Origin of the sequence: Micrococcus sp. IITD107, assembly GCF_041927415.1 — a bacterium.
Taxonomy (GTDB): domain Bacteria; phylum Actinomycetota; class Actinomycetes; order Actinomycetales; family Micrococcaceae; genus Citricoccus; species Citricoccus terreus.
Genome location: NZ_JBHFFN010000002.1, coordinates 56462 through 281516, shown reverse-complemented (window position 1 = coordinate 281516; position 225055 = coordinate 56462). Strand labels below are relative to the sequence as shown.

At 69.3% G+C, this 225055-nt stretch carries 216 protein-coding genes, 4 tRNA genes and 2 pseudogenes (2 of these 222 cut by a window edge); 78 read left to right on the top strand and 144 right to left on the bottom strand.

Features of this window, described 5'->3' with window-relative positions:
• The 4 genes in view from ACEXHE_RS05685 to ACEXHE_RS05670 are tightly spaced (at most 27 nt apart) and all read right to left on the bottom strand, a layout consistent with a single transcriptional unit that may run on beyond the window.
• Positions 1 to 748: the 5' portion of an O-methyltransferase gene (locus ACEXHE_RS05685; protein ID WP_374785023.1), read on the bottom strand. 359 nt of this gene lie to the left of the window's left edge; 748 of the gene's 1107 nt are visible here — the first part of the coding sequence; its start codon is at positions 746 to 748; its stop codon lies off the left edge, out of view.
• On the bottom strand, positions 745 to 3219 hold the full coding sequence (locus ACEXHE_RS05680; protein ID WP_374785022.1) for a glycosyltransferase: 2475 nt from the start codon (positions 3217 to 3219) through the stop codon (positions 745 to 747). Before ACEXHE_RS05680 ends, ACEXHE_RS05685 begins: the two co-directional genes overlap by 4 nt.
• Before the next feature lie 17 nt (positions 3220 to 3236).
• Positions 3237 to 4505, bottom strand: coding sequence for a glycosyltransferase (locus ACEXHE_RS05675; protein ID WP_374785021.1), 1269 nt, complete (start codon positions 4503 to 4505; stop codon positions 3237 to 3239).
• Positions 4506 to 4532: 27 nt separating this feature from the next.
• Complete coding sequence (locus ACEXHE_RS05670; RefSeq protein WP_374785020.1) at positions 4533 to 5786, bottom strand: nucleotide sugar dehydrogenase; 1254 nt, start codon at positions 5784 to 5786, stop codon at positions 4533 to 4535.
• A gap of 168 nt (positions 5787 to 5954) precedes the next feature.
• Here ACEXHE_RS05670 and ACEXHE_RS05665 point away from each other — a divergent pair, with 168 nt between their 5' ends.
• The 4 genes from ACEXHE_RS05665 to ACEXHE_RS05650 all read left to right on the top strand — a co-directional run bounded on the left by ACEXHE_RS05665 (position 5955) and on the right by ACEXHE_RS05650 (position 9574).
• On the top strand, positions 5955 to 7418 hold the full coding sequence (locus ACEXHE_RS05665; RefSeq protein WP_374785019.1) for a hypothetical protein: 1464 nt from the start codon (positions 5955 to 5957) through the stop codon (positions 7416 to 7418).
• Positions 7419 to 7422: 4 nt separating this feature from the next.
• Positions 7423 to 7899: an ABC transporter substrate-binding protein gene (locus ACEXHE_RS05660; protein WP_374785018.1), complete on the top strand. Its 477-nt coding sequence runs from the start codon at positions 7423 to 7425 to the stop codon at positions 7897 to 7899.
• A 95-nt stretch (positions 7900 to 7994) separates the two neighbouring features.
• The gene (locus ACEXHE_RS05655; protein WP_374785249.1) at positions 7995 to 8993 is read left to right on the top strand and encodes a cation transporter; all 999 of its coding nucleotides are present in this window, start codon (positions 7995 to 7997) and stop codon (positions 8991 to 8993) included.
• Between the two features lie 254 nt (positions 8994 to 9247).
• A complete protein-coding gene (locus ACEXHE_RS05650; protein WP_374785017.1) occupies positions 9248 to 9574 on the top strand; it encodes a hypothetical protein in 327 nt (108 codons plus the stop codon).
• A 126-nt stretch (positions 9575 to 9700) separates the two neighbouring features.
• Here ACEXHE_RS05650 and ACEXHE_RS05645 read toward each other — a convergent pair whose 3' ends face one another.
• Complete coding sequence (locus tag ACEXHE_RS05645) at positions 9701 to 10159, bottom strand: Lrp/AsnC family transcriptional regulator (protein ID WP_091693815.1); 459 nt, start codon at positions 10157 to 10159, stop codon at positions 9701 to 9703.
• Between the two features lie 283 nt (positions 10160 to 10442).
• On the opposite strand from ACEXHE_RS05645, the gene ACEXHE_RS05640 reads away from it, so the two are divergent.
• The 12 genes from ACEXHE_RS05640 to ACEXHE_RS05585 all read left to right on the top strand — a co-directional run bounded on the left by ACEXHE_RS05640 (position 10443) and on the right by ACEXHE_RS05585 (position 24791).
• On the top strand, positions 10443 to 10934 hold the full coding sequence (locus ACEXHE_RS05640) for a GNAT family N-acetyltransferase (protein WP_374785016.1): 492 nt from the start codon (positions 10443 to 10445) through the stop codon (positions 10932 to 10934).
• A 48-nt stretch (positions 10935 to 10982) separates the two neighbouring features.
• Positions 10983 to 12086 carry a type I pantothenate kinase gene (coaA, locus tag ACEXHE_RS05635; protein WP_374785015.1) on the top strand — a complete coding sequence of 368 codons (1104 nt, stop codon included), beginning with the start codon at positions 10983 to 10985 and terminating at the stop codon, positions 12084 to 12086.
• Positions 12087 to 12344: 258 nt separating this feature from the next.
• Positions 12345 to 12998 (top strand): M15 family metallopeptidase, encoded by a 654-nt coding sequence (locus tag ACEXHE_RS05630; protein WP_374785014.1) that lies wholly within the window; start codon positions 12345 to 12347, stop codon positions 12996 to 12998.
• 207 nt (positions 12999 to 13205) lie between these two features.
• Positions 13206 to 14504: a glycosyltransferase family protein gene (locus tag ACEXHE_RS05625; RefSeq protein WP_374785013.1), complete on the top strand. Its 1299-nt coding sequence runs from the start codon at positions 13206 to 13208 to the stop codon at positions 14502 to 14504.
• Positions 14494 to 15723, top strand: a complete 1230-nt coding sequence (locus tag ACEXHE_RS05620; RefSeq protein ID WP_374785012.1) for a glycosyltransferase family 4 protein — start codon at positions 14494 to 14496, stop codon at positions 15721 to 15723. Before ACEXHE_RS05625 ends, ACEXHE_RS05620 begins: the two co-directional genes overlap by 11 nt.
• Positions 15720 to 17021, top strand: coding sequence for a glycosyltransferase (locus ACEXHE_RS05615; protein ID WP_374785011.1), 1302 nt, complete (start codon positions 15720 to 15722; stop codon positions 17019 to 17021). Before ACEXHE_RS05620 ends, ACEXHE_RS05615 begins: the two co-directional genes overlap by 4 nt.
• Positions 17018 to 18940, top strand: coding sequence for an ABC transporter ATP-binding protein (locus tag ACEXHE_RS05610; protein WP_374785010.1), 1923 nt, complete (start codon positions 17018 to 17020; stop codon positions 18938 to 18940). The genes ACEXHE_RS05615 and ACEXHE_RS05610 overlap by 4 nt, the downstream gene beginning before the upstream one ends.
• Positions 18937 to 21300, top strand: a complete 2364-nt coding sequence (locus ACEXHE_RS05605) for a hypothetical protein (protein WP_374785009.1) — start codon at positions 18937 to 18939, stop codon at positions 21298 to 21300. Before ACEXHE_RS05610 ends, ACEXHE_RS05605 begins: the two co-directional genes overlap by 4 nt.
• Before the next feature lie 170 nt (positions 21301 to 21470).
• Entirely contained in the window at positions 21471 to 22097 is a 627-nt protein-coding gene (locus ACEXHE_RS05600) for a hypothetical protein (RefSeq protein ID WP_374785008.1), read from the top strand.
• A gap of 248 nt (positions 22098 to 22345) precedes the next feature.
• On the top strand, positions 22346 to 22777 hold the full coding sequence (gene mscL / locus ACEXHE_RS05595) for a large conductance mechanosensitive channel protein MscL (protein WP_374785007.1): 432 nt from the start codon (positions 22346 to 22348) through the stop codon (positions 22775 to 22777).
• Positions 22778 to 22897: 120 nt separating this feature from the next.
• The gene (locus tag ACEXHE_RS05590; RefSeq protein ID WP_374785006.1) at positions 22898 to 24286 is read left to right on the top strand and encodes an MFS transporter; all 1389 of its coding nucleotides are present in this window, start codon (positions 22898 to 22900) and stop codon (positions 24284 to 24286) included.
• A complete protein-coding gene (locus ACEXHE_RS05585) occupies positions 24273 to 24791 on the top strand; it encodes a TetR family transcriptional regulator (RefSeq protein ID WP_374785005.1) in 519 nt (172 codons plus the stop codon). The genes ACEXHE_RS05590 and ACEXHE_RS05585 overlap by 14 nt, the downstream gene beginning before the upstream one ends.
• 22 nt (positions 24792 to 24813) lie before the next feature.
• Here ACEXHE_RS05585 and ACEXHE_RS05580 read toward each other — a convergent pair whose 3' ends face one another.
• The 6 genes from ACEXHE_RS05580 to ACEXHE_RS05555 are packed head-to-tail and all read right to left on the bottom strand — an operon-like array spanning position 24814 to position 30977.
• The gene (locus ACEXHE_RS05580; protein WP_374785004.1) at positions 24814 to 25902 is read right to left on the bottom strand and encodes a C45 family autoproteolytic acyltransferase/hydolase; all 1089 of its coding nucleotides are present in this window, start codon (positions 25900 to 25902) and stop codon (positions 24814 to 24816) included.
• A gap of 4 nt (positions 25903 to 25906) precedes the next feature.
• Complete coding sequence (locus ACEXHE_RS05575; RefSeq protein ID WP_374785003.1) at positions 25907 to 26758, bottom strand: ABC transporter ATP-binding protein; 852 nt, start codon at positions 26756 to 26758, stop codon at positions 25907 to 25909.
• Positions 26755 to 27564, bottom strand: coding sequence for an ABC transporter ATP-binding protein (locus tag ACEXHE_RS05570; RefSeq protein ID WP_374785002.1), 810 nt, complete (start codon positions 27562 to 27564; stop codon positions 26755 to 26757). The genes ACEXHE_RS05575 and ACEXHE_RS05570 overlap by 4 nt, the downstream gene beginning before the upstream one ends.
• A complete protein-coding gene (locus ACEXHE_RS05565; protein ID WP_374785001.1) occupies positions 27564 to 28469 on the bottom strand; it encodes an ABC transporter permease in 906 nt (301 codons plus the stop codon). The genes ACEXHE_RS05570 and ACEXHE_RS05565 overlap by 1 nt, the downstream gene beginning before the upstream one ends.
• Positions 28469 to 29404: an ABC transporter permease gene (locus ACEXHE_RS05560; protein WP_374785000.1), complete on the bottom strand. Its 936-nt coding sequence runs from the start codon at positions 29402 to 29404 to the stop codon at positions 28469 to 28471. The genes ACEXHE_RS05565 and ACEXHE_RS05560 overlap by 1 nt, the downstream gene beginning before the upstream one ends.
• Before the next feature lie 40 nt (positions 29405 to 29444).
• Positions 29445 to 30977 (bottom strand): ABC transporter substrate-binding protein, encoded by a 1533-nt coding sequence (locus ACEXHE_RS05555; RefSeq protein WP_374784999.1) that lies wholly within the window; start codon positions 30975 to 30977, stop codon positions 29445 to 29447.
• A gap of 253 nt (positions 30978 to 31230) precedes the next feature.
• On the opposite strand from ACEXHE_RS05555, the gene ACEXHE_RS05550 reads away from it, so the two are divergent.
• Positions 31231 to 32274: a LacI family DNA-binding transcriptional regulator gene (locus tag ACEXHE_RS05550; RefSeq protein WP_374784998.1), complete on the top strand. Its 1044-nt coding sequence runs from the start codon at positions 31231 to 31233 to the stop codon at positions 32272 to 32274.
• Positions 32275 to 32298: 24 nt separating this feature from the next.
• Here ACEXHE_RS05550 and ACEXHE_RS05545 read toward each other — a convergent pair whose 3' ends face one another.
• The 7 genes from ACEXHE_RS05545 to rplM all read right to left on the bottom strand — a co-directional run bounded on the left by ACEXHE_RS05545 (position 32299) and on the right by rplM (position 39565).
• Positions 32299 to 32445: a hypothetical protein gene (locus tag ACEXHE_RS05545; RefSeq protein ID WP_374784997.1), complete on the bottom strand. Its 147-nt coding sequence runs from the start codon at positions 32443 to 32445 to the stop codon at positions 32299 to 32301.
• A 10-nt stretch (positions 32446 to 32455) separates the two neighbouring features.
• Complete coding sequence (gene glmM, locus ACEXHE_RS05540; RefSeq protein WP_374784996.1) at positions 32456 to 33805, bottom strand: phosphoglucosamine mutase; 1350 nt, start codon at positions 33803 to 33805, stop codon at positions 32456 to 32458.
• Between the two features lie 11 nt (positions 33806 to 33816).
• Positions 33817 to 34914 (bottom strand): glycosyltransferase family 4 protein, encoded by a 1098-nt coding sequence (locus ACEXHE_RS05535; protein WP_374784995.1) that lies wholly within the window; start codon positions 34912 to 34914, stop codon positions 33817 to 33819.
• A gap of 239 nt (positions 34915 to 35153) precedes the next feature.
• On the bottom strand, positions 35154 to 36092 hold the full coding sequence (gene ppk2 / locus ACEXHE_RS05530; RefSeq protein WP_374785248.1) for a polyphosphate kinase 2: 939 nt from the start codon (positions 36090 to 36092) through the stop codon (positions 35154 to 35156).
• A gap of 589 nt (positions 36093 to 36681) precedes the next feature.
• Positions 36682 to 38385 carry an AMP-binding protein gene (locus ACEXHE_RS05525; RefSeq protein ID WP_374784994.1) on the bottom strand — a complete coding sequence of 568 codons (1704 nt, stop codon included), beginning with the start codon at positions 38383 to 38385 and terminating at the stop codon, positions 36682 to 36684.
• 202 nt (positions 38386 to 38587) lie between these two features.
• Positions 38588 to 39085, bottom strand: coding sequence for a 30S ribosomal protein S9 (gene rpsI, locus ACEXHE_RS05520; RefSeq protein WP_091692916.1), 498 nt, complete (start codon positions 39083 to 39085; stop codon positions 38588 to 38590).
• Positions 39086 to 39121: 36 nt separating this feature from the next.
• The gene (gene rplM, locus ACEXHE_RS05515) at positions 39122 to 39565 is read right to left on the bottom strand and encodes a 50S ribosomal protein L13 (protein WP_091693791.1); all 444 of its coding nucleotides are present in this window, start codon (positions 39563 to 39565) and stop codon (positions 39122 to 39124) included.
• A gap of 299 nt (positions 39566 to 39864) precedes the next feature.
• Here rplM and ACEXHE_RS05510 point away from each other — a divergent pair, with 299 nt between their 5' ends.
• Positions 39865 to 41034 carry an SGNH/GDSL hydrolase family protein gene (locus ACEXHE_RS05510; protein WP_374784993.1) on the top strand — a complete coding sequence of 390 codons (1170 nt, stop codon included), beginning with the start codon at positions 39865 to 39867 and terminating at the stop codon, positions 41032 to 41034.
• 48 nt (positions 41035 to 41082) lie between these two features.
• On the opposite strand, the gene truA is transcribed toward ACEXHE_RS05510, so the two are convergent.
• Positions 41083 to 42021, bottom strand: a complete 939-nt coding sequence (gene truA, locus ACEXHE_RS05505) for a tRNA pseudouridine(38-40) synthase TruA (protein WP_374784992.1) — start codon at positions 42019 to 42021, stop codon at positions 41083 to 41085.
• Positions 42022 to 42091: 70 nt separating this feature from the next.
• On the opposite strand from truA, the gene ACEXHE_RS05500 reads away from it, so the two are divergent.
• Complete coding sequence (locus ACEXHE_RS05500) at positions 42092 to 42931, top strand: CPBP family intramembrane glutamic endopeptidase (RefSeq protein WP_374784991.1); 840 nt, start codon at positions 42092 to 42094, stop codon at positions 42929 to 42931.
• A gap of 83 nt (positions 42932 to 43014) precedes the next feature.
• Here the strand turns inward: ACEXHE_RS05500 and rplQ are convergent, their stop codons facing one another.
• The 36 genes from rplQ to rpsL form a co-directional block, all read right to left on the bottom strand.
• A complete protein-coding gene (gene rplQ, locus ACEXHE_RS05495) occupies positions 43015 to 43623 on the bottom strand; it encodes a 50S ribosomal protein L17 (RefSeq protein ID WP_356966868.1) in 609 nt (202 codons plus the stop codon).
• Positions 43624 to 43715: 92 nt separating this feature from the next.
• Positions 43716 to 44711, bottom strand: coding sequence for a DNA-directed RNA polymerase subunit alpha (locus tag ACEXHE_RS05490; RefSeq protein WP_277245228.1), 996 nt, complete (start codon positions 44709 to 44711; stop codon positions 43716 to 43718).
• A gap of 142 nt (positions 44712 to 44853) precedes the next feature.
• Positions 44854 to 45255 (bottom strand): 30S ribosomal protein S11, encoded by a 402-nt coding sequence (gene rpsK / locus ACEXHE_RS05485; RefSeq protein WP_091692904.1) that lies wholly within the window; start codon positions 45253 to 45255, stop codon positions 44854 to 44856.
• Between the two features lie 65 nt (positions 45256 to 45320).
• Positions 45321 to 45689, bottom strand: a complete 369-nt coding sequence (rpsM, locus tag ACEXHE_RS05480; RefSeq protein WP_091692902.1) for a 30S ribosomal protein S13 — start codon at positions 45687 to 45689, stop codon at positions 45321 to 45323.
• A gap of 279 nt (positions 45690 to 45968) precedes the next feature.
• Positions 45969 to 46082 (bottom strand): 50S ribosomal protein L36, encoded by a 114-nt coding sequence (gene rpmJ, locus ACEXHE_RS05475; RefSeq protein ID WP_091692900.1) that lies wholly within the window; start codon positions 46080 to 46082, stop codon positions 45969 to 45971.
• A gap of 37 nt (positions 46083 to 46119) precedes the next feature.
• Positions 46120 to 46344: a translation initiation factor IF-1 gene (infA, locus tag ACEXHE_RS05470; protein WP_091692897.1), complete on the bottom strand. Its 225-nt coding sequence runs from the start codon at positions 46342 to 46344 to the stop codon at positions 46120 to 46122.
• Positions 46345 to 46580: 236 nt separating this feature from the next.
• Complete coding sequence (map, locus tag ACEXHE_RS05465) at positions 46581 to 47426, bottom strand: type I methionyl aminopeptidase (RefSeq protein WP_374784990.1); 846 nt, start codon at positions 47424 to 47426, stop codon at positions 46581 to 46583.
• A gap of 8 nt (positions 47427 to 47434) precedes the next feature.
• On the bottom strand, positions 47435 to 48055 hold the full coding sequence (locus tag ACEXHE_RS05460; RefSeq protein WP_091692893.1) for an adenylate kinase: 621 nt from the start codon (positions 48053 to 48055) through the stop codon (positions 47435 to 47437).
• An 81-nt stretch (positions 48056 to 48136) separates the two neighbouring features.
• Complete coding sequence (gene secY, locus ACEXHE_RS05455) at positions 48137 to 49444, bottom strand: preprotein translocase subunit SecY (RefSeq protein WP_374784989.1); 1308 nt, start codon at positions 49442 to 49444, stop codon at positions 48137 to 48139.
• Positions 49445 to 49583: 139 nt separating this feature from the next.
• Positions 49584 to 50075: a 50S ribosomal protein L15 gene (gene rplO, locus ACEXHE_RS05450; RefSeq protein WP_091692888.1), complete on the bottom strand. Its 492-nt coding sequence runs from the start codon at positions 50073 to 50075 to the stop codon at positions 49584 to 49586.
• Positions 50068 to 50304, bottom strand: coding sequence for a 50S ribosomal protein L30 (rpmD, locus tag ACEXHE_RS05445; RefSeq protein ID WP_091692886.1), 237 nt, complete (start codon positions 50302 to 50304; stop codon positions 50068 to 50070). The genes rplO and rpmD overlap by 8 nt, the downstream gene beginning before the upstream one ends.
• Positions 50297 to 51082 carry a 30S ribosomal protein S5 gene (rpsE, locus tag ACEXHE_RS05440; RefSeq protein WP_260060499.1) on the bottom strand — a complete coding sequence of 262 codons (786 nt, stop codon included), beginning with the start codon at positions 51080 to 51082 and terminating at the stop codon, positions 50297 to 50299. Before rpsE ends, rpmD begins: the two co-directional genes overlap by 8 nt.
• Positions 51079 to 51453, bottom strand: coding sequence for a 50S ribosomal protein L18 (gene rplR, locus ACEXHE_RS05435; protein ID WP_091692881.1), 375 nt, complete (start codon positions 51451 to 51453; stop codon positions 51079 to 51081). The genes rpsE and rplR overlap by 4 nt, the downstream gene beginning before the upstream one ends.
• Positions 51453 to 51986, bottom strand: a complete 534-nt coding sequence (rplF, locus tag ACEXHE_RS05430; protein WP_374784988.1) for a 50S ribosomal protein L6 — start codon at positions 51984 to 51986, stop codon at positions 51453 to 51455. Before rplF ends, rplR begins: the two co-directional genes overlap by 1 nt.
• A gap of 27 nt (positions 51987 to 52013) precedes the next feature.
• The gene (gene rpsH / locus ACEXHE_RS05425) at positions 52014 to 52412 is read right to left on the bottom strand and encodes a 30S ribosomal protein S8 (protein WP_091692876.1); all 399 of its coding nucleotides are present in this window, start codon (positions 52410 to 52412) and stop codon (positions 52014 to 52016) included.
• Positions 52413 to 52493: 81 nt separating this feature from the next.
• The gene (rplE, locus tag ACEXHE_RS05420) at positions 52494 to 53081 is read right to left on the bottom strand and encodes a 50S ribosomal protein L5 (RefSeq protein ID WP_091692874.1); all 588 of its coding nucleotides are present in this window, start codon (positions 53079 to 53081) and stop codon (positions 52494 to 52496) included.
• Positions 53081 to 53422, bottom strand: coding sequence for a 50S ribosomal protein L24 (rplX, locus tag ACEXHE_RS05415; protein ID WP_091692872.1), 342 nt, complete (start codon positions 53420 to 53422; stop codon positions 53081 to 53083). The genes rplE and rplX overlap by 1 nt, the downstream gene beginning before the upstream one ends.
• A gap of 4 nt (positions 53423 to 53426) precedes the next feature.
• The gene (rplN, locus tag ACEXHE_RS05410; RefSeq protein WP_091693783.1) at positions 53427 to 53795 is read right to left on the bottom strand and encodes a 50S ribosomal protein L14; all 369 of its coding nucleotides are present in this window, start codon (positions 53793 to 53795) and stop codon (positions 53427 to 53429) included.
• Between the two features lie 381 nt (positions 53796 to 54176).
• Positions 54177 to 54479 (bottom strand): 30S ribosomal protein S17, encoded by a 303-nt coding sequence (gene rpsQ / locus ACEXHE_RS05405; RefSeq protein WP_091692870.1) that lies wholly within the window; start codon positions 54477 to 54479, stop codon positions 54177 to 54179.
• Positions 54476 to 54763, bottom strand: coding sequence for a 50S ribosomal protein L29 (gene rpmC / locus ACEXHE_RS05400; protein WP_091693779.1), 288 nt, complete (start codon positions 54761 to 54763; stop codon positions 54476 to 54478). Before rpmC ends, rpsQ begins: the two co-directional genes overlap by 4 nt.
• 2 nt (positions 54764 to 54765) lie before the next feature.
• Positions 54766 to 55182, bottom strand: coding sequence for a 50S ribosomal protein L16 (gene rplP, locus ACEXHE_RS05395; RefSeq protein WP_091692868.1), 417 nt, complete (start codon positions 55180 to 55182; stop codon positions 54766 to 54768).
• Positions 55182 to 56021 carry a 30S ribosomal protein S3 gene (gene rpsC, locus ACEXHE_RS05390; protein WP_260060500.1) on the bottom strand — a complete coding sequence of 280 codons (840 nt, stop codon included), beginning with the start codon at positions 56019 to 56021 and terminating at the stop codon, positions 55182 to 55184. The genes rplP and rpsC overlap by 1 nt, the downstream gene beginning before the upstream one ends.
• Positions 56022 to 56390, bottom strand: coding sequence for a 50S ribosomal protein L22 (rplV, locus tag ACEXHE_RS05385; RefSeq protein WP_091692864.1), 369 nt, complete (start codon positions 56388 to 56390; stop codon positions 56022 to 56024). It abuts the gene before it with no gap.
• A gap of 41 nt (positions 56391 to 56431) precedes the next feature.
• Positions 56432 to 56713, bottom strand: a complete 282-nt coding sequence (gene rpsS / locus ACEXHE_RS05380; protein ID WP_091692862.1) for a 30S ribosomal protein S19 — start codon at positions 56711 to 56713, stop codon at positions 56432 to 56434.
• A 12-nt stretch (positions 56714 to 56725) separates the two neighbouring features.
• A complete protein-coding gene (gene rplB / locus ACEXHE_RS05375) occupies positions 56726 to 57565 on the bottom strand; it encodes a 50S ribosomal protein L2 (protein ID WP_091692860.1) in 840 nt (279 codons plus the stop codon).
• 35 nt (positions 57566 to 57600) lie between these two features.
• Complete coding sequence (rplW, locus tag ACEXHE_RS05370; RefSeq protein ID WP_091692858.1) at positions 57601 to 57906, bottom strand: 50S ribosomal protein L23; 306 nt, start codon at positions 57904 to 57906, stop codon at positions 57601 to 57603.
• Positions 57903 to 58556 (bottom strand): 50S ribosomal protein L4, encoded by a 654-nt coding sequence (rplD, locus tag ACEXHE_RS05365; RefSeq protein WP_177227780.1) that lies wholly within the window; start codon positions 58554 to 58556, stop codon positions 57903 to 57905. Before rplD ends, rplW begins: the two co-directional genes overlap by 4 nt.
• Positions 58553 to 59203 carry a 50S ribosomal protein L3 gene (gene rplC / locus ACEXHE_RS05360; protein WP_091692853.1) on the bottom strand — a complete coding sequence of 217 codons (651 nt, stop codon included), beginning with the start codon at positions 59201 to 59203 and terminating at the stop codon, positions 58553 to 58555. The genes rplD and rplC overlap by 4 nt, the downstream gene beginning before the upstream one ends.
• A 20-nt stretch (positions 59204 to 59223) precedes the next feature.
• The gene (gene rpsJ / locus ACEXHE_RS05355) at positions 59224 to 59532 is read right to left on the bottom strand and encodes a 30S ribosomal protein S10 (RefSeq protein WP_002857463.1); all 309 of its coding nucleotides are present in this window, start codon (positions 59530 to 59532) and stop codon (positions 59224 to 59226) included.
• Positions 59533 to 59904: 372 nt separating this feature from the next.
• Positions 59905 to 60402 carry a DUF3817 domain-containing protein gene (locus tag ACEXHE_RS05350; protein WP_374784987.1) on the bottom strand — a complete coding sequence of 166 codons (498 nt, stop codon included), beginning with the start codon at positions 60400 to 60402 and terminating at the stop codon, positions 59905 to 59907.
• A complete protein-coding gene (locus ACEXHE_RS05345; RefSeq protein ID WP_260060503.1) occupies positions 60399 to 60527 on the bottom strand; it encodes a hypothetical protein in 129 nt (42 codons plus the stop codon). The genes ACEXHE_RS05350 and ACEXHE_RS05345 overlap by 4 nt, the downstream gene beginning before the upstream one ends.
• Positions 60528 to 60536: 9 nt before the next feature.
• Positions 60537 to 64250: a hypothetical protein gene (locus tag ACEXHE_RS05340; RefSeq protein ID WP_374784986.1), complete on the bottom strand. Its 3714-nt coding sequence runs from the start codon at positions 64248 to 64250 to the stop codon at positions 60537 to 60539.
• A 146-nt stretch (positions 64251 to 64396) separates the two neighbouring features.
• The gene (tuf, locus tag ACEXHE_RS05335; protein ID WP_260060505.1) at positions 64397 to 65587 is read right to left on the bottom strand and encodes an elongation factor Tu; all 1191 of its coding nucleotides are present in this window, start codon (positions 65585 to 65587) and stop codon (positions 64397 to 64399) included.
• Between the two features lie 306 nt (positions 65588 to 65893).
• Positions 65894 to 68008: an elongation factor G gene (gene fusA / locus ACEXHE_RS05330; protein WP_374784985.1), complete on the bottom strand. Its 2115-nt coding sequence runs from the start codon at positions 68006 to 68008 to the stop codon at positions 65894 to 65896.
• Between the two features lie 140 nt (positions 68009 to 68148).
• Positions 68149 to 68619 carry a 30S ribosomal protein S7 gene (gene rpsG, locus ACEXHE_RS05325; protein ID WP_091692840.1) on the bottom strand — a complete coding sequence of 157 codons (471 nt, stop codon included), beginning with the start codon at positions 68617 to 68619 and terminating at the stop codon, positions 68149 to 68151.
• A complete protein-coding gene (rpsL, locus tag ACEXHE_RS05320; protein WP_091692838.1) occupies positions 68619 to 68993 on the bottom strand; it encodes a 30S ribosomal protein S12 in 375 nt (124 codons plus the stop codon). Before rpsL ends, rpsG begins: the two co-directional genes overlap by 1 nt.
• A gap of 508 nt (positions 68994 to 69501) precedes the next feature.
• Here rpsL and ACEXHE_RS05315 point away from each other — a divergent pair.
• Positions 69502 to 70521, top strand: coding sequence for an ATP-grasp domain-containing protein (locus ACEXHE_RS05315; RefSeq protein ID WP_374784984.1), 1020 nt, complete (start codon positions 69502 to 69504; stop codon positions 70519 to 70521).
• An 11-nt stretch (positions 70522 to 70532) separates the two neighbouring features.
• On the opposite strand, the gene murJ is transcribed toward ACEXHE_RS05315, so the two are convergent.
• From murJ to ACEXHE_RS05255, 12 genes are all read right to left on the bottom strand, one after another.
• Positions 70533 to 72113: a murein biosynthesis integral membrane protein MurJ gene (gene murJ, locus ACEXHE_RS05310; RefSeq protein ID WP_374784983.1), complete on the bottom strand. Its 1581-nt coding sequence runs from the start codon at positions 72111 to 72113 to the stop codon at positions 70533 to 70535.
• 110 nt (positions 72114 to 72223) lie between these two features.
• On the bottom strand, positions 72224 to 76117 hold the full coding sequence (locus ACEXHE_RS05305; protein ID WP_374784982.1) for a DNA-directed RNA polymerase subunit beta': 3894 nt from the start codon (positions 76115 to 76117) through the stop codon (positions 72224 to 72226).
• Positions 76118 to 76176: 59 nt separating this feature from the next.
• Positions 76177 to 79695 (bottom strand): DNA-directed RNA polymerase subunit beta, encoded by a 3519-nt coding sequence (rpoB, locus tag ACEXHE_RS05300; protein WP_374784981.1) that lies wholly within the window; start codon positions 79693 to 79695, stop codon positions 76177 to 76179.
• A gap of 311 nt (positions 79696 to 80006) precedes the next feature.
• On the bottom strand, positions 80007 to 81332 hold the full coding sequence (locus ACEXHE_RS05295; protein ID WP_374784980.1) for an acyltransferase family protein: 1326 nt from the start codon (positions 81330 to 81332) through the stop codon (positions 80007 to 80009).
• 174 nt (positions 81333 to 81506) lie between these two features.
• On the bottom strand, positions 81507 to 81896 hold the full coding sequence (gene rplL / locus ACEXHE_RS05290) for a 50S ribosomal protein L7/L12 (RefSeq protein WP_356966893.1): 390 nt from the start codon (positions 81894 to 81896) through the stop codon (positions 81507 to 81509).
• Between the two features lie 144 nt (positions 81897 to 82040).
• Positions 82041 to 82619: a 50S ribosomal protein L10 gene (rplJ, locus tag ACEXHE_RS05285; protein ID WP_091692821.1), complete on the bottom strand. Its 579-nt coding sequence runs from the start codon at positions 82617 to 82619 to the stop codon at positions 82041 to 82043.
• 303 nt (positions 82620 to 82922) lie between these two features.
• Complete coding sequence (locus ACEXHE_RS05280; protein ID WP_374784979.1) at positions 82923 to 84335, bottom strand: GNAT family N-acetyltransferase; 1413 nt, start codon at positions 84333 to 84335, stop codon at positions 82923 to 82925.
• Positions 84336 to 84482: 147 nt separating this feature from the next.
• Positions 84483 to 85187, bottom strand: coding sequence for a 50S ribosomal protein L1 (rplA, locus tag ACEXHE_RS05275; RefSeq protein ID WP_091692816.1), 705 nt, complete (start codon positions 85185 to 85187; stop codon positions 84483 to 84485).
• A 134-nt stretch (positions 85188 to 85321) separates the two neighbouring features.
• Positions 85322 to 85753, bottom strand: coding sequence for a 50S ribosomal protein L11 (rplK, locus tag ACEXHE_RS05270; RefSeq protein WP_277245759.1), 432 nt, complete (start codon positions 85751 to 85753; stop codon positions 85322 to 85324).
• Between the two features lie 140 nt (positions 85754 to 85893).
• The gene (gene nusG / locus ACEXHE_RS05265; protein WP_374784978.1) at positions 85894 to 86811 is read right to left on the bottom strand and encodes a transcription termination/antitermination protein NusG; all 918 of its coding nucleotides are present in this window, start codon (positions 86809 to 86811) and stop codon (positions 85894 to 85896) included.
• A gap of 86 nt (positions 86812 to 86897) precedes the next feature.
• Positions 86898 to 87158, bottom strand: a complete 261-nt coding sequence (gene secE / locus ACEXHE_RS05260; protein WP_091692811.1) for a preprotein translocase subunit SecE — start codon at positions 87156 to 87158, stop codon at positions 86898 to 86900.
• Between the two features lie 93 nt (positions 87159 to 87251).
• Positions 87252 to 87324: transfer RNA gene (locus ACEXHE_RS05255), tRNA-Trp, on the bottom strand.
• A gap of 210 nt (positions 87325 to 87534) precedes the next feature.
• Between ACEXHE_RS05255 and ACEXHE_RS05250 the strand changes: the two genes are divergently transcribed.
• Entirely contained in the window at positions 87535 to 88743 is a 1209-nt protein-coding gene (locus ACEXHE_RS05250) for a pyridoxal phosphate-dependent aminotransferase (RefSeq protein WP_374784977.1), read from the top strand.
• Between the two features lie 29 nt (positions 88744 to 88772).
• Here ACEXHE_RS05250 and ACEXHE_RS05245 read toward each other — a convergent pair.
• Positions 88773 to 89183, bottom strand: a pseudogene (locus ACEXHE_RS05245) (LuxR C-terminal-related transcriptional regulator); the annotation flags it as partial.
• On the opposite strand from ACEXHE_RS05245, the gene ACEXHE_RS05240 reads away from it, so the two are divergent.
• The 5 genes from ACEXHE_RS05240 to ACEXHE_RS05220 all read left to right on the top strand — a co-directional run bounded on the left by ACEXHE_RS05240 (position 89170) and on the right by ACEXHE_RS05220 (position 92171).
• On the top strand, positions 89170 to 89298 hold the full coding sequence (locus ACEXHE_RS05240) for a hypothetical protein (RefSeq protein WP_374784976.1): 129 nt from the start codon (positions 89170 to 89172) through the stop codon (positions 89296 to 89298). The pseudogene ACEXHE_RS05245 and the gene ACEXHE_RS05240 sit on opposite strands and share 14 nt — an antisense overlap.
• A 69-nt stretch (positions 89299 to 89367) precedes the next feature.
• Entirely contained in the window at positions 89368 to 90399 is a 1032-nt protein-coding gene (locus tag ACEXHE_RS05235; RefSeq protein WP_091692794.1) for a 6-phosphofructokinase, read from the top strand.
• Positions 90400 to 90404: 5 nt separating this feature from the next.
• Positions 90405 to 91229 (top strand): GNAT family N-acetyltransferase, encoded by an 825-nt coding sequence (locus ACEXHE_RS05230; protein WP_277245756.1) that lies wholly within the window; start codon positions 90405 to 90407, stop codon positions 91227 to 91229.
• A 94-nt stretch (positions 91230 to 91323) separates the two neighbouring features.
• Positions 91324 to 91476: a CopG family transcriptional regulator gene (locus ACEXHE_RS05225; RefSeq protein WP_260060517.1), complete on the top strand. Its 153-nt coding sequence runs from the start codon at positions 91324 to 91326 to the stop codon at positions 91474 to 91476.
• Entirely contained in the window at positions 91473 to 92171 is a 699-nt protein-coding gene (locus tag ACEXHE_RS05220; protein ID WP_277245755.1) for a hypothetical protein, read from the top strand. Before ACEXHE_RS05225 ends, ACEXHE_RS05220 begins: the two co-directional genes overlap by 4 nt.
• 21 nt (positions 92172 to 92192) lie before the next feature.
• On the opposite strand, the gene ACEXHE_RS05215 is transcribed toward ACEXHE_RS05220, so the two are convergent.
• The 4 genes from ACEXHE_RS05215 to ACEXHE_RS05200 form a co-directional block, all read right to left on the bottom strand.
• Positions 92193 to 93416 (bottom strand): YgfZ/GcvT domain-containing protein, encoded by a 1224-nt coding sequence (locus tag ACEXHE_RS05215; protein WP_374784975.1) that lies wholly within the window; start codon positions 93414 to 93416, stop codon positions 92193 to 92195.
• Positions 93409 to 94059: an FABP family protein gene (locus ACEXHE_RS05210; protein ID WP_091692789.1), complete on the bottom strand. Its 651-nt coding sequence runs from the start codon at positions 94057 to 94059 to the stop codon at positions 93409 to 93411. Before ACEXHE_RS05210 ends, ACEXHE_RS05215 begins: the two co-directional genes overlap by 8 nt.
• 129 nt (positions 94060 to 94188) lie before the next feature.
• Positions 94189 to 94563 carry a hypothetical protein gene (locus ACEXHE_RS05205; RefSeq protein WP_374784974.1) on the bottom strand — a complete coding sequence of 125 codons (375 nt, stop codon included), beginning with the start codon at positions 94561 to 94563 and terminating at the stop codon, positions 94189 to 94191.
• A gap of 27 nt (positions 94564 to 94590) precedes the next feature.
• A complete protein-coding gene (locus ACEXHE_RS05200) occupies positions 94591 to 95358 on the bottom strand; it encodes a hypothetical protein (protein WP_277246246.1) in 768 nt (255 codons plus the stop codon).
• 150 nt (positions 95359 to 95508) lie between these two features.
• Between ACEXHE_RS05200 and ACEXHE_RS05195 the strand changes: the two genes are divergently transcribed.
• The 10 genes from ACEXHE_RS05195 (at position 95509) to asd (ending at position 104350) form a co-directional block, all read left to right on the top strand.
• Positions 95509 to 96225: a response regulator transcription factor gene (locus tag ACEXHE_RS05195; protein ID WP_285179814.1), complete on the top strand. Its 717-nt coding sequence runs from the start codon at positions 95509 to 95511 to the stop codon at positions 96223 to 96225.
• A 22-nt stretch (positions 96226 to 96247) separates the two neighbouring features.
• The gene (mshD, locus tag ACEXHE_RS05190; protein ID WP_374784973.1) at positions 96248 to 97285 is read left to right on the top strand and encodes a mycothiol synthase; all 1038 of its coding nucleotides are present in this window, start codon (positions 96248 to 96250) and stop codon (positions 97283 to 97285) included.
• A gap of 84 nt (positions 97286 to 97369) precedes the next feature.
• A complete protein-coding gene (locus ACEXHE_RS05185) occupies positions 97370 to 98356 on the top strand; it encodes an NUDIX domain-containing protein (protein WP_374785247.1) in 987 nt (328 codons plus the stop codon).
• A 52-nt stretch (positions 98357 to 98408) separates the two neighbouring features.
• Positions 98409 to 98762: a GNAT family N-acetyltransferase gene (locus tag ACEXHE_RS05180; protein WP_374784972.1), complete on the top strand. Its 354-nt coding sequence runs from the start codon at positions 98409 to 98411 to the stop codon at positions 98760 to 98762.
• Between the two features lie 112 nt (positions 98763 to 98874).
• Complete coding sequence (locus tag ACEXHE_RS05175) at positions 98875 to 100710, top strand: hypothetical protein (protein WP_374784971.1); 1836 nt, start codon at positions 98875 to 98877, stop codon at positions 100708 to 100710.
• Positions 100707 to 101153, top strand: coding sequence for a GntR family transcriptional regulator (locus ACEXHE_RS05170; RefSeq protein WP_374784970.1), 447 nt, complete (start codon positions 100707 to 100709; stop codon positions 101151 to 101153). The genes ACEXHE_RS05175 and ACEXHE_RS05170 overlap by 4 nt, the downstream gene beginning before the upstream one ends.
• Positions 101154 to 101163: 10 nt before the next feature.
• A complete protein-coding gene (locus tag ACEXHE_RS05165) occupies positions 101164 to 101967 on the top strand; it encodes a thymidylate synthase (RefSeq protein WP_374784969.1) in 804 nt (267 codons plus the stop codon).
• Between the two features lie 88 nt (positions 101968 to 102055).
• Positions 102056 to 102562: a dihydrofolate reductase gene (locus tag ACEXHE_RS05160; protein ID WP_285179818.1), complete on the top strand. Its 507-nt coding sequence runs from the start codon at positions 102056 to 102058 to the stop codon at positions 102560 to 102562.
• Positions 102559 to 102867, top strand: coding sequence for an NF038396 family protein (locus ACEXHE_RS05155; RefSeq protein WP_218154291.1), 309 nt, complete (start codon positions 102559 to 102561; stop codon positions 102865 to 102867). Before ACEXHE_RS05160 ends, ACEXHE_RS05155 begins: the two co-directional genes overlap by 4 nt.
• 283 nt (positions 102868 to 103150) lie before the next feature.
• A complete protein-coding gene (gene asd / locus ACEXHE_RS05150) occupies positions 103151 to 104350 on the top strand; it encodes an aspartate-semialdehyde dehydrogenase (protein ID WP_374784968.1) in 1200 nt (399 codons plus the stop codon).
• Here the strand turns inward: asd and ACEXHE_RS05145 are convergent.
• The 8 genes from ACEXHE_RS05145 to nirD form a co-directional block, all read right to left on the bottom strand.
• The gene (locus ACEXHE_RS05145) at positions 104271 to 104999 is read right to left on the bottom strand and encodes a GyrI-like domain-containing protein (protein ID WP_374784967.1); all 729 of its coding nucleotides are present in this window, start codon (positions 104997 to 104999) and stop codon (positions 104271 to 104273) included. The two genes, asd and ACEXHE_RS05145, sit on opposite strands and share 80 nt — an antisense overlap.
• A gap of 26 nt (positions 105000 to 105025) precedes the next feature.
• Positions 105026 to 106285, bottom strand: coding sequence for a UDP-N-acetylmuramate dehydrogenase (locus ACEXHE_RS05140; protein WP_374784966.1), 1260 nt, complete (start codon positions 106283 to 106285; stop codon positions 105026 to 105028).
• 2 nt (positions 106286 to 106287) lie between these two features.
• Complete coding sequence (locus ACEXHE_RS05135; protein ID WP_356966936.1) at positions 106288 to 106767, bottom strand: MaoC/PaaZ C-terminal domain-containing protein; 480 nt, start codon at positions 106765 to 106767, stop codon at positions 106288 to 106290.
• Positions 106767 to 107216: a MaoC family dehydratase N-terminal domain-containing protein gene (locus ACEXHE_RS05130; RefSeq protein ID WP_374784965.1), complete on the bottom strand. Its 450-nt coding sequence runs from the start codon at positions 107214 to 107216 to the stop codon at positions 106767 to 106769. Before ACEXHE_RS05130 ends, ACEXHE_RS05135 begins: the two co-directional genes overlap by 1 nt.
• Before the next feature lie 167 nt (positions 107217 to 107383).
• Positions 107384 to 107803: a hypothetical protein gene (locus tag ACEXHE_RS05125; protein WP_374784964.1), complete on the bottom strand. Its 420-nt coding sequence runs from the start codon at positions 107801 to 107803 to the stop codon at positions 107384 to 107386.
• A gap of 144 nt (positions 107804 to 107947) precedes the next feature.
• Positions 107948 to 108190, bottom strand: a complete 243-nt coding sequence (locus ACEXHE_RS05120) for a hypothetical protein (protein WP_374784963.1) — start codon at positions 108188 to 108190, stop codon at positions 107948 to 107950.
• Positions 108191 to 108194: 4 nt separating this feature from the next.
• The gene (locus tag ACEXHE_RS05115) at positions 108195 to 108953 is read right to left on the bottom strand and encodes a sirohydrochlorin chelatase (RefSeq protein ID WP_374784962.1); all 759 of its coding nucleotides are present in this window, start codon (positions 108951 to 108953) and stop codon (positions 108195 to 108197) included.
• A complete protein-coding gene (gene nirD, locus ACEXHE_RS05110) occupies positions 108950 to 109342 on the bottom strand; it encodes a nitrite reductase small subunit NirD (protein WP_260060535.1) in 393 nt (130 codons plus the stop codon). The genes ACEXHE_RS05115 and nirD overlap by 4 nt, the downstream gene beginning before the upstream one ends.
• A 185-nt stretch (positions 109343 to 109527) precedes the next feature.
• Here nirD and nirB point away from each other — a divergent pair, with 185 nt between their 5' ends.
• From nirB to cynS, 5 genes are all read left to right on the top strand, one after another.
• The gene (gene nirB / locus ACEXHE_RS05105; protein WP_374784961.1) at positions 109528 to 112095 is read left to right on the top strand and encodes a nitrite reductase large subunit NirB; all 2568 of its coding nucleotides are present in this window, start codon (positions 109528 to 109530) and stop codon (positions 112093 to 112095) included.
• Positions 112095 to 112928, top strand: coding sequence for a uroporphyrinogen-III C-methyltransferase (gene cobA, locus ACEXHE_RS05100; protein WP_277245917.1), 834 nt, complete (start codon positions 112095 to 112097; stop codon positions 112926 to 112928). The genes nirB and cobA overlap by 1 nt, the downstream gene beginning before the upstream one ends.
• Positions 112925 to 114109, top strand: a complete 1185-nt coding sequence (locus ACEXHE_RS05095; RefSeq protein WP_374784960.1) for a uroporphyrinogen-III synthase — start codon at positions 112925 to 112927, stop codon at positions 114107 to 114109. The genes cobA and ACEXHE_RS05095 overlap by 4 nt, the downstream gene beginning before the upstream one ends.
• Before the next feature lie 194 nt (positions 114110 to 114303).
• Positions 114304 to 115167 (top strand): formate/nitrite transporter family protein, encoded by an 864-nt coding sequence (locus ACEXHE_RS05090; RefSeq protein WP_277245915.1) that lies wholly within the window; start codon positions 114304 to 114306, stop codon positions 115165 to 115167.
• 47 nt (positions 115168 to 115214) lie between these two features.
• Entirely contained in the window at positions 115215 to 115688 is a 474-nt protein-coding gene (cynS, locus tag ACEXHE_RS05085; RefSeq protein WP_374784959.1) for a cyanase, read from the top strand.
• A 66-nt stretch (positions 115689 to 115754) separates the two neighbouring features.
• Here the strand turns inward: cynS and ACEXHE_RS05080 are convergent.
• The 3 genes from ACEXHE_RS05080 to ACEXHE_RS05070 form a co-directional block, all read right to left on the bottom strand.
• Positions 115755 to 115828, bottom strand: a tRNA-Met gene (locus tag ACEXHE_RS05080).
• 58 nt (positions 115829 to 115886) lie between these two features.
• A tRNA-Thr gene (locus tag ACEXHE_RS05075) sits at positions 115887 to 115958 on the bottom strand.
• A gap of 76 nt (positions 115959 to 116034) precedes the next feature.
• Complete coding sequence (locus ACEXHE_RS05070) at positions 116035 to 118446, bottom strand: DEAD/DEAH box helicase (RefSeq protein WP_374784958.1); 2412 nt, start codon at positions 118444 to 118446, stop codon at positions 116035 to 116037.
• Between the two features lie 382 nt (positions 118447 to 118828).
• On the opposite strand from ACEXHE_RS05070, the gene ACEXHE_RS05065 reads away from it, so the two are divergent.
• On the top strand, positions 118829 to 119485 hold the full coding sequence (locus ACEXHE_RS05065; protein ID WP_374784957.1) for a hypothetical protein: 657 nt from the start codon (positions 118829 to 118831) through the stop codon (positions 119483 to 119485).
• A gap of 35 nt (positions 119486 to 119520) precedes the next feature.
• Here the strand turns inward: ACEXHE_RS05065 and ACEXHE_RS05060 are convergent, their stop codons facing one another.
• From ACEXHE_RS05060 to ACEXHE_RS05040, 5 genes are all read right to left on the bottom strand, one after another.
• A complete protein-coding gene (locus tag ACEXHE_RS05060; protein ID WP_374784956.1) occupies positions 119521 to 120816 on the bottom strand; it encodes a carbamoyl-phosphate synthase in 1296 nt (431 codons plus the stop codon).
• 10 nt (positions 120817 to 120826) lie between these two features.
• Positions 120827 to 121966 (bottom strand): lipid II:glycine glycyltransferase FemX, encoded by a 1140-nt coding sequence (locus ACEXHE_RS05055; RefSeq protein WP_374784955.1) that lies wholly within the window; start codon positions 121964 to 121966, stop codon positions 120827 to 120829.
• Between the two features lie 59 nt (positions 121967 to 122025).
• Positions 122026 to 123282, bottom strand: a complete 1257-nt coding sequence (locus ACEXHE_RS05050; RefSeq protein ID WP_374784954.1) for an amidohydrolase — start codon at positions 123280 to 123282, stop codon at positions 122026 to 122028.
• Between the two features lie 23 nt (positions 123283 to 123305).
• Positions 123306 to 124493 (bottom strand): cystathionine gamma-synthase, encoded by a 1188-nt coding sequence (locus tag ACEXHE_RS05045; RefSeq protein ID WP_374784953.1) that lies wholly within the window; start codon positions 124491 to 124493, stop codon positions 123306 to 123308.
• An 84-nt stretch (positions 124494 to 124577) separates the two neighbouring features.
• Positions 124578 to 126104: a pyridoxal-phosphate dependent enzyme gene (locus tag ACEXHE_RS05040; RefSeq protein WP_091693753.1), complete on the bottom strand. Its 1527-nt coding sequence runs from the start codon at positions 126102 to 126104 to the stop codon at positions 124578 to 124580.
• Positions 126105 to 126272: 168 nt separating this feature from the next.
• Here ACEXHE_RS05040 and ACEXHE_RS05035 point away from each other — a divergent pair, with 168 nt between their 5' ends.
• Positions 126273 to 127352: a DNA-3-methyladenine glycosylase family protein gene (locus ACEXHE_RS05035; RefSeq protein WP_374784952.1), complete on the top strand. Its 1080-nt coding sequence runs from the start codon at positions 126273 to 126275 to the stop codon at positions 127350 to 127352.
• A gap of 95 nt (positions 127353 to 127447) precedes the next feature.
• Here ACEXHE_RS05035 and trxA read toward each other — a convergent pair whose 3' ends face one another.
• Positions 127448 to 127816, bottom strand: a complete 369-nt coding sequence (gene trxA, locus ACEXHE_RS05030; RefSeq protein WP_091692737.1) for a thioredoxin — start codon at positions 127814 to 127816, stop codon at positions 127448 to 127450.
• A 222-nt stretch (positions 127817 to 128038) separates the two neighbouring features.
• Here trxA and ACEXHE_RS05025 point away from each other — a divergent pair, with 222 nt between their 5' ends.
• Positions 128039 to 128479 carry a hypothetical protein gene (locus tag ACEXHE_RS05025; protein WP_374784951.1) on the top strand — a complete coding sequence of 147 codons (441 nt, stop codon included), beginning with the start codon at positions 128039 to 128041 and terminating at the stop codon, positions 128477 to 128479.
• A 21-nt stretch (positions 128480 to 128500) separates the two neighbouring features.
• Here the strand turns inward: ACEXHE_RS05025 and ACEXHE_RS05020 are convergent, their stop codons facing one another.
• Both ACEXHE_RS05020 and ACEXHE_RS05015 read right to left on the bottom strand, forming a co-directional pair.
• Complete coding sequence (locus ACEXHE_RS05020; RefSeq protein ID WP_374784950.1) at positions 128501 to 129667, bottom strand: RtcB family protein; 1167 nt, start codon at positions 129665 to 129667, stop codon at positions 128501 to 128503.
• A 403-nt stretch (positions 129668 to 130070) separates the two neighbouring features.
• A tRNA-Tyr gene (locus ACEXHE_RS05015) sits at positions 130071 to 130152 on the bottom strand.
• A 197-nt stretch (positions 130153 to 130349) separates the two neighbouring features.
• Here ACEXHE_RS05015 and ACEXHE_RS05010 point away from each other — a divergent pair.
• Complete coding sequence (locus ACEXHE_RS05010) at positions 130350 to 130838, top strand: YajQ family cyclic di-GMP-binding protein (RefSeq protein ID WP_091692729.1); 489 nt, start codon at positions 130350 to 130352, stop codon at positions 130836 to 130838.
• A 68-nt stretch (positions 130839 to 130906) separates the two neighbouring features.
• On the top strand, positions 130907 to 131383 hold the full coding sequence (locus ACEXHE_RS05005) for a hypothetical protein (protein ID WP_260060551.1): 477 nt from the start codon (positions 130907 to 130909) through the stop codon (positions 131381 to 131383).
• A 72-nt stretch (positions 131384 to 131455) separates the two neighbouring features.
• Here ACEXHE_RS05005 and htpX read toward each other — a convergent pair whose 3' ends face one another.
• The 4 genes from htpX to ACEXHE_RS04985 all read right to left on the bottom strand — a co-directional run bounded on the left by htpX (position 131456) and on the right by ACEXHE_RS04985 (position 134653).
• On the bottom strand, positions 131456 to 132325 hold the full coding sequence (htpX, locus tag ACEXHE_RS05000; RefSeq protein ID WP_374784949.1) for a zinc metalloprotease HtpX: 870 nt from the start codon (positions 132323 to 132325) through the stop codon (positions 131456 to 131458).
• A 48-nt stretch (positions 132326 to 132373) separates the two neighbouring features.
• Positions 132374 to 133783 (bottom strand): FAD-dependent oxidoreductase, encoded by a 1410-nt coding sequence (locus ACEXHE_RS04995; protein WP_356966965.1) that lies wholly within the window; start codon positions 133781 to 133783, stop codon positions 132374 to 132376.
• A gap of 158 nt (positions 133784 to 133941) precedes the next feature.
• Complete coding sequence (locus ACEXHE_RS04990) at positions 133942 to 134247, bottom strand: hypothetical protein (protein ID WP_356966967.1); 306 nt, start codon at positions 134245 to 134247, stop codon at positions 133942 to 133944.
• Between the two features lie 79 nt (positions 134248 to 134326).
• On the bottom strand, positions 134327 to 134653 hold the full coding sequence (locus ACEXHE_RS04985; RefSeq protein ID WP_374784948.1) for a hypothetical protein: 327 nt from the start codon (positions 134651 to 134653) through the stop codon (positions 134327 to 134329).
• Positions 134654 to 135020: 367 nt separating this feature from the next.
• Between ACEXHE_RS04985 and ACEXHE_RS04980 the strand changes: the two genes are divergently transcribed.
• From ACEXHE_RS04980 to rarD, 5 genes are read left to right on the top strand one after another with little or no spacing between them, the layout of a single operon-like run.
• Entirely contained in the window at positions 135021 to 135482 is a 462-nt protein-coding gene (locus ACEXHE_RS04980) for a hypothetical protein (RefSeq protein WP_374784947.1), read from the top strand.
• 1 nt (position 135483) lies between these two features.
• Positions 135484 to 136836 (top strand): type VII secretion integral membrane protein EccD, encoded by a 1353-nt coding sequence (gene eccD / locus ACEXHE_RS04975; RefSeq protein ID WP_374784946.1) that lies wholly within the window; start codon positions 135484 to 135486, stop codon positions 136834 to 136836.
• Complete coding sequence (locus ACEXHE_RS04970) at positions 136836 to 137996, top strand: hypothetical protein (protein WP_374784945.1); 1161 nt, start codon at positions 136836 to 136838, stop codon at positions 137994 to 137996. Before eccD ends, ACEXHE_RS04970 begins: the two co-directional genes overlap by 1 nt.
• On the top strand, positions 137993 to 142093 hold the full coding sequence (gene eccCa / locus ACEXHE_RS04965; protein WP_374784944.1) for a type VII secretion protein EccCa: 4101 nt from the start codon (positions 137993 to 137995) through the stop codon (positions 142091 to 142093). The genes ACEXHE_RS04970 and eccCa overlap by 4 nt, the downstream gene beginning before the upstream one ends.
• On the top strand, positions 142090 to 143007 hold the full coding sequence (rarD, locus tag ACEXHE_RS04960) for an EamA family transporter RarD (RefSeq protein ID WP_245760493.1): 918 nt from the start codon (positions 142090 to 142092) through the stop codon (positions 143005 to 143007). The genes eccCa and rarD overlap by 4 nt, the downstream gene beginning before the upstream one ends.
• Before the next feature lie 84 nt (positions 143008 to 143091).
• Here rarD and gabT read toward each other — a convergent pair whose 3' ends face one another.
• Positions 143092 to 144465: a 4-aminobutyrate--2-oxoglutarate transaminase gene (gene gabT, locus ACEXHE_RS04955; protein WP_091692703.1), complete on the bottom strand. Its 1374-nt coding sequence runs from the start codon at positions 144463 to 144465 to the stop codon at positions 143092 to 143094.
• Positions 144466 to 144620: 155 nt separating this feature from the next.
• Here gabT and ACEXHE_RS04950 point away from each other — a divergent pair, with 155 nt between their 5' ends.
• The 3 genes from ACEXHE_RS04950 to ACEXHE_RS04940 are packed head-to-tail and all read left to right on the top strand — an operon-like array spanning position 144621 to position 147247.
• Complete coding sequence (locus tag ACEXHE_RS04950; RefSeq protein ID WP_374784943.1) at positions 144621 to 146168, top strand: PucR family transcriptional regulator; 1548 nt, start codon at positions 144621 to 144623, stop codon at positions 146166 to 146168.
• Positions 146169 to 146172: 4 nt separating this feature from the next.
• Complete coding sequence (locus ACEXHE_RS04945; protein ID WP_260060561.1) at positions 146173 to 146721, top strand: hypothetical protein; 549 nt, start codon at positions 146173 to 146175, stop codon at positions 146719 to 146721.
• A 1-nt stretch (position 146722) separates the two neighbouring features.
• On the top strand, positions 146723 to 147247 hold the full coding sequence (locus tag ACEXHE_RS04940) for an HIT family protein (RefSeq protein ID WP_374784942.1): 525 nt from the start codon (positions 146723 to 146725) through the stop codon (positions 147245 to 147247).
• Positions 147248 to 147310: 63 nt separating this feature from the next.
• On the opposite strand, the gene ACEXHE_RS04935 is transcribed toward ACEXHE_RS04940, so the two are convergent.
• From ACEXHE_RS04935 to ACEXHE_RS04925, 3 genes are all read right to left on the bottom strand, one after another.
• On the bottom strand, positions 147311 to 147751 hold the full coding sequence (locus tag ACEXHE_RS04935; protein ID WP_374784941.1) for a hypothetical protein: 441 nt from the start codon (positions 147749 to 147751) through the stop codon (positions 147311 to 147313).
• A 248-nt stretch (positions 147752 to 147999) separates the two neighbouring features.
• Complete coding sequence (locus ACEXHE_RS04930) at positions 148000 to 149106, bottom strand: polyprenyl synthetase family protein (protein ID WP_374784940.1); 1107 nt, start codon at positions 149104 to 149106, stop codon at positions 148000 to 148002.
• Between the two features lie 9 nt (positions 149107 to 149115).
• Positions 149116 to 150456: a geranylgeranyl reductase family protein gene (locus ACEXHE_RS04925; RefSeq protein ID WP_374785246.1), complete on the bottom strand. Its 1341-nt coding sequence runs from the start codon at positions 150454 to 150456 to the stop codon at positions 149116 to 149118.
• A gap of 108 nt (positions 150457 to 150564) precedes the next feature.
• Here ACEXHE_RS04925 and ACEXHE_RS04920 point away from each other — a divergent pair, with 108 nt between their 5' ends.
• Complete coding sequence (locus tag ACEXHE_RS04920; RefSeq protein ID WP_374784939.1) at positions 150565 to 152040, top strand: isochorismate synthase MenF; 1476 nt, start codon at positions 150565 to 150567, stop codon at positions 152038 to 152040.
• A 122-nt stretch (positions 152041 to 152162) separates the two neighbouring features.
• Here the strand turns inward: ACEXHE_RS04920 and menD are convergent, their stop codons facing one another.
• From menD to ACEXHE_RS04905, 3 genes are all read right to left on the bottom strand, one after another.
• Positions 152163 to 154196 carry a 2-succinyl-5-enolpyruvyl-6-hydroxy-3-cyclohexene-1-carboxylate synthase gene (menD, locus tag ACEXHE_RS04915; RefSeq protein WP_374784938.1) on the bottom strand — a complete coding sequence of 678 codons (2034 nt, stop codon included), beginning with the start codon at positions 154194 to 154196 and terminating at the stop codon, positions 152163 to 152165.
• A 148-nt stretch (positions 154197 to 154344) separates the two neighbouring features.
• Positions 154345 to 156573: a PhoX family phosphatase gene (locus tag ACEXHE_RS04910; RefSeq protein WP_374784937.1), complete on the bottom strand. Its 2229-nt coding sequence runs from the start codon at positions 156571 to 156573 to the stop codon at positions 154345 to 154347.
• 133 nt (positions 156574 to 156706) lie between these two features.
• Positions 156707 to 157798, bottom strand: a complete 1092-nt coding sequence (locus ACEXHE_RS04905) for an o-succinylbenzoate synthase (protein WP_374784936.1) — start codon at positions 157796 to 157798, stop codon at positions 156707 to 156709.
• A 151-nt stretch (positions 157799 to 157949) separates the two neighbouring features.
• Between ACEXHE_RS04905 and ACEXHE_RS04900 the strand changes: the two genes are divergently transcribed.
• The gene (locus tag ACEXHE_RS04900) at positions 157950 to 158915 is read left to right on the top strand and encodes a phosphatase PAP2 family protein (protein WP_374784935.1); all 966 of its coding nucleotides are present in this window, start codon (positions 157950 to 157952) and stop codon (positions 158913 to 158915) included.
• A gap of 4 nt (positions 158916 to 158919) precedes the next feature.
• On the opposite strand, the gene ACEXHE_RS04895 is transcribed toward ACEXHE_RS04900, so the two are convergent.
• From ACEXHE_RS04895 to ACEXHE_RS04885, 3 genes are all read right to left on the bottom strand, one after another.
• Entirely contained in the window at positions 158920 to 160572 is a 1653-nt protein-coding gene (locus tag ACEXHE_RS04895) for a dihydrolipoamide acetyltransferase family protein (protein ID WP_374784934.1), read from the bottom strand.
• The gene (locus ACEXHE_RS04890; RefSeq protein ID WP_374785245.1) at positions 160569 to 161600 is read right to left on the bottom strand and encodes an alpha-ketoacid dehydrogenase subunit beta; all 1032 of its coding nucleotides are present in this window, start codon (positions 161598 to 161600) and stop codon (positions 160569 to 160571) included. The genes ACEXHE_RS04895 and ACEXHE_RS04890 overlap by 4 nt, the downstream gene beginning before the upstream one ends.
• A 98-nt stretch (positions 161601 to 161698) precedes the next feature.
• Positions 161699 to 162934 (bottom strand): thiamine pyrophosphate-dependent enzyme, encoded by a 1236-nt coding sequence (locus ACEXHE_RS04885; protein ID WP_374784933.1) that lies wholly within the window; start codon positions 162932 to 162934, stop codon positions 161699 to 161701.
• Between the two features lie 254 nt (positions 162935 to 163188).
• On the opposite strand from ACEXHE_RS04885, the gene ACEXHE_RS04880 reads away from it, so the two are divergent.
• Positions 163189 to 163641, top strand: coding sequence for an Lrp/AsnC family transcriptional regulator (locus ACEXHE_RS04880; protein ID WP_091692674.1), 453 nt, complete (start codon positions 163189 to 163191; stop codon positions 163639 to 163641).
• Between the two features lie 6 nt (positions 163642 to 163647).
• Here ACEXHE_RS04880 and ACEXHE_RS04875 read toward each other — a convergent pair whose 3' ends face one another.
• Both ACEXHE_RS04875 and ACEXHE_RS04870 read right to left on the bottom strand, forming a co-directional pair.
• Entirely contained in the window at positions 163648 to 165021 is a 1374-nt protein-coding gene (locus tag ACEXHE_RS04875; protein WP_374784932.1) for an MFS transporter, read from the bottom strand.
• A gap of 4 nt (positions 165022 to 165025) precedes the next feature.
• Complete coding sequence (locus tag ACEXHE_RS04870; protein ID WP_356966994.1) at positions 165026 to 165880, bottom strand: MBL fold metallo-hydrolase; 855 nt, start codon at positions 165878 to 165880, stop codon at positions 165026 to 165028.
• Between the two features lie 215 nt (positions 165881 to 166095).
• On the opposite strand from ACEXHE_RS04870, the gene ACEXHE_RS04865 reads away from it, so the two are divergent.
• A complete protein-coding gene (locus ACEXHE_RS04865; RefSeq protein ID WP_374784931.1) occupies positions 166096 to 167034 on the top strand; it encodes a hypothetical protein in 939 nt (312 codons plus the stop codon).
• 64 nt (positions 167035 to 167098) lie between these two features.
• Positions 167099 to 168721, top strand: coding sequence for an NCS2 family permease (locus tag ACEXHE_RS04860; protein WP_374784930.1), 1623 nt, complete (start codon positions 167099 to 167101; stop codon positions 168719 to 168721).
• Positions 168722 to 168735: 14 nt separating this feature from the next.
• Here ACEXHE_RS04860 and ACEXHE_RS04855 read toward each other — a convergent pair whose 3' ends face one another.
• Positions 168736 to 169053 carry a hypothetical protein gene (locus ACEXHE_RS04855; RefSeq protein WP_374784929.1) on the bottom strand — a complete coding sequence of 106 codons (318 nt, stop codon included), beginning with the start codon at positions 169051 to 169053 and terminating at the stop codon, positions 168736 to 168738.
• 125 nt (positions 169054 to 169178) lie between these two features.
• On the opposite strand from ACEXHE_RS04855, the gene ACEXHE_RS04850 reads away from it, so the two are divergent.
• Both ACEXHE_RS04850 and ACEXHE_RS04845 read left to right on the top strand, forming a co-directional pair.
• Positions 169179 to 169703 carry a MarR family winged helix-turn-helix transcriptional regulator gene (locus ACEXHE_RS04850; RefSeq protein ID WP_374784928.1) on the top strand — a complete coding sequence of 175 codons (525 nt, stop codon included), beginning with the start codon at positions 169179 to 169181 and terminating at the stop codon, positions 169701 to 169703.
• Positions 169704 to 169726: 23 nt separating this feature from the next.
• Positions 169727 to 172054, top strand: a complete 2328-nt coding sequence (locus ACEXHE_RS04845) for a S9 family peptidase (protein ID WP_374784927.1) — start codon at positions 169727 to 169729, stop codon at positions 172052 to 172054.
• A 68-nt stretch (positions 172055 to 172122) separates the two neighbouring features.
• Here ACEXHE_RS04845 and ACEXHE_RS04840 read toward each other — a convergent pair whose 3' ends face one another.
• The 5 genes from ACEXHE_RS04840 to ACEXHE_RS04820 all read right to left on the bottom strand — a co-directional run bounded on the left by ACEXHE_RS04840 (position 172123) and on the right by ACEXHE_RS04820 (position 179174).
• A complete protein-coding gene (locus ACEXHE_RS04840; protein WP_374784926.1) occupies positions 172123 to 175380 on the bottom strand; it encodes an FtsX-like permease family protein in 3258 nt (1085 codons plus the stop codon).
• The gene (locus tag ACEXHE_RS04835) at positions 175377 to 176105 is read right to left on the bottom strand and encodes an ABC transporter ATP-binding protein (protein WP_374785244.1); all 729 of its coding nucleotides are present in this window, start codon (positions 176103 to 176105) and stop codon (positions 175377 to 175379) included. The genes ACEXHE_RS04840 and ACEXHE_RS04835 overlap by 4 nt, the downstream gene beginning before the upstream one ends.
• Positions 176106 to 176203: 98 nt before the next feature.
• Positions 176204 to 176830, bottom strand: a complete 627-nt coding sequence (locus ACEXHE_RS04830) for a PadR family transcriptional regulator (RefSeq protein WP_374784925.1) — start codon at positions 176828 to 176830, stop codon at positions 176204 to 176206.
• A gap of 132 nt (positions 176831 to 176962) precedes the next feature.
• Positions 176963 to 178492: a M16 family metallopeptidase gene (locus ACEXHE_RS04825; RefSeq protein ID WP_374784924.1), complete on the bottom strand. Its 1530-nt coding sequence runs from the start codon at positions 178490 to 178492 to the stop codon at positions 176963 to 176965.
• A gap of 67 nt (positions 178493 to 178559) precedes the next feature.
• Positions 178560 to 179174: a GNAT family N-acetyltransferase gene (locus ACEXHE_RS04820; RefSeq protein ID WP_374784923.1), complete on the bottom strand. Its 615-nt coding sequence runs from the start codon at positions 179172 to 179174 to the stop codon at positions 178560 to 178562.
• A gap of 283 nt (positions 179175 to 179457) precedes the next feature.
• Between ACEXHE_RS04820 and ACEXHE_RS04815 the strand changes: the two genes are divergently transcribed.
• Complete coding sequence (locus ACEXHE_RS04815) at positions 179458 to 180096, top strand: SDR family NAD(P)-dependent oxidoreductase (RefSeq protein WP_374785243.1); 639 nt, start codon at positions 179458 to 179460, stop codon at positions 180094 to 180096.
• Between the two features lie 107 nt (positions 180097 to 180203).
• Here ACEXHE_RS04815 and ACEXHE_RS04810 read toward each other — a convergent pair.
• Positions 180204 to 181342, bottom strand: a pseudogene (locus ACEXHE_RS04810) (calcium:proton antiporter).
• Positions 181343 to 181464: 122 nt separating this feature from the next.
• Entirely contained in the window at positions 181465 to 182061 is a 597-nt protein-coding gene (locus ACEXHE_RS04805) for a LysE/ArgO family amino acid transporter (protein WP_374784922.1), read from the bottom strand.
• A 71-nt stretch (positions 182062 to 182132) separates the two neighbouring features.
• Between ACEXHE_RS04805 and ACEXHE_RS04800 the strand changes: the two genes are divergently transcribed.
• Entirely contained in the window at positions 182133 to 183017 is an 885-nt protein-coding gene (locus ACEXHE_RS04800; RefSeq protein WP_374784921.1) for a LysR family transcriptional regulator ArgP, read from the top strand.
• Between the two features lie 62 nt (positions 183018 to 183079).
• Here ACEXHE_RS04800 and ACEXHE_RS04795 read toward each other — a convergent pair whose 3' ends face one another.
• Both ACEXHE_RS04795 and ACEXHE_RS04790 read right to left on the bottom strand, forming a co-directional pair.
• On the bottom strand, positions 183080 to 183769 hold the full coding sequence (locus ACEXHE_RS04795; protein ID WP_374784920.1) for a tyrosine-protein phosphatase: 690 nt from the start codon (positions 183767 to 183769) through the stop codon (positions 183080 to 183082).
• Between the two features lie 135 nt (positions 183770 to 183904).
• Positions 183905 to 185641, bottom strand: a complete 1737-nt coding sequence (locus tag ACEXHE_RS04790) for an HNH endonuclease signature motif containing protein (RefSeq protein ID WP_374784919.1) — start codon at positions 185639 to 185641, stop codon at positions 183905 to 183907.
• Between the two features lie 193 nt (positions 185642 to 185834).
• On the opposite strand from ACEXHE_RS04790, the gene ACEXHE_RS04785 reads away from it, so the two are divergent.
• The 7 genes from ACEXHE_RS04785 to ACEXHE_RS04755 all read left to right on the top strand — a co-directional run bounded on the left by ACEXHE_RS04785 (position 185835) and on the right by ACEXHE_RS04755 (position 191485).
• A complete protein-coding gene (locus tag ACEXHE_RS04785) occupies positions 185835 to 186830 on the top strand; it encodes a 1,4-dihydroxy-2-naphthoyl-CoA synthase (RefSeq protein ID WP_374784918.1) in 996 nt (331 codons plus the stop codon).
• Between the two features lie 28 nt (positions 186831 to 186858).
• Positions 186859 to 187566, top strand: coding sequence for a hypothetical protein (locus ACEXHE_RS04780; RefSeq protein ID WP_374784917.1), 708 nt, complete (start codon positions 186859 to 186861; stop codon positions 187564 to 187566).
• A 74-nt stretch (positions 187567 to 187640) separates the two neighbouring features.
• The gene (locus tag ACEXHE_RS04775; RefSeq protein WP_356967030.1) at positions 187641 to 187877 is read left to right on the top strand and encodes a type II toxin-antitoxin system prevent-host-death family antitoxin; all 237 of its coding nucleotides are present in this window, start codon (positions 187641 to 187643) and stop codon (positions 187875 to 187877) included.
• Positions 187874 to 188299, top strand: a complete 426-nt coding sequence (locus tag ACEXHE_RS04770; RefSeq protein WP_356967032.1) for a type II toxin-antitoxin system VapC family toxin — start codon at positions 187874 to 187876, stop codon at positions 188297 to 188299. The genes ACEXHE_RS04775 and ACEXHE_RS04770 overlap by 4 nt, the downstream gene beginning before the upstream one ends.
• Entirely contained in the window at positions 188296 to 189489 is a 1194-nt protein-coding gene (locus ACEXHE_RS04765) for an AMP-binding protein (protein ID WP_374784916.1), read from the top strand. Before ACEXHE_RS04770 ends, ACEXHE_RS04765 begins: the two co-directional genes overlap by 4 nt.
• Positions 189490 to 189559: 70 nt before the next feature.
• On the top strand, positions 189560 to 190471 hold the full coding sequence (locus tag ACEXHE_RS04760; protein WP_374784915.1) for a siderophore-interacting protein: 912 nt from the start codon (positions 189560 to 189562) through the stop codon (positions 190469 to 190471).
• Between the two features lie 144 nt (positions 190472 to 190615).
• Positions 190616 to 191485 carry a 1,4-dihydroxy-2-naphthoate polyprenyltransferase gene (locus ACEXHE_RS04755; protein ID WP_374784914.1) on the top strand — a complete coding sequence of 290 codons (870 nt, stop codon included), beginning with the start codon at positions 190616 to 190618 and terminating at the stop codon, positions 191483 to 191485.
• On the opposite strand, the gene ACEXHE_RS04750 is transcribed toward ACEXHE_RS04755, so the two are convergent.
• On the bottom strand, positions 191453 to 191788 hold the full coding sequence (locus ACEXHE_RS04750; RefSeq protein WP_091692622.1) for a DUF4229 domain-containing protein: 336 nt from the start codon (positions 191786 to 191788) through the stop codon (positions 191453 to 191455). The two genes, ACEXHE_RS04755 and ACEXHE_RS04750, sit on opposite strands and share 33 nt — an antisense overlap.
• A 175-nt stretch (positions 191789 to 191963) precedes the next feature.
• Between ACEXHE_RS04750 and ACEXHE_RS04745 the strand changes: the two genes are divergently transcribed.
• Entirely contained in the window at positions 191964 to 192395 is a 432-nt protein-coding gene (locus ACEXHE_RS04745) for a PLDc N-terminal domain-containing protein (protein WP_374784913.1), read from the top strand.
• Positions 192396 to 192685: 290 nt separating this feature from the next.
• Complete coding sequence (locus ACEXHE_RS04740) at positions 192686 to 193246, top strand: hypothetical protein (RefSeq protein WP_374784912.1); 561 nt, start codon at positions 192686 to 192688, stop codon at positions 193244 to 193246.
• A gap of 222 nt (positions 193247 to 193468) precedes the next feature.
• Here ACEXHE_RS04740 and ccsB read toward each other — a convergent pair whose 3' ends face one another.
• From ccsB to ACEXHE_RS04715, 5 genes are all read right to left on the bottom strand, one after another.
• Complete coding sequence (gene ccsB / locus ACEXHE_RS04735; RefSeq protein WP_374784911.1) at positions 193469 to 194581, bottom strand: c-type cytochrome biogenesis protein CcsB; 1113 nt, start codon at positions 194579 to 194581, stop codon at positions 193469 to 193471.
• A gap of 2 nt (positions 194582 to 194583) precedes the next feature.
• The gene (locus ACEXHE_RS04730) at positions 194584 to 196206 is read right to left on the bottom strand and encodes a cytochrome c biogenesis protein ResB (RefSeq protein WP_374785242.1); all 1623 of its coding nucleotides are present in this window, start codon (positions 196204 to 196206) and stop codon (positions 194584 to 194586) included.
• Between the two features lie 122 nt (positions 196207 to 196328).
• Entirely contained in the window at positions 196329 to 197102 is a 774-nt protein-coding gene (locus ACEXHE_RS04725) for a cytochrome c biogenesis CcdA family protein (RefSeq protein WP_091692613.1), read from the bottom strand.
• Positions 197103 to 197109: 7 nt separating this feature from the next.
• On the bottom strand, positions 197110 to 197718 hold the full coding sequence (locus ACEXHE_RS04720; protein ID WP_091692611.1) for a TlpA disulfide reductase family protein: 609 nt from the start codon (positions 197716 to 197718) through the stop codon (positions 197110 to 197112).
• Positions 197719 to 197798: 80 nt separating this feature from the next.
• Complete coding sequence (locus ACEXHE_RS04715) at positions 197799 to 198479, bottom strand: histidine phosphatase family protein (protein ID WP_277245032.1); 681 nt, start codon at positions 198477 to 198479, stop codon at positions 197799 to 197801.
• 108 nt (positions 198480 to 198587) lie between these two features.
• Between ACEXHE_RS04715 and ACEXHE_RS04710 the strand changes: the two genes are divergently transcribed.
• Entirely contained in the window at positions 198588 to 199421 is an 834-nt protein-coding gene (locus ACEXHE_RS04710; RefSeq protein WP_277245031.1) for a hypothetical protein, read from the top strand.
• A 52-nt stretch (positions 199422 to 199473) separates the two neighbouring features.
• Here the strand turns inward: ACEXHE_RS04710 and ACEXHE_RS04705 are convergent, their stop codons facing one another.
• From ACEXHE_RS04705 to ACEXHE_RS04690, 4 genes are all read right to left on the bottom strand, one after another.
• A complete protein-coding gene (locus ACEXHE_RS04705; protein WP_374784910.1) occupies positions 199474 to 200097 on the bottom strand; it encodes a redox-sensing transcriptional repressor Rex in 624 nt (207 codons plus the stop codon).
• Positions 200094 to 200396, bottom strand: a complete 303-nt coding sequence (locus ACEXHE_RS04700; protein WP_091692603.1) for a glutaredoxin family protein — start codon at positions 200394 to 200396, stop codon at positions 200094 to 200096. The genes ACEXHE_RS04705 and ACEXHE_RS04700 overlap by 4 nt, the downstream gene beginning before the upstream one ends.
• 99 nt (positions 200397 to 200495) lie before the next feature.
• Positions 200496 to 200594 carry a 30S ribosomal protein bS22 gene (locus ACEXHE_RS04695; protein ID WP_003792170.1) on the bottom strand — a complete coding sequence of 33 codons (99 nt, stop codon included), beginning with the start codon at positions 200592 to 200594 and terminating at the stop codon, positions 200496 to 200498.
• 147 nt (positions 200595 to 200741) lie between these two features.
• The gene (locus ACEXHE_RS04690) at positions 200742 to 201953 is read right to left on the bottom strand and encodes an acetoin utilization protein AcuC (RefSeq protein ID WP_285178754.1); all 1212 of its coding nucleotides are present in this window, start codon (positions 201951 to 201953) and stop codon (positions 200742 to 200744) included.
• A gap of 185 nt (positions 201954 to 202138) precedes the next feature.
• Between ACEXHE_RS04690 and ACEXHE_RS04685 the strand changes: the two genes are divergently transcribed.
• Both ACEXHE_RS04685 and ACEXHE_RS04680 read left to right on the top strand, forming a co-directional pair.
• On the top strand, positions 202139 to 203692 hold the full coding sequence (locus tag ACEXHE_RS04685; RefSeq protein WP_374784909.1) for a TrkH family potassium uptake protein: 1554 nt from the start codon (positions 202139 to 202141) through the stop codon (positions 203690 to 203692).
• Positions 203685 to 204356, top strand: coding sequence for a potassium channel family protein (locus ACEXHE_RS04680; protein WP_374784908.1), 672 nt, complete (start codon positions 203685 to 203687; stop codon positions 204354 to 204356). Before ACEXHE_RS04685 ends, ACEXHE_RS04680 begins: the two co-directional genes overlap by 8 nt.
• 9 nt (positions 204357 to 204365) lie before the next feature.
• Here the strand turns inward: ACEXHE_RS04680 and proC are convergent, their stop codons facing one another.
• From proC to ACEXHE_RS04645, 7 genes are read right to left on the bottom strand one after another with little or no spacing between them, the layout of a single operon-like run.
• The gene (proC, locus tag ACEXHE_RS04675; protein WP_374784907.1) at positions 204366 to 205205 is read right to left on the bottom strand and encodes a pyrroline-5-carboxylate reductase; all 840 of its coding nucleotides are present in this window, start codon (positions 205203 to 205205) and stop codon (positions 204366 to 204368) included.
• Positions 205206 to 205258: 53 nt separating this feature from the next.
• On the bottom strand, positions 205259 to 206137 hold the full coding sequence (locus tag ACEXHE_RS04670) for a sugar phosphate isomerase/epimerase family protein (protein ID WP_374784906.1): 879 nt from the start codon (positions 206135 to 206137) through the stop codon (positions 205259 to 205261).
• Entirely contained in the window at positions 206130 to 207161 is a 1032-nt protein-coding gene (locus ACEXHE_RS04665) for a Ppx/GppA family phosphatase (protein ID WP_374784905.1), read from the bottom strand. Before ACEXHE_RS04665 ends, ACEXHE_RS04670 begins: the two co-directional genes overlap by 8 nt.
• 40 nt (positions 207162 to 207201) lie before the next feature.
• Entirely contained in the window at positions 207202 to 210006 is a 2805-nt protein-coding gene (gene topA, locus ACEXHE_RS04660) for a type I DNA topoisomerase (RefSeq protein ID WP_374785241.1), read from the bottom strand.
• A 52-nt stretch (positions 210007 to 210058) separates the two neighbouring features.
• On the bottom strand, positions 210059 to 210766 hold the full coding sequence (locus ACEXHE_RS04655) for an ArsR/SmtB family transcription factor (RefSeq protein ID WP_374784904.1): 708 nt from the start codon (positions 210764 to 210766) through the stop codon (positions 210059 to 210061).
• 11 nt (positions 210767 to 210777) lie between these two features.
• The gene (locus ACEXHE_RS04650) at positions 210778 to 212550 is read right to left on the bottom strand and encodes a methyltransferase (protein WP_374784903.1); all 1773 of its coding nucleotides are present in this window, start codon (positions 212548 to 212550) and stop codon (positions 210778 to 210780) included.
• Positions 212547 to 213446 carry a rhodanese-related sulfurtransferase gene (locus ACEXHE_RS04645; RefSeq protein ID WP_260060612.1) on the bottom strand — a complete coding sequence of 300 codons (900 nt, stop codon included), beginning with the start codon at positions 213444 to 213446 and terminating at the stop codon, positions 212547 to 212549. The genes ACEXHE_RS04650 and ACEXHE_RS04645 overlap by 4 nt, the downstream gene beginning before the upstream one ends.
• A gap of 139 nt (positions 213447 to 213585) precedes the next feature.
• Here ACEXHE_RS04645 and ACEXHE_RS04640 point away from each other — a divergent pair, with 139 nt between their 5' ends.
• Together ACEXHE_RS04640 and ACEXHE_RS04635 are read left to right on the top strand one after the other, a co-directional pair.
• Positions 213586 to 214299, top strand: coding sequence for a GNAT family N-acetyltransferase (locus ACEXHE_RS04640; protein ID WP_374784902.1), 714 nt, complete (start codon positions 213586 to 213588; stop codon positions 214297 to 214299).
• The gene (locus ACEXHE_RS04635) at positions 214300 to 216711 is read left to right on the top strand and encodes a Zn-binding domain-containing protein (protein ID WP_374784901.1); all 2412 of its coding nucleotides are present in this window, start codon (positions 214300 to 214302) and stop codon (positions 216709 to 216711) included. It begins immediately after the preceding gene.
• 2 nt (positions 216712 to 216713) lie between these two features.
• Here ACEXHE_RS04635 and ACEXHE_RS04630 read toward each other — a convergent pair whose 3' ends face one another.
• The 10 genes from ACEXHE_RS04630 to ACEXHE_RS04585 all read right to left on the bottom strand — a co-directional run bounded on the left by ACEXHE_RS04630 (position 216714) and on the right by ACEXHE_RS04585 (position 224417).
• Complete coding sequence (locus tag ACEXHE_RS04630; RefSeq protein WP_374784900.1) at positions 216714 to 217103, bottom strand: Rv3654c family TadE-like protein; 390 nt, start codon at positions 217101 to 217103, stop codon at positions 216714 to 216716.
• Positions 217100 to 217468: a TadE family type IV pilus minor pilin gene (locus ACEXHE_RS04625; RefSeq protein ID WP_374784899.1), complete on the bottom strand. Its 369-nt coding sequence runs from the start codon at positions 217466 to 217468 to the stop codon at positions 217100 to 217102. The genes ACEXHE_RS04630 and ACEXHE_RS04625 overlap by 4 nt, the downstream gene beginning before the upstream one ends.
• Positions 217469 to 217542: 74 nt before the next feature.
• Complete coding sequence (locus ACEXHE_RS04620; protein WP_336704165.1) at positions 217543 to 217773, bottom strand: DUF4244 domain-containing protein; 231 nt, start codon at positions 217771 to 217773, stop codon at positions 217543 to 217545.
• Between the two features lie 199 nt (positions 217774 to 217972).
• Entirely contained in the window at positions 217973 to 218443 is a 471-nt protein-coding gene (locus ACEXHE_RS04615; RefSeq protein ID WP_260060615.1) for a type II secretion system F family protein, read from the bottom strand.
• Positions 218440 to 219087, bottom strand: a complete 648-nt coding sequence (locus ACEXHE_RS04610; protein ID WP_285178741.1) for a type II secretion system F family protein — start codon at positions 219085 to 219087, stop codon at positions 218440 to 218442. The genes ACEXHE_RS04615 and ACEXHE_RS04610 overlap by 4 nt, the downstream gene beginning before the upstream one ends.
• Positions 219071 to 220300, bottom strand: coding sequence for a TadA family conjugal transfer-associated ATPase (locus ACEXHE_RS04605; protein ID WP_374784898.1), 1230 nt, complete (start codon positions 220298 to 220300; stop codon positions 219071 to 219073). Before ACEXHE_RS04605 ends, ACEXHE_RS04610 begins: the two co-directional genes overlap by 17 nt.
• 50 nt (positions 220301 to 220350) lie before the next feature.
• On the bottom strand, positions 220351 to 221295 hold the full coding sequence (locus ACEXHE_RS04600) for a hypothetical protein (protein WP_374784897.1): 945 nt from the start codon (positions 221293 to 221295) through the stop codon (positions 220351 to 220353).
• Between the two features lie 113 nt (positions 221296 to 221408).
• A complete protein-coding gene (locus tag ACEXHE_RS04595; RefSeq protein WP_374784896.1) occupies positions 221409 to 222245 on the bottom strand; it encodes an NUDIX hydrolase in 837 nt (278 codons plus the stop codon).
• Between the two features lie 20 nt (positions 222246 to 222265).
• Complete coding sequence (gene nth, locus ACEXHE_RS04590; protein WP_091695961.1) at positions 222266 to 223066, bottom strand: endonuclease III; 801 nt, start codon at positions 223064 to 223066, stop codon at positions 222266 to 222268.
• 7 nt (positions 223067 to 223073) lie between these two features.
• Positions 223074 to 224417 carry a hypothetical protein gene (locus ACEXHE_RS04585; protein WP_374784895.1) on the bottom strand — a complete coding sequence of 448 codons (1344 nt, stop codon included), beginning with the start codon at positions 224415 to 224417 and terminating at the stop codon, positions 223074 to 223076.
• A 357-nt stretch (positions 224418 to 224774) separates the two neighbouring features.
• Here ACEXHE_RS04585 and ACEXHE_RS04580 point away from each other — a divergent pair, with 357 nt between their 5' ends.
• On the top strand, positions 224775 to 225055 hold the 5' portion of the coding sequence (locus tag ACEXHE_RS04580) for an acetate--CoA ligase (RefSeq protein ID WP_374785240.1). Its footprint extends 1720 nt past the window's final position; the window shows 281 of its 2001 coding nt (coding positions 1-281); its start codon is at positions 224775 to 224777; the stop codon falls past the right edge of the window.

Sequence of the window (225055 nt, the reverse complement as noted above, 5' to 3'; positions counted from 1 at the left end):
GGGTCTTCTCCGCGTACTCCGGCTCGTGGTCCAGGGAGGTCACGTGCCCACCGGTGCGCTGGGCGAACTCTCCCAGCCAGCAGGTGGAGACTCCGCTGCCGACCTCCAGCACCCGCCGGGGCTGGTAGTCGATCAGCAGGTCTGAGAGGGTCAGCAGACCGTCCGCATCCATGGCGAAGCCGCCCGAGGCCGGGAACCGGCGCGTGGAGGTGTCCACGCGCGGCATCAGCTGCATCAGCGACTCGACCTGACGGACGGACTCCCGGGACTCCTCGGTGACGTGCCTCCGGGTCTTGTGGCTGTCATTGGTGATCAGGTCCTGGACGGAGCTGCTCAGACGGTCGATGCGCTCCTCCAGGGCCACCAGGCGGTCCTCCTGCGAGAAGCCGGACCGGTCCACCGAGGCCAACAGGCGCCGTTCGGCGGCCTCCAGCCGACCCAGCACCGAGTCCGCACCCGCCGCGCCGCCACCGGGCTGGGCCACGGCCTGATGGGTCTCGTGCAGCATCTGGGTGTACGGGCGTCCCCGGCGACGGGCCATCCCCAGGCCGACGTAGAGGATGCGGCGTGCGGCCAGGGCACCCACACCGACCACGGCCAGCAGCAGCAGAAAGACCACCGCCAGCGTGATCCAGAAGGTGGAGGAGGCAATCGAGACCGATCCCGCCGTCCCGGCCACCACCAGGGTCACCGCGATGAGCAGGATCGCCAGAGCCATCAGCGGGGCAACTCGTTTCAACTGTCTCATTCGCTCATCCCATCGTTGATGCTCAGGTGGTTCTTGACGTATCGGAGGAATCGGCGGCCGTCGTGGGCATCGCGTGCGTAGTCTCGCGCCGCACCCGCCAGTCGCAGGTACTCCTCGGGGTCGGTTCGCAGCTGCTCCATCACCTGGGTCACGGTCTCGGGCGTGGCGATCTTCACCAGACCGGGGTAGAGCCTCGCGGTCTCCTGGTCGGTGATCACCACGGTCCCAGCGGCCATCGCCTCGAGCATCTCCCGATCATTGCCACGGGTGCGGCCACGCGAGTCGAACTTCACCAGGAAGTCCGCGGCTCGCCAGAAGACCAGCGGATCGATCTCCCCCACCGAGAAGGCCACCCACGACGGCGGCAGCGTCACCTCTCCGAGGACGCGCAGGACGGCAGTGGCCTCGCCCATCAGACGCAGGTCCACAGTCCCGTCCGTGGGATAGGCCTGCCTCATCTCCAGCTCATCCACGGGCCAATCCACCGGCCCCAGACCGGCGTGACGACCGACGACGATCGGTCCGGCGGTCCGGGCCGGCCGCAGGCGGTGGGCATGCCATCGTGGTCCCACCACGAGCGGGTAGGACGAGCCGGACACCGGCACCCCGTGCTGGGTCTGGAAGGCCTCGAGTCCGCCCTTGCGGGTGACGGTCCACTCCACGGGTGCCGGGAACATCGCCTCGGCCATCTCCTGGGCGCGCCGCGGGATGTAGGTCTGCATCTGGCGATCCATGCCGGCGAGGTCCTCGTCTCCGACCATGACCACCCGGTCCGGAGACAGGCCCAGCCCGCCCTGATGACCGAGGTGGATCACGGCGGGGTCACGCACGATCACAGTGCCCACCGTGTCCGGCCCGTGGGCGTAGACCTGACCGATCTCACCGCGGTTGATCATCTCCTGGACCGGTGCCACGAGTACGGCTCCGGCCATCAGCAGCCCGTAGGGTGCGTCCAGCTGCAGGACGGACACACTGAGGCCGGCGTCCAGACAGGCGCGGATCTCGTCCACGGCCGAGCGCACCGAGGAGCTGGGGCGGCGCCAGTCGGCGATGAAGCACAGGTCGAAGTGCTTCGGCTGGTACTCCTTGCCGCGCATGTTGGCCGGTCCCACGAACGGTCGTGTGTCCTCGCCGTACAGGTCCAGCGCCAGGTCCTCCGGCCGAGAGGTGGCATGCCAATGCCGGTAGGCGTTCCGGAATCCACGACGCATGGGGTGGTTCCACCCGGGGCGGAAGTCCGAGCGGGACAACGAGCCGAAGGACAGGCGGATCACGTAGAGCGGGTAGTCCATCGCCTCGACCGGGCGGCCGCTCCAACGCTCGAGCCGCTCCCGGAACTCGGAGTCCGCCGCCTTGCGGAAGGGCAGGTAGCCGCCGACCCCGATCGCGTCCTCACGGCGGACCATCAGGCTGACCTCGCACCGGCGGTCCGGATCCAGGCCGCGTGCCACTCGCACCATCCGATCGTCCACACGGGTGGCCCAGGTCATCACCCCCACCAGGTCCGGACGTCCGTGGAGGTGCTGGACCTGCAGTGCCAGGCGCTGGGGGTGGGACCAGTCGTCGGTGTCCTGACCGGTGATGTACTCGCCCCGGGCGGCGCGCAGGCCGGCGTTCCTGGCCCGGTAGGTCCCGCCGTTGCGCTCCATTCGGATCAGCCGGATCCGATCGTCCTGGGCCGCGAGGGCATCCAGCACGGCCGGGTCGGTGTCCGGGGAGCAGTCGTCGATCAGCAGGACCTCGAGGTTGCGCCAGGTCTGGTTCAGGATCGAGTTCAAGGCTGTGGTCAGTTCGCCCAGATCCGGGTTGTAGGTGGTCAGGATGACCGAGACCAGAGGCCCTCCCTCGATGACCTCGTCCGTGGGCGCGCAGAGCGTGTCGAAGGGCTTGGCCGCGTCCGGGTCCACGCGCAGCGGCGCCAGCTTCTTGCCGGTGAAGGGGCGGTTGAACGCCTTGAGCCAGGCTTCGTGACCGGCGGTGCGGTCGGTGGCGAAGGGGTTAATCGCGTCGGCGCGGAGGTATCCGGAGAATTCGGCGGAGAGGTCCGGGTCCTTGGACAGGATCCGCCGGACCTCTTCGTGCTCACCACGGGCGTAGAGCATCTCCACCAGGAGCCGACGGAATCGGAGGTTGCTGCTCATTCGCCGCTGGTTCGCCAGGGCCAGGCGCAGGGCCTTCAGCACGAAGTCGTCGTGGGCCGGCTCGATGTGCTGGATGGCCAGGGAATGGGCCATCCGGGAGAGGATTCGGGGGTCGATGCCCTCGATCTCTCCGCGTTCGACCTGGTCCTGGAGCTGCGCGAAGCTCAGACGTCCCTGAGTGGCCGCGTGGGCGAAGAGCTCACCGGTCAGCGAGCTCTCGGCTGACACGGCCCAGCGATCGATGCGGCCGTGCATCTTGGGACCCAGCAGGTCCATCAGGGCGGGCGGGATCAGGTCCTCAGCGTCGAGTGCCGTCGAGTGGGTCTCCACAGTTCCTTCTCGTTCCATCATGGGATGTCGTCGTCACCTTCAGCGGAGGGGGAATGCTTCAGTCTTCCAGAGACGATCTGGGCCGCCGCTTCGGCGCCGTCGGCCGGCACCGGTGCCTCCGGCCAGGTGTGGCCGGGATCGTCCAGCAGGCGGGCCACGGAGGCGATCTGCTGTGCCAGCTCCTCACCGGAGCGGGCGCACCGCCCCAGGCCGAGCTCCTGTGCGGTGCGGGCTCGGCGGACCTGGTCATCGGTGACGGTCCGCTCATTGGGCACGAAGATCGTGGGCAGGCCCAGGGCGATGCTCTCCTGGACGGTGTTGTACCCCGCCGCGGCGACCGCGAAGTCGAAGGCGCGGAAACACCGGGCGATGGGGTACGCACTGACCACCCGCAGACGGGAGTCCTCAGTCTCGGACTCGGACAAGGGTGACTTGGTCATGACCGGCACCCAGTCCTGTCCCAGTCCCAAGACGGCCTCCAGCGAGGTGACCGCAGCCTCCTGGCCGTCATAGATGGTCCCTCCGCCGAGGTTGATCAGCACATGGCGGTCTGCGGGGTCCAGTCCCAGGGCGGCGCAAGCCGCATCCCGGTCCAGCAGCTCATCTGCGGTGGTCAGGGTGATCGGGTTGACGTGGTGCACCTCGATGCCGGGACCGACGTCCACGACCTCGGGGCAGCCGTAGTCACCGGGGACGATGATCTCGTCGCTCACGGTGGCGGCCCGGTGACGTTGGACCGCCTTCCGGTCCGACTCCTCACGCCAGCAGCCGCGCTGCATCCAGATCAGCGGGATGCCCGCAGCCCGGCAGACCTCATGCAGACCGCGGTACACCCAGGCTCCGTCGAAGACCACCCCGGAGGGCTGCAGCTCCTCCACGGTCTTGATCACCTCGCGGCCGAAGAGATCGTTCCACGTCCGTGGACTCATCTGGGCGGCGTCATGCGAGGGGAAGTACCGGATCGGAATCCCCAGGTCCGCGACCCGGCGGTACCCCTTGGAGAGGGTGAGGATCGTGGCGGGGGTGCCCTGGGGCAGGGCACTGGCCACCGCCAGCATCCGGGTGATGTGGCCCATCCCGGCACCGTTGCTGGTGACGAACAGGACGGATCCGGAGGGGCGGACCTCCACGCGGTCCTGCCCGTAGGCCCACCGCAGGTGGGTGCGGTGCACCCACTGGGCGGCCGGTGCCGGAAGGAGCCGGTCCTGCGCGGACCGCGCCGCCGCTCGGACCCGACGGACGGGTCGCGCTGCGACGGCGCGGATCAGGGCGCGAGGACGGCTCACGATGCTCTCAGTGTCCTGACGGGGAGGTCAGAGACGGATGCCGCGGCTCTGGCCACGGGTGTCGAAGAGCACGCGGGCCTTGGACTCGATGTCAGCCAGGTCGTAGGACTGGTGGGCCTGCAGCAGGACCACGATGTCAGCCTCGGCCAGCGCGGCGTCCAGGTCCGGGACCACGTCCAGGGTCTCGTCCGTGAGCTTCCAGGACTTCACGTGCGGATCATGGAACTGCACCTTGGCGCCGCGGGCCCGCAGCAGGTCTGCCACGGGAACCGCCGGGGACTCACGCTGGTCGGCGATGTCCGGCTTGTAGGTCACACCCAGCAGCAGGATGGTGGAGCCCTTCACCGAGCGCTCCTGATCGTTGAGCAGCCCGCCCACACGAGTGGCCACGTACTCCGGCATGGAGTTGTTGATCTCCTGGGCCAGCTCCACGAAGCGGAACGGGTAGCCCAGCTCGCTCTGGACCTGGTAGGCCAGGTAGTTCGGGTCGATCGGGATGCAGTGGCCGCCCACGCCCGGTCCGGGGGTGAACTTCATGAACCCGAACGGCTTGGTGGCCGCACCGCGGATGACCTCCCAGATGTCGATGCCCAGTTCATGGCAGAACTTGGCCATCTCGTTGACCAGCGCGATGTTCACGTGGCGGAAGGTGTTCTCCAGCAGCTTGGCGGTCTCGGCCTCCTTGGGGCCGGACAGCGGGACGACCTCGTCCACGAAGTCGCTGTAGAAGCCGACCGCAGCCGCGGTGGCCTCCTCGTTGATGCCACCCACCAGCTTGGGGGTGTTCTTCACGCCGTAGACCGGGTCGCCCGGGTTGATGCGCTCGGGAGAGAAGGCGACATGGAAGTCAGTGCCGGCCTTCAGACCGCTGCCCTCTTCCAGGATCGGGATCATCACGTCCTCGGTGGTGCCGGGGTACGTGGTGGACTCCAGGATCACCGTGGTGCCGGAGGTCAGGTTCGCGCCGATGCTGGCAGAGGCACCGCGCACGGCAGTCAGGTCCGGTCCGCCGCTCTCGGACAGCGGGGTGGGAACGCAGATCACGACGACGTCGGACTCGGCGATCACCTTCGCATCGGTGGTGGCCTGGTAGCCCTGGTCCAGCATGGTGTGGATGTCCTGATCGGAGAGGTCGTCCACATGGGAGGTGCCTGCGTTGAGTGCATCCACCAGGGACGCTGTCACGTCCAGACCGAAGACCTTCCAGCCAGCCAGGACTGCGGACTGGGCCAGAGGCAGGCCGACGTAGCCCTGGCCGATGATCGTGACGGTACCCTGCATGTGAGCTCCTCAATAGACGGCGGCCGATAGGCCAATCCAGTAGCGTAGTCGAGGATAGCGGGTGGAGAGCCCCCGCCTCTGCCTCGGCGTGCCGATCCGCTCAGGTTCGGAGGCGAATTCGCATGGAGTTCATCACAGCCCCAGAGCTCACCCGCTACTCTCAGGCACATGGATTCCACTGATGCACACGGGCCCTCGGCTGGATCGAGCTTCCGGTTCGGCTTCGTCGCCGCTGACCGTCCCCTGACGCTCCGCGATCTGCCGGGCTGGGTCCAGGAGAGCTTCGGCCCACTGGACCTGCACCGTCATCCGGACACCCGGTGGGCGGCGGCCTCCGAGGGGGATGCCGCCGTAGGTCTGATCGGAGATCCCGTGGACCTGAACACCGGCTCCGCCGACCCCCAGGCGATCAGCCGGCAGGTGGCGAAGGTGCTCTCCGTGTCCGGTCTGGACAGCGCCCTGCGCCATGTCGCCTACCTCGGCGGACGGTGGACCGCGCTGCTGCGATCAGGCGATCATCTCCTGGTGGTGCCGGACTTCGCGGCCACCCAGTCCGTGTACTGGCACCACAGCACTGACGGCACCGTGCTGGCCAGCCACACCCATCTGCTCGCCGAGGTCACCGGGGCCGAGGTCAACAAGCCCCTGCGCACCCTGATGACCCAGGCGCGGGACCACGGGGCCAAGGGCACCATCTACTGGCCCGGAATGGAGACGCCGTTCATCGGCGAGTTCCCCCTGCTGCCCAACCACGCCCTGCACCTGCGCACCGGCCAGGAGCCCCAGCACCGCCGGTTCTACCCGTTCCCGGACACCGACCTGGTGCGCGACCCCGACCAGGCCTACGCCCGGTTCCGTGACCTCTTCCTGGAGCACGCGCGACTGCTGTGCGCCGGCCGCACCCGGATGGGGATCTCGCTGACCGCCGGTGCGGACTCGCGGACCAGCCTGGCCGCCGCCGCACCACACCTTCCCGCCGATCAGACATGGACCTGGACCTACATGGACACCACGGTCCACCACGAGGGCATGGCCGCCGATGCCGCCGCCGCCCGTCAGGTGGCCCAGCACTACGGACTGCCGCACCAGATCGTGGACCTGCGCCAGGACGGGCTGCAGGCCCTGTCCTCCCCCACCGAGTTCGGCGAGTGCTACAAGCGGACCATGAAGCTCACCCAGCAGTTCCGGCGGCTGTCCGTGGCCTACCACGAACAGCTGCCCTCAGACCTGACCGAGCTGATGTCCTTGGTCGCCGAGGTGGGCACCGGGTTCTACAAGCGCCGCTCAGGCACCCCGGACCCGGACCGACTGCTCCACCTGTACCAGCCCACCGAGTTCAGCCAGCAGCCGCTGATCCGCCAGGCCTTCGAGCGCTACGCCGAGTACAGCGGCCTCAGCGCCGTCCAGGACGGGCCGATCGACTGGCACGACCTCTACTACCAGGAGAGCCGGATCGGACGGTGGGCCTCCCTGCGCATCCAGGAGATGGACCTGGCACACCGTGTCCTGCTGCCCTTCAACGCCCGCGGGATCGTGGAGGCCCTGGGTGGCCCGGCTCTGGAGGACCGCGTCCAGAAGCAGGCCCTGCACCGGCTGATGGCTGACCTGGGCGCGCCGGCCCCGGGGGCGTGATCCGGTGAAGCGGGCACGCCTGACCCTCGCCGCGGCCGCGGTGAGCCTGGCACTGACTGGATGCACGTCGTCGGGATATCCCGCCGATCCGGACGGGACCCTGGACTCGATCTCCGGGGCCACCCTGCGGGCCGGCGTGAGCCACCACCCGCCGCATGTGGACGCCCGCGGGGCCGAGCCCACCGGGCCGGAGGCCGAGCTGATCCGTGGCTTCGCCGCCGCCCATGACGCTGAGGTGGAGTGGACCGTCTCCAGCGAGGAGTCGCTGATGACCGCGCTGGAGAAGGGCGATCTGGACCTGGTGGCCGGCGGCCTGACCACTTCCTCCCCCTGGACCAGCCACGCCGCCCTCACCCGCGGGTACACCGAGGTCACCGGGCCGGACGGTGAGCCGGTGGAGCTGGCCATGGCCGTGCCGCTGGGCGAGAACCAGATGCTCGGCGCCCTGGAGGCCCACCTGGATCAGGAGGGCCAGCAGTGAGCGGCGAGCAGCGCCACCAGGCAGACCTTCCCGACGACGGCCGGTCACCCTCTGCAGCAGGGCGGCGGTTCGGTGCCACGGAGCTTCCCCCGCAGATGCAGCGGGTGGTGAAGAAGGCGATCGTGCTGGAATGGGTGACCCTGGGCGTGATGGCACTGACCATCACCGCGGTGGGGATCGTGATGGGCAGCTCCCAGGCCATGCGGGCCGCCTGGATCGAGGACCTGCTCTCGCTCATCCCGCCCATCGCGTTTCTGGTGGCCATCCGCGTGATCAACAGGCCACCCTCGCGTCACCGCCCCTACGGGAACCACCGGGCCGTGGGTGTGGGGCACCTGGTGGCCTCCGTGGCGCTGCTGGTGATGGGCGCCGTGCTGGTGGTGGACTCCGCGCTGGGGCTGATCACCGGCGAGCATCCGCCGATCGGCACCTTCCACCTGTTCGGGCAGACCGTGTGGCAGGGCTGGTTCATGATCGGCGTCATGCTGCTCTCCGTACCCGGGCCCGTGATCCTGGGGCGGATGAAGCTCAAGCTGGCCGAGCAGTTGCATGACAAGGTGCTCTACGCGGACGCGGACATGAACAAGGCCGACTGGCAGACCGGGCTGGCCACCGCCGTGGGTGTGGCCGGCGTGGGCCTGGGGCTGTGGTGGTTCGACGCCGCCGCCGCGCTGTTCGTGGGGGCCAGCATCCTCAAGGACGGTCTGTCCAACGTGGCCACCGCCATCACTGACCTGGCCGACTCCCGCGCTCGCGAGCTGGAGGGAACCGGGCCCCACCCGTTGATCTCCGACGTGGAACACTGCGCGGAGGTCACCAACTGGGTGGCGCAGGCTGGCGCCCGCGTGAGGGACGAGGGGCACGTGTTCCATGTGGAGCTGTTCGTGGTGCCGCGGAGTGCTGGCGGAACTGCTGGTGGTGCTGGGACTGGATCGCACGCTGCCGGAGCCCGCCCTGCGCCGGTCCCCGTGGACGTGCGGCAGCTGGAGGAGCTGCGCGAACGCATCGTGGACCTGGACTGGAAACTGGAGGACGTCGTCGTGGTCCCGGTGACCGAACTGCCCGAGGAAGTCCGCCCCTCCCCTGACAACTGATCACGTGCACAATAGATGCGCTCTGCCTCGGCGTGTCTCGACCTGTGGCGTGCACGTGTTCGGGCCGGGAGCGGCCGGGCACGGAAACCTTGGCTTCGCTCACCCCATATACAAGGTTTCTGATGTCGACACCCCCTCCTGGGTGGTTCGCTGGGAAGAACGTCCGTGGGGGGGCCAACACGTCCGAGGAGGTGGCAGCTCAGGGGCCCTCGCGCCGTCAGCGGCTTGCCGCACGTGGCCCCTACAGAGCCGCTGTGCCGGCCGCCATCGCGCACTTGCCCGTCCACACCTCTCCGGAAGTGACCACCGCCGCCGAGGATGCACTGCAGGAGATCACTCGCTTCGACGCCGAACTGACCCCAGGACTCTCTCACCTGGGTGCCGCCGCTGACGGTGAGCTTGCACCTCTCTCCACTGTCCTGCTGCGCACGGAGTCGGCATCGTCCTCTCCGATCGAGAACGTCACGGCAGGTGCCAAGGCTCTCGCCCTGGCGGCCCTCCAGGAGAAGACGGGAACCAATGCCACGCGCGTGGCCGTCCATGTCGATGCCGTGCAGCTGCAGACCTCTCCGATGAGCTGACTACTGCCTTCACGACCTGATGGACTTCTGCCATCGCACGGGTGGCCCAGGAGATCGTCGAGGCGCTGGACGCCCTCGCGGCTCGAGTCAGACGCCGATGAGCATGCCCCTCCCGCGAACCCGCCCTCACTCCTGGAGCAGTGCCGTCATCCGGTAGGGGATGACCGTGCGCAGGAACATGCTGGTGGAGGTGCGCAGGATGCCCGGGCACAGGCGGATCTCCTCCGAGACCCGGTAGAGATCATCCGGATCCCGGGCCACCACCCGGCACAGCAGGTCGGTCTGACCCGCTGGGGCCATCACCTCGATCACCTGCGGGATGCGGGCCAGCCCGGCCACGGCGTCATCCAAGTGGTGCTGATTCAACTCCACGGCCACGCTGGCCATGATCCCGTGGCCCAGGGCGGCCGGATCCAGGCGGGTGCTGTGCGGGCGCAGCCGGTCAGAGGTGCGGTACCGCTCCAGGCGCGTATGGATGGTGCCGCGCGCCAGTCCCGTGCGCTCGGCCAGGGCCAGCACCGTCATCCGGGGGTCCTCATCCAGCGCGGCCAGCAGACGCCGATCGATCTCGTCCAAGGGTGTCATCGTCGAGTTGATCACCAATGATGCCTTCCTCCGTGCCGATCTGATCAGATTGACCGCCTTCATGATACTCGTTTGCGCAGACTCCACACCCAGGTCTTGACTGATGCTCAGAAGACGCAGACCCTCCACCAGAGGTGACCGTCCTGGCCGCAGGATGCATGCCCACCGGCAGACATCCAGCGCACCTCGCTCACCACCCCGCAGCGAGCGCCAGCCACACCGCGTGCGAGACCCCCACCCCCGGGGTCCGCACGCGGAGGCACCTCTGCTGTTGACTGGACCCATGCAACAGCCCCCACACCTGACCCTCCATCCACTCACCGTGGAGGACGCCCCAGCCATGGTCAGCGTCCTGGCCGACCCTGCGCTGTATGAGTTCACCGGCGGGGAGCCGCCCACGGAAGAGCAGCTCACCCGCCGCTACACCGCTCAGTCACAGGGGCACTCCCCGGACGGGACGGAGCAGTGGATCAACATGATCGTGGTCCTGCATCCCGGAGCGCAGCCGATCGGTTTCGTCCAGGCCACCGTCCCCACGGACGGGGGCCCCGCGGAGATCGCCTGGGTCATCGGCGCACCGTGGCAAGGCCAGGGTCACGCAGCCGAGGCAGCCCGCCAGCTCCTGGCCCACCTGGCCGAACGCGGCGTGACCGAGGTGCTCGCCCACATCCACCCGGACCACACCGCCTCCCAGCGGATCGCCACGCACCTCCGCCTGCACCCCACCAGCCAGGTGGTGGACGGCGAGATCGCCTGGCGCGGCCCACTGCCATGACCCCCGCCCCCGTAGGCCACCCTGGGCACACTCGTGTTTAATGGGCGGGTGACATCATGCGCTGGAGCTGAGACCGGACCGTCCTCAGCGACCCCGGATACTCCAGCCCCCACCACGCCCGTCAGCCCCCTCACAGCGGCGGTCTCCCCGGTCCCCCCCGCAGACGCCAGTCTCCCCGCCTGGGCCGGCTCCCCACCGGAGCCAGAGCCCGGTGACCACCACTACTCACCCTTCGTAGAGCTGGAGCGAGAGACCTGGGCCCGCCTGGCCTCCTCCATCGAGCAGCCCTTCGACCAGGCCGATGTGGACCGGTTGCGCGGCATCGGCGAACACCTGGACCTGCGTGAGGTGGCCGAGGTCTACCTGCCCCTGTCCCGGCTGCTGTCCATCCACGTGGACGCCGCTGCCCACCTGCGCCGGGCCTCCAACGACTTCCTGGGCGAGTCCACCCGCCGCACACCGTTCGTGATCGGCGTGGCCGGCTCCGTGGCTGTGGGCAAGTCCACCACCGCGCGTGTGCTCCAGGAGATGCTGCGGCGCTGGCCCAACACCCCGCGCGTGGAGCTGGTCACCACGGACGGCTTCCTTTACCCCAACGCCGAGCTGCGGCGCCGCGGACTGATGGAGCGCAAGGGCTTCCCCGAGTCCTACGACCGCCGGGCCCTGCTGCGCTTCGTGGCCGATGTGAAGTCAGGCGCCCCCGAGGTCCGCGCGCCCATGTACTCCCACCTGACCTATGACATCCTGCCGGACGAGGAGGTCGTGGTCCGCCGCCCGGACGTGCTGATCATGGAGGGCCTGAACGTGCTGGCCCCACCGCGCGTCCGCGCCGACGGCACCACCGGCCTGAGCGTCTCGGACTTCTTCGACTACTCCATCTACGTTGACGCCAAGACCGCCAGCATCGAGCAGTGGTACGTCGAACGCTTCATGCGCCTGCGCTCCGGCGCCTTCGCCGACCCCAAGTCCTACTTCCACCGCTACGCCACCCTCTCCGACGCCGAGGCCGAGGAGACTGCCCAGGACATCTGGGACCGCATCAACGGCCCCAACCTGGAGCAGAATGTGCGCCCCACCCGCGGCCGCGCCAAGCTCGTGATGTCCAAGGACGTGGGCCACACCGTCCGCCGCGTGCTGCTGCGCAAGGTCTGACCCATGCGACGCGCCCTGCCCCTGCTCACCACAGCGGCACTGCTGGCCGCCCTCACCGCCTGTATCCCCGCCCCTGAGCCGGCTGACTCACCCACCTCACCCAGCGCATCCACCGCGCGCACCACCTCCACCCCGACGACGGCCCCCTCGCCTACCGCGAGCGCCTCACCCACGCGTTCCGTCGCCACCAGTGCGACCCCGTCGGCGTCGAAGTCCTCGTCCGAGGACACACCGTCAACGCGGTCCCCCTCCGCCACCGTGGCGTCTTCCTCCACGGCCCCCACCACCGTCGCGCCCACCGCGGCTGGCCCGTCCCTCGCGCCCCTCCACCGCGATCCGGACTCGCTGCAGGTCCTGGTCAACAAGCACCGCCCCGTGCCCGCGGGCTGGACGGCACCTGACCTGGTGAGCGCCGGCGTCGTGGGCAACCGTCAGGGCATGCTCCTGCGGAAGCCGGCCGCCCAGGCCCTGCAGGGGATGGTGGCCGCCGCTCGGGCGGACGGGATCGAGCTGATCCTGGTCAGCGCGCACCGCACGCACGACTACCAGGCCGGGCTGTACTCCAACAGCATCCAGCGCAACGGTCAGGCCCACGCTGACCGATACTCCGCCCGCCCGGGCCATTCCGAACACCACACCGGGCTGGCCGCTGACCTGGCCGCCGCGGACGGCACCTGCACGCTGCAGGGCTGTTTCGCGGACACCCCGGAGGGTGCGTGGATCGCCCAGCATGCGGTGGAGCACGGGTTCGTGGTCCGCTACCCGCAGGGATCCGAGCCGATCACCGGGTACGGGGCCGAACCGTGGCACCTGCGCTTCCTGGGCGTGGACGAGGCCCGCCGCGTGATGGAGGCCGGAGGGATCGTGGAGACCGCCTGGGGCGCCGGTCCCGCACCGACCTACCTCCCGTAGCCGCACGCTCCACAGCCCCGGCCCCTGCTCTCACCCCCTTCTCGGGACACTTAACGCGCCCGGGACCCCTGGAAGTGTCCCGGGAAGGGGGTGGAGGCACCCACTCCTGCACAGTTCCTCATGAACACGTCATGTCGTTCTCATGAACGGCTCATGGTCAGTCCGTAGATTCGGTCTTCATCGCCAGCCGACCGGAGGGACCACACCATGGGCATCAACATCGCCTTGTACTCCCACGACTCCGTGGGACTGGGCCACGCCCGCCGCAACCGAGCCCTGGCGTGGGCTCTGGCGGAGACCCTGCCCCGCCTGACCGGTCAGACCACCGCCGGACTGCTGATCGCCGGCCACCCGGACGCCAGCCAGGACAGCCTGCCGGAGGGCTGGGACTGGCTGCTGCTGCCCGGGTTCGCCCGCACCCCGGACGGCTACGCCCCGCGGTCCATGGGCGTGAAGTCGGACCAGCTCACCGATCTGCGTTCGGGGATCGTGGCCGCGGCCCTGGACTCCTTCAGCCCGGACCTGTTCATCGTGGACCGGCACCCCTTCGGTGTGGACGGCGAGCTCAAGCCGGCCCTGCAGAACCTGCGCGATCGGCACCGCTGCACCACCGTGCTGGGCATGCGTGACGTGCTGGACACCCCCTCGGCCGTGCAGCAGGAATGGCAGCAGATCGGTGGCGGCGCGGAGGCCGCCCGCCACTATGACGCCCTGTGGGTCTACGGGGACGCCCAGGCCTACGATCCCCTGGCCACCGGGGAGATCCCGAGCGAGTTCGCCGACCGCTCCTACTTCACCGGGTACCTGGCCCACGGCCGCCCGGAAGACACCGGCCGCCCCGTGGAGGCGCCCTACTTCCTGACCATGGTCGGTGGCGGGTCAGACGGCGGCGCGATCGCCCGGGCCGCAGCCGCCGCCCCGGTCCCCGCCGGCCACCGCCACCTGATCGTCACCGGCCCCCAGATGCCGGAGGAGGACGTGGACCAGGTCTACGCCGCCGTGGCCACCAACCCTGACCAGTCGCTGCTGGACGGGGCGGACGGCGGCTCCTCCGCCCCTCGGATCCGGGTGCTGCGCTCCACCGCCAACATCCCTGCCCTGATCCAGCACGCCGCCGGTGTGGTCTGCATGGGCGGGTACAACTCCGTGGCCGAGGTGATGGCCACCGCCACCCCCGCGCTGGTCATCCCCCGCAGCTCCCGCCGGGCCGAGCAGCCGCGCCGTGCCGAGGCGCTCAGCTCGTCCGGCGCGCTGGAGACCCTCCCGGCGGACCAGCTCACCCCGGGGCGTGTGGGCGAGTGGTTCCGCAGCGCCCGGGACCGCCGTGTCTCCCGGGACCACCTGGAGCTGGACGGTCTGCGCACCGTCGGCCAGCTCGCCGCGGACCTGCTGGGTCAGGCCCCGGAACGACTCCCCGTCCCCACCCTCACCGCCCCCGCCGACGCCTCGAGCCCCGCTGGCGAGTCGGTCCGCTCCCGCGCCCCGGAGGTCGCCCGTGTCCGCTGAATCCCCCGTCCCCGTGATCGGCTACGTGCTGAAGATGTACCCGCGTTTCTCGGAGACCTTCGTGGTCTCGGAGATCCTGGCGCGCGAGGCCCAGGGTGAGCGGATCGTGATCTTCTCCCTGCGCCCCTGCACGGACGCCCGTTTCCACCCCGAGTTGGCGCGCGTGCAGGCCCCGGTGATCCACATCGGCCGCCCCTCCAGCTCCACCCGCCTGTGGACCGCCCTCGCCCAGGGCGCCGCCGACCCGCAGCTGGCCCAGGGCATGTCCGAGGTGCTGCCGGAGCTGCTGCAGCACGGCCACGACGACGCCGTCCAGGCCGTGGAGGTCGCCCGCCAGGCCCGCGCCCACGGCGTCACCCACCTGCACGCGCACTTCGCCTCCGTGGCCACCACCGTGGCCCGCCTGGCCGGCCGCATGGCAGGGCTGCCGTACTCCTTCACCGCCCACGCCAAGGACATCTTCCACGAGGACGTCCAGGAGGAGGACCTGCGGCGCAAGCTCGCCGACGCCCACCACGCCATCACCATCTCCGGCTACAACCTGGAGCACCTGCGCACCCGCTTCCCCGAGTCCACCCAGACCCTGCGCCTGGTGCGCAACGGCCTGGACCTGGACCGGTTCCCCTTCCAGCCCCGCCAGCACACCCAGAATCCCGACGACGGCCCCGCTCGCCTGCTGGCGATCGGTCGTCTGGTGGAGAAGAAGGGCTTCTCCCTGCTGGTCGAGGCGGTGCACCGCCTCCGCGAGCGCGGGGTGGAGGTCACCGCGGAGATCGCCGGCGACGGCCCGCTGGCACCGGAACTGCGGGCCCAGATCGAGTCCCTCGGGCTCCAGGAGCACATCACCCTGCTCGGCCCGATCACCCAGGCCCAGGTCACCGAGCTGCTGGGCACCCGCGACCTGTTCGTGGCCCCCTTCGTGGTGGGGTCGGACGGAAACGCGGACGGTCTGCCCACCGTGCTGCTGGAGGCGATGGCCCGTGGGCTGCCCTGCGTGGCCGCCGATGTCACCGCCGTGGGCGAGGTGGTCCAGACCGGCCGCACCGGCTGGCTGGTGCCCACCGGAGACGTGGAGGCCCTGACCGAGGCGATCGCCGAGGCCGTGCGTCCCGGGGCCGATCACGCCGAGCTGGCCGCCCGCGCCCGCGCCCAGGTGGAGGAGCTGTTCGACTCGCGCGGTCAGGCTGCCCGGCTGGCCGAGCTGGTGGTGCAGCCATGAGGATCACCTATCTGCTCGCCGACCCCGGGATCGGCGTGTTCGGCACCAAGGGCGCCTCTGTGCACGTGCAGGAGATGGTCCGCGCGTTCCGTCAGCAGGGGCACGAGGTCACCGTGTACTGCGTGCGCCGGGGCGACAAGAAGGGCTATGAGTCCGTGCCCCAGGACCTGGCCGACCTGCCCGTGGTGGAGGTCCCGGTCCAGGCCGCCTCCGGCACTGCCGAGCGGGAGATCGAGCTGCAGCGCACCGCCCTGCGGATGGTCGAGCTCGCCGCGGCCGGCTCTGCCGAGGGCACCGCCCCCACCGAGCTGGTCTACGAGCGCTACTCGCTGTTCTCCGACGCCGGCGCGCAGCTGGCCGCCCGGCTTGGCATCCCGTTGATCATGGAGGTCAATGCACCCCTGGTCCAGGAACAGCTCACCCACCGCTCCCTGCACCACCGGGACGAGGCTGTGGCGCTGACCGAGCGCGCCCTGGCCGGGGCCACCGTGGTCTCCTGCGTCTCCGAGCCGGTCGCGAACTGGGTCCGCACCGCTGTCCCGGCCGCCGCCGCGCAGACCGTGGTCACCCCCAACGGCGTGAACACCGAGCGCATCCGCCCGGCCGAGCGCACAGGGCACACCGCGCGCACTGCTCAGACTGACCGTTCCTTCACCATCGGCTTCCTGGGCACCCTGAAGCCCTGGCACGGCACCGAGACCCTGCTGGAGGCTGTGGCCCGCGCCCAGCATCCGGAGCAGGACTCCTGGCGGATCGAGATCTGTGGAGCCGGTCCCCAGCTGGAGTCCCTGCGCACCCTGGCCGCCGAACTGGGCCTGGCCGAGCAGACCGTGTTCCACGGCGCCGTCGCGCCCGTGGACGTGCCCGGCGTGCTGACCGGCTGGGACGTGGCCACCGCCCCGTACCCGGCACCCGCACAGGACGCGGACCACTACTTCTCCCCGCTGAAGGTCTATGAGTACCTCTCCGCCGGACTCACCGTGGTGGCCTCCGGCGTCGGCGAACTGCCCGCGGTCCTCGGAACCGAGGCCGGCTCCCCCGCTGACGGCTCCTCCACCTCGGACACCAGCACCGCCCCCGGCGTGACCGTCGGGCAGCGCGGGGTCATCGTCACCCCCGGTGACGCGGACGCCCTGGCCCGCGCGCTGGACCTGCTCGCCGGGGACCGCGCACTGGCGAGCCGTCTGGGAGAAGCCGGCCGGGCCGACGTCGTGAAGCACCACACCTGGACCAGCCGTGCCCAGGACCTGCTCGCCCTGGTGGGCACGCACACCCCTGCTGAGGTGGGCCGGCCGTGAGTCTGTTGCGCCGCAACGGCGCCGCCCAGAAGGCGCCAGCGCGGAAGAAGAAGGAGAAGAAGCGCCCCACCAGTCCGGTCCGCCGGACCCTGGCGCTGATCACCCCGTACCTGGGCGAGCACAAGGGCATGATCGCCCTGGGCCTGCTCGCCCTGGCCGGGGATGTGGCGTTCCGCATCCTGGAGCCGTGGCCGGTGAAGATCGCGATCGACACCGTGACCGTGGCGCTCGGCGCGGACGTGGCCCAGGCCACCGGTGTCCCCCAGGATGTGACCACCACCCTGGTGATGTGGGCCCTGATCCTGGCTGCCATCGTGGGTGGGCGGGCCCTGTGCAACTACATCTCCACCATCGCCTTCGCCAAGACCGGTGTGCGCGTGGTGACCCGGCTGCGCACCCGGGTGTTCGACCACATCCAGTCCCTCTCGCTGCGGTACCACTCCACCTCCTCGATCGGAGACACCTCCCAACGGCTGGTCGGTGACATGGGCCGTCTCCAGGAGGTGGCGGTCACGGCGGGACTGCCGCTGGTGGGCAACCTACTGACCGTGGTGGTGCTGTTCATCGTGGTGATGGTGCTCAACCCCATGCTCTCGCTGGTGGTGCTGGCTACCGCGGCGGTGTACTTCCTGATCTCCAAGCTGGCCACCCCCAAGATCACCAAGGCCTCGCGCGCCACCCGCAAGGGCGAGGGGCAGCTGGTGGGCGATGCCGCCGAGGCCCTGGCCGCCATCCGCGTGGTGCAGGCCTACGGTCTGGAGGACACCGTGGCCTCCTCGTTCGCCGCGGGCAACGCCAAGGCGCTCAAGGCCAACATCAAGGCCCGCAAGCTCGCCGCCCGGCTGGAGCGCTCCACGGACGTGCTGGTGGGGCTCTCCACCGCGGTGGTGCTGGGCTTCGGCGGCCTGCAGGTGATGCGCGGGGAGATGACCCCCGGGGACATGGTGCTGTTCCTGATGTACCTCAAGACCGCCATGAAACCGTTGCGGGACATGGCCAAGTACACCGGGCGCATCGCGCGTGCGGCGGCCTCCGGCGAGCGGATCGCGGACCTGATGGACGAAGAGGTGGAGATCACCGACCCGGATCCGGCCGTGCCCATGCGCCATGTCCAGGGCGATGTGGTGTTCGACCGCATCAGCGCCCGGGACGGTCATGGCCGCCCTCTCTTCCGTGAGCTGGACCTGATGATCCCGGCCGGGCAGCGCGTGGGACTGTTGGGCCCCTCCGGTGCGGGCAAGTCCACGCTGGCCGGCTACCTGTTGCGCCTGGCGGACACGGACCACGGCGCGGTGCTGATCGACGGGTATGACACCCGGGCCGTGCTCAAGGAGGACCTGCGCAACCACGTCTCGATCCTGCTGCAGGAGTCGGTGCTGTTCGCCACTTCCGTGCGGGAGAACATCCGCTACGGACGGTTGGACGCCACGGATGAGGAGGTCGAGGCCGCCGCCCGCCGGGCCGGTGCGCACGAGTTCATCATGGAGCTGCCGGACGGGTATGACTCCGCCCTGGGCGCCCGTGGAGACACCCTCTCCGGCGGTCAGCGTCAGCGCATCGCGATCGCCCGCGCCCTGGTGCGCAATGCCCCCATCGTCATCCTGGACGAGCCCACCACCGGACTGGACCCCGCTTCCCGGGCGATGGTCGAGGAGTCCCTGTGGGAGCTCACCCGGGGCCGCACCACGGTGGCCATCACGCATGACCTGTCCATGATCCGCGAGCTGGATCGGATCCTGTGGCTCGAGCGCGGTCAGATCGTGGAGGACGGCTCCCCCGCGCAGCTGCTGGCGGACCCGGGCAGCCGGGTGGCCCGCTGGGCCGCCGCCCAGGTCCGGGGCCGGAACGCCCCGGGCTCCTCCCCCGGCACTCCCGACGACGGCCCCGCACCTTCCGCTGGAGAGGACACCCCGGCATGAGCCTCGCCTCCCACTCCCACACCGCGGCCGCGCGCCCGGTGCCCGCAGCCGCCGTGCCCTCCTCCGCCGAGGCGGACGCCCATCTGGTCCGTCTCACCGCCCTGGAGGGTGCCGAGCGGCTGCTGGACGACTCCGCGCTCTCCGCGCTGGTGGGCCGAGAGGTCACCGCCACGCACATCCGGTTCAAGCCCGGCCAGAGCCTGACCGTGGCCTGGCGCGCCACCGCGGCGGCCACGGGGCCGGAGGACCACGGCTGGGCTCAGGTCACGGCGGACGGGGACAAGATCCGCAAGTCCCGCCGCCGGGCCGAGAGGGCCGACCGCCCGGAGGAGCTGCAGACGCACCGCCTGGACGGCACGGTGCTGCTGGTGGGGTCGGTGTGGACGGACCCCAAGCTCGCGGTGGAGCTGCGCCGCGCCCAGCGCCGGCACGCCGAGTCCCGCGGCACCCGGGAGCCGTGGCAGGTGCTGCGCTACAATCCCAGCCGCCGCCTGGTGGCAAGGGCCGGGCAGGACGTGATGCGGATCCACACCGCACCGCTGGACGGGCCGCCGGGCATGGTGCAGACCGTGAAGCGGTGGCAGTCCTGGGACCTGCCCGTGCTGCCGCTGCGCAGTCTGGGCGGGCACGGCACCTGCGCGGTCAGTCCGTTCTGGGGCGCCGGCGACGCCCTGGAGCTGCCCCACCCGGACACCTCCCATGCCGCCGGAGAGCTGATCGCGCGGCTGCACAGCCATGGGATCCGCCGCTCGCCGTTGCCCGCCCTGCAGGTCCGGGTCCGCTCGGCGGCCCGCGCGGTGGCCGAGCTGGCCCCCTGGCTGGACCGGGTGGCCCGCGAGCTGGCCGATCAGCTCGAGCCCCTGTTGCTCCGGGACCTCCGGGACGCCCCGGCGGTGGAGCTGCACGGGGACCTGTCCCCGGACCAGCTGCTGGTGGCCACCCCCGGGAGCACCGAGGTGAGGCTGATCGACGTGGACCGTGCCGGGGCCGGCCCCGCCGCGCGGGACCTGGGCTCCTGGCTGGCCGCCTGCCGCCGTCAGGGCACCCCGGAGATCGGCGAGGCGTTCCTGAACGGCTACGCCGCCCACGCGCCGCTGCCGGAGGATCGGACGATCGCCGCCTGGGAGTCCTCCGCCCACCTGCTGGCCGCCCTCGATCCGCTGCGTCACCGAGCACCGGACTGGCCGCAGCGGGTCACCGAGCGGCTCCAGGGGGCGCTCGACGCGCTGCCGCGCCCCACCGCGTCAGCCGGCGGTCCGAGCAGCTCCCCCACGCGGGCGCAGCCGGCCACCGCGGACCCTGACGCCCCCGCGGCGCTGCCGGACGTCGTCGTGACCGCCGAAGGCACCGCCTGGCGCGTGGAGCGGGTGTGGCCAGGCAAGACCGACGAGCCGGACGCCCCGCTGAGCGTGGAGGTCCGCGCGGACGGAGCCCTGCGGGCCGGGCTGTGGACGCCCCGGGGGCTCGAGCTCTTCCCCGCCGGCCGGGACAGGAGGCTGCCGGCCCTGGAGCCGCTGGTCCAGCAGGGCGCCGAGGTGGTCTCGCACCGGCCGCGGCGCCGGGCCGTGGTCCGGCACCAGGTCTCCCTCGGCGCGGTCCGGTACACCAAGATCGTCCGGGCCGGGCGGGCTGAGGCGATCCTGGACGGGATCAGCCGGGCGGCGGCCTTCGAGCGGGGCTTCCGCACCCCCGCCGTGCTCGGCAGCACCGAGGCGACCGTCACCTTCGCCGAGCTGGACGGACGGTCCCTGCACCGCCCGGACCTGTTCAGCGGCGCGGACTGGGAGCGGGCCTGGTCCGAGGTGATGGACGCGCTGGAGGCCGCCCGGCTCCCGGTGTCCGGCTGCGGATCCGGCATCCCGGAGCACGGCCCCGCGGAGGAGGCCGGTGTGCTGCGGGACTGGACGGACCGGGCCGCGCCCTGGGTCCGGGACCTGGCCGCCTTCCGGGAGGCCATGGAGCAGACCTGTGCCGGGCTCGAGGACGTGGGACAGGGGGACTCGAACGCTCTGGTCCCCACGCATCGGGACCTGCATGACAAGCAGCTGGTGTGGTCGGCCGAGCACTCCCCCGGCCCGGGCCTGCTGGACGTGGACACCGCCTGCCTCGGTCACCCGGCCCTGGACCTGGGCAACCTGCGAGCGCACGCCCAGTGGCGGCGGCGGCAGGGCGTCTGGTCCGCGGAACGGGCCGAGACGGTGATCCGCGCCGTGGACGGGCTCGCGGCACGGACCGGCGTGGAGGAGGCGGTCCTGGGGCTGTTCGAGCGGGCCGCCCTGTTGCGGATCCGTTGCGTCTACGCCTTCCGTCCGGTGTACGCGGGGGCCGCGGAGGAGCTGCAGCGGGAGCTGCCGGCCTGAGCCGTGTCACCCGCTCCGGGCCCTGAGTCCGGACCGTGATGTGCGGGGCGCGCAGCCCGGGCGAATCGTGATCAGGTCACGGGGCTCCAGGCCTTGGCAGATGCGGGGGCCGGGCGCACACTGAGCCCACCATGCCACGGGGACATGGTCTTCCAGGAAAGGCAACCACCATGACACTCGAGCCCTCGCCACGCAGTAAGCGCCGCCGGAGACTCCACGCCGCCGCCACTGCCGTGGTCCTGGCCTGTTCGGCGGGAGCGTTCGCTCCCGCCTCCGCCGCTCCGGTCGCACCGGCGGCCCAGCCCACCGCCGTCACCACGGGCACCGCCGCAGCCACCCCCTACTGCGGCGTCCGGTGGGGCTCGCTGCCGGAGACCCGGAGCGGCTACTCCTCCGCCACCATCCGCAACGTCCGGGCAGGCCGCCACGCCTGCTTCGACCGCATGGTGATCGACGTGAAGGGACAGTTGCGCGGCTATGACGTGCGCTATGCCCCCGTGTACCGGGAAGGGTCCGGAGCCTTCGTCCCGCTGCTCGGCGCGGCCGATCTGCGGATCACGGTCAAGGCCCCGGCTTACGACCAGAACGGCCGGGCCACCTACACACCCCGCTCTCCGAACCGGCTCGTGGACGTGACCGGCTACAGCACGTTCCGCCAGATCGCCCTGGCCGGCAGTTTCGAGGGTCAGACCACCTTCGGCCTCGGCGTGCGCGCCCGGCTGCCGTTCCGCACCTTCGTGCTCCCACAGTCAGGAGGTGTCTCCCGTCTGGTGATCGACGTCGCCCACCGGTGGTGAGTCCCTCACATCACCGCCGTGCAGGACGGAGCGGCTGTGGGGCACCCGGGAGCGGGTGCCCCACAGCCGTGTCACCGCTCCGTTTCCGGGCCCATATGATGAACGCTCAGGTCAGGCGCCGAAAAGGAGCGTCCAGCCCAGTTCCGTACCGTGATCTTGAACACTCCGAGCCCGTAGTTTAGCCGGATTCATGGACCTTAGGCCATTTCGTTACCGAATCGAGTCCATCCTGACGTATGCTCGGGACCATGCTTCAAGGCTTCAAAGAATTCCTCATGAAGGGCAACGTGGTCGATCTGGCCGTTGCCGTCGTCGTGGGTGCCGCCTTCGGTGCCGTCGTCAACGCCCTGGTCGAGTCGGTCCTCATGCCGCTGATCTCTGCGCTGTTCCAGTCCCCCAACTTCGATTCGTTCGCCATGCTGACCATCAATGGCAATGACATCAAGTTCGGCGTCCTGCTGACCGCCATCGTCAACTTCCTGCTCGTCGCCGCAGCCGTGTACTTCGTCATCGTGCTGCCGATGAACAAGATGATCGAGGCCCGCAACCGCCGCCTGGGCATCACCCCGGCCGAGGACGAGGTCCCCGAGGACGTCAAGCTGCTCACCGAGATCCGCGACGCACTGCAGGGCCGCTCCGGCACCGCGCCCCCGGCCGGTGGCGCGAACCCGCAAGTCTGATCTCTCCATCACCCGCACCTACACACACAACGGCCGCTCCTCACGGGGCGGCCGTTGTCGTCTCCGCCGCCCCTCTCTGTACGTTGAAACTGTACCGACCGGTCAGTACAGTTATCCGCTGTGACGACTCCCTTCCAGCGCTGGTCCTTCCTCGGCGTGATCTCCCTCGGCCTGCTGATGATCGGCATCGACAACTCGATCCTCTACACGGCCCTGCCTGAGCTACGCGAGCAGCTGGACATGACCGAGACTCAGGGGCTGTGGATCATCAACGCCTACCCGCTGGTGCTGGCCGGACTGCTGCTGGGCACCGGCACCCTGGGCGACCGGATCGGCCACCGGCGGATGTTCCTGACCGGCCTGGTCCTGTTCGGCATCGCTTCTCTGGCCGCCGCCTTCTCTCCCGACGCCTGGTCGCTGATCGCCGCCCGGGCCGCCCTGGGTCTGGGCGCTGCCGTGATGATGCCCGCCACCCTGGCGCTGATCCGGATCACCTTCACCGATGAGCGCGAGCGCAACACCGCGATCGGCGTGTGGGGTTCGGTGGCCGTGATCGGCGCGGCAGTGGGCCCCGTGGTGGGCGGACTGCTGCTGGAGTTCTTCTGGTGGGGCTCGATCTTCCTGATCAACGTGCCGATCGTGCTGATCGCCCTGGTCGCCACCGTGCTGATCGCACCGCCGAATATGCCCAACCCCACCAAGCGGTGGGATGCGGTCTCCTCGATCTACGCTCTGCTGGCACTGTCCGGACTGGTGATGGCCATCAAGGAGGCCGCCCATCCGCACCGGACCTGGTGGCTGCTCGCGGCCGCCGTCGTGGTGTGTGCGCTGGCCGGGGTCGCCTTCGCCCGGCGTCAGCAGCGCCTGACCGATCCGCTCCTAACCTTCGACGTCTTCCGCTCCCGCATCTTCACCGGTGGCGTGCTGGCCGCCGGCGGTGCCATGTTCGCCGTGGCCGGCCTGGAGCTGATGACCACCCAGCGCTTCCAGATCGTGGAGGGGTACAGCCCGTTGGGCGCCGGACTGCTGATCATCGCCGTCACGGTCACCGCCTTCCCGTTCTCCATCCTCAGCGGGGCGTTCCTGCACCGCCTGGGCTTCATCCCGTTGATCACCGGCGGCTTCATCGCCGTGACCGTGGGGATCGGACTGGCCCTGTGGTTCGGCTCCGTGGACGTGATCCCGGGCTTCGTCGGGGCACTGGCCCTGGTGGGCGCCGGCGCGGGGTCCATCATGTCGGTGGCCTCCACCGCCATCGTCGGGTCCGCTCCCGCCCACCGTGCGGGGATGGCCGCGGGCGTGGAGGAGGTCTCCTACGAGTTCGGGACGCTGGTCTCGGTGGCCATCCTGGGCAGCCTGCTGCCGGTGCTGCAGCTGGCCACCGGCTCCTACGACTCCGCCTACTTCCGCATCCTGGCCATCCTGGCCGGAGCCGCAGCCGTCCTGGCCGTCATCTCCGCGTACTGTTTCCGAGGCAACCCGAAGGGAGCGCGTGTTGCGCACCAGTAGACGTCAGCAGATCATCCAGGCCGCCATCGGGATCATCGAGCAGCGCAGCGTGGAGGCACTGACCTTCGAGTCCGTGGCGGCAGCCGCCGGGATCTCCAAGTCCGGGATCATCTACCACTTCCCCACCCGCCACGACCTGCTGCGCGGGGTCAACCAGCACTTCATCGACCAGTGGGAGACCGAGCTCCAAGAGGTGGCTGGCGCCCCGGCCGATCAGCTCACCCTGGCCCAGCGGCTCCGTGCCGTGGTGGTCACCCTGGGCGGCAACGCAGACCGCGCCGAGCTGCTGATGAGCCTGGAGTCCCACGACCACCCCGAGCTGCCCCAGATGTGGGCCGAGCTGGAGGACCAGTGGATGAGCACGGACCCGCACAGCGAGCTCTACCCGGCCCAGCTGATGGCCCTGGGGCTGTGGGCGCACGACCACGTGCACCACCGAGCCCTGTCCGAACAGGAGCGCGCTGACCTGGTGGCGACCATCCTGGACCGGCTGCCGAAGGACTGAACCCAGCCGGCCGTCGTCGTGCTCAGGGATTCAGGGTGATCCAGTCATCGTCCGCAGCTTCAGCTGGAGAGCCGGACGCCACGGACATCTGCCGAGCCGCCGGTTCCAACACCACCGTCGCCAGTGTGGCCCACCGTTGACCGAAAGGCAGCGCCGGATTCGGTCGGCAGCACAAGGCGGCCTCGCCCGCATGGGAGATCAGCACTCTCGACAGGTCCTCTGGATAGACCGGGACAGCACCGCGGTGGATCCTGTCCATGAGCAGCGCCATACGCTCGTCCGAGTCAGGCTGGTAGAGCTCTGAACGTTCATCTGCACTGAACGATGGCGTCAGGAAGTGGTTGGTGTGCACCCACACGGAGCTCTTCGGCTTCAGGACGTTCATCTCTCCTGCCGCAAACTCCACCATCGCCGCATTCTCGGAGTCGACCACTGTGATGCAGCTGGATGCGCCCACCGGAGTGGCACGCATCATCTCCAGGGCATGGGCGACGCTGTCAGCACCTCCGAGGATTCCGGCGATCAGTGCATGGATCGGAACCCCCTGTGACCCGTCTCGTCGATGACCGAGAACGTTGAGATGCACCCCGACTCCCGCGTCGTTGATGCCGATCTTGGCCGGCTGCCCGAACTCGGCGAGCGCTGCGTAACGTCTCGACTGGCTCGCGTGGTGGATCAGATGCCACCCGTCGGTCATCTCCACATGCCAGTCCCACGTCTGGACAGAGCGCAGTCGGTGCCCTCGATCAATGAGGGTCGAGCACTCTCCCGGCCTGATCCCTGGTGCCATGGACAAGATCTCCGTCCGGCCGATGATCAGCATGAGTTCCTCCACACCGATTTCCGCCCCTAGCGCCAACGCCCCGAGCTCAGCATGGAGTTCTGGGAACCGTTGTTCCAAGGCGCCGAGCATCAGCCGAGCCTGCTGTTCAGCGGCGTCGTCGTCGATCCCTGATTCACGGAACAGCTCGCGGTACCGCGTCAGGGTGGTGGACACCTCGGCGCGGATGGCCTGCCCCCAGGCGGCACCGCACTCCCGAGCATCCGCTCCTGTCACTCTCACGATGCGCGGCTGGTGATTGGCCGGCGTCGGAAGATCCTCCGCGGACATGGGGTCAGCCATTCGAACCACCGGCGAGTTCCTTGGTCTGGTTCGGCAGCCGGCGTGCCGGAGACCACCCCGGTCGAGGGATGCTGGCGATCAACTGCCGCGTATACTCATCCCGGGGGGCGGTCAGCAGCTCCCTGGTCTGGCCTCGTTCGACGACTTCCCCCGCTTTCATGACCATCACCTCGTCAGCGATCTCGTTCGCGACTGCCAGATCATGGGTGATGAACAGGTAAGCGAGCTTCTTCTCCGTCTTCAACCGGGCCAGAAGGTCGAGAATCTGCGCCTGAACGGTGACGTCCAATGCGGAGACGGCTTCGTCCAGGACGATGATGTCAGGTTCGGCTGCCAGCGCACGAGCAATTGCAACACGCTGCAGCTGCCCACCGGAGAGCTGATCGGGCAGTGCGTCCAGGTGACGATCCCCCAGTCCTACCTCGGCGAACAGCCGTTCCACGGCTTGGCGCCGGGTTCCGCGGTCACCGATGCCGTGTGCGGCCATCACCTCCGCCACCGACTGCCACACCTTCAGCCGCCTGTTGAACGATGATCGGGGGTCTTGGAACACCATCTGGATGCGGCTGGAGAGCATCTTCCGCAGTCGCCGAGTCATGCGACCGGTGACGGTGACGTCACCGACGGTGACAGAGCCGGAGGTCGCCTGTTCCAGCCCGGTGGCGATCCTGACCAGAGTGGTCTTGCCGGACCCGGACTCCCCCACGATCGCCAGGCAGTCCCCCGCGTGGAGGGCGAAGGAGACCTCTCTGCACGCGACCACGGACCGCCGCCCTCTGGTCAGGTTCGTGTAGAAGACACAGGTCACATCCTGCGCCGTCAGAATCGGTTCAGCTGTGCTCATCCGTCGGCCTCCGAGATGTCCAGGAAATCCAGCGACGGCTTGGCGTCCACCAAGCCCCGGGTGTATTCATGGCTCGGCTGTCCCAACACCTCTCGGGGTGAACCGGACTCGACGATCTCGCCGCGTCGCATGACGAGGATGCGGTTGCAGACCGCTGCGGCCAGATCGAGATCGTGCGTCACGTACAGCATCCCCACTCCGGTCTTCCGCTGCAGATCGTTGAGAATCGCCATCACTTCGGACTGTGTGGTGACGTCGAGAGCGGTGGTCGGTTCGTCGGCCAGGATGAGCCGCGATCCACGGGCGACCGCCCCGGCGATCACCACCCGTTGGAGCAGCCCTCCCGAGAGCTGATGGGGAAAGGACCCGAGGATCCGGTCCGGATCCGGGATGCCGACGTTGGTGAGTCCTGAACGGGCCCTGTCCATGGCCTCTTGCCGCTTGACGGACGGATCCGCGGCGACCACACCCTCCACGATGTACTCCGCCACCCGCAGCACCGGGTTCAGGCTCGCCTGAGGGTTCTGCGGGATCAGGGAGATCATCTCTGCCCGGACCTTCCGCAGGCGCTTCGGTGACATGGTGAGGATGTCTTCGCCGTCCAGCTCGACGGAACCGCTGCTGACTTCTGCGACCGAGGGAAGAGTCCCCAGGATCGTTCGCAGCGTCATGGACTTGCCCGACCCGGACTCACCGACCAGTCCGACCACTTCTCCGGAGTCGACGCTGACGTTGACGTCATGGAGCAGCGACGACGTGCTCCCACTGGTGTGGACGTCGACGCAGAGCCTGTTCACCCGCAGCATCAGGACCTCCCCTCCGCTTTGCGCCCGCCCAGACGCTCACCGACATATCCGACAGCTGCCACGGTGATGACGATGCCGAGTCCGGCAAGGATGCTCTCAGCCGGGTGCCCAGCCAGCAGCGCCTCCTGCCCATCGGAGACCATCAGGCCCCAGTCGGCTTTCGGCGGCTGCACCCCCAACCCGAGGAAGGACAATGCGGCCAACTCGATCATGGCGTACCCGAAATTGATGGTCATCCCGGTGAGGATCTGCTGCCGGACATTGGGCAGCAGGTGCCGGGCGGTGATCAGCAGTCCCGAGATCCCCTGCAGCTCCGAGCTGCGCACATAGGGCAACGCTCTCTCCCGCAACGCCACGGAGCGGATGATGCGCGCAGAGTACGGCGCGTATCCGATGGCCAGCGCCACGACTGCCGTCTGGACGCTGGGTCCGAAGATCGCCACGGCCAGGACGGCCAGCAGCAGGTTCGGAAAGGCGAACAGGAAATCGAGCACCCGAGAGATGAGCCCGTCCACCCACCCGCCGAACCACACGGCGGTCAGGGACAGGATCGTCGCCAGGACAGCGGTCAGGATGGATACACCTGCGGCCGCGATGATCGCTGACTGAGCGCCGATCGCCAGTCTGACGAGGAGGTCCCGTCCCTGACGGTCTGTGCCCAGCCAGTGCTCGCTAGACATACCTTCGTATCGGTCCGCGATGGACCCTCCGGTCTCGGTGTGGGGAGAGAGCAGGGGCACGACGACGGCCGCCAGCCCGACCAGCGCCAGTATCGCCAGATAGAACCACATCATCGGGTCGCGTCGTCCTCGCCGACGACTCCGGGGCTTCTGGGCTGACGAGGCCTGGCTTGGTTCCTGGGCCAGCGGTGCCTCACGGGAGGGAGCCTGATCGTTCACAGCCATCACCGTCCTGCGATCCGCACTCGAGGATCGATCAGCGAGTACAGCAGGTCGACCACGAGATTCACGACACCGAAGACCGTCACGAGGATCAGGGCGACTGCTTGGACCACGGCGAAGTCCTTCCGCTGAATGGAGTTCACGAGCAGGGAACCAATCCCATCAAGGGTGAACGCATACTCGACCACGAACGCGCCGACCATCAGGGCTGCCAGGTGTACACCGACGGCCGTGGTCACCGGCAGCATCGAATTGCGGATGATGTGCCGACGGCGGACCAGCCCTGGCGGGACCCCTCGAGCCAGCGCCATCTGCACATGCTCACTGTCCTTCTCCTCGACGACGGCTGTCCTCGTCACCCGGGAGATCACGGCGATGGACGGGAGGGCGAGCGCGAAAGCGGGCAGGCTGAGGTGATGCAGCCGGCCCAGCAACCCCTCGCCGGAGCCGTAGACCGGGAACCATCCCAAGGTGACGCCGAAGATACTCATCAGCAGCAGCGCTGCGAAGAAGGTCGGAACAGCGAATCCCAAGTTCGAGAAGAACAAGACGGCCTTCTCCACGATCCCTCCGCCGAGCCCCCCGACGATGCCCAGTGAGACACCCAGAACCACGATCAGGACGGCAGCGTACGCGACGAGCATGATCGTCGTCGGAAGTCGATCAGCCAGCAGCTGGGCGACCTCCTGCCTGTTGACCAGCGATTGGCCGAAATCCCCCTGCACGGCGGCCCCGATCCAGTTCCCATACCGGACGAGGAACGGGTCATCGAGGTTGTACTGGGCTCGGATGCTGGCCAGCACTTCGGGCGTCACGGTCCGGCCCTGCACCAGGAACTGTTCGGGCGAGCCCGGCGCCAGGTACATCCCGCCGAAGACCGCAAAGCTGGAGAGGACAAGAACGATCAGCAACGCGAACACACGCTTGATCACGTACATTCAATCGGCCCTACCCCTCTGCATCCGAACGACGTCCTCGTCATTCGCTGCTGCCCAGATGTGCCGCCCACGGGTAGTACAGATAGACGAACGATGCGGGAACGCCGGTCACACGGTCGTTCATGTACAGCCGCACCGGCGTGTCCGCGATCGGCAGCCACGGCATCTCCTCCATGGCCTTCTTCTCCAGCTCCACGACCTTCGCCGCACGGTCGGCCTCATCACCGATGGTGACGGCTTCTTCGATCAGCGCCTGGATCTCCGGATCAGAGAAGTCCGAGAAGTTTTGCGATCCGCCCTCCGCCACGATCGTGCGCAGGAATACCAACGGGTCCGGGACATCCATGTAGTTGGCCGTCACGAAGGCTCCATGGCCGGCGCGTGCCTCCTCGTCTGAGAAGAATGCCCCGAACTGTGCACTGGGCACTCCTTCCGGCTGGACGTCCAGTCCGATCTCTGCGCCGGCGCGGGAGAGCTCGGAGATGATGTCCGCGTAGTAGCCGCGTTCGCTCGGATACACGATGGAGATGGTCTCGGAGGTGTCCACGTCCGCCTCAGCCAGGATCTCCTTGGCCAGTTCGACGTCGGGCTCCGTGCTCGGCAGCTCGTCACGTCCGGCGGCAAAGAGCTCATCGCCGTAGGACCACCCCTTGTCAGGCACCAGGGATCGAGCCGCCACCGCTGTCCCCTCATAAACGGCCTCAGCGATGCCGGCCTTGTCCGTCGCCGTCCACAAAGCACGTCGGACCGCCGGATCACCCAAGGGGCCTTCACCGGTGGAGATGACCGCCATGATCTGCAGCGAGTTGCCGAGGATCAGCTCACCGGAGTCGGAGCTGCGCAGTTCCGGAACAGCCGCCAGGGGGATGTCATAGGATCCGTCGATGTCGCCGCTGCGCAGAGCAGAGGTGATGGCTGTCTGGTCGACGATGAACTGAATCGTGAGTTCCTTCGTCAGCGGAGTACGCTCCTCATTCCAGTACTCGCCATTCGCCGTCAAGACGATGTTCTGCGCTGCATTCCACTGCTTCACCGAGTAGGGTCCGGTGCACATCACACCGCCCTGCGGTGTCCCGTAGGCGCCACCCGCTTCCTCACGGTGTGACTCCTGGACGACCACGCCCAACGGAGTCGCCATGTAGGAGTTGAAGGTATTGTCCTTCTCCTTAAGGGTGATCGTCACTTCACGGTCACCGGTGACCTCAATGGACTCGATGTTCCCGGTCACGGCATCACTGGTCCAGTAGCTGCCCTCCTCCGCATCGAGATGGCGTTTCAGGCTGAAGGCGACGTCCTCAGCAGTCATCGGATCGCCGTTCCAGAACGTGACGCCATCGCGCAGGGTGTAGACGTAGGTGTTTCCGTCAACGTCCACCGACTCCGCCAAGTTCGGTTCGATGGTGTAGTCCGGAGTCATGATCATCAACCCTTCACACAGGTTGGCGACCACCGTGTTCTCGGGGTAGTTGAAGGCCTTGATCGGGTCTAGCGATGCGGGTTCACCGAAGGGGAGGTTCCACGACGCGCTGTCCAAGGGGCCTGCAGCGGCATCGGTGTTGGTGAGCAGCTCCATCTCGGTCCCCGACTCAGGTTCCTTCTGATCGACATCTCCACTCGGAGAACCGCACGCCGAGAGCAGCATCGACGCCGCGATGACACTCGCTGCGAGGGCAGTGGGCCTGATTTCCGGGTTGTTCATGTCCGCCTCCAGGGCTAGCGGTGAAAGGTGCTGCTCGGTACATTAGGTTCATAAAACGTTTTATTAGATGATCAAACGGATCGTAATGCGATCGTTATCACAGAGGAGTGGCCATCGCATGGCGAGAGTGACCATCCATGATGTCGCCCGCAGGTCCGGGGTCTCCATCGCCACGGTCTCGCTGGCGCTGAACGAAAAAGGGACATTGTCGGACCGGACTCGGGCGCACGTTCGAGAGGTCGCAGACGAGCTGGGGTACATGTCCAATGCCATCGCTCGAGCGATGCGGGGTGCGCCGATCGGGGTGTTCGGACTCATCCTCCGGCCCCTGGACGAGCTGGGTTTCTACCGGCTGCGGGGTGTCGACTACTTCACCCGCCTGACCGGGGCCCTGGCCATCGAGTGTCTGGAACGTCGCCGTTCACTCCTCACCCTGCCTGACCCGTCGCGCGGCCCCCGTTCACCGGTCGTCTCAGCGCTGGACGGGTACTTCGTGGCAGATCCGATCATCGACGATCCTGTGCTGCGGATCCTGGACCAGTGGTCTGTTCCCTACGTGACCATCGGAGATCCCGTGGGCCCCCAGGACTCCGCAGACGAGGACTGCCCCGATGCTCAGGACACCAGACGCGTGCTCGAGCACCTACGGCTGAGAGGTGCGCGGCGGATCGCCCTGGTGGCCGGCACCGACCCCAATACGTGGAACAGTGTCTCAGTCGCTGAATATCGTCGATTCGCATCCGCATGCGGGATGCCTCCACTGGTCCGACGAGTTCCCGAACGGGACGGAGAGGAAGGAGGCGAGCGAACAGCACGAGACCTGATCGATGAGATCCCGATGATTGATGCCGCCTACCTGCTGACCGGACGCCACGCCTCGGGATTTCAGCATGAGGTGCAACGTCGCGGCCTTCATGTACCCGACGACATTCAGATCATTGCAGGCTCAGATTCGGCGCAGTGTCGTACCGCACAGCCGCCCATCACCGCAGTGGATCTGCATCCCGAGGCGCACGCGTCCCAGGTGGTGGATGAACTGATCCTGAAGATCGAGAATCCCCGCGACACTCGTCATGCTCCGGCTGCCCGTACGTCCGTCAGTCGACTCCTGCTCCGGTCCAGCACGCGCGCTGCCCAAGACACCGATGAGGCGTGGTCAACCGAAAGTTGAGCACAGCTTCTGACCGACTCCACCTCAGCGCTCTGCACCCAGGTCGATGCACGGCATCCAGGAGTTCGGCGGCTGCTCGCAGTTCGGTGCCTGGATGGCCAGCCAGGCCACGCCCATCAGCACGACGACGGCCAGCACCAGGCCCACGAACAGGGCCACCTTGGACTTCACGCCAGGGGGCTCAGGCCAGGGCCAGTTCGCGCTGGACCACGGCGGCCAGGTCCTCGGCCTCACGGCGGGCCACCGACTCATCGGCGGCCTCGACCATCACGCGCACCACCGGCTCCGTGCCGGAGGGGCGCAGCAGCACCCGGCCGGTCTCACCCAGGCGCTGCTCGGCGGACTCCACAGCGGCATGCAGCTCAGGGTCGGTGGCCGCACGGGACTTGTCCACGCCCTTGACGTTGATCAGCACCTGCGGGAGGCGCTCCATCACCGCGGCCAGCTCGGCCAGGGACTTGCCGGTGGCGGCCATGCGCGCACCGATCTGCAGTCCGGTGAGCACGCCGTCGCCAGTGGTGGCGAAGTCGGAGAAGATCACGTGGCCGGACTGCTCCCCACCCAGGGAGTAGTCGCCGTACTTCATGCCGGCCAGCACGTAGCGGTCCCCCACCTTGGTCTCCACCAGCTGCACGCCCTCGCGCTGCATGGCCAGCTTCAGGCCCAGGTTGCTCATCACGGTGACCACCAGGGTGTCATCACGCAGCCGCCCGGCGTCCTTCAGGGCCAGCGCCATGATCCCCATGATCTGGTCGCCGTCCACCACGGTGCCGTTCGCATCCACGGCCAGGCAGCGGTCGGCGTCCCCGTCATGGGCGATCCCGAAGTCCGCACCGTGCTCCAGCACGGCGGCCTGCAGGGGCTCCAGGTGGGTGGACCCCACGCCGTCGTTGATGTTCAGTCCGTCCGGATCCGCGCCGATCACCACCACCTCGGCACCGGCGTCGGTGAAGGCCTGCGGGGAGCATCCGGCCGCAGCGCCGTGCGCGCAGTCCAGGACCACCTTCAGCCCGTCCAGGCGGTTCGGCAGGGACTTGAGCAGGTGCACCACGTAGCGGTCTTCGGCGTCGGCGAAGCGGTCGATCCGGCCCACCTCGGCGCCGAGCGGACGCAGCGGCTCCAGCTCCATCTGACGCTGGATGGCGTCCTCCTGCTCGTCGGTGAGTTTCTCACCGCCGCGGGCCAGGAACTTGATCCCGTTGTCCGGGGCCGGGTTGTGCGAGGCGGAGATCATCACGCCGAAGTCGGCATCCTGGTCATCCACCAGGAACGCGGCGGCCGGAGTGGGCAGCACCCCGGCGTCCAGCACGTCCACACCGGAGCTGGCCAGGCCCGCTCGCACGGCGGAGTTGATGAACTCCCCGGAGATGCGCGGATCCCGCGCGACGACGGCCACCGGACGCTTCCCCTCGGGGACGGTCTGGTGCCCCAGGACCACCGCGGCGGCCTGGGCGAGCTTCAGGGCGAGTTCGACGGTCAGGGTCTCGTTGGCCAGGCCACGGACGCCGTCGGTTCCGAATAGTCGTGACATCACGCCTGATTCTAAGCCGTGCCGCCCGGTTCGCCCCGCAGCGACCCGTCCGAGGAGGCCTCGGCATAGACCCACTCCAGCCGGTCCCGCCGGCTCTCGGGACAGTAGTGCAGACGCAGGGCCTGCCTCCAGAAGGCCCGATTGCGCGCACGCAGGTCCTCCCGGGCCAGCAGAGCCGCGGAGAGCTCCACCAGGTCGCTGAGGGAGGTGACCATGGCGATCGGGTCCCCCGCGTCCACCGCGCCCGGAGCGAGGCGGAAGACCGCGGGCACGCCCGCCGCCGCGGCGGCCACCACCGTGGGCGGCACGCTGCCCGAGGCGGTGGCGCTGACGTACAGCGAGGCCCCGAGCAGCTCCTGGTGGCGCTGGTCCGGCTGGACGGACCGCACCGCCCGATCGGCCGAGGCAGAGGGCAGATGCCGCGGGTCCAGGCGCTCGCCGTCCACCCAGGCGAAGCGGGTCTCCTGCGGCCGGCGGATCCGCCGCAGCCGCTCCGAGAACTGCGCGAAGGCCTGCTGGTCCTCCGCGGGCCCGGTGATCGCCCCGGCGGCCACGACCGCCCTCTGCTGTGCAGGCAGGTCGTTGCAGGTCCCCTCCAGCCGGTAGGGGGCCGGAGGGACCAGGTGGATGGGCGTGCGGCCACGGCAGAGCCGGTGGGCTAACCGGTGATCGGCGGACGTGGTGGTGGCCACCACGTCCGTCAAGCAGCACAACCGCCTCTCGACGCGCTCGATCCGGCGCACCTGATCGGGGTTCAGCGGCTGCTCGACCAGGCCGAAGCCGTGCGGCGTGAACACCATGCCGGGGCGCCCGAGCTCCGGCACCAGCCGGCGGCCCACGCGAGTGGCGAAGCCGATCGGCGCCGAGTGGGCGTGGATGACGTCGGGCTGCAGGGTGCGGACGGCCCGCACCAGGGCGGGGGTCTCGGTGGCCATGAGCCGCACGGAGGTGAGGAACGAGTGCTCGGCCGCCGGATGGAGACGGCCGGGGACCGGGAGCGGCGGTGCGGTCAGCACCTCGTGCTGAGCCAAGGATGCGGCCTCGGAGAAGGAGGCCACGGTGCGTTCGGCGAGATCGTCATGGCGGTCGACGACGTGCAGGACCTTCATGGCAGGCAAACCTCAGGGTGTGTGCCGACAAGGCGGCTGGGCGGGCTTCAAGAGCCCCCTGAGACGGTCCAATCGCGCGCCCCGACGCTCGATCAACGACATGCCAGTACCAAAATGCCAGGGGCGGTGCAGACCCTCAGGTCCATTTAGACCCCCACGTGTCTTCCCGTGACGCTGACCTGCGCCGCGGGCCCGCCCGTCGTGTAGTGCCTGCCCTCCCCCAGCACCGACCGAGGCGACTAGCGCACCCGGGGGAAGGCGCCGCCGTCGTGCTCTCCGAACTCCGAGAGCTCGGTGGCCGGGCCACAGACCAGCGGATCCGGCTGGTGCACGATCCGGGTGTCCTTGCCCGGGTACGGCAGGGTGTGCAGCACGTGGCGCATGGCCTCCAGGCGGGCGCGCTTCTTGTCATTGGACTTCACCACGGTCCAGGGGGCGTCGGCGGTGTCCGTGTAGAAGAACATCGCCTCCTTGGCCGTGGTGTAGTCGTCCCACTTGTCCAACGAGGCCAGGTCCGTGGGCGAGAGCTTCCAACGGCGCACCGGATCCGTCTCGCGCGTGGCGAAGCGGTTGAGCTGCTCGCGCTGGGAGACGGAGAACCAGAACTTGATCAGGTGGATGCCCGAGTTCACCAGCATGCGCTCCAGCTCCGGGGTCTCCCGCATGAACTCCAGGTACTGCTGCGGGGAGCAGTAGCCCATCACGCGCTCCACACCGGCCCGGTTGTACCAGGAGCGGTCCATCATCACGATCTCCCCGCCGGAGGGCAGGTGCTGGATGTAGCGCTGGAAGTACCACTGCGAGGCCTCCTCCTCCGTGGGCTTCTCCAGCGCCACCGTGCGGGCGCCACGGGGGTTGAGGTGCTCGTTGAACCGCTTGATGGCCCCGCCCTTGCCGGCGGCGTCACGGCCCTCGAAGATGATCAGGACCTTCTGGCCGGACTCCTTGACCCACAGCTGCATCTTGAGCAGCTCGATCTGCAGTTCGCGCTTGCGGCGTTCGTAGACGCGCCGAGAGAGCTTGGTCTCGTAGGGGTACCCCTCGCGCCAGGCCTCCGGGTCCGGGGAGGCCAGCTTCTTGGAGCCGGAGAGCTTGCGCTGCAGCTCGGCGATCTCATCGACCTCGTCCGCGTAGTCATCGGCCACGGCGAACGGCTCATCGTCCGGGCGGATGTCCATCTGGTGCAGGCCGTGCAGGACCTCCTCCGGAGTCAGATCCGAGGCGGCGCCCGAGGAGACGGGGGCGGCTGCGGCCTCGGTCTTCGGGGCGCTCTTGGTGGCGGCCTTCCCGGTGGACTTGGCGGGGGTCTTCGCAGCAGGCTTCGCGGCGGTCTTCGTCGCGGACTTGGCGGTGCCCTGCCCGTTCCTGGACGCGTTCGACGCGGCGCTGCTCTTCGAGCTGGAGTCCTTGGTGGCTGCCATCGGCAAGCTCCTCATGATGGTGCGGCGCAGGTTCGGCCGCCGACCTCTGCGGAGGTCTCGAACGCGATCTGACCTGCTCCGAGGCCACGGTGCCCCGGACTTGAATTCTACCGGAGCGTAGGATCCGGCGCGCCGGATGCCGGGCACTATGCCGCCCCCACTCTGGCCCGCCTGGCAGGCAGCCTCCAGATCTGGATGGACACCCATCTGCGGAACACCATCCAGTGGCCCCCGGAGTTCGTCTGAATCGCGGCCACCCCCTTCTCGAGACACTCTTCGCCCGGACAGGTCACCGAGCTGTCCCGAGAAGGGGGTGAGAGCGTGCGCCGAGCCCGGCTGCCCTGCCCTAGCCCTCCACAGCGGCCCGCAGGTCGTCCACCGCTCCTGGAACGCCGAGCAGGTCCACCGCCTCCGCGCGCATCTCGACCTTGCGCACCTTGCCGGTGACGGTGGTGGGGAACTCCTCCACCACGCGCACATACCGGGGGATCTTGTAGCGGGCCAGCCGCCCTGCGCAGAAGTCCCGCAGTCCCACGGCCGTCAGCGGCTGTGCTCCCTCACGCATCCGCACGCAGGCCATCAGCTCCTCGCCGTACCTCTCGTCCGGGACTCCGATCACCTGGGCGTCGGCGATGTCCGGATGCGTGTAGAGGAACTCCTCGATCTCGCGCGGGTAGATGTTCTCTCCCCCACGGATGACCATGTCCTTGATCCGCCCGGTGACCTGCACATAGCCCTCGGCATCCATCCGCCCCAGGTCTCCGGTGTGCATCCACCCCTGGGCGTCGATCGCCTCGGCGGTCTTCTCCGGCTGGTCCCAGTAGCCGGTCATCACCAGGTAGCCGCGGGTGCACAGCTCCCCGTCTGCGCCCACGGGAACGGTCTCGCCGGTGGCCGGGTCCACGATCTTCACCTCAGCATGCGCCGCCACCCGCCCCACGGTGCTCACCCTGCGCTCCAGGGAGTCATCCGGGCGGGTCTGCAGGGACACCGGTGAGGTCTCGGTCATGCCGTAGCAGATGGTCACCTCCTCCATGTTCAGCGTGGTGATCACCTTCCGCATGATCTTCTCCGGACACGGCGAACCGGCCATGATCCCGGTCCGCAGCGTGGCAAGGTCGAAGGTGGCCAGATCCTCCCGAGCGAGCAGGGCGATGAACATGGTGGGCACCCCGTACAGGCTGGTGCACCGCTCCTGCTGGACCGCCTCCAGCGTGGCACGCGGATCGAAGCTGGGCGCCGGGATCACCACGGCCGCACCGTGTGTGGTGGCCGCCAGGTTCCCCATCACCATGCCGAAGCAGTGGTAGAACGGCACCGGCACGCAGATCCGGTCCTGCTCCGTGTACCGGCAGACCTCGCCCACGAAGAACCCGTTGTTCAGGATGTTGCGGTGGCTCAGGGTGGCTCCCTTGGGGAACCCGGTGGTGCCGGAGGTGTACTGGATGTTGATGGGGTCCTCCGGGGAGAGGCCTGCCGCGATCCGATCCAGCAGCGCCTCATCCGGTTCCACCTTCCCGACGACGTCCCACGCCGGGGTGCCCATGATCACCTTCAGTGCCAGCGGGCCCCACGAGGCCTCGGCCCGGTCCAGCATGGCCGGATAGTCCAGGTTCTTCACGGCCGGCGAGGCGATCACCGCCGTGATGCCGGACTGACGCAGCACGAACTCCAGTTCATGCTGGCGGTACGAGGGGTTGATGGTGACCAGGACCGCCCCGAGCTCGGCGGTGGCATACTGCGTGAGCGACCACTCCCACCGGTTCGGGCTCCAGATGCCCACGCGGTCACCGGTGCGGATGCCAGCCCGGTGCAGGCCCGTGGCCAGTCGGCGCACGTCTGCCCGGAACTGCGCATAGGTCCAGCGGCGCCCGGCCGCCACGTCCACCAGCGCATCCCGGTCCGGGAACCGGTCCGCCGTGCGGCGCAGACTCTCCCCGATCGTGGTCTCCAGCAGGGGCACCTCCACTGACCCTGCATCGTGGGACAGGGACAGTCTCCCCGCATCCCCCGGCACCCCGTGCAGATCAACCGTGCTGCTCGTGTCCATCCCATTCCTCCCCCAGTTAACAACTCTTAACCAGAGTAGAGGATGTGACGCAGGTCACCAGAGCCGTCTCACCAGATGGATACAGCACGGAACCCCGCGGCCCACTCCTGTGCAGGAGCGGCCGCGGGGTTCCGTGGAGGCAGCGCGCGGGGCGCTGCAGGTGACGAGGAAGCGCCCGGTGAGCGTCCGTCGTCGGGAAGGATCAGCGCTTCGAGTACTGAGGGGCCTTGCGGGCCTTCTTCAGACCGGCCTTCTTGCGCTCGATGATGCGGGCGTCGCGGGTCAGGAAGCCGGCCTTCTTGAGCGCCGGACGGTTGTTGTCCCGGTCGATCTCGTTCAGGGCGCGGGCGATGCCCAGGCGCAGGGCGCCGGACTGGCCGGAGGGGCCACCGCCGGAGATGCGCGCGATCACGTCGTAGGCGCCCTCGAGCTCGAGGAGCTTGAACGGATCGTTCACCTCCTGCTGGTGCAGCTTGTTGGGGAAGTAGTTCTCCAGGGTGCGGCCGTTGATGGTCCAGTTGCCCGAACCGGGGATCACGCGGACGCGGGCGATGGCCTCCTTGCGGCGGCCCACGGCGGCACCGGCCACGGTGAGGGCCGGGCGCTCAGCGGCGGGAGCGGACGCCGGGGCGTCGGTGGACTCGGAGGTGTAGCTGGTCAGCTCCACGTCCTCCGGGGACTCAGTCTCATTGAGAGTCATGGTTCTCCTTGAAAGGTTTCTGGTGGGGCTGACCCGTTACTGGGCAACCTGAGTGATCTCGAAGGTCTGCGGCTTCTGGGCCGAGTGCGGGTGCTCAGCACCGGCGTAGACCTTCAGTTTGGCCATCTGCTGATCAGCCAGCTTGTTCTTCGGGAGCATGCCCTTGATGGCCTTCTCCACGGCGCGGACCGGGTTCTTCTCCAGCAGCTCTGCGTAGGAGACGGACTTCAGTCCACCCGGGAAGCCGGAGTGGCGGTAGGCCTTCTTCTTCTCGAGCTTGGCGCCGGTCAGGGCCACCTTCTCGGCGTTGATGATGATGACGAAGTCGCCCATGTCCATGTGGGGGGCGAACGTCGGCTTGTGCTTGCCGCGCAGCAGGGTCGCAGTCTGGCTGGCAAGACGCCCCAGCACCACGTCGGTGGCGTCGATGACATGCCACTGGCGGTCGGCGTCGCCGGGCTTCGGAGAGTACGTACGCACGTTGTCTGCCTTCATGTTCGGTTCGGTTACAGCGCACTGCCAACCGGGTCGTGAGTCCAGTGGAGAGCCGCTGAGGTCTTCGGTGCGCTGCCGGCACACCAGGTGAGGACTGGTGAGGAGACCGGGTCCGTGAGATTCCCAGTGGCACCCCGGGCCTAGCGACCATGCAACAGGCCACCCGCGGGCGCGACGAATCCGGGAAAGGACACGCACAACGACTCACCATGCTACCCGACCCGGAGGCGACGGGGCAAAAGAGGATCTTCCCCCACAGCCCCTCCCTGAGGTGGAATGGTGTGATGCGCCTCACTTCCGCCGCGTCCTCCGTGGCCGCCACCCTCACCGCCCTGACCCTGACCGCCGCCTCCGCGTCCGGAGTCGACACCGCACCGGTCCCGGTTGCGTCGACGACGTCCACGGCTTCGGCCAGCTCCTACGTCGCACTGGGAGACTCCTATTCCTCCGGCACCGGAACCCGTGCCTCCACCGGAGACTGCTACCGCTCCCCCTACGGCTACCCGAGGCTGGTCGCCGACGCCGCTGGACTCTCGCTGGACTATCAGGCCTGCTCCGGAGCCACCACCGCTGACCTGCTGAGCCGGCAGATCGGTGCCGTGACCGCGGAGACGGACTACGTGAGCGTGACGATCGGCGGCAACGACGTGGGCTTCGCCTCCGTGATCACCGCCTGCGCGCTGCCCGGGTGGATGGGCGACTGCTTCGGCAAGCTCTCCACCGCACAGACCATCCTGCGCAGCGAACTGCCGGCTCGCCTGGACTCGGTCTACGGCGGGATCCGGACACGCGCACCGCAGGCGACCGTGGCGGTGGCCGGGTACCCGCTGCTGTTCAACGGGACCGACTGCAGCCTGGCCACCTTCTTCTCCGCCGACGAGATGCGCCAGCTCAATGCCAGCACGCACGAACTCAACAGCCTGGTCAGCCAGCGCGCCTCCGCAGCCGGACACCGCTTCGTGGACGTGCGCTCCACGTTCGCCGGCCACGCCTGGTGCGACTCATCCGAATGGATCAACGGCCTGTCCATGCCGGTCGAGGAGTCCTACCACCCCAACCGGGCGGGCAACCAGGGATACGCCGGCGCGGTGACAGCAGGACTCGGCGTCAGCCCGGTGTCCTCGCTCGCGACCCTGGCCGGGATGACGAAGACCTCGGCCGGGCCGACGTCCGCGTCTCCGGGCCACCAGTCCATGGACCTGGACACATCCACTGCCGCTGACGGCACAGGTGCCACGGATGCAGCCCTGCGTGCTCAGGCCGACCAGGTGCTGGCCATGCACCTGGACTCCACGAAGAACCTGCGGCGGGCTGCCGCCGAGGGCGTCAATCCCTCTGCCGTCCACCGGGCCGTGGCCCAGCTGCGCAGCCCCCACACCGAACGTGTGCTGGCCGGCCTGCAGGAGCTTCAGGCACTCGAGGCCGCCTGGGAGGCCCAGCAGTCCACGCGGTGATCTGCGGCTGGGCCGGCCGCCACGGCGGGTCGTGATGCCAGCCGCCGGTCAGTGCTCCGTGCTGCTCCGTCTGGCCCGGGTCCCTGCGGCCCGGGCCGCCAAGGCCCCCGGTGACCGGCCGTCGTCGGGATACTCCACCTGCTCCAGCACCAGGGCGTGGGGCGGAGCCAGTCGTGTCTGGGAGTCGCGGACCTGTGCGGACAGCCGGTGGGCCATCCACCCGGGCTGCTGACGCCCCTCCCCCACCTGCAGGGCCGAAGCGACCAGGGCACGCACCATGTTGTGGCAGAACGCGTCTGCACGCAGACGGGCGACGATCAGACCGCGCTCGTCCCGATGGATGCTGAACTGCTGCAGCTCGCGGATCGTGGTGGCACCTTCCCGCGGCTTGCAGTAGGACAGGAAGTCGTGCAGGCCCAGCACGCTGCGGGCTTCGGCGTCCATCAGCTCCACGTCCAGGGGCGCCCCGTGCCAGTGAGTCGAGCGACGGTTCAGCGGATCACGCGTGAGGGTGCTGTCGCTGATGGCATAGCTGTAGGAGCGCCACAGGGCGGAGAACCGGGCGTCGAATCCGTCCGGGGCCAGCTGGGCCCCGTGGACCATCACGTCGCGCCCGTCACGGCCCAACACGCCGCCCAGACGCCGCACCAGGGAGGAGGCCGGATCCAGGTCCTCGCGGCCACGGGCCAGCCCGATCCACTCCCGCTCCGTCAGGTCCAGGTGCACCACCTGTCCGCGGGCATGCACACCGGCATCGGTCCGGCCGGCCACCACGGTGCGGACCGGACGTCTGATGATCCTCTCGAGCGCCTCCTCCAGCACGCCCTGGACGGTGCGGAGGCCCGGCTGCGCCGCCCAGCCGTGGAAGTCGGTGCCGTCATAGGCCAGGTCCAGGCGGACCCGGATCAGTGCCGGCTCCTCCAGTCCAGCCCGGTCGGTTCCGCCGAGTCCCTGGACAGGCTCGGCGTGGGGATGGTGCTCTGGCATGGCTCCATCCTAGGCAGTCCGGGGGCACGGCCTCCCCGGCCCTGCCGCCAGGCGACGGCAGAATGGGCGGATGGCCCCGTGGATGCAGTACCTCACCGCCGTGACACCAGCTCTCCTGCTCCTGGCCGTCCTGGTCATGCTGCTCCCGCGCCGGTCGCACGGCCTGCGCATCATGACGTTGATCCTGGGCTTCATCCTCGCCCGAGACAGCATGGCCCGGCACGGACTCTGGGAGTTCGGGACGGAACAGCGCTCCGGCGGCCCCGGCGTGCTGGCCGAGTTGCCGGTGCTGTGGGTGCGGTTCACCGATGACCCGGTGGCGCTGCTGGTGATGGCCGTCGCCTCGCTCGCGCTGGCCGGCGGCGTGCTGCTGGCCTGCCGCGACCGCATCCGGTCGGTGATGTGGACCGGAGCGAACTGGTTCGTCTCCGTGGTGCTGGGACTGGTGTGGGCCGTCGTCGTGGTGGCGCCTCTCGTGGTCCTCTATGGACCGGTGGGTGAATGGTTCTCCCCGGTCAACGACGCACTGCACGGACTGACCGGCGCCGGGATCCCGGTGTCCGACCGCGGCGGGACGGTGGCGTTGTCCCTGCTGCCGGCGCTGCTGCTGTTCGCCCTGTGCGGGAACCTGGTGGAGGAGGTGCTCTTCCGCGGGTTCCTGCAGAGCCAGGTGGAGGACGAGCTCTCCGGACGTGGTGCCCGGTGGCGCGCGGTGTTCGTCTCCTCCCTGGCTTTCGGCTGCGCACATCTGTTCCTGGCGTTCACCGTGACCGGGTTGGGATGGCCGATCGTGCTGTTCACCCTCTGGGAGGGGCTGGTGTGTGCCGTGATCGCTCTGCGGCACGGCGTGCTCGGTGCCACCGTCACCCACGGCGTGGCGATCTTCCTGCTCGCGTCCGGTCTGATCTGAGCCGCAGACGACTCAGGCCCGCCACCTGCGCAGGGCAGGAGCGGGCCTGAGGGCGATGACCGACCGGTCAGGGCCGGATCAGATCACTTGTTCTGGTTCTCCGTCGTCTCCACGTTCGGAGCCTGGGCGTCAGCGGCCTCGGCAGCGGTGTCCTCGGCGGCCTGAGCCTCAGCGGCCTGCTCCGGGGTCTCGGCCTCGGTGGCCGGAGTCTCGGTCACGGGAGTCTCAGCGGTCTCCTGGGTGTCCTCAGCCGGCGCTGCGGGAGCGGCGGTCTCGGTGGCCTTCTCGGCCTCCTTGACCACAGCCTGCTTCGGAGACACGGGCTCCATCACGAGCTCGATCACGGCCATGGGCGCGTTGTCGCCCTGACGGTTGCCGATCTTGGTGATGCGGGTGTAGCCGCCCTCGCGGTTGGCCATGGCCGGGGCGATCACGGTGAACAGCTCGTGCACGATCGACTTGTTGGTGCGGTTCTTGGCGCTGATGATTCCCTGCACCTTGCGGCGCGAGGCCAGATCGCCCTTCTTGGCGTGGGTGATCAGGCGCTCAGCGAACGGACGCAGGCGCTTGGCCTTGGTCACGGTCGTGGTGATCGACTTGTGCTCGAACAGGTTGGCGGACAGGTTCGCCAGCATGATGCGCTCGTGGGCAGGGCCGCCGCCCAGGCGCGGTCCCTTGGTGGGGGTAGGCATTGGTGTTTCTCCTCAGATGTTCCCTGCTCAGGCGGAGCCGGCAGGGCGAACGTTGGTGGTCGGCATGGTCCGGACCGCAGTCCGGGTCATGCTCAGTACTCGGTGTACTCCTCGTCGGACTCCTGGGAGTGCATCGACGGGTCGTACCCGACCGGGGAGTCCTTCAGGGACAGGTCCATCTCAGCCAGCTTGTCCTTGACCTCGTCGATGGACTTGGCACCGAAGTTGCGGATGTCCATCAGGTCGGCCTCAGACCGGGCCACCAGCTCACCCACGGTGTGGATGCCCTCACGCTTGAGGCAGTTGTAGGACCGGACCGTCAGCTCCAGGTCCTCGATCGGCTGGTTGAAGTTGACGTCGACGTTCGGCGAGCCGGTCGGCTGCCCCACCTCGATGCCCTCGGCATCCACGTTCAGCTCGCGAGCCAGGCCGAACAGCTCCACCAGGGTGCTGCCGGCGGAGGCGACGGCGTCACGGGGAGCCATGGACTCCTTGGTCTCCACGTCCAGGATCAGACGGTCGAAGTCCGTGCGCTGCTCCACGCGGGTCGCCTCGACCTTGAAGGTGACCTTCAGGACCGGGGAGTAGATGGAGTCGACCGGGATGCGACCGATCTCAGCGTCCGGAGTCTTGTTCTGGGCTGCGGTGACGTAGCCACGGCCGCGCTCCACCGTCAGCTCCATGTCGAACTTGCCCTTGCCGTTCAGGGTGGCGATGTGCAGGTCCGGGTTGTGGATCTCGACACCTGCCGGAGCGGTGATGTCGGCCGCGGTCACGGTGCCGGGGCCCTGCTTGCGCAGGTAGGCGACCACGGGCTCGTCGTGCTCGGAGGAGACGGAGAGCTTCTTGATGTTCAGGATGACCTCGGTGACGTCCTCCTTGACACCTGCAACGGTGCTGAACTCATGCAGCACGCCGTCCACGCGGATGCTGGTGACAGCAGCGCCCGGGATCGAGGACAGCAGGGTCCGGCGGAGGGAGTTTCCAAGGGTGTAGCCGAAGCCGGGCTCCAGCGGTTCGATGATGAACCGGGAGCGGTTCTCGGCAACGGTCTCTTCAGTCAGCGTGGGGCGCTGGGCAATGAGCACTGACATTTCCTTTCGGCGAGCGTCCGCCATATGACGCACACGATGGGTGGAAACGAATCATGGGACAGGTGGTGCGGCGCAGAGGCACCGCTGCGCACGTCCCCTCAGCGGGGTGCTGGGGGGACGTGCGCTGGGCACTGGGTCAGACGCGGCGGCGCTTGGCCGGACGGCAGCCGTTGTGGGCCGAGGGGGTGACGTCCTGGATGGACCCCACCTCGAGGCCGGCGGCCTGCAGCGAGCGGATCGCGGTCTCGCGGCCGGAGCCGGGACCCTTCACGAACACGTCGACCTTGCGCAGTCCGTGCTCCTGTGCGCGCTTGGCAGCCTGCTCGGCGGCCATCTGTGCGGCATACGGAGTGGACTTGCGGGAGCCCTTGAAGCCCACCTCACCGGACGAGGCCCAGGAGATGACGGCACCGGTGGTGTCCGTGATGGACACGATGGTGTTGTTGAAGGTGCTCTTGATGTGGGCCTGGCCCACGGTGATGTTCTTCTTGTCCTTGCGGCGCGGCTTGCGTACCGCAGCGCGAGTCTTGGGGGGCATGTGATTCTCCTACGAAAAGCTGATGCTGTGCGGGACTGAAGTCGGTGTGATGCGGGGAAGAAGAATCACTTCTTCTTGCCGGCAACCGTCTTCTTCGGGCCCTTGCGGGTACGGGCATTGGTCTTGGTGCGCTGGCCGCGGACGGGGAGTCCACGGCGGTGCCGCAGGCCCTCGTAGCTGCCGATCTCCACCTTGCGGCGGATGTCTGCGGCGACCTCGCGCCGCAGGTCGCCCTCGACCTTGAAGTTGCCCTCGATGTAGTCGCGCAGCTGCACGAGCTCAGCGTCAGAGAGGTCCTTCACGCGGGTGTCCGGATTGACCCCGGTCGCCGCGATGGTCTGCTCTGCACGGGTCTTGCCCACGCCGAAGATGTACGTGAGCGCGATGATCACGCGCTTCTCGCGCGGGATGTCAACGCCTGCCAGACGTGCCATATGGCCGTCCTCCTTGTTCCTTCTGCAGCAGAGGTCTGCATCAGCACGTCCCCTCCCCTGGTCCGGTCAGTCCGTGTGGACGGTCCGGTCCTGCGATCCGGTCGGTGCGGCTCCGGGGAAGTTCCGGAGGTCATCCGCTGTCCGTGATCGCGGTTCGGGTCCCCGGCCTCTGCGGCCCGGGGGTTGCGTCAGGGGTTGCCCCGTCGGCTGTGCTGCTGGTGGTCCAGGTCGGACCGGTGGTGGTGCTGGAGCGCGTGTGCTGACCCGTGGGAACGGGTGTCAGCCCTGGCGCTGCTTGTGGCGTGGGTTGTCGCAGATCACCATGACCCGGCCGTTACGCCGAATCACCTTGCACTTGTCGCAGATCCGCTTCACGCTCGGCTGAACCTTCATGGTTCCTCCTCTAGCGCTGCTGGGTGAGTGGGTGGGTTTACTTGTAGCGGTAGACGATCCGGCCCCGGTTGAGGTCGTAGGGGCTCAGCTCCACGACGACCCGATCCTCCGGGAGGATTCGGATGTAGTGCTGACGCATCTTCCCCGAGATCGTGGCGAGAACGACATGGTCGTTGCTCGACAGGCGGACCCGGAACATCGCGTTCGGCAATGCTTCGGTCACCGTGCCCTCGACCTCGATGACACCTTCCTTCTTAGCCATATCCTCCGCTAACGTTGGGCCTCACCACGGCTCCGATCCGGCCAGACTTGTGGCACCAGAAGGCACCGAGACCTGGTCGAGATGGGTTCCGCAGACGAGGCGGGATGTTGCCTGGATGTCGGACTCGGGCACCCGTGGGCGCGCCGGTAGAGACAACCAGCACTCCATGCTACTCTTTTCGCCCGGCAAAGAGAAATCGCCCGATCACGCCGCGGAGGAGCGGCGTCGGCGACGGGTCAGGAACCGAGCGGGACGGGGACGATCCCGAGCGGAGCCAGCTCTGCGGCACCGCCGTCAGGGGCCGTCAGCACCCAGATCCCGCCGTCATGGCGAGCCACGGAGTGCTCCCACTGGCTGGCCCGGGCTCCATCACGGGTGACCACGGTCCACTCATCGTCCAGGACCTCGGTCGCCAGTCCGCCACGCACCAGCATCGGCTCGATGGCCAGGCAGAGCCCGGAGCGCACCTTGGACCCGCGGTGGCCGGTGCGGTAGTTCAGCACGTCCGGCGGCAGGTGCATGGCCGAGCCGATGCCGTGGCCGACGTAGTCCTGCAGGATTCCCAGCGGGGCTCCCGGCTGGGAGGAGACGAAGTCGTCGATGGCATCGCCGATCTCCCCGACGTGCTTGGCGGTGGCGAAGGCTGCGATGCCATGCCACAGGGCCTGGCGGGTGATCTCGCTGAGACGCTCGTCCTCGGGATCAGCCGTGCCCTCCGCCGAGGATCCCAGGATCACGGTGCGCGCGGAGTCGGAGTGCCAGCCCTCGACGATGCAGCCACCGTCGATCTTCAGCACGTCTCCCACCTGCAGGACCCGGTCACCGGGGATGCCGTGCACGACCTCCTCGTTCACCGATGCGCAGATGGTGGCCGGGTAGCCGTAGTACCCGAGGAAGTTCGGCGTGGCACCGGCCTCCTGGAGCACCTGGGCGAACACCGCGTCGACATCAGCGGTGGTCACCCCGGGGACTGCAGCCTCCACAGCGGCGTCGAGGGCTCGGCTCAGGATCAGCCCGGCCTGGTGCATGAGCTGCATCTGGGGCACGGTCTTGAACTCGAGCTGCTGCCGGGAGAATGCCATGGGGTCGATCAGGCCTGAGGGGCGTCCGGGTTCACGACCTTCAGGCTGCCGGTGCGCTCACGCACACCGTAGACAGCCTGGAGCAGTCGCTCGGTGACGTCGTCGATCTGGCCGGTGCCGTCCACGCTGGCCACGATGCCGCGCGGGGCGTAGGACTCGATGACGGCTGCGGTCTGCTCGTGGTACAGGTCCAGGCGGTGCTGGATGACGTCCTGGGTGTCGTCCGCGCGTCCCTCGGTCTCAGCACGCTTGAGCAGACGAGTGACCAGCTCCTCGTCCGGAACCGTCAGCTCCACGACCACGGAGAGCTCCTGGCCGGCGTCCTTGAGCATCTGGTCCAGCGCCTCGACCTGCCCTGCGGTGCGCGGATAGCCGTCCAGCAGGAAGCCGCCCTCGGCGTCGGGCTGGGAGAGGCGGTCGGCCACCATCCTGTTGGTGACGTCGTCGGGAACGAAGTCACCGTTGTCCATGTACTGCTTGGCCTCACGGCCCAGGGGTGTCATCTCCTTGACGTTGTACCGGAAGATGTCTCCGGTCGAGATGGCCACGATGCCCAGCTTGTCGGCGATACGGGAGGCCTGGGTGCCCTTGCCGGACCCGGGAGGGCCCATCATCAGCATGCGGGTCATAGTTGCTCCTTACTCTCGGATCCGGCGCGATCCTGCCGGTGCCACGGGGTGGGACGAGGTCTGTTGCTGAGGCTACCTGGACTAGCGCAGCAGCCCCTCATAGTTGCGCTGCTCCATCTGGGCGTTGATCTGCTTGAGGGTCTGCAGGGCCACGCCCACCATGATCAGGATCGAGGTGCCGCCGAACGGGAAGTTCTGGTTGGCGTTGATCAGCACGAAGGCCACCAGTGGGATCATGGCCAGCATGCCCAGGTAGAGCGCGCCCACGAAGGTGATGCGGCTGATCACATACTGCAGGTACTGCTCGGTCGGCCGGCCTGCGCGGACGCCGGGGATGAAGCCGCCGTACTTCTTCATGTTGTCGCTGATCTCCTCTGGGTTGAAGGTGATCGTGACGTAGAAGTAGGTGAAGAAGATGGTCATCAGGAAGTACGCGGCCATGTAGACGGGATGCGCTCCGTCGCCGAAGTACTGCGAGAGGAAGACGACCCAGTCCGGCGGTGGCGTGCCGTCCTGAGGAGTGTTGAACTGGATCAGGATGCCCGGAAGCATGAGGATCGAGGAGGCGAAGATGACCGGGATGACGCCGGCCATGTTGACCTTGATGGGGATGTAGGTCGTGGTGCCGCCGACCGTGCGCCGCCCGATCTGACGCTTGGCGTACTGCACCGGCACACGCCGTTGCGACTCCTCCACGAACACCACGAGGGCGATCGTCAGGATGCCGACCAGCAGGACGATGAAGGCGGTGCGCCACCCCTGGGTCGTGAAGATCTGGGCCATGCCGGCGGGGAACCCGGCGGCGATGGAGACGAAGATCAACAGCGACATGCCGTTGCCCACGCCCCGCTCGGTGATCTGCTCGCCCAGCCACATGATCAGGCCAGTGCCTGCGGTGAGGGAGATGATCATCAGCAGGATGGTCCACAGGGAGTCGTTCGGGACGATCGGCAGGTTGCAGTTCAGCAGGGCGCCGGTCCGAGCCAGGGAGACCAGGGTGGTGGCGTTGAGCACGCCCAACGCGATGGTCAGGTAGCGCGTGTACTGGGTCATCTTGGCCTGGCCCTGAGCGCCTTCACGGTGCAGCGCCTCGAAGTGCGGGATGACCACCCGCAGCAGCTGCACGATGATCGAGGCGGTGATGTACGGCATGATGCCCAAGGCGAAGACCGAGACCTGGAGCATGGCCCCGCCCGAGAACATGTTCACGAACGAATAGAGTCCGCCGCTGGTGTTGCCCTGGGCCAGACACATCTGCACATTGCCGTAGTCCACACCTGGAGCGGGGACGAATGCTCCCAGTCGGTAGATGGCCACAATGCCGAGGGTGAACCAGATCTTGCGCTGCAGATCGGGTGTCCGGAAGACACGGGCTATCGCGCTGAACAAACGTCCTCCTGGAGGGATGGATGAAGGGGTGTCCCGGGTCACGGCCGCGGGCCACTGGGTGAGTCTACCGGAAGCGAATCGGCCCCCGTGCCGCAGGTCCGCGAACGGGCTGCGGCACGGGGGCCGATGTCACTGTGGATCAGACAGTCTCGGTGGAGCCGCCGGCTGCCGAGATCTTCTCCTGAGCCGAGGCCGAGAAGGCGTTGGCCTTCACGTTCAGGGCGACGGTGATCTCACCGGTGCCCAGGACCTTGACCGGCTGGTTCTTGCGGACCAGTCCGCGGGCCACCAGGTCGTCGACGGTGACGTCGCCGCCCTGGGTGAAGGTCTCGTTCAGCTTGTCCAGGTTCACGACCTGGTACTCCACGCGGAACGGGTTCTTGAAGCCGCGCAGCTTCGGCAGACGCATCTGCAGCGGCAGCTGGCCGCCTTCGAAGCCTGCACGCACCTGGTAACGGGCCTTGGTGCCCTTGGTGCCGCGGCCTGCGGTCTTGCCCTTGGATCCGTGGCCACGACCCACACGGGTCTTGGCGGTCTTGGACCCCGGGGCCGGACGCAGATCGTGGACGCGGAGCGCCGAGACGCCCTCGGCCTGATCTGCGGCCTGTGCCTTGTCAGCCTTGTCAGCCATTGGTGATCTCCTCAACCTTGACCAGGTGAGGCACGGTGTTGACCATGCCCACCGTCACGTTGTCGGCCTGGCGGGTCACGGTGTGACCGATCCGCTTCAGGCCCAGCGAACGCACGGTGTCCCGGTGGTTCTTCTTGGCGCCGACCAGGGACTTGACCTGGGTGATCTCCAGGGTGGCGTCCGAGACGGCGACGTTCTTACGGGTGGTCTGACGAGCGATCTCAGCCATTCGACACACCTGCCTTCTCTGCACTCTTCTTGGCGCGGTCTTCCTCCATGGTGCGAAGCATCGCATGGGGGGCGACCTCGTCGAGGGACTTGCCACGACGGGCGGCCACAGCGGCCGGCTCCTCGAGGCGCTTCAGGGCGTCGATGGTGCCGCGCACGATGTTGATCGCGTTCACGGAACCCATGGACTTGGACAGCACATCGTGGATGCCGGCGCAGTCCAGCACGGCGCGGACCGGACCACCGGCGATCACGCCGGTACCCGGAGCAGCCGGACGCAGGAGCACGACGCCAGCAGCGTCCTCGCCCTGCACCAGGTGCGGGATGGTCGAACCGACGCGCGGCACGCGGAACAGAGACTTCTTGGCCTCCTCCACGCCCTTGGAGATCGCGGCGGGGACCTCCTTGGCCTTGCCGTAGCCGACACCAACCATGCCGTCGCCGTCTCCGACGACCACCAGTGCGGTGAAGGAGAACCGACGTCCGCCCTTGACGACCTTGGACACACGGTTGATGGCGACGACGCGCTCGAGGAACTTGTCCTTGTCCTCGTCACGTCCACCACGGCCGCGGTCATCGCGGCCACCACGGCCACGTCCACCACGATCGTCGCGGCCACCACGGCCACCGCGGTCGTCGCGGCCACCACGGCCACCACGATCGGTGGTCTGGCTGGCCGAACCGGCAGAGGTCTCGGACGCGGCGGTCTCGGCCTTCGGTGCGGTCTCAGTCACAGAATCCGTCACAGTGCTCTTCTCGTTGTTCGGGGTCTCGCTCACAGCTTCAGCCCACCTTCCCGGGCGCCGTCGGCGACGGCGGCCACGCGACCGTGGTACTTGTTGCCGCCGCGGTCGAAGACCACGGCCTCGATGCCGGCTGCCTTGGCACGCTCAGCGATCAGCTCGCCGACCTTGGTGGCCTTGGCGGTCTTGTCACCCTCGAGTGCGCGCACATCCGCCTCCATGGTGGAGGCCGATGCCAGCGTCACACCGCGGGTGTCGTCCACCAGCTGCACGAACATGTGCCGTGCAGAGCGGTTGACCACCAGGCGGGGACGGACAGCAGAGCCGTTGATGCGCTTGCGCACACGCAGGTGCCGGCGGGTGCGGGCAGCGAACTTGCCCTTGCCCTTCACTTTCAGCGTGGACATCACTTACCTGCCTTTCCGGCCTTGCGGCGGATCTGCTCGCCGGCGTAGCGAACGCCCTTGCCCTTGTACGGGTCAGGACGACGCAGCTTGCGGATGTTCGCAGCGATCTCTCCGACCTGCTGCTTGTCGATTCCGGAGACGGTGACCTTGTTGCCCTCGACCTTGAAGGTGATGCCCTCGGGGCACTTCACCGGAACGGGATGGGAATAACCCAGAGCGAACTCCAGGTCCTGGCCCTTGGCCTGCACACGGTAGCCGGTGCCCACGACCTCCAGCTGCTTCTCGTAGCCGTCGGTCACCCCCAGGATCATGTTGCTGATCAGGGTGCGGGTCAGGCCGTGCAGAGACCGGGACTCACGCTCGTCATCAGGACGGGACACGGTGAGCGTGCCGCCCTCAAGAGCCACGGCGATGGGCTGCGCCACCTCGTGGGTCAGCTGGCCCTTGGGGCCCTTGACGGAGACGGTTGCGCCGTCGATGGTGACATCGACGCCAGCGGGCACGGTGATCGGAAGACGTCCAATACGTGACATGTTTTCTACCTTTCTTCCGAGTCGCCGTTACCAGACGTAGGCGAGGACTTCCCCACCCACACCCTTCTTGGCGGCCTGCCGGTCGGTCAGCAGACCGGAGGAGGTGGACAGGATCGCAATGCCCAGTCCGCCCAGCACGTGCGGCAGGTTGGTGGACTTGGCGTACACGCGCAGACCCGGCTTGGAGATGCGGCGCAGACCGGCGATGGCGCGCTCACGCTGGGGGCCGAACTTCAGCTCGATGACGAGCTTCTTGCCCACCTCAGCGTCCTCCTCCTTCCAGTCAGCGATGTAGCCCTCGGACTTGAGGATGTCGGCCACGCGCGTCTTCAGCTTCGAAGAGGGCATCTCCACGGTGTCGTGGTAGGCCGAGTTGGCGTTGCGCAGACGGGTCAGCATGTCTGCGACGGGATCGGTCATGGTCATGTGGGCTCCTGGCCCTTTCTCGATGCGGTTTCCCGATCCCCTGCCGGAGCCGGCGGGAGAGGGACCTGCAGCGTAGAGGAGTTACTGGTCAGTCTTGAACGGGAAGCCGAGGGCCTTGAGCAGAGCCCGGCCTTCGTCGTCGTTCTTGGCGGTGGTCACCACAGTGATGTCCATGCCGCGCACGCGGTCGATCTTGTCCTGGTCGATCTCGTGGAAGACCGACTGCTCGGACAGGCCGAAGGTGTAGTTGCCGTTGCCGTCGAACTGCTTCGGGCTCAGGCCGCGGAAGTCACGGATGCGCGGAAGCGCCAGCGTGACCAGACGATCCAGGAACTCCCACATGCGGTCACCACGCAGGGTGGTGTGCGCACCGATGGGCATGCCCTCACGGAGCTTGAACTGGGCGATCGACTTGCGGGCCTTGGTCACCTGCGGCTTCTGGCCGGTGATCAGGGTCAGGTCGGCGATGGCGCCGTCGATGATCTTCGAGTCCTTGGCGGCCTCGCCCACACCCATGTTCACCACGACCTTGACCAGGCCGGGGACCTGCATGACGTTGCCGTAGGTGAACTCCTCCTGGAGGGAGGCGCGGATCTCCTCGCGGTACTTCGTCTTCAGGCGCGGGGTGACCTTGGGGGCTGCGGTCTGCTCGGTCTGCACCTCAGTCATCACAGCTCCTTTCCGGAGGCCTTGGCGAAGCGGACCTTGACGGTCTTGCTCTCGCCGTTCTTCTCCACGGTCTCGAAGCGGTAGCCCACACGGGTCGGCTTCTTGGTCTCGGGGTCGACGACGGCCACGTTGGAGATGTGCACCGGAGCCTCGACGACCTGGATGCCACCCTCGGTGGAGCCGTTGTTGTTCTGGCCGGCACGCAGGTGCTTGGAGACGCGGTTCACGCCTTCCACGAGCACGCGGTCAGCGGACGGGAACACGCGCAGGACCTTGCCCTGCTTGCCCTTGTCCTTGCCGGCGATGACCTGGACGAGATCGTCCTTCTTGATCTTTGCCATGTGGTCAGATCACCTCCGGTGCCAGCGACACGATCTTCATGAAGCGCTTGTCGCGCAGCTCACGGCCCACGGGGCCGAAGATGCGGGTGCCGCGCGGTTCGCCGTCAGTCTTGAGGATGACGGCTGCGTTCTCGTCGAACTTGATGTAGGAACCATCCGGACGACGGCGCTCCTTGCGGGTGCGCACGATGACGGCCTTGACGACATCGCCCTTCTTGACGTTGCCGCCGGGGATGGCGTCCTTGACGGTGGCGACGATCACGTCGCCGATGCCTGCGTAGCGGCGTCCTGAACCGCCGAGAACACGGATGGCCAGGATCTCCTTGGCACCGGTGTTGTCGGCGACCTTCAGCCGCGACTCCTGCTGAATCACTCGATACTCCTCATCGTCGCGCTGGTTCTCCCCCGTAGCCGGGCGAGCCTTGCGGAACGGATATGTGGTCATCCCGGGCTGCTTACCCCTGCCCCTGGTGGCGATCCTGGCGCTCTGGTGCCTTCCGACTCCCCCATTCAGACGGGTGACGGTGCTTCCAGATCGACAGTCCGCAGGGCAAGGCCGAGGCTGCTGGTCGGGAGTCTGCGCGAAACCCTTGGCCCGCGGGGTGGATAGTCCCGCCAACAAGGGCGCACAGACCATTCAGTCTAACGCACGAAGGCCCCGGTCCGCCAATCCAGAGGATCAGCGGCCGGGGCCTACGTGGTGCTCTCGAGAACCGGACTCAGCGAACCGGTCGGTGGATCCCGAGAGAGGGGATCACTTCGCCTTCTCGACGATCTCCACCAGGCGCCAGTTCTTGGTGGCGGACAGCGGACGGGTCTCGGCGATGCGAACACGGTCGCCGATGCCGGCGGTGTTCTCCTCGTCGTGGGCCTTGATCCGCTTGGTGGTGCGCAGCACCTTGCCGTACAGCGCGTGCTTCTTGCGGTCCTCGACCTCGACGACGATGGTCTTGTCCATCTTGTCGGAGACGACGATGCCGCGCAGCGACTTGCGGTACCCGCGCTCGGTGCTCTTCTGCTCAGCCTGGGTGGCCTCGGTGTTCACGGACTCGGTCACTTCGCCTCCTCAGCCTTCTTCTTCTTGGTGGTAGCCGCGGGGGCCTCCTCGACCGGAGCCACATCCTCGCGGATGCCCAGCTCACGCTCGCGCAGGATCGTGTAGATCCGGGCGATGTCGCGCTTGACGGTCTTCAGCCGGCCATGGTTGTCCAGCTGACCGGTGGCCGACTGGAAGCGGAGGTTGAACAGCTCCTCCTTGGAGCGCTTGAGCTCCTCGGCCAGGCGGACGTTGTCAAAGCCGTCCAGGGCCTCGACGTTCAGTTCCTTGGAACCGGTGGCCATGATCACTCACCACCCTCTCGGCGGACGATACGTGCCTTCATCGGCAGCTTGTGGATCGCCAGGCGCAGGGCCTCGCGGGCGACCTCTTCGGAGACACCGGACAGCTCGAACATGACGCGTCCCGGCTTGACGTTGGCCACCCACCACTCGGGAGAACCCTTACCGGAACCCATGCGGGTCTCGGCCGGCTTCTTCGTCAGCGGACGGTCGGGGTAGATGTTGATCCACACCTTGCCGCCACGCTTGATGTAGCGGGTCATGGCGATACGAGCGGCCTCGATCTGACGGTTGGTCACATAGGCCGGGGTCATCGCCTGGATGCCCCACTCACCGAAGGTCACTGCGGTGCCGCCGGAGGCGTTGCCGGAGCGCTTCGGGTGGTGCTGCTTGCGGTACTTGACTCGACGTGGGATCAACATCAGGCGTTGCCTCCTTCAGGGGCGCCGGCAGGCTGCTCCTGGGCGGCACCGGACTGCTGACCGCCGGCGCCCTGCTCGCGCGGAGCACGCTCGGCACGGTCATTGCGACGACGACGCTCGCCGCCGCCGCCGGGACCGCGGCGGTCTCCACCACGTCCACGGCCGGACGGTGCAGCGGCCTCCTTGGCGGCAAGCTCCTTGGCGGTCAGGTCGCCCTTGTAGATCCAGACCTTCACGCCGATGCGGCCGAAGGTGGTCTTGGCCTCGAACTTGCCGAAGTCGATGTTCGCACGCAGGGTGTGCAGCGGCACGCGACCCTCGCGGTAGAACTCCGAACGGGACATCTCGGCACCGCCCAGACGGCCGGCGCACTGGATGCGGATGCCTTCGGCACCTGCACGCATGGCCGACTGCATGGCCTTCTTCATCGCGCGGCGGAAGGCCACACGAGAGGTGAGCTGCTCGGCGACACCCTGGGCGACCAGCTGAGCGTCAACCTCGGGGTTCTTGACCTCGAGGATGTTCAGCTGGATCTGCTTGCCGGTGAGCTTCTCCAGCTCGCCGCGAATGCGATCGGCTTCGGCGCCACGGCGACCGATGACGATGCCCGGACGAGCGGTGTGGATGTCCACGCGGACGCGGTCACGGGTGCGCTCGATCTCGACCTTGGAGATGCCTGCGCGCTCCATGCCGTCGGTCATCAGCTCGCGGATCTTGACGTCCTCCTTGAGGAAGTCCTTGTACCGCTGGCCCTCCTTGTTGGAGTCGGCGAACCAGTGCGAGACGTGGTCGGTCGTGATGCCGAGGCGGAATCCGTGGGGGTTGACTTTCTGACCCATTTACTTCTTCGCCTCCTTCTTGTCCTCGGTTGCAACGACCACGGTGACGTGGCTGGTGCGCTTGTTGATGCGGAACGCGCGGCCCTGGGCTCGCGGCTGGAACCGCTTCATGGTCGGTCCCTCGTCCACGTAGGCCTCGCTGATGAACAGCGCGTCCTCGTTGAAGGCGACCCCTTCACGGTCTGCCTTGACCCGTGCGTTGGCCACCGCGGAGGCGACGAGCTTGTACACCGGCTCCGAAGCGCCCTGCTGGGCGAACTTCAGGATGGCCAGTGCCTCACCGGTCTGCTTGCCACGGACCAGGTCGACGACGCGCCGGGCCTTCATCGGCGTGACGCGCAGGTGGCGCGCAACTGCCTTGGCTTCCATTGCTTTCCTTCTTTCGAATCTGTCGAAGTGCAGCGCGCTGGTCAGCGACGCTTGCCCTTCTTGTCGTCCTTCACATGGCCGCGGTAGGTCCGCGTCGGGGCGAACTCGCCCAGCTTGTGCCCGACCATCGACTCGGTGACGAACACCGGGATGTGCTTGCGACCGTCGTGCACCGCAATGGTGTGGCCCAGCATGTCGGGGATGATCATGGACCGGCGGGACCAGGTCTTGATGACGTTCTTGGTGCCCTTTTCGTTCTCAGCGACGACCTTCAGGTACAGGTGCTGATCAACGAAGGGGCCCTTCTTCAGGCTGCGTGGCATGTCTCCAGGCTCCTATCGCTTGTTCTTGCCGGTACGGCGACGGCGCACGATGAGCTTGTCGCTTTCCTTGTTCGGGCGGCGGGTGCGGCCCTCGGGCTTGCCGTTGGGGTTGACCGGGTGGCGACCACCGGAGGTCTTGCCCTCACCACCGCCGTGCGGGTGGTCGACGGGGTTCATCACGACACCGCGGACGGTCGGGCGGACGCCCTTCCACCGCATGCGGCCGGCCTTGCCCCAGTTGATGTTCGACTGCTCGGCGTTGCCGACCTCGCCGATGGTGGCGCGGCAGCGCACGTCCACGTTGCGGATCTCGCCCGAGGGCAGACGCAGCTGGGCGTAGCGACCCTCACGGGCCACCAGCTGGACGGAGGCACCAGCCGAGCGTGCCAGCTTGGCACCGCCGCCGGGACGCAGCTCCACAGCGTGGATCACGGTGCCCAGGGGGATGTTGCGCAGCGGCAGGTTGTTGCCGGGCTTGATGTCAGCGTTGGCGCCGGCCTCGACGGCATCGCCCTGCTGCAGCTTGGCCGGAGCCAGGATGTAGCGCTTGGTGCCGTCCACGTAGTGGAGCAGCGCAATGCGGGCGGTGCGGTTGGGGTCGTACTCGATGTGCGCCACCGTGGCGGGCACACCATCCTTGTCGTGGCGACGGAAGTCGATCAGACGGTACTGACGCTTGTGTCCACCACCCTTGTGACGGGTGGTGATCTTGCCGGAGTTGTTGCGGCCGCCGGTCTTGGACAGCGGGCGCAGCAGCGACTTCTCCGGGGTGGACCGGGTGATTTCTGCGAAGTCGGCCACGGACGAGCCGCGCAGGCCCGGGGTGGTCGGCTTGTATTTACGGATTGCCATTACCTATTCCTCGATTAAGTGGTCTCCGCGTCGCCTCAGGCGAGCGGACCTCCGAAGATGTCGATCGTGCCATCCTTCAGCGTGATGATGGCGCGCTTGGTGTTCTTGCGAGCCCCCCAGCCGAAGCGGGTGCGCTTGCGCTTCCCGGCACGGTTGATGGTGTTGACCGAGGCCACCTTGACGGAGAAGATGCGCTCCACCGCCAGCTTGATCTCAGCCTTGTTCGAGCGGGGGTCCACGAGGAAGGTGTACTTGCCCTCGTCGATCAGTCCGTAGCTCTTCTCCGAGACGACCGGTGCGATGACCACGTCACGGGGATCCTTGTTGATGCTGCCGCTCACTGGGCATCCTCCTTCTGGTCCTTCTTCGTGGCGGCCGACACGAAGGCGTCGTAGGCCACGGAGGTGAAGACCACGTCTTCACTGACCAGCACGTCGTACGTGTTCAGCTGGTCGACGTACAGGGTGTGCACCGACGGCAGGTTGCGGGCGCTGAGCGCTGCGGCGTCGTCGGAGCGGTCGATGACCATCAGGAAGTTCCTGCGGCCCTGACCCAGCTCAGCGAAGACGGCCTTGGCTGCCTTGGTGGACGGGGTCCCGGAGACCAGCTGCTCGATCACGTGCACGCGGCCGTGGCGAGCCCGGTCAGACAGGGCGCCGCGCAGTGCGGCGGCCTTCATCTTCTTGGGGGTGCGCTGGGAGTAGTCACGCGGCTCGGGGCCGTGGACGACGCCGCCGCCGGTCATCTGAGGAGCGCGGATCGAGCCCTGACGAGCGCGGCCGGTGCCCTTCTGCTTGAACGGCTTGCGGCCGGCGCCGGAGACCTCGCCGCGACGCTTGACCTTGTGGGTGCCCTGGCGAGCGGCGGCCAGCTGGGCCACCACGACCTGGTGCATCAGCGGCACGTTGGCCTGGACATCGAAGATCTCGGCGGGCAGGTCGACCTTGACGGTCTTCACAGCGGTGTTCGAGGGGGTTGCCATCTGGCTCATGCTCCCTTCACTGCGGTGCGGACGAGCACGACCTGGCCCTTGGGGCCGGGCACTGCGCCCTTGATCAGCAGCAGGTTCTTCTCCACGTCGATGGCGTGGAGGGTCAGGTTCTGGGTGGTCTGACGGACGTTGCCCATCCGACCGGGCATCCGCTGGCCCTTGAAGACGCGACCGGGGGTGGAGGCACCGCCGACCGAGCCGGGCTTACGGTGGTTCTTGTGCTGGCCGTGGGACGCGCCCACACCGGCGAAGCCGTGGCGCTTCATGGCACCGGCGAAGCCCTTGCCCTTGGTGTTGCCCACGACGTCGACCTTCTGGCCGGCCTCGAAGAGCTCCACGGTCAGGTCCTGTCCGAGGCTGTACTCGGCGGCGTCTGCGGTGCGCAGCTCGACCACGTGACGACGCGGGGTGACCCCGGCCTTCTCGAAGTGGCCGGCGAGCGGCTTGGTGACCTTGCGCGGGTCGATCTGGCCGTAGGCGATCTGCACGGCGGTGTAGCCGTCCACATCCTCGGTCAGCAGCTGGGTGACGACGTTGGCGTCGGCCTGCACGACGGTGACGGGGATGAGCTTGTTCTCGTCATCCCACACCTGGGTCATGCCGAGCTTCGTGCCCAGCAGTCCCTTGACATTACGGGTGATGGTCATAGTCTCTCAGCACCTCCCTCTCAGAGCTTGATCTCGATGTTGACGTCAGCGGGCAGATCGAGACGCATGAGCGAATCGACGGCCTTCGGCGTCGGATCGATGATGTCGATGAGCCGCTTGTGGGTGCGCATCTCGAAATGCTCGCGGCTGTCCTTGTACTTGTGGGGAGAGCGGATCACGCAGTACACGTTCTTCTCCGTCGGCAGCGGCACGGGGCCCACTACCGTTGCGCCTGCGCGCGTGACCGTATCGACGATCTTCCGGGCCGAAACGTCAATGACCTCGTGGTCATACGACTTCAGCCGGATGCGGATTTTCTGTCCCGCCATGGCGTCATGCCTCTTTCGTACTTGTTGTCCGTACCTGTCCCTGTGTGCGCAGTCCCGGCCGGGGCCGGCGTCGCGCCTTGTTCATCCACCCGTGCAGGCCGAATCCGGTGGAACCGGGTTCCTCGCCCTGCCGGGGCTTCGACCCACGCGGTCGGGCGTGTCGCGCACTGCTTCGCAGTGAAGGTCACGGTCCTACGGTGGGGAGGGTGTTGAATTTGGTCCTGAGACTCCGGTCCAGTCGGCCGATGGATCATCGACTCCGGTGGACGCACGGCACGCCCAGGCACTTGAGCAACTTGTCTAGTATGTCAGATCCGCGGCCCTCGCGCCAACCGGGCGCAGGTCACACCTGCTGGACGGATCCAGCCGGGCTCAGGCGAACCATTCCCACGGCGGACCGGCGATCAGCAGGAGGGCGAAGACCACCCCGACGACGGCCAGCGCCAGGACCGCTGCCAGCGCCACATGACGCAGGACCCAGGCTTCGAGTGACTCCCAGAATCCTCGCGGTTCACTGCGGCCGTCCGCCAGGCGCCAGGTCCGGTCCGGCTCCCCCCGGCGATGCAGGTGCCGCTCGAACGGCACGGTGGCGAAGGGCACGATCGCCGATCCCAGTGCGAGCAGACCGGCGGCGGGGCTCCACCGCTGGTTGATCCACACGCCCACCGTGATGACGCAGTAGCTGAGGAAGACGAAGCCGTGCAGGCCGCCGAACACCGGCATCAGCGCCTCGGTCACCCCGCTGTACTTGAGCACCATGGCCGTGATCAACAGGGCCCAGGTGACCATCTCGGCCGTGGCGAAGACGCGGTAGAGAGCGCGCGGACCGGGCAGGACGGTGCCGCTGGAGCGCTCGACGATGGCGGTCATCGACCGTTCTCGTTCGCCCTGCGGATGCGCTTGGCGCGTTCGATCTCTGAGCTGAAGGTGCGACGGCCACGGACCACCAGGACCACGACGGCGGCGATCACGACCAGGGCGATGACGATCTCCATGCCCCCAGCCTACCGGTGCTCCAGCGGATCCACCTGGTCCGTGGGACTCGGCTCCTTCCGGTCCTCCCGCGCGCCGCGCATCAGCTGGCGGACGGCCAGGCCGATCAGCACCACCCCCAGCAGCGTGAGCCACAGCACCGTGTAGCCACGCAGGAACCAGAGGACGGCGAGCGTGACCCCGGCAGCTCCCCACCAGGTGAACAGGGCAGTCCGCGCGGTCAGTCCCACCACCATCAGTGCGGCGAAGAGCAGCAGGCTCACCAGCTGCATCAGCGTGGATCCGTCCACCAGGACCAGTGCACTCGACGCGGTCATCACGGTGGCCGCCGCGCCGCCCCAGAGGGTGGCCCGGCGCCGCCGCACAGCCGCTGTGACCCGATCGCGCAGATGGCCCCCTGCCAGGCTGGCCAGCGTCAGCGCCACCAGCTGCATGCTCCACCAGCTGGCCTGAAGGACGCGCTCGACCTCAGCCGCCTGCCACCAGGCGTACAGGCCCAGCATCACGGTGGCCAGCACGGCACCGTCCAGGGCATGCCGGCGCCAGGACGTGGGGAACGGGTCGGCGCCCCTCGTCCACCACAGCACCGGGATCCAGAGACCCAGCGTCGTCAGTGCACAGCCGGTCATCATGACGGCGACATCAGGTGATGCCGCAGACACCAGTCCACCGGCCAGCAGGACCGCCAGTCCCCCGTACTCGAGCACGGCTGCGCGGTCCCACAGCACCGTCGACTCCGTCCGGCGGCGGTCCAGCATCGCCCATCCACAGAGCACACCGAGCGTGATCACACCCACCGCCGCTGCCCACCATCGATCCTCCAGCGATCCGATGGCCTCCGCTCTCCCCCACGCCAGCACCAGCGCCACCGCGGACGGAACCGCGAGCACCGTCCCGAGCACCAGCAGCGCCACGCTCCGACTCCGCGCCAGCACGTAGCAGACCAACGCCGCCACTGCTGCCCCGACCACCAGGATCGCCCACTGCGTCTCGGGCACCAGGGCACAGAGCAGGGCCACCGACCAGAGCACCGCTGAGGCCACGGGCCGGAACAGTCGACTGGTCCGGCTGTCCTGCCGCGCCTCGTCCACGGTCAGCTTCAGCACGAGCAACAGGAAGACGGCTGCAGCGGCCCCCGCCGAGAACAACGGCTCAGGCAGCCATCCGCCCTGGCGCAGGAGCATCAGGTCGGACAGCCCGGCCACTCCCACCACCACCGCAGTCAACAGCGCCCAGTGACCTCCACGGGCCCGGCCGAGCACACCACCGGCCATCCCCAGGCTCAGGGCGATCACGGTCAGTACTGCCCGGTCGTGGGTGTCCACGGCCTCGATCGCCCACAGCGCCGCCAGCGCTCCGGTGACGACCACCGCGGACCACGCTCCGCCGCCGAGCACCGCTCCGCGATGCCGTAGCAGATGCCGGAGCATCAGCCCACCGGCCAGCGTGACGGCAGCGGCGCCGCGGGACGCCGCCGCGTCGGCACCGAGCAGGTCCACCAGCGCGGCGACGGCGACCGCCAGCACTGCCTGGCCGGCGATCATCGTCGTCATCCTGATCGACTCCCCCAGCCGACCGGTGCTCAGCAGCCCCAGCAGTGTGAGCCAGCAGGAGACGACCACCAAGGAGGTCACCTCCAGCCCAGCGAAGCCCTTCACGGCGAAGATCGCCCAGCCGGTCAGCATCACCGAGCAGGTCGTGCCCAGCACCAGTCCCAGCGGCGCGGATAGACGCGGCTCGCTCCGGTGTGCCGTTCCCTCCACCGCCGTCGGCCCACGCCCCCGCAGCCACCACAGGGCCCCGGCACCGGCCACCAGCATCAGGACGAGCACGAGCGTCTGGACCACGGACGAGTCCCTCGTCTCGGCGACGGCGAACACCGTGGCCCCAAGCCCGAGGAGGATGAACGCTGACCACACGCCGGCCTCAAGGGCGTCCTCGGGCTCACCTGGTCGGAAGGCACGGACGGTGGCCCAGGCCACGGACAGCACCGCCACGACGACGGTCGTCCACGTCTGCGGACCCGTCCCGTCCCAGCGGTCCACGAGCAGCCCGACCAGGATCAGGACCAGGACCGCGGTCAGGTCCGGTGCCAGCTTCACGTCGATCCTGGTCCTCGGACCCGACCGGCGCAGCAGGACGGCCGACAGGAGCTGGAGGGAGGCCGCCACGGCGACCACGGTGATCAGCCTCCATGGGCCCTGCGCCACGGGGAACAGGACACCCGGGACCAGGGACACCGCAGAAGCAGCCTGCCATCCGACAGACTCACCGATGGTCGTCGGCCGCAGCAGCCCCAGGACCGCGGCCAGTGCGGTCAGCAGGACGAGCAGGGCCCACGCCAGGCTGACCGGCACCGCCACACCGTTCTGCAGCGTGACCTGAGCGACCAGTGCCAGGATCCACAGCAGTCCCAGGCCAGCGAGTTGATCTGCCCTCACACCGGTGTGGGCGGGCAGGAATCCGGCACGCATCAGCGACCCTGGAGATCGGTGGTCCCGCCAGAGGGCCAGGGTGGTGACCAGGACCTGGACTCCCAGGGCGACGGCAAGGGCTCCGGCCATCACCTGCACCGAGGCGTCCAGCATCCAGACGAAGGCCACCACGGCCGCGGTGATGCACAGGCGGGCCCCGTAGGCCGCATACAGGCGACGGGCTGAGCGCCCCAGCACCGCCACGGTCACGTAGTAGCCGCCGGCGGCCAGCAGCAGCACCACGAAGTGCAGCGGCTCCAGCCAGGATCCGACGACCATGGCCAGCAGCACCACGCCCGGGGTGACCCAGTGGTGCAGATCGCCCAGGGCCCGGCGGAACTCCTCGGGCAGCCAGCGCACACGCGCCTCGTCTGCGGTGAGCCAGGCCATCACCGTGGCCAGAGCGATCGATGCCGTGAGCCCCCACACCATGCCCTGCTGCACGGCGGCGCCGGAGGCGATCACCGTGGAGAGCAGGAACGGCACCGCCAGATAGGCCACGACCCGGCTGCGCAGCCTCGCGGCGGCCACCACCATCAGCACGGTGCCGACAGCCGACGTGATGAGCCAGGAGAGCACAGGTCGGTGCAGGACGAGCAGGTCCAGGGCCAAGCCGGAGATCGGCACCAGTGCGAGACCGGTTCCGGTGAACGCCGCGGCGGCGGGGCGGACCCTGCGGCTGGTGGTGTGCACGATCAGACCGCCCCCATAGAACAGCCCGGTCACCGCGGCCAGTCCGGTCATCCTCGCCGAAGCAGGAAGGGCAGTGCCGATGAACAGTGACGCCGCCGCGACCAGGATCAGGCAGGCGGCGTACAGGGTGATGTTCACATTGCGGTGGTCCCGGCGACGACGCTCCTGTGCCAATTCCTCATCCGTGGCCGGCCGCCACGCCGGCGGCGCGGGCTGGGACGTTCCCGGTGATGCCGTGGGCAACTGCCCTGCTGGGCTGAGCTGATCTGCCGGAGGCGATGGCGACCAGACGCCGGCGGACGGGGACCGCTTCGGTGGGGTCGGCCAGGACCCGGGGGCGTGCAGCTGCTCCGGTGACCGCTCAGGCGTGCCACCCGACCTGCCCTGCTGCTCCTGAGCCAGCGTGACATCACGCTGGGAGACGAGGGAGCCGGCGTCGTACCCTTCCTGCCAGGCCCGGGCGAGATCGGCCTGCTGGCTCCCCGTGGCTGCCGCGCGGCGGCGGCCGATCAGCCACCCCACGAGAGCGCCGATCAGCAGCGCGACGACGATGTCCATGGACTCCCCCTCCGCCGACCAGGGCCGGTCCGCTCCCCCAGCCTACTGGTGAGGGGACAGTGCCCAGGAGTTGTCCACAGACGACAGGACCCCCGCAGCCGAAGCTGCGGGGGTCCTGTCTATGACGGTGTCAGACCGCCGTCAGATCACTTGGTGATCTTGGTGACGCGGCCGGAGCCCACGGTGCGGCCACCCTCACGGATGGCGAAGCCGAGGCCCTCCTCCATGGCGATCGGCTGGATCAGCTCGACCGTCATCTCGGTGGTGTCGCCGGGCATGACCATCTCGGTGCCCTCGGGCAGCGTGATGACGCCGGTGACGTCGGTGGTGCGGAAGTAGAACTGCGGACGGTAGTTCGAGTAGAACGGGTTGTGACGGCCACCCTCGTCCTTGGACAGGATGTAGACGTTCGCCTCGAAGTTGGTGTGCGGGGTGATCGAGCCCGGGGCCACGACGACCTGGCCGCGCTCGACGTCGTCACGCTTCAGACCGCGCAGCAGCAGGCCACAGTTCTCGCCGGCCCATGCCTCGTCGAGCTGCTTGTGGAACATCTCGATACCGGTGACGGTGGTCTTCTGCACGGGGCGGATGCCCACGATCTCGACCTCGGAGTTGATCGCCAGGGTGCCACGCTCGGCACGACCGGTGACCACGGTGCCGCGGCCGGTGATGGTGAAGACGTCCTCGATCGGCATCAGGAACGGCTTGTCCTTGTCGCGGACCGGATCCGGGATGTAGGAGTCCACAGCGTCCATCAGGTCCTCGACGGACTTGACCCACTGGGCGTCGCCCTCGAGAGCCTTCAGGCCCGAGGTGCGGATGACCGGAGCCTCGTCACCGTCGAACTCCTGGGAGGACAGCAGCTCGCGGACCTCCATCTCGACGAGCTCCAGGAGCTCCTCGTCCTCGACCATGTCCGACTTGTTCAGGGCCACCAGCAGTGCCGGCACGCCGACCTGGCGGGCCAGGAGCACGTGCTCGCGGGTCTGGGCCATGGGGCCGTCGGTGGCGGCGACCACGAGGATGGCGCCGTCCATCTGGGCCGCACCGGTGATCATGTTCTTGATGTAGTCAGCGTGACCGGGGGCGTCCACGTGTGCGTAGTGACGCTTCTCGGTCTGGTACTCCACGTGGGAGATGTTGATGGTGATGCCGCGCTGACGCTCCTCAGGAGCAGAGTCAATGGTCGCGAAGTCGCGCTGCTCGTTCAGGTCCGGGTACTTGTCGTACAGGACCTTCGAGATAGCGGCGGTCAGCGTGGTCTTGCCGTGGTCGACGTGGCCGATGGTACCGACGTTGACGTGCGGCTTGGACCGCTCGAACTTTGCCTTCGACACAGGTTCCTCCTAGAACTGTTCATCTCAGAAGACTTCTCAGCCGCGGGTGGCGTGCTGACAACTTGGGAAAGTCTACTGGTCAGATGTGCTGTTGATGAAATCCCCGGATTCGGTCAGGACCGGTCCTGGTTCAGGCCAGCCGGGCCGCCTGAAAGGGCGGACCAGACCTTCCGTCCTGCAGGTGGATCGACCTCCGGGATGCGGCCGGTCCACCGTGTCCGTTCCGGGTGGCACCACGTGGTGCGGTGCCACCCGTGACGGACATGTCTGTTGTGCTTCGAGATCAGCTGCCGCGTGGGCGGCAGATCACTCTCCGCGGTTCTTCTGGATGATCTCGTCCGCCACAGCCTTGGGAACCTCAGCGTACGAGTGGAACGTCATCGAGTACACAGCGCGTCCCTGGGTGCGGGAGCGCAGGTCACCGATGTAGCCGAACATCTCCGACAGCGGGACCAGGGCCTTGACGACCTTGACGCCGGCGGCGTCCTCCATGGACTGGATCTGTCCACGACGGGAGTTCAGGTCACCGATGACATCGCCCATGTACTCCTCCGGAGTACGGACCTCGACGGCCATCAGCGGCTCGAGCAGCACAGGGTTGGCCTTGCGGATGCCCTCCTTGAAGACCTGAGAGCCGGCGATCTTGAACGCCATCTCAGAGGAGTCGACATCGTGGTAGGCGCCGTCCACGAGGGTGGCCTTCACGCCCACCATCGGGTAGCCGGCCAGGATGCCGAACTGCATGGCGTCCTGGATGCCGGCGTCCACCGAGGGGATGTACTCGCGCGGGATGCGGCCACCGGTGACGGCGTTGACGAACTCGTAGGTCTCGCCCTCGGCCGTGTCCAGGGGCTCGAAGTTCATCTGCACCTTGGCGAACTGGCCGGAACCGCCGGTCTGCTTCTTGTGGGTGAAGTCGACCTTCTCCACAGCCTTCTTGATGGTCTCGCGGTAGGCGACCTGGGGCTTGCCCACGTTGGCCTCGACCTTGAACTCGCGGCGCATGCGGTCCACCAGGATGTCCAGGTGCAGCTCCCCCATGCCGCCGATCTCGGTCTGACCGGTCTCCTCGTTGAGGTTCACGGTGAACGTGGGGTCCTCAGCAGAGAGCTTCTGGATGGCGGTGGAGAGCTTCTCCTGGTCGTTCTTGGAGTTCGGCTCGATCGCCACGGAGATCACCGGGTCCGGGAAGGACATGGACTCCAGGATGATCGGGTCTGCGATGGAGCACAGGGTGTCACCGGTGGTGGTGTCCTTCAGGCCGATCACGGCGTAGATGTGCCCTGCCACGACCTCCTCGACCGGGTTCTCCTTGTTGGCGTGCATCTGGAACAGCTTGCCGATGCGCTCCTTCTTGCCCTTGGTGGAGTTCAGCACCTGGTCGCCCGGCTTCAGGGTGCCGGAGTAGGCACGCACGAAGGTCAGCTGACCGAAGAAGGGGTGAGCGGCGATCTTGAAGGCAAGGGCCGAGAACGGAGCGTCCTTGGAGGGCTCGCGGGTGAGCTCCTTCTCCTCGTCGTTCACGTCGTGGCCGTGGACCTCACCGGCATCCATCGGGTTCGGCAGGTAGGCGACCACGGCGTCCAGCATCGGCTGCACACCGCGGTTCTTGAAGGCCGAGCCGCAGAACACCGGGTAGGCCTCGGCGTTGATGGTCAGCTGACGCACTCCGGCCTGGATCTCCTCGACGGTGAGCTCCTCGCCCTCGAGGTACTTCTCCATCAGCTCCTCGGAGGTCTCGGCCACGGCCTCGACCAGCTGGGAGCGGTACTCCTCAGCCTTCTCCTGCAGATCGGCGGGGATGTCGCGGATCTCGTACTTGGCGCCCATGGTGACGTCGCCCTTGGCGTCGCCCTCCCAGACGAAGGCCTTCATGGACAGCAGGTCCACGACACCGATGAAGTCGCTCTCGGCACCGATCGGCAGCTGCATCACCAGGGGCTTGGCGCCCAGACGGTTGATGATGGTGTCCACGGTGAAGTAGAAGTCAGCGCCCAGCTTGTCCATCTTGTTGACGAAGCAGATGCGGGGGACGTTGTACTTGTCCGCCTGACGCCACACGGTCTCCGACTGGGGCTCCACGCCCTCCTTGCCGTCGAACACGGCGACAGCGCCGTCGAGCACGCGCAGGGAGCGCTCCACCTCGACGGTGAAGTCCACGTGGCCCGGGGTGTCGATGATGTTGATCTGGTTGTTGTTCCAGAAGCAGGTCACCGCGGCGGAGGTGATGGTGATGCCGCGTTCCTTCTCCTGCTCCATCCAGTCAGTGGTGGAGGCGCCGTCGTGGGTCTCGCCCAGCTTGTGGTTGACACCCGTGTAGAACAGGATGCGCTCGGTAGTGGTGGTCTTGCCCGCATCGATGTGCGCCATGATGCCGATGTTGCGGACCTTCTTGAGGTCGGTAAGCACGTCCTGTGCCACGGTGTCTCCCTTGGTTTGGGTGGTGTGGGTCCTGGAGGGGTGGTGGCCCCTTGCGGAGCCCTGACGTCGGTCCGTTCAGGACCGGTGTGGTTGACCTCGTCCGGGGCCGGCAGCGCGAGCGCGGCCCCGGACGATCAGCGTCACCAGCGGTAGTGGGCGAAGGCCTTGTTGGACTCGGCCATCTTGTGGGTGTCCTCGCGCTTCTTGACCGCAGCGCCCAGACCGTTGGAGGCGTCCAGGATCTCGTTCATCAGACGCTCGGTCATGGTCTTCTCGCGGCGCGCCTTGGAGTAGCCCACCAGCCAGCGGAGGGCCAGGGCGGTGGAGCGGCCGGGCTTGACCTCGACGGGGACCTGGTAGGTGGCGCCGCCGACGCGACGGGAGCGGACCTCGAGGGCCGGCTTCACGTTGTCCATGGCCTTCTTGAGCGTGGCCACCGGATCCGAACCGGTCTTCTGGCGGGCACCCTCGAGGGCACCGTAGACGATGCGCTCTGCGGTGGACTTCTTGCCGTCGATCAGCACCTTGTTGATGAGCTGAGTGACGAGCGGGGACCCGTAGACCGGGTCGACGACGAGGGGGCGCTTCGGCGCGGGACCCTTACGAGGCATTACTTCTTCTCCTTCTTCGCGCCGTAGCGGCTGCGGGCCTGGCCGCGGCCCTTGACACCCTGGGTGTCCAGTGCGCCGCGCACGATCTTGTAGCGGACACCGGGCAGGTCCTTCACACGACCGCCGCGCACGAGCACGATCGAGTGCTCCTGCAGGTTGTGTCCCTCACCCGGGATGTACGCGGTGACCTCGATGCCGCCGTTCAGGCGGACACGGGCGACCTTGCGCAGAGCGGAGTTCGGCTTCTTCGGGGTGGTGGTGTACACGCGGGTGCACACGCCACGACGCATGGGGTTCCCCTGCAGAGCAGGAGCCTTGGTCTTGACGACCTTCGGTGAGCGGCCCTTGCGGACCAGCTGCTGAATCGTAGGCACTCTTGGTCTCTTCCGTTGGTGATGTTCTCAGCCCCGCGCGATGTCCGCCCTCAGGCATGATCTGCACGTGTTCACGGGTCTGTCCCGCGCACTGGACTGCTGGTGGTCGTTTCTTCGCACCCATGGGGGTTCGGCGTGAACGACCGTAGGCGTGCAAAAGTGTGGCATTCGTTGCGCAAGAACCCCGCAACCCGGACCGTGTCCCTAGTGCCACACACAAAACAATTGATCTGAGTCTAACAGCATGTGCCCCCACCCGAAAACCGGGTCCCTCCCTCACGCCCTCTGCACGGCCCTCGCCTCTCATGTACCCATCATCTCGCGTCACTAGGATGAAGCAATGACCAGCGGACCTGCAGCCTCGACCTCTTCTTCGCCCCGGCCCGACACACCAACAGGCCGAGTCCTCGTCGTCAGCACGGGACGTGACCGCGGATCCTTGGCCGCAGTTCGAGCCCTGCATCGCGCCGGCTGGACCGTAGGCGTCGGGACCCCCGGGGGGCGTGGAATGCTCGCCTCGACCTCGGCCTGCACCCGGGCCCATGCGGTGGAACGCCCCCGAGGGGACGGCCTGGCCTTCATCGACGGTGTGAGGTCGGCAGTGAGCGAAGGCAACTACGACGTCGTCTTCGGTGCCGGTGACGATTGGATGGCCGCCCTGTCCCTGTACCGTGATCACCTCGATGCCCAGATCGCCCACCCGTCCTGGGATGCCGTCGTGGCCGCCCTGGACAAGGTCAGCCTCTCCCGCGCAGCATCGGCCGTCGGGCTCGATGTGCCCCGGACCGAGCCGGCCACAGCGGACGTCATCGCGTCGTGGGACGGGCCGGTCGTGGTGAAGTCACGCTCGCACTGGCAACCGGGCCAGAGTCACCCACTGCGCATCGAAGCCCGGAGGTTCCCGGACATCCGGAGCGCTCAGGAACGCATGGAGCACCTCCGGTCCCACGGCATCGAACCCATCCTCCAGGCCCCCGTGGACGGTCGGCTGATGGCTCTGATCGGACTCTTCTACGACGGTCGACTGGACGGCCGTGTCCAGCAGGTCAGCCCTAGGATCTGGCCTACCCCCACCGGAGTGTCAGCACGTGCCGAGACAGTGCCCGTCGACGACCAGCTCGCCGCTCGCGCAGAGCGACTGCTTGAGCGCCTGGGGTGGGAGGGTCTGGTCGAGCTTCAGTTCCTCCAGGATGCCAGCGGCACGGCACACCTGATCGACCTCAACGGGCGATTCTATGGATCGATGGCGCTGGCTGAGACCGCTCGTCCGGGGATCGCCCATTCCTGGGCACAACGCACGCTGGGCCACTCCAGCGAAACTCTCGCGGACGGACGTTCAGGACATCGGTACTCGTGGGCAGCGGCCGATCTCCGTCGCGCCTGGGTCGAGCGCCGCGGCGGGCTGCTGCGCGACGCCGCGGACACGGTGCGCTGGGCCGCGACCGCACGGCACAGCGTCTGGGACTGGACTGACCTGGGCCCGACCTTGCGGCTGGTTGGAGAACGCCTCCGGCCAGGGATCCGCTGATCACCCTGAGCTCAGCGTCGACGACGTGCTATGCGCCAGACGTCGCTCAGGACGGCTCGTTCCGGTCCCCGCAGGAGGATCACTCCCCCATAGAAGACGACGGTCACCACACCGGCCGTCAGAAGGATGGCTGCCGCCGGAGCCATCCCCTGTGTCCATGCCGCCAGGAGGACCCCGGCCGTGCCCGAGACCAGCGCCAGGGCCGCAGTGCGGGACACCAGTCCCCCGACCGCCCGGATGTCGACCGCCTGGTGGCGACGGTGCAGCAGCATCAGATTCACGACTGCGGCCAGTACCAGAGATGCTGTGGTCGCCAAGGCGATCCCCGCCACCCCCATGATCGGTGCCAAGACGATGTCACCGACCACGTTGACGACCATGGCCACGACAGCCACGACCATCGGCGCCCTCGGATCCCCGATCGAGTATGAGGCCTTCACCACGATGGCCCGGCAGCCCAAGGCCACCAGTCCCGGTGCGTACCAGGCGAGGGCGGTGGCTGTCAGCATGACGGCATGCCCGTCGAATGCACCCCGGCCGAAGACCAGAGTGACCAGAGGCACTGCCGTCACCGCCAGCACGATCGCCACGGGCGTGAGCACCGTGAGTGAGACGTCCAGTCCTCGGCCCACCAGACGGCGGAGCTCATCCTGGGCTCGGACGGCGGCCCCCAAGGCCGGGTAGAGAGGAACCAGCAGCGCGGTGATGATGAGCGTCTCTGGGAGATGGATCAACCGCCAGCCGAAGGACAAGGCCGTGATCGCCCCGTCCCCCACCGTGGAACCCACAGCGCGGTCGACCATCGTGTTGACGTTGACGATGGCCGTCCCGACCAGCATCGCCGGCACCAGACGAGCGATCTCCTGGAACCCCTGGTCCCGGAGATCCAGGCGGGCCCGCAGACCGATCCTGAGTCGTCGGACCGGGGGAAGCTGCATCAGCAGACGGAGTGCGGAGCCGACCACGAAGCCCACGGCCAGCGCCTTCACTCCATTGTCCGGACCGAAGAGCGCGGCTGCCGTGATCATCGCAAGATTGAACGGGACGCCCTCCAGTGCCGACCAGACGAATCGTCCATGCGCCTGGACCAGCGCTGCGATGAGGTTGGTGCCGGCGATCAGCACGGTCGCCACCAGCATCACCCGAGTGAGCCCGGCGGTCAGCTGTGCCTGGTCATCCGAGAAACCCGGTGCGATCACTGAGGTGACCGGACCTGCCAACAGGCCGAGGAGCATCGCACTCACCCCGAGGACGACCAGGGTCACGGTCAACGCCGTGTCGAAGCTGCGGTGCCCGACACATCGTCCAGGGTCCGTGCGCTCCTCCGCAACCTCTCGAGCCACAGTCGGGGTGACCGACTTCGCGACGGCCGTGGCGATCAGACCCAGGAGCAACGTCATCAGGCCCTGGGCCACCAGGAAGGCATCCAACTCTGGGCCGGCACCGAACACGCTCGCGATGACGACGTCCCGAACGAATCCCAACAGCGTCGATATCGCGGTGAGTGCCGTGATCACCACCGCTGCCCGGGAGATGCTCCACCGATTCTGTCCAGCCACCTCGTCGTCCTTCCAGCATGCCTCGGCCGACATGCATCCTCTGTCCGCACATCCCATCACGGATCCGTCCTGACACACGACGACACCCCCCGAGTCGAAACTCAGAGGGTGTCGTCGTCTGTCTCAGCGCTCAGCCGAGGTGATCAGCCGCGGAAGTCTCCGCCCATGCCGTACTCGTCCAGGCTCACGGCGTGGAACTCCGGCGTCAGGGACTGGTCCAGCCCCGGGTAGTCGAAGTCCGCGTAGCCGGCGGGCCCGGTGAACAGGTTGGCCTTGGCCTCCTCGGTGGGATCGACCGTGACCTTGGTGTAGCGGTCCAGGCCGGTGCCGGCCGGGATCAGCTTGCCGATGATCACGTTCTCCTTCAGACCCAGCAGCGGATCCGACTTGCCCTCCATGGCCGCCTGGGTCAGCACCCGGGTGGTCTCCTGGAAGGACGCGGCGGAGAGCCACGAGTCCGTGGCCAGCGAGGCCTTGGTGATGCCCATCAGCTCGTCACGACCGGACGCCGGCTGACGGCCCTCGGAGACGGCCTTGCGGTTGGCGGCGGTGAAGCGTCCACGGTCGGTCAGCTCGCCGGGCAGCAGGTCGGTGTCGCCGGACTCGATGACGGTGATCCGGCGCAGCATCTGCCGCACGATGACCTCCACGTGCTTGTCGTGGATGCCCACACCCTGCGACTGGTACACGTCCTGGACCTCCTGGACCAGGAACTTCTGCGCAGCACGCGGACCGAGCACGCGCAGCACCTGCTTGGGATCCACGGCGCCGGAGACCAGCTGCGTGCCGACCTCCACATGCTCACCGTCGGACACCAGCAGACGCGCACGGCGCAGCACCGGGTAGGCGATCTCCTCCGAGCCGTCGTCCGGGGTGAGGATCAGCCGCAGCTGCTTCTCCCCGTCCTCGATGGTCACGCGGCCGGCGACCTCGGAGATCGGAGCCACACCCTTGGGGGTACGGGCCTCGAAGAGCTCCTGGATGCGGGGCAGACCCTGCGTGATGTCATCAGCAGAGGCCACACCGCCGGTGTGGAAGGTACGCATGGTCAGCTGCGTGCCGGGCTCACCGATGGACTGTGCGGCGATGATGCCCACGGCCTCACCGATGTCCACCAGCTGGCCGGTGGCCATGGAACGGCCGTAGCACTTGGCACAGGTCCCGACGGCGGACTCACAGGTGAGCACGGAGCGCACCTTGACCTCGGTGACGCCGGCCTCGATGAAGGCGTCGATCGCGACGTCGCCGATGGCCTCGCCGGCCTGACCCAGGACGGTGCCGTCCTCGGAGGTGACGTCCACGGCCAGGGTCCGGGCGAACGAGGAGTTCTCCACGGTCTCATGGCGCACCAGCTCGCCGTTGTGGTTCACCACGGCGATGACCTCGGTCAGGCCACGCTCGGTGCCGCAGTCCTCCTCGCGGACGATGACGTCCTGGGACACATCCACCAGTCGACGGGTCAGGTAACCCGAGTTGGCGGTCTTCAGCGCGGTGTCCGCCAGGCCCTTACGGGCACCGTGGGTCGCGATGAAGTACTCGAGCACGGTCAGGCCCTCGCGGTAGGAGGACTTGATCGGACGCGGGATGATCTCACCCTTCGGGTTGGCCACCAGGCCGCGGATGCCGGCGATCTGACGCACCTGCAGCCAGTTGCCTCGCGCTCCGGAGGACACCATGCGGTTGATGGTGTTCAGGCGGGGCAGACCGGCACGCATGGCCTCGGCGACCTCGTCGGTGGCCTTGTTCCAGATGTCGATCAGCTCCGAGCGGCGCTCGTCGTCGGCGATCAGACCCTTGTCGTACTGGGCCTGGACCTTGCGAGCCTGCTCCTCGTAGCCCTCCATGATGGACTCCTTGTCCATGTCGGAGGTGATGTCCGAGATGGCCACGGTGACACCGGACCAGGTTCCCCAGTGGAAGCCCGCGTCCTTGAGGTTGTCCAGGGTCGCGGCGGTCTGGACCATCGGGTAGCGCTCGGCCAGGTCGTTGACCAGCTGGCCCAGGGAGCCCTTGGTCGCCTCGGCGTCCAGCCACGGGTAGTCCTCGGGCAGCAGCTCGTTGAAGAGCACCTTGCCCAGCGTGGTGTCCAGCAGGATCGTCTGACCCGGCTCCCAGCCCTCAGGGGCCGGGTGGGAGTCCGACGGAACGAAGCCGTCCACACCGATCTTGGCCGGGGCGTTCAGGTGCAGCTCGCCGGCGTCGAAGGCCATGATGGCCTCCGCGACGGTCGAGTACTCCTGTCCCGCGCCCTTCTCGTCCTCGCGCACCGTGGTCAGGTGGTTCAGGCCGATGATCATGTCCTGAGCCGGAACGGCCACAGCGCGACCGTCAGAGGGCTTGAGGATGTTGTGGCTGGAGAGCATCAGCAGACGCGCCTCGGCCTGGGCCTCAGGGCTCAGCGGCAGGTGCACGGCCATCTGGTCACCGTCGAAGTCAGCGTTGAACGCCGAGCAGACCAGCGGGTGCAGCTGCAGGGCCTTGCCCTCCACCAGCTGCGGCTCGAAGGCCTGGATGCCCAGACGGTGCAGGGTGGGTGCACGGTTGAGCAGCACCGGATGCTCGGTGATGACCTCTTCCAGCACATCCCAGACCTGAGGACGGAAGCGCTCGACCATCCGCTTGGCGGACTTGATGTTCTGTGCGTGGTTCAGATCCACCAGGCGCTTCATCACGAAGGGCTTGAACAGCTCCAGAGCCATCTGCTTGGGCAGACCGCACTGGTGCAGCTTCAGCTGAGGACCGACCACGATGACCGAACGGCCCGAGTAGTCCACGCGCTTGCCGAGCAGGTTCTGACGGAACCGTCCCTGCTTGCCCTTGAGCATGTCCGAGAGCGACTTCAGCGGGCGGTTGCCCGGTCCGGTGACGGGGCGTCCACGACGTCCGTTGTCGAACAGGGAGTCCACAGCCTCCTGGAGCATGCGCTTCTCGTTGTTCACGATGATCTCGGGGGCACCCAGATCCAGCAGACGCTTCAGACGGTTGTTGCGGTTGATCACACGACGGTAGAGGTCGTTCAGGTCCGAGGTGGCGAACCGGCCACCGTCGAGCTGGACCATCGGGCGCAGCTCCGGCGGGATCACCGGGACGGCGTCCAGGACCATGCCCAGCGGCGAGTTGTCCGTGGTCAGGAAGGCGTTGACGACCTTCAGACGCTTCAGGGCGCGGGTCTTGCGCTGGCCCTTGCCGGTCTTGATGGTCTCGCGCAGCATCTCTGCCTCGGCCTGCAGGTCGAAGGTGTCCAGGCGCTGCTTGATCGCCTCGGCGCCCATCGATCCCTCGAAGTACTGGCCGTACTTGTCGCGCATGGCGCGGAACAGACCCTCATCACCCTCCAGGTCGGCGACCTTGAGGTTCTTGAAGCGGTCCCAGATCTGCTCCATGCGATCCAGCTCGGCGTCGGCACGCTTGCGGATCTGCGCCATTGTCTTGTCCGCGGCGTCGCGGGCCTTCTTCTTCTCGGCCGCCTTGGCGCCCTCAGACTCCAGCTTGGCCAGGTCCTTCTCCAGATCACCGGCGACAGCGGCGATGTCCGCATCACGCTGGTCGGAGAGGTGACGGGTCTCCTGATCGTGCTCGGCCTGCAGATTGGGCAGGTCGGCGTGACGGGCCTCGTCGTCGACCTTGGTGATCATGTAGGCCGCGAAATAGATGACCTTCTCCAGGTCCTTCGGGGCCAGATCCAGCAGGTAGCCCAAGCGCGAGGGGACGCCCTTGAAGTACCAGATGTGGGTCACGGGTGCGGCCAGCTCGATGTGGCCCATCCGCTCACGGCGCACCTTGGAACGGGTCACCTCGACGCCGCAGCGCTCACAGATGATGCCCTTGAAGCGCACGCGCTTGTACTTGCCGCAGTAGCACTCCCAGTCCCGGGTGGGGCCGAAGATCTTCTCGCAGAAGAGTCCGTCCTTCTCGGGCTTCAGGGTGCGGTAGTTGATGGTTTCCGGCTTCTTGACCTCGCCGTACGACCAACCGCGGATCTCCTCCGCGGTCGCCAGGCCGATACGCATGAGGCCGAACGAGTTTTCAGTGGACATGGTCCGTTGAACTCCTGATGTTGTGAAGATGGATGACGTCTGGGGGGCGGGGAGCGGGATCAGACTTCCTCGACCGAGCTCGGCTCGGCGTGGGACAGGTCGATGCCCAGCTCCTCGGCGGCCCGGAAGACGTCATCGTCCGAGTCACGCATTTCGATGGTCTGGCCCTCCTGGGACAGGACCTCCACGTTCAGGCAGAGGGACTGCATCTCCTTGATGAGCACCTTGAAGGACTCGGGGACGCCCGGCTCGGGGATGTTCTCGCCCTTGACGATCGCCTCGTAGACCTTCACTCGTCCGTGGATGTCATCGGACTTGATGGTCAGCAGCTCCTGCAGGGTGTAGGCGGCGCCGTACGCCTCCAGGGCCCAGACCTCCATCTCGCCGAAGCGCTGTCCGCCGAACTGTGCCTTGCCGCCCAGCGGCTGCTGGGTGATCATCGAGTACGGCCCGGTGGAGCGGGCGTGGATCTTGTCGTCCACCAGGTGGTGCAGCTTCAGCATGTACATGTAGCCGACCGAGACCGGGTCCGGGAACGGCTCGCCGGAGCGGCCGTCGAACAGCTGGGCCTTGCCGTCGGTCCCCATCAGGCGGTCGCCGTCACGGGTGGGGTTGACGTGGCCGAGCAGACCTTCGATCTCGTAGGCCTCAGCACCGTCGAACACCGGGGTGGCGACGTTGACCGGACCGGACTCGCGGGGGAAGTTCGGCAGCTTGGCCAGCCACTCGGGCTCACCCTCGATGGTCCAGCCGCGGGATGCGGCCCAGCCCAGGTGCAGCTCCATGACCTGTCCCAGGTTCATACGACCCGGAACGCCCAGCGGGTTCAGGATGATGTCCACCGGGGTGCCGTCGGCCAGGAACGGCATGTCCTCGACCGGCAGGATCTTGGAGATGACGCCCTTGTTGCCGTGGCGGCCAGCCATCTTGTCGCCGTCGGTGATCTTGCGCTTCTGGGCCACGTAGACGCGCACCAGCTGGTTCACACCCGGGGGCAGGTCGTCGTCCTCGTCGCGGTCGAAGATGCGCACACCGATCACGGTGCCGGACTCGCCGTGGGGCACCTTCAGGGAGGTGTCGCGGACCTCACGGGACTTCTCGCCGAAGATGGCGCGCAGCAGGCGCTCCTCCGGGGTCAGCTCGGTCTCACCCTTGGGGGTGACGCGTCCGACCAGGATGTCCCCGGCCTCGACCTCGGCACCGATGTGGATGATGCCGCGCTCGTCGAGCTGCGCCAGGACCTCGTCCGAGACGTTGGGGATGTCCCGCGTGATCTCCTCGGCGCCCAGCTTGGTGTCGCGGGCGTCGACCTCGTGCTCCTCGATGTGGATCGAGGTCAGGACGTCCTCGGAGACCATGCGCTGGGAGAGGATGATCGCGTCCTCGTAGTTCAGGCCCTCCCAGGGCATGAAGGCCACGAGCAGGTTCTTGCCCAGTGCCAGCTCGCCGTGGTCGGTGGACGGGCCGTCGGCGATGATGCTCAGCTTCTCCACGCGGTCGCCCTCGGAGACACGCACCCGCTGGTTGTACGCGTTGCCCTGGTTGGAGCGCGCGAACTTCATGATCGGGTAGTGCTGAGTGGTGCCGTCGTCGTTCATCACGGTGACCAGGTCGGCGGCGACCTCGGTGACCACGCCGGGCTTGTCCGCGGTGATGGAGTCACCGGCGTCCACGGCCACGTACTTCTCCATGCCGGTGCCCACCAAGGGAGCCTCGGACTGGAGCAGCGGCACGGCCTGACGCTGCATGTTCGCACCCATGAGGGCGCGGTTGGCATCGTCATGCTCGAGGAACGGAATCAGCGCCGTGGCCGCGGAGACCATCTGGCGCGGGGAGACGTCCATGTAGTCGATGTCGTCCACGGAGGACAGCACCGGCTCACCGCCACCGCCACGCTGACGGCAGAGCACGAGCTCCTCCTGGAAGGCGCCGTCCTCGTTCAGCGGAGCGTTGGCCTGGGCGATCTGGGCCTCGAGCTCGTCATCGGCGGTCAGGTAGTCGACCTGGTCGGTGACCTTGCCGTCCACGACCTTGCGGTACGGGGTCTCGATGAAGCCGAAGTTGTTGATCCGACCGTAGGAGGCCAGCGAGCCGATCAGGCCGATGTTCGGGCCTTCCGGGGTCTCGATGGGGCACATGCGGCCGTAGTGCGAGGGGTGCACGTCTCGCACTTCCATGCCGGCACGGTCGCGGGACAGACCGCCCGGGCCCAGCGCGGAGAGGCGACGCTTGTGGGTCAGGCCCGCCAGCGGGTTGTTCTGATCCATGAACTGCGAGAGCTGGGAGGTTCCGAAGAACTCCTTGATCGAGGCCACCACGGGGCGGATGTTGATCAGGGTCTGCGGGGTGATCGCCTCGACGTCCTGAGTGGTCATCCGCTCACGCACGACGCGCTCCATGCGGGACAGGCCGGTGCGGATCTGGTTCTCGATCAGCTCGCCCACGGCGCGGATGCGACGGTTGCCGAAGTGGTCGATGTCATCGACCTCGACACGCACGTCCACGGCCTCGCCGTGACGGACGCCCTTGATGGTCTTCTCACCGGCGTGCAGGGCGCAGATGAAGCGCACCATCTGCACCACGTCGTCCTCGGTCAGCACCGAGGAGGCGGGATCGCCCAGGGGCGCGTCCACGCCCAGCTTGCGGTTGAGCTTGTAGCGACCCACCTTCGCCAGGTCGTAGCGCTTCGGGGTGAAGTACAGGTTGTTCAGCAGGGTCTGCGCGGCGTCCACAGCGGCAGGCTCGCCCGGGCGCAGCTTGCGGTAGATGTCCAGCAGCGCCTCGTTCTGGTCAGCCGTGGGATCCTTCTCCAGGGTCGCCCGGATCGAGTCGTACTCGCCGAACTCCTCGAGGATGCGGGACTCGGTCCAGCCCATGGCCTTGAGCAGCACGGTGACCGGCTGCTTGCGCTTGCGGTCCAGACGCACGCCGACCTGATCGCGCTTGTCGACCTCCAGCTCGAACCAGGCACCGCGGGAGGGGATGATCTTCGCAGTGAAGATGTCCTTGTCACTGGTCTTGTCCGGGGTGCTCTCGAAGTAGGCGCCCGGGGAGCGGACCAGCTGGGAGACCACGACACGCTCGGTGCCGTTGATCACGAAGGTGCCCTTCTCCGTCATCAGCGGGAAGTCGCCCATGAACACCGTCTGCTGCTTGATCTCGCCGGTGTTGTTGTTCATGAACTCGGCCTTGACGTACAGCGGAGCCGCGTAGGTGGTGTCGCGCTCCTTGCACTCGTCCACCGGCATCTTGGGGTCGGCGAACTCCGGCTCGGTGAAGGACAGGGACATGGTGCCCTGGAAGTCCTCGATCGGGGAGATCTCCTCGAAGATGTCGGCCAGGCCGGAGGACACGGCCACGGAGTCGTCGCCGATCTCCTGGGCATGCGCCACCCGGGCGGCCCAACGCTCATTGCCGATCAGCCGGTCGAAGGACTCGGTCTGAAGGGCCAGCAGGTCCGGGACGTCCAGTGGCTCGTGGATCTTGGCGAAGCTGATCCGGCCGGCACTGGCGCCGGAGCGGGGCGAGACGGCCCCGGGGTTGTTAGCGGTTTCGTGTGAGGTGCTCGAGGCGACCAAAGGTGTTCCTTCCACAGGCCTTGAGTGCTTCCGTTCGCTCCCCCGGCGCTCCGTGAGACCATCAGGGTCCGGGAGTCGCTGCATTCCACGGGGCCCACCGCTATATGAAGGCCAGTCCGTTGCCTGGTCCACGCTGACGTCCGCCGGGCATGCCGGAGGCGACCTCAGGGGTGGACTTAGGGGAGACGCAAAGATCCATCATAACCCGGAGGTCCCAATCCGTCCACTGACCCCGGCGTGTCCTGCCCCACTCCCCCGCCGGTCTCGCTACTCTGTCCCGCCAGCGTCCCACCAGCGGGAGCAGGACCCGCTCAGCGCATCGGAATCCGGTGCGGCGGAACCGTGGTCACCACCGGTGATCCGCGCAGTGCTGCAGGCTCCACGGACAGTCGGTAGCGCTGCGGGACGGCACGGTGGGCCGCCGACCGGTCTCCCCGGGGCCGGGCCAGCCACGGTCCCACCACGGGCAGATTCCCGACGACGGCCGTCACCGTGCGCTGCAGGCGCGGTCCCAGCGGGGTCTCCACCCACCGGTGGATGCTCCATGCCGCCAGCAGCACGGCCCCCAGCGTCAGGACCAGCACTACCTCCTTCGGCAGCAGCGGCGAGAGCAGCATGATCAGCCACCATCCCCACAGCTGGTGGACCAGGTAGACCGGGTAGGTCAGGGATCCGGCCAGTGCCGCGCCGGGCACCTGGACACGGGACAGGCGCGTCAGGGTCAGCAGGGCGACCACCCCGAACAGCCCGGCGACGATCGCCCAGAACAGTGGAAGCGGGTAGTCATAGCCGGTGAGCTCTGCGGTCTCTCTACGCTGGATGTGCGCGGACCAGGCCGAGCCCAGGACCACGTTCACCGCCAGTACTCCCCACCGGGTCCAGGTGTGACCGAAACGGTGGATCAGGAACAGCACCGTGCCCCCCGCGAACAGTGCCGAGTACTCGGGGAACAGCATGACCTGGACCCAGGCCACGTTCTGCCCGGCGCCGGACAGGACGGTGTGCAGCACCGTGCCGGCCACGGGCCACAGCGCTGCGAAGACGAGCACGCGCGCTCGGGTCATGCCCACCAGCATGAACGCCAGGATCCACAGGTAGAACTTCATCTCCACCCACAGCGTCCAGTAGACGCCGTCCAGATGGCCCACCCCGTCCATCCCGCCCTGGAACATCGTCAGGTTGGGCAGGATCTCCGACGGGCTGCGGTTCACCCCCAGCTCGGGCCACAGGACGAACAGCAGCACGGCCACCGCCAGCACGGCCACCCAGTAGGCCGGGTAGAGCCTGCCGATGCGGGATCCGATGAATCGGGCCGGCGACCTGCCGTAGCAGGAGAGCAGGATCACGAACCCGGAGATGATGAAGAACAGCTGCACGCCCAAGGCGCCGACGGAGCTCCACTGGCTGAGCTCGGGCCAGGCCTCGGCCGCCGGGGCGCCGTGGCGTCCCCAGTTGCCGTGATGCCACGCCGTCCAGTGGAACAGGACCACGGACACTGCGGCCACCAGCCGCAGCACGTCCAGCAGGGCCAGGCGTGCCCGGCCGCCTGAGGGCGCCCCCACTCCGGCAGGGCCGGACGCAGGGCGCACCTGCGGCGCCGCCTCGATGCGGCGCGGCTGGGTCAGGGTGGCGGTCATGCCCGGCAGATCCTCCTGATCGCTTCGTGATCAAACTGTGACCTTAGGACTCCCGGCTGGACGTTGCCTGGACGCCGGGCCGAGGCCGAGACGCGGACGACCCCGCCTCGACCACCGGACGGTGGCTGAGACGGGGTCATCGCAGAGAGCTGAGTGCGGCTCAGGCCGCAGTCATCACTTCAGGGTGACGGTGGCGCCGGCGCCCTCGAGCTGCTCCTTGGCCTTCTCGGCGGTCTCCTTGTTGACACCCTCGAGCACGGGCTTGGGGGCGCCGTCGACGAGCTCCTTGGCCTCCTTCAGTCCGAGGGAGGTCAGGGCGCGCACCTCCTTGATGACGCCGATCTTCTTGTCGCCGGCAGCCTCGAGAACGACGTCGAACTCGTCCTTCTCCTCAGCGGCGGCCTCGCCACCGGCACCACCGGCGGCCGGAGCGGCAGCGGCGGCGACGGGAGCGGCAGCGGTGACCTCGAACTTCTCCTCGAAGGCCTTGACGAACTCGGACAGCTCGATCAGGGACAGCTCGGAGAAAGCCTCGAGAAGTTCTTCAGTGGACAGCTTGGCCATGATGGCTCCTTCACAGTGTGTGGTGATTCGCTCACCGGCGTGCAGTCTTCACTGCGTCACTGCCGGTGGGCGGCGGATCTTGGTGGCCGTTCCGCATGGTGTCGCGGACAGCCGGGTGCTCCCGGGAGTGACCCCGGAGGCGGGTCACTCGGCGGCGGCCTCTGCGGCTGCCTCGGTGTTCTCTGCAGCCGGAGCCGCAGCGCCACCCTGCTCCTCGACCTTCGCACGCAGGGCGTCCACGGTGCGGACGGCCTGGGACAGCGGAGCCTGGAACATGTAGGCAGCCTTGTACAGGTTGCCCTTCATGGCGCCAGCCAGCTTGGCCAGCAGGACCTCACGGGATTCAAGATCCGCGAGCTTCTTGACGGCCGCGTCGTCCAGGTACTGGCCATCCATGTAGCCACCCTTGACGATCAGGGCCTCGTGATCCTTGGCAAAGTCACGCATCGCCTTGGCCGCGTCCACCGGGTCACCGGAGACGAAGGCGATCGCGGAGGGTCCGGACATCTTGCCTGCGAAGGCGTCGATGCCGGCTTCCTTGGCCGCGATCTCAGAGAGCGTGTTCTTCACCACGGCGTAGTGGGCGTTCTCACCGAGTGCGCGCCGGAGCTGCTTGAGCTCGGCCACGGTGAGACCACGGTATTCCGTCAGGACGGCTGCGGTGGAGGTGCGGAACAGTTCCGTCAGCTCCGCCACTGCGGCTGTCTTCTCGGACGTCGCCATGGCACTCCTTCCATTGCTTGAGGCCGGTGGACCCCTGACACGAAAGACGCCCCGTGCAGGTGCACGGGGCGTGGCAGGTTCCCGACGACGGATCTCACCTCATGCGTGATGCATGTCGGATCCTGTGGTTCAGGAGTGCGTGGCTCAGTTCACCTGCGCAGGCCGTCTCCGTGTGGAGATCTTTACGGTTGGGTCCCGAGTGTGCTCACCGCCAAGTGGGCACAGGACGTCAACGACCGGCGGTCTGTGGTGGACTCATCGTACTCGTCCCGGCCGGCGTCTGCCAAATCGGCGGGCCCGTGGTCAGACGGACTTCTCCCAGGCGGCCATCAGCGCGGCGGGGACGAATCCCAGCCGGCTGTTCGCTCGCAGGATCGAGGCGTTCTCCGTGGCGTTCCAGGTGTAGAGGCGCTCGGCCTCCGGCCGGATCTGCAGCAGCTGCGGGATGTTGCGTGCCTTGAGCAGCAGGGAGAGCCGGTGTCCCCGGTGATCCGGATGCACCAGGGTGTTGGCCTGGAACGCGGCCTGCGGCAGATACTCATAGCTCTCGATGTCGGAGTGCCCCACGATCCGGCCCGTGGGCCGGTGCAGCGCAGCGGCGGTGATCACCACGAGTCCTTCGGCCTCGCGGGCGGCCTCCATCCGACGCAGCCGATCCACGTCCCACTGCTCCGGGTCCACGGTCAGCTCCCCGGAGGGAGCATCCTGGCTCATCCGGCCCCACAGCTGCGCGAAGGCCTCCGCGTGCTCCTCGGGGCAGGCCCCCGTCCAGCCGATCAGCTCGTACTGGTCCAGGGCGGTGGATCCTGCCGGGTCCGGGCGAGCGGCCACCTGCTGCGCAGCACCGAGAGCTGTGGAGAGGTCCAGGACCGAGACCAGCTCCAGCTGCGCAGCGGCGAATCCGCAGGCCCGCGCGAAGGAGGCATCCGCACGAGTGAGGTCCAGCTCCAGCGCCGGGGCGCCGGTGTCCACGGACTCCGGCCCCCCGCCCTGGGGCATCGGTGCGGCGGCGGGCGAGTCCTCGTCCTGTGCTTCGTGTCCGCGGACGTAGACGGGCCTGGACCCGACCGCCTCCGGATCCAGGAGCTGGTGGTCGGTCCAGGACTGGATCACGGTGCGGCCGGCCTCCCGGGCGGCCTCCTCCACAGCGGCCGCCAAGGCCGTTCCCACACCGTGCCGGCGGAACCCCGGATGCACTCCCACCCAGGCCTGAGCGGTCACGGCGCCCGCGTCCTGCGGCAGTCTCAGCACGCCGTACCCGATGATCCGTCCGTCGGCATCGAAGTCCGAGGAGTCCGCGTTCTGCATCAGGGCGATGACGTACCGCGTGATCAGGTCGGTTCGGGGCTGGGCTCCGGCCAGCTTCTCGGCCGGAGACTCATAGAAGTCGTTGTTCCCCCAGAACAGGGAGGTGATCATGTTGCCCAGCTGGGCCACCTGGAGGAAGTCAGCCGTGGCCGGGGGCATGGGGAGCCGATGCTGCTCCAGGCGCTCCGGCAGCTCCAGCCAGGCCAGGCGCACCTCCACAGAGTCACCGTGGGGTGCACCTCCCTGCGTCTCGCGCAGCGTGCGACCGGTCACCTGCAGCGGGGCCTCGCCGCCGACCCAGGACGGGTCGGAGGACGCGGAGAACTCCCACGAGGAGTCCGACTGCCGCTCGCCCGCTGCGACGCCGGACTCGGAGGAGGGGATGCTGCTGCCCTGCTGATCGGTCATGGGGACATTCAACCGCAGTTGGGGCCCGAGCACATCACGGCACACCCGGGCCCGGTTGCGCTCCGATGCAGACAGCACAGCGGCCGGCCGCCTCCCAGAGGAGACGACCGGCCGCTGGATGCGATCAGCTCAGATCGAGTGGAACGATCAGGCCTCAGCCTCGACCTTGGTCACGTTCGGATCCACGGGGATGCCCGGGCCGAAGGTGGTGGAGACGGTGGCCTTGGAGATGTACCGGCCCTTGGACGAGGACGGCTTCAGGCGCAGCACCTCTTCCAGAGCGGCGGCGTAGTTCTCGATCAGCTTCTGTGCGTCGAAGCTGGTCTTGCCGATGATGAAGTGCAGGTTGGCGTGCTTGTCGACGCGGAAGTCGATCTTGCCGCCCTTGATGTCGGTCACGGCCTTGGCCACGTCCGGGGTCACGGTGCCGGTCTTGGGGTTCGGCATCAGGTTGCGCGGGCCCAGGACCTTGCCCAGACGTCCGACCTTGCCCATGAGCTCCGGGGAGGCCACGGCGGCGTCGAAGTCCACCCAGCCGTCGGCGATCTTGGCGATCAGGTCGTCGGAGCCGACGAAGTCAGCACCGGCGGCCTCAGCGGCTGCGGCCTTGTCACCGGTGGCGAAGACGACCACGCGAGCGGTCTTGCCGGTGCCGTTGGGCAGGTTGACGGTGCCGCGCACCATCTGGTCGGCCTTGCGGGGGTCGACGCCCAGGCGGAAGGCGACCTCCACGGTGGCGTCGGTCTTGGAGGGGTTGGTCTCCTTGGCCAGGGCGATCGCCTCGGCCGGACCGTACAGGCGGTCCTCAATGGCGGCCTGAGCGGCCTTGTATGCTTTGCTGCGCTGTGCCATCTGCGTGTTCTCCTTGTGCAGTCGTGGTCTGCGGGCCGCGCGCGGCCCTGCCACTGTGACGTACGGGGAGGCTGGAAGCCGCCGGCCGTCGTCGGGAACTTAGGGGGTGCCTCAGATGAGGCGGATGGTGAGGGTCAGCCCTCGACCGTGATGCCCATGGAGCGGGCGGTGCCGGCGATGATCTTGGCCGCGGCCTTGACGTCGTTGGCGTTGAGGTCCTCCATCTTGGTGGAGGCGATCTCCTCGCACTGGGCCTGGGTCAGCTTGCCGACCTTGTCCGTGTGCGGGGTGGCGGAGCCCTTCTTCACACCGGCGGCCTTCTTGATCAGCTCTGCAGCCGGAGGCGTCTTGGTGATGAAGGTGAAGGAGCGATCCTCGTAGACGGTGATCTCCACCGGCACGACGTTGCCGCGCTGGGATTCCGTGGCGGCGTTGTACGCCTTGCAGAACTCCATGATGTTCACGCCGTGCTGACCGAGCGCGGGGCCGATCGGAGGTGCCGGGTTGGCGGCGCCTGCCTGGATCTGCAGCTTGATCAGACCGGCGACCTTCTTCTTGGGGGCCATGTTGGGTCCTTTTCACTAGCGGTCCCCGGGACACGGAGCGTGCCTCCGGGGGTGTGGCCGCCGTGGCGCGGCGGCCGGTCCGTCCGGCACCGGGGCAAAGCTCCCCGGCACGGACGAAGACTGGGTTCAGCAGGTCAGGATCAGCGGATCTTGGTGACCTGGTTGAAGGAGAGCGTGACCGGGGTCTCGCGCTCGAAGATGGTGACCAGCACGACCATCTGCTGGGACTCGGCCTTGATCTCGGAGATCGTGGCCGGGAGAGTCTCGAACGGACCGTCGTTGACGGTGACCGACTCGCCGACCTCGAAGTCCACGGCGATCTGCTGGGGGGCGTCCTGGGCGCTGGCCGGAACCGGGCGGCCCTCCGACTGGGCCGTCTTGGTGGCCTCCTGGATGACGGAGGGGGCCAGCATGGAGTAGACCTCGTCCAGCGAGAGCGGGAACGGATCGTGGGCGTTGCCGACGAAGCCGGTGACACCCGGGGTGTGCCGCACAACGCCCCAGGAGGCGTCGGTCAGGTCCATGCGGACCAGCACGTAGCCGGGGATGCGCACCCGGTTGACCACCTTGCGGGTGGTGTTGCGGATCTCGACGACCTCTTCCATGGGGACGTCGATCTCGTAGATGAAGTCCTCCATGTCCTGGGTCTGGATACGCGTCTCCAGGTTGGTCTTCACCCGCTTCTCGTAGCCGGCGTAGGTGTGGATGACGTACCAGTCGCCGGGCTGGCGGCGCAGTCGGGCCTTGAGCTCCTCGGCCGGGTCGACCTCGGGCTCCTCGGCGGACTCTGACGCTGCGGCCTCTGCAGACTGCTCGGTCTCGGCGTCCTGGGCCTCTGCGGTCTCGGTCGCAGGGGACTCTGCGGACTCGACGTCGTCGGTCTCAGCGGTGTCGGCCTCGGTGGACTCGACCGACTCAGCGTCGGCAGTCTCTGCAGTCTCGGCGGACTCTGCGGGCACAGCGGAGTCCTCGGCCACCTCGGTGTCGGCGACCTGCTGCTCCAGGTCGGCGCCCTCGGTCTCCGGGACGTTCTGCTGTTCGAGTTCCTGCTCGGACACGGGTTCCTGCTTTCTACACGCGGTCGACGATGTTCCGGCAGGGCATCCCGGCGGACCGTCCTGCTGGCCGGGTCGGTCAGGACCCGTTACTGGGGGGTGCCCTCACCGAAGGTGAAGGTGGCCATCTGGCCGAAGACCCAGTCCAGACCGGTGACCAACAGCATCATCAGGATCACGAACGCGAGCACCACACCGGTCAGCTTGACCAGCTCCTCACGCGTGGGGGTGACGACCTTCTTGAGCTCGTCCACCACCTGACGGAGGAACAGGCCGATCCGGCCGAAGAATCCACGGCTGCGGGGCTCACCGGGGGTGTCCCCCCGATGGTCCGCGGTGGCTTCGGTCACATGAACCTCACTAGGTGGGTGCCGGATTGAGCGTCCTGCTGACGCCCAACTGTTCCTGCCGGTGGATCCGGACCTCTCCGGGTCCACCCTGCGCAGGGCAGACAGGACTCGAACCTGCAACCTGCGGTTTTGGAGACCGCTGCGCTACCAATTGCGCCACTACCCTTCGACCGCCTCCACACCTTCGTCCCCGTCAATGGGTCCGGAGGGGGCACAGCCGATGATGGTGCTTCACAACACCAGGGATCAAGACTACTCCATCTGGCGCAGTGCGTCGAACCGGTCTCGTGCGGTCTGGGCCCGGGCGCGAGGACTACGCTGGAGAGCACTGAGCTTCTCGGCCGTCGCTCGGCGGCCCTGATCCGGAAGGACCGTCATGTCCCCCACTCCCCAGCGTCGCATCTCCCAGCGCATCGGCTCGATCGCCGAGTCCGCCACCCTGGCGGTGGACGCGAAGGCCAAGGCCCTGAAGGCCGCCGGCCGGCCGGTGATCGGCTTCGGGGCCGGCGAACCCGACTTCCCCACCCCGGACTACATCGTGGAGGCCGCTGTCGCCGCCGCACACGACCCCAAGAACCACCGCTACTCCCCCGCCGCGGGACTGCCGGAGCTGCGCGAGGCGATCGCCGCCAAGACCCTGCGGGACGGGGGCGTGGAGGTGGAGGCATCACAGGTGCTGGTCACCAACGGCGGTAAGCAGGCCGTCTACAACACCTTCGCCACGCTGCTGGACCCCGGTGACGAGGTGATCGTCCCCACCCCCTTCTGGACCACCTACCCGGAGGCGATCCGGTTGGCCGGCGGCGTGCCGGTGGAGATCTTCGCTGGACCGGAGTCCGGCTACAAGGTCTCCGTGGAGCAGCTGGAGAGCGTGCGCACCGAGCACACCAAGGTCCTGCTGTTCGTCTCCCCCTCCAATCCCACCGGCGCGGTGTACTCCCCGGAGGAGACGGAGGCGGTGGGCCGCTGGGCGGCCGAGCACGGGCTGTGGGTGGTGACCGATGAGATCTACGAGCACCTCACCTATGACGGCATGCCGTTCACCTCGATCGCCCGCGCGGTGCCGGAGCTCTCAGACCAGGTCGTCATCCTCAACGGGGTGGCCAAGACCTACGCCATGACCGGCTGGCGCGTGGGCTGGATGATCGGCCCCAAGGACGTCATCCAGGCCGCCACGAACCTGCAGTCCCACGCCACCTCCAACGTCTCCAACGTCTCCCAGCGCGCCGCACTGGCGGCCGTGTCCGGACCGCTGGATGCCGTGGAGCAGATGAAGACCGCCTTCGATCGGCGCCGCCGTGCCATGGTGGAGGGCCTGAACTCGGTTCCCGGGTTCAGCTGCCCGACGCCGGAGGGCGCCTTCTACGCGTACGTGGACGTCCGCGAGGCGCTGGGCCGGGAGATCGCAGGGCAGGCCCCCCAGACCTCAGCCGAGCTGGCAGGGCTGATCCTGGAGAAGGCCGAGGTCGCCGTCGTGCCCGGAGAGGCCTTCGGCCCGTCCGGCTACCTGCGCCTGTCCTATGCCCTGGGCGACGACGACCTCGCCGAAGGCGTGCAGCGCATCCAGCGTCTGCTCGCGCAGTAGGCCGCAGACCCGCACGGGCGGACGCGGGCTCAGAGCAGTCCGCGCTCGCCCGCCCAGCGGCTGAGCTCATGCCGGTTGGAGAGCTGCAGCTTGCGCAGCACGTGGGAGACGTGGGTCTCCACGGTGCGCACCGAGATGAACAGCTGCTTGGCGGCCTCCTTGTAGGTGTACCCGCGCGCGATCAGCCGCATCACCTCGAGCTCACGTTCGGAGAGCAGGTCCAGCTCGTCGTCCTGCACGGCCACCGCGGCGGTGCCGAACGCGTCCAGCACGAAGCCGGCCAGTCGAGGCGAGAACACCGCGTCCCCCGCCGCCACACGCTGCACAGCGTCGCTGACCTCCGCTCCGGAGGCGGTCTTGGTCAGGTACCCGCGAGCGCCGGCCCGGATCACCCCGACCACGTCCTCGGCGGCGTCTGACACCGAGATGGCCAGGAAGCGCTACCTGGTCGCCTGGCTGCTGCTGCCCTGGCAGGACGGGTCCATTCCGCTCGAGCGCGCCCTGAACGGCGGCCGCCGCGGAGGTCCGGGACAGCCCGGCTCCTACCGCGTCTGAGAGAACCGATAGCCTGGCAGGGAGCGGTCGGAGCTCTCCGGCCGCATCCCCTGCGAAAGGAGTCCCCTCATGCGCGTCGGTCTGCTCACCAGCGGCGGAGACTGCCCCGGCCTGAACGCCGTCATCCGCTCCGCCGTCCTGCACGGCATCAAGACCTACGACGACGAGATGGTCGGCATCCGGGACGGCTGGAGGGGACTGATCGAGGGCGACTGGCAGGAGCTGCCCCGCCAGGTGGTCCGGGGCCTGGCCCGCACGGGCGGCACCATCCTGGGCACCTCCCGGACCCACCCGTACAACCACCCGCAGGGCGGCCCGGAGAACATCGCCGGGATGATCGAGAAGATCGGTCTGGACGCCGTGGTGGCGATCGGCGGCGAGGGCACCCTGGCCGGGGCCAAGCGCCTGGCGGACGACGGCCTGCCGATCGTGGGCGTGCCCAAGACCATCGACAACGACCTCAAGGCCACGGACTACACCTTCGGCTTCGACACCGCCGTGTCCATCGCCACCGATGCCATGGACCGGCTGCGCACCACCGGTGACTCCCACCACCGCTGCATGGTGGCCGAGGTGATGGGTCGGCACGTGGGCTGGATCGCCCTGCACTCGGGGATCGCCGCCGGCGCCCACGCCATCCTGATCCCCGAGCAGCGCACCTCCATGGAGGAGGTCTGCGACTGGGTGCGCCAAGTGCATGACCGTGGCCGCTCTCCCCTGGTGGTGGTGGCCGAGGGCTTCATCCCCGAGGGCCTGGACGATCCGCTGGCCGACGCCGGCGTGGAGGAGTCCGGACGGCCACGCCTGGGCGGGATCGGCGAGTGGGTCACCCAGCAGATCGAGCAGATGACCGGGATCGAGACCCGCAACACCGTGCTGGGCCACATCCAGCGCGGTGGCGCGCCCACCGGCTTCGACCGGGTGCTGGCCACCCGCTTCGGCATGGGCGCCATGGACCTGGTGCATCAGTCCAAGTGGGGCCAGATGGTGGCCCTGGACGGCACCGAGATCGTCCAGGTGGACCTGGCCCAGGCGCTGGACGGGCTCAAGGAGGTCCCCCAGCACCGCTACGACGAGGCCAAGGTCCTCTTCGGGCGCTGACCGGCATGCCCCTGGACTCCCACACCCGCCAGATCGTCGCCCTGGCCTGGTCACGCATCCTCGGTCTGCCCGACGACTCCCTGACCGGCCTGATCGGTGCCGCCGGCTCCTCCTCCGGGTCCTCGCGCCCAGCGCGCCTGGAGGTGCCCACGGATGGTGAGGGGCCGCCGTCGGGACGTCCTGCGGAGGGCGAGGCCCGCCGGGCCGGACGCGAGGACGAGCAGGTGGCCACCTTCGTCCGGCTCTACGGCGCCTCGGTCCTCTACGGGCCGCGGTGGCTGCTGGACGCCGCGCGGGACGTGGACGACGAGGTGCTGGCCCTGGAGTCCACGTTCATCCGGCTGGGCGCCTCCCACCGGGGGCGTTCGTTGGGCGAGGCCGCGCTGTACTACGCGGACGGCGTCCCGCAGATGGACCGCTCGGAGACCCTGGCGGTGTCCTATGAGACGGACCACGCTGCGCAGTTGGAGTCGCTGTGCCCGGCCGATGATGTGGCTGAGGCGGGCCTGAGCGGCCTGGACTCCACCTTCACCCTCGTTCCCGACGACGGCACCCAGGCTGGCCTGCACGGCTCGGCCGACCCGGTGGCCGGGTCAGGATACGAGGAGTGGCAGGGGCTGATCGGGCAGGTGAGCGTGCTGGTTCGTCCGGATGTGCGCCGCCTGGGCCTGGGCGCCTATGCGGCCGGCGTGGCGATGGAGGAGGCGTTCACCGAGGGGCTGATCCCCCAGTGGCGAGCGCGGATGGGACACCGGGCCTCACAGCATCTGGCGGACACGCTGGGCTTCGAGCTGGCCGGGTCCCAGACCACGGTGGTGTTCGAGCCGTAAGGAGGGAACAGGTACAGCCGTTCCGTCCACCACGTCGCCGTCATAACGACGCACACTCTGGTGATAAGCCCCTTCGCTTCGTTAGATTGCTAGCATGACAGCAAAACAGCAGTGCAATGTCTATCTGCCGCCGGACCTGATCCGTGACGTGAAGCATCATGCCATTGACGAAGGGCTCAGCCTCTCCAGCCTCGTCGAGAAGGCTCTGATCCAGTACCTCAGCGATGCCCAGGAGGACCACCGATGATCCGCACAGCCCCCATCCACTACACGGCGAACCCCGACGCCTGGCGCCAGTTGCTCACCGCACTCGGCGGCACCGTCGTCGTCGACTCTCCCGGCTGGGTGGTCGCGCGCGCAGGGCGAGGCGTTGTCGCCCTGCACGGGCCATCCCCTGCGAAAGCGTCTGGACAGACGGAGCTCTGGTTCGAGGCCAGTGAGCCCGAGTCGTCGGCGCACGCCACCGGCGGCGACGTCACGGCCATGGACCTCGGCGGTGACCTCGGCACCGTGTGGTCCTCACGCCTCCCCGATGGTCAGCTGGTGGGTTACTCCCCACTGGATGACTCATCGGAGGGTGAGGCCGGGCCCTTGTCCGTCATGCCCATCTGGGTGACGCCGCACGTCGCGAACGCCGCCCGGGCTCTACTGGGGGCCGGCGCCACCAGGCGAATCGCCAGCGACTCAGGCGTATGGGCCGACCTCACTGTCGACGACGGCCTGGTCGCGGTCCACGAGGGGCAGAAAGTCGGCACCGTGCTGTCGTTTGAGTACGCGGGAGACCTCGATGCACTCGCAGAACAGGTCCGCGCTTCAGGCGTGCAGGTGCGCGTGATAGATGAATCCTTTGGACGTACGCTCCGCCTTGATCACCCTGACGGCGGGAAGGAGATCTGGGTCAACGAGCGTCAACAGGATCTGTACGGGTACCACCAGGGATGAGAGGGCCGGTCCCCGCTGAGCTCAGCGGGGGCCTCGGAGGAAGCCGGTGGGGCGGCCCACCGCCTGGCCGGAGTTCGGGGAGACCACGGTCTCCTGCCCGGCGGCCGTGTACTCGGGCCGGCGGGGCTCAGCGGAGGGGTCTGTCTGCTCGGGTCCAGCGTCCCGGACCAGCAGCTGCGCGGCAGGGTCCACGTTCCTCTTGAGCACGCCCAGCCCGATAGGACCCATCTCATGGTGCAGGGCCACGGAGGTGAGCCGGCCCACCGAGCGGGCCTTCTCCACCTCGGTGGCCTCGGGCTGGCCATCCGGGCGCAGGATCAGCTCGGAGCCGGGCTCGGGCAGCGTGTGGCCGGAGCCGTCCAGGTGCAGCAACACCAGTCGGCGCGGGGGTCGGCCCAGGTTGTGCACGCGGGCCACCGTCTCCTGACCGCGGTAGCAGCCCTTGGTCAGGTGGACGGCGGTGCGCAGCAGGTCCAGCTCGTGCGGGATGGTGCGGTCATCCATCTCCCGGCCCTGGCGTGGCCGGGCGGCGGCGATCCGCAGTGCCTCGCTGGCCATGGTCCCGGCGAGCCGCCACTCGGCGAGCTCCCCGGCGCCGAGCCGGGCGGCGGTCTGCTGCAGGTCGGTCAGGGTGACCAGGTACTCCCGCCAGGTCCAGTCAGCCGCCGGGTGGCGGGACGGGTCGGCCTCAGCTGAGTAGGGGTAGCCGCCTTCGGCGATGTGCGGCCAGGGGTCGATCCAGACCGTGCGGTCCTCCCAGCCGGGCACGGCGGCGGTGGCGCCCACCACGGCCACGGTGCCGGTGTGGTCGCGCAGGGTGACCTGGTGGGCGAAGCGCATGGAGACCAGCCAGTCCACCAGGGCCGGGCCCCGCTCTCCCTCGGTGATCAGCCAGGTGGCCGCACCGTCCTCAAGCACCTGGACGTCGAACTCGATGCGTCCCTGCACGTCCAGGAACAGGGTCTGGGTGCTGGTGCCTGCAGGGGCGTCAGCCAGACGCTGGGAGCTGAGGGTGTCCAGCCAGCTCAGCCGGTCCGGCCCGGACACCGAGAGCACGGCACGGTGGGAGAGGTCCACGATCGCCCGGCCCTCGTCCAGGGCACGCTGCTCGGCGGCGGGCTGTCCATAGTGGGCGGCCACCCCGGCGTCGGGTCCCCCGCCAGCCACGGCTCCGTGGATCGCATCGGGACCGCTCAACAGCGGGGACCGGCGCGGCGTGGGCTCGGTCTGGCCGGGCTCAGCCACGGCCGGGCTCCCGGGGTGCCCCCGGTGCCAGCCGACCTTGGGAGGGATCAGGCATGCGGTCCAGGATGGCGGAGGCGTGCGGGGACTCCTCTCCGCCCACGGTGACGTCCCAGCGCCAGAACAGCTGGGTGTTGACCATGCCGAAGATCCGCTGAGCGGTCTCATAGGGCCCGGCGGCGGAGCCCTTGAGCACGGAGTCGGTCACCAGCTGGCCCTGGGGTCCACGGATCACACCGTAGTAGAGCTCGGAGATGGAGCCCGGGTGGGTGATCGTGGCGGTGATGGGGAAGGAGTTGTCCTCCCGGCGCAGCTGCTCCACGTCCTCGGCGGAGCGGAAGGCCGGGACCACATCGGCTGGGCGCATGCCCGGCCCCAGGTCGCCGTCTCGACGGTCACGGTCCAACGCCCAGAAGCCGCTCTCCACGGTCAGCGGACGCAGGAAGGTGCCATCGGCCTCGCACAGCCAGGACTCGGCGCGGTACTCCAGGAACGGCAGCCCGTGCTCGGTGAAGTCCACCCGCTGGTAGAAGATCTCGCTGTCGTCCTCACCGGAGCCCAGACGGCCCTGCCCCTCCCAGGCACCGATCAGCCAGGAGAGGGGTGCGAGCTCGGGAGTGAGGTCGTACGGGAGTTCAGTGGGCACAGCTGCTTACTTCTGGCCCTTGTACAGTCCGGAGATCACGAGCGCGGCGAACCCGGCCATGGCCAGTCCGGCGAGCACGAGCAGGGCGATGAAGAAGATCTCAAGCGCAAGAATCGACATGTCTCGATCCTACTCCAGCCGGGTGCCGTGATCGGCGCCGTCCGCTGAGTGACGTCCATGACGGGTGCTGTCCCGCTCCACCCAGGCGGTGACGAACTCCTCGGCCGGGTAGGTGCGCAGATCCTCGCGCATGGCCTGCAGGATCTGGTCCCCGGACTCGGCGTCCGGCACATCGATCCGCAGCACCTCCTCCTCGTCCGCGCGACGGCGCACCACCACGGCGGCGCCGACCACAGCAGCCCCGGAGCCTCCCAGCGCGGAGGTCAGGACACCGGTGGCGAAGCGGCCGGCCCGCTCCAGGGCCGATTCCCCGCCCTCTTCGAGCTCGGCGTTGAAGACGTCATCGGCCATCTGCTGGCCGGGCTGGACTGGCTGATCACTCATCGGAGGTCTCCGTTCGTTCGGTGACGGTCAGACCGTCATGATCCTCAGGACAACGTACGCGAGCAGTCCCGTCAGGGCCACCGGCGCCACTCCCAGGGCCAGCGAGGCACGCAGTCCTGCCGGCCGGCGGGTCTCGCTGGAGACGAGGGAGCCGATCAGCACGGTCACCAGGCCAGCCAGAGTGCCGCCGACCACGGCAGACCACAGCGGAAGGTCAGGGAGGAGCTGGACCAGGACGAACGGCGCAGCGGCGGCCAGCAGCAGCCCCAGGACCCGACCCAGCAGACGGGCGCCGGGCAGCAGGGCGCAGAGTGCGGCCAGACCCAGTGACGCCGCCAAGGAGAGCTGCAGGGCGCCGGCGGCACCGTCGGTCAGCTCCTGCCACCGGGCCAGGGCGGTCCATCCGGCCGCCGAGGCGATCCCCGCCACTCCGGTGATGGTCCCCGCCGTGGACTCCAGGCGCTGAGGCCGGCCGTGACCGCGGATCAACTGGACCATGAAGGCGGCCATCGCCCCCAGCGCGATGCAGACGGCGATCGGCTCGAGCAGGACCGGACGCCCGCCGTCCTCCAGAGGCCAGATGACCACGGCCCAGGTGGCCAGCAGGCCGGTGGCCGCCAGCACGATCGTCAGGGACGTGCGCGCCGGGGCGCCCAGCAGCTGAGGCCAGCCCAGCGCGGCGATCAGGATCACCAGGCTCACGCCGGCCGCAGTGGCCACCGTGCCCACAGCACTGCAGGCCCCGAGCACCACGGCAGCGGCACAGGCCACGAGGGCAGTCAGGGGATGTCTCACGCCGACCAGTCTGCCACCGGGCGCGTCACGGCCTCGCCATCGGCGCAGCCGGGCGTGGTCCACTCTCTATACTCGACACGTCCACGGGCAGAGCCGCACGCCCTGGTGGACGCTCGACCACCGTAGACCGTCGTCGACCCGGAGGATCACATGGCCCGGCTGCTGCTGCTCACCGCCCAGCCCGGCGCCCCCTCGGCCGCCGTGGCGTCCCTGGAGTTCCTGGAGCACCGGGTGCAGGTGGCACCGCCCACTCCGAGCTCGCTGCTGCGCCATCAGGACACCGATCTGGTCATCGTCGACGCGCGCCGCGATCTCGCGGCAGCGCGTTCGCTGTGCCGGGCCCTGCGCACCGCCGATGCGCAGATGCCGATCCTGGCCGTGTTCACCGAGGGCGGCCTGGCCGCTCTGTCCTCGTCCTGGGGCATGGACGATCTGGTCCTGGACACCGCCGGGCCGGCCGAGCTGGCGGCACGCCTGCGCCTGACCCTGGCCCGGTCCACGGAGCAGAAGGAGTCCTCCGCCGCGCCGGCGCCGATCCGCTCCTCCGGTGTGGTGATCGACGAGGCCAGTTACACCGCCAAGGTCCATGGTGAGCCGATGAACCTGACGTACAAGGAGTTCGAGCTGCTCAAGCACCTCACGCAGCACCCCGGACGGGTGTTCACGCGTGAGCAGCTGCTGCACGAGGTCTGGGGCTACGACTACTTCGGCGGCACGCGCACGGTGGATGTGCACGTGCGGCGACTGCGGGCCAAGCTCGGCCCAGACCGTGAGCAGCTGATCGGCACCGTGCGCAATGTGGGGTACCGGTTCGTGCCGCGTGACCACCAGGACACCCCCGACCCCGCCGCCCCTGCCGCCTCCTGATCCCGGCCGGTAGGGTTGGTCCATGGACAGCCCCGCCACTGCAGACCGTTCCCCCCGCCGCGACTCTGCGGACGCACCGAACCTGGACACCCGGGCCGGACGACTGGAGCAGCGACTCCTGCGCGATGTCACCGCCCTGGTGGACGCCGCCGAGCGCTCAGACGGCAATCCTCCGCTCTCCGATCAGACCTGGGTGGAGCTGCGCACCACCGATGACCCGGACCGGGTGCGCACCGTGCTGGCCTGGCTGGATCACCAGGCCGGACGGGACGGAGAACTGGCGGGGGCCGTCGTCGTGGTCTCTCCCGCCGCGGGAGACGCGGACGGTGCGGCGACCATGGAACTGGTGGTCCATCCGAACTGCCGAGGCCGTGGCGTGGGCACCGCGCTGGCGCAGGCCGCCCTGGACCATGCCGGGACCCGTCGGCTCCAAGCCTGGGCCCACGGCAACCACGCCGCCGCCGCCCGGCTGGCCGAGCGCTTCGGCGCTGAGGCCGGACGCGAGCTGTACCGCCTGCGCCTGACTCACCGCACCGACACCTCCGCAGAGTCTTCGGGCTCCGAGGAAACCCCGCGCGTGTGGGATGAGACCGTTCCCGAGGGCGTGCGCATCCGTCCCTTCCAGCCTGGCACGGACGACGCCGCCTGGGTCACGGCCAACGCCGCGGCCTTCGCCGATCACCCCGAGCAGGGCTCGATGACCGTGGAGGATCTGCGAGCGCGCCAGGCCGAGCCGTGGTTCGACGCCGAGGGCTTCCTGATCGCCGAGGACACCACGGGGCCCGAACCCACCGTGCTGGGTTTCCACTGGACGAAGATCCACCCGGCCCAGGACGGGCACGCTCCCCTGGGCGAGGTGTATGTGGTGGGGGTCGTCCCGGAGGCGCAGGGCCGCGGACTGGGCCGACTGCTCACCGTGGCCGGCATCCGACACCTGCAGCGGCAGGGGGTCGACGCGGTGATGCTCTACGTGGACGCGGACAACACCCCTGCCGTCAGCCTCTACCGGGCACTGGGCTTCACTCGCTGGGACACCGATGTGATGTACGTGCGGGGTTGAACCACTAGAGTTCTGCCTGCACGCTCGCCTGCCCGGGTGCAGGGTTCCCGCCACCAGATCATCCGCCGTACAGAAATGGTCTCCATGCCCTACACCGCCGCACGATCCGCCGCCGGACTGCATGACACCCACCCCGACTCCGCCGTGCTGGCGGCCGGCGTGCTGCCCTGGCGGGAGAACGGTCGCGGACTGGAGCTGCTGATCATCCACCGCCCCCGGTATGACGACTGGTCCTGGCCCAAGGGCAAACTGGATGACGGCGAGACCCTGCCCGAGTGCGCCGTGCGCGAGACCCTGGAGGAGATCGGGCTGCCGGTCACCCTGGGACTGCCCCTGCCCTCCATCCACTACACCTTGAACAGCGGGACCTCGAAAGAGGTCTGGTACTGGGCGGCTGAGGCCGGCCGCCGGGAGCTCACCCCGGACGGCGGAGAGGTGGACCGCACGGCCTGGGTCACCCCGGAGGAGGCCCGCCAGCGGTTGACCAACCCCACCGACCGGGAGCCCCTCGAAGCACTGGTCACCGCGTACGAGCGCCGGATCCTGCGCACCGCGCCGTTCCTGGTGCTGCGCCACGCCAAGGCCAAGCCCCGCTCCTCCTGGTCCCGCGCCGAGGGGGAACGTCCCCTGGCGGCCACCGGTCGCCGTCAGGCCCTGGCAGTGGCTCGGCTGTTGGCCGTCTGGTCCCCCGAGAAGCCCGTGTCCTCCCCCTGGAGACGGTGCGTGGAGACGGTCACCCCCTACGTGCAGGGGGCCCGCAAGAGCCTGAAGACGATCGCCGCCTTCACGGAGAAGTCCGCCAAGGCCAAGCCCAAGAAGACCCGGCGTGAGACCCGAGCCCTGCTGGACCGGCACCGCTCCACCCTGCTGTGCACGCACCGCCCGGTGCTGCCCCTGGTCCTGGAGGAACTGACCGAGGCGGTGGCCGGGCGGGACACCGAGGCGATCCTGGCCGTCCTGCCCACCAAGGATCCCTACCTGAAGCCCGGCGCGGTGATCGTGGCCCACCAGGCGCTGGACCGAGGCGGGAAGATCGTCTCGCTGGAGCACTACGACGTCTGGGACGACTGACTTCTGCCGGCACACTGCTGACACCGGCTGTCCGCCCCACTAGGGTCGATGCATGACTGCTTCCCAGGCCTCCGACACCCCGAAGATCGTCCACGACGGACTGCGCGTGCTGCGCGACCCCGACCGTGGACGCTACGAGCTGTGGCAGGACGACCACTACATCGGCTTCCTGGGCTACACCGTGGATGAGACCACCGGTGCCGACGGCCTGCGGGAGAGTGTGGTCCGGCTGCAGCACACGATCATCGACGAGAAGTTCGGCCGCCGCGGCTATGCCCGCGCGCTGGTCACCATGGTGCTGGACCGGCTGAAGGCCGAGGGCGACTCGATCTCCCCGGAGTGCTCCTATGTGGAGGACTACCTGCAGCGCTACCCGGAGTACCAGGAGATGGTGCACGAGCTCTGAGGAGCAGCCGACCTCCGTCCGCGCAGACGAACCCCTTCCCCTTGTGTCAATGAGTTGATACATTGATCCACACCAGGGATGCCATCGGTGTCCCGTGAGGGAGGGGCCGACTATGGATCTCTGGGTGGTCACCACCATCGCCGCCACCGGCATCGGACTCGCGCTCGGAGTGGCCCTGATCTACGTGATCCTGCGCTTCAGCGCGTGGACACCGGGCGGCGGATCGCCCGTGGCCTCTGCTCGGATGCACGGGATGGTCACCGCACTGATAGCCCTGTTCGCCACGGGAACCGCCGGACTGGCCACCCTGTACGAACGGGGACAGGACCAGGCCGCCTCGAGCGGGATCGGCGTCAACCCCGACGAGATGCCCGAGAGTGCAGTGACCGAACTGCCGGCGCTGTCCCTCAGTCCCACGGATGCGCTCTGGACGGTGATCGGACCGGCAGTCTGGCTGCTGCTGATCTACTGGGTGGCCCAGTACACCTGGCCCCGCCCTGCCGGCCAGGTGCGCACGGCCCGGCTGGCCCCCCGAGAGGCGGGACACTTCCTGCCCCGCACCTTGACCTGGGTGGCAGGGGCCATCGTGCTGGCCGCCGGGGCCGCCGTGGCCCTGGCCTGGACCACACCGGGCACCCCGGCGATCCACCTCCAGCAGGTGGACGGGTCCCTGGAGTACGGCTACTCCTACAATGACTGGACGCAGACCGGCTTCCGCCCGGGCGTCGAGTTCGCCCCCTGGCTGATGATCGGGCTGCTGGTGCTGGTGCTGGCCACCGTGCTGACCATCCTGGTGATCGCCCGCCGGCCGCCGCTGTCCGGTCTGAGCACGGCCGATGACGACGCCACCCGGCGCATCGCCACCAACCGCGCCCTGCGCACGGCAGCCCTGGTCGGCATCGGATTCCTGGTGCACTCGGCCCAGGCCTGGGCGCGCGGAGTGCAGGAGCAGGCCCTGCGCCAGGCCCGCCCCCACCCGTCGAACTGGCTCGACGACGGGGTCGACCTGTACTCCGAAGCGTGGATGGCCTCCGTCCCGGATCCTGCCCGGTGGATCGACACCGCAGCCCCGGGCATCGGCCTCGTGCTGATGCTGCTGATGCTCCTCTGGCGGTCACCGGCGGTGAGCCAACTGGGCTCGGGCACTGATCGGCATTCGTCCAGGGCGCTGCCCGGCACACCGGAGGCGGTTCGGCGTCTGCGCAGCGACGGGCGGCGGTTGGCGGTGCTGATCGGAGGAGCGGTCGCGCTGGCAGCCCTGCTGCCCCTCGGCAGGACCTTCCAGGGGCTGTCCAGCGGCGATCGCTGGATGCAGATGGCCGGGGCAGCCGCCCCCTTTGCGGTGGCGGTGTTGCTGATGCTGATGATGGAGTTCGGCATCCGCCGGGGCCACACACCACGCGCCTCGGCCGAGCACCCCGTGGTCACCGGCACGGCGCCTCGCTGGCGGTGGATCGTCCTGGGAGTCTCCTGCGGCATGGCCGTCCTCCTGGCCATCCTCAGTCTGGTCGGCCCCCTGGCTCAACCGGGACTGGCCCTCTCACTGGTCCTGGTGGCAGCGGTGATGACAGCACTCACCGTCCTGGCGACCCGGATCGCACTGCGGAGGCCGGCTCTGGGCCGCGCCAGCTCCGCCTGGGATCAGCACCTGCGCACCGTTGGCGCCGACCGTCTCCTGGGCATCGGAACGGGCGGTGTCTTCGCTGTCACGGCAGCCGCCGTCCACGGGGCGGCCCCGATCTGGGATGCGCTCTTCGCCCGCGGAGTGGTTCCCTACGACTCGTGGGTAACCTCCGAACCCGCCGAGGGCACAGCGCTCGTCATCTCCTCCGCCCTGATCCTGGCGGCGGCTCTGAGCGCCTTCTGGCCCGGCCCCACGCCGCCCTGGAGTATCGAACCGGACACCGAGCCGGCGGTCGAACCGGTCGGCCAGGACCTGCGGCCATGAGCTCGGTCTCACCAGGGACCTCCCCTCCCCCGGACCTGTCCGTGGACCTGGGCTCGGCGGTCCCGCCGTTCGAGCAGATCCGCTCCCAGGTCACCGAGCTGATCGCCACGGGCGCACTGGCCCCCGGCACCCGGCTGCCCACTGTGCGGGCCCTGGCTGCGGACCTGGGCATCGCGGTGGGGACCGTGGCCCGGGCCTACCGGGAACTGGAGTCCGCCGGGTTCGTGGAGTCCCGCCGCCGCCACGGCACCACCGTCTCCGGCGCGCCGCCCACGCCCACCCCCGCCGAGGTGGACGAGGCCGCCGACCAGCTGCTCACCCGCGCCCGCGCCGCAGGGCTGGGATGGGAGGATCTGCTGGGACTGCTGGGCCGTCGTCGGGAACTCCTTGAAGGTCCCCCCGCACCGGCCGGACCCGGAACCGGGGACGCTCCACGCCGGTAGGATGGACGCCGTGACCATCCCCACCCCGTATGAAGACCTCCTGGCCGAGGTGATGGCCGAGGGCGCCCAGAAGGGTGACCGCACCGGCACCGGGACGCGCAGCGTGTTCGGCCGCCAGCTGCGGTACGACCTGAGCGAGTCGTTCCCGCTGATCACCACCAAGCGCGTGCACTTCAAGTCCGTGGTGCTGGAGCTGCTCTGGTTCCTGCGCGGGGACTCCAATGTGCGCTGGCTCCAGGAGCGCGGGGTCAAGATCTGGGATGAATGGGCGGACGAGGACGGCGAGCTGGGGCCGGTGTACGGCGTGCAGTGGCGTTCCTGGCCCACTCCGGACGGCGGACAGATCGATCAGATCGCGCGCGTGGTGGAGTCGCTGAAGACCAGCCCGGACTCGCGCCGGCACATCGTGACCGCATGGAACCCGGCCGAGGTGGACCAGATGGCCCTGCCCCCGTGCCACGCCATGTTCCAGTTCTACGTGGCGGATGGGAAGCTCTCCTGCCAGCTCTACCAGCGCTCGGCGGACCTGTTCCTGGGGGTGCCGTTCAACATCGCCTCCTACGCGCTGCTGACCCTGATGGTGGCCCAGCAGACCGGGCTGGAGCCGGGCGAGTTCGTCTGGACCGGCGGGGACTGCCACATCTACTCCAACCACGAGGACCAGGTGCGCGAGCAGCTCAGCCGTGAGCCGTACCCGTACCCGCAGCTGGTGCTGCGCCGCACCCCGCAGGACATCTTCAGCTACGAGCTGGAGGACTTCGAGCTGGTCGACTACCAGCACCACCCGACGATCAAGGCCCCCGTTGCCGTCTGACAGTCCCCGCCCCCGCACCTCCACCTCGCGACCTGCCTCGGCAGGCCACCACGACGACGGCCGGTCGGCGTCCACGCCACGGATCGGCATGATCTGGGCTCAGACCCAGGACGGGGTGATCGGCCTGGACGGCGGCATGCCCTGGAACGTTCCTGAGGACCTCGCCCACTTCAAGGAGCTCACGCTCGGCCACCCGGTGGTGATGGGGCGCAAGACCTGGGAGTCGTTCCCGGCCCAGTATCGCCCTCTGCCCGGGCGGACGAACATCGTGGTCTCGCGCCGGCAGACCTCCGCCGAGCAGATGCGTGAGGCTGGGGCCGCCGTGGTCCCCGGGTTCCGCGAGGGACTGGACGCCGCCCTGGAGTCCGACGGGCTGGACCTGATCTGGGTGATCGGCGGGTCCACCCTGTTCGACCAGGCCCTGGACGTGGCCACCCTGGCCGAGGTCACCGTGCTGGACGTGGACGCGGAGGGAGACACCTTCGCCCCCGTGCTGGACGGCTCCTGGCAGCGAACCGCCGTGGAGCCGGACACCGGCTGGCATGAGTCCCGCACCGGAGTCCGCTACCGATTCGAGAGGTGGGAACGCCCATGAGCACCCCGAACATCCCCGGACCCTCCGCACAGCCGGGCCCCGGCGCCGAGGACACCGGCGGGTTCCTGAACCGCCAGACCCTGACCTTCATCGCGTTCATCCTCGCCCCCGTGCTGGGACTGGTGACCGCGGTAATGGGGCTGGTGCTGGTGCTGCAGGACAAGGTGGTGGCCGGCGTCGTGTTCCTGGTGGTGCTCACCCAGGTGTTCGTGGTGCTGGGGCTGTGGGCCTACGCCCAGCGCAGGAAGCTGCTGGGCGGGACTGCCCCGGGGGCGAGCGATGGCGGGGCAGCTCCGCGCCGGTGAGGGCAGTGGCAGCCGTTCCCTGATGCGATGGTCGTCGTCTCGCTCGGATCGGTTGCACCCCGTGACGTGAGGCGCTGATGAGTTGCGCACCTTGTCCGGATTCCGGCCGGAAACCAGCGAACTGTGCAACTCAGAACGGCAGGTCGCCGAGGTGTGCAACTCAGTCCCCTGATGCTCTCCTGCCACGGGGCACCGGCGGCGCAGCACCACGTCGGTGAGGAACTGACCGGAGTGTGACGCCCGGCCCAGACTGCGGACAGGCCGGAGAACTAGACTGGCACGCATGACTTCCGTGGATCAGACCGCCCCTGCCGTGCCCTCCGACGCCCCTCAGGCCGCAGGCTTCGCCGACACCGCCGCCGTCCCCACCGTGGGGCTGATCGGCTGGCGCGGCATGGTCGGGTCCGTGCTGATGCAGCGGATGACCGAGGAGGGCGACTTCGCCAAGGTCAACCCCGTGTTCTTCTCCACCTCCAACGCCGGTGGGGACGCCCCCGTGTACGCCGGCATGGACGCCGAGCCGGGCACACTGCAGGACGCCTACGACATCGAGACCCTGGCCCAGCTGCCGCTGATCGTGACCACCCAGGGCGGGGACTACACCTCCGAGGTGTACCCGAGGCTGCGGGCCGCCGGCTGGGACGGGATCTGGATCGATGCCGCCTCCACCCTACGCATGGAGGACTCCTCGATCATCGTGCTGGACCCGGTGAACCGGAACGTGATCGACGCCGGCCTGGCCGCCGGGGTCAAGGAGTTCGTGGGCGGCAACTGCACGGTCTCCTGCATGCTGATGGGCCTGGGCGGACTGTTCAAGGCCGGACTGGTGGAGTGGGGAACCGCCATGACCTACCAGGCGGCCTCCGGCGGCGGCGCCCGGCATATGCGTGAGCTGCTCAACCAGTTCGGCGTGCTGGCCGGCTCCGTGGGCACCGAACTGGCCGATCCCGGCTCGGCCATCCTGGAGATCGACCGCAAGATCCTGCAGGCCCAGCGCGACGGCTCCCTGGACGCCACCCAGTTCGGCGTGCCCCTGGCCGGGTCCCTGATCCCGTGGATCGACAAGGATCTGGAGAACGGCATGTCCAAGGAGGAGTGGAAGGCCGGGGCCGAGACCAACAAGATCCTGCGCACGCAGCAGCGGATCCCGTTCGACTCGCTGTGCGTGCGCATCGGCACCCTGCGCAGCCACTCCCAGGCGCTGACCCTGAAGCTGACCCAGGATGTGCCGCTGGAGGAGATCGAACAGATCATCGCGGCGGACAACGAGTGGGTCTCCGTGGTGCCCAACACCAAGGAGGACTCCATGCGGGACCTCACCCCGATCGCCGTCACCGGGTCCATGACCATCCCGGTGGGTCGACTGCGCAAGCTCGAGATGGGACCGGAGTACCTCTCCGCGTTCACTGTAGGTGACCAGCTGCTGTGGGGCGCCGCCGAGCCGGTGCGCCGCATGCTGATGATCGCCACCGGCAACCTCTGAGCTGTTCGGGGGTCGGTCGGGCAGCGTATGCGACGGGATGGCGCAGAATCGTACGCAGTCTCTGCGGTGCGGTGCGCCGGGAATCTCCCAGATAGATCTCATGATGTCGCCCGGTCATCCGCAGCCCGCGCTGCGGGATGAACTGCTCATGGATCTGCGCGAGAACCGGGCCTTCGTCGTCGTAGGGGCCTACGTGCAGTGTCTGCACACAGAGTCTTTCCTCGAGGACTTCCGAGCGGAGATCATCGAGCCGTGGCGGCAACCCTCCCCTGGCATGCTGAGCGGTGCGCACGTGGTCGGTGGCGGCGGCGACGTCGTTCTCATCCAGCCAGTCGGGGACCAGGATCATGGCGGTCCACCGCCAGAGGTTCTTGTCCCGTGCGGCCGTGAAGGCGGCCATGTCCTCAGCCCACCACAGTGCCTCCAGGGACGGGACTACGTAGTCCTGGCCGGCGGTCTTGCTGCGGAACTTCAGGACATAGGCCACCGGGTAGAGCGTGGCCAGGGCATCGGCATACGCGGTGGCGGTTTTCGGGTCACCCTGGCCGTTGATCATCAGGTAGCGCAGGGGTGGAACGCTGACCAGGTCGCTGGCACCACGCCGGGCGGCGTAGGTGGGCATCGTCCGCTTCAGGTCCAGCTTGCCCATGGGCGCTCCGACGTCGTGATGTGCCGTTAGAGAGAACAGCCCACCAGGACCGGTTCCGGATGCAGCGTGATCCCCCAGGCATCGGCGACGCCGTCCCGCACGGCGCGGGCGATGGTGAGCAGGTCCTGGGTGCGCGCAGTGCCGCGGTTGGTCAGCGCCAGGGTGTGCGTGGTGGACAGGCTGGCGCGACCGCCGGCCAGTCCGGTGCCGTCGGGGCCGCGGCCGTTCTCGGGGCCGTGGGGCAGGCCGAAGCCCTTGGCGTAGCCGGCGTGGTCGATCAACCAGGCGGCGGAGAGCTTCACCAGGGGTTCCCCGTCCTCATCCTCGCCGGCACCGAATGCCGGTGCGCCCTCGGGCAGACGGGTGCGCAGGGTGGCGGGCACGACCGGGTTGGTGAAGAAGGATCCGGTGGACCAGGTGTCGTGGTCGTCGGGGTTGAGCACCATGCCCTTGCCGGCGCGCAGTTCCAGGACGTGATCCCGCACCGTCTCCAGGGGCGCGTAGGTGCCTTCCTCCACGCCGAGGGCTCCGGCGAGCTGGGCGTAGCGGACTGGCGCGACGGCGGCACCGGGCTCATCCGGGCCGGCCCCGGGTGCAGCGGCCAGGGCGAAGTCCACCGAGAGCACGACCCATCGGGGGCTGGCCCCGGCACCGTCCTCGCCGGCGTGGAGCCGATCGAGTTCGGTGAGCAGGGAGCGCTTGATGATGGAGTCGCGGTAGCCGAACTCCAGCTCGGCGTTGCTCAGCTCGACGATGTTCCCGGCCTGGCGGTCCCAGGCGCGCACTGAGAGCAGGGTCTGGGAGACGTCGGCACCGTAGGCGCCCACGTTCTGGACGGGGGTCGCCCCGGCTGAACCGGGGATGCCGGAGAGCGCCTCGAGTCCGGCCAGGCCGTGCTCGACGGTCCAGGCAACGGCCTGGTCCCAGTGCTGTCCGGCGGCCAGGCGAATCACCACGGTCTGTCGCAGGTGGCCGTGCTCGCGCGAGCCGGGGCGGCCAGCGGGGACCTCGACCTCGGCCACCACGGTGTCCCGACGCTCGATCCCCTCCCAGGCCAGGTGGACGACGGTGCCGTCGAACCCCTCATCGGCAACCAGCAGGTTCGAGCCGCCGCCGAGCACCAGCAGGGGCTGGCCGTCCTCGTCGGCCTGGCGGATGGCGTCGATTGCCTCCTGCTCACTGGTGGCACGCACCCAGCGTCGAGCGGGACCTCCGACCCGGCTCGTGGTGACCTCTGCCAGCGTGGGGTACTGGCCGCCGTCGGGACCTGCTGTGTGAGGGGACATGCTCAGCCGTCCGATCCGCTGGGGGTCAGACGCACGAGAGCTTGGGCCTTGGTGAGCACCTTGGCACCGTCCTGACCGGGGTCGGTGACGGCCAGGTCCACGCGGACGGTGCCGGCGTCCAGGTCGATGGCGCCGATCTTTCCGGTCACCTCGAGGCGGGCGCCGGGGACGCCGTCGCCCTCGGCGGTGGTGTCGGCGACCGGGACCATGGCGGTGAAGCGCGTCTGGTAGTCGATCACGGCGCCGGGGTCCCCGCACCAGTCGGTGACCAGTTGGACGGCGGTGCCCATGGAGAGCATGCCGTGAGCGATCACGCCGGGCAGTCCCACGGACTCGGCCATGGACTGGGACCAGTGGATGGGGTTGCGGTCCCCGGAGGCGCCGGCGTAGCGCACCAGGTCGGCCCGGGTGAGCTCGACGGTGCGGGTGCCGATCTGATCGCCCTTTATCAGGGTGGTGATGTCAGGGGTGACCGTGCTCATCAGGACTCCTCTCCGCGCACCAGCAGGGTGGACAGGACAGCGCTGACCGGTTCGCCGGCAGTGGTGGCGATGTCGGCGCGGGTGGTGATCATGGAGTGACCACCCAGGGACTTCACCGAGTCGACGGTGACGGTGGCGGTCAGCTCATCGCCGGCGACGATGGGACGGTGGTGGGTGAAGCGCTCGTCGGCGTGGACCACGCGGGAGAAGTCGATGTTCGCCTCCGGGTCCTGGATGGCGGCGGCTTCAGCACCCTGGGCGATGATGACGGCGAAGGTGGGCGGTGCCACCAGGTCGGCGTGTCCGAGCTCCTGGGCGGCCGCCACGTCGGTGTGGGCCGGATGGGTGGCCTGCACGGAGGCGGCGAACTCGCGAATCCGCTCCCGGCTGACCAGGTAGGGCGGGCTGGGCGGGTAGCTGCGACCCTGGACGTCCGGGTTGACGCTCACCGGTGACCTCCTGCTGTGTGGTGTGACGGCTGGGCCTCAGCCGGCCTCGGTTCAGCCTACCGCCGTGCGTGGGGGCATGCCGGTGGACGCGCAACAGCCCGCCCTCCAGAACGCGGAGGACGGGCTGTGGCGGTGAGTGTTCCGGACCCGACGGCGCCGGGCCAGGGTCACCCGTAGGCCAGGGTTCCGGCCGGCAGCGCGGGCAAGGTGGTCATGCGCCCCGTGATATCGCCGCCGTTGAAGTCGTAGGAGTTCGGGTCGTAGGAGACACCCACGGTGCGGTTGTCGTGGTAGCCCATGATGATCCGCCCCTTGTCGCCACAGAACATGGTGCTGAACTGGCGGAATCCAGCCCAGCCAGCGGTCTTCAGGTCGCGGGTGAACCACTTGGTCGGGGTGGTGTAGGACAATGTCTTGCCCTTGAGTGTGATGTCGCTGGCCCGGCCCTGGGTGTCTACAGCGACCATAGAGTCGCCGCAGGTTGCCGGGACTGGTGCTGTCACGGTGACGCTTGGCGGCGTGGACGCGGGAACAATCGCTCCGGTGCTGGTGGCTGCGCTGGCCGGAACGGCAGTGGTGACGGCCACGGCGGCGAGCGCTGCGGCGGCACCGAGTGCCCGTGCCCAACGGCCTCGGCGTGGAGTGGTTGGTCCTGTGGTGGTCATGGTGGTCTCCCCTGCGCCCTGGGACCTCCCCGCGGGCGAGATTGAGGTTACGACCACCGGCACCGATCAGCGATGGGGAGTGCTCCCGATCTGGTTCCGCCGTCGGGCGTCACGAAAGCGAATTACGTGGGCGACAATGTGCGTCACCAATCCGGCCCCCATGAGGATCAGCGCCGGCCAGTACAGTCCGGTCGCCCGCGTGGAGGTGGCGACCACTGACAGGACGATGCCCACGAAGATTGCGGCCATACCGCTGAGCAGAAGCGTCCGATAGAGGCGCGAGCCGGTGTCCCAGGGGTTCTCCTGCATCGCCCTACCGTAGCAAGTGGACCCGACCAGGGACGGCCTCGGCACGGGCATGCTGCACAAAGCGGTCCACCACCACATCCACCAGCGACTCCGGGACCGGTCCCCACAGACCCAGCATCGGCGGCGTGACGATCGAGGCACCGGCAGCAATCGCCTCGGAGCGCAGCCGCGACTGGAAAAAGCCCGGGGCCAGTAGGTGGCTGAGCACCATGACCGGCCGATCGGGGTGACGTGTCAGGCAGGTCCCGACGGCGGCCGGCACCCTGGGGTGCGCAGCGGAGACATACGCTTCGCTCACCGGTGCACCGAGCCGATCGGCGAGCCGGGTGGCGATCTGATGGCAGTCCTGCACCGCGGACTCATCGGAGGAGCCAGCCGAGGCCAAGACGACGCGGTGATGGCCACGCACGAATCCGGCATCCAGTGCACGACGGACCAACACGTCCACAATGCGGTCGTCCGGTCCGAGAGCGCCTGTCAGTGCCGGTATGCGCCCGTCGGCATCGGGCAGACGGTCCACGATCCGGCGCAGGTCCACGTGCACGTGGTACCCGGCGGTAAGCAGCAGAGGGACGACGACGGCGTCAGCGGGCTCGGCCAGGCTGGCCAGCACCGCACCGATCTCGGGCTGCTGCACATCCACATGGGCCAGCGAAACGGGGACGGTTATCCTGGCGGCGACGGCGTCGACCAAAGCCTGAACGCGGGCCTGGCCGGCCGGATCGGCGGTGCCGTGGGAGACGGCGACGAGGTGGCGGCTCATGCGGCGACCTGAACCATCTGCTCTCTGACCCGCACCGGGAAGGTGCGCAGGCTCAGCGTCGGATCGCTCAGGCACTGCCCGGTGGCCAGGGAGTAGACCTGTTTGTGCAACGGGGAGGCCAGGGTGGGCTCGCCGTCGCGGGAGCCGACGATGCCCCGCGCCATCACCGGCGCCTGGGCATAGGGGTCCCAGTGCGAGACCGCAACAACCTCGTCGGAGGGCAGACGCACCAGCGCCACCTCTTCCCCGTTGACCAGGGCGACCTCACCCCACAGCGGATCCAGCGCACCGAGAGGGCACACGGTGTGCCAGCTGTCCGCCGCGGCGGACGGCACCAGCGTCGGAAGGGCCGTGGTGGACAGGACCTGGGTGTCAGCGGTGAGAGTCATGACTCCACCCTAAAAATCACGTGTTTCGGCCACAGCCCGGGAATGTTTCCATCACGCAACGTCCTGTTCTCGCCCGGATCGACGTCGCCGGTGAGACCTCTGTCATGCGGGCGTTACATGAGAGACACGGTCGGGAAACGGCGTGTTCCTAGCGTGGGAGGCCACCGAGACAAGGGGCAGGAACCATGACCTCCGAGACTGACCACACCGCTGAGCCGGCCACCGGCTCCTGGCACGGGAACCGTCGCATCGCCGTGGTCGGAGGCGGACCCGGCGCCCATCGATTCGTCGAAGCCCTCCTCGAGCGCGATCCCTCACCCCTACTGCAGGTGACCGTCTTCGCCGAGGAATCCCGCATCCCCTACGACCGTGTGGCCCTCTCCCGGCGCTTCACCGACGCCACTGACGAGCTGCCCCTGGGCGGCAGCCCCTGGGAAGACTCCCGCGTGCGCCTCTTCACCGGGCAGCGGGTGAGCGCCATTGACCCCACCGGGCATCGTCTGACGACCGAAGACGGCACCGAGCACAGGTGGGATCACCTGGTGTTGGCGACCGGCAGCGAAGCGGCCCGCCCGGCCATCCCCGGCGCCGATCAGATGATCGTCTACCGACGGGTCAACGACGTCGATCACCTGCGAGCGCATCTGGCCACGCTCACCGAACAGCTCGGGCGTGAACCGCGTGCGGCGGTTGTCGGTGGCGGCCTGCTCGGGCTGGAAGCTGCCGGCGGGCTCCGTGCGCTCGGTGCGGAGGTCACAGTGGTGCACTCTCGCGCCTACCTGATGAATGCCCAGCTCGACGAGTTCGGTGGACGGACCCTGAACCGGATGCTCAGCGCTCAGGGATACCACCTTCGTCTCGGCGAGCGCCCCACCGCCTGGGACGCCGAATCCGGCCTGCTGCGCTTCGAACACAGCGAGGACCTGGCCGTGGATCTGGTGGTGGCAGCGACCGGCATCGTGCCCCGCGACGAGCTAGCCCGCGACCTAGAGGGCGAGCAGCTGCTTGCGCCGGGGCCGCGCGGCGGTGTGGAGATCGACGACACCTGCGCGACATCAGTCCCTGGCGTGTGGGCGATCGGTGAGGTCGCCAGCTTCGGCGGGGAGTGCATGGGCCTGGTCGCTCCGGCCAACACGATGGCTGAGATCGTCGTGGACCGCCTCTGTGGTGGTCAGGGCCTGTTCCCGGGTTTCGATACGGCCGCCAAGCTCAAGCTCTCCGGCGTCGACGTCGCCAGTTTTGGTGATGGCCTGGCCCAGTCTCCCGCGGCCCTGGAAGTCGTCTATGCCGACCCGACCGGGGGTGTCTACCAGAAGCTGGTGGTCTCGGAAGATGCTCGCACGCTGCTGGGTGGTGTCTTTGTCGGCGACGCGGCCCCCTACTCCACGCTGCGTCCGCTGCTGGGCCGGGAGCTGCCCGGGGAGGCCGGTGCCTTCCTGTCCGCCGCTGGCAACGGTCCGGCCGTAGAAGTGGATCTGCCCGATGACGCTCAGATCTGCTCGTGCCGCGATGTCAGTGCCGGCGATCTGCGCCAAGCCGTCTGTGACGGCTGCACCGACCTGGGTGCTCTGAAGGCTTGCACCAAGGTCGGCACCCAGTGCGGCTCCTGCCTGCCGATGGCGCAGAAGATCATGCAGCGCCAGCTCACCGAGCTGGGGCTGGAGGTCTCCACGGCGCTGTGCGAGCACTTCGAACTGTCCCGCTCGGGCCTGTTCGAGGCGGTCCGTGCCACCGGGCTGAGCACCTTCACCGAGATCGTGGCCCGCTTCGGCACCCCCTCCGACCCGACGGTCAACCTGGGGTGCGACATCTGCAAGCCGGTGGTCGCCTCGGTGTTGGCCAGCCTGCATGGTGACTACATTCTCGATGCCGATCGCGGCGGGATGCAGGACACCAATGACCGTGCCCTGGCGAACATGCAGAAGGACGGCACCTACTCGGTCGTCCCCCGCATGCCCGCCGGCGAGGTCACCCCGGACGGCCTGGCACTCATCGCCGAGGTGGCACGGGACTTCGGGCTGTACACCAAGATCACCGGCGCTCAACGGATCGACATGTTCGGCGCCCGCCTGGAGCAGCTGCCCGAGATCTGGTCCCGACTCGTGGCCGGTGGCTTTGAGTCCGGCCAGGCCTACGGCAAGGCGCTGCGCAATGTGAAGTCCTGCGTGGGCTCTACCTGGTGTCGCTACGGGGTCCAGGACTCCGTGGCGATGGCCGTGGCTCTCGAGGAGCGCTATCGGGGGCTGCGCAGCCCCCACAAGATGAAGTTCGGGGTCTCCGGCTGCGCCCGCGAATGTGCTGAAGCCCGGGGCAAGGACGTCGGACTGATCGCCACCTCAGAGGGTTGGAACATGTATGTCGGCGGCAACGGCGGTGCCACCCCGGTCCACGCCCAGTTGCTGGCCAAGGACCTCGACGACGCTACCGTGATCCGCTACATCGATCGATACGTGGTCTACTACATCCGCACTGCTGAGCGACTTCAGCGCACCGCCCGCTGGATGGAGGATCTACCCGGTGGCATCGACCGGGTCCGCGAGGTCGTCGTCGAGGACGTGCTGGGCATCGGGGCGGACCTGGAGAAGGTCGTCGCTGATCACCAGCTCACCTACCGCGATGAGTGGGCGGCCACACTCGAGGACCCGGACCGCTTGCGTCGCTTCCGGGCCCGCGTCGACTCCCCCACCCCGGAGCCGGCCAGCGGCCCGGTGACTGTGGCTGGCCCGCGCATCCCACTGCGAGGTGAACTGTGATGGCACTGCCCGCTTCCCGCACCCCCTTCCCGCCCGGTTCGGTCGCACTGATCGGTGGTGGCCCCGGTGCCGCCGACCTGATCACCATGCGTGCTCTACGCCTGTTGGAACAGGCCGACGTCGTGTTCTACGACCGGCTGGCCCCTACCGAGGACTTGGCCGAGTGGGCACCCCACGCCCGCCTGGTCGACGTGGGCAAGCAGCCCGGTCATCACCGAGTACCGCAGTCCGAGATCAACCGGCTGCTCGTGGAGGCCGCCGTCAACGGACTGCGTGTGGCCAGACTCAAGGGCGGAGACCCCTTCGTGTTCGGTCGGGGCGGCGAAGAGGTCGCTGCCTGCCGGGAGGCCGGTATCGAGGTGCAGGTCGTCCCTGGGATCACCTCCGCCGTGGCCGTTCCGGCAGCAGCGGGGATCCCGGTGACCTCCCGGGGCTGCAGTATCTCCTTCACCGTGGTCAGCGGTCACGACCCCCTCAGAGAGCCGGAGCTGTCCGGTCTGGCCCAGCTCAACGGCACCGTCGTGGTGCTGATGGGCATGGGCACCCTGGGACACACCGCCGCCGGGCTGATCCGACAGGGCATGTCACCGAACACCCCCGTGGGGATTGTTGAACGGGGCTGCACACCGGAGCAGAAGACGTGTCTGGCACCCCTCGGCCGCATCCACCTGGAGGCAGCACTGGCCGGAATGCGCTCACCAGCCGTGCTGGTGATTGGCGAGGTCGTTCGTCAGGCCCCAGGTGCCGAGGAACGCCTGGCCGAGATGGTCGGTCTCGTGAACGCAAACACACCCCTGAGCATGGCCAATCTGACGGCGGTGACCGCCCGGTGAGCAAGACCATCGACGAAGCAGTGCCTACAGCGGACGAGTACCCCGAGGAGACCGGCCGGACCGGGGCCACGCCCCTGCTGCCGCAGACCCTCTCTGGCTTCCGCATCGGCGTCACCTCCGATCGACGCAGCGACGAGCTGATCAGTGCCTTCGAACGCCGCGGCGCGGACGTCATGCATGCCCCGGCGCTGCGAATCGCCCCGTTGACCGAGTCGGTGACTCTGCACCGGGACACCCGACGGGTCATCGCCGCCCTGCCGGACTACACCGTCATCACCACCGCGTACGGGATGCGCCGCTGGATGGAAGCCGCCGACGCCGACGGCATGGGCACCGACCTCTACGACGTGCTGGCCGCGTCCTCCATCCTCGTGCGTGGCCCCAAGGCCCGGGGAGCCGTCCGTGCCGCTGGCCTCGAGGACGTCGACGCTCCGAACGATGAGCGCACCGCTTCCCTGGTGGACCTGTTGCTGGCCCGGCCCCTGGCTGGTCGCACGGTCGCCTTCCAGCTGCACGGCATGCTTGACCACCATCAGATCAGCCGTCTGGAGCAGGCCGGCGCCCGAGTCCTGACCGTCATGCCCTACACCTGGTCTCGCCCCGCGGCCGACTCCGACCTGCTGCGCATGATTGAGGCGGTCATCGAGCGCCAGCTGGACGTGGTCACTTTCACCGCGGCACCCGCCGTCGAGGCGTTCCTGGCCGTCGCCGGTCAACACGGTCGGCTGGATGCTCTGCTGGAGGCCCTGCGCACGGACGTGGCCACCGCCGTCGTCGGCAAGGTCACCGCCGGCCCCCTGCACGAGGTCGGCGTCCAGCCGCTAGTGCCCACTCGATGGCGACTCGGCGCGATGATCCGCCTAGTGTGCGAGCACCTGGAGACCCACCAGGTCGTGCGCACCCAGACGCGGCTGGGCGCGTTGGAGATCCGTGGCTCGCAGGTGATCTTGGATGGTCACGACGACGAACCCGCACGCCTCTCCCCCGGCCCACTCTCGCTGCTGCGGCGCCTCGTGGAAGCCAACGGAGCCGTCCTTTCCCGCGAGGAGCTGATGGCCACCCTGCGGCACTGCGAGACCGACCACGCCTTGGAGATGCTCGTCTGGCGGCTGCGCCGCCAGCTGCCCCAGTCCAAGCTCGTCGCCACCGTCGTCAAACGGGGGTACCGGCTGGCGGTCTAGTGACCTTGGCCGTGGTCTCGCACAGAGTCCTCACCACCTCCCCACGGCACGTGAATTTCTTTGTTACTCGACTGAAACAGTTTAGGCACCAGCCGGGAAATGATCCATCAATAGCGTTTCTTTGTACCGGCATCATGTCGGATCCGTTGACTCCACGCCAGCACTGATGCACTTCTTGATGGGAGAACCCTCCGATGTCTTATGTGAAACCCACGGAGTTTGTCCGTTCCATGATCGACGCCGGTGAGGCCAAGATCTTCATGAGCACCCGGGACACCCTGATCCGCGCCTTCATGGCCGGCGCGATCCTCGCCCTGGCCGCCGCCTTCGCCGTCACCGTGACCGTCCAGACCGGCAATGCCCTGGTGGGTGCCATACTCTTCCCCGTCGGGTTCATCATGCTGTACCTGCTGGGTTTCGACCTGCTGACCGGCGTCTTCACCCTGTTGCCCCTGGCCTGGCTCGACAAGCGCCCGGGCGTGACCTGGGGTGGGATACTGCGCAACTGGGGTCTGGTGTTCCTCGGCAACTTCGCCGGCGCCGCTCTGGTGGCCCTCATGATGGCCGTGACTATGACCTACGGCTTCAGTACTGAGCCGAACGAGGTCGCCCTGCGCTTGGGTGAGATCGGCGAGGGCCGCACCGTCGGCTACGCCGACTACGGGGCCGGCGGCATGCTCACCCTGTTCATCCGTGGCGTGCTCTGCAACTGGATGGTCTCCACCGGCGTCGTGGCCGCGTTCATGTCCAAGTCCACCACCGGCAAGGCACTGATCATGTGGATGCCCGTGATGCTCTTCTTCTACATGGGCTTCGAGCACTCCGTGGTGAACATGTTCCTGTTCCCGGCCGGCCTGATGCTCGGCGGCGAGTTCTCCTTCATGGACTACCTGGTCTGGAATGAGATCCCCACTGTGCTGGGCAACCTCGTCGGCGGCTTGGCCTTCGTCGGGCTGACCCTCTACACGACCCACCACCGCACCGGCAGCGACCGCCTGCGCAAGAACCTGGCCGCCATCGACGTAGTCGAGGCGAAGGTCCCGGCCGGCACCCGCTGACCGCCCCATGCCCCCCCCACCAAAGACCGAGACGCACCGAGGAACTCATGAGCATCAACGCCACACAGACCACAACGCCGATCCTGCCCAAGGACCAGGCCGCCGCTTTGATCAACAGTGCCCGCATCCGCCAGGAGATGACCTGGGCGAGCATCGCCGACCGTCTGGGAACCGCCCCCGTGTGGACCACCGCGGCCCTGCTGGGTCAGCACCCGATGAGCGCGGAGCAGGCTGATGCGGTCTCCGCGCTACTCGGCCTGGGTTCTGAGGTTGCCGAGTCGCTGCGACTCCAGCCTTCCCGGGGCACTGATCCGGCCCTCATGGCCGATCCGACGATCTACCGGCTCACCGAGGCGGTATCCGTCTACGGGCCCGCGCTCAAGGCGTTGATCCACGAGGAGTTCGGCGACGGCATCATGAGCGCCATCAACTTCCATGTGGACATCCAGCGTCGTCCCGACCCGGACGGTGACCGGGTGGTCATCACCCTGGACGGAAAGTTCCTCGATTACTGCTGGTGAAGACCAGCCACCACCCGCAGACGCAGAAAGACCCGGACTCCCTCAGGGGGTCCGGGTCTTTGTCGGTAGCGGCGGGGGGACTCGATCCCCCGACCTCACGATTATGAGTCGTGCGCTCTAACCAGCTGAGCTACGCCGCCATAGAAATGAGTGCGCCCGCGCCGCAGATGTTCTGCGACGACGGGCTTCTCATTCCAGAGCCCCGACCGGGAATCGATCCCGGGACCTCCATCTTACCAAGATGGCGCTCTACCACTGAGCTATCGGGGCAACGACGTGAAACTCTACCAGCGATTTCCGTGAGTGCGAAATCGGGCTGAGCCCACGTCAGTCACCGACCTGAGGGTCAGTACTTCTTGCGGCCACCGGGGCCGGAGGACTTCCAGCGGGGCTTGCCTGCACGGGCTCCCTTGCCGCCCTGAGAGCCGCCGAAACCGCCCTTGGATCCACCGGAGCGGAAGCCGGATCCGCCGCGGCGATCGCCCTCACCCTGGTAGCCGCGCGGACCACGATCCTCACGGCCCTCACGGGCGTCTCCGCCGCGATCCGCGCGGTCATCACGTGAGTACCGGGCGGGACGGTCGTCCCGGTTGAACCGATCATCACGGTTGAACCGATCGGTGCGCTCCCCGCGGTCAGGGCGCTCGTCACGGTTGAAACGGTCATTGCGCTCCGGGCGTCCGCCCTGTCCGCGGTAGCCGCCGCCGTCGCGACCGCCACGGGGGCCGTCCTTGCGGAATCCGCCGGAGCGGAAGCCGCCGCGATCCTCCCGCGAGCGATCGCGCCCACCGGAGTGGCCGTCGTCGTGAGAATTCTCACGTCCGCCGCGCTCGGCGCGCACCGGACGGCCGGTGTCCTTCTGCAGCTGGATGGGACGGCCGTTGATGGTGGTCTCCCGCAGGGCGGCCCACTGATCCGGGGAGAGGTTCTCAGGCAGCTCCACCAGCGAGTGGTTGGAGCGGATGTCGATCCCGCCGATCTGGTTCGAGCGCAGGCCGGCCTCGTTGGCCAGCGCACCCACGATGTTGCCGGGCATCACGCGGTCCTGGCGGCCCAGGGCGATGCGGTAGGTGGCGTTGCCCTCGGCGGGCTCGCGGTTCGGACCACGGGAGCCGCGTCCGTCCCGGTTGCCGCGCTCACGGCCGCCGTCCTCACGTTCACGGTCGTAGCGGCCGAACTTGGGCTGGGGCAGGTCCGGCTCCTCCACCAGCAGCGGACGGCCGCCCTGGGCCATGTGCGCCAGTGCGGCGGCCACGTCCTCCGGGGCCACACCGTGCTCGGCCACGTAGGACTCCACCAGGTCGCGGAAGACCTGGGTCTCCTGCTCGGCCAGGGTCTGGGTGATCTGGTCACTGAAGCGCTGCAGGCGGGAGGAGTTCACGTCCGAGACCGAGGGCATGTGCATCTGCTCGACCTGCTGGCGCGTGGCCTTCTCGATCGCCCGCAGCAGGTACTTCTCGCGCGGGGTCATGAACAGCACGGCATCGCCGGAGCGTCCGGCGCGGCCGGTGCGGCCGATCCGGTGCACGTAGGACTCGGTGTCATGCGGGATGTCGTAGTTGATGACGTGGCTGATCCGCTCCACGTCCAAGCCACGGGCGGCCACATCGGTGGCGACCAGGATGTCGATCCGGCCAGCACGCAGGTTCTCCACGGTCTTCTCACGCTGGTTCTGCGCGATGTCACCGGAGATCGCCGCGGCACGGAAGCCACGGGCGTTGAGCTTGGTGGTCAGCTCCTCAGTGGAGTTGCGGGTGCGGACGAAGGCGATCACGCCGTCGTGCTCCTCGGTCTCCAGGATGCGGGTCATCGCCTCCAGCTTCCACTGGTGGGTGACCTGCACGAAGCGCTGGCGGATGTTCATGGCGGTGGAGGACTTGGCCGCCACCGTCACCTCCACCGGGTCGTTGAGGTACTTCTTGGAGATCCGGCGGATGGCGTTGGGCATGGTGGCCGAGAACAGCGCGGTCTGCTTCTCCCGCGGCGTGGAGGCCAGGATGCGGTCCACCTCCTCGGCGAAGCCCATGCGCAGCATCTCATCGGCCTCGTCCAGCACCATGTAGCGCAGCTCGGAGAGGTCCAGGGAGCCCTTCTCCAGGTGGTCGATCACGCGGCCGGGGGTGCCGACGACCACCTGGGCGCCGCGGCGCAGGCCCGAGAGCTGCGGCCCGTACGGGGCGCCGCCGTAGACCGGCAGCACGGAGACGTTGGGCAGGTGCTTGGCGTAGGAGGTGAAGGCCTCGGCCACCTGCAGCGCGAGCTCGCGGGTGGGGGCCAGCACCAGGATCTGCGGCTGGGAGGCCGGGCCGTCCAGGTCCGCGTTCTCGGCCAGGCGGGACAGGGCCGGCACCGCGAAGGCGGCGGTTTTGCCGGTGCCGGTCTGGGCCAGCCCGACGACGTCGCGCCCGTTGAGCAGCAGGGGGATGGTCTCTGCCTGGATGGGTGAGGGGGTCTCGTAGCCCAGATCGGTCACGGCCCGCAGGACGCGGGGATCCAGGTTCATGTCCGCGAAGCCGGGGCGGCCCTCGTCCTCACCGGCGGGGAGATCGGAGTCCTCGGCACGCGTCTGGGTGCGATCTGCGCGGTCTGCGCGCTCTGACTGCTGAGCATGTTCCGGCTGCTCAGCCTGCTCGGGGCGGTCGTCGATCGTGTCGACGATCACGGCTGGCTGCTGTTCCTCGCCGGCTGCGGTGGTCTGGGAGATCTCGGTGTTCTCGGTGTTCTCGGTGGTGGTCTGAGGGGTCTCGTGATCAGTCACGTGGTGTCCTTCGGTGGGGTCCAGCGGCCGGTTGGGCACCGCTGTGCATCGGTGGCTCCGGTGCTCCCCGGGGCGCGGTCCAACTTCACGCCCGCTCCATCTCACCTGGCAGTCCCGCCTCCCTCGTGGCACCCAGCCGCACCGGACAGCGCAGGGTGCGCGCCGTCGTCGGGACGATTCTGGGAGAGGGTGGGGGACCGGCCGCCCGCGCCTGCCGAGACTCTCGGTGGCGGGCCACACATCATGACGCCGACGTTCGGCGTGCACAGGGGAATGACCGGATTGTCCCCCGAGTCTACGGCATCGGCGCAGGCCGGACGGCGGGAGATCGGTCACACCACGACGACGGCACGCGGCCGGGGTGCCCGAGTAGGCTCAGCGTGTGCCCCAGCAGAATGGACCCACGCGCCCCGGCCCCGGCGATCCACAGGACTCCCGGGATCACCGCTACGCCCGCGCCGCCGGCAAGGCCGCTCGCGCTTTCCTGGACTCCTCGCGTCAGGACGCCGAACGGCGCGCAGAACTCAAGCGCCAGGCAGAGCGGGACGCCGAGGCCGAGCGCGAGGCCGAACGTCAGCGTGAGCTGGCCCGGCGGCAGGCCGAACGGGAGGCCGCCCAGAACGGTCCCGCCTCCACGCTGCTGCGCACGGCGCGGTGGTGGTGGGTGGCGGTGACCCTGCTGTTCACGGTCCTGGCCACCGTGTTCGTGCTCTCCGGGCTGCAGATCCAGGCCGGCTCCGGACCGATCGCCGTGCCGGGAATGGACGACACCCCGGGCACCGAGGGGCCGTTGAGCGGCAGCCCGGGTCAGTTCGTGCTGGCGATCGCCGCCGGCGTGGTGGCACTGGGCTCTGCGGCAGGGACAGTGCAGCTGCTCCGGAGGCGTCGCAGTGCCGTGGGGATGCTCACCGGGGTGGCCGTGATCGTGGCCGTGCCGCTGATGATCCGCTCGGCCCCGCTGCTGATCGTGGTGGGCGCGCTGCTGCTGGTCGGCGCCGTGCTGCTCTGGCTGCCGCCGGTGCGCCGCCAGCTGCGCTGAACCGCCGCCTGGCCGCTGGGTGCTGCCGGCGGGTGTCAGTCACGCGGCGGCGGGAAGGCGTTGAACTTGCGCCAGTAGTTGGCCATGGACGCCGCGATGTACGCCCACCTCTTCGGGCTGCGCTCCGCCCGGGTGTAGAGCGGGTTGGCGGTGCGCCGTGCCGTGAGCAGTCCGCGTACGCGCGTGCGGACCTGCCCGGTGGTGTGGCGCAGCAGCAGCGGCGCCGGGATGGTGTTGTACAGGACCTCCGGCTGGAGCACCTGGGTGCCCTCCGGTGAGGCCGTGAAGGACCGGGGGTCCAGCAGCGGCTGCTCCGGAGCGAGCTCTGTCAGGCCCATCCAGCACTCTACGTACATCCGGACCGGATTGAACCCGGCGGCGGTGAGATAGAAGTGGTTGCGGCCCAGCCGCGGGTTCATCTCGAAGAGCTTGACCGTGCCGTCCCGGGGGTCCAGCTTGGCGTCGATCATGGCGAAGCCCTCCCAGCCGATCTCCCGCAGCAGCCGTGCGCCGGCCTCCACCACGGGGTGGTCTCCAGCCGAGATGATGGCCACGGAGTTGCCCAGCATCTGGGGCGAGTGGTCCTCCAGCACCACCTCGCCGTAGCCGGCGGCGACCACGCGGGTCTTTCCGTCCACGCGCTCGGCCCAGAAGGTGCACAGGCGCATGTGGTCGTCTCCGCCGGGAATGAACTCCTGGACGGCCATCGGCGAGCTGTAGTCCACGGCTCGGAGCCGTTCCAGCAGCGAGTCGAGCTCGCTCTGGTCCTGCACGGTGTGGACCTTCTGCTTGCCAGGGAAGCTGATCCGGGTCCAGGCGGCGGAGTCCGTGGGCTTGACGATCAGCGGGAACTCCAGGCCGGACAGGTCCAGGGCGTCCTGGGTGGCCACCACCGTGCGGGTGCGCGGATGCGGGATGTCCAGCCGCTCGCAGAGGGCGTAGAAGTGGTCCTTCAGAGCCACCTGCTGCACGGTCTGCGCAGCGGGGTAGGGCACCGTGAAGTGAGCCTCGAGCCGGTCCCGGTGCTGGGTGATCCGATTGACGTGGCCGTCCAGCGAGCCCAGCAGCAGCAGCGGTCGACCACCGGCCCCGAGATCCTCGCCCAGAGAGACCAGGTGGTCCACCATCGCCTCCTCCGTGGCGGCACCGGCCGGGTAGGGGCGCAGCTCGATGAACGAGGAGTCCTGGACCAGTCCGTTGGGCTGGCCGAGCACCACCACGGAGGTGACCCCGTAGGCCTGGTGGAACTCCCGCGCCAGGGAGTAGGTCCCCAGGTCCCCGCCGAGCAGGACGGGGACGAAGGGCTGTGCGGGTGAGACGGTGGCGGGCATGCTATGGATCCTAACGGGCGCGCCAGGCCATGTAGCGGTTGAACGCCCAGGCGAGCGGACGGTTCAAGGCCAGCTCCCACTCCCCCGCCGTGCGGACGATGTTCGCCCCCACGGAGGCCTTGAAGCGGGTCAGTCCCCCGTGGTGGTCGCCCTCCAGGGACAGGGTGGGGGTGACACCGCCATGGTCCAGCGCCACGCAGCCGGCGGCCAGGGCGTCGGTGAGCATGCGCAGCTGCAGCGCCTTGGGCCCGTTCAGCTCCCGGTGCTCGCTGCCGGAGGCACCGTAGAGGTACCAGGCCTGGTTGCCGTACTGGACCATGATGGCCGTGGCCAGATCGGTGCCCTGGTGCTCGGCGAAGTACAGGCGGCAGGCACCCGGACGGGCCTCGTTCAGGGTGCGGTACAGGGTCTGGAAGTAGCTCAGCGGTCGCCCGGTGAACTCCTGGCGCCCGGCGGTCTGCCGGTAGAGCTCCTGGAAACGGTGCAGGTCCTCGAGCCCGCCCTCGACCACCTGGAGATCGGCCTTCTCGGTGTTCCGGGTCTCCCGGCGGGTGTTGCTGGAGAAGGTCTTGAGCACCTGGTCGATGGTCTTGGAGGAACCGTCCTGACCCACCAGGGGCACCCGTCCCACGTACTCGGGCTGACCGGCGTGGAAGTCCATCCCCGCGGAGAGCGGACGCAGCCCGGCGGCCTGGAGCTCCTCCACCAGCTGTTCTCCGGCCGGATGGGTGGTCACCGGCGGCAGCTCCCCCAGGGTGGAGAGCTCGTCCGAGCCCAGTGCCTTGCGCACGGTGGCCGCGCCCCACTCGGTCACGTCCACCGGCGGGCCGATCCGCACGGCGAAGGATCCCCGCGTCTTCAGGTGTTCAGCCAGGGGGGCCATCACCTCGTCCACGGAGTAGGCGGTCCAGTCGATCACCGGGCCCATGGGGATGTAGGCCAGCGACTTCTTCACCACCGGGGCCGCGCGATGCAGGACCAGGGCTGCGCCGACCAGCTCGTCCCCGGAGAACCAGCCGAGGGACTCGGCGGTCCAGTCCGGCTTGACCTGGGCCCACTCCGGCTGCTGGAGGAAGCTGGTCTCGGGCCGGGCGGCCAGGAACTCGCGGTGCTCTGGGACAGAGATCGGGCGCAGGGTCAGTGTGGGCATGGCCTTCATGCTAGTGCTCTGTGACGTTCCGGAGCGGCCTGGGGCTCCGGCCCGCCGGCTCAGTCCAGGCGGGCGCGCCGGTCCACCACCACCGAGCGGCGGGTCTGGGGGTCGTACTCCATCACCTGACGGCCCCCGATCCAGACCCGGGACGCCCGCTGCATCACGTCCAGCGGGTCGCCGGTCCAGAGCACCACGTCGGCGTCCTTGCCCACCTCCAGGGTGCCGATCCGCTCGTCCAGTCCCAGCACCTTCGCCGGGTTCACGGTGATGGCGCGCAGGGCGGTCTCGCGGTCCAGGCCCTCCTTGACGGACATGGTGGCCTGGGTGACCAGCATCTGGATGGGGATCACCGGGTGGTCGGTGATGATGGAGATCTCCACGCCCTGGGCGGCCAGCCGGCCCGGGTTGGCCAGGTCTCGGCCGCGCAGCTCCACCTTGGACTTGGTGGTGAACAGCGGACCGATCAGCACCGGGACGCCACGTTCGGCCAGCACATCGGCCAGGGGGTGGGCCTCGGTGCCGTGGTCCAGGACCAACTCGTAGCCGAACTCCTCAGCCAGACGCAGGGCGGTGGCGACGTCGTCGGTGCGGTGGCAGTGCTGGCGCCAGGGGATTTCGCGCCGCAGGACCTTCACCAGGGCCTCCAGATGTGGGTCCATGGCGATCGGCTCGGCGCCCTCGGTCTGGGCGGCCTCCTGGCGACGCAGGTAGTGCTGGGCCTTCATGAACGCCTCGCGGATCACCAGCGCCGTGCCCAACCGCGTGGAGGGTGTCAGCTTCTTCTCCTTGTAGACCCGCTTGGGGTTCTCCCCCAGGGCGGACTTCACACCGGAGGGCTCACGCAGCACCATCTCGTCGATCATCCGGCCATGCGTGTGGATGGCCACGGCCTGGCCACCGATCGGGTTGCCCGAGCCGGGGTTGACGTTCACGGTGGTCACACCGCCGGCCAGGGCGTCGTCGAAGCCGGGGTCCATGGGGTCCACGGCATCCAGGGCCCGGACCCCGGCCATGACCGGGTTCGTCATCTCGTTGACGTCGGTCATCCCGCCGTCCTCGCCCTCGGGGTGCATGCCCAGGTGCACGTGGGCGTCCACGAAGCCCGGCAGCACCCAACCGCCCTCGGCGTCCACCACCGTGGCGCCCTCCGGGACCTCCAACTCGGTGCCCAGCGCGGCGATCCTGCCGTGCTCGAGCACGATGGTCCCGTCGAAGGGCTCGGCGCTGATGGGCACGATGTGCGCGTTGACGATCGCCGTCAGCGTGCGGGAGGCGTCGGTCTGGTCGGTGGTGATGGAGGTCTCAACGGTCATCCTTCGACCCTACAAGCTGCCGATCAGAGGGAGCTGATGGCCCGGTCCAGGTCCTCGATCAGATCCTGCACGTCCTCGATGCCCACGGACAGGCGCACCAGGTTGTCCGGCACGGCCAGCTCGGTGCCGGCCACGGAGGCGTGGGTCATCTCGGCCGGGTAGTTCATCAGCGACTCGATCCCGCCCAGGGACTCGGCGAGGATGAACAGCCGAGTGGTCTCGGCGACCTGGCGGGCGGCCGCTGCGCCCCCGGTGAACTGCACCGAGACCATGCCGCCGAAGCCGCTCATCTGGCGGGCGGCCAGCTCATGACCGGGGTGGTCCGGCAGCCCCGGGTAGAGCACGCGCTCCACGCCCGGACGGTCCACCAGCCACTCGGCGATCTGCTGGGCGTTGGAGGTGTGGCGGTCCATGCGCACGCCCAGGGTCTTGAGTCCGCGCGTGGTCAGGTACGCGTCCATGGGTCCGTTGACGGCGCCGGCGGCGAACTGCTGGAACTGCACCTTCTCGGCCAGCTCGGAGTCCTTCACGACGACGGCCCCGCCCACCACATCCGAGTGGCCCCCGATGTACTTGGTGGTGGAGTGGACCACGATGTCCGCGCCCAAGGTCAGCGGCAGCTGCAGGTACGGGGTGGCGAAGGTGTTGTCCACCACCAGCAGGGCGCCGGCCGCATGGGCGACCTCGGCCAGGGCAGAGATGTCCGAGACCTTCATCATCGGGTTGGAGGGGGTCTCCAGCCAGAGGATCGTCGCCTGCGCCTCGGCGAGCGCCCGCTCCACCGCGGAGACGTCCCCCATGTCCACCACGGTGTGGCCGATCCCCCAGGGACCCAGGACGCGGTCGATCAGCCGGTAGGTGCCCCCGTAGACGTCGTTGCCCATCACGATGTGGCTGCCCGGCGTGGCGATCGCGTGGATCAGGGCGTTCTCCGCGGCCAGTCCGGAGCCGAAGGTGAAGGCATGGGCCTGCTGGCCCGGGCCGGCCTCGAGCGCGGCGAGCTGGGTCTGCAGGGAGTCCCGGGTGGGATTGGTGCCCCGCCCGTAGTCGTAACCGCGGCGCAGCTGCCCGATCTTCTCCGGCGCGTAGGTGGTGGAGAAGTGGATGGGCGGCACCACGGCACCGGTGATGGGGTCGAACTCCTGGCCCTCGTGGATGGCGCGGGTGGAGAAGCCGTGCTGGTGCTGGTTCTGCTCGGTCTGGTCTGTCATCTCGGATTCCTTCCGGTGGTCCGGTGTGCGTGGATGGTCTCTGGCGCCGGTGCGGTCCGGCGGATCAGATCAGGTCAGGTCACATCAGTGGGTGACGTGGGCCAGCAGGTCGTGCAGGGTCACGATCCCGGCCACCACGCCGTCCTGCATGGCCAGCAGAGCCGGTGCACCGGTGTCCTCGAGCCGTTCCCTGGCCTCGATCAGGGTGGAGCTGACGTTGACGCGCGGCAGTGCCGGACCGGCGTGCTCACCGACAGGCTCCTGCGGACCGGCCTGCCCGGAGGCGAGCAGTTCAGCCAGGCCCGTGACCTGCACGGTGCCGTGGATCTCTCCGGTGCGCAGGTCATCCCGCGGGGCGCCGACCACCGGGAGCGCGTCCACGCCGTATCGGTTCATGGTGGAGATGGCCTCGGCGATCGTGGTGTCCCGGCTGGCGGTGACCACCTTCGGGAGGGATCCGGGCATCCAGGCGTCCTTGTCTCCCAGGACCTCGGCGACCGTGGCCTGCCAGGGCGAGGGGCCGCCGTCGGGAGTCCTCTGCTCGCCCTCGCCGGGCTCGGAGGTGGCGCCGGGAGCCACCACCGCGCGGGGCTGGCGAGCGCCGTCCCCCACCACGCCCTCGGGCAGCACGGACTCGGCGGTCACCGTGGTGAAGCCCTGCTCGTCCATCCAGGTGTCGCTGAAGATCTTGCCCAGGTAGCCGCGGCCGGAGTCGGGCAGCAGGATGACCATAACGTCCTCCTCGGTGAGGTCCTGGGCCGCACGCAGCCCGGCCACCACCGCCATGCCGGAGGAGCCGCCCACCAGCAGGCCCTCCTCGGCGGCCAGCCGGCGGGTCATGGCGAAGGACTCGGCGTCGGAGACGGCATGGACCTCGTCTGGGACGGACTGGTCATAGTTGCCCGGCCACATGTCCTCGCCCACGCCCTCCACGAAGTACGGACGTCCGGTGCCGCCGGAGTAGATGGAGCCGTCCGGGTCTGCGACCACGATCCGCACCGGTCCCTCAGCGCGGTCCGCGGAGACCTCCTTGAGGTACCGGCCCGTGCCGGTGACGGTGCCGCCGGTCCCTGCGCCGGCCACGAAGTGCGTGATGCGTCCGGCCGTGTCCCGCCAGATCTCCGGGCCGGTGGTCTCGTAGTGCGAGGCCGGCGCTGCGGGGTTGAAGAACTGGTTGGGCTGATACGCCCCGGGGATCTCCCGCTCCAGACGGTTGGAGACCCCGTAGTAGGAGTCCTCGGACTCGGGCGGGACGGAGGTCTGAGTGACCACCACCTCGGCGCCGTAGGCGCGCAGCACGTCCCGCTTCTCCTGGCCGACCTTGTCCGGCGTGACGAACACGGAGCGGTAGCCCTTGAGCTGGGCGACCATGGCCAGGCCCACGCCGGTGTTGCCGGACGTGGGCTCCACCACGGTGCCGCCGGGGGCCAGGCGTCCGTCCGCCTCGGCCTCCTCGAGCATCTTCAGGGCGATCCGGTCCTTCACGGAGCCTCCCGGGTTCAGGTACTCCAGCTTGACCAGCACGGTGGCACGGATCCCCTCGGTCACCCGGTTCAGCCGCACCAGGGGCGTGTTCCCGATCAGCCCGAGCACGTTCTCGGCATACTGCATCTGGTGCTGCTCGGGTCCGGGCTGGGCGGCGGGTGTCTGGGGTGCCTCATTCGTCATGGCCCCCACGGTACCGGCGACCCCGGACACCACAGCAGTCCGAGGCCACAGCAGGTCACGTTCGTCCGCCCAGCGCGGAATCCTGTCCGCCGCGCGTGAGACCATCATGCGGTGAGCAGCCTCCAGCGACCCGGCGACCCGGCGGGCACCTCCCCCACTGTCCTGGGTGCGCTGCCGACCCCGGACGCCCAGGCGGTGCTGGAGCCGGGCGTCCCGGTGGATGTGCGCCTGACCCTGGGCGTCCTGCAGCGCGGTCATGCTGATCCCGCCGTCCAGTCCCGGCCGGACGGCGTCTGGCTCTGCCACCGCCAGCCGGATCCGGACGATCCCACCGCCCCGGCCCTGCCGGTCACCGTCCTGGTCCGCCCGGCGCCCTCTCCCCTGGTCCCCGGTCCGGTCCACGTGATGGCATGGGGTCCCGGCGCGGACGCGGCCATCCGGTCTGCGCCCGCACTGCTGGGACTTCCCGACGACGGCTGGCCGGCTTTCGACGACCTGCTCACCTCGCAGCGGCACGGGAGTGCGGGGTGGTCACGAGCTCTGCCCTCCTCCGTGGTGCGCGTGCGCCGGACCCACCCGGGCCTGCGGCTGCCGGCGACCGGTCGGCTGGTGGATCAGCTGTTCACGGTGGTGCTGGAGCAGAAGGTCACGCACGATCAGGCCCGGGCCGGGTGGCGGTGGCTGGTGCGGACGTTCGGCGAGCCTGCTCCGGACCCGGCGCCCGCGGGGATGCTGATGGCCCCGCGCGCTGAGGCGGTGCGGCTGATCCCGAGCTGGCAGTGGCATGCCGGGTGGGTCCAGCCCGGCCAGTCCAGGGCCATGGTGCAGGTGGCCGCGCGGGCTCGGACCTTGGACCGGCTAGGCCGCGCGGCAGGGTCGCACCGAGTGGATGCGGCCGCGGAGCTGGGTCGAGTGCTGCAGGCGGTGCCGGGCATCGGGGCGTGGACGGTGGCCGAGGCGCTGCAGCGCACGCACGGCTCCGCTGACCTGGTGGCGGTGGGAGACTACCATCTGGCCCACCACGTCGGAGAGGCCCTGACCGGCCGCCGGACCGATGACGCCGGCATGCTGGCTCTGCTGCGGCCCTGGGTCGGACACCGTCAGCGGGTGGTGCGGCTGATCGGGCTCTCCGGCTTCCGGCCCGCCCGATTCGGGCCGCGACTGACTCCGGCCGACCACCGCGGCCGCTGAGCCCGTCCCGTTGGGGGCGGTCAGCGGCGGCGGGGCCGGCCGGATACGTCAGTGTGGAGCCTGCGTCAGTCGGGCGCAGGCCGTGGAAGGCGAGGTCAGCCTTCGTTCTGGTTCTGGGCGATCTTCTCGCGCACCTCGTCCATGTCCAGCGCCTTGACCTGAGTGACCAGGTCCTCGAGCTGGGAGGCGTTGATGGCGCCGGGCTGGGCGAAGACCAGGATCTTGTCCCGGAAGGCCATCAGGGTGGGGATCGAGGTGATGTTGGCGGCGGCCGCCAGTCCGGGCTGTGCCTCGGTGTCCACCTTGCCGAACACCACGTCCTCATGGTCGGCGGAGACCTGATCGTAGACGGGGGCGAAGCGCTTGCACGGTCCGCACCATTCGGCCCAGAAGTCCACGAGCACGATCTCGTTCTCGGTCAGGACCTGCTCGAACTCGGCTTCGGTGATGTCGCGGGTAGTCATGCGTCCACCCTAACGGTGCGCCCGGGGCGTCGTCAGGGGTGTCCACAGTCAGCGAACGGGACGGCTCCGACCGTCGGCGTTCCCTCCTCCACAGCGGACCTGCTGAGCCCCAGGATCCACATCCTGCTCTGGCCGCAGGTGAGAGCCCCCAGCCGTTCTTAGCGTCGATCCCATGGACAGGGGACATCAGGTCGCCTGCCGGACGATCGGACGGAGACGACCATGGACAGCACGGCGATGACCGACCACCACGGGCCCCAGGGATCGGGGCGGATGATGCCGGGCCGGAGGGCCACGGTGCTGGTGGTGGTCCCGGGATCGGATCAGGACCAGGCCCTGCGGGAGTCGATGGGCTGGGTGGCGGCCTTCGAGGAGGACTGTGGGCTGGTGATGGACCGCTCGGCCACCGAGCTCTACGCGGTCGCCCGGGCGGCGGACCTGAAGCGGCCGCTGATGCCTCCCCGAGAGACGACCACGTCCCTGGACATCGACTTCATCTGCGTGGGTGGCCGCTGGTTCCATCCGGACGACTGCCCGCCCTGCCCGCCGGACACCAATGGGGCCACCGCCTGGGCCTGGGCCTACTACCAGCTGATCATGGGGGCCGAGGACGACTCCCTGTGCACGCTGTGGGACCTGATGCCCCTGCCGGCCATGGTCTGATCCGGCAGGGGGCACAGGCGCTCAGTCCCCCTTGACGTTCACGATCTGCCGCAGAGTGTGGCGGATCGTGACCAGGTCGGCGGCGTCGGCCATCACCTGGTCGATCGGCTTGTAGGCCGCCGGGATCTCGTCCAGGAACGCGTCGGTGTCCCGGTACTCGATCCCCGCCATGGCCTCACGCAGCTGCTCGACGGTGAAGGCCTTGCGCGCGGCAGACCGGGAGTAGGCCCGGCCGGCCCCGTGGGGTGAGGAGTTCAGGGACACCGGGTTGCCCTTACCCTCCACCACGTAGGAGGCGTCGCCCATGGAGCCGGGGATCAGTCCCATCTCCCCCTCGGTGGCTCGGATGGCCCCCTTGCGGGAGACCCACACCTGCTTGCCGAAGTGCTTCTCGGACTCGGTGAAGTTGTGGTGGCAGTTGATCCGCTCCTGCTCCTGCACCGGAGTCCCCACCCATTCGGAGACCTGACGGATCACCCGGTCCATCATCTCCTCGCGGTTGAGCAGGGCGAAGTGCTGGGCCCACCGCAGCTCCCGGATGTACCGGGAGAACTCCGGGGTGCCCTCCACCAGGTAGGCCAGGTCCGAGTCCGGCAGATCGATCCAGTACCGCCGGGCCACGTCAGCCGCGACCATGATGTGGTGCTGGGCGATCTTGTTGCCGATTCCGCGCGACCCTGAGTGCAGGAAGGTCCAGACCCGGTCCTGCTCGTCCAGGGAGATCTCGATGAAGTGGTTCCCCGAGCCCAGCGATCCCAGCTGGACGCGCCAGTGCCCGGCGTAGGAGGAGGGATCGAAGCCAGCCTGCTCGGCGAGTGCCTCCAGCTCGGCGATCCGCGGTGCGGCCGTGGCCACGACCTTCCGGTTGTAGCCGCCGGCCGAGAGAGGGATGGCGCGCTCGATCGCCTCGCGCACGCTGGTGCGCTCTGAGGGCAGGTCGTCACGGGTGAACTGGGTGCGCACGGCGATCATGCCGCAGCCGATGTCCACGCCCACCGCCGCCGGGATGATGGTCCCCAGAGTGGGGATGACCGATCCGACGGTCGCGCCCATGCCCAGGTGGGCATCGGGCATCAGGGCCAGGTGAGGGTGGATGAAGGGCAGCTGCGAGGTGGCGATCGCCTGGTCGCGAGTCTTCTCATCCAGGATGGAGGCCCAGTTCACGAGCCTCCGGTTGATGTGTTCCACAACGGTGGAGTCCTTTCCTTCAGGTGGTGCAGGCGGTCCCAGCTGGTGCTGAGGACCGGTGAAGGTCCGGGATGCGGTGCCTGAGACAGGGAGTCTCCCTCCCTGGAAGCAGCTGAGCGTCCCGAACCGGTGGGTTCGAGACGCTCTGTCAGGTCAGTGCCCCTGCGAGGCACAGATGTCCTGAGTCAGGTCTCGGCTCCCTGCCGATGACATGCCGGAGAAGGCTGAGGCTGGGCCTTCAGCTCGACCAGGTGCGAGCGCGCGCCCGTCAGCCGTGCGGCGAGGCCGAACGACTGGAGTGCGGTGAGCTGACGCATCAGAACTCCTGGATCATCGGTGGGAACAGTCCGCCCAGATGCGAAGAATGCGGGAGCCATGTGGCTCCCGCATTCTTCAGGCGGTGTGGCAGATGAGGGATTCGAACCCCCGTAGGCAATGCCAGCTGATTTACAGTCAGCCCCCTTTGGCCGCTCGGGTAATCTGCCGGGGAACTCTCCAGGGATCGCGTTCCGTCCAAGGGACATCCCGCGTTCGCCCGTCAAGCGACTCCCTACTGTAGCGCAGGCTGAGCCCGATCTGGAAATCCGTCGGCTCCCCCGTCCGGGACGGCGACGGTAGGCTGACAGCAGAACGATGCCAGCCGGTGCGCCCGGCTGCCCCGACCGAGCCGAGAAGGAGAACCATGGCCAGCGATTCGACCTTTGACGTCGTCAGCAAGGTGGACAAGCAGGAGGTCAGCAACGCGCTGAACCAGGCCCAGAAGGAGATCGCCCAGCGCTACGACTTCAAGGGTGTGGGCGCCGAGATCGACTTCAGCGGTGAGAAGGTGCTGATGAAGGCCAACTCCGAGGAGCGGGTCAAGGCCGTGCTGGACGTCTTCGAGTCCAAGCTCGTCAAGCGCGGAATCTCCCTGAAGTCCCTGGATCTGGGTGAGCCCTTCCCCTCCGGCAAGGAGTTCCGTCTGGAGGCCTCCATCAAGGAGGGCATCGACCAGCCCACCGCCAAGAAGATCACCAAGCTGATCCGCGATGAGGGCCCCAAGTCCGTCAAGGCCAATATCCAGGGCGATGAGCTGCGCGTCTCCTCCAAGTCCCGTGACGACCTGCAGTCGGTGATCGCCATGCTCAAGGACTTCGAGGACGCGGACCTGCAGTTCGTCAACTTCCGCTGACCCCTGCCCCACTCTCCCCTCACCGGGCCACCCCCGGTGTCCCCTCCCGGAAGGACCGGACCCCCGGCATGATGTACCTGATCGAACCCGATGCCACCGTCCTGATGACCTCGCACGATCTCGGCGCGATCAAGGTCATGGAGCGCCGAGACGGTCGCGACCCGGCCCGGCTGGCGTGGACGCCGGCACCCGCGGGAATCCAGCCCTCGGACGTCCTGGCCGCGGCCCTGCGCCACGGGATCGACATCCGCCGTGGCCTGATGGTGCACCCGGCCTTCGTGGAGACCCTGATGGAGCCGGCCCGGCTGCGCCGGATCGCCGAGGAGCAGCGGCGCGTCGAGGAGCAGCTGGCCTCACTGGGACCGGTGTCCGGGCAGAGCGACGAGGATCGCGCGGCGTTGAAGAAGGCACGGCAGGACGCCGACGACGCCATCCATCAGGCCGAGGTGGCCGCGGACAAGCTGAAGAACGAAGACGTCAAGGACCACCTGGTGGCAGCCTGGCAGCGCATGGGCGGCACCTTGGCAGGGTCCCACGCCGCCTGAATCCTGTCTCCACAGCGCACGGCGCCTCACCTGCAGAAGGTGAGGCGCCGTCGTCGTGCTGGGGGTGTCCGGTCAGTGCTGGCCCAGCACCCGGGCCATGCCCTCGAGCCTCTGGATCCGGTCGGCCATCGGCGGATGGGTGGAGAACATCGCCTTCGGATTCCGGAACGGGTTGGCGATCATCAGGTGGGAGGCGTTGACGAGCCGCTGCTCCTGCGGCAGCGGTGCCGCCTGCACGCCGTGCTCGAGTTTGTACAGCGCCGAGGCCAGCGCCAGTGGGTCACCCGTCAGCTGGGCCCCGTCCTCGTCCGCGTCGTACTCCCGGGTCCGGGAGATGGCCATCTGCACCAGGGAGGCGGCCAGCGGTGCCAGCAGGGCCAGGGCGATCATCGCCAACGGGTTGACGTTGCGCTGGCCCCGTCCGCCACCGAAGAACATCAGGAACTGCGCCACCGAGGTGATCAGTCCTGCCACAGCGGTGGCCACGGACGAGGTCAGGATGTCCCGGTTGTAGACGTGCATCAGCTCATGGCCCAGGACTCCGCGCAGCTCCCGGGCATTGAGCATGCGCAGGATCCCCTCCGTGCAGCACACCGCTGAGTGCTGCGGATTCCGACCGGTGGCGAAGGCGTTCGGGGACGGCGTCGGTGCGACATACAGGCGCGGCATCGGCTGGCCGGCCTGCGCGGAGAGCTCCTGCACGATCCGGAACATCTCCGGCTGCTCCTGCTCGGTGACCGGGTAGGCCCGCATCGACCGGATGGCGATCTTGTCACTGTTCCAATAGCTGTAGGCCGTGGTGGCCAGGCCGATCAGTGCGAAGATCCAGATCCAGGTCGAGCTGCCGGTGCCCGCGGCGATCAGCCCGCCGATGGCCAGCAGGATCCCGAACAGGGCGGCGAAGAGCAGGGCGGTCTTCAGGCCGTTGTGGTGACGATGCATGCCACCACCCTAGATCGCGAGCACCGCACCAACGGCGCAGGGCCGCACTCAGCCGGAGTGGGCCTCGCGGCTGATCCGCGTCATCTCCTCTCGGGGCACCACCTTGACGCGCTCGCGCTCAACCGGACCGGCGGCCGTGGCCTGCTGCCCCAGGGAGAGCTCATGGGCGTCCAGGGCCAGCCAGCCCTCCCAGGTGGTGTACTCCACGCCGCGCTGCTCGAGCAGGTCGATCACGGACTGCTCGTCCGGGACCTGCGCGGTCCACAGGTTCGGCTCGTCCTCGAGCATGCAGCCGATGGTCTCCAGGGCATCGCCCTTGGTGTGGCCGATCAGGCCCACCGGTCCGCGCTTGATCCACCCGGAGGCGTACAGCCCGGGCACGTGCTGCCCTGCCTCGTCCAGCACGCGGCCGGCCTCGTTGACGATCACGCCGCGGCGCTCGTCGAAGGCCACGCCCGGGACCGGAGAGCCGAAGTAGCCGATGGCCCGGTACACGGCCTGGACCGGGTAGTCGATCATCTCACCGGTGCCGGTGACGCCGCCGGTGCCGTCCAGCTCCATGCGCTCCATGCGCAGCCCGGCGACCTCACCGGACTGCTCGCCCTCGCCGGGCAGGATCTCCACGGGGGCCTGCAGGAAGTGCAGGTGCAGGCGGCGGGAGGCTCCGGTGTCCTGCTCCTCCACCAGCCAGTTGGTCAGGGTGTTGACCATGGTCTTGATCTGGTTGTTCGTGGAGGCGGCCTCCTCGGAGGCGGCGTCGAACTCGAAGTCCTCCGGGTACAGCACGATGTCCACGTCGCGGGAGTGGGCCAGCTCGCGCAGCTCCAGCGGGGTGAACTTCACCTGTGCCGGGCCACGGCGCCCGAAGACGTGCACATCCGTGACCGGTGAGGCCTTCAGCCCCTGGTAGACGTTGTCCGGGATCTCGGTGACCAGCAGGTCGTCGGCGTGCTTGGAGAGCATCCGCGCCACGTCCAGGGCCACGTTGCCGTTGCCGATCACGGCGATCTCACGGGCGTTCAGCGGCCACTCCCGGGGCACGTCCGGGTGACCGTCGTACCAGGAGACGAAGTCCGCGGCGCCGAAGGACCCGTCCAGCTCGGCACCGGGGATGTCCAGAGGCGCATCCAGGATGGCGCCGGTGGAGAACACGACGGCGTCATAGTGCCGGCGCAGGTCCTCCAGGGTCAGGTCGGTGCCGAAGTCCACGCCGCCCAGGAAGCGGATGTCCCCGCGGTCCATCACCTTGTGCAGGGCCTTGACGATGCCCTTGATCCGCGGGTGGTCCGGGGCCACGCCGTAGCGGATCAGCCCATAGGGCGCCGGGTAGCGGTCGAAGAGGTCGATGCTGACCTCGAACTCGCGTTCCGCCTTGGTCAACAGGTCTGCCGTGTACACGCCGGCCGGTCCTGCGCCGACGATGGCCAGACGAAGGGGACGGGACGGGGCAGCGCTCACAGGAGTTCCTTCACAGCGTGGGGGTCTCGGGACAGTCCGGGGCTCAGGGCACCGACCCTCCAGTCTACCGGCAACACAGCACCGCCCTCCTGCACGGTCGAGGCCGTGGGAGGGCGGTGCTGGGACGGGCTGCCCGGAGGCGTCCCGTGGGGCGGGGATCAGCCGCGGTTCATGCCCATGATGGCGTCGGAGGCGCGCTTGTGGGCGTTGCTGGCGGTGACGTCGTTCTCGATCATCAGATCGCGGGCCTTCTCCACGATGCGCTTGACCGCGTCACCGGCCTCCAGCCACTTCTTCTCGACGGTGTCGTACTCGGCGTCGTTGTCGGTGGCCTGGTAGTTGCTGGCCACGTAGTTCTTCTGGGTCTCGCGGTCACCGAGGATGCCCTCGATGCGTCCGGCGATCGCGGCAACGTCGGCCTCGTACTGCTCGGCTGCTCCGGCGTCGTACTTGATGGTGGTCATGATGGGTCCTTTCGGGCGGTCTTCTCAGACCTGAAGCTCTGGCGTGGAGTGGTGGATGAGGTCGGGTGCGCCTGAGGCGTCACCGAGACATCGGGAACTCATCGGTGGTGGACGAGGTGGCGTCGGCGACCATGGTGTCCTGCTCCTCGATGTAGGACTGGTACACCTCGGCCTGACCGGTGTTGATCATGCCCAGGGCCTCCACCAGGATGTTCTGGCACTCGTTGACCTCGACCATGAAGTTCTCGTACGCCGTAGCACCGGCGCCCTTGAAGGTGTCACGCAGAGCCTTGACGGAGGTCTCCAGGTTGCCGACCTCGGCCAGCAGCTGCTCGCCGGAGTCGCCCGACTCCTGCATCGCCTTGTGGAAGACATTGATGTCCGTCATTTCAAGCTGGATAGCCATGTGATTCCCCTTGTGTCAGGACCCTCCGGTCCGTTTCCTGGATGCGGACCGTTCGTGGTGTGACGGCCCCTGATGTTCAGTTCTGACGCCCGGGTCGGTGCCAGTCGGACGGTGTGTTCGTCGCCTCCCCCGCAGCTCTCCGGCCCAGTGATTCCATCCTCCGTGGAGTCGCCGCAGCAGGTCAACTGCCGAGCATGGGGAGAACTACCCATGCTCCTCTGCCGCTCACCTGGCATCATCTCAGGGCCGGTGCTGGAATGATGCAGGGGAGAACCTGGGATGATGGATCTCGGCCGGCCGTCGGTGATCGGTCGGCCGATCACCCGGTGGACACCGTGCCGGCAGAGGACGCAGAGGAGGGGCAAGCATGGCCATGGACTTCGATTCCCAGCTGATCGAATCAGTGGAGGTCCGTCGCAACCGTCTGACGGCCTCTCTGCTGTATGGGGCCAACCCCACCGAGCGACGCTGGAAGGACCGCACCCGCCTGCTCATCTACGGCGTGATCGCCACCGCGGTCATCTGCGCCCTGTGCGTGGCGATCTCCTTCGTGGTCCAGATCCTGACCAACTGGCTCTCCGACCGCGAGGAGCGTGAACGCCAGCAGCAGGAGCGCCAGCAGGAGATGGAGCAGCGCGACCAGGAACGACGCCAGCAGGAGGAGCAGCAGCGTCAGGACCAGCCTCAGGGCTCAGCTCCGACTCTCCGCCTGCCGGCCGCCCACCTGAGTGCGAACCCTGCCGCCCCCACCGACCTGTCCGCCCTCACCGCACTGCCGATCGCCGCCACCACGCTGACGGCGAGCGCCGAACCCCTGGAAAGGTGCTGACGTGCCCAGCCCCTACACACGCGTGTCCCTGATCGGGCAGCGGCGCAACGCCGATGCCCTGTTGCCCTCAGACACCCCGGTCGGCGCCCTGCTGCCGCAGATCCTGGACCTGCTGGACGACCGCCCCCAAGAGGGACTGGGGACCAAGCTGCTGGTGCGCACCTCCGGCGAGACGGTGGACCCGGAGCAGACCTTCGCCGAGGCCGAGGTGCTGGACGGGGAGCGTCTGAGTGTGGTCTCCCAGACCGAGGCACCCCCGGCACCGATCGTCTATGACCTCAACGACGCCGTCACCGATGCCACCGAGTCGGTGCGCGGCCGGTGGTCCGAGCTCTACCGCTATCTGATCTGCGGCGTGATCGCCGCCCTGGGCACCTGGTTCGCGGTCCACGGGCTGCTGGACCTGTACGCCCAGGACATCCGGGCCTGGATCGAGCTGGGATTGGGAGCCGTGCTGCTGATCGCCGGGGCCTCCGTGGCGGCACCGGGACGGATGCGGGCGGTGGCCGGGACCCTGATCGGCACCGGAGTCCTGTTCGCGGGCACCGGCCTGTGGAACCTGGACCTGCCGCAGGAGTGGCTGCTGCCCGCCTCTGGGGCCCTGGCCGCCGTCGGGATGGGTCTGTTGGGGTTCGTGGTCCGCCGTCCCCTGGCGATGTTCATGGCCGCGGCGATCACCGGCGGCCTGACGCTGGTGTGGACTCTGGCGCCGCTCATCGCCGACTGGAGCATCGGCGACCGGGACGCCGAGGTGCTGGTCGGCAGCGCCGGGATCGCTGGGATCATCACCGTGCTCGTGCTGGGCATGCTGCCCAAGATCGCCCTGTCCGCCTCCGGCCTGGCCTCCCTGGACGACTCCCATTCCCAGGGACGGTCGCTGCTTCGCACGGACGCCGATGCCGCGATCGACGCCGCGCACGGCGGACTGGTGACCAGCACCGTGGTGGGTGCGCTCTCGGCGGCGGCGGCCCTGTGGCTGATCGGCGAGGACACCTCACACCACCCCTTCTCCGTTCCCCTGCTGGCCGCTCTGACCCTGGCCGTGGGGCTGCGTGCACGCTCCTTCCCGCTGGCCAGTGAACGGATCCCGCTCTACCTGGCCACCGGTGTGGGGGTGCTGTCCCTGGTCCGGCTGGCCACCGCCTACCAGCCTCAGTTCGACGGCGTGTTCCTGGCGGTCCTGCTGGCCCTGGCCCTGCTGGTGGGCTCCGGCCTGTCCGTGGACCTGCCCGAGCATTCCCAGGCCCGCATGCGCCGCCTGGGCGACACCGTGGAGGCGCTCGCCCTGTTCGCGGTGATCCCCCTGCTGATCGGCTACTTCGGCATCTACGCAACCCTCTGGGAGATCTTCTGATGAGCTCGATGACCCCGGGCACCACCCCCGCCTCGCGTGATCCCTGGGCGGATCCGGCAGGTCCCGACGACGGCCGGTCCCGTTCCGCTGCCGCGCCGCGGCAGGTGCCGGGCTTCGTCCAGGCGGACTGGAGCTCACGAGGCCAGATGCGCCAGGACCTGGCCCGTGCCCAAGACGATCGCCGCACCGGGTTCGAACCGGTCTCCGGAGCCCTCTCCCGCCGGGTGGGCGATCGACCGGCACTGTCCCTGGTGGCCCGGGCGGCGCGCTCGGCCGGGAACCTGTTCCGGCACGATCCCACCGCGGAGCGCCTGCAGAGTGCCGCACGCGGGGTCCAGGCCCCGGTCACCACCGGCCGACGGATCGCCGTGGTCTCCCTGCGCGGCGGGGCCGGCAAGACCACCGTGGCCGCCCTGCTCGGGCGGACCTACGCCTCACTGCGTCCGGAGCCGGTGGCGGCCCTGGATCTGGACTCCGGCGTGGGTGCCCTGGCGCTGCGGCTCTCCGACCCCTCCACCGCCGGCGTCCCGGTCCCGAGCGTGGATCAGCTGGCCGCAGGTCTGGAGGGACTTCCCCAGGTGAACCAGCAGGGTGTCACCTCGCTCATGGGACAGGCCCCGGATGAGCTGCACCTCACCGGTCCGCGCACGGCCGGCGGCCCTCTCGGCCGAGCCCGGCTGACCTCCACCCTGGCCACCGTCTCCCGATTCTTCCCGGTCACCGTGGTGGACTGCCCCACCGGGCTGGACCACCCGGACACCGCCCAGGTGCTCACCCAGGCCCACGCAGCCGTGTTCGCCGTGCCCGCCACGGCCACCGGCGTGGACGAGGCCGCCGGATACCTGCGGCACTGGCTGCAGGACCCGTTCCTCTCCGCCATCCCGGTGGCCGCCGTGGTCACCGCCAGCGACCGAGCCTCCGCCCTGGACCCGCTGGCCCAGGCCGCCGCCCTCACCCGGGTGGGAGTGATGGCCGGCGCGCTGCGCTACGACCGCCACCTGGCCGGAGGCGTGGGGATCCGTCTGCCGCTGATCCGCCCGGAGAACCGCCGCGCCACCGCGGAGCTGGCCTCCGGGATCCTGGCCGAAGCCAACCGTCAGCGCGGAGGTGCCGGGGCCGCCGAAGCCGCGGGACGTCGTCGGGAAGGCCGTGCACAGTGACCCAGAAGGTGATCCACCGGCCGGCACGGACCTCTGCCCCGGCCCGGCCCTACCGTCCCTTCTCCATCCAGGGCCCCCAGCCGGTGGACCCCTCGGCCGAGGAGAGCGGCGGCGGGAACATCATGCAGATCCTGCCGATGGTGGCCGCGGGCGGCTCCATGATGGTGATGATGACGTTCCGGCAGAGCCCGTTCGCAGCGGTCGGGGCCATCGCGATGATCGTCTCGCTGATCGCCGCCCTGATCATGTTCGCCTCGCAGCGCGGCAAGGCCACGCGGCGGCGCAAGACCCTGCGGGACACCTACAACCGCTACCTGGAGCGCACCCACCGCACGCTGCGGGACGAGGAGTCCGCGGCCCAGCTGGCGGCACGGGCCTCCAGTCCCCCGCCGGCCGCCCTGTTCGACATCGTGCGGGACCCGGCTCGGCTGTGGGAGCGCCGCCGCTACCACGAGGACTTCCTGCACACCCGGATCGGCTCTGGCCGCCGCCCCACCCGGGAGATCAGCGTCTCCCTGACCGAGGTGGCCAGCCAGGTCCAGGACGAGTTCATGCTGCGTGAGGCCGAGGCCCTGAAGCAGCGCTTCGAGACCGCCCCGGACATGCCGCTGACCGTTCCGCTGGACTCGGCGGGCAACATCTCCGTGGTGGGCTCGCGCGAGTTCGGTCTGCGGGTGGCCCGTGCCCTGGTGGCCGGAGCCGCTGCGCTGCAGTCGCCCGAGGATGTGCGCCTGGCCCTGGTGGCCCCTCGTGAGTCCCGCGAGGACTGGGACTGGATGGAGCTGCTGCCCCACCTGGACGACACCTCCACCCAGCATGTCACCGGTGCGGTGAAGCTGATCGCCCCGGACACCGGCGCGCTGCTGGAGCTGCTGGACGAGGACCTGCAGTACCGCTCCAAGGTGGCCGGTGAGACCACCCGGTACGGGCACGAGGTGACGAAGGGGTCCCCGTTGCTCTCCCGCCTGATCGTGGTGGTGGACGGCTATGGCACACCGGTGCAGGACCTGACGATGGGCGACTCGCACTTCAGCCTGCAGGCCCGCGGCATCACCCTGGTCCACCTGTGCGCCGACCGGCTGCACGAGCCCTCCGAGGTCTCCTACCGCATCTCCGAGACCCCCCACCCCCGGGAGGACGGACGGGTGGGCTTCCTGCTCGAGGACCGCACCCAGGACCAGGGCCATCCCGTGCGCACCGAAGGCGGGCTGGATGAGTTCGACTCCTCCACCGCCACCGGCCTGACCCAGGAGCTGGCGCCGCTGAGGCTCTCCCTGGACTCCCTGGAGCACTCGGCCGCGGAGAACGCCGCCGCCCTGTCCTTCCTGCAGATGCTCGGGCTCTCCCAGCGCCTGGACCGCGCCGATGTGGAGCGGCTCTGGAAGCCCCGCCCCCACGCGGACTTCCTGCGCGTCCCACTCGGCCCGGATGACAAGGGCAAGCCCGTGCTGCTGGACCTGAAGGAGGCCGCCCAGCTGGGCATGGGCCCCCACGGACTGTGCGTGGGCGCCACGGGCTCGGGCAAGTCCGAGATGCTGCGCTCGCTGGTGTTCGGTCTGCTCGCCACCCACTCCCCGGACCAGCTGGCCATGGTCCTGGTGGACTTCAAGGGCGGCGCGACCTTCGCACCGTTCGAAGGCGCCCCGCAGGTCACCGGCATCATCACCAACCTCTCGGACGACCTCACCCTGATCGAGCGCGTGTACGCCTCCCTCAACGGGGAGATCCTGCGCCGCCAGGAGGTGCTCAAGGCCGCCGGGAACATCGCCAACATCACCGACTACCAGATCCACCGGGATGAGCAGCTGGCCCAGGGCAACGAGATCGAGCCGCTGCCGCACCTGGTGGTTATCATCGACGAGTTCGGTGAGCTGCTCACCGCTCGGCCGGACTTCATCGACCTGTTCCTGTCCATCGGGCGCATCGGCCGCTCGATCGGCGTGCACCTGCTGCTGAGCTCCCAGCGGATCGAGTCCGGCAAGCTGCGCGGCCTGGAGACCTACCTGTCCTACCGGCTGGGCCTGCGCACCCTCTCCGAGTCGGAGTCCCGCACCGTGCTGGACACCCCGGACGCCTTCCACCTGCCCCCGCTGCCGGGTTACGGCTACCTGAAGGTGGACACCACGGTCTACTCCCGGTTCAAGTCCGGCTACGTCTCCGGGCCTCTGGAGGACGAGCAGTTCGAGGAGGAGCAGCGCCGGGACCCGGAGGAGGAGATCCCCCCGGTGCTGGAGGCCCCGGACTACGCCCTGGTGCTGGACGACCCGTTCGAGCGTGGCCCGGGCGAGACGTCCGAGACGAAGAAGGACGGACCGGCCCGGCGCACCACCGGGCCCACGGTGATGTCCACCATGATGGACACCCTGCGCACCTTCCCCCGCTCGGTCAAGCCGATCTGGCTGCCCCCGCTGCCCGCGACCACCACCCTGGACGCCACGGTCGGCGAGCCCCAGCGGACCGAGACCGGCCTGCGCCTGCCGGAGGGAGGCCGTCTGCGCGTCCCTGTGGGCATCCTGGACGACCCGGCCAAGCAGTGGCAGGGACTGTGGGAGATCGACTTCGCCTCCGGTTCGGGCAACCTGATCGTCCACGGCGGGCCCCAGTCGGGCAAGTCCACCACGCTGCGCACCATCGTCGCCTCCCTGGCGCTGACCCATTCCCCGCAGCAGGTGGGCGTGTACTGCATCGACCTGCTCGGAGCGAACCTGCTGCCCCTGGGGGACCTGCCGCATGTGGGCGGCGTGGCCATCCGCACCAACCGCGAGGTCATCACCCGCACGGTGGACGAGGTGGTGGGCATGCTCGCCCACCGCGAGCGGATCTTCGAGAAGCACGCCATCGACTCCCTGCCCACCATGCGCCGGATGCACGCCGAGGGACGCCTGCCGGAGCTGCCCAGTGCGGACATCTTCCTGGTGATCGACGGCTACGGCCAGATCGCCGAGGAGTTCGAGGACCTCACCAGCAAGATGGTCACGCTGATCAGCCGCGGCGGCGGCTACGGGATCCACGTGGTGACCTCGGTGAACCGCAACAACGAGGTCCGGGTCACCCACCAGTCCTTCTTCACCCACCGGATCGAGCTGCATCTGACCGAGCCGGGCGACTCCCAGGTGGACCGCAAGCTGGCCGCGAACGTGAACCCGGAGGCCCCCGGCCGGGCCCTGTCCCCGCAGAAGCTCCAGGGCCACATCGCCCTGCCGCGCATCGACGGCCAGGATGATCCGGAGACGGTCACGGACGGGCTGAAGGACCTGGTGGACCAGGTGGACCGGTTCACCCAGGGTGCGGCCATGAAGGTCCGGGTGCTGCCGGGCATCGTGGAGGCCTCCACCGTGCCCACGCCGGCCCAGCGCGGCCTGTTCCCCATCGGTCTGCGTGAGCTGGACCTTCAGCCGGAGTGGCTGGACCTGGAGAACAAGGACCGGAACATCATCGTCATGGGCGACGAGGAGACCGGCAAGTCCAATCTGCTGCGCCATGTGGTGCGCCGGTTCACGGACACCCACACGGACGACGAGCTGTTCTTCGTGGTCTGGGATCCCCGCCGCGTGCTGGGCGACGCCGTTCCGGAGGACTACCTGGGCGGCTACGCCACGAACTCGGCGATCGGAGCGCAGCTGACCAACGCCGTGCTGACCGAGATCAAGAAGCGCCAGGACCCCACCGGGGAGAATGACACCCCGCAGCGCAAGGCCCGGATGATCGCCCTGATCGACGACTATGACATCTTGACCGTGGGCGGCGGACAGTCTCCGCTGGCCCCGCTGGTGCCATTCGTGCCGATGGCGGCGGACCTGAACATGCACTTCTTCCTGACCCGCCGGGTGCGCGGCGCCTCGCGCGGGATGTACGAGTCGTTCTTCTCCACCCTGCGGGACAACGGCACCACCTCCCTGATCCTCTCGGGCGACCGCGGCGAGGGCAGCCTGATCAACGGGGTCCGCGCCAAGAAGCTGCCTCCGGGCCGTGGCCAGCTGCTGATGACCGGCCGACCCCTGATGACGGTCCAGACCTTCTGGCAGCCCGAGGGCGCGGCAGGCGCCTCCGCCGGGCCCGACGACGGCCAGGCGGCTTCTGCAGGATCCTCCCGGTGAGTGCCCGGCCGGTCACCGGCTCGGGGCTGGCCTACGGGCTCTCCGCCTACCTCTGGTGGGGGCTGCTGCCGCTGTACATCGCCGTCACCGCCCCGGCGCCGGCCGCGGAGATCGTGGTGGTGCGGATCGGATTCACCCTGGTGGTGTGCCTGGTGCTGCTGGCGGTGCTGCGCCGATTCGCCGACCTGGCCCGGCTGCTCATCTCCCCCCGGCGCCTGGGGATCACCGCCCTGGCGGCGGTCCTGGTGGCGACCAACTGGGCGGTCTACACCTACGCGGTGACCTCAGGGCAGACCCTCGAGGCGGCACTGGGGTACTTCATCAATCCGCTGGTATCGGTCCTGCTGGGCGTGCTGCTCCTGGGCGAGCGGCTGCGCCGGGCCCAGTGGATCGCCGTGGGCCTCAGCGCGGTCGCCGTGATCGTGCTGGCGGTGGGGCACGGTCAGGTGCCGTGGATCGCCCTGGCCCTGGCGGTGACGTTCGGCGTCTACGGACTGGTGAAGAACCGACTCGGTCCCACCGTGCACCCGGTGGCCTCCCTGGGCGCCGAGACGGTGGTGCTGATCCCGGTCTTCGTCGTCGGGATGGTCTGGCTCTCCTCCGCCGGGATGCTGACCCTCCTGGACCACGGGGCCGGTCACTTCTGGATCCTGGCCGCGTCCGGCGTGGTGACGGCGGTGCCGCTGATCCTGTTCGGCACAGCAGCGGGGCGTCTGCCGCTGAGCGTGCTGGGACTGATGCAGTACATGGCCCCGGTGATGCAGTTCCTGGTGGGGCTGCTGGTCTTCCACGAGCACATGTCCGCGGGCCGCTGGACCGGGTTCATCCTGATCTGGATCGCCCTGGTGATCCTCACGGCGGACACCCTGCACCACACCCGCCACACCCGCCCCAAGGGTCGCCAGCAGAGCTGATCCCCCCTCAAGCACAAAGTGACCGTACCCCGTCACTGTGGTGGGGGTACGGTCACTTTGTGCTTAAGGGGGTGGCGCTGTCGGTCAGGCGTGCTTGCGCACAGCTGCCTCCAGGACCTCCAGGCCGTCCAGCAGCAGCTCCTCGGAGATGACCAGCGGGGGCAGCAGGCGGATGACGTTGCCATAGGTGCCGGTGGTCAGGATGATGACACCCTCGGCCAGGCAGTCTGCGGCGATCTTCTTCACCACGTCGGCGTCCGGGGTCTTGACCGAGTCCGCCGAGCCCTTCTGCACGAACTCCATGGCCAGCATGGCGCCGCGGCCGCGCACGTCGCCGATGATGCCGGTCTCCTGGGCCAGCTTCTCCAGGCGCGGCAGGACCAGCTCCTCGATCCGGCGGGCGGCACCGTTGAGGTCGTGCTCGCGCATGGTCTCGATCGCACCCAGTGCGGCGGCGCAGGCCACCGGGTTGCCGCCGTAGGTGCCTCCCAGACCGCCGCCGTGCACGGCGTCCAGCAGCTCGGCGCGGCCGACCACACCGGAGAGCGGCATGCCGCCGGCGATCCCCTTGGCCACGGTGATCAGGTCCGGCTCGATCCCCTCGTGCTCGGAGGCGAACCAGGCGCCGGTGCGGCAGAACCCGGCCTGGACCTCGTCGGCGATGAACACGATGCCCTTCTCACGGGCGTACTCGGCCAGGCGCGGCAGGAAACCCTCAGCTGGGACGATGAACCCGCCCTCGCCCTGGATCGGCTCGATGATCATGGCGGCGATCGACTCCCCGCCGATCTGCTTCTCCATCTGCAGGATGGCGCGCTCGGCGGCCTCCTTTCCGGTGATGTTCGGGTTCTCCTCGCGGAACGGGTAGCTCAGCGGCATCCGGTACACCTCGGGGGCGAACGGGCCGAAGCTCTTGCCGTTGGCGGACTTGTACGGCGCGGCCTTGGCGGTCAGCGCCATGGTCAGGTTGGTGCGGCCGTGGTAGGCGTGGTCGAAGGCGACCACAGCGGTGCGGCCGGTGGCGATGCGGGCGATCTTGATCGCGTTCTCCACGGCCTCGGAGCCGGAGTTGAACAGGGCGGCCTTCTTCTCGAAGTCACCGGGAGCCAGCTCGGCCAGCGCCTCGCAGACCTCCACATAGCCCTCGTACGGGGAGACCATGAAGCAGGTGTGGGTGAAGTGCTCCACCTGCTCCTTCACGGCCCCGACGACGGCCGGTGCGGACGCGCCGACAGAGGTCACCGCGATGCCGGTGCCCAGATCGATGAAGGAGTTGCCGTCCACATCCAGCAGCACACCGCCGTCCGCGTCCTGCACGAAGAACGGGTTGGAGGAGGCCACGCCGGAGGCCACGACCTTGGAGCGGCGGGCGGCCAGCTCGGCGGAGCGGGGGCCGGGGATGTCGGTCTTGACGTGGCGCTTCTGCTCCAGGCGGTACTGCATGTCCTTGACGGTCATGGGGATCCTTCCATCGGTGTCGGCTGCGGCGGGCACAGCGGTCCATACTGATGCCGAGCGTAGTCCCCGCAGGCACCCTCCGTCAGGGGCAGCTGCACACCGTCACACCCCACAGACGGTGCGCCTGCACACCACGTGGTGAGTAGGATTCGACCATGCCCACCACGCTCTCGGACCTGATGCACGCACCCGGCCTGGACCTGCGTCAGGTCGGCGCCGTCCCGGCGGACACCGCAGCCGTGGTGCGCTGGGTGGCGGTCACCGAGGTGCTGGATCCCGGGCGCTTCCTCTCCGGCGGCGAGCTGGTCCTGACCACCGGGGTCCGTCAGCGCTCCGCGGCCCAGCAGCGTGACTTCACCACCGCCGTGGCCCAGGCCGGCGCCACCGCCTTGGGCTACGGGACCGGACTGGGGCATCGCAAGGTGCCGGCCGCCGTCGTGCAGTGCGCGGATGCGCTGGGTCTGCCGCTGGTGGAGGTGCCCCTGGAGACCCCGTTCATCGCGCTGAGCCACTTGGTGGCAGACCGGCAGGTCACCGACCACGTGGCCCGGCTGACCGAGCTGATGGACCACCATCAGCGGCTGGCCGAGTCGCTGCTCTCGGGGCGGGGCGTGTCCGGGTTCGTGCACACCCTGGCCGGACTGGTGGGCGGCCGGGCGGCTCTGGAGCGCTACGGGACCGTGGTCCACCGGGCTGCGGCCAAGGGTGTCCCTCCGGTGGAGGATCGCGGCTCGGGCCTGGTGGTCGAGGTGGAGGGCGGACGGACGTTGACCGTTCCGGTGGCCACCGGGCTGCCGGACCGCTGCCGGCTCCACCTGTGGACCCCGGATGCACCCGGGACGCAGGCGGAGGGCCAGCCCGAGGCGGCCGACCATGACCCGCTGACCCAGTTGGCCGCCTCGGCACAGAACTTGCTGGCCGTGCGGCTGAGCAGCGACGCCCGCACGGTGGAGGCCTCGCGCCGGCTGGCCGGCGAGGTGCTGCAGGACGTGGTGGACGGCAGCCTGCACGGCCAGGAGGCCGCGGTGCGCCTGGCGGCCCTGGGCGTGGATGCGGCGGCGCGGCATGTGGTGGTGGCAGTGGAGTCCCAGAGCAGCTCGTCCGCCCGGCTGCTCGCCTCCCTGCCTCTGCCGGCCCAGCTGCACGGCGCGGCCACGGCCCTGGTGGAGGACCGGCTGATCGCGGTGGTCCCCTCTCAGGGGGTGAGCGGACGGGACGGCGAGCTGCTGATGGATCACCTGGAACGGGCGGGCATCAGGGCCCGTGCGGGTGCCGGTGCCTCCTACCCCCGCCCGGAGGGACTGCGCTGGAGCTACTACGAGGCCCTGGAGGCCCTGCATGACGGCACCGGGTTCACCCAGTCACGCCGGCTGACCATGGCCTCGCTGCTGATGTCCGCGCAGGATGTCCCGCTGGCCGACCTGGCAGCTGAGGCACTGGATCCGCTGAAGGACTCGGACCGGCGCCACCACACCGACCTGATCCGCACGCTCACGGTCTACCTGGAGTCGGATGGCCAGGCCGGGGAGGTCGCCCGGCAGCTGGGGATCCACCGCAACACGGTGCGCTACCGGCTGCAGCAGGTGGCCGAGCTCTCCGGGTTCGACCCCACGGTCACCGCCGGCCGCGTCCACCTGTGGCTGGCCCTGGCCCAGGAGCGGCAGAGCCGGGGACGGTCGCTGGACGTCAGTTCCCTAGACTGAGGGCATGTCCCCTCGCACCTCCCGCCGGTCCGGCGCCGCTGAGCCCACCCGCGTGTTCCTCGAGTCCTTCCAGAACCTGGTCCCGCTCTACCTGGACACCCCGTGGACCGCAGCAGAAGGCGTCCCGGCCGACGAGCTGGACGCCCTGCTCGCCCAGTCCCCCGCCGCACAGGAGAACGGCGGCACCGCACCGGTTCCGCTCTCGCTGTACGAATTCCACCTGGCCCTGGGCAGCTGTCCGGAGCTGCTGGAGAACGAGCACTTCTTCTGGGACGCGGACGAGCTGGAGATCCGGGACGGCTACCTGATGTTCCTGGAGGACGCGGAGGAGTCCACCGTCTGGGGACTGCCCGTCTCGGACGCCTCCCTGCCCGACCCCCTGGTCTGGCGCCGCTCCACCGGTGCGGACGCGGACGAGGGTGAGTGGACCAACGAGGGAGGCACCTTCAGCGAGTTCACCCTGGACCTGCTGGAGTGGACCTTCGGCGAGGACGAGGACCCGGCAGGCCAGATTCCCGACGGCGGCGCTCCCGGACGCCGGAAGGGCCGCTGAGGTGCCCCACGGGTCAGCATCCTTCCCCAGCTTCCCCTCCCACGCTCCCGAGGGCTATGTGTGCCCGTTCTGCGGGCTGGTGGAGGGTGATGTGTCCGATCCCGGGAACCGGTGTGAGCTGACGGATCTGGTCCACCAGGACGAGGACGTGATCGTCTTCATGGCCTGCGACGGCTTCGGGCCGCATGAGGGCCACGCGATGATCTCCCCCGCCCGGCACCATGAGACGCTCTACGACCTGCCGGACGCCGTGCTGCAGAAGATCGCGCTGATGGCCCGTCACGTGGCCGTGGCGATGAAGGCTGCCTGGGCGCCCGAGGGCGTCTCCACCCGCCAGCACAACGAGCCGGCGGGCAACCAGCACGTGTGGCACTACCACCTGCACATCTTCCCGAGGTGGCCGGACGACATGCTCTACCGCCAGCTGCGCCATCCCGTGGATCCAGGGGTCCGAGCGGTCAAGGCCCGCGAGCTGCGCGCCGCACTGCAGGACGTGCTGGCCGCACGCAGCGGCGAGCGCGACTGAAGCAGACGGGCTCCGCCGCGGACAGTGGTCCGGCCCCCCGTTCTGGACTGGGCCGGAGCACTGTCAGCGCCGTTCCAGCACCGCCTGATGCTCGCCCTGGGTGAGGGTGATGGTGGTGCCGTCCTCGGCGAGCTGGGCCGTGACCGTCCCGGTCAGTACGCTCCGCACCGCCGTGACGGCCTCGTCCAGATCCTCTGCGCAGCCGATGGCCGGGATCTGCTCGGCCTCCTGGGTGTAGAGGACCGCCTCGGTGGGCCAGGTGGACCAGTCCTCGGCGGTGATGTCCACGCGGGTGCACAGGCCAGTCACGTCGATGAAGCTGGTGCCCTTGACCTCGGTGACCACGGTGACGTTCAGGTCCTGAGGGATCTCCACGGGCCGACCGCGCGCGGTCAGCTCCAGCAGGGCGTAGTTGCCCATCAGCTCGGACTCATCGGCGGCCACCGCGTCCGGAGCCCCACTGGAACCCTCAGGGTCATGCTGCTGTTCGACGGATGCCTGCACCGAGGACACCGCGGACACGCCCCCCCGATCCCGGTGCCGCACAGGCGCCCAGGGACAGTCCCAGGGCGGTCAGCACTGCGGCTGCAGCGGTCGTGGAACGGTGTGTCATGAGGAGCGGCCTGCCCCCGACCCGATGGTGCGGAACAGCCTCCACGGACATCGAGTCTCAACTGTGACCTGGGATCATGCCGAACGGTCACTCCGTGGCCCTGCCGTGACCGGTGGCCGGCGTCCGCAGGACCCCAGGGTCAGGCGCGGCGGGAGACCACGTAGTCGGCGAACGCCTCCAGGGCGACCTTCACCGGGGAGTCCGGCAACGGGGCCAGCGCCGCGCGGGCATCCTCAGCCCAGCCGCGGGTGATGGTCCACGCCTCGTCGATCACCGGGTGCGAGGCCACCGCCTGCACGGCCGCCGCCAGCTGCTCGTCGGTGTCCAGCGGCCCGTCGATCAGCTCCACGGCAGAGCGTGCGGCCTCGCCGTCGGGCCCGTCCTGCAGGGCGGCCCGCCGCAGCAGCAGCACCGGAAGTGTGGGCACCCGCTCCTTCAGGTCCGTGCCCGGCACTTTGCCCGAGGTCTCAGAGGCGCTGGTCAGGTCGATCACGTCATCGGCGAGCTGGAAGGCCAGTCCCACCTTCTCGCCGTAGTCCGCCAGCACCGCCACCGCCTGCGGGTCCGAGCCGCCGAAGAACGCGCCCAGGTGCCCGGCGGCGGCGATCAGCGAACCGGTCTTGCCCGCCAGCACATCCAGGTAGTGCTCCAGCTCGTCCACCCCATCGGCCGGACCCACGGTCTCCCGCAGCTGTCCCAGCACCAGGCGCTCGAAGGTGTCCGCCTGGATGCGCACCGCCTCCGGACCCAGGGTGGCCATCAACTGTGAGGCGCGGGCGAACAAGAGGTCCCCGGCCAGGATCGCCACCGAGTTGCCCCACATCCGGTGGGCGGTGGGAGCGCCGCGGCGCACGGGGGCCTCATCCATCACATCGTCGTGATAGAGAGTGGCCAGATGGGTCAGTTCCATCACGACGGCAGCCCGGCGGGTCTGCTCCCCCACCTCCCCGACCTGCCCCGAGGCCACCTCAGGGTCCCCCAAGAGGGAGGCCAGGATGGTCAGCAGCGGGCGGATGCGCTTGCCCCCGGCCTCCAGCAGGTGGCGGCTGGTGGTGTCAGCCAGTTCATCGGCGTGTGAGACCGCCTCGGAGAGCTCGGCCTCGACCGCGTCCAGGGCCTCGACCACCACATCCAGCAGCCGAGGGTGCTCGGTCAGGCCCGCGAACCCGGCGGGCAGGGTGATCCCGGCCAGGGCAGGGCTGGCCACGGCAGGGTCGGCCGCATGGCCCGAGTCATGGGAAGTCACCGCACCAGCCTAACGAATCTTCGGTGCCGACTGGACGGGCCCGCCCGGCGCCGAGCCCGGTGTGACGGGAGACTCCAGAGGCAGCACGGTCTGGGTGGTGGCCGCCGGGACGGCCCGCTCCAGCAGCCGGACCGTCCGATCCACCAGGGAATCCCCGGGACGGTCCACCAGGTTGGCCATCACCTGCACCACCGGACGCAGCAGCGCCGGGGTGCGCAGCCCCACCGCCAGTGCCGCCTCCAGCACCTTCGGGTGCCCGATCAGCTGGGCGAAGTACCGTCCCAGCGCGAAGTGCCCGCCCCAGGTCTGCTGGGTGAGCACCGGATACCGGGAGAGGACCGCCTCCCGGCCGGCCGCCGTCGGGCGCTGCAGTGCGGTGACCACCAGGTCGGCCGCCAGCCGGGCGGCCTCCATGCCGAAGGAGATTCCCTCACCGTTGAACGGGGAGACCATGCCGGCCGAGTCGCCCACGAGCAGCAGGCCCGGCTGGTACTGCGGCGTGCGGTTGAAGCCCATGGGCAGGGCGGCGCCCAGGATCTTGGAGGTCCGGGTGTCCTCGGAGAGGCCCCACGTGGGTGTCAGTGCGCTGGACCAGTCCTTGAGGATGCCGCGGTAGTCCAGCTTGCCGAACTGCGGGGAGGTGTCCAGGATGCCCAGGCCCACGTTCACGGTGCCGTCTCCGACGGGGAAGAGCCAGCCGTATCCGGGCAGCGGGTTGCCGTCCGCATCCGGCAGGCGCAGCCAGGACTCCATCCAGTCGTCGGTGTGGCGCGGGGACTCGTAGTAGGCGCGCACGGCCACTCCCATCACCCGGTCCTCACGGCGGTGCAGCCCGGCCGAGACGGCGGTGCGCGTGGAGTTGCCGTCCGCGGCGATCACCACGGGTGCCGTGAAGTCCTGGAACTCGCCGGTCTTGCGGCCGCGCGGGTCCAGCAGCTCCGCCCGCAGACCCGTCACCGTGCCAGCCTCGTCCTTCAGGACGGTGGTGACGGAGTGGCGTTCCAGGATGGTGGCCCCGGCGGCGCGGGCATGCTCGGCCAGCAGCTGGTCGAAGTCATGCCGGGTGCGGACCAGGGCGTAGTCCGGCCAGGTCTCGGTCTGCGGCCACGACACCTCCACCGCACGCTCCCCGGCCACCAGGCGCAGCCCCTTGATGTGCCGCCAGCCCTCCTCGGCGCTGTGCGGCAGGCCCATCAGCTGCAGCTCACGCACCGCCTGCGGCGTCAGTCCGTCCCCGCACACCTTCTCCCGCGGGTAGGCGGTCTTCTCCAGCACCGTGACCTCCACCCCGGCCCGGGCCAGATGGAATGCAGCCGTGGCACCGGCGGGGCCGCCCCCGGCGATCAGCACCTGGGCGGTGCGGGGCGGACGGGAGGGGGACGGGTTCGGGGCAGACGCGGAGGCGGGGTTCGGGGTGGGCACGGCCCCATTCTCCCAGACCGGTAGGCTGGCACGGTCATGAACAACCCTGACCATCGGACGTCGGCACCGCGGCTGGCGTCCGTCACCTGTGCCCGGCCCCTGTCAAGTGAGAACACCCTGGCGGAGCTGCTGCGCACCGGCGACGAGTGCGCCTGGATCCGCTTCGGCAACGGCATGGTCGGTCTGGGCACCGCCGCCCGCTTCCACGCCACCGGCCCGGACCGCTTCGACGCCGCCCGCCAGTGGTGGGAGGACGCTGTCAACGGTGCCGCCGGCACTGAGCTGCCCGGCACCCCCGCTCTGACCGGCACCATCCCGGTGATCCCGCCCCACACCCTCCACCACGACGACGGCCCGGTGCCCTCCGCGGCCACGGCACCGATCGCGTTCGCGGCCTTCGCCTTCGACGACGCCAGTCCGGTCCCCTCCGTGGTGCGGGTGCCGGAGATCGTGGTCAGTGCCGTGGACGGGCATGCCTGGCTGACCTGGCAGGTGGACCTGGACGCCCCCGAGCACCGCGCACGAGCTGCGCAGGGCTGGCGGCCGGATGCCGAGGGCGCGGAGCAGCGGCTGGCCGAGCTGCTGGGCTCCCCCGGTACTGGTCCTGCCAGCGCGGCGCAGATCGCGGGGCCGGACGCGCGGACCTCCCCGGATGCCACGCTCACCCAGGGTGTGCTGGACCGGGAGGGGTACCTGAGCGCCGTGGCCGCCGGCGTGGAGGCCATCCGCGCTGGGAGGCTCACCAAACTGGTCGTGGCGCGCGACGCCGTCGTGAAGACCGCTGACCCCGTGGATGTGCCGGGCGTGCTGGGCGAGCTGACCACCCGCTACGCCGACTGCTGGACGTATTCGGTGGACGGGCTGATCGGGGCCACCCCGGAGATGCTGATCAAAGTGGAGCGGGGGCAGGCGCGGGCGCGCGTGCTGGCCGGGACGCTGGACCGCTCCGGTGCCCCGCGCGGCTCGGACGGCACGGCGTTCGCCACCCGGATGCTGTTCGAGGATGAGAAGCAGCGCCATGAGCACCAGCTGGCCATCGACTCCCTGACCGAACGGCTGGGGCCGCTGACGCAGAGCCTGGATGCGCACCAGGAGCCGTTCGTGCTGGAGCTGCCCAATGTGTGGCACCTGGCCTCAGACGTGACCGCACAGCTGGCCCGTTCCACGGAGGGTGGACGCCGGGCCACGGCGCTGGACCTGGCCCAGGTGCTGCACCCGACGGCGGCGGTCTGCGGGACGCCCCGGGACGAGGCGGCGGCGCTGATCCGTCAGCTCGAGCACACCGAACGCGGCATGGACCGTGGCCTGTACGCCGGGCCGGTGGGGTGGATGGACGCTGCCGGGAACGGGGAGTTCGGGATCGCTCTGCGCGGGGCCGTGGTGGAGGATGAGCACACCGTGCGGCTCTACGCGGGCTGCGGCGTGGTGGCCGCCTCCGACCCCGGGGCCGAGCTGGCCGAGACCAGCGCCAAGATGCGCCCCATGCTCCAGGCGCTCGGCCTGCGCGACTGAGGCGGCGTCAGGGTTCCTGGCGACCCACGCGACCCACCCGAACTGGATCTGCGTCTGCGCTGCGACATGGCGTACCGACTGCCGGTACGACACGTCGCAGAGACGACGACTGGGCTGAGGGCTCAGTCCTCGAACGTGGCGCGGACGGCCTCGGTCACCGACCGGCGCACCCCGGGACGCGCCTCACGGTCTGAGCGCAGCTCGAGCATCCGCCGGCCGCGCACCGGACTGCCCAGTGCCGAGACCAGACCCTCCTCGGACTCCACCGCCATCCACTCCACACCGTGGGCCCGGCACAGCGCCTCCAGGTCCACGCCGTGCGGTGTGCCGAAGAACCGCTCCACCACCGGGGCCATCCCCTCGCGCTGAGCCACCTCGCCATGCTCCAGTCCGGCGAAGATCGCCCCGCCGGTGTCGTTGACCACCACGATGTCCAGATCCGGCTCGGCCTCATCTGGCCCCAGCAGCAGGCCGTTGGTGTCATGCAGCAGGGTCAGGTCCCCGCACAGCACCACCGTCCGCTCCCCCGTGGCCAGGGCGATCCCGGCGGCGGTGGAGACGGTGCCGTCGATCCCGGCCAGGCCGCGATTGGCGAACACCACGGACTGGGCCTGCGCGGGCGGGCGCCAGGAGAGGTCCACGTCCCGGATCACCGAGGACGAGCCCAGCACCAGCGGCCCGCGCACGGTGGAGGCCACCAGCTGTCCGGTGCGCATGGCCCCGGGATGCCCGACGACGTCATGCCGAGTGGCGAGGGCATCCTCCACGGCCGCCTGGGCCCTGACCCCGGCCTGCTGCCAGCGCGTCAGCCACCCTGCAGGTCCCCGGCCGGCCACCACGGCCAGCTCGTCCAGGTCCTCCACCGGGCGTTCCCGGCGGCTGCCCGGCTCGAACCAGGCCACCGGCTCGGGCTGGTAGAACGCGGTGTGCAGATCTTCGCGGTTCAGCAGCGCGGCGATCTGCCGGGTCAGGGTGGGACGGCCGAACAGGATGACCTGCTCGATCTGGGCGGCCAGGTCCAGCGAGTCCTCGCCCAGGCCGCCTGCCGAGCCCAGCAGCAGTGGGTAGGCCCCCACGGCGTTGGAGCCGAAGCGGGCGTTGGAGCTGGGCTCGGCGAACAGCGGCAGCCCCAAGGCGGTGGCGAAGGCGGCGGCCACCGGGCCGGCGCCGTGTCCGGCCACCACCACCGTGCGCAACTCGGAGAGACCGCTGACGTCGATGTCCAGCTGCTCGGTCAGACGGCTCGCCATCCGCTCGGCGCTCTCCGCACCGGCACCGGACCCGCCACCCAGGGCAAGCTCGAGTGAGGAGGTGACCGGGCCGACGTCGGGAAGGCCAGGGGTCTCCAGCGCTGCTGGTGCGTCCTCACGGGGCACCAGCGGGTCACGGAAGCGGACGTTCAGGTGCACCGGGCCCGGCGCGGACTCGCGCACGGCCACGCCCGGCACCCCGGCGAAGCCCTCCACGTCCTCGGTGTCGAACCCCTGGGCGGCCAGCAGCGCGCGGGAGACGGTGGCGCGGATCAGCTCGGTGTGCTCGCGCTCGGCCTCGCGGACCGGATCGGCATCGGAGCCGTGCAGCTCGGCGGTCTCAGCGGCCAGCCACTCCGGCAGCGGCTCAGAGTCCTCGGGCAGCACCCGGTCCCCGGAGAGGGTCTGGGTGAAGCGCACGTGCAGCGGGAAGATCCCGTCCTGTGCGGTGGTCTGGTTGGCCCCGGTGCCCTGCAGCTCGTCCGGCCGGTCCGCGGTGAGCGCCACCAGCTGCACCCCCGCGTGGTCGGCTTCCATCACGGCCGGCAGCAGGTTGCCCACCGCAGTCCCGGACGTGGTCACGACGACGGCCGGACGGCCCGAGGCCAAGGCCAGTCCCAGCGCGGTGAAGGCGGCGGAGCGCTCGTCGATCCGCACGTGCAGGCGCAGCTGCCCGGCACGTTCGGCCTGGGCCAGCGCGTACACCAGCGGTGCGGAGCGGGAACCAGGGGCGATGACCGCCTCCCGCACGCCGCCGTCCACCAGAGCCTCCACCACGGTCTGGGCCACCTGCTCGGAGTACAGGGTGGGCACCGCCGTGCTCACGTGCGAACGCCGCGGGTGCGGGGGCTGCGCGGCGTGAGGGGTGGTGTGCGGATCAAGCGGGCTGGTGCGGCTGGAGTCCATGTCCCTCATCCTACGGAGGGAGTCTGACCACCGGGTGAACGGGGGAACGGGTGAACGGGGGGACGGGGAAACAGGAGGGAACGGGACGGCCCCCTCACCGGGACCGGGACGTCCTGGTGAGGGGGCCGCCGTCGGGCAGGTGAAGGGGTCAGCCCTTCGCGCCCTTGCCCTTGCCGTTGTTGTTGCCCTTGCCCTTGGTGCCCTTGCCGGCGGTCGGGTTGGAGTTCACGCCCTCATCGCGGCCGTTGCCGCGGCGCACGCCCTGGCCGGCGTGCTTCGGGTTGGCCTTCTCGCCCTTCTCAGCCCGCTTGGCGTGGCCCACGCCGTTGTTGCCGCGGGTGGAGAAGACCTGGACGACGGTCGGACGCGGTGCCGCCACCTTGTCCCCCACCTGGACCGGACCGGAGGCCGGGAGGTAGTCGGGGAAGTAGGAGGTCTGGGCTCCCCAGGTGCCGTTCTCGCCCGGGTGCTGCACGGCCACGAACACCGAGTTGTCACGGTCGTGGATCACCGGACCGCAGGTCTCAGCATCCCGCGGGACGGAGAGGAACTGCTCCACCTTGCCCCGCTCCGGTCCTTCCAGGGTGACCTTGTGCAGGGCGTCCCCGTAGCCGATCTTGCCGGGCTGACCGTCGGTGGAGACCCACAGGGTGCCCTGGGAGTCGAAGGCCAGGTTGTCCGGGCAGGAGATCGGGGAGACCTGGTCCTGCGGGAAGCCGGAGAAGTAGGCCGAGGTGGACTTGGCCGGGTCGCCGGCCAGGAACAGGATGTTCCAGGTGAAGGACTCGCCGGCGTGATCGTTGCCGTCCTCGATCATCTCGATGACGTGGCCGTCGCGGTTCGGAGCGACCGGGTTGGCCTCGTCCACGGTGGCCAGGCTGCGGGAGGAGTTGTTGGTCAGGGCCAGGTAGATCTTGCCGGTGACCGGGTTCGGCTCCATGTCCTCCGGACGGTCCATCTTGGTGGCGCCGACCTTGTCCGCGGCCAGGCGGGTGTACACCAGGACCTCGTCCACGGACATGCCCGGGACCATGGACCGGTTGTCCTTGACCAGCGGGATCCACCTGCCGGTGCCGTCGAAGTCGCCGTCCGAGGGGACGGTGCCGCGGCCGTCGATCTCCGACTGCGGGGAGTCGCCCTGGTACTGGGCGACGTACAAGGTGCCCTCGGAGAGCAGGGTCATGTTGTGCTTCTTGTTCCCCTCGATGTACTTCTTCTTCGAGACGAACTTGTACACGTAGTCGTTGACCTGGTCATCGCCCATGTAGACGGCGACCTGACCATTGGGGGCGATGTACACGTTGCCGGCCTCGTGCTTGAAGCGTCCCAGCAGGGTGTGCTTGACCGGGGTGGAGGTGGGGTCCTCCGGGTCGATCTCCACGATCCAGCCGAAGCGGTTGGCCTCGTTCTTGTAGCCCGGGTTGTTCAGGTTGAAGCGGTCGTACACGCGCTCCCACTGGCGGCCGGTGGGCCCGGGGCGCAGGCCGTAGCGGGCCTCCTCCGGGGAACCGGTGCCGACGAAGTACTGGTTGAAGTTCTCCTCGCCGGAGAGCACGGTGCCCCAGGGGGTGGTGCCGCCGGCGCAGTTGTTCAGGGTGCCCAGCACGCGACGACCGGTGGGATCCTCGACGGTCTGCAGCAGCTTCGAGCCCGCTGCGGGCCCGTCCACGGCGAAGGGGGTGAAGCCGGTGATGCGGCGGTTGCGGCGGCCACCACGGACGTAGGTCCAGGGGGCGCCCTTCTTGTCCCGCTTCAGGTCCACGATCGACAGGCCGTGGGCGGCGATGCCGACGTTGACCACGTCCTCGAAGTTCGAGGCGATGTACTCCGGGGAGAACATGATGTATTCGTTCGTGTACTCGTGGGAGTTCACCAGGTAGCCGGAGCGGTCGTTGCGGCCGTCGGTGATGATGTTCAGGTAGTCGCAGTTGTAGCCGAACTGCTGGGCCTGAGACTCACCGGTCTGGCGGTTGATGTCGAACTCGGGCGAGTCGGCGAACAGCGGGTCGCCCCAGCGGATGACCGGAGCCCAGTCGTAGCCCTCCGGAACGGTCATCCGGTCCACGGTGCGCGGAACCGGGTCGATCGCCTGGAACGGCAGCTTGCCGCCGCCCTTCGGGGTGGCACCGAAGTCGGCCTGGGCGGCCGGAGCGGTGGACACGGCCTGGGCGCCCACGACGACGGCGGCAGCCAGACCGCCGCCCATGCCCAGAGCGGCACGGCGGGAGAACGCGGCGTTGGCGATGTCCTGGAAGTGAGGGTTGTCCGAGGTGTTCGGCACCGGGTGGGCGCAGGCGTTGCCGCACTTCAGTGCGCAGGTCACGGCAGAGCGGTTGCCGCGGGTGTGGCCGACCATGGGCAGGAGACGCTTGAGCATGGGGGGTCCCTTCGAGACGCTGGGGGGGATTCGCGGCTCTCACTGTGGTCAGCTCAAGCGACCAGTGGGCGGACCGGACGGTGACCTCCAGGTGAACTCTGTGTGAGGTCTATTTCGGTCACGCCGGTGGGACCTATTCTCCGGCGGCCAGCACCTGATAGGCACCGGCGAGCCGCTCCCGCCAGCGTGCCTGGGATTCCTCCGGAGCGCGCAGCCGCGCCATCGCCTCCCCGTCCGGGACGGGACGGGAGGTGGCGGCCAGCCGGCCGTCGTCGGGAATCCAGGGCGGATCCACCACGTCCTGCGTGAACAGCGCGACGGTGCCCAGCCCGCAGGCGTGGGGCAGCCGCGGCAGGGCGGCGGCCAGGGCCACTCCCCCGGCGATCCCCACCGAGGTGTCCAGGGCGGAGGAGACGACGGCGTCCAGCCCGGTGGCCTGCACGATCGCCAGGGCACGGCGAACGCCTCCCAGTGGCTGGACCTTGACCACGATCAGGTCCGCGGCCCCGGCCTGGGCGACGGCGAGGGGGTCCGTCTCCTTGCGCACGGACTCGTCCGCGGCGATCGGCGTGGGGATGCGCTCGGCGGCCAGGGCCTCGCGCAGACGGGCCAGGCCCTGGATGCCCGGCACCGGCTGCTCGGCATATTCCAGGGGCACGACGACGGCCAGTCGCCTCAGTGCCTCCAGCGCGGTGGCATGGTCCCAGCCGGCATTGGCGTCGATCCGCACGGCGGCGTCCGGGAGGAGGCGGTGCACCTCAGCCACCCGGGCGAGGTCCGCCTCCACACCGTGGACGCGGGGGTCCGGGGCGGTGCCGGGTGCGGGCTGCTCGGCGACCTTGACCTTGACCGCGGTCACGGGGCCGAAGCGCTCCAGCAGCGGGGCGATCTGTTCCGCCGGGAGGGCCGGGACGGTGGCGTTGACCGGGACGTGTGTGCGGACCGGCTCCGGCCAGCCCTGCCAGCCGGCCTCGATCGCCGCGGCCAGCCAGCGGGAGGACTCCTGGGCACCGTACTCCGGGAACGGGGAGAACTCCGCCCAGCCGTGCGGGCCGCTCAGCAGCAGGGCCTCGCGCACCGTGGTGCCCCGGAAACGGGTGCGCATCGGCTGGGCGACCACGGTGGCGTGCTCGAGCAGCTCCTCCAGCGGGGGCAGGTCGGCGCCGGTGGGCAGGGGTGGCAGGGGCTGGGCTGGCTCGGCGGGCTCGGCGGGGTCGGCGGACATGCCCGTCAGTCTAGGGAGCCCGTCCCTGCATCTGCAGGTCAGTCATCACCCGCAACGAGCCGTTCCGGAGCCTGATGAGCGTGATAACTGACCTGGAGTTGGAAGGGGGGCTTCCGGCGTTCGTCCAGCACCGTGCCGCACAATGTCTGCCATGCCCTCGAGTCTCTCTGACCGCCGCGACGTGCCGCCCTCCGCGGGAACCACGCTCTCCGCGCGTGCCGGACGACCGCCCGCGTCCCGTCCCTGGGCCTGGGTACTGGGCATGCTGGGCGCTGTGGCGCTGCTGCTGGCGATCTTCCAGATGTTCGTCACCACGAGCACGGGGCAGGTCACCGAGCACATGGCCCTGCAGGCGGCCACCGCACGGCTGGAGACCATGCCGCCCCTGGGTGAGACCGTCCTGCGGATGCTGCCCGGCGTCGTTGCGGTGACCGCGGTCCTGGTGTTCCTGGTCATCACGGTCTGGCGGCGGCGGTGGCTGGCCTCAGCGATCGCCCTGGCCAGCTTCGGGGCCGCCAACCTGACCACCCAGCTGCTCAAGAAGGTCATCCTCCTCCGCCCGGACCTGGACAACGGCGTGCCCTACTACACGGGGAACTCTCTGCCGTCCGGCCACACCACCTTCGCGGCGGCGGCCGTGGTGGCCGTGGTCCTGGTGGTGGCACCCCGCTGGCGGCCGATGACCGCGGCGCTGGGAGCTCTCTTCGCCACCGCCGTGGGCGCGGGGACGTTCCTGGAGACCTGGCACCGCCCCTCGGACATGGCGGCGGCGTACCTGGTGGCGGCGTTCTGGGGTCTGGCCGGCGGGCTGCTGATCCTCCGCACCGGCTCGGAGTGGAACACTCGCGCGAGGCGCACGGCACAGCGGCTGCACCCCGGAGGGCACCCCGGCTGGGACATCGCCCTGTGGCTGGGCGGGCTGCTCACCACCGTGGGTGGGATGCTCTGCTACCTGCTGGCCGGCGGACGCGAGGCCCTGGACCCGGCGGTGCCGTGGACCTCCGGCTGGCACTACCTGGGCGGGCTGCTGGTGAGCGTGGGCCCCGGACTGCTGGTGTTCGCCGTCCTGGCCAGCTTCCTGCGCTGGGAGTCCGGCCGGCCGGCAGCCCGGGGCTGAGACCTCAGAGGTCGGCGAGCGCCGAGCCCGGGTTCTCCAGGCTGCGGGCCACGGTGGTCAGGAACGCACTGGCGGTGCCGCCGTCGGTGACTCGGTGGTCGAAGGACAGGGTCAGTTCGGTGACCTTGCGGACCACGATCTGCCCGTCCACCACCCACGGGCGGTCGATGATCCGGCCCACGCCCAGGATGGCGACCTCCGGGGCGTTGATGATCGCGGCGGCGCCGTCCGTCCCGAACACCCCGTAGTTGTTCAGGGTGAACGTGCCCCGCGTCAGCTCAGCCGGGGTGCACTTCCCGTCCCGGGCACGCTCCACCAGGGCGGCGATCTGCTCATGGAGCTCCCGCGCCGAGTACTGCTCGGCCCGCTCGATCGAGGGCACCACCAGACCACGGTCGGTCTGCGCGGCCAGGCCCAGGTTGATGCCGTCGAACTGCACGATCGACTCCCCGTCCGGCCCCTGCTCCACGCGCGAGTTCATGATGGGGTAGCGCTTCAGCGCGGCCGTGGTGAACCGGGCGATCAGCGCCAGCAGGCTCGGCGCGGTGGCCGCATCCTGTGACTTCAGCTCGGCGCGCAGCTCTACGAGCCGGGTGACGTCCACGTCCAGCCAGGCGGTGGCCTCGGGGATCTGGGTGCGTGAACGCACCATCTGCTCGGCCACGGCTTTGCGCACTCCGCGCATGGGCTCGCGGGAGGCGATCCCCAGTCCGGAGCGCTGGTCGGTCTCGCCTGCGCTTCCCCCAGCACTGGTGTTCCCGACGGCGGCTCCCTCGCCCTGGGTGCCTGCCTCACCTGCCGCGAGCTGCTGGGTGGACGAGGCGGCGGCCCCAGCGGACGGGGCCGTTCCGGCCCCGCTGGCGGTCTGCTCCACATCCCGGCGCAGGATCAGACCGTTCGGCCCGGTCCCGCGCACGGTGGCGAGGTCCACGCCGAGCTCCTTGGCCAGGCGGCGCACGATCGGCGAGACCACGCGCGGCGCAGCGGACGGGCTCGAGTCCGAGGATCCACCACCAGCAGCGGCTGATGCACCGGAGACTCCCGCACTCGTGGACTCGGTCCACCGCGGACGCCGGCGCTTGGGGCGGGTCCGTCCACCGGCGCCGTGCCCGGAGGTCCCGTAGCCGATCAGCACGCTGCCTGAGCCCTCGGAGTCTGGCTCTCCATCCTCCGGCTGTGCGCCGCGGTCCGGAGCGGTGCGCGTGGCCTCGCCGGTCTCGGCCGCACGCTCAGCGGCGCCGCCACCGGCATCTCCGCCGCGCACCCGGTCCAGGTCCGGCGTGGTCTCAGCACCGTTGGCAGCGGGGATCTGCATCCCCGCCCGCTCCTCCTCCCGGTAGCTGAGAGCGCCCGGTGCGTGGCCGTCGTCGGGAACTCCTGAGACTCCCTCCGGGCCGGAGCCCTGGTCCGCGGGGACAGCCGTGGTCACGGTGATCAGCGGCTCGCCCACGATCATGGTCTGGCCTTCGGCGCCGTGCAGGGTGGCCACGGTCCCGGCGTACGGGCTGGGGACCTCCACGAGCGCCTTGGCGGTCTCCACCTCGGCGATGGGCTGGTCCACCACGATCTGCTCGCCCTCGGACACCAGCCAGCGGGTCAGCTCGGCCTCGGTCAGGCCCTCGCCCAGGTCCGGAAGGTTGAAGGTGCTCTGGCTCATCGGCTCGCTCCTGCCTGCTGTGCCTGATCTGCTGAATCGGTCTCAGCCGCCTCTGCGTCCCACATCAGCTCGTCCACCGCGTCCAGGATCCGGTCCACGGAGGGCAGATGGTGATGTTCGAGCTTGGGGGCAGGGAAGGGGATGTCGAACCCGGTGACGCGCAGCACCGGTCCGTGCAGGGAGTGGAAGCAGGCCTGCTGGATGCGTGCCACCAGTTCCGAGGCCACCGAGGCGTACCCCTGGGGCTCGGCCACGACGACGGCCCGGCCGGTCTTGCGCACCGAGGTCACCACGGTCTCCTCGTCCAGGGGGACCACCGTGCGCAGATCGATCACCTCGACGCTGACGCCCTCCTCCTCAGCGGCGGCAGCGGCGGCCATGCAGGTGGGCACGGAGGGCCCGTAGCTGACCAGGGTCAGGTCGGTGCCGGTGCGGGCCACGGCGGCGCGGGCATAGGGCTCCCCGTGCTCGCGCCTGGCCTCCACGTTGGCCCAGCGGGTCTCGAACTCGGCGCGCAGCTCCTCCAGGGTCACCGCGGCCTTGGACCAGTACAGCTTCTTGGGCTCCATGAACACCACGGGATCATCCAGCCGGATGGCCGCACGCAGCATCAGGTAGGCGTCCGCCACGGTGGCCGGGGTGTAGACCTTCAGTCCGGGCGTGTGGGCGTAGTAGGACTCCGAGGAGTCGCAGTGGTGCTCCACGCCGCCGATCCCGCCGCCGTAGGGGATGCGGATGACCAGGGGCATCGGCACGGCGCCTTGGGTGCGGTTGCGCATCTTGGCGATGTGGCTGGCGACCTGTTCGAACGCGGGGTAGGCGAAGGCGTCGAACTGCATCTCGATCACCGGGCGGGCCCCGCCCATGGCCAGTCCCACGGCGGTGCCGGCGATCCCGGACTCGGCCAGCGGGGTGTCGAAGCAGCGGTGGTCGCCGAAGCGCTTCGTCAGGCCGTCGGTGATGCGGAAGACCCCGCCGAGGGTGCCCACGTCCTCGCCGTAGACCACCACCATGGGGTCGTTCTCCATCTCATCGGCCAGGGCGGCGTTGAGGGCGGCGGCGAAGGTCAGCGTCTGGGGCTTGGCGGGTGCTGCGGGCGCAGCCGGCTGCTCGGTGGCGGTGGTGCTCACTTCTGGCCCTCCTGTCCGGTCTGGTGCTGTGCGGATCCCTGCGCGGCGCGCGCCAGCTCCTCGGCGAGGAGCTCACGCTGGGCGGCCAGCTGCGGGGTCTGGACGGTGTACACGTGGTCGAAGAGCTCCAGGGGGTCGATCACCGGCTCCTGGGACATGGCCTCACGCAGTCCGGCGGCCACCTGCTCGGCCTGCGCGGAGATCTGCTGCTCGAGCTCCTCGGTGAGCACCCCGCGCTCGCTCAGGAAGGTCCGCATGCGCGGGACCGGGTCCTGGGCGGCCCACTGGGAGACCTCGTCGTCCTCGCGGTAGCGGGTGGCGTCATCGGCATTGGTGTGGGACTGCATGCGGTAGGTGTCCGCCTCCACCAGGAATGGTCCCCCGCCCTCGCGGCAGAGCTTCACGGCCCGGCCGAGCACGGCCAGCAGCGCGGCGAGATCGTTGCCGTCCACCCGCTCGCCGGCCAGGCCGTAGCCCACGGCCTTGTGCGCCAGGGACGGGGCTGCGGTCTGACGAGCCAGCGGGACCGAGATCGCGTACTTGTTGTTCTGGATGAAGAAGATCACCGGCAGCTTGAACACGGCCGCGAAGTTCAGCGCCTCATGGAAGTCGCCCTCCGAGGTGCCGCCGTCCCCCACCATGCCCAGCACCACGGTGTCCTCGCCCTTGAGCCGGGCCGCCTGGGCCATGCCCACGGCGTGCAGCAGCTGGGTGGTCAGCGGCGTGGACTGCACCGAGGTGCGGTGCTCATGGGGGTCATACCCCTGGTGCCAGGTCCCCCGGAAGGAGGCCATCACCTCCAGCGGTTCCACGCCGCGGGCGAGCACGGCCACGGTGTCCCGGTAGGTGGGGAAGAGCCAGTCCCGCTGCTCCAGGCACAGGGCCGCGGCGACCTCGGAGGCCTCCTGCCCGTGCGAGGACGGGTAGACGGCCATCCGGCCCTGGCGGACCAGGGCGTAGTTCTGGTCGTTCACCCGCCGCCCGATCACCAGGTGGCGGTACCCCTCCAGCAGCTCCTCGTCCGAGGGCATGGGGTACTCATGGCCAGGCGTGGTGCCCTGGTCCTCGGTGGGCAGCAGCGCCCCGTCCTGGTCCACCAGCTGGATCCGCCCGTGAGTGGGCAGCAGGTAGTCCTCCAAGGAGATGCCGAAGCGCTGGGCCGCCCGGCTGGAGTCGGTCTGTCCGGACTGGTCAGGGTGGTCGGTCTGGGCTGTCTGGGCTGTCTCTGTCACGGTGCCCCGTCCTTCCCGGCCGCGGCGGCCGATCGGGTGCGTCGGGACCAGTGGGGCTCCCCGAGGATCGCCCAGGGGGTATGCCGACTGGTCAGGTCTGCTCCCAGTCTCAGTCACAGGGACGTTTTGTTCAGCAGTGTCCCAGCATGCAGAGACTTTCTGACGGCTGACACCTAGACTGATGGACACTCTGCTACTGTGACGAACCGCACAGAGACGGGCTGACGTCCCGCCGGAGCCGAACGGAGACACCCATGACGCTGGACCAGATCGACCGCGCGATCATCACCGAGCTGACCCGCGACGGACGTCTCTCGGTGGCTGCCCTGGCCGAGCGTGTGCACATCAGCCGGGCGCACTGCTACTCCCGGCTGAACCGCCTGCAGGAGGACGGCGTGATCACCGGGTTCTCCGCCACGATCGACCCGGTCAAGGCCGGGCTGGGCGCCTCTGCACATGTCACCCTGAAGCTGCGCCAGCACAACTGGCGGGAGCTGAAGGCCCAGCTGCTGGCGATCCCCGAGGTCTGGCACGTCTCCCTGGTGGGCGGGAACATGGACGTGGTCCTGCTGGTGCGCGCCAAGGACAACGCCGATCTGCGCCGGGTGGTCTTCGACGAGCTCCAGCCCATCCCGGGCGTGGTGGACAGCCAGACATACATGATCTTCGAGGACCACGACTCCCACCATCCGCTCCCCTCCGCCTGACCCGCCTCAGCCTGAGGAGACCGGCGCGCTGTCCCGTCCGCGACCGCCCACCGGGCCCGGGCCCTTCGGCAGCACCACGGCGAACACCGCCGTGCCCACCGCGCAGACCACGGCCACCGCCCAGATCCCCGCCGCCAGTCCGGTCGCGGCCGTCACCACGGACAGCAGCGCAGGCCCGGCCAGCACACCGGAGTCGGAGAGCAGCCGCCACAGCCCCAGGAACTTGGGCCGGCCCACCTCCGGGGAGTAGTCCGCACCCAGGGTCATCACGATCCCGGAGCCGAATCCGTTGCCGAGCCCGATCAGCATCGCCGAGGCCATGAACCACCAGGGCGTGCCGGTCAGCGGCACCAGGGCCATCGCCACGGTCATCCCGCCCAGACAGCTCACCGCCACCACCCGTCGACCCTTCCGGTCCATCAGCAGGCCGGAGGGGTAGAACATGATCAGGTCCACGAATCCGGACAGGCCGTAGATCAGCGAGGCGGTGGCCGGACTCAGGCCCAGGTGCTCTGCCCAGAGCGGCACCACCGCCGTGCGCGTGGACCGTGCCGCGGACAGGCAGAGCACGCCCACACCCGCGGAGGCCAGCACACGCCAGTGCCGGCGAGCCAGCGAGCGCATGGTGGGGGCCGGCGTCGGGATCCTGCTGCCCTCTCCCCCGGGAGTGGCGGAGATTCCCGACGGCGCCCCCTCACCTCCGGGGCCCGGCGCACCGGAGCCCGGTGCCTCCAGGTCACGGATGGCGAAGCAGATCACGGCGGCCACCAGCATGCAGGCGGCGCCGGCCGCGAAGGCGCCCTGCAGGCCCATCAGGGTCTGCAGGGCCGCCCCGATGAACGGTCCGGCGAACAGGCCGATGCGGATGGTCCCGCCCAGGGTGGACATCGCCCGTGCCCGGTGGGTGATGGGCACCGCCACGGCCAGATAGGACTGCCGGGCGAGGTTGAACCCGGCTCCGGCGGCGCCGACCATCAGGATGGCGAGCATGTAGAGGGCCATGCGCGTGGTGTCAGGACCGTCAGGAGGGGCACCGGTGTCCGACGCCGCGAGCGTTCCCACTGGCAGCCAACCGGCCACTGTGGCCCATCCCAGCAGGGCGCCGGCCGTGCCCAGCCAGGCGGAGGCGATGATGGTCCGCCGCTCGCCGAACCGGGAGGCGACCAGGGCCGCCGGGGCAGTGCTGATCAGCGATCCCAGGCCCACCAGGGTGACGGTGGCGGCGGCCACGGCCAGTCCCACGCCCAGGGCGATCGCCGCGGAGGCGATGGCCGGGGTGATGGCTCCCAGCCCCACGGAGTAGATGACCGAGGGCGCGTAGATCTGGAAGGCATGAGCGAGGGGTCCGTCCCGGAAGGGGTGTCTGAGTGAGCCAGTCATCCGGTCAGCCGGTGGCGCGCAGACGACGGATCAGCGCGCGGGCCTGTTCGGGACCGTACGGCAGGATCGGCACCGCCTTGGTGGCGTCGGTGGCGGCCTGCTGCACAGCGGTGGTGGCCACGCGCACGGCCTGGCCCATGGTGGCGCGCATGTCATCCACGACGTCCATCCCCACCACCTCGCCGTGACCGGGGACCACCACCGGGTAGAGGTCCCGCAGGGCGGAGAGCTTGCGCAGGGCGGTCACCCAGTCCCGCGGCCAGGAGCCCTCGAACGCCGGATCGGCGCCCTGCTCCACCAGGTCCCCGGCGAAGACCACGTTGTCCACGCCCACCAGCAGGTCCCCGTCCGTGTGCCCGCGGCCCAGGTGGAACAGGGTGGCGGTCACCCCGCCCAGGTCCAGGTCCTGAGGTGCGGAACCGATGGTCCGCGTGGGCGCCAGGATCTGGGCATGCGGCCCCTCAGCGGAGGCGAACTGCGGCTCCAGGTCGGCCACCTCGGTGCGCTGGCTCTCGCCGTGCTCCCGGATCCACGCCGCGGCGGCCTCATGCCCCCAGATCTCCTGGGCGCCACCGGCCTCCGGGTCAGCGAAGAACGCGTTGCCGTACACGTGGTCGAAGTGCGCGTGCGTATTGACCACCACCAGCGGCAGATCAGTCAGGTTCCGCACCAACCCGAGCAGCCGCTGGGCCTGTTCCGGACCCGCACCGGTGTCCACCAGCAGCGCCCTCTGCTTCCCGACGACGACCCCGACGTTGGCCTTCCAGCCTTCCAGTGGGCGGGTGTAGGCATGCTCGGAGACGCGCGTCCACCCGTGCACGACCTCACGTTGCGCCTGCGGGGCTGAGGTGTCAGTCATGACGGGACCTTCCGTTCGCGTGTCCGGATCGGCGGCTGCGGGCGGCGGCTGAGCCTCACCAAGCCACTGCCAGTCAGACTAATCCCACCGCAGGACACGGTACGGAGATCGGCCGATCCGACCGTAGGATCTTGCTCCGACCATGGGCCACCCCGCCCAGGCAGAACGCAGGGCGTGGGCCATGGCCTCACATCGTCCCCTTCGGCAGCGAGACCATGCCCTTCGCCCGGCGACGACGCCTCGCCCTGGCGTTGATCGCCCTGTCCGCCCTGGTGCTGATCGGGCTCCCCCTGGGACTGATCGGGTGGTACGTGGGCACGGCCCGTGTGGTCAATGCCGGACCGGTGATCCAAGCCGAGGTGGTCCGGCAGACCGCCATCGAGGACTTGAGCATCGACTACCACGTCGAGGTGCACGGGCGTCTGGCCGCCGTGGACACCAGCTGGCTGGAGGGGTTCCAGGCCTGTCCCGGTTCGCGGATCCCCGTCGTCCTCCATCCGCACGACCCCGGAACTGTCATCGCCGTCGGCTCCCACCGCCCCTGGCAGCGAGAGCCGCTCGTGGAGGTCGCCGCCGTGGGAGCAGGACTGCTCCTCGCCGGTTCCGCGGCCGGTGTATTGACGTACCACCTGGTCCCCGAGACCTGGGAACGACTGAGCGCCAGGCTGCGCAGAGGACTGGTACGGATGACTCCACCGGACGGCATCCGTCGCCTGGTCGCTGCTGCGATTCCTGTGCTCGCCGTGGGCATCTGCGTCCTCATCCTGTGGTGCGCCCGAGCGGATCATCTGCGGCGGGCGGAGCTGGTGGAGAACTCCGTCCCGCTCCGCGCCCAGGTGCTGCAGACGAACGACTCCCGCTTCAAGGGCCAGACCTACACCGAGTACCTGGTGGACACCCCCGCGCTTCCTCCACTTCTGGGACGACCCTGGACTGGCTGTGAGCGACAGCGTGTCCGTGGTGCTGGACGCCCAAGAGCCAGACGGTGCTCTCTTCGCAGACCCCGACCTCTGGGAGACGGCAGCCGAGGCGCAGCCCGAGGAGCTGGCACGTCTGCTGGTCGTCCTGATGGGAGCCGCAGGCTGGCTGGCCTAGAGGATCCTCCCTCGGCAAGACTGGGTGAGGATCGGAAGGATCGGTCGGCGGTGGGATGAGCCCGAGCAGGACATCGAAGGGTGATCGGGAGGGTCCGGTGCCACCCCTCGGTACCATGAGCCCATGCCGATCGACGAGAGCTCCTCGCACCCTTCCGTCCCTGATCCTCAGCGCCCCGGCGACTCCCCTCACCCGGCCCCGCATCCTGCGGTGACCGCCGAGGCCGACCCGGCTGGCCGTCGTCGGGACGGATCCGGCCGCGGAGGCGGTCCGGCCTCCACCGACACCGTCAATGCCGTGCCGGCCCAGCCGCGCAACGGGCTGGACCGCTACTTCCTGATCTCCCACCGCGGATCCTCCGTGGCCCAGGAGATCCGCGGCGGGCTGGCCACCTTCCTGGCGATGAGCTACATCATCGTGCTCAACCCGCTGGTGCTCTCCGGCCCGGACTCCACCGGGGCGACCCTGGGCATTCCCCAGGTCGCCGCTGTCACCGCCCTGGTGGCTGGCGTGGCCACGATCGCCATGGGCGTGTGGGCCCGGCACCCCTTCGCGCTGGCGGCCGGGCTGGGCGTGAACGCGCTGGTGGCCATCTCCATCGCCACCACCGAGAACCTGACCTGGCCCGCCGTGATGGGCCTGGTGGTGTTGGCCGGACTGGTCATGGTGCTGCTGGTGGCCACCGGGTTCCGGCGTGCCGTGTTCAACGCGGTGCCGGATGCGCTCAAGACCGGGATCGTGGTGGGCATCGGCCTGTTCATCGCGCTGATCGGCCTGGTCAACGCCGGGTTCGTGCGCCGCCTGCCGGATGCCGCAGGGACCACCGTCCCCGTGGGCCTGGGCACCGGCGGCGAGCTCGAGGGCTGGCCCGTGGTGGTGTTCGTGGTCGGCCTGCTGGTGACCTCAGTGCTGGTGATCCGCAAGGTGCGCGGGGCCATTCTGATCGGGATCGTGGTCGCCACCGTGCTGGCCAACATCCTGGAGGCGGTGTTCCGGATCGGCCCGTCCGTGGACGCCGAGGGCAACGTCAACCCGCTGGGCTGGTCCCTGGTGGCCCCGTCCTTCCCGGAGTGGGCCGCCCCGGACCTGTCCCTGATCGGTCAGGCCGACCTGTTGGCCGCGTTCAGCCAGGTGGGCCCGATCATGGCCGCACTGCTGGTGTTCGCCATTCTCCTCTCGGTGTTCTTCGATGCCATGGGCACCTCCGTGGGACTGGCCCGCGAGGCCGGGAACGTGGATGAGAAGGGCGAGATCCCCGACCTGAACCGGGTGCTGATGGTGGACGCCCTGGCCGTGGCCGGCGGCGGTGGTGCCTCCGGCTCGGCGAACCAGATCTTCGTGGAGTCCGGCACCGGGATCGGCGAGGGCGCTCGGACCGGCTTCGCCTCCGTGGTCACCGGCGTGCTGTTCCTGATCGCCATGTTCCTCACCCCGCTGATCCACCTGGTCCCCTTCGAGGCAGTGGCCCCGGCGCTCGTGGTGGTCGGATTCATGATGGCCACCCAGGTGGTGCAGATCGACTGGACCGACTGGGGTGCGGCGTTCCCGGCGTTCCTGACCTTCATCCTGATGCCGTTCACCTACTCGATCGCCAACGGGATCGGCGCCGGCATGATCGCCTACGCGGTCATCCGCACGGCTCAGGGACGGGCGCGAGAGGTGCACCCACTGCTGTGGGTGGTGGCGGCGGCCTTCGTGGTGTTCTTCGGCATGGGCGTGTTCCGCGGGATCTTCGGTCTGGAGTGATCCGGCCCGTGGCCTCAGCAGGCGAGCTGGACGTGGCGAACGGTGATGTGGCGTTCGGCGAATCCGACGCCGATCAACTCCTCGAGACTGTGGACGATGGACAGGGTGACCCGTTCCGTCACCCTGTCCAGAGCCTCGGCGCCCCGGACGGCGCAGTCCACGTGCAGCACTGGAGCAGACGGGGAGCCCGTGATCTGCACCTCGGCGGCATCCACTCCGGGCAGGACCAGCGCGGCGCGCGAGGCGCTGCGGGCCAGACGGCCCATCCGCGTGGTCCAGGCCGAGGAGATGTCCACCGATGTCAGTGGCGGGGTGTCCACAGTCACGGTCATGCTCAGTTCTACTCAGGCAGATCGCACGGGGTGTGGGACTGCGGTCCGGGGCAGATGGCCCTCAAACATCCATTTGATAATCTATCTGTTAGACAGACTACACAGAACTGGCGGGAGGTGTCGCCATGAGTGACCGAGCCGACACGGGTGAGTCGCAAGCCGCCAAGCCGCCCTCCGGATACTGGTACCCCGGCAGTACTCCTGAGCCGGTGGACGTGCTCAACCTTCTGCGCCGCTACCGCGAGGCCGAACGCCGGATGCGCGTGCGCACCCGCGGGTCCATGGGCATGGGCGAGACCGACCTGATCGCCATCCGTCTGCTGCTGCGCACCCATCAGTCCGGTCAGCTGATGCGCCAGCGCGACCTGGCCGCAGCTCTGGAGATCACCGCAGCCTCCGCCAGCGCCCTGGTGGACCGCCTGGTCAAGAGCGGTCACGTTCGCCGCGTCCCCCATCCGGATGACCGGCGGTCCGTGGCGATCGAGCCCACCACCCAGAGCGACCACGAGGTGCGCGAGACCCTGGGCGCCATGCACGAGCGCATGCTGGCCGCCACCGAGGCACTGACCCCGGACGAGCTGGCCGCCGTCGCCAAGTTCCTCTCTGCGTTGACGGAGAGCGTGGAGGAACCGGCCGAGCCCCAGGTTTGACCGGATGCGTTTGAATGGAACGCATGACCTCTGTTCCTGACGCTCAGACCCCGGCCACCCCGAACACCGCCCCCGCTCCCCCGGTCGCCGAGTCCCGCCCCGTGGACCGCACCCACCACGGCCACACCTTCACCGACGACTTCGACTGGCTGCGCGCCAAGGAGTCCGACGAGGTCATCGCCCACCTGAACGCGGAGAACGCCTACACGGACGCCCTCACCGCCGACCAGCAGGAGCTGCGCACCGCGATCTTCCAGGAGATCAAGTCCCACACCGTGGAGACCGATCTGTCCGTGCCCTCCCGCAAGGACGGCTGGTGGTACTTCGTGCGGACCGTGGAGGGTGAGCAGTACGCCGTGCATTGCCGCGTGGCCGCACAGGACACCGGGGACCTCACCGCCGACTGGACGCCGCCGGTGATCGAGCGTGGCGTCCCGGTGCCCGGCGAAGAGGTCATCCTGGACGGCAATGCCGAGGCCGCAGGCCAGCCCTTCTTCTCCCTGGGCGGCCTGGCCGTCTCCCCGGACGGCACCCGCATGGCCTATGCCACGGACAACACGGGCGACGAGCGCTACACCCTGCGCATCCGCGATCTCAGCACCGGTCAGGACCTGCCGGACACCGTCCCCGGGATCGCCGCCGGCCTGACCTTCGACCGCTCCGGCACGCGCGTGTTCTACGCCGTCCCGGATGAGTCCTGGCGTCCGTACCGGATCCTGGCGCACACCCTGGGCACCGACCCCGCCCAGGACCAGCTGCTGCTCGAGGAGAGTGATCCGGGCATGTGGTGCGGCTTCGGCCTCGCTGCGGACCGGACCGAACTGGTCATCTCGATCGGCAACTCCGAGATCGCCGAGACCCACGCCGTGGACCTGCCCGCGTCGCCGGAGCAGCCCCTGGGCCCGGTGCGCCTGCTGGTGGACCGCTCCCACGGGATGCTGCACGGCGTCGAGCCGGTCACCCTGGACACCGGCTCCGGCCCCGGACGGCACTACGTGATCGTGCACAACAAGGACTTCGCCACCCCCTCCCCCACGCCCGCGCACGCGCCGAACAACATGATCTCCCTGGCCCACCGCGAGACGGTGACCGACCCGCGGACCTGGCGGGGCGTCGTCGGGCATGATGCCACCACCAAGGTGGACGGCGCGGAGGTCACGGCCACCCACCTGGTGATCTCAGCGCGGCGGGACACCACGCCCAAGGTGCTGGTGATGCCGCTGGCCGGGCTGGGCACTGCAGACCAGGCCGCGCCGGTGGAGCCGGACTTCGACGAGGAGCTGTACTCCTGCGAGCTGGGCCAGGCCCCGTTCGAGTCGCCGTTCCTGCGGCTGGGCTACTCCTCCTGGGTCACGCCCACCCAGATCCTGGACTATGCGGTCGAGGACGGCACCGTGCACCTGCGCCGTCAGGTCGAGGTGCCGCAGTACGACCCGGAGCAGTACCTCGTGGAGCGGTGGTGGGCTCCGGCGCAGAGCCAGCACACCGCCACGGACCCCTCAGCCGGGGGCGTGCGCATCCCGCTGACCGTGATCCGGCGGCGCGATGTGGAATGGGACGGCTCCAACCCCTGCCTGGTCTACGGGTACGGCAGCTACGAGATCTCCATGGACCCCGGCTTCGCGGCCACCCGGCTCTCGCTGCTGGACCGCGGCGTGGTGTACGTGGTGGCCCATGTGCGCGGCGGCGGCGAGCTGGGCCGGGGATGGTACGAGGACGGCAAGAAGCTGACCAAGAACCACTCCTTCACCGACTTCGTGGACGCCACCCGGTTCGTGGCGCAGTCCGGCTGGGTGGACCCGGACCGGATCGCGTGCATGGGCGGTTCGGCCGGCGGACTGTTGATGGGCGCCGTAGTCAATCTGGCCCCGGAGCTCTACCGCGCCTGCGTGGCCCAGGTGCCGTTCGTGGACGCCCTGACCTCCATCCTGGATCCGGATCTGCCGCTGTCCGCCCTGGAGTGGGAGGAGTGGGGCAACCCGATCGAAGACCCTGAGGTCTACCGGTACATGCAGGCCTACACGCCGTACGAGAACGTGCGCGCGGTGGACTACCCCGCCATCGCCGCCGTCACCTCGCTCAACGACACCCGCGTGCTCTACGTGGAGCCGGCCAAGTGGGTCCAGCAGCTGCGCCGCACCGTCACCTCGGACCAGTCCACGCCGCTGGCCGAGGGCGGTTCCCCGGTGCTGCTCAAGACCGAGATGGACGGCGGTCACGGCGGGGCCTCGGGCCGCTACCGCGCCTGGGAGGACCGCGCGTGGGACTACGCGTTCATCCTCACCGCGCTGGGCGCCACGGAGCTGACGGCGGGCGCGGCGAGCGCCGCAGGCTCGGCGCAGCAGGTCTGACACAGGTCCCGACGACGGCCCCGGCGGCCTCCTGAGGGAGGCTCACCGGGGCCGTGGCGCACCGAGTGTCAGTCCCGGTCGGCCTGACGGACGGGCAGCCGTCCCGGCACCACCAGCCAGGTGATCGCCGCGGCCAGCAGCGGGACGCCCACCACCAGCAGTGCCAGCTGCGGCCAGGGGACCCATGCGGCCTCCCCGTCCTGCACCAGCCCGATCCCGATCACGGCCAGCGCGCCCACCGGCACGCCCAGCACGGTGCCCAGCAGGGAGGCCGTGAACGTCTGGGCCGCCGCCATGGACTTCCGGGTCCCCGGGTTGGCTCCGATCGAGGACAGGACAGTGTGGTCCCGGCGGGCGTCCGCCAGCGCCAGACCGGTGGTGATGCCGGCCACCGTGATGACGATCAGCCCCATCAGCCCGGTCAGACCCCAGAGCACCAGGACCTGGGACTGGCCGGTGGAGAGCGTGCTGACGACCAGGTGGTCCTGCGCGAGCTCGTCATTCAGCAGGTTCGCCTGGGCCTCCGTGATGGGCTCGCTGAACTCCATCAGCAGGGTCTGCAGTTCCATCCGCTGTTCGAGCCCGTCCAGAGCGCTGACGGGGATGACCAGCAGCGGGGTGTCTCCGGGCAGCGGGTCGGCCCGCACGGCGTCCAGGGTGACGGTCCGCTCCGGTGCCCAGATCGGGTTCCGGCCCTCGAGGGCGCTGCCAGAGAGCCCTTCCTGTCCCGGCGCCAGGGGGCCCATCAGCTCCTCGTCGTACTCGATCGGCGTCATCCCCGGCACGCTGCTGGGGTCCATGGTGAACTCGCCGAGTGTGACGGTGCCGTCCACCTCCATGAACTCCTGGTCGAACACCACGGCCTGCCCCTGCTCCAGCGCGCGGACCAGGCCGGGGTCGTCGTGGAGCACGGGCAGCGGCACGGTCTCCGGGCGGTCGGTGTCCACCACCAGGATCCCGTCCAGGGGAGTGGTGCTGAAGTACCCGCTGTCATAGGATCCGCCTCGCCCTCCGCAGGCCCGGCTGACCTGGCGGGAGCGTTGGAACAGCCGCTCCTGCATCTGTTCCCGGCGCGCCAGTTCCTCGTCCGCGTCCGGGATCGGCAGGTGGCACTGGGAGCCCTCCGGATACAGCGGGACGAACTCGAAGCAGTCCGAGGAGTAGGACTGCGGGCAGTCCTGGGCGGGGCCGTGCAGGGTCCAGCTCTGGGTCAGCCGGGGCGCCCCGGGCAGGGCTCGGGCGGCCTGCACCTGCGCCAGGATCCCCTCGGGCCCGCCCGTGTACAGGCCCATCATCTCGGCGGTCATGTCCGGGTTGTAGTGCTGCCGTTCGTAGTCCAGCTGACGCTGGATGTCCTCCGGGTCAGAGACGTAGACGCCGGCGGTCCGCTCGTCCGGGGCGCCGCGCGAATACTGCTCCCGGTCCCCCATGCCCAGGGCCATGCTGGTCATGACCACGGTCCCCACGGCGGTGGCGGCCACCACGGCGGCAGTGATGGGCACCGTGCGGCTGCGGTTGCGGTGGGCGTCCCGAGCGGCGATCCTCAGCGCCACCGGGAGCCGGCCGGCCGCCCGGGAGGCCAGGGCCACGATCCACGGGACCAGCAGGAGCACGCCGATCAGCAGCACGAACGTCCCGCCGATCAGCAGCAGCACCAGGTCCGGCACCGCCGACATCAGCTCCCCCATGGTGGGGATGGACATCCCGTACAGAGTGGCCCCCAGCACCGTGGCCAGACCCAGGCCGGCCAGCACGGCACCGGCCACCAGGATCCCGCGGCGCACCGGCGTCCTCTCCCCGCTGGCACCCTTGATGGCCGCCCAGGCGTCCTGCCCGGCCACGGCGCGGGCAGGGATCCAGGCCGCGACGACGGCGCAGGCCACTCCCAGCACCATCGCGCCCAGGACCACCCACCAGGGGACATGGGGCCCGTAGACCAGCACGCCCGGTCTCCGCGCCGCCCACACCACCGCGCAGCCGGCCAGCACGCCCGTGGCCGCGCCCGCCACCACGGCGATCAGCCCGCACCACAGGCCGCTGAACACCATGGTCTGACGCAGCGTGGCCGGCTCTGCGCCGGTCACGGAGAGCAGTGCGGTGGCCCGCCGCTGCTGCCGGGCGCCCACGGCGAACGCGGCTCCGGCCAGCAGCCCGGTCTCCGCCAGGGCCAGGACACCGAGCAGCAGGGGCGGCAGGACGGTCATCCAGTCCACCTCGGAGCCCCATGCCCCGGCGAAGACCTCGTGGATCTGTGTGTCCGCGGTGGCCACGGGGTGGTAGATCCCCACGAATCCGGCCCGGTTGAGGGCCCGGACCGCGCTGTAGTCCTGGGGCACCTGTCCGGAGAGGTACACGGTGGTGTCCGCCTGGGTCTCGAAGACCTCCGCGGCGGGCGTTCCGGCCTGGACGAAGATCCCCGGCTCGGTGTGGTCCTGCCGGAACAGCAGATCCGTGATCGTGGACCAGTCGTCCATCCGGTCGGACATGGTCCCGGCCAGGCGCAGCTCCGTGGTGGAGCCGTCTGCGGCCAGGTCCACCCGGTCGGTGGCCACCGGCTCGGCGCCGCGAGTCTCGGCACGCTGGGCGGCCTCCGCCAACGCCTCACGCAGGGCGGGATTGGCCAGCGCCGCACCCGGGGCCGGGACCTCCCCGTCCACCAGGTCGAACCGCCTCCCCTCTCCCACCAGACGGCTGTCAGAGAAGTCGGCGATGTGCACCCAGACCGGGATGGACGCACCTGAGGTCTCCGCCTCCACCTGGACCGAGCGGACCGGGATCTGCTCTCCGCCGCCGCCCAGCACGTGGCCGGCGGCCTCCTCCACGGAACAGGCCGGCTCTGCCCACCCGGGGAACCCCGCGTCCTGACGCTCCAGCTCCTGGCCGTCCGGACACACCGGATGACGCTCGGCGGCGGCGTCGATCGGCTGGAGGTCCAGCCCTCGCCGGGTGAGCGTTTCGGCGTCCACCGTGTACATCTCATCCGGCGCCTGATAGTGGGCCTGGTCCCCCGAGGCCTGGATGACGCCGTCGAACCCCCAGAGCTGGCGGTGCAACCGCTCCCCGTCCGTGGGCAGGGACGTGGAGGCCACCAGGGTGGACCCGAACGCCACACCGAACACCGGCAGACCGATGAGCAGCAGCACCAGCAGCGTCCGCCACGGGTGCCGGCGCAGGTCCCGGGCCGCCATCCGCGCGGCGGCACGCCGAGACCCCGCCCTGCCCCCAGCGCGCGGGGCCAGGTCCACTCCGTCTCCTCCCGCCGTCGGGACTCCCGCCTCCGGTCCCCCGCCGGGCGTGGACGCGCGGTCCTGGACGCCGGTGCTCATGGCCGGCTCCCGGTCAGCAGGGCGTGCGGGTCCCGGTCCGCCTGGGTCTCGTCCACCACGCGGCCGTCCCGCAGGAACACCACGCGGTCGGCCCAGCCGGCGTGGCGGGCCTCGTGCGTCACCAGGACCACGCCGGCACCGGAGTCGGCCCGGCGGCGCAGCACGCCCATGATCTCCTCACCGGTGACGGAGTCCAGCGCGCCGGTGGGCTCATCGGCCAGGATCAGCGACTTCTCCCCCACGATCGCCCGGGCGATCGCCACGCGCTGCTGCTGTCCTCCGGAGAGCTCGTCCAGGAACCGGCCGGCCAGGTCCTCGATCCCCACCTGCCGCAGCGCGTCCTTGCCCCGGCGCTGGGCCTTGCCCGGTGTGACCCCGTCCAGCTCCAACGGCAGGGCCACATTCTCCACGGCTGTGAGCGTGGGGATGAGGTTGTAGTCCTGGAACACGTACCCCACGGCCCGACGACGCAGCCTCGCCTTCTCGGCCAGGCCGATCCGTCCCAGCGGCGTCCCGCGGACGTAGACCTCCCCTGCGGTGGCGTGGTCCAGCCCGCCGGCGAGGGCGAGCAGGGAGGACTTCCCGGATCCGGAGGGGCCCATGACGGCCACGAACTCGCCGGCGTGGACGGTCAGGTCCACCTCGCGCAGGGCGGCCACGGTGGTGGCCCCGGATCCGTAGGTCTTGGAGACCCCGCGCAGCTCGAGGATCTGCCGGCGCGGCATGCCCGGTGAGCCGTGGTGGGTGCCGGGTCGGTCATGCTCGGGCAGGCGATCGTGGCCGTCCCCGTGATGGTCCGTGGGAGTGGAGTGGCTCATGGCGGTCAACGACCCTTTGGGGTGGAGTGTGCGGGGACTGGGCGCGGGCTGGAGTCCTGTCCCGGTGATGTGCCGGCGGCAGCGTCTTCCGTGGTCTCCCGCCGGTGACGGGCAGCGCGCAGCACCGCCGCCTCGCAGTGGTCCAGCCAGCGGATCTCGGACTCAGCGGTGAAGATCAGCGACTCCAGCACCAGCAGTCCGGCCAGCTCCGTCCCCGTGGCATCCTCAGACACGGACCGTTTGGCTCGGGTGACGTCCTGCAGCTGGCGCAGGGTAGAGGTCCGCTGGGCCTGGATGACCCGTTCGACGTCCACCCCCGGGGTGGTCACGGCGATGGCCAGCTTGATGGCCAGCTCGTTGCGCGGTGGGGTGGACGGGGTGGCGGGCTGGGTGAACCAGTCGGCCACCTCCGTCCGCCCCGCATCGGTGATGGCGTAGACACGGTGGCCCTCGCCGTCGTCGCCGGTGTCCTCCACCAGACCGTCCCGTTCCAGCCGGTCCAAGGTGGTGTAGACCTGCCCGATGTTCAGCGGCCAGGTGGCGCCGGTGCGCTCCTCGAACTCGGAGCGCAGCTGATAGCCGTAGCGCGGGCCCTGGGTGAGCAAGGCGAGCAGGCTGTGCTTGACCGACATGATGCCTCCTGACGAATGCCTCCTCGATTGCATACCGAGGATGTATTCCGAGTATGCATACTCAGTAGGCCATCTGCCTAGAGGGATCAGGTCACGGTTCGGCTTCGGTTCTCCAGGTCGAGACGGCGGCGCTCAAGCCTCGGTCTTCGAGCCCTCCCCCGAGGCACTGCGAAGGACCTGAAGACGGCTGGGCACATGCTCCTGGATCAGCTGGACGGCCGCATCCCCGCCCTTCAGAGCGGCGACCGGGATCTCCACCACCTGCCCGTTGCGCCCCACCACCTGCAGCAGCGGGAACTCAGGATCGCTCTCCCCCCATTCCAGGGCCACGACATCCTCCCAGACCTGGACCTGCCGGACGTTGCCGTCATCCAAGCAGACGCCGACCTCCCCCACGGTCAGTCGCAGGCGCTTGGGGGCTCCCGCCAGGCGTGCCATCAGCTTCACCGGGAAGTCCTTCCCCCGGATCTCCGGACCCGGCACCGGGCCCAGCAAGGGAGCGATCAGCCCGGGGCGACCAGGCTCAGCATCCTCCGGGTAGGCCTCCGTGGGCGCGCCGACCAGGAGGGTCTCGTCCAACAGTGCGAGATAGCGTGCCAAATCCGGCCGGGTGACCACCCGCATCTGCTCGGCGATCTGCTCGACCGTCTGACTCGGCCGTCCCGTCAGGTGACTGACCGCCTGGTCGTAGAGCTCCGCTTCGGCATGCTGAGGCCGGTCGAGCGCATCGAGGGTCCGTTGGACCGCGGCCGCTCGTTCGGCTTCATCCAAGCCCTGATCACGCAGGTCACGCAGGATCTGCACCACTGCCCGTGCGGCCTCCCCCGCGTGCTCCGGCTTGACGCGGACGGTGCAGATGAACACGCCGTCTCGCTGTGCCAGGAACACGCCGGAGTCGATGCCGTAGATCAGCCCCGACTCTCGCCGCAGGGTACGGAAGGAACGCCGCTCCAGCACCGCGACCACCAGCCCCGCCAGGGCGTCGTCGGCAGTGCTCGCGCCGGGGACGGCGAAGGAGAGGACGAGTTCGTCCCCGCCGGAGATGTACTCGCCGGGCAGGGCCGGCACCGGATCGACAGTGTCCGGGACGGGATGCCTCACCCCTGGCGGCAGGCGCAGACCCAGCCCCTCGGGCGGCGGACCGGTGAGCGTCAGGACGGCGTTGCCACGGGTGAAGTAGGTGCGCGTCCAGCTGCGGACCTCGTCCACGGTGATGTTGGCCAGCAGTGCGGCAGGGATCCCGGCCAGTCCGTGGCGCTCGAGCCCGAACCGCGCGGTGAGCGCCTCGCCCACTGAGGGCTCACCCAGCGATGTGCCGCCCTCGGCGATCAGCACCTTCTTCTCTCGCTCGATCGCCTCGGCCGGCAATGTCCCATCCGCCAGGGCGGTCAGGCTGGCGCAGATCTGATCAAGTTGGCGAACGACCTTCTCCGGCGAACCCTCGACCCAGAACTCGGTCGTCTGGGGGTTCGTGCTGCCGTTCGAGTCCGGATCCAAATCCTCCTCCCAGTGGAAGGCGAGGTGCTCGATCAGGTGTGAGATGCCCAGAGCCCCATAGGTCTCATCCGCTGCTCCCACGCGAAAGTACAGGTTGGCACTGAGCCGGCCCGGCGTCGTCGTCCAGAAGACAGGGACTCCATCCACCGTGGTGGTCTCGATCATCTCGGCCTCCTGCCGCGTCCGGTCCCCTCGTCGGGATTCGATGATCGTAACGGGGAGCGCGAGTCCGTCAGTCGCGCCGCGCGGCGCGCTCCACACGGAACTCCAGCCCTTTCTTCACCGCGGGCCACTCGGCGGCGACCACGGAGTAGACCACGGTGTCCCGCACGTAGCCGTCGCGCTGGGCCTGCTGGCGCAGCACCCCGTCGCGCTTGGCACCCAGCCGCTCGATGGCGGTCCGGGACTGCAGGTTCATCCAGTCGGTACGGAACTCCACGGCGACCACACCCCAGACCTCGAACGCTCGGGTCATCATGAGCAGCTTGGACTCGGCGTTGGTGCCGCTGCCAGAGGCGGAGGCCGCATTCCAGGTGGATCCGATCTCCAGCCGGGGGATGGCGCGGTCGATGTTCATGAAGGTGGTCATCCCGATCAGGGCTCCGTCGGCCAGGCGGCGCGTGGCGTACGGGATCATGGTGCCGGCCTCCTGCAGACCCAGCCTCCGCTCGATCTCAGCCGCCATGCCCTCCGGTTCCGGCACCGAGGTGTACCAGAGCTCCCACTGACGCCCGTCCCGGACCGCCTCCTGCAGCCCGTCACAGTGCTCCGGACTCAGCGGTTCGAGCGCCACCAGGCGCCCGGCCAGGGGGACGGAGGTGATCTCGGCAGCGTCGGCGGCGTTCACACCCCTGATCCTACGAACCCGGCGCACTGTTCACCCTTCCGCCACCCACGGCGGCCGCATCCCGGCAAGAATGGACCGAGAGCCTGTCGGAATACTCCAGAGCTACTTCAAGTGTGAACCAGTGAGAGACCAGACAGGCCTCCCGAGATACCCACTATCAAGGCGCAGTCACCATGACCGAGTTCGCAGGACGTTTCGAGGGCAAGCGCGCCATCATCACCGGCGCCGCATCCGGCATCGGCAAGGCAGCGGCCGTCACTACGCCGCTGAGGGTGGCCACGTGATGGTCGCCGACGTGCCGGATGAGCTGGGCGAGGCCGTGGTCCGAGAGATCACCGAGGACGGCGGCAAGGCCTTCTACCACCACCTGGACGTCTCTGACGAGCAGGCCTGGACTGACGCCGTCGCGAAGGCCGTGGAGGTCATGGGCGGCATCGACTTCCTGGCCAACAACGCCGGCATCGGGGACAACGAACCGCTGGACGTGACCTCCAAGGAGACCTACGACCGCGTCATCGCCATCACCCAGACCTCCGTGTTCCTGGGCACCAAGGCCGCCGAGGCCGAGCTGAAGAAGTCCCAGGGCTCCGTGGTCAACACCTCCTCGATCTTCGGCATCGCCGGCGGCTTCGGCACCTCCCCCGCCTACGCCTTCGCCAAGGGCGCCGTGCGCACCTTCTCCAAGAACAACGCCCTGGGCTTCGCTCCGGCCGGCGTGCGCGTGAACTCCATCCACCCGGGCTTCATCGACACCCCCATCCTGGGTGAGACCGACCGCCAGATGCTCGCCGACGCCGCACCGTTGAAGCGCGTGGGCCAGCCAGAGGAGGTCGCCGCAGCCCTGCTGTTCCTGGCTTCGGACGATGCCTCCTTCATCACCGGTGCCGAGTTCGTGGTGGACGGCGGCTTCCTGGCCCAGTGACGTGAGCGCGGGAGACCTCCCGCCTCGCCTCACCCGGCCACCAGCAGAAGCCAAGGCCCGACGACGCCCCGTGCGGCCGTCGTCGGGCCTTCGCCTTCTCTGCCCCGTCAGGAGAACAGGACGAGCACGTAGACGGCGAAGACCACCAGGTGCGCGGCGCCGTGCAGCGCGGTCACCCGCCGGGCAGCCAGGGTGGTGACGGACAGCAGCAGGGTCACACCGAGCATGACCAGGTTCGCGGCAGACTCGGCCAGCACCACGGTCTGCCCGGTGAGCATGCCGATCACCAGGACGGCCGGGATGGTCAGGCCCACGGTGGAGACGAGTGCGCCGTGGCAGAGGTTCACCACTCGCTGGGCCTCTCCGGCCAGCGCCGCCCGCACCGAGGTGATCGACTCCGGCAGGAAGACGATCACGGCGATCAGCAGTCCGGTCAGCGCCACCGGTGCGCCGGTGCGGCCCAGGCCGTCGTCCAGCAGGGCGGACATGTCGTGCGAGAGCAGCACGTGGCCACCAGCAGACCCACGCGGGCAAGGATCTCGCTGCGGTGTTCGGCAATCACGCTGCGGATGGCTGGCCGCGAGGTGGCCGTGACCCCCACGGCACCGCTGGGCGGCACCACCGTCACCTCGCGGAAGTCCCCCGCCTGTACACCCATCTGCCGCACCAGGAAGAACGCGTACAGCGCCAGCGTGAGCACGATGACCGTGATGGCCTGACCGCCCGTGTAGGCACCGCCCTGGCCGATCATCACCGGCAGCACCAGGGCCACGGCCAGCAGCGGGACCAGCAGCGCGAGGTAGGACGAGGTGCCGGTCCTGTTGATCCGCAGGTCCCCGTGGCGCAGTCCGCCGACCAGCAGCGAGGCACCGACCACCGCGTTGAGGATGATCATCGAGACCGCCATCACCGAATCGCGGGCGATGGTGGTGTGCTCCCCCGGGCCGAGCATCACCGCGGAGATCAGGACCACCTCGATCAGCACGATCGACAGCGTCAGCACCAGGGTCCCGTACGGGTCGCCGAGCCGGTGCGCCAGCTGCTCGGCCTCCTTCACCACGCCGAAGGAGCACAGCACGATCACCCCGATGATCACTGCGAGCGCGCTCACCAGCAGGGGCGTGGCCACCGGCGGCTCCAGCAGCGGTCCGGACAGGGCCAGCACGACGACGGCGCCCCAGCCGAGCGCGAGACGCACCAGGGCGATGGGGGTGAGGATGCGGGAGTGGGTGTGGGTCTGTGACATCGGCGGGCACCTGTTCCACGGGGTCGTCCCCGTCCACAGGTGTCCGCGACGGGCCGTCCCGCGCGGGGCGCCCTCAGATCCGGCGCCGGATCCAGGATACCGCTGACCGGGCTGGCCGGCACTCAGCGCAGGATGAGGCTGACGGCGAGCGCGAGCATCACCGCGGCGATCACCAGGTCCACGATCTGCCAGGCACGGGGCCGGTCCAGCACCGGGGCCAGCGCGCGGGCACCGTAGCCCAGGGCGCTGAACCAGACGATGCTGCCCACCACGGCGCCGCCGGCGAACACCCAGCGCAGGTCCGGCCCCTGCTGGTTGGCCAGACTGCCCAGCAGCACCACGGTGTCCAGGTAGACGTGGGGGTTCAGATAGGTCAGGGCCAGCGTGGTGGTCAGCACCGAGCCCTTGGACCGCGGCTTCTCCGGCGTGAGCGACGTGGGGCTGAACGCTGAACGGACGGACTGCACCGCGAACCAGATCAGGTAGGCCGCCCCGCCCCAGCGCAGGATCTCCAGCACCACGGGCACCTTCTCCACGATCACCCCGATCCCCGCCGTTCCGGTCAGGATCAGCAGGGCGTCGCTGAGCAGGCACACCAGCACCACCACGCCCACGTGTTCGCGGCGGATGCCCTGCCGGAGCACGAAGGCGTTCTGCGCTCCGATCGCCACGATCAGTGCGAGGCCGGTGAGCAGTCCGGCAGTCCAGGTGGTCCACATGGTGCTGAAATCTATGCCGGTGCCGTACCTGAGACAAACGAATGATTCTGCAGGTGCATTAGCGTTGCTTCATGAACCTCGAGCAGCTGCGGGCCCTGACGGCGATCGTGGATGAGGGGACCTTCGAGGCCGCGGCCGATCTGCTGCGCCTCACCCCGTCGGCGGTGAGCCAGCGGATCAAGGCACTGGAGGCCTCGGTGGGCCAGGTGGTGGTGCAGCGCTCGGTGCCGTGCGTTCCCACGGAGGCCGGGGTCGCCCTGGTGCAGATGGCGCGTCAGATCCAGCTCCTGCAGGCCGACACCCTGCATCGGCTGGGTGCCGATGCCGACAGTCGCACGCGTCTGCCGGTGGCGGTCAACGCCGATTCCCTGGCCACCTGGTTCGTGCCGGTCCTGCGGGAGGCCGCGGACTGGGCGGACGTGCTGCTGGATCTGCACGTGGAGGACCAGGACCACAGCGCCACGCTGCTGCGACGCGGGGAGGTGCTGGGCGCCATCACTGCTGACCCCTCCCCGGTGCATGGCTGCAGCATCGAGCGGCTGGGCCGGATGCGCTACCTGCCGGTGGCCAGTGTCACGCTCCTGGGGCGCCGCGGCACGGGGGCTGGCTCAGCTCCGGACTACGCCACCCTGCCGATGGTCCAGTACAACGCCAAGGACGATCTGCAGCGCCAGGCCCTGCGGACCGTGGGCATCCAGTTACAGCCGCCCGCGCACACCGTCCCGTCCTTCGACGGCTTCTTCTCGGCCATCCACGCTGGCCTGGGCTGGGGCATGGTCACCGAGCACCAATGGCAGCAGCTTCCCGACGACGACTCCCTCGTCCGCCTGCCCGATCTCCCCGATGCAGACGTCGCCCTCTACTGGCAGTCCTGGACACTGCGTTCAGACCGCCTGGACCGTCTCCGCAGCGCGGTTCGCTCAGCCGCCAGCGCTGGACTCCATCCGTCGGCCTGACTGCCGGGCTGCACCGACGCCCCCTCGGCACCCGGTCAGTGCGTTCGAGCTCCCGCGCCTGGTCACACCCGGGAGGCCATCAGCTCGGCCACCCGCTCGCCGGGCCATTCCTCGAGGAACGACTTCAGTGAGGCCAGCCGGTCCTGCAGGGCCGGTTCCAGGACGTCCGGTGCCTGGTAGGACTCGTAGGGGTGCTTGATCCCGGAGGTCCGGTGGTGCTCGTTGATCCCCCGGACGGCGGCTGAGTACACGGCAGCCTGTTCCTCCCAGCTGGCGGGCCCACCCGGGATGTCGGGCAGCTGCAGCAGCAGGGCAGTGAGCATCCCGGTGCGGTCTCGCCCGGCAGAGCAGTGCACCACCACTCCCCCTGCGTCCCACCGTTCACGCAGCGCCGTCAGGGCATCGGCGACCTTGTCCGGGAAGATCCGCACGGCGTCGTTGTAGTACCGAGGGTGGTCCAGGTAGGGGAAGCAGAGCTCTCGGAATTCCTGGTTCTCGTGGTCCTCGATGGGCAGGTGCACTCGTTCCACGGCATCGGGGATCACGTTCACCGGCGGATCGGTCTCGCGCCGGGTGACCTCCTGGGGCAGGCGCACGTCCACCACGGACCGCACTCCGTCCTGCGCCAGCGCATCCCAGCCGGCCTCAGTCAGCCATTCGGCCCGGCCCATCCGCCACAGTCCGTGCCGGACCCTCCAGGCATTGACGGCCCCATCCCAGTCCACCGGCAGCGGTTCGTATGCATCGCTCATGCTCCCGACCCTAGTGCGATCGTCCGGGCCGCCCCTTCCTGCCTGCCCCCAGACGCGCCTGACCGCTCTCAGCCCCACCGCCCTCGGCCCCACCGCTCACCGGGTCGCGGCGGGCAGAGCCCTCCCCTGGCCCCTTCAGTCGTGCCACAGCGGATTCCTCTGCAGCACCGGCTCGGCACCATCTCGGTTCTGCATGCGCCCCGTGGGGCTGATGTCCTCGAACCAGGGCACGCCGTTCTTCAGGTGGATCGCGAGCTGGTCAAAGTGCAGGGCGTGATGGTGATGGGAGCAGAGCAGCACACCGTTGTCCACGCTCGTCGGACCGGAGTGCTCCTTCCAGAACCGGATGTGGTGCACTTCGCACCAGGAGGGTGGGAAGTCACAGCCCGGGGCAGCGCATCCTCGGTCCCGGGCGATGATCGCCTTGCGGATGGCTGGCGGAAAGGGTCTCTGTGCCCGGCCGATGTCCAGCACCTCCCCTTCGCCCCCGAGCACCACGGGGATCAAGTCGGCGTCGCAGGCCCACATCCTGAGGATCCTGGGGTCGATCGGCCCGCTGAACGCTCCGTGGGAGATGACCGGCCCCCTCGTCTCCCCTGGCGGATGCTGATCCGCCAGCCTGTCCGGGATGTCCGGCGGGGGCGGCAGATCCGGATGGGCTGCCAGGCGACCAGCCAAGGTCTCGAAGTCGATGGTGACCAGAACCTGGGGCCTGGCGCCACCGGCGTCGGGAAGAACACCGCGGTCTTTCAACGTCAGTGCCGCCTGCAGGGCCGCGATGAGGGCATCCACTTCACGGCGCTGACGGTCCTCCCACCGTTCGGGCGGCGCGGCGGTGAAGAACCCCTCACCGTCACAGTCTGCGTCCAGTGCCTCTGCGCCGACCAGGTCGAACAGCCCCTGGTCTGCCGGACCACCAGAGGCATTCCCCTCGGATGTCTCCACGCGGTTCTTGCGCGCACGGGGGTTGGAGCCGGCAGAGGTGACGGTCTTCATCACCTCGTGCTGCCCCTGGGTCAGACGCAGATGCCAGAGATAGAGGCCGTTCTCCTCACCGATGAACTTCGCGTTCCGCCCCAGATGGGCCTGCGAGGCGGTCTGCTCTGCCCCAGAACGCTCCATGGCCCGATCGAACTCCAGGCGCCACTTCCGGCACGCGATCTTCACCGCGGAGGGTGAGACGTGACGGGCTGTGACCATCAGGCGGGTCTGACCGGCGGCGATCAGCTCTTCGACCAGGTCCCGCCGAGCACCGGCCCTCGCGGCATCACGCCGGGCCTCGTTGAGGGCACGGGTGATCATGTCCACCACGGACGGATCCACAGACCCGTCCCACAACGCGTTCGAGACCTCTGGCAGCGCACTGCCCACCTGCACCCCTCCGTCTGCCGACGGCGGTGGCGCCAGATGCTGGGCCGCCCGGCTCACCCGATCACGGGTGTCCCGTTGAGGGGTCTGCTGCGTCTGCTCCAGGAAGTCAGCCGTGGATCGGAAGCCGCTCTTCCCCACTGGCAATCCGAGCAGTCGATGCCGGTCCCGCGGGTCGTTGAACGCCCGGTCGGTGTGCCCCACCACGGCCGTCTGGACGCCCTCCACCACACGGCTCAGCTGCCTGATCTCCGACTGCACCTTCGGCAGGGTCATCCCGGACTCGTCAGCCCCCGAGGGCGACTCCAGGTTCACCGCTGCCAGCGTCTCCACGAAGCCTGGACTCACCACCCGGTCCTTCAGCTCGCCCATCACCTGCTGTGCCAACGTGAACAGGCTCTCCAGCGGCAGAGCACACAGGTCCTCCCGGCCAGCTCCCGCAACCATGGTGAGCAGACGGGCTTTCAGCCCCTCGTCGTGGACGTCATCCACTGCCAGCGCCATGCCTGCCACCTCCTCTGCCGCTCTTGCAAACCGCCACTTCCTTCGTACATATATTCGACCACAGCCCGCAGACACGTTAAGGGCCGCCGGGCCGACTGGGGACAGCGTCAGCACATCGGTCTCCTGTGCAGGACGGGATGACCCGGCACCCCACCCCATCACCCCGTCCGACCGTCCCACTAGACTCGGCCAGGTGACCGCACAGAACTCCTCCCCCGCGTCCCAGCCCGCCGATTCCCGCTCCTCGGAGCTGCCGAAGAAGGTGTCTGACATCTTCGACCCCCAGCGCTGGCGCGTGGTCGAGGGCTTCGACTTCGAGGACATCACCTACCACCGTCAGGTCGAGCGCGACGCGAGCGGAGCCGTGGTGAAGGACCTGGGGACGGTGCGGATCGCCTTCGACCGCCCCGAGGTGCGCAACGCCTTCCGCCCCGGCACCGTGGATGAGCTGTACCGCGCCCTGGACCATGCCCGGATGACCCCGGACGTGGGATGCATCCTGCTCACCGGCAACGGCCCCTCCCCCAAGGACGGTGGCCACTCGTTCTGCTCCGGCGGGGACCAGCGCATCCGTGGGCGTGACGGCTACCGCTATGCGGACGGTGAGACCTCGGAGTCCATCGACCCGGCCCGCGCAGGGCGTCTGCACATCCTCGAGGTCCAGCGCCTGATGCGCACCACGCCCAAGCCCATCATCGCGGTGGTGAACGGCTGGGCTGCCGGTGGCGGTCACTCCCTGCACGTGGTCTCGGACCTGACCATCGCCTCGCGCGAGCACGGCAAGTTCAAGCAGACCGACGCCACCGTGGGCTCCTTCGACGCCGGCTACGGATCCGCACTGTTGGCCCGCCAGGTCGGACAGAAGAACGCCCGCGCCATCTTCTTCCTGGCCCGCGAGCACTCCGCCGAGGACATGGTCCGCATGGGAGCCGTGAACGAGGCGGTGGACCACGAGCGCCTCGAGGAGGTCGCTCTGGAGTACGCAGCGGACATCAACCGGCAGTCCCCGCAGGCCATCCGCATGCTGAAGTTCGCCTTCAATCTTCCCGACGACGGCATGGCAGGTCAGCAGGTCTTCGCCGGAGAGGCCACGCGCATGGCTTACATGACGGATGAGGCCGTCGAGGGCCGCGACGCCTTCCTGGGCAAGCGTGATCCGGACTGGTCCAGCTTCCCGTACTACTTCTGAGCCAGTCGCCTGGCCGGCCTTGGAGTCAGTGGACGTCGACTTCGACGTCAGATCAGATGCGGGTGGCAGAGATCCCGATGTCCACAGCCCGACTCTGCGTCGCTACCATCAGCTCCTCTGGAGCAAGCCTCTTCCCTCGGGTCACCACTTCACGCTCAGCACCGACACCCCGGGAACCTACCTGCATCACCGTTCGCGTGCGGGAGAGTTCTGGCTGAGCAGCGACGCCATCTCGCATTCTCTCTCGTCCATCACCAGCATGAGATCTGTTCTCGCATCCGTTCCCCTCGGCGCACTCGAGTCGTTCTACACCCTGAACTGCACGATCGGGTCCTACCTGGTGTTCCCCGGGAACGCGATCAACCGGAAGCCCACCGTCAACGGTGCACGTGGAATGCATCCCCGCATTCGCGACCGGTTCGACCTGACGCTGGAGTGCATTCGTCGTTTCTATGTGAACGAGGCAAACCCGTTGGGTGAGGTCCTCCACCGCTACTCCGATTATTTCTCTCTTGAGGACTTCGAGACGTACGTGAAGTTCTTCCTGCTTCAGGACTTGGTCGACGACCATGGCTCAGTTCGCTTCCATCTGCCGTTCGAGGGATTCGACCAGAGTCCCCTCCCAGCGACGACAGCGCACTACCTGGAGTGCAGGGCAGCATCGATGACTTTCGTCGCCGCCCGCAATCGCCGGATCCGCTCGTGGACGGAAGCACACCTGAGGTGCGGGATCTGACGTCAACGCGGGGCGCTCTCGCCCCTCGTCCATCAGCACTGGCGACGGTGTATCACCGGTGATACATTTCCACCATGAAGACCGTGACCGTTCGTGACCTGCGCAACCGCGGTGCAGAGGTCCTTCGACGGGTGGAGCATGGCGAGTCCCTCACCGTTACGCGTGACGGTGAGGCGGTGGCCAGTGTCGTCCCGTTGCCCCGCAAAGCACTTCGCGCCGAAGACCTGATCTCTCGCCGACGGGCCCTTCCACGGATGAGTTCTGCGGATCTCCGCGCTGATCTCGACGACCTCATGGATTCATCCCTGTGAATCGTCCTGCTGATCAAGGTGTCCTCGACACCTCCGCCGTCATCGACTTGGCTGCACTGGACCCGAGTTCGCTTCCTGCCGAGCCCCTCATCACCGCGGTCACCCTGGCGGAGCTGTCTGTCGGGCCTCTCGTTGCTCGAACGGACAGAGATCGCGCCGTCAGACAGGCTCATCTCCAGCAGGCCGAAGCTGACTTCGAGCCGATCCCCTTTGACGCTGCTGCCGCTCGATCCTTCGGCGCCGTGTCATCGTCCCTGCGTGCCCAGGGCCGGAAGGCCACTGCCCGCGCCTACGACGCCATGATCGCCGCCACGGCCATGTCGCGTGGACTCCCGGTCTACACTGCGAATCCGGACGACTTCACGGGCATCGAGGGCCTGGACGTGCGAGTAGTCACCTACTCCCCCCTTGACAAGACATGACCTCCTACCTCACCCCCACCGCGCTCCTCACTGCCCGGACCTCACTCGCCGCCGCCCTGGACGGCTCCGGTCCCCCGGTCGAGTTCACCGAGGACGGGCGCACCGTCACCCGCCCCGAGGCCAGCGACGCCGCCGCTGACAGCGCACCTGGAGTGGCCGCCGTCGTGAGGACCTCCGGCTCTACCGGAACCCCCAAGCAGACCCTGCTGACAGGCAAAGCCCTGGCCGCCTCGTCCACCGCCACGGCTGCGCGGCTGGGCGGCGAGGGCCACTGGCTGCTCGCGCTGAGCCTGCACTATGTGGCCGGGCTCGCCGTGCTCTCCCGCTCCATCCACGCCGGCACCACCCCCGCGCTCCTACCGCCGGGCACCTTCACCCCGGAGCTGTTCGCCGAGGCCACCCAGCAGGTGCCTGGCACCGGTTTCCAGGCCGTCTCCCTGGTCCCCACCCAGCTCGCACGCCTACTCGATCCCGCCGCAGGGACCCTCGGAGTCGAGGCCCTGCGCCGGTTCGACGCCATCCTGATCGGCGGCGCCCGCACGCCGGACATCATCCGCGAGCGCGCGGCCGAGGCGAACCTGCCCCTGCACCTGACCTACGGGATGAGCGAGACCTGCGGCGGCTGCGCCTATGACGGCGTCCCCCTGGACGGCGTTCACGCGGACCTGGTGCCGGACCCGGAGTCCGGCACGCCTCGGCTGCGTCTGTCCGGACCCATGGTCGCCGCCGGGTACCTCGCCGACCCTGAGCGCACGGCCACGCACTTCGGGACCGGCACCCCCGCCGATCCCACCGCCCGCTGGTACCTCACCGAGGACACCGGCACCGTCACGAACCGCGAGGACGGCACCCAGCTGCTCACCGTCACCGGCCGGGTGGACGACGTCATCAACACCGGGGGCATCAAGGTCTCCGCCGCCCGCATCCAGCAGGTGCTCGAGCAGATGCCCGGGGTGCGCGCGGCCTTCGCCGCAGGCCTTCCCGACGACGACTGGGGCCACCGCGTCTGCGCGGCGGTCGCGCTGGGCTCCGGTGAGTGGGACGAACGCGGTGCGGCTGAGGCCATTCGCGCCGAGCTCGGTCCGGCGGCCGTCCCGAAGACCTGGCTGACCCTGGAGGAGCTGCCCCTGCTGGCCAACGGCAAGACCGACCGCCAGGCGCTGATCGCCCGATTCGCCGACCAGCACTGACCGGCTTAGTACGACCGCGCAGGACACTCGGCTTTACATCAACACTGCATGACGTAACGTGCTGTCCATCATGACTTCTTCGCCCCAGCCCTCCCCTGCACAGCCCGCCGCACCCGCCCAGGCCGGGGGTCGTCCCCCGCGCCCGCCGCGTCCGCAGGTGGTGCTGGAGGTGGTGGAGAGTCTCCGTCTGACCCCGCATCTGGTCCGGCTGACTCTGGGCGGGCCCGGGTTCGCGCAGTACCAGGACAAGGACGCCACGGACAAGTACATCAAGCTGCTCTTCGCCGACCCCGCGCTCGGCCTGACGCCCCCGTATGACCTGGACGCGCTGCGCGAACACCTCCCGATGGAGAAGATGCCGGTCCGCCGCACCTACACCGTCCGCTCGGTGGACCACCAGGCGCAGACCCTGACCGTGGACTTCGTGGTGCACGGGGACGACGGGCTGGCCGGGCCGTGGGCGGCCAACGCCCAGCCCGGGGACACCGTGGTCTTCTCCGGCCCCGGCGGCAACTACGCGCCGGACCCGGACGCAGACTGGCATCTGATCGCCGGGGACGAGTCCGCCGTGCCCGCCATCGCCGCGGCACTCGAGGCCATGCCGAACGATGCCCAGGGCGCCGCACTGATCGAGGTCCCCGGCCCCGAGGACGAGCTGGAGCTGACCGCCCCGGAGGGGATCGAGATCCGCTGGCTGCACCGCGGCCAGATGTTCACCCCGGAGTCCACCGGACTGGCCCACGCTGTGATGGAGCTGGAGTGGCGCGAGGGCGTCTTGCAGGTCTTCGCCCATGGTGAGCGGGAGATGATCAAGGACCTGCGCCGGTACCTCAGCGATGTCCGCGGCGTGGACCGTCGGCGGATGTCCCTCTCGGCGTACTGGGCCTACGGCCGCGCCGAGGAGACGTTCCAGGCGGAGAAGCGCGAGCCGATCGGGATGATCTTCCCGGACCAGCAGCCTCCCGCAGCGACGAAGGCCTGACGCCCGGCCTCCGCCCCCCGGCCCACCACGGTTCCGTCCCGGCCCTGCCCATGGGCGACAATGGACTGTCCGGTCCCGCCGCCCAGGTGCCGGCACCCTTGTCCTGCATCGTCGTGACACCCCCTGAGGAAGGACTTCCTGCCCATGGCCACGCCCGCCCAGTGGATCGAAGGAGCCCGGCTCCGCACCCTGCCCCTGGCCATCGCGCCGGTGATCGTGGGTTCGGCGGCCGCCGCTGAGCTGGGCGGATTCCACCTGGGACGTGCCCTCCTGGCGCTGGTCGTCTCCCTGGCCCTGCAGATCGGCGTGAACTACGCCAACGACTACTCGGACGGGATCCGCGGCACCGACGACGTCCGTGTCGGTCCCCTGCGCCTGACCGGATCCGGTGCCGCCCCCGCCGCCCACGTCAAGCGCGCGGCGTTCGCCTGCTTCGGGGTGGCCATCCTGGCTGGACTGGCACTGGTGGTGTGGTCGGGCACCTGGTGGCTGATCGTCGTCGGGATCCTGGCGGTGGCTGCCGCCTGGTTCTACACCGGCGGAAAGAAGCCCTACGGGTACCTGGGCCTGGGCGAGGTCTTCGTGTTCATCTTCTTCGGGCTGGTGGCCGTCCTCGGCACCACGTACACGCAGGCGCTCACCGTCAGCGGCGAGGCGTGGGCCGGGGCCATCGGTTGCGGACTGATCTCCACCGCCCTGCTGATGGCCAACAACGTGCGAGACATCCCCACGGACCGTGAGGTCGGCAAGCACACCCTGGCCGTGCGCCTGGGCGACACCGCCGCACGCTGGTCCTACCTGGTGATGGTGGCCGTGGCCGTCCTGCTGCCGCTGCTGTTCGTGGGCGAGCACCCGTGGCTGGCGCTGGTCCTGCTGGCCGGCGCGCTGGCCGTCAAGCCCGCGCTCACCATGCTGCGCTCCACCGAGCGGCGGGACCTGATCCCGGTGCTGAAGCTGACCGGGATCCTGGGGCTGGTGTACTCAGTGCTGTTCGCGGTGGGTCTGCTGGTCTGAGGCCCGGCCGTCGGCCTGACGCCCCTGAGCCGGGTCGAAGTACCGGCCATGCGTGTAGGCGTCCTCCACGTCCGCGTCGGCCTGCTCCTGACGGCCCCGCTGCCCCGGGCGCCCCTCCCAGGCGTTGGCCAGGTCCTGACCGGCGGCCAGGCGCAGGCGGTTGAAGAACAGGTACCCGGTGGCCAGCGCCACCAGCGCGGCGATCACCGTGGCGATCACCCATCCCGTCCCCAGAAGGATGCACGCCGCCCAGACCACGAAGAACACGGCCAGGCGGATGAGGGCGTACTTCAAGAGATTCACCCGGCAAGTCTACCGAGACTCCCTGACAGCTTTCCCGACGACGGACCCTCACCGCACAGCCTCGGCTCGACTCGGCCAGTGCCCGGCCGGAGAGGCGGGGTCCACTGGCTTCCCTGTGCGCTGAATCCGCGCACCGCTGACTGCGGGTAGGCCGCGGCTCCGTAGACTGGAGGGCATGCCCCGCTTCCTCATCCCCCTGGCCATCGTCGCCGCCAGCGTGATCATCTACTCCCTGGTGGAGTGCCTGATGACCCCCAAGCACCAGGTCCGTGCCATGCCCAAGGCCGCCTGGGTCCTGGTGGTGCTGCTGGTCCCGGTGGTCGGGGCACTGCTGTGGCTGTTCCTGGGGCGCGCCCACAAGGCCAAGTCTGCGGCCGCCGGACGCGGACCGGCCCCGCGCGTGTCCTCCCCGGATGACGACGAGGCCTTCCTGCGCCAGCTGGACGTCCAGCGCCGCCAGCAGGCCCGCCAGGCAGAGCTGGACCGCCGCGAGGCCGAGCTGAGGGCCCGCGAGCAGAAGTCCGCGCCGAAGGACCCGAACCTGCCCGAGGACCCAGATGCGCCGAGCTCCGGACCCGGAACCGGGACCACGCCCCCGCGCAGCTGACGGGTGACCTGGGGAGTTCTCCTCATCGACGTCTCCATGCCCTCCGGGCAGAGTGGACCCCGTCGGCGAGACCTTCCTGTACGTCGAACCAGTTCCTCACAACTCGGGGGACGGTCCGTGGGTCGAAGAGCCCCTTCGGATGAACCCGGCGTACGGTCCAGGCAAGCCGGAGACCGTGCCCGTGCCGAATCTGGAACGCTGAGCGCATGGGCACGAGTTCACGCACGATCAAGACACGATGGACCACATCAGCATTGCTCATGGTCACAGCATTGGCCCTGGGAGGGTGCATGAACACATCAGAGGTGGACGCAGAGACCTTGTCGGCCCAGCAGGGTGAACGGGTGGAGCAGATCATGCCCGGTCTGGTCCGAGCGGCTGGGTGGGATGCAGTGGGGCAGCTCTCGGAAGTGACCTGCTCTGGATCGCCCGTTCCAGAGGAGGCATCCCGCAGCACCCGTTGGTCTGCAGTGGCGGGCCGGTCGAACGGTGATCAGCAGGAGGCCAACGGCATAGCTGCCGCGGTCCAGGGGCATGCCGAGGACACAGGATGGAGCACTCAACAGGTTTCCAGTGCCAACGATGGTCGCGTCTATCAGGCAGTCGAAGATGACATGGGCCTGAACCTGACCTACCGGACCACAGCTGGCCGCCCGCGGATCAGGCTTGAGGTCACCACCAGCTCCCTGGACATGCCAGAGGGGCACACCATGACCCGCTCCGAATATGACCCCATGTACGGATCCAACGATCCGCTGTACCCCCACGACGACCGCTCCCAGTTCACCAACGGCCGGCCCAAGCCGTTCCCTGAGCCCAGCGGCACCGGTTCCGAGGGCAGCAGTCCCTAGTCCGGACGCCGTGCACCCGGAACTGCTGACCCGGGAACGCGCGGGGGCGGGGGAACGGGTGCGGGCGGGGGTCCGACCACGGGCGGATTCCCCAGAACGGCTTCGGCGATCGTCGACGAACGTGAGGCTGGGAATCGGGGGTCCGGCCGGAGCAGGACCGGTGATTCCCAGCCTCACGTTGTGGTGACGGTTGTGGCGACGCCCCCAGCCTCGCCCCTCAGATCACTCGGGGATGCCGGCGTAGGAGTGCAGGCCGGGGAACAGGGTGTTGACCACGGCGAAGTTGAAGATCACGCACAGGTAGCCGATGATCGACAGCCAGGCGGCGCGGTCCCCGGTCCAGCCGCGGGTGGCGCGGGCGTGCAGGTAGCCGGCGTAGACCACCCAGATCACGAAGGACCAGACCTCCTTGGTGTCCCAGCCCCAGTACCGACCCCAGGCAGCCTCGGCCCAGATGGCGCCGGCGATCACGGTGAACGTCCACATCACGAACGAGATGGCGTTGATGCGGTAGGACCAGTTCTCCAGGCTCAGCGCGGAGGGCACCATGCGCAGGAACGCCGAGGAGCGGCCGGAGGCGGTGCCGGCCTTCACGGCGGCCTCGCGGCGGTGCTGCAGCAGCTGGAGCACGCTCATGGCGAAGGTCAGGGTGAACAGTGCGGAGGCCAGCACGGCGATGGACACGTGGATGATGATCCACGGCGACTGCAGGGCCGGCTGCAGGTGCGCCACCGGCGTGGGGAAGCCCATAGTCGCGGCGCACATCATGATGACCACCAGGCCGGTCACGAAAGCCCCCAGGAACCGCAGGTCCTTGCGCAGCAGGAACAGCAGGAACACCACCGAGACCAGCAGGGCGCCGGTAGTGCAGAACTCGTACATGTTGCCCCACGGGACACGGTGGGCGGCCACCCCGCGCGCGATCACCGCGAAGGCGTGCACGGCCGTGGCGATCACGGTCAGCGCCACGCCCACATTGGCCAGCGGCCGCTTCACGGACCCGGTGTAGTCCATGTCGTCGTCCACGAGCTCATCGTCCGCACGGGCGGTCAGCGCGGCGTCCTCAGCGGTGGCGGCAGCGGTCCCGGTGCGCGGTGCATCCACCCCGGAGGTCCCGACGCCGGCCCCCACCAGTTCCCGGTCTCGCGCACCGGAGCGCGCATTCGCCTGGGCTCCGGTGTGCTGGCGGGCCAGGTCGGCCTCCAGCGTGCGGATGGTCTTGGAGGAGGTGGAGACATCCAGCGTGAACAGGATGAACGCGGCGGCGTAGATGAACGCCGCGATCAGCATGAACAGGTCGCTGTAGCCGGCCAGTTCCAGGTTGATGCTCTGCATGGTCACTCCGGTCGATCTGTGGAATCAGAAGAGGTGCGGGCGGAAGGTGCGGTGGACGCGCGCGGCGAGGGGCCGTCGTCGGGAATCTGGTCCGGTGCCTGCACCGGCCACATCTTCTCCATCTGACGGCGCAGGGCCAGGTTCTCCTCGCGCAGGCCGAACTCCTCGCCGCGGGCGAGCAGTCCGTACTCCACCAGTGTGCGCCCGTCCGGCCCGGTGGTGCCACGGACCCATACCCGGCGGCGGCGCACGAACAGGCTCACGCCCAGGCCGAGCATGGAGGTGATGGCGAAGAAGCCGACGGCCCATTTGGTGGGGTCGTGGTGGATGTCCAGGCCGACGTAGCGCTTGACGCCGTCGAAGGAGATGGACCCCTTCCCCTCGGGCAGCTCATAGGACTCGCCGGGCGTCAGGGTGATGCCGCCGGCGTCCAGGGTGCGCGAGTTCAGCTCGGTGAGGCTCTCAGTGTCCAGGACGTAGACGTTCTGCGGGGTGCCGTCGTCCAGGCCGAGGTCGCCGTAGTACGAGTTCAGGTTCAGCTCGGGGTTGTAGAGCTCGGGGTCGATCGAGACGGCCACCCCGTCCTCCCCGGTGTACGCGGTGGGCACGAAGAAGCCGACGAAGCCCAGCTGGTCCGGCTGCGCGTCCGGGGCCTTGATGACCATCAGCGAGGTGTAGACCTGGTCCTGCACGCGTCCGATCACCGGACCCTGGAAGGCGATGTCCCCGTTGCCGTCCCGCACGGTCACCTCCGGGGCGTAGCCGTTGCCGACCAGGTAGACCCGGGCCCCGTTGATGTCCAGGGGGTGGTTGACCTTCAGCTCGGTGGACTCCACGGGCTCGCCCGGACCGCGCCGCACATCCAGGGTGGCGGTGAAATCCAGGGGCTGGCCGTAGTGGGTCTCGGACTCACGGTCGAAGACGGCCTCGAAGCCGGTCAGCGTCATGGAGAACGGGGTCAGCCGGTCCTCGCTGAAGGCGCTGCCGGGGGTGAAGGCGTCGTAGGCGACCAGGGTGTTGGCGAAGCCCTCGCCCTCCACCAGGATCTTCTGCCCGCGGTAGGTCAGGAAGGACCCGGCGGCCATGAACGCCAGCACGCCCACCAGAGAGAGGTGGAAGACGATGTTGCCGATCTCGCGCAGGTAGCCGCGCTCGGCGCCCACGGAGGCACCGCCGTCGGCCTCCTGCCGGACCTCGGTGCGGTAGCCGCGCTTCTTCAGCCAGCGGGCGGCCTGCTCCACCGCCTCTGCGGGGGCGGGCCCGTCCGACTCCAGTGCCACCTGGCCGCTCTCCGGGAGCCGGGACAGGCGGCGCGGGGTGCGCGGCGGGGCCGAGCGCAACACCTTGGCGTGCTGGATGGCGCGGGGCAGCACACAGCCGATCAGCGAGATGAACAGCAGCAGGTAGATGGCCGAGAACCAGACCGAGGAGTAGACGTCGAACAGTTGCAGGCTGTCCAGGATGGGGCCCAGCGTGGGGTTGTCCCGGAGGTAGTCCTCCACGATCTGCGGGCCGGCCGGGCGCTGCGGGAACAGGGATCCGGGCACGGCGGCCACGGCAAGCAGCAGCAGGAGCATCAGGGCGGTGCGCATGCTGGTCAGCTGGGTCCAGGCGAAGCGCAGCATGCCCCAGAAGCCCAGGTCCGGCTGGGCCACGTCCTGACGCGCGCGGTTCTTGGCTGGCGTCGAGGCGGGAGTCGGCGGAGTCGTCGGCTGCTTCACGGGCTCCTCAGGAGTCTCGGTGTGGCTCAAATCGGCAGCCTCACTTCATTGGCGAACCAGGTCTGCAGCTCGATCACCCAGGTGTTCCACACGCCGGTGACCATCAGCAGGCCCAGCACGATCAGCAGTCCCCCGCCGAAGCGCATGATGGCCAGCCGGTGCTTGCGGAAGAACGCCAGGGCACCCATGCCGCGGCGGATCCCCAGGGCGATCAGCAGGAACGGGATGCCCAGTCCCAGGCAGTAGACGAAGGCCAGCAGCGCACCCTTGACCGGGGACTGCGAGCCGGCGGTGGACATGGCCAGCACGGCGGCCATGGTGGGGCCGATGCACGGCGCCCAGCCCAGGCCGAAGGTCATGCCCAGCACGGGTGCGCCCCACAGTCCGGCAGGAGCGCGGGAGTGGATGCGCCGCTCGCGCTGGAAGGCGTCCAGTCCGCCCATGAACACCACACCCAGCACCATCACGACGACGCCCAGCAGCCGAGTGAGCCACTCACCATCGCGTTGGAGCCAGATGGTGACCTGAGAGAAGACGATGCCGATCAGCACGAAGACCACGGCGAAGCCGAGGATGAACAGGGCCACGCCGGCCAGCATGCGGCCACGCTTCTGGTCCTGCAGATCGGCTCCGGTCAGGCCGGTCACGTAGCCCAGGTACCCGGGCACCAGGGGCAGGACACAGGGCGAGAGGAAGGAGACGAGCCCCGCCAGGGCGGCAATGGGCACGGCCAACAGCAGAGAGCCGTCGGTGACGGCCTCGGCGAAGGGGTTGTTGGCGGCGCTCAGCAGCAGGGGCATGGAGGGCTCAGGCCTGCTCGTCCAGCACCGTGGTGATCAGGCTGCGCAGGGTGCCTCGCTCGGCGATGCCCAGGATGCGCGCGGAGACCCGGCCCTGACGGTCCAGCACGATCGTGGTGGGCACGGCCTGAGGCGGCACGTAGTCCGTCATGGACAGCAGCACCTGGCCGTTGAGGTCCTCCACCGAGGGGTAGGTGATGCCGAAGTTGCGCTCGAAGGCCTCTGCGGTGGCCACGGTGTCCCGGACGTTCACGCCCAGGAACTGGACGCCGTCGGACTCGAACTCCTCGTGCAGTGCCTGCAGGTCCGGTGCCTCCACGCGGCACGGGGCGCAGGCGGCGTACCAGAAGTTCATCACCACGGGCTCGCCCTGCATCTGCTCGGCCGTGATCTCCTCCCCGGAGAACAGCGTGGAGCTGAACTGCACCGACTCACCGCGCTCGCCCTGGGCGATCTCCAGCACCGAGCCGTCCCCGGCGATGTAGTTCTTGCCGTCGGCGTTGCCGGCCTGCTGCGCCAACGGGTCATCCGAGCTGCACGCGACCAGGAGCGGCAGGGCGGCGACGCCGGCCAGTCCGGCCAGGACATGGCGGCGGGACGGGGTGGGAGCAGACATGCAGGGAGACACTTCCGACGAGGACAGGGCTTCGATGGATTCTACAGTCCGTAGAAGAACGAGGCGGAACGGATCAGCGCTCAGGCTCCGGGCAGGTTCAGGGCGTCCTTGAGCAGGGCCTTGTTCGGCTCCTGATACTCGATGCGAGGGCGGTCCTGACCCCGCTCGAAATGCAGCGAGGTCACCGAGGTCAGGCTGCACTGACGCTGGCGGGGATCGTGCCAGAGCGGACGGTCCTCGGCAGAGAGCCGGGTGACCCAGATCGGCAGCTGGTGCGAGACCACGATGGCCTCTGAACCGGGGCCTCCTGCGGCGAGGGCACGGTCCCGCAGATCATGCACGGCGGCGGCCATGCGCTTGACCTGGTCCTGGTACGGCTCACCCCAGGAGGGCCGGAAGGGGTTGACCATGAACGGCCAGTGCTTGGGGTTCTTCAGCTCGGCTTTGACGTCCGAGAGGCCTTCGAAGTGGTTCTCGGCCTCCAGGACGCGGGCGTCGGTGTCGATGGTCAGTCCCAACGCGCGGCTGATGGGCTCTGCGGTCTCCTGCGCACGCTGCAGCGGGGACGCGGCCAGGACCACCGGTGTCCGTCCCGCCGCGCGGGCTCGCCCGGCGAACCAGTCCGCCAGGTCCTCGGCCATCCGCTGCCCCAGCTCAGAGAGTCCGAAGCCGTTGAGGCGGCCGTAGAGCACTCGATCCGGATTGTGCACCTCTCCGTGGCGGACGAGGTGGACGGTGGCAGTGGTGGAGGAAGTGGTCATTCCTCCAGTCTGGCAGAACTGAGCTCACCGCCAGGACGGCCCGGGACCGCTAGCGTTGAGCTCGAGCATCAGACATCAGATGACCGACGAACATCCCAGGAGGGCACCATGACCGATCAGCCCCGCGACCCCCAGCGGCCCTACGGCCAGAATCCGTATGGCGAGCAGGACCCGAACACGGGGTCCGACCAGCCCGCTCAGCCGCGCTACGGCCAGTACGCCCCGAACCACGATCCGTCTGCTCCCTCAGGACAGCCGCAGGGCCAGCCTCAGTACGGGCAGTACGCTCCCCCGCAGTACGGCCAGCCGGGCCAGCCCAGCCAGCAGGCGCCGAGCCCCTACGGAGCGCCTCCACAGCAGGGTTACGGACAGCCCTATGGGCAGCAGCCGCAGCAGGGCTATGGACAGCCCTACGGTCAGCCACACCCGCAGTACGGCCAGCCCGGCTACGGGCAGCAGTTCGGCGGCTTCCAGCCCGGTGCCCCCGCCGGACCGGTCCAGCGGCCGCAGACCATCGACCGCTCCTACTGGCTGATCCTGGCCGCCGGTGCGATCTTCGGGATCATCAACCTGATCTCGGCCTTCCTGCCGAACCTGGGCATGTCCCAGCAGCAGATGGACCTGCTGGAGCAGCAGTTCTCCGATGCCGGCATGCCGATCAGCGTCCAGGAGCTGTTGCCCCTGGTGCAGACCACCACGATCGTGATGACGTTGATCCTGGTGGGCGTCTACGTCCTGATCGCCCGGGGCATCCGCAACGGCTCGAACGTGGCCCGGATCTTCGGGACCATCTTCGCGGCGATCTCCGTGTTCTCGATCTTCGGACTCGGGTTCCTCTACGTGGTCCCGGGGATCGTGGGCATCGTCTTCGCCTACCTGCGCCCGTCCAGCGAATACATGCGCGCCCGGGCCTGGGAGAAGGCCAGCGGCATCCGACGCTGACACCACCCTCCAGCACCGAGCACATTCACGGCCGGCTGACCCGCGATCTGGGTCAGCCGGCCGTTCCGTTGCGGAAGGCCAGCAGCTGCAGCTCGGCGGAGAGGTCCACGGCCCGGACCGAGACGCCGGGCGGCACGCTGACCTCCACGGCGGCGAAGTTCAGGATCCCCTGGACCCCGGCCCGCACGAGCAGGTCGGCCACCTTCTGGGCGGCGGCGGCCGGAACCGCCAGGATGGCCAGCCGCGCACCGCTGTCCTCCACCACGGTGGTCAGCTCCTCCAACGGTTGCACGCTCAGTGGACCGCACGCGGTCCCGGCCAGCGCGGGGTCGGCGTCCACCACAGCGCAGATCCGCAGTCCGCGTTCGGCGAAGCCGGTGTACCCGGCCAGCGCCGTCCCCAGGTGGCCGGCACCCACCAGCACCACGGACTGGTCCTGGTTCAGTCCCAGCGCCTGGCTGATCGCCTGCCGCAGCACCTCCACCGGGTAGCCCACCCCACGCTGTCCGAGGTGGCCCAGCCCGGACAGGTCACGGCGCAGCACATCGGCGCTGACCCCAGAGGAGTCGGCCAGCTGGGCCGAGGAGACGCGCGAGGCACCGGCGGCGGCGAGCTGGGAGAGCACCCGCAGATAGACCGGCATCCGCGCCACGGCGGCCTGGGGCAGTGGGGTCACGGGCGGGATCCGGTCAACAGCCGTTCCAGCCGGTCCGGGTCGATCCGCCAGAAGTCCCGCTGCACTCCGTCCACGAACAGCACCGGGACCTCTTCGGCATGCCGCTCCAGCAGCTGCGGCTCATCCGCCCCGTCCACCACCCGCCAGGGCACTCCCACCCGGGTGCAGACCTGCTCCACCACGGCCACCGCGTCCTCGCACAGGTGGCACCCCTCCTTGACCAGGACCGCCACATCCGGCCAGGTGGCCCGACCTGTGGAAGGTGCGGGGCCGTCGTCGGGAATCTGTGTGCTCGCCATGCTCACCACTGTAGATCTCCCCAGGAACACGAAGGCCGCCCCCACAGCGTGGGAGCGGCCTGTGCTGTCACCGACGGTCCGTGGACCGCCGGGCGCGCATCACTTCTTGTTGCGGCGCTGGTGACGGGTCTTGCGAAGCAGCTTGCGGTGCTTCTTCTTGGCCATGCGCTTGCGGCGCTTCTTGATCACTGATCCCATAGGGACACCTCAATCGATTGCTCGGCGGAGGCCACGGCGATGCGTGCCTCCTGTGTCTAACGTGAGAACGTCGCCCTCCAGACTACCTGGCGGCAGGCAGTGCGTGCGAACCGGCGGCGGTGCCGGGGCCCCGGACGGGCACGCGCATCAGTCGAACCAGGGGTCCAGGCCGTGGTACGGGAAGATCTCCTTGCGCGTGGCCATGATGGTCTGGTCCACCGCGTCCGAGGGGTCGTAGCCGACCTCCCAGGAGCGCCACCACACATCCGCACTGTCCCCCATGGTGGTGGGCATCTCGTCCAGCTCGAGTCCGCCCCGTGTGGCCGCCTGCTCCCGCCAGGTCGCCGGCAGGGCGGTGCCCGAGGGAATGGGGTGGCCGGCGGCCGCGCCGATCAGGTGGGTCCAGGTGCGCGGAACCACGGTGAACGGGCTGTAGCCGCCACCGCCGGTGGCCAGCCACCGGTCCTGGGCGAAGTCCCGGGCCCAGTCGGCCGCATCCAGGACCAGCTGACGCTGGCCGTCCACGGACATCATCAGGTTGGTCAGGGGGTCGTCCCGGTGGCCGTCGCAGCCGTGCTGGGTGACCAGGACCTGGGGGTCGAAGGCCTGCAGCAGCTGGGGCACCACGGCGTGGACCGAGCGCAGGAACCCGGAGTCCCCGGTGCCCGGCGGCAGTGCCACGTTCACGGCAGTGCCCAGGGCATCCTGTCCGCCGGCGTTGTTGGCGAACCCGGTGCCGGGGAACAGGGAGATGCCGGTCTCGTGGACCGAGATGGTCAGCACGCGGGGATCGTCCCAGAAGATCGACTCCACACCGTCCCCGTGGTGGGCGTCCAGGTCCACGTAGGCCACGCGCTCGGCGCCCAGGTCCAGCAGACGCTGGATGGCCAGGGCGCAGTCGTTGTAGATGCAGAACCCGCTGGCCGAGTCCCGGTGGGCGTGATGCATGCCGCCGGCGAAGTTCACCGCGTGCTGGACCTCTCCGGACCAGATCATCTCGGCGGCCCGCATGGACCCTCCGGCGATCCGCGCTGCGGCGGCGTGCAGTCCCTCGAACACGGGGTTGTCCTCGGTGCCCAGCCCCAGGTCCTGACGGTCGGTGCCGTCCCCGCAGCTGCAGGAGCGCACGGCCTCGATGAACTCGGGGCTGTGGACGAGCTGGAGCTGCTCGTCGGTGGCCTCGGGGGGCGTGACCAGCTGGATGTTCTCGGCCTCGAAGACGTCCAGCTGCTCGGCCAGGGCGTGGGTCAGCTCCAGGCGCACCGGGGCCATGGGGTGGGCCTCGCTGAACTTGTAGCTCAGCAGGACCTCATCCCACATCACCGCGGTGGGGACCTGGTCGTCTCGTGTGCTGCTCATCACCTACAGCCTATTCCCCCCGGTCACGTGGGGCACAGCGTGACTCGGCCTCGTCTCGACTCAGACGGGATCCGCACCGGTCTGTGTCCTGCCGGTGGCGGTGAACGCTTCCCGGGTGCAGGATGATGCAGGATGAACCCATCCCCCGGCTCCCGCAGCCGGTTCGCCCCGCCCTGAGAGGTCCCATGCCCCGGCAGTCCAGCTCACCCGGTCCGCGCCGCGGCCCGGCCGCAGGCCTGTTCGGCAGGGGACGCACGCGCCGGCCCGGCTCGCTGCGCAGCGCACGCAGGATCCCGACGCCGGCCGGAGACCCGATGACCTGGAGGTCACCGAACGCTCCGGCCAGGATCCACGGGCACGACGGCCCCAGCGGCATCCGGGGGACCTACCGCCGGGTGACCGCGGCGATTTCGCGGTTCGCCGGCGCCTCCCCCTCCCGCACGGCGCTGCTGGTGTTCATGCTGGTGGTCGCCTTCTTCACCGCCCTGCTCTCCCTGCCGGTGATGTCCCGTTCCGGTGAGGTCACCCCGCTGCACGACTCCCTGTTCGTGGCGACGTCCGCAGTGTCGGTGACCGGGTTGACCCCGGTGAACACCGCCGAGCACTGGAGCTTCCTGGGCCAGCTGGTGATCCTGCTGGCCATCCAGCTGGGCGGCCTGGGCATCCTGTCCATGGCGGCCCTGCTGACCCTGGCGGTCTCACGCCGGCTGGGGGTGCGCTCCAAGCTGGTGACCCAGGAGGGCATGACCACCGGGCAGCTGGGCGAGGTGGGCACGCTGCTGCGCGTGGTGCTGGCCACCACGTTCACCCTGGAGGGCATCCTCGCCCTGGTGCTGGTCCCCCGGTTCATCGAGCACACCGACGGGTTCTGGGAGGGCGTCTGGAACGGGGTGTTCTACTCGATCTCCGCGTTCAACAACGCCGGATTCACCATCCACCCGGACGGGCTGCTGCCCTACATCCACGACCCGTTCATCGTCTGGGCGCTGATGATCGGCGTGTTCGTGGGTGCCCTGGGCTTCCCCGTGGTGATGGTGCTGCACAAGTACCGGTGGAACTACCACCGGTGGAACCTGCACACCAAGCTCACGGTGGAGATGACGCTGGCCCTGCTGATCATCGGCGCGCTGCTGGTGGCGGTGTTCGAATGGTCCAATCCGCGCACCCTGGGCCAGTTCGAGCTGGGCGAGCGCATCCAGTTCTCCCTGTTCGCCTCGGTGATGACCCGCTCGGGCGGCTTCGACGTCTACACGATCGACCACCAGTTCCCGGAGACGCTGCTGCTGATGGACGCCCTGATGTTCGTGGGCGGCGGCTCGGCCTCCACCGCCGGCGGGATCAAGGTCACCACCCTGGCGGTGATGTTCCTGGCGATCGTGGCCGAGGCCCGGGGTGACAAGGACGTGACCGCGCACGGTCGGACCATCGCCCCGGAGGCCATGCGCGTGGCCATCTCCGTGCTGGCCCTGGCCGCCACCTTGGTGCTGGTGGCCACCATGGCCCTGGTCGCCATCAGCGGCGAGTCCCTGCAGCGCCCACTGTTCGAGGCGATCTCGGCCTTCGGCACCTCCGGACTGTCCACGGGGCTCTCCGGTGAGCTGCCGCCGTCGGGAAAGTATGTCCTGGCCGCGCTGATGTTCGCCGGGCGCGTTGGTACGATCACCTTCGCGTCCGCCCTGGCGCTGCGTCAGCGGCGCAACCTGTACCGGTACCCCGAGGAGAGGCCGATCATTGGCTGAGAACCGTCCGGACCCCCATGCCCCCGTCCTGGTGATCGGCCTGGGCCGCTTCGGCTCGGCTGTGGCCGAGCAGCTGGTCGACCAGGGCCGTGAGGTGATGGCGATCGAGCGCGATCCTGCCCTGGTGCAGCGCTTCGCCGGGACCCTGACGCACGTGGTGGAGGCCGATGCCACCAATGTGGAGGCGCTGCGCCAGCTGGGCGCGCAGGAGTTCTCCACTGCGGTGGTGGGCGTGGGCACCTCGATCGAGTCATCGGTGCTGATCACCGTGAACCTGGTTGACCTGGGGATCGGGCACATCTGGGTCAAGGCGATCACCCCCGCGCACGGCAAGATCCTGCGGCGGATCGGGGCCAACCACATCATCTTCCCCGAGCACGATGCCGGTGTGCGCGCGGCCCACCTGGTGGGCGGGCGGATGCTGGACTTCATCGAGTTCGACGACGACTTCGCGATCGTGAAGATGTACCCGCCCACCGAGACCGTGGGCTTCACCCTGGCCGAGTCCAACATCCGCGCCAAGTACGGGGTGACCGTGGTGGGCGTGAAGACTCCGGGCGAGGACTTCACCTACGCCCAGCCGGACACCACCGTGGGCCCCCGGGACACCCTGATCGTCTCCGGTCACACCGATCTGCTGGAGCGCTTCGCCGCCCGGCCGTGACGGGAGAGATCAGTCCGTGAACTCCTCGGACATCTCCCGGTCGCGCGCGGCGGCGGCGTCCATGGCGCGGGCCACCAGGTCCGGCAGCCCGCCGGCCAGGAAGCTCTCCACGGCCTTCTCGGTGGTGCCGCCCGGGCTCATCACGTTCTTGCGCAGGGTCTCGGCGGTCTCCTCGCCCCGGGTGAGCATCAGGCCCGCACCTTTCACCGTGGCGGCGGCCATGGCCTCGGCATCGGCCCGGTCCAGGCCCAGCTCCGCCCCGTGGGCGGCGATCAGCTCGGCCAGCAGGAACACGTAGGCCGGAGCCGAGCCTGCCGTGGCCACCACGGCGGAGAGCTGGTCCTCCTCGACCTCCACCACCAGACCGGACTCGGCGAACACGGCCTTGACCGACTCCAGCTGCTCCGGGGTCACAGTCGGACCAGGGGCCACACCCACCACGCCCGAACCGACGGTCAACGGGGTGTTCGGCATGGTCCGCACCACCGGCTGTCCCTCGGGCAGGTTCTGCTCCATGGCCTCACGGGAGACGCCGGCGGCCACGGAGACCACCACGGTCTCAGGGCGCAGGGCATCGCTGATCTCCCGGCACAGGGCCAGGATCCCCTTGGGCTTGACGCCCAACAGCACGACGTCGGCACTCGCCGCGGCCTGCTGGTTCGCCTTCTGGTCCGCACCGGACGCACTGACCTGTACGCCGTACTTCTGCGCTGCAGGCTCGGCCTTCTCCGGGGTGTGCACGGTGGCGGTCACCGTGGAGGGGTCCGCTCCACCGGCCAGGTAACCGGCCAGGATGGCCCCGTTCATGTTGCCCAGTCCCAGGAAGCTCACGCGGGCGTGGTCGGTCATCGGGATCTCCTCCGTGTGCGTCGGGTGCAGTGGTGCGCCGCAGTGGGCGCGGTTCAGTGGTCCTCGCCCGGCGCGGCGTCCGTGGCCTCGACCCGCTGCTGCCAGCCGATCGCCAGGTGCCGCCGGGCGAACTCCAGCGACCGTACCAGCCACTCCTCACGGGCCCCGGCGTACTTGACCTTGCGAGTGCCCACCTCCACGCAGACCACCCCGTCCCAGTCCTGGTGGCCCAGCAGCTGCATGCACTCGGCCACCGGCTGGTCCCCGTCTCCGGGCAGCAGGTGCTCGTCCTTGCCGTTGGCGGTGCCGTCGGTCAGGTGGATGTGGCGCAGCCGCTCCCCCAGCTGGTGGAACGCGGCCAGTGAGTCGGCCTGGGCAATCGCCGCGTGGGAGAAGTCCCAGGTGATGTGCTCATAGCCCTCCGGCACCGGATCCCAGTGCGGCAGGTACATCAGGGCCTCACGGCCGCGGGTGCGCCAGGGGTACATGTTCTCCACGCAGATCTTCACCCCGGTGGACTCCATGATCTCCTGGATGCCCTCGGCGAATCCGGAGGCGTAGCCGCCCTGCCAGCGGAACGGCGGGTGCGCCACCACGATTTCCGCGCCCACCTCCCGGGCCAGGTCCGCGCTGCGGGCGATCTTGGTCCAGGCCGAGCCCCAGACCTGCTGGGTGAACAGCAGGGTGGGCGCGTGGATGGAGTGGATGGGCATGTGGTGCTTCTGGGAGAGCCGGTTCAACCGGACCGCGTCCTGGGACCAGGAGTTGTGGGTGACCATGACCTCCACGCCGTCGTAGCCCAGGTCCTGGGCCATGGCGAAGACGTCCTGGGTGCCCAGCGGGAACACCGAGGAGGAGGAGAGGGTCACCGGGATCCGGCCCTCACGCGGGACCAGCCCGCTGGGGTGCACGTGTTCAGCGCCGTCAGCCACTGGTGACCCCCACGGAGAACCCGGGCAGGGTGGGATCCGGGTTCAGGTTCACGTGACCCACCACGCCGGGGGCGCCGTCCCGGCCCAGCATGCCGTCCAGCATCAGGGCGTCCAACCGGTTCATGATCAGGCCCTCCCGCAGCGCCCACGGGCAGATCTCCACCACGGAGACCCCGAACTGGTCCATGGCTGCCTCGGCCACCAGGGCACCGGCCAGCATCTGCCGGGCCCGCACCTCGGAGACCCCGGGCAGCTCGGCACGGTCCTCGGCGGTCATCGCGGCCAGGCGGTGCATCCACAGCTTCAGGTCCTCGGCGCGCAGGTGGCGCTTGACGAATGGGCCGGCCGCGGACGGGGCGGCACCGGTGATCCGGGCCAGGGAGCGGAAGGTCTTGGAGGTGCCGGTGACCAGCACAGGGGCGGTGATCGGCGGGAAGCCCTCCCAGGCCTCGGCGATCATGCCCCGGATGTGCTTGCGCAGCCGCTTGACGGACTTCGGTGTGGGCGGGTCCCCGGGCAGCCAGTCCAGGGTGAGCCGCCCGGCGCCCAGCGGCAGGGACACGGCGTGCGAGGGCAGCTCGTCGATCCCGTAGGCGATCTCGAAGGAGCCGCCGCCGATGTCGAAGTTCAGGATCGAGCCCACGTCCCAGCCCTGCCAGCGGCGCACCGCGAAGTAGGTCATGGCCGCCTCCTGGTCGCCGGAGAGCTCGGCCAGGTGCACCCCGGTCTCCCGGGTCACCCGCTCCAGCACCTCAGCACCGTTGGCCGATTCGCGGATGGCCGAGGTGCAGAAGGCGATCATGTCCTCGGCACGGTTCTCCTGGGCGAAGGAGACCGCCTCCTGGATGAAGGAGACCAGCTCGGACTGCCCGGACTCGTCGATCCGCCCCTCCCCGTCCAGGTGCTGGACCAGGGACAGGGAGCGCTTGTGGTCGGCGTAGGCGGAGGGACGCGCACCCGGGTGGGCGTCCACCAGCAGCAGGTGCACGGTGTTGGAGCCGATGTCCAGGACGCCCAGACGCATGTTCTCCCCGAATCTCTCTGCAGGACGGTGGGTCGACGAGCTACTTCTTCTTGGCCGGGGCCTTGCGGGCGGCCGGCTTGCGCGCCGGCTTTTTCGCCGGCCCCTTGGCCCGCTTGTCCGCCAGCAGCTGGTAGGCCTGCTCGGCGGTCAGGGACTCGGGGTCCATGGCCCGCGGCACGGTCACATTGGTCTCGCCGTCGGTCACGTAGGGACCGAACCGGCCCTCCTTGACGGTGACCTTCTTTCCCGACGACGGGTCCTCACCGAACTCGGCCAGCGGCGGCTTGGCAGCCCCGCGGCCTCGCTGCTTGGGCTGGGCGTAGATCGCCAGGGCCTCCTCGAGCGTGATGGTGAAGATCTGCTCCTCGGACTCGATCGAGCGCGAGTCCGAGCCCTTCTTCAGGTACGGACCGAACCGGCCGTTCTGCACGGTGATCTCGGTGCCCTCGGCGTCGGTGCCCAGCACGCGCGGCAGGCTCATCAGCTGCAGGGCCTGCTCCAGGGTCACGGTGTCCACGGCCATGGACGTGAACAGCGAGCCGGTGCGGGGCTTGTCCGGCTTGGGCAGCTTCTTGGGCTTGGGCTTGCCGTTCTTGTAGTACTCGGTGGGCATGGAGTCCAGCAGCTCCTGCTGCTCCTGCTCGCTCAGCTCCGGGATCACCTCGGTGACGTACGGTCCGTAGCGTCCGTCCTTCGCCACGATCCGGCGGCCGGTGACCGGATCCTGGCCCAGGTCACGCTCGGAGGGGCCGGCGGTGGCGAAGAGCTCCTCGGCCTTCTCGGCCGTCAACTCATCCGGTGCCAGGTCCTCGGGGACGTTGGCGCGCTCGGGTTCCGTGCCCTCCTCGGCATCCGCCGGGCGGTCCTTCTCCAGGTACGGGCCGAACTTGCCCACGCGCAAGGTGATGCCCTCGGCCACCGGGATGGAGTTCACGGCACGGGCGTCGATGTCGCCCAGGTTGTCCACCACAGCCTTGAGGCCCTCGGCGCCGTTGGGGGCGCCGAAGTAGAAGCCCTGCAGCCAGGCCTCGCGCTGGAGCTCGCCGGCGGCGATCCGGTCCAGATCGTCCTCCATGCGGGCGGTGAAGTCATAGTCCACGTACTTGCCGAAGTGCTCCTCGAGCAGGCGGATCACCGAGAACGCGGTCCAGGAGGGCACCAGGGCGTTGCCGCGCTTGGTGACGTAGCCGCGGTCCATGATCGTGGAGATGGTCGGCGCGTAGGTGGAGGGACGTCCGATCTCGCGCTTCTCCAGCTCGGCCACGATCGAGGCCTCGGTGTACCGCGGGGGCGGGGAGGTCTGGTGTCCGTTGGCGGTGACGGGGTCGCCGACCAGGGACTGCCCGGCGCTCAGATCCGGCAGACGCTTGTCCTTGGACGCGGTCTCGGCCGAACCGGACTCGCTCTCCTCGGCGGTGGAGTCGTTGCCCTCCTCGTAGGCGGCCAGGAAGCCGGGGAAGGTGATGACCGTGCCGGAGGCGCTGAACTGGGCGACCCGGCCGTCGGTGGCGGTGCCGGAGAGCTTGACGGTGGCGGTGTAGCCCTTGGCGTCGGCCATCTGGGAGGCCACGGTGCGCTTCCAGATCAGCTCGTAGAGACGGAACTCGTCCTTCGAGAGCTGCCCGGCCACCTGGCCCGGGGTGCGGAAGTGGTCACCGGCGGGACGGATGGCCTCGTGGGCCTCCTGCGCGGCGTCGTTCTTGGCCTTGTACACACGCTTGGCCTGGGGCACGGACTCGGGCCCGTAGAGCTCGGTGGCCTGACGGCGAGCGGCGTTGACCGCTTCGTCCGAGAGCATCACCGAGTCGGTACGCATGTAGGTGATGAAGCCGTTCTCATACAGTCGCTGGGCCACCTGCATGGTCACCCGCGAGGAGAAGCGCAGCTTGCGCGAGGCCTCCTGCTGCAGGGTGGAGGTGGTGAACGGTGCGGCCGGACGGCGGGTGTAGGGCTTGTCCTCCACCGAGTCCACCGCGAACCCGGCACCCTGCAGGCCCTCGGCCAGGGAGGTGGCCGCCTCCTGATCCAGGTGGACGACCTGACCGGCGGCGCTCTTCTTGAGCTCACCGCGGTCGGTGAAGTCACGGCCCGTAGCCGTGCGGACCCCGTCCACCGCGCTGAGCCGAGCGGTGAAGGAGGAGGCGCCAGAGCCGGCGTCGGGAGAGACTGAACCTGAACCGGGGGTGAAGGTGCCCTCCAGGTCCCAGTAGTCCGAGGTGATGAAGGCCATGCGCTCACGCTCGCGCTCCACCACCAGGCGGGTGGCCACGGACTGCACGCGACCGGCGGACAGACCGCGGGAGACCTTGCGCCAGAGCACCGGGGAGATCTCATAGCCGAAGAGGCGGTCCAGGATGCGCCGGGTCTCCTGGGCGTCCACGAGGTCGGTGTCAATCTGACGAACCGACTCCAGGCCGCGCTTGATGCCCTCCTGGGTGATCTCGGTGAAGGTCATCCGGTACACCGGGACCTTGGGCTTGAGCACCTGCAGCAGGTGCCAGGCGATGGCCTCGCCCTCACGGTCGGCGTCCGTGGCCAGATAGAGGGCTTCAGCCTCCTTGAGCTGGCGCTTGAGGTCGGCGACCCGCTTCTTCTTCTCCGGGTACACCACGTAGTAGGGCTCGAAGCCCTCCTCGGTGTTCACAGCGAACTTGCCGAACGGGCCCTTCTTCATGTCCGCGGGCAGGTCCGAGGGCTGCGGAAGATCCCGGATGTGACCGGCTGAGGCGTCCACGACCCAGCCCTCGCCCAGGTACTTGGCGATGGACTTGCTCTTGGCGGGGGACTCCACGATGACCAGCTTCGTGCCCTCGGCAAGGGTGTGGGAGGCGGTCTTCTCGGACATCGACGGGGACACTCAGGCTCCTTCTGTGCACCGGCCCGCCAGGGCGCGGAGGTCAGGGGTGCGTTGCGGTCCCTGACTGTACATGAGCAGGATCTGAGCCGGATGAATCCTGCAGCACCGAGACCATGTAATAGGCACGCTGGGCGTCCACATTGCGCTCCTGGGCGGGGTTGAGCTCCTCGAACTCGTCGATCAGGGCGTACATCCGGTCCGAGAAGTCATGGAACTGCTCCGCGTTCAGGAAGAGCATGCCGGTGGTGAGCACCGGTAGACGTCGGGTCTTCTGGCTCGGGCCGGTGCCGTCAGCGGACGCCGAGGACTCAGCAGCCTGGGCGGAGATCTGGGCGTCGGCGGCCTCGCGGGCATCCACCTCGCGGAAGATGCGCTGACGGAAGGTGTTCAGCTGGACATCGATGAAGGCGTGCTTGGAGGCGGCAGAGTGGTTCAGGGAGTCCACCAGCAGGGAGTTCGCCGCGGCCCGCCAGCGCCGCTCACGACCGTCCCCCTCGGAGGGAGAGCGCTCCACGAACCCGTACTTCTCCAGTGCCCGCAGGTGATAGCTCATGGCCGAGGGGGTCAGACCGCAGCGCGAGGCCAGCTCGGTGGCCGTGCGGGTGGACTGCGAGGAGTAGAGCTCCTCCAGGGCCTCCAGCCGCGCCTCGTGGGCCAGGGCCCGGATGGCCTGGGGGTCGGAGATCGTGGCGGACGTGCGATGCACACCTGTCCGATCAGGGGCCGGCGGAGCTTGCTGGTCTGTCATGACTGCTCATTCTAGGCATGACCTGCGTCACAGTGGATGAGAAAGCCGTCACGAAGCAGATCAGCCACGGCCAGCAGCAGGTGCCGCTCCCCGTCTGCATCCAGTTCCAGCAGCCCGGCGATGGCCCCGGCCAGCTGCCCAGCGGTGAACTCCCCGTCCGCGGCGGCCAGGAACCCGGCGGTGGCGGTGTCCAGGCGGGCGACCCTGCGGAAGCCACCGCCCTGGCGGGCCAGGATGACCTCAGGGTCGGCCGCTCCGAAGCGCTGGTGGCGCTCCTCGGTGACATCCGGCGGGACCTGCAGGTGCAGGGCCCGGACGGCGCCCAGGTCCACGGGGTCGGTGTCAGGGTCTGCGTGATGGTCTGCAGAGCCGCGGGCTCCCGGGGTGCTGCCCGCGGTGAGGTCCCAGCGCTCGACGGCCGCGGCCCAGGCCGGGCCCAGCGGACGCTGCAGCTCACCTTCCACGGTCTCGGTGCGGATCCGCCCGGCGCGGGGCTCGGCGGGGCGGCGCAGCCACAGGTAGCCGAACCCGACGGCGGCCACGCCCCGGGCTTCGAAGTCCTCCAGGTACCGGCGGTACCCGGCGGCGAAGTGCTCCGGGTCCAGCTGCTCGGAGGAGTCCTGCAGCCAGGTCTCGGCATACCCGGCGGCATCCAGCAGGTCGCGCTGGATGAACCAGGCGTCGGTGCCCTGGGGCACCCAGGTGCGCAGCCGCTCGTCCCAGCCGGGCACCTGGGGGCTGGCGGCGCCGGGGACGGAGGTGTCCGGGGTGTCCACGGTGCCGAGTGTGTCCGGGGTGTGGATCTCCCAGTTGCCCAGCAGCTGGGCGGTCCCGCCCGGGGTGAGGTGTTCGGGCAGCCGGGTGATCAGCTCCGCCAGCAGGCGGTCACCGGTGCGGCCCCCGTCCCGGTAGGTGTTGATGCCCTGGGCGATCTGTGCGGACCCGGTTCCCTCGGCGGGGTCCGGTTCGGTGTCACGCGGGGTGATGACGAAGGGCGGGTTGGAGACGATCAGGTCGAAGTGCTCACCGGTCACGGGCTCGAGCAGGTCGCCGTGGACCAGACGGATGCGCTCGGCGGGCAGCTGTCCGTCCTCGGTCAGCTCCAGCCCCAGGGCCGGGGCGTTGAGGACCAGGTTGAACCGGGTGAACTCCAGTGCCCGCTCGGACAGGTCCGTGGCGGTGACGTGCTGGGCGTGCGGCAGCAGATGCAGGGTCTGGATCCCGCAGCCGGTGCCCAGGTCCAGGGCCCGCTCCACCGGACGGCGATCCACGTTCCCGGCCAGGGTCAGGGAGGCCCGGCCGATCCCGAGCACGTGCCAGGAGGGCAACGCGGACCGTGCCTGCAGGGCGGTCTGGTCACTGGCGACCCAGAGGTCCCCGAGATCGTCGGTGGAGTACGGCGAGAGATCGACCACCGGGTGGAACATCCCGTCCCGGATCCAGCCCAGCTCCAGCCGCGCGGCACCATCAGCCCCGAGCCGGGGCAGGGCGGCATCGAGCAGCTCCACCGGCACCGGGTCGCCGAGCATCCAGGCGGAGACGACCGCGGCGAGGCCGCGCTGGGCGGCGAGGGAGCCGTCGTCGGGCATCACCTGGGACAGGCGCAGCCTGGCCGGTTCGGCCTGTTCCCGGTCCAGGGCCTGCGTGGCCACCGGGCCCAGCAGCGCCTCGACCGCCTCCGTGGTGTACGGCAGCTGGCGCAGGTCGGCGGCGAGGTCCCGCAGGGCCTGCAGGTCTGCGGTGCGCGGGACCAGGGACTCACGGTGGAACGGACGCCCGCTCATGCCGCGCGCTCCTGGCAGACGGTGCAGACCCGGTCCGGGGTGGCGGCGGCGCACTCGGCGCACAGAACGGTGAGGGTCTGGCAGGAGGGATCGGAGCAGTTGCGCAGCTCCGAGGTGGGTGACTGGCAGCGGCTGCACCGCCCGATGGTGACCGCGTCCGGGGTGAACTCCGTGTGCATGCGCTCGTCGAAGACGTACAGCGAGCCCTCCCAGTGGCCGGCGTCTCCGAAGGCCTCCCCGTAGCGGACGATCCCCCCGTCCAGCTGGTAGACCTCCTCGAAGCCGCGGTGCTTCATCAGGGCCGAGAGCACCTCGCAGCGGATCCCGCCGGTGCAGTAGGTGACCACCGGCTGGTCCTTGAGGTGGTCGTACTTGCCCGAGTCCAGCTCGGTGAGGAAGTCGCGCGTGGTGGTGGTGTCCGGGACCACGGCGTCCTTGAAGCGACCGATGGTGGCCTCCACGGCATTGCGGCCGTCGAAGAACACGACCGGACGGCCCTCGCGCTCGCGGTCCTCCATCAGCTCGTGCAGCTCCTGGGGCTTGAGGTGCACACCGGTGTCCTGCACGCCCTCGGCGGTCACGGTGACCTCGTCCGGGGCACCGAAGGCCACCAGCTCGGGACGGACCTTGACGGACAGGCGCGGGAAGTCCTGTTCGGAACCGTCTGACCACTTGACCTCCATCCCTTGGAACGGGGTGTAGGACCGGGTGGTCTTGACGTACTGCTTGACCGCGGCGATCGGGCCGCCCACGGTGCCGTTGATCCCCTGCGGGGAGACGATGATCCGTCCGGTCAGGCCCAGGGACGAGGCCAGCGCGTGCTGCCAGAGCCGCACCGCCTCGGGGTCCGAGAGCGGGGCGAAGCGGTAGTACAGGGCGATCTTGGACTGGCTCACCTCACCAGGGTAGGGCCGCAGGCCGGGTGGGCGTGCGACGCCGGGCGCTGCACGGCCGGAGGATGACAATCGGGTGACGATGACGCTCTCGGACGCCCCCGCCCTGCCGCTGGCCGCGCCGCCGGGTTAGTCTCTGAGCATGACTTCCGCCCTGAACGACGCATTGGTCAGCACCTGGGTCACCGGCTGGGCCCGGTGCCGCGAATACGAGGTCCGTCACGACGGACGGATCCATGCCGCCCTGCGCGTGGGCGACGAGGACGGCGACGTGGGCGACTGGGAGTACGTGCTGTTCGACCCCCAGGTCGAGGAGCTGACAGCGGTGGCGAAAGAGGTGGAGCAGCACCCGCACCGCCTGCTGACGATTGTGGGCACGCCCCACGCCCAGGCCCAGATGACCTCCCTGCAGCCGCTGACCTCCGGTGAGAAGCTCATGGTGGTGGACATGACCGCCCAGGACGTGGAGAACCCGCTGGTCCCCGAGGAGTACGAGGCCGTGGTGGACCGCCACGACGGCTGGTTCCTGCTGACCATCCAGACCTCCGAACACCACCCGGACGGCCCGGGTGTGGCCGCAGCTCGGGGCCGCGTGGCCGCGGTGGACTGCCACGCCGTGTTCGACCGGATCTGGACCTCTCCTGATTTCCGCCGCCGCGGTCTGGGCTCCCTGGTGATGCGCTACCTGGTCTCCCTGGTGCTGGAGCACGACGTCGAGGAGGGGCTGCTGGTGGCCAGTGCCGATGGCCAGGCGCTCTACGGCTACCTGGGCTGGACGGAGCTGGCCGACGTCACCGTGCTGGGCGTGGCCGAGGACCACACCGCGGACAACCCCTCCCACTCGGACGACCGCTGAGTGGAGGTCGGCAGCACCCCGGCCGGCCCGCGCACCGACCATCCCGATGACGCCGCCGCGCTCGCCGCGGCCCTGGGCCGCAGGGTGGCTCCCCCGCAGCTGCTGCACGTGCGGCATCTGCCCGAACGCCGCGCTGTGGAGGTCCCGTGGCCGGAGGGCACCCCTGCTGAGCTGATCCACGCCTTCGGTGCCCGCGGCGTGCAGCAGCCCTGGCGGCACCAGGTGGCGGCGGCCGAGCGCGCTGGGACCGGCACCCATGTGGTGTTGGCGACGGGGACGGCGTCGGGAAAGTCCCTGGGCTACCAGCTCGCCGCCGGGACCGCCCTGCGTGAGGACCCGCTGGCCACCGTCCTGTACCTCTCCCCCACCAAGGCGTTGGCCGCAGACCAGCTGGCGGCCTGGCGGACCCTGGCCCGGGACGGTGCCGACTGGCTGCGCCCGGCCCCCTATGACGGGGACACGGAGATCGCCGACCGCACCTGGGCCCGTCAGCACGCCAATGTGCTGCTGACGAACCCCGACATGCTGCACGTGGGGATCCTGCCGCACCACGAACGGTGGGCCACGTTCTTCCGGAATCTGCGCTACGTGGTGATCGATGAGGCGCACGTCTACCGAGGAGTGTTCGGCTCCCATGTGGCCGTGCTGCTGCGCCGGCTGCGGCGGGTCTGCGCGCACTACCGGCGCCGGGACGGGTCCGGGGCTGTTGAGGGTGGGCCGGTGTTCATCGGGGCCTCGGCCACGAGCGCGGATCCGGCGGGATCGTTCGGCCGGCTGATCGGGCTGGACGCGGTGGCGGTGACCGAGGACGCCTCCCCGCACGGCGCGGTGACGGTGGGCTTCTGGGAGCCGGAGCTGACCGAGAAGCGTGGCGAGCATGGTGCACCGGTGCGCCGTTCGGCCACCGCCGAGGGCGCCTCGATGATGACGGACCTGGCCGTGGGCGGGATCCGCACGATCGCATTCATCCGGTCTCGGCGCGGTGCGGAGGCGATGGCCTCGGCCGCCAAGCGCGAGCTGACTGAGGTGGACCCGTCCCTGGGGCACCGGGTGGCCGCATACCGTGCGGGCTACCTCCCGGAGGAGCGGCGCAGCGTGGAGGAGAACCTGCGCACCGGACGGCTGCTGGGCGTGGCCTCGACCCCGGCGCTGGAGCTGGGGATCGACATCGCCGGGCTGGACGCCGTGCTGGTGGCCGGATGGCCGGGCACCCGCGCGTCCTTCTTCCAGCAGCTGGGCCGAGCCGGGCGTGCCGGGCAGCAGTCCTGGGCGGTGTACGTGGCCGGGGACGACCCCCTGGACACCTTCCTGGTCCACCACCCGGAGGCGGTGTTCGAGCTCTCGGTGGAGGACTCGGTCACCGACCCCGCCAACCCCTACATCCTGGGCCCGCACCTGTGCGCGGCGGCGGCGGAGTTTCCCCTGGTGCCGGAGGGACTGGAGCTGTTCGGCGACCCGGTGATGGTGCGGGACCTGGTGGAGCGCCTCACCGACGACGGATACCTCCGACGACGGCCGGCCGGCTGGTTCTGGACGCATCCAGAGCATGCGGCCGGGATGGTCTCGCTGCGCGAGGACGGCGGCGGCCCGGTGGACATCATCGACGCTGAGACCGGTGCGCTGCTGGGCACCATGGGCTCCCCGCAGACCCATTACCAGGCACACCCGGGCGCGGTGTACGTCCATCAGGACCGGACCTATCTGGTGGAGGAGCTGGACGAGGACGCCCACGCGGTGCTGGTCACCCGGGCCTGGCCGGAGTTCTACACGCAGGCCCGGGACATCACCGAGATCGAGATCCTGGACCCGGAGGGCAGCCGCCGCCGGGATGGAGGTCCGCTGCAGTGGTGCACCGGTCCGGTGAAGGTCACCACCCAGGTGGTCTCCTTCCAGCGCAAGGCTGTGGTGTCCGGGGAGATCCTGGGCGAGGAGCCCCTGGAGCTGCCCGCCCGGGACCTGTTCACCACAGCGGTCTGGTTCCACTGCCCGTCCGAGGAGCTGGTGGCAGCCGGGCTGACCATGGATCGGCTCCCGGGGTCCCTGCATGCCGCCGAGCACGCGATGATCGGTCTGCTGCCCCTGGTGGCCTCCAACGACCGCTGGGACATCGGCGGGGTGTCCATGGCGCTGCACCCGGACACCGGCCAGCCCTCGGTGTTCGTCTACGACGGTCATCCGGGCGGTGCGGGCTTCGCCGAGCGAGGGTATGAGCAGGCCGAGGTGTGGCTGCGGGCCACCCTGGAGGCCGTGCAGTCCTGCTCCTGCGCGGACGGCTGCCCGTCCTGCGTGCAGTCCCCCAAGTGCGGCAACCGCAACAGCCCCCTGGACAAGCGGGGCGCCGAGACGCTGCTGGCCTACGTGCTGGAGCGGCTGGGCGCCAAAGCGCACCGGTCCGGCCTCGAACGGGAGTGATCTCACGGCTGACGTGGGGAGCTCGGAGGTGGTCCGGCGCGGGCGATGCCCTCAGCGGGCCAGGGAAACGCGGTGGGCAGGCTGACGGAGACCAGGACCGTGCCGCCCTCCTGCAGCTCGCACTGGGTCACAGCCGCGCGGTGCCGGAGGGCCGTCTGCTCGGCGAGCGCGCAGGGATCTGCCGGGTGCAGCCCCCGGAAGGCATCCGCAGCGGACAGTGCGGCCAGGTCGGCAGCGGCTCCTGCGCGGGCCGCTGAGACCGCTGCGGTGCCGAGTCCCAGGGCACCGACGAGCAGGACCAGCGCGGCACCGACGCTGGCCAGGACGGTGACCGTCCCGGCTCCGAGCTCACCTCGGGAGTCGGGGTCGGCTCCCTTGTGACGCTGCGTCATGGTGCCCCGCCCGGGGCGACGGTCCACTGGTCCGGCGCGTGGGCGGTGGCCTCGAGCCTCCAGTCGCCCCACCAGTCCAGCGGCCCCGGAGGTGGGTGGACCACGCGGACGCTGACCCAGCCGTCGGTGCTGTGGGCGGTCAGCTGAGCGCCGTCACCCGCCAGTCGCTGGACCGTGGAGCTCGCCGCCGCCTGGTCCTCTCCCCGCGCCACCTGGCGGGCGGCTGCGGCGGCGGCCTCCTCGAGGCGGATCTGCTGCCACAGAGCGGCCCCGGCCGTGATCGCCCCGACCAGCACCAGGGCGGCGGCGGGCAGCAGCACGGCGTACTCCGCCGTGACCGAACCCCGATCATCCTGCGTCTGCATGGTCTCTCCTCTCGGCCGAGGGCGCAGCGGGGCGGGCTCCAGCACGCCCCGCTGCGTGGTCTCCCCCGGCGTGATCACCCCAGGGTCAGGGCGCCCTTGATCAGGTCGGTCAGCATGCCCTGGACGTCTCCCCCGGAGAGGATGACGGCCAGCAGTCCGGCGAATCCGACGGCCGCCAAGGTGACGATTCCGTATTCAGCGGTCTGCGCTCCGGTGTCATCCCGCCAGTCGATCCCGGTGCCGGTCTCGTTGGCCGGTGTGGTGACGGCGACCTCCGGGGTGAGGGGGGTGGTGGTGTGGTCCATGACGGTGTCCTCTCGTGGATGGTGGTTCTCGGTTCGGTGTGCCGCTGGCGATCCAGCGGGGCCACCGGTGGGTGGCCTGCTTCCAGACTCGGTCCCGTGGATGCTCTCTGTCCGGCCGCGTCTGCCGTCTCTGGATGGCCGGTGCAGTTCGGTCCGCTGTGGAGGAGTGTGCCTCCTCGCGATTCGGTCGGCACAGCGCTCACGGAAGCAGGGCCAGCACCAGCGGGATCACACCCAGACAGATGAACGCCGGCAACAGGCACAGTCCCAGGGGCATGACTAGGCGGATGGCCAGCCGTGCGGCGGCCTGCTCGGCACGGCGCCGCCGGGATCGGCGCAGTGCCGCGGCGGTGGAGTGCAGCAGTCGGGCCGTCGGCGCCCCGGTGGCGTGGGCGAAGCGCAGCTCTCTGCCCAGCTCCGTCAGGTCTGCGTCGTCCTCGACCACCTGCCAGGCGGTGTCCCAGGCGGCGCCGAGCAGCAGGTGCCAGGCGACCCCGCTCAACCGCTCCGCGCCCGGCAGATGCTCGCCCAGCAGGGCCAGCGCCGCGATCAGCCCCTGTCCGGCACCGACCAGGGCGGCCATAAGGTCCAGGGCGAGCGGAACGTCCAGCACCGGGTCTGACCGACGCCATTCGCCCCGGTGACGCTCGATCCTCCCCGTCACGCTCATGCCGTCTCCTCCGCCGTGCGGATCAGTGCACGGGTCCACATCTGTCCAGCCAGGGTCAGGGCGGCGCCGGTGCTGAGCACGATCCACCCCAGCGGTCCGGAGAGCAGTTCCGTCGCCGAAGCGCCGGCCACCAGGGACAGGCCCACCCCGGCCAACGGCATGCCCATCAGCAGCCGAGCCGTGGAACGGGGCCCGGCGGTGGCCGCCTCACGGGCCTGGTGCGCATCCTGGCCGTCCTCGAGGGCGTCGGCCATGCGAGACAGCAGCACCGCCAGCGCCACACCGGCCCGGGCCGCCAGCTCCAGGCAGGCCTGCAGCTGCTCCCACGCCTCCGCACGCCCCGGACCCGTCACACCCCTGAACGGCGGTGCCCCCAGCCGCTGGGAGACCTCAGCGTGCCGCAGCACGTGGTGCAGGCAGCATCGCGGCGGCTCGGCCCGATCCCACAGCTCCCCCGGCATCACCGCGCAGGACGGATGCAGCCCGGCCAACTCGGCCCAGAGCTCTCCGATCCCTCTTCCGGCCTGCAGCAGTGCCGAGGCCTGACGCAGCAGCGCGATGAACTCCTCGGCCTCGCGCTCACGCCGTCCCCGAGCACCGATGAGGCGACCGACCGCACCCCGCATCTCAGTCCCGTGCCACATGACGACCCCCGCCGGATCCGGCCCCCCACAGCGCTCGTCCGGGCCCCCAGGAGAGCTGCCGTCCGTCGTCGTGCATCACCGGGGTCAGTTCCAGCCGGTCCCGGGCACCGTCCGGAGTGGTACCCACCAGCGCCAGAGCCACCGGGCGCCGACCGGTGGCCGTCCGCTCGACGTGCACCACCGCGTCCACCGCAGAGACCGCCTGCAGGGCCAGCGCCTGGGGCGAGAGTCCGGCGAGCGCTCCCATCGCGGCAAGTCGGGCGGGGACGTCCTGCGCGGAGTTGGCGTGCAGGGCCCCCCAGGCGCCGCGGTGACCGGTGTTCATGGCGGCCAGGAAGTCGGCCACCTCAGCGCCGCGGCACTCCCCCACCACGAGTCGGTCCGGCCGCATGCGCAGGGCCTGCCGGACGAGGTCGGACAGGGTGATCTCCCCTGCCCCCTCGGCATTGGCGGGGCGGGCCTGCAGCGCCACCACATGAGGGTGGTCCGGCCGCAGCTCGCGCGTGTCCTCCACCGTGAGGATCCGTTCGGCGGGCCCTGCCTCGGCGAGCACCGCGGTCAGCAGGGTGGTCTTGCCCGAACCGGTGGCCCCGCTGATGAGCACATTGGCACGGGTGTCCACCAGGTGACGCAGCACCTCCAGCCACGCCTGCGCGTGCGGCCACTCTGCGGAGAGCTCCTCCAGCCGGACCGTGCGTGCCGCCGGCAGGCGGATGCTCAGCTGCGTCCCGCCCTCGGCCACGGGCGGCAGGACCGCGTGCACCCGGGCTCCCCCGATCTGCGCGTCGGCGAAGGGCTGGGCGGCATCCAGCCTCCGCCCGCCCTGGGTGAGCAGCCGTACCGCGAGCTGCCGCACCTGATCCCCGGTCAGCACCAGCGGCTCCCGGGTCAGTCCGTCCGTCCCGTCCGACCACACCGCGCCGGTGCCGTCCACGAGCAGGTCGGTGATCCCGGGCCGTCGGGCGATCGGTGCCAGCGGTCCCAGGCCCGTCAGCTCGTCGGCGAGCGCGCGCATCTGACCGGCGGTCTGGTCCGCATCCGCCACCGCTCCGTGCCGCCGCACGGACTCCGCCAGCAGTTCGGCGGGGACCTCTCCCGAGCCGCCGTCCGCCGCTGCAGACCCCACGCCCGGCAGCTGATGGGCCAGCCAGCGCTTGGCCTGGTCCCACGGGCGGGGGCCGGGCTGGAAGGTCCCATCCCGACGCCGGCTCACTCGCCGTCCCCCTGCAGGGTCCGGTGGGGCGGTGGGCGCCCAGCCGCGGGTCATGACCGTGCCCCGCGCAGGGAGCGCCGTGACGGGAGGGCGGGTTGACCGTGGGCCGCCGGCTCAGTGTGCATCACACGGCGCTGCTCCACGGCGAGCTCCACCCGGGCGCCCAGGTCCAGCGCGCTGCGGCGTCCCAGGTGACGCGCCCAGTCTGCTGGCCCCTGACCCTGACCGATCCGTCCCTGGACGCGCACACCGATCCAGTCCGGCCCGGGCGGGTCCGGTGCGCGTGCCCCCGTACCGATCATCACCCCGAGCGTGGCCGCTGGATGCAGCCGCTCGGCCAGATCCCGGTCCGCTCCCACATCCACCACCACGGCGCCCGGAGCAGGCATGCTCAGCAGTCGCCCCAGCCGATCCGGTGTGAGGTCCCCGCCCAGGAGCGCCGCGTCCATGCCGTCCACTCGTGCGGAGGGCAGGTCCACGCTGACGCCGTGCCGTGGTGCGGACAGCAGCCGGGCCACGCTCCACGCCAGCCCTGGGCGCCTGTCAGCATCGGGTCCAGGATCAGCCTCGCCCTCACTCGCGGCATGGCACAGCACCAGCCCGGTTCCCGCTCCCCCGGGCCCCGCGCACTCCAGCAGCAGCTGCACGAGCCGCTCCCGGTCCCCGGGCAGCTCCACCCGTGCGCACGGGACCGCCGGTCTGCCCGGTCCCGCGGGCGCCCACAGCTCCCAGCCGGACTCTGCAGCCTCGTCACGCTCAGCCTGCCCCGGTCGCTCAGCCTGCCCCTCTTGCGGGGCACGCAGGGTGAGCTGGGCCGGGGACGGCGGGCGGCCGTCGTCGGGAATCTCCTCGACCACCAGGCGCAGTCCGGCTGCGGCCGCACAGGCGGCGGCCCAGAAGCGCGCATCCGGGCCTGGCCCGCCGTGCAGGTGCAGCTCCGTGGGCGGCAGGGGGACAGGCCGGGATCGCGGGGTGAGGAGTCGTGGAGCAGGCATGGCTCCAGCCTGCGCCCGACGACGGCCCCGCCCCAGGGCGTTCGGCCCACCTGGGCACGACTCAGGTCACCAGGTCGGCTGTGCAGGAGTCGGCCCGGCGCCGGACGGAGAGGTCAGTCCAACCGCGGCGGCGGGGTGGTCCCATCCCACCCAGAGACGTCCAGGATCCGGTTCCGGTCCCAGGGCTGGGCCCAACCGAGCAGCTCGAGCATGCGGTCCAGCAGGATCGCGGTGAACCCCCAGACCAGGGTGTCGGAGACCTGGAAGCCCGGGCTTGTGAACCGCCGGGCACCCACGGAGGGCTCCGGGGCGCGCGCGGTGGTGATGCGGTTGGCCGGATCCACCAGGTCGGCCACCGGCACGCGGAACACGCGGGAGGCCTCGCCCTCGTCCACCACGAACACGTCCGAGGGCCGGTCCCACCAGCCGATCACAGGGGTGACCAGGAAGTTGGTGACGGTCAGCGGGGCCGGCGGCAGCTGCCCGATCACCTTCACCCCGGACACGTCCAGCCCGGTCTCCTCCTCCGCTTCACGCAGCGCGCACGCGGTCATGGAGGAGTCCTCGGGATCACGCATGCCGCCGGGGAACGCCACCTGGCCGGGGTGTTTGCGCAGGGTGACCGCACGCTGGGTCAGCAGGATGTCCAGGTCGGCGGGAACCGCCGAGGTGTGGTGGTGGGCCGGACGGTCGTCCAGGGCGCCGAACAGGACCAGCACGGCGGACTCACGCGCGTCCTCCATGCGGGGCATCCCGGGGAGCTGGAAGGACCATCCCGGCCCGCCGTCGTCGGGAAGCCTGTCCTCATGACCGGCGGGGGCGCGGGAGGCGACCTCCGGGCTCAGCGTCCCGTACCGCCCCACCAGGGCGCGCAGGTCAGCCAGGGCCCCGGCGGTGTCCGGTGGGGCCGGGTGCTGCGCAGGCTCGTTCCCGCGGCGTGGCGGGTGCATGCGGGCTCCGTCCTCCACGCTCAGGCCCCCAGCCCGTAGCCCTCGGCACGCAGCTGGGCGCGCGTGGCCCCGGCCAGCATCCGCTCCAGCAGCTCCTCGCGGCCCGGTGCCAGCTCATACTTCAACAGTGTCTTCGCCGACTCCGGGTCCGTCTCGCCCTCCCCGTAGGACGGGCACAGCCGGGCCACCGGGCAGGCACCGCAGGCCGGGCGTTTCGCGTGGCAGACCCGCCGACCGTGGAACACCAGCCGGTTGGACAGGTCCGTCCAGTCGCGCTTCTCGAACAGCGCGGCCACCTCGTGCTCCACCTTGACCGGATCGGTCTGGTCCGTGAAGCCCAGTCGCCGAGCGAGCCGTCCGAAGTGCGTGTCCACGGTGATGCCGGGCTGGCCGAACGCGTTGCCCAGCACCACGAACGCGGTCTTGCGCCCCACGCCGGGCAGGGTCACCAGGTCCTCGAGCTTCCCCGGGACCTCACCGCCGAACCGGTCCACCAGCGCACGGGAGAGCCCCTGGATGGCGGCGGCCTTGTTGCGGTAGAACCCGGTGGGCCGCACCAGCTCCTGCAGCTCCCGCTCATCCGCGTGCGCCATCGCCTCGGCGTCCGGGAACCGGGCGAACAGCGCCGGGGTGGTCATGTTCACCCGCACGTCCGTGGTCTGAGCGGAGAGCACGGTGGCCACCAGCAGCTCGAACGGAGTGGTGAAGTCCAGTTCGGCCACCGCATAGGGGTAGGCCTGCCCCAGGTCCCGGTGGATCCTGCGGGCGCGGCGCTTCAGGGCCAGCCGGGTCTCCCCGGTGGGGGTCTGCTCGCCGGTCACGTCCTGCTCACGCCCGCTCGATGTCCCGCAGGTCCCGCAGCACGCCGGTGCGGCCGTCGGTGTTCTGCACCAGGAACTCGTCCCCGCGGTCCTCCAGCGCCAGGATCCAGCCGCCCGGCTCCAGCGGGAAGAGGGGACTGCCGTCCGGTCCGACCGCCTGCCGAGGGGAGCCCACGGCGAACCAGAACGCCTCGTACTGGGCCGGCTCGGCACCGCGTGGCGTGGTGGCCTGCTCGGCGGACTCTGCGGAGGTCGCCTCGCCCCGCTGGGGCTGCCCTCCCAGGCCGGCGGTCCCGACGGCGCCGCTGCCGCCGGCTGGGGTGCCTCCGTTCGCCTCCGCCGCGGTGGCGGTGAGCGATGCGGCCGGTGCGCCGCTGTGGGCGGCGCGGTCACTGAGCCGGGTCATGCCCAGCTCGGCGTCTGGGTCGGCACCGGAGTCGCCGACCAGGTCCGGCCCGGTGCCGGGCCTCGACTCGAGGTCCTCGTCCTGGATCTGGGTGCGCAGCTCCGAGCGCAGCACGGTCTGCTCGGCGGAGACCTCCTGCTCGTGGGGAGCGATCTCCCGCACGCTCGGCTGTCCTGCCGCCTGGCTGGAGAGACCGGCGGGGGCATCAGCGCCCGGTGCGGTCTGCCCCGGTGCCGGCTGCGCGGCTGACAGTGAAGCGTCCTCGTTCGCACTCCAGCTGCCCTGCTGACGTCCGGTGGCGGTGTACCACCCGGTCTCGCCGGCCGGCTGCCATCCGGCCTGGGCGGACTGCCAGGAGGCCTGGATGTCCTCGGGAGTCTCCGGTCCGGCGGGCAGCTGGCCGCCAGCCTCGGCAGAACCGTCCTCCAGCCGGTCACCGGTTCCGGCACGCCTCCCTGGCCGGGCGGCCGCAGCGCGTCCGCCGAACAGGAACCGCAGCGGCGAGCACACCAGCATGCCGATCGCTCCCACCAGGCCCACCAGGGCCACCGGGTTCAGCGTGGTGACGGAGAGCAGGAAGAAGTGGGCGAACGCCAGCCAGGAGACCACATGGCTGAACTGGTCGGTGGTCAGGGAGCCCACGCGCGGTTCGTCCCCGTCCTGCCCTGTTCCGGCGGCCCGGGCGATCTCGAGCCCGGCCGCCGCCAGCGGGGCCACCACGCCCACGCCGAGCAGGAACAGGCCGGAGAGCGTCCAGAGGTTCTGTCCGCCGGGCCACAGCGGCACCACGGAGCCGATCAGCACCACGGCCACCGAGACCAGGAAGCCGATCGTCCATCCGGACAGCTGCAGGGCGGAAGTCCGTCCGGGACCCGGCGCCTGCCGGTGCGGCACGGCCGTCTGATCAGCGGACGGTTCCGGCCCCGGTGACACTGTGGAAGACATCTCTACCCCTCACGCATGACGCAGTGTTGCGTTGTCTGTGCATCTCTACACCGTGCCACGGACAGGCTCATGCACGGTCACTCGGCCGCCCCGGTGCGTGGGGTGACCGCTCAGTCTCCGCCCATTGAACCAGTCGCACCCACCGGTGTCATGCGCACGACGCTAGGCTGTGCCCCAGACGCGTGACCGCCGTCACCTCATCGCTGTCCAGGGGGGCGGACGGAACCGTCTCCGTCCCGCAGCATCACCCGTGAAGGAGCACGCATGAGCGACCAGGAAGCACCCCAGACCGGCCAGGCCGGGCCCAGCGGACAGACCGCGTCGAGCCCATCGCCGTCGGGCACCACCGACACCCTGATGCACGAAGGCCGCACCTTCCCGCCCTCGGAGCAGTTCGCGCAGGACGCCGTGGCCGGGGCGGACCTCTATCAGGAGGCCGAGCAGGACCGGCTGGCCTACTGGGCTCGCCGCGCCCGCGAGGTGCTGCACTGGGACACGGACTTCTCCGAGACACTGGACTGGTCGGATGCACCGTTCGCGAAGTGGTTCGTGGGCGGCACCACCAACGCCGCCTACAACGCCCTAGACCGCCATGTGGAGGCCGGTCTGGGCGACCGCGTGGCGATCCACTTCGAGGG

Coding starts and splice junctions, on each gene's coding strand:
- ACEXHE_RS04950 (WP_374784943.1), top strand. CDS start 144,621: ATGCCCACCACGCTCTCGGACCTGATGCACGCACCCGGCCTGGACCTG.
- ACEXHE_RS04685 (WP_374784909.1), top strand. CDS start 202,139: ATGCCCCGGCAGTCCAGCTCACCCGGTCCGCGCCGCGGCCCGGCCGCA.
- rpmJ (WP_091692900.1), bottom strand. CDS start 46,082: ATGAAGGTTCAGCCGAGCGTGAAGCGGATCTGCGACAAGTGCAAGGTG.
- asd (WP_374784968.1), top strand. CDS start 103,151: ATGACTTCCGTGGATCAGACCGCCCCTGCCGTGCCCTCCGACGCCCCT.
- rplJ (WP_091692821.1), bottom strand. CDS start 82,619: ATGGCGACGTCCGAGAAGACAGCCGCAGTGGCGGAGCTGACGGAACTG.
- rplO (WP_091692888.1), bottom strand. CDS start 50,075: ATGGCTGACAAGGCTGACAAGGCACAGGCCGCAGATCAGGCCGAGGGC.
- ACEXHE_RS05120 (WP_374784963.1), bottom strand. CDS start 108,190: ATGCAGGAGAACCCCTGGGACACCGGCTCGCGCCTCTATCGGACGCTT.
- ACEXHE_RS04910 (WP_374784937.1), bottom strand. CDS start 156,573: ATGCTCAAGCGTCTCCTGCCCATGGTCGGCCACACCCGCGGCAACCGC.
- ACEXHE_RS04655 (WP_374784904.1), bottom strand. CDS start 210,766: ATGACAGACCAGCAAGCTCCGCCGGCCCCTGATCGGACAGGTGTGCAT.
- nirB (WP_374784961.1), top strand. CDS start 109,528: ATGACCTCCGAGACTGACCACACCGCTGAGCCGGCCACCGGCTCCTGG.
- ACEXHE_RS04815 (WP_374785243.1), top strand. CDS start 179,458: ATGGTCGCCGACGTGCCGGATGAGCTGGGCGAGGCCGTGGTCCGAGAG.
- ACEXHE_RS04855 (WP_374784929.1), bottom strand. CDS start 169,053: ATGACCGTGACTGTGGACACCCCGCCACTGACATCGGTGGACATCTCC.
- ACEXHE_RS04875 (WP_374784932.1), bottom strand. CDS start 165,021: ATGACTGGCTCACTCAGACACCCCTTCCGGGACGGACCCCTCGCTCAT.
- mscL (WP_374785007.1), top strand. CDS start 22,346: ATGCTTCAAGGCTTCAAAGAATTCCTCATGAAGGGCAACGTGGTCGAT.
- ACEXHE_RS05225 (WP_260060517.1), top strand. CDS start 91,324: ATGACAGCAAAACAGCAGTGCAATGTCTATCTGCCGCCGGACCTGATC.
- ACEXHE_RS04945 (WP_260060561.1), top strand. CDS start 146,173: ATGTCCCCTCGCACCTCCCGCCGGTCCGGCGCCGCTGAGCCCACCCGC.
- ACEXHE_RS04755 (WP_374784914.1), top strand. CDS start 190,616: ATGGCCACGCCCGCCCAGTGGATCGAAGGAGCCCGGCTCCGCACCCTG.
- rplP (WP_091692868.1), bottom strand. CDS start 55,182: ATGTTGATCCCACGTCGAGTCAAGTACCGCAAGCAGCACCACCCGAAG.
- ACEXHE_RS04745 (WP_374784913.1), top strand. CDS start 191,964: ATGCCCCGCTTCCTCATCCCCCTGGCCATCGTCGCCGCCAGCGTGATC.
- ACEXHE_RS05575 (WP_374785003.1), bottom strand. CDS start 26,758: ATGAGCACAGCTGAACCGATTCTGACGGCGCAGGATGTGACCTGTGTC.
- ACEXHE_RS05185 (WP_374785247.1), top strand. CDS start 97,370: ATGCCCTACACCGCCGCACGATCCGCCGCCGGACTGCATGACACCCAC.
- ACEXHE_RS04595 (WP_374784896.1), bottom strand. CDS start 222,245: ATGCACCCGCCACGCCGCGGGAACGAGCCTGCGCAGCACCCGGCCCCA.
- ACEXHE_RS04895 (WP_374784934.1), bottom strand. CDS start 160,572: ATGAGCCAGAGCACCTTCAACCTTCCGGACCTGGGCGAGGGCCTGACC.
- ACEXHE_RS04890 (WP_374785245.1), bottom strand. CDS start 161,600: ATGGAGAACGACCCCATGGTGGTGGTCTACGGCGAGGACGTGGGCACC.
- ACEXHE_RS05025 (WP_374784951.1), top strand. CDS start 128,039: ATGGACAGCACGGCGATGACCGACCACCACGGGCCCCAGGGATCGGGG.
- ACEXHE_RS05145 (WP_374784967.1), bottom strand. CDS start 104,999: ATGGGCAAGCTGGACCTGAAGCGGACGATGCCCACCTACGCCGCCCGG.
- ACEXHE_RS05230 (WP_277245756.1), top strand. CDS start 90,405: ATGCCCCTGGACTCCCACACCCGCCAGATCGTCGCCCTGGCCTGGTCA.
- ccsB (WP_374784911.1), bottom strand. CDS start 194,581: ATGCAGAGCATCAACCTGGAACTGGCCGGCTACAGCGACCTGTTCATG.
- ACEXHE_RS04630 (WP_374784900.1), bottom strand. CDS start 217,103: ATGACGCAGCGTCACAAGGGAGCCGACCCCGACTCCCGAGGTGAGCTC.
- murJ (WP_374784983.1), bottom strand. CDS start 72,113: ATGTCGGCCGAGGCATGCTGGAAGGACGACGAGGTGGCTGGACAGAAT.
- ACEXHE_RS05565 (WP_374785001.1), bottom strand. CDS start 28,469: ATGGCTGTGAACGATCAGGCTCCCTCCCGTGAGGCACCGCTGGCCCAG.
- ACEXHE_RS05090 (WP_277245915.1), top strand. CDS start 114,304: ATGTCTTATGTGAAACCCACGGAGTTTGTCCGTTCCATGATCGACGCC.
- ACEXHE_RS05560 (WP_374785000.1), bottom strand. CDS start 29,404: ATGTACGTGATCAAGCGTGTGTTCGCGTTGCTGATCGTTCTTGTCCTC.
- rplX (WP_091692872.1), bottom strand. CDS start 53,422: ATGGCAAAGATCAAGAAGGACGATCTCGTCCAGGTCATCGCCGGCAAG.
- ACEXHE_RS05155 (WP_218154291.1), top strand. CDS start 102,559: ATGAGCACCCCGAACATCCCCGGACCCTCCGCACAGCCGGGCCCCGGC.
- gabT (WP_091692703.1), bottom strand. CDS start 144,465: ATGACCGTCAAGGACATGCAGTACCGCCTGGAGCAGAAGCGCCACGTC.
- menD (WP_374784938.1), bottom strand. CDS start 154,196: ATGGACTCCAGCCGCACCAGCCCGCTTGATCCGCACACCACCCCTCAC.
- rplR (WP_091692881.1), bottom strand. CDS start 51,453: ATGTCCACGCTGAAAGTGAAGGGCAAGGGCAAGTTCGCTGCCCGCACC.
- ACEXHE_RS05655 (WP_374785249.1), top strand. CDS start 7,995: ATGCAGCGGGTGGTGAAGAAGGCGATCGTGCTGGAATGGGTGACCCTG.
- ACEXHE_RS05350 (WP_374784987.1), bottom strand. CDS start 60,402: ATGACCGCCATCGTCGAGCGCTCCAGCGGCACCGTCCTGCCCGGTCCG.
- rpsK (WP_091692904.1), bottom strand. CDS start 45,255: ATGCCCCCCAAGACTCGCGCTGCGGTACGCAAGCCGCGCCGCAAGGAC.
- ACEXHE_RS04845 (WP_374784927.1), top strand. CDS start 169,727: ATGACCTCTGTTCCTGACGCTCAGACCCCGGCCACCCCGAACACCGCC.
- proC (WP_374784907.1), bottom strand. CDS start 205,205: ATGACCGACCACGCCCGCGTGAGCTTCCTGGGACTGGGCAACATGAAC.
- ACEXHE_RS05535 (WP_374784995.1), bottom strand. CDS start 34,914: ATGAAGGTCCTGCACGTCGTCGACCGCCATGACGATCTCGCCGAACGC.
- ACEXHE_RS04920 (WP_374784939.1), top strand. CDS start 150,565: ATGAACAACCCTGACCATCGGACGTCGGCACCGCGGCTGGCGTCCGTC.
- cobA (WP_277245917.1), top strand. CDS start 112,095: ATGGCACTGCCCGCTTCCCGCACCCCCTTCCCGCCCGGTTCGGTCGCA.
- ACEXHE_RS05670 (WP_374785020.1), bottom strand. CDS start 5,786: ATGCAGGGTACCGTCACGATCATCGGCCAGGGCTACGTCGGCCTGCCT.
- ACEXHE_RS04830 (WP_374784925.1), bottom strand. CDS start 176,830: ATGTCGGTCAAGCACAGCCTGCTCGCCTTGCTCACCCAGGGCCCGCGC.
- ACEXHE_RS05500 (WP_374784991.1), top strand. CDS start 42,092: ATGGCCCCGTGGATGCAGTACCTCACCGCCGTGACACCAGCTCTCCTG.
- ACEXHE_RS04985 (WP_374784948.1), bottom strand. CDS start 134,653: ATGGCTATCCAGCTTGAAATGACGGACATCAATGTCTTCCACAAGGCG.
- rpsC (WP_260060500.1), bottom strand. CDS start 56,021: ATGGGTCAGAAAGTCAACCCCCACGGATTCCGCCTCGGCATCACGACC.
- ACEXHE_RS05180 (WP_374784972.1), top strand. CDS start 98,409: ATGACTGCTTCCCAGGCCTCCGACACCCCGAAGATCGTCCACGACGGA.
- nirD (WP_260060535.1), bottom strand. CDS start 109,342: ATGACTCTCACCGCTGACACCCAGGTCCTGTCCACCACGGCCCTTCCG.
- ACEXHE_RS04690 (WP_285178754.1), bottom strand. CDS start 201,953: ATGAGCAGCACACGAGACGACCAGGTCCCCACCGCGGTGATGTGGGAT.
- topA (WP_374785241.1), bottom strand. CDS start 210,006: ATGTCCGAGAAGACCGCCTCCCACACCCTTGCCGAGGGCACGAAGCTG.
- ACEXHE_RS04970 (WP_374784945.1), top strand. CDS start 136,836: ATGAGCTCGATGACCCCGGGCACCACCCCCGCCTCGCGTGATCCCTGG.
- ACEXHE_RS05040 (WP_091693753.1), bottom strand. CDS start 126,104: ATGCAGTATGCCGAGAACGTGCTCGGGCTGATCGGGAACACGCCCCTG.
- ACEXHE_RS05580 (WP_374785004.1), bottom strand. CDS start 25,902: ATGTCCGCGGAGGATCTTCCGACGCCGGCCAATCACCAGCCGCGCATC.
- ACEXHE_RS05175 (WP_374784971.1), top strand. CDS start 98,875: ATGGATCTCTGGGTGGTCACCACCATCGCCGCCACCGGCATCGGACTC.
- ACEXHE_RS05605 (WP_374785009.1), top strand. CDS start 18,937: ATGAGCCTCGCCTCCCACTCCCACACCGCGGCCGCGCGCCCGGTGCCC.
- rplD (WP_177227780.1), bottom strand. CDS start 58,556: ATGAGCCAGATGGCAACCCCCTCGAACACCGCTGTGAAGACCGTCAAG.
- ACEXHE_RS05205 (WP_374784974.1), bottom strand. CDS start 94,563: ATGAGTGATCAGCCAGTCCAGCCCGGCCAGCAGATGGCCGATGACGTC.
- ACEXHE_RS05195 (WP_285179814.1), top strand. CDS start 95,509: ATGGCCCGGCTGCTGCTGCTCACCGCCCAGCCCGGCGCCCCCTCGGCC.
- ACEXHE_RS05220 (WP_277245755.1), top strand. CDS start 91,473: ATGATCCGCACAGCCCCCATCCACTACACGGCGAACCCCGACGCCTGG.
- ACEXHE_RS05005 (WP_260060551.1), top strand. CDS start 130,907: ATGATGTACCTGATCGAACCCGATGCCACCGTCCTGATGACCTCGCAC.
- ACEXHE_RS04725 (WP_091692613.1), bottom strand. CDS start 197,102: ATGCCCCTGCTGCTGAGCGCCGCCAACAACCCCTTCGCCGAGGCCGTC.
- ACEXHE_RS04730 (WP_374785242.1), bottom strand. CDS start 196,206: ATGCTGCGCTTCGCCTGGACCCAGCTGACCAGCATGCGCACCGCCCTG.
- ACEXHE_RS04710 (WP_277245031.1), top strand. CDS start 198,588: ATGACCGATCAGCCCCGCGACCCCCAGCGGCCCTACGGCCAGAATCCG.
- ACEXHE_RS04625 (WP_374784899.1), bottom strand. CDS start 217,468: ATGCAGACGCAGGATGATCGGGGTTCGGTCACGGCGGAGTACGCCGTG.
- trxA (WP_091692737.1), bottom strand. CDS start 127,816: ATGACTACCCGCGACATCACCGAAGCCGAGTTCGAGCAGGTCCTGACC.
- rpsH (WP_091692876.1), bottom strand. CDS start 52,412: ATGACCATGACCGATCCCGTCGCAGACATGCTGACCCGTCTGCGCAAC.
- ACEXHE_RS05600 (WP_374785008.1), top strand. CDS start 21,471: ATGACACTCGAGCCCTCGCCACGCAGTAAGCGCCGCCGGAGACTCCAC.
- infA (WP_091692897.1), bottom strand. CDS start 46,344: ATGGCTAAGAAGGAAGGTGTCATCGAGGTCGAGGGCACGGTGACCGAA.
- ACEXHE_RS05295 (WP_374784980.1), bottom strand. CDS start 81,332: ATGACCGCCACCCTGACCCAGCCGCGCCGCATCGAGGCGGCGCCGCAG.
- ACEXHE_RS04765 (WP_374784916.1), top strand. CDS start 188,296: ATGACCTCCTACCTCACCCCCACCGCGCTCCTCACTGCCCGGACCTCA.
- ACEXHE_RS04615 (WP_260060615.1), bottom strand. CDS start 218,443: ATGAGCGTGACGGGGAGGATCGAGCGTCACCGGGGCGAATGGCGTCGG.
- rplB (WP_091692860.1), bottom strand. CDS start 57,565: ATGGCAATCCGTAAATACAAGCCGACCACCCCGGGCCTGCGCGGCTCG.
- ACEXHE_RS04740 (WP_374784912.1), top strand. CDS start 192,686: ATGAACACATCAGAGGTGGACGCAGAGACCTTGTCGGCCCAGCAGGGT.
- rpmC (WP_091693779.1), bottom strand. CDS start 54,763: ATGGCCACCGGTTCCAAGGAACTGAACGTCGAGGCCCTGGACGGCTTT.
- rplQ (WP_356966868.1), bottom strand. CDS start 43,623: ATGCCTACCCCCACCAAGGGACCGCGCCTGGGCGGCGGCCCTGCCCAC.
- ACEXHE_RS05170 (WP_374784970.1), top strand. CDS start 100,707: ATGAGCTCGGTCTCACCAGGGACCTCCCCTCCCCCGGACCTGTCCGTG.
- ACEXHE_RS04695 (WP_003792170.1), bottom strand. CDS start 200,594: ATGGGATCAGTGATCAAGAAGCGCCGCAAGCGCATGGCCAAGAAGAAG.
- ACEXHE_RS05250 (WP_374784977.1), top strand. CDS start 87,535: ATGTCCCCCACTCCCCAGCGTCGCATCTCCCAGCGCATCGGCTCGATC.
- ACEXHE_RS04650 (WP_374784903.1), bottom strand. CDS start 212,550: ATGAGCGGGCGTCCGTTCCACCGTGAGTCCCTGGTCCCGCGCACCGCA.
- rplV (WP_091692864.1), bottom strand. CDS start 56,390: ATGGAAGCCAAGGCAGTTGCGCGCCACCTGCGCGTCACGCCGATGAAG.
- ACEXHE_RS05665 (WP_374785019.1), top strand. CDS start 5,955: ATGGATTCCACTGATGCACACGGGCCCTCGGCTGGATCGAGCTTCCGG.
- ACEXHE_RS05235 (WP_091692794.1), top strand. CDS start 89,368: ATGCGCGTCGGTCTGCTCACCAGCGGCGGAGACTGCCCCGGCCTGAAC.
- ACEXHE_RS05615 (WP_374785011.1), top strand. CDS start 15,720: ATGAGGATCACCTATCTGCTCGCCGACCCCGGGATCGGCGTGTTCGGC.
- htpX (WP_374784949.1), bottom strand. CDS start 132,325: ATGCATCGTCACCACAACGGCCTGAAGACCGCCCTGCTCTTCGCCGCC.
- ACEXHE_RS05305 (WP_374784982.1), bottom strand. CDS start 76,117: ATGTCCACTGAAAACTCGTTCGGCCTCATGCGTATCGGCCTGGCGACC.
- ACEXHE_RS04775 (WP_356967030.1), top strand. CDS start 187,641: ATGAAGACCGTGACCGTTCGTGACCTGCGCAACCGCGGTGCAGAGGTC.
- ACEXHE_RS04640 (WP_374784902.1), top strand. CDS start 213,586: ATGACTTCCGCCCTGAACGACGCATTGGTCAGCACCTGGGTCACCGGC.
- ACEXHE_RS05045 (WP_374784953.1), bottom strand. CDS start 124,493: ATGACAGACCAGACCGAGCAGAACCAGCACCAGCACGGCTTCTCCACC.
- rpsI (WP_091692916.1), bottom strand. CDS start 39,085: ATGACTCTCAATGAGACTGAGTCCCCGGAGGACGTGGAGCTGACCAGC.
- ppk2 (WP_374785248.1), bottom strand. CDS start 36,092: ATGGACATCCGCCCGGACGATGAGCCGTTCGCCGTGGCCGATGACTAC.
- rplF (WP_374784988.1), bottom strand. CDS start 51,986: ATGTCACGTATTGGACGTCTTCCGATCACCGTGCCCGCTGGCGTCGAT.
- ACEXHE_RS05510 (WP_374784993.1), top strand. CDS start 39,865: ATGCGCCTCACTTCCGCCGCGTCCTCCGTGGCCGCCACCCTCACCGCC.
- ACEXHE_RS04800 (WP_374784921.1), top strand. CDS start 182,133: ATGAACCTCGAGCAGCTGCGGGCCCTGACGGCGATCGTGGATGAGGGG.
- ACEXHE_RS05570 (WP_374785002.1), bottom strand. CDS start 27,564: ATGCTGCGGGTGAACAGGCTCTGCGTCGACGTCCACACCAGTGGGAGC.
- ACEXHE_RS05240 (WP_374784976.1), top strand. CDS start 89,170: ATGGCCAGGAAGCGCTACCTGGTCGCCTGGCTGCTGCTGCCCTGGCAG.
- ACEXHE_RS05115 (WP_374784962.1), bottom strand. CDS start 108,953: ATGAGCCGCCACCTCGTCGCCGTCTCCCACGGCACCGCCGATCCGGCC.
- ACEXHE_RS04850 (WP_374784928.1), top strand. CDS start 169,179: ATGAGTGACCGAGCCGACACGGGTGAGTCGCAAGCCGCCAAGCCGCCC.
- ACEXHE_RS05160 (WP_285179818.1), top strand. CDS start 102,056: ATGATCTGGGCTCAGACCCAGGACGGGGTGATCGGCCTGGACGGCGGC.
- ACEXHE_RS05460 (WP_091692893.1), bottom strand. CDS start 48,055: ATGACCCGCATGCTGATGATGGGCCCTCCCGGGTCCGGCAAGGGCACC.
- ACEXHE_RS05010 (WP_091692729.1), top strand. CDS start 130,350: ATGGCCAGCGATTCGACCTTTGACGTCGTCAGCAAGGTGGACAAGCAG.
- rpsJ (WP_002857463.1), bottom strand. CDS start 59,532: ATGGCGGGACAGAAAATCCGCATCCGGCTGAAGTCGTATGACCACGAG.
- ACEXHE_RS04760 (WP_374784915.1), top strand. CDS start 189,560: ATGACTTCTTCGCCCCAGCCCTCCCCTGCACAGCCCGCCGCACCCGCC.
- ACEXHE_RS05055 (WP_374784955.1), bottom strand. CDS start 121,966: ATGCCCACACTGACCCTGCGCCCGATCTCTGTCCCAGAGCACCGCGAG.
- rplL (WP_356966893.1), bottom strand. CDS start 81,896: ATGGCCAAGCTGTCCACTGAAGAACTTCTCGAGGCTTTCTCCGAGCTG.
- ACEXHE_RS04720 (WP_091692611.1), bottom strand. CDS start 197,718: ATGTCTGCTCCCACCCCGTCCCGCCGCCATGTCCTGGCCGGACTGGCC.
- ACEXHE_RS04980 (WP_374784947.1), top strand. CDS start 135,021: ATGGCCATGGACTTCGATTCCCAGCTGATCGAATCAGTGGAGGTCCGT.
- truA (WP_374784992.1), bottom strand. CDS start 42,021: ATGCCAGAGCACCATCCCCACGCCGAGCCTGTCCAGGGACTCGGCGGA.
- ACEXHE_RS04790 (WP_374784919.1), bottom strand. CDS start 185,641: ATGGCGCTGGCAGTGGATGACGTCCACGACGAGGGGCTGAAAGCCCGT.
- ACEXHE_RS04880 (WP_091692674.1), top strand. CDS start 163,189: ATGACGCTGGACCAGATCGACCGCGCGATCATCACCGAGCTGACCCGC.
- ACEXHE_RS05135 (WP_356966936.1), bottom strand. CDS start 106,767: ATGAGCACGGTCACCCCTGACATCACCACCCTGATAAAGGGCGATCAG.
- ACEXHE_RS04825 (WP_374784924.1), bottom strand. CDS start 178,492: ATGATCGAGACCACCACGGTGGATGGAGTCCCTGTCTTCTGGACGACG.
- ACEXHE_RS04610 (WP_285178741.1), bottom strand. CDS start 219,087: ATGTGGCACGGGACTGAGATGCGGGGTGCGGTCGGTCGCCTCATCGGT.
- cynS (WP_374784959.1), top strand. CDS start 115,215: ATGAGCATCAACGCCACACAGACCACAACGCCGATCCTGCCCAAGGAC.
- ACEXHE_RS04700 (WP_091692603.1), bottom strand. CDS start 200,396: ATGGCGAGCACACAGATTCCCGACGACGGCCCCGCACCTTCCACAGGT.
- rpsG (WP_091692840.1), bottom strand. CDS start 68,619: ATGCCTCGTAAGGGTCCCGCGCCGAAGCGCCCCCTCGTCGTCGACCCG.
- ACEXHE_RS04840 (WP_374784926.1), bottom strand. CDS start 175,380: ATGAGCACCGGCGTCCAGGACCGCGCGTCCACGCCCGGCGGGGGACCG.
- ACEXHE_RS04620 (WP_336704165.1), bottom strand. CDS start 217,773: ATGGACCACACCACCACCCCCCTCACCCCGGAGGTCGCCGTCACCACA.
- ACEXHE_RS04860 (WP_374784930.1), top strand. CDS start 167,099: ATGCCGATCGACGAGAGCTCCTCGCACCCTTCCGTCCCTGATCCTCAG.
- ACEXHE_RS05345 (WP_260060503.1), bottom strand. CDS start 60,527: ATGGAGATCGTCATCGCCCTGGTCGTGATCGCCGCCGTCGTGGTCCTG.
- ACEXHE_RS05050 (WP_374784954.1), bottom strand. CDS start 123,282: ATGACCGTTGAGACCTCCATCACCACCGACCAGACCGACGCCTCCCGC.
- ACEXHE_RS05315 (WP_374784984.1), top strand. CDS start 69,502: ATGCTCGCCTCGACCTCGGCCTGCACCCGGGCCCATGCGGTGGAACGC.
- ACEXHE_RS05140 (WP_374784966.1), bottom strand. CDS start 106,285: ATGTCCCCTCACACAGCAGGTCCCGACGGCGGCCAGTACCCCACGCTG.
- ACEXHE_RS04835 (WP_374785244.1), bottom strand. CDS start 176,105: ATGCCGCGCCGGCAGATCCTCGAGCTGCGCGGGGTCTCCAAGACCTAC.
- rplC (WP_091692853.1), bottom strand. CDS start 59,203: ATGACCATCACCCGTAATGTCAAGGGACTGCTGGGCACGAAGCTCGGC.
- rpmD (WP_091692886.1), bottom strand. CDS start 50,304: ATGGCTGAGATCGCTCGTCAGACCACCCGTAAGAACGTCGCCGTCTCG.
- rpsM (WP_091692902.1), bottom strand. CDS start 45,689: ATGGCACGTCTGGCAGGCGTTGACATCCCGCGCGAGAAGCGCGTGATC.
- rplA (WP_091692816.1), bottom strand. CDS start 85,187: ATGGCACAGCGCAGCAAAGCATACAAGGCCGCTCAGGCCGCCATTGAG.
- ACEXHE_RS04665 (WP_374784905.1), bottom strand. CDS start 207,161: ATGCGTCTGGGCGTCCTGGACATCGGCTCCAACACCGTGCACCTGCTG.
- rplE (WP_091692874.1), bottom strand. CDS start 53,081: ATGACTGAGGTGCAGACCGAGCAGACCGCAGCCCCCAAGGTCACCCCG.
- ACEXHE_RS05640 (WP_374785016.1), top strand. CDS start 10,443: ATGCAACAGCCCCCACACCTGACCCTCCATCCACTCACCGTGGAGGAC.
- ACEXHE_RS05645 (WP_091693815.1), bottom strand. CDS start 10,159: ATGACACCCTTGGACGAGATCGATCGGCGTCTGCTGGCCGCGCTGGAT.
- ACEXHE_RS05060 (WP_374784956.1), bottom strand. CDS start 120,816: ATGCCCGCCACCGTCTCACCCGCACAGCCCTTCGTCCCCGTCCTGCTC.
- ACEXHE_RS04865 (WP_374784931.1), top strand. CDS start 166,096: ATGCCCTTCGCCCGGCGACGACGCCTCGCCCTGGCGTTGATCGCCCTG.
- ACEXHE_RS04715 (WP_277245032.1), bottom strand. CDS start 198,479: ATGACCACTTCCTCCACCACTGCCACCGTCCACCTCGTCCGCCACGGA.
- ACEXHE_RS04990 (WP_356966967.1), bottom strand. CDS start 134,247: ATGACCACCATCAAGTACGACGCCGGAGCAGCCGAGCAGTACGAGGCC.
- ACEXHE_RS04805 (WP_374784922.1), bottom strand. CDS start 182,061: ATGTGGACCACCTGGACTGCCGGACTGCTCACCGGCCTCGCACTGATC.
- ACEXHE_RS05625 (WP_374785013.1), top strand. CDS start 13,206: ATGGGCATCAACATCGCCTTGTACTCCCACGACTCCGTGGGACTGGGC.
- glmM (WP_374784996.1), bottom strand. CDS start 33,805: ATGTCACGACTATTCGGAACCGACGGCGTCCGTGGCCTGGCCAACGAG.
- ACEXHE_RS04585 (WP_374784895.1), bottom strand. CDS start 224,417: ATGTCTTCCACAGTGTCACCGGGGCCGGAACCGTCCGCTGATCAGACG.
- ACEXHE_RS04905 (WP_374784936.1), bottom strand. CDS start 157,798: ATGTCCGCCGACCCCGCCGAGCCCGCCGAGCCAGCCCAGCCCCTGCCA.
- ACEXHE_RS05280 (WP_374784979.1), bottom strand. CDS start 84,335: ATGACCGATCAGCAGGGCAGCAGCATCCCCTCCTCCGAGTCCGGCGTC.
- ACEXHE_RS05340 (WP_374784986.1), bottom strand. CDS start 64,250: ATGGACATCGTCGTCGCGCTGCTGATCGGCGCTCTCGTGGGGTGGCTG.
- ACEXHE_RS04900 (WP_374784935.1), top strand. CDS start 157,950: ATGCCCTCGAGTCTCTCTGACCGCCGCGACGTGCCGCCCTCCGCGGGA.
- rpsS (WP_091692862.1), bottom strand. CDS start 56,713: ATGCCACGCAGCCTGAAGAAGGGCCCCTTCGTTGATCAGCACCTGTAC.
- rplK (WP_277245759.1), bottom strand. CDS start 85,753: ATGGCCCCCAAGAAGAAGGTCGCCGGTCTGATCAAGCTGCAGATCCAG.
- ACEXHE_RS04795 (WP_374784920.1), bottom strand. CDS start 183,769: ATGAGCGATGCATACGAACCGCTGCCGGTGGACTGGGATGGGGCCGTC.
- ACEXHE_RS05525 (WP_374784994.1), bottom strand. CDS start 38,385: ATGGACACGAGCAGCACGGTTGATCTGCACGGGGTGCCGGGGGATGCG.
- ACEXHE_RS05555 (WP_374784999.1), bottom strand. CDS start 30,977: ATGGAGCTGCTCACCAACACCGATGCCGCTGCAGGCCCCTTGGACAGC.
- ACEXHE_RS04870 (WP_356966994.1), bottom strand. CDS start 165,880: ATGACTGACACCTCAGCCCCGCAGGCGCAACGTGAGGTCGTGCACGGG.
- mshD (WP_374784973.1), top strand. CDS start 96,248: ATGGACAGCCCCGCCACTGCAGACCGTTCCCCCCGCCGCGACTCTGCG.
- map (WP_374784990.1), bottom strand. CDS start 47,426: ATGGCATTCTCCCGGCAGCAGCTCGAGTTCAAGACCGTGCCCCAGATG.
- ACEXHE_RS04600 (WP_374784897.1), bottom strand. CDS start 221,295: ATGCCTGCTCCACGACTCCTCACCCCGCGATCCCGGCCTGTCCCCCTG.